Origin of the sequence: Burkholderia anthina (genome assembly GCF_902498995.1) — a bacterium.
Classification (GTDB): Bacteria; Pseudomonadota; Gammaproteobacteria; order Burkholderiales; family Burkholderiaceae; genus Burkholderia; species Burkholderia anthina.
In genome coordinates this window covers 1-182,107 of record NZ_CABVLY010000018.1, presented here as the reverse complement: position 1 = coordinate 182,107, position 182,107 = coordinate 1, and the positions used below count along the sequence as shown (strand labels likewise).

165 protein-coding genes and 2 pseudogenes are annotated in these 182,107 nt (G+C 67.4%); 95 read left to right on the top strand and 72 right to left on the bottom strand.

All coding sequences use genetic code 11. The annotated features are described in order from the left end of the window. On the top strand, positions 1 to 1,293 hold a 1,293-nt coding region (locus tag BME24068_RS22615), incomplete at its 5' end, for a cytochrome c (protein ID WP_174927428.1). 231 nt (positions 1,294 to 1,524) lie between these two features. Beyond that, positions 1,525 to 1,857, top strand: coding sequence for a hypothetical protein (locus BME24068_RS22610; protein WP_096503789.1), 333 nt, complete (start codon positions 1,525 to 1,527; stop codon positions 1,855 to 1,857). 137 nt (positions 1,858 to 1,994) lie between these two features. Here the strand turns inward: BME24068_RS22610 and mmsB are convergent, their stop codons facing one another. The 3 genes from mmsB to BME24068_RS22595 all read right to left on the bottom strand — a co-directional run bounded on the left by mmsB (position 1,995) and on the right by BME24068_RS22595 (position 5,870). After that, on the bottom strand, positions 1,995 to 2,885 hold the full coding sequence (gene mmsB, locus BME24068_RS22605; protein WP_174927427.1) for a 3-hydroxyisobutyrate dehydrogenase: 891 nt from the start codon (positions 2,883 to 2,885) through the stop codon (positions 1,995 to 1,997). A gap of 14 nt (positions 2,886 to 2,899) precedes the next feature. Further along, positions 2,900 to 4,426: a CoA-acylating methylmalonate-semialdehyde dehydrogenase gene (locus BME24068_RS22600; RefSeq protein WP_096499298.1), complete on the bottom strand. Its 1,527-nt coding sequence runs from the start codon at positions 4,424 to 4,426 to the stop codon at positions 2,900 to 2,902. 124 nt (positions 4,427 to 4,550) lie between these two features. Continuing rightward, on the bottom strand, positions 4,551 to 5,870 hold the full coding sequence (locus BME24068_RS22595) for an MFS transporter (protein WP_174927426.1): 1,320 nt from the start codon (positions 5,868 to 5,870) through the stop codon (positions 4,551 to 4,553). Between the two features lie 157 nt (positions 5,871 to 6,027). Between BME24068_RS22595 and BME24068_RS22590 the strand changes: the two genes are divergently transcribed. Beyond that, a complete protein-coding gene (locus BME24068_RS22590; protein WP_174927425.1) occupies positions 6,028 to 6,987 on the top strand; it encodes a LysR family transcriptional regulator in 960 nt (319 codons plus the stop codon). Positions 6,988 to 7,370: 383 nt separating this feature from the next. Here the strand turns inward: BME24068_RS22590 and BME24068_RS22585 are convergent, their stop codons facing one another. The 6 genes and pseudogenes from BME24068_RS22585 to BME24068_RS22560 all read right to left on the bottom strand — a co-directional run bounded on the left by BME24068_RS22585 (position 7,371) and on the right by BME24068_RS22560 (position 11,946). Further along, the gene (locus BME24068_RS22585; protein WP_174927424.1) at positions 7,371 to 7,835 is read right to left on the bottom strand and encodes a hypothetical protein; all 465 of its coding nucleotides are present in this window, start codon (positions 7,833 to 7,835) and stop codon (positions 7,371 to 7,373) included. 121 nt (positions 7,836 to 7,956) lie between these two features. Next, a complete protein-coding gene (locus tag BME24068_RS22580; protein WP_174927423.1) occupies positions 7,957 to 9,273 on the bottom strand; it encodes a hypothetical protein in 1,317 nt (438 codons plus the stop codon). A 390-nt stretch (positions 9,274 to 9,663) separates the two neighbouring features. Continuing rightward, positions 9,664 to 10,029 carry a DUF1493 family protein gene (locus tag BME24068_RS22575; protein ID WP_174927422.1) on the bottom strand — a complete coding sequence of 122 codons (366 nt, stop codon included), beginning with the start codon at positions 10,027 to 10,029 and terminating at the stop codon, positions 9,664 to 9,666. Between the two features lie 3 nt (positions 10,030 to 10,032). Then, a pseudogene (locus BME24068_RS22570) lies at positions 10,033 to 10,307 on the bottom strand (STM2901 family protein); the annotation flags it as partial. A gap of 42 nt (positions 10,308 to 10,349) precedes the next feature. After that, positions 10,350 to 11,072: a haloacid dehalogenase type II gene (locus BME24068_RS22565; RefSeq protein WP_174927420.1), complete on the bottom strand. Its 723-nt coding sequence runs from the start codon at positions 11,070 to 11,072 to the stop codon at positions 10,350 to 10,352. Between the two features lie 235 nt (positions 11,073 to 11,307). Then, positions 11,308 to 11,946 carry a hydrolase gene (locus BME24068_RS22560; protein ID WP_096499284.1) on the bottom strand — a complete coding sequence of 213 codons (639 nt, stop codon included), beginning with the start codon at positions 11,944 to 11,946 and terminating at the stop codon, positions 11,308 to 11,310. A 257-nt stretch (positions 11,947 to 12,203) separates the two neighbouring features. Between BME24068_RS22560 and BME24068_RS22555 the strand changes: the two genes are divergently transcribed. The 5 genes from BME24068_RS22555 (at position 12,204) to BME24068_RS22535 (ending at position 18,411) form a co-directional block, all read left to right on the top strand. Then, complete coding sequence (locus tag BME24068_RS22555) at positions 12,204 to 13,100, top strand: LysR substrate-binding domain-containing protein (RefSeq protein ID WP_174927419.1); 897 nt, start codon at positions 12,204 to 12,206, stop codon at positions 13,098 to 13,100. 312 nt (positions 13,101 to 13,412) lie between these two features. Continuing rightward, positions 13,413 to 13,820: a hypothetical protein gene (locus BME24068_RS22550; RefSeq protein WP_239007949.1), complete on the top strand. Its 408-nt coding sequence runs from the start codon at positions 13,413 to 13,415 to the stop codon at positions 13,818 to 13,820. Positions 13,821 to 13,866: 46 nt separating this feature from the next. Beyond that, positions 13,867 to 15,501, top strand: a complete 1,635-nt coding sequence (locus BME24068_RS22545) for an LVIVD repeat-containing protein (RefSeq protein WP_174927418.1) — start codon at positions 13,867 to 13,869, stop codon at positions 15,499 to 15,501. Then, positions 15,501 to 16,895 carry a DUF6765 family protein gene (locus BME24068_RS22540; RefSeq protein ID WP_239007948.1) on the top strand — a complete coding sequence of 465 codons (1,395 nt, stop codon included), beginning with the start codon at positions 15,501 to 15,503 and terminating at the stop codon, positions 16,893 to 16,895. The genes BME24068_RS22545 and BME24068_RS22540 overlap by 1 nt, the downstream gene beginning before the upstream one ends. Before the next feature lies 1 nt (position 16,896). Next, on the top strand, positions 16,897 to 18,411 hold the full coding sequence (locus BME24068_RS22535; protein ID WP_239007947.1) for a hypothetical protein: 1,515 nt from the start codon (positions 16,897 to 16,899) through the stop codon (positions 18,409 to 18,411). Here the strand turns inward: BME24068_RS22535 and BME24068_RS22530 are convergent. Further along, complete coding sequence (locus BME24068_RS22530; RefSeq protein ID WP_174927417.1) at positions 18,374 to 19,309, bottom strand: AraC family transcriptional regulator; 936 nt, start codon at positions 19,307 to 19,309, stop codon at positions 18,374 to 18,376. The two genes, BME24068_RS22535 and BME24068_RS22530, sit on opposite strands and share 38 nt — an antisense overlap. Positions 19,310 to 19,393: 84 nt before the next feature. On the opposite strand from BME24068_RS22530, the gene BME24068_RS35310 reads away from it, so the two are divergent. Further along, positions 19,394 to 19,528, top strand: coding sequence for a hypothetical protein (locus tag BME24068_RS35310; protein ID WP_275404996.1), 135 nt, complete (start codon positions 19,394 to 19,396; stop codon positions 19,526 to 19,528). A 246-nt stretch (positions 19,529 to 19,774) separates the two neighbouring features. Then, a complete protein-coding gene (locus tag BME24068_RS22525) occupies positions 19,775 to 22,027 on the top strand; it encodes a putative bifunctional diguanylate cyclase/phosphodiesterase (RefSeq protein ID WP_096499280.1) in 2,253 nt (750 codons plus the stop codon). Positions 22,028 to 22,061: 34 nt separating this feature from the next. Here BME24068_RS22525 and BME24068_RS22520 read toward each other — a convergent pair whose 3' ends face one another. The 3 genes from BME24068_RS22520 to BME24068_RS22510 form a co-directional block, all read right to left on the bottom strand. After that, the gene (locus BME24068_RS22520; protein ID WP_174927416.1) at positions 22,062 to 23,162 is read right to left on the bottom strand and encodes a diguanylate cyclase domain-containing protein; all 1,101 of its coding nucleotides are present in this window, start codon (positions 23,160 to 23,162) and stop codon (positions 22,062 to 22,064) included. A 54-nt stretch (positions 23,163 to 23,216) separates the two neighbouring features. After that, positions 23,217 to 24,221 carry a chemotaxis response regulator protein-glutamate methylesterase gene (cheB, locus tag BME24068_RS22515; RefSeq protein ID WP_174927415.1) on the bottom strand — a complete coding sequence of 335 codons (1,005 nt, stop codon included), beginning with the start codon at positions 24,219 to 24,221 and terminating at the stop codon, positions 23,217 to 23,219. Positions 24,222 to 24,625: 404 nt separating this feature from the next. Continuing rightward, positions 24,626 to 24,850, bottom strand: a complete 225-nt coding sequence (locus tag BME24068_RS22510; protein ID WP_011355611.1) for a hypothetical protein — start codon at positions 24,848 to 24,850, stop codon at positions 24,626 to 24,628. A gap of 315 nt (positions 24,851 to 25,165) precedes the next feature. Here BME24068_RS22510 and BME24068_RS22505 point away from each other — a divergent pair, with 315 nt between their 5' ends. From BME24068_RS22505 to BME24068_RS22485, 5 genes are all read left to right on the top strand, one after another. Continuing rightward, on the top strand, positions 25,166 to 25,855 hold the full coding sequence (locus tag BME24068_RS22505) for a DUF969 domain-containing protein (protein ID WP_174927414.1): 690 nt from the start codon (positions 25,166 to 25,168) through the stop codon (positions 25,853 to 25,855). Beyond that, a complete protein-coding gene (locus BME24068_RS22500; RefSeq protein ID WP_096499272.1) occupies positions 25,852 to 26,802 on the top strand; it encodes a DUF979 domain-containing protein in 951 nt (316 codons plus the stop codon). Before BME24068_RS22505 ends, BME24068_RS22500 begins: the two co-directional genes overlap by 4 nt. Positions 26,803 to 26,812: 10 nt before the next feature. Further along, complete coding sequence (locus tag BME24068_RS22495; protein ID WP_096499270.1) at positions 26,813 to 27,835, top strand: DUF2891 domain-containing protein; 1,023 nt, start codon at positions 26,813 to 26,815, stop codon at positions 27,833 to 27,835. A 149-nt stretch (positions 27,836 to 27,984) separates the two neighbouring features. Continuing rightward, the gene (locus tag BME24068_RS22490; protein WP_174927413.1) at positions 27,985 to 28,308 is read left to right on the top strand and encodes a hypothetical protein; all 324 of its coding nucleotides are present in this window, start codon (positions 27,985 to 27,987) and stop codon (positions 28,306 to 28,308) included. 152 nt (positions 28,309 to 28,460) lie between these two features. Further along, positions 28,461 to 29,525: an asparaginase gene (locus BME24068_RS22485; protein ID WP_174927412.1), complete on the top strand. Its 1,065-nt coding sequence runs from the start codon at positions 28,461 to 28,463 to the stop codon at positions 29,523 to 29,525. Positions 29,526 to 29,654: 129 nt separating this feature from the next. Here BME24068_RS22485 and BME24068_RS22480 read toward each other — a convergent pair whose 3' ends face one another. Further along, positions 29,655 to 30,629 carry a LysR family transcriptional regulator gene (locus BME24068_RS22480; protein WP_174927411.1) on the bottom strand — a complete coding sequence of 325 codons (975 nt, stop codon included), beginning with the start codon at positions 30,627 to 30,629 and terminating at the stop codon, positions 29,655 to 29,657. Positions 30,630 to 30,783: 154 nt separating this feature from the next. Between BME24068_RS22480 and aspA the strand changes: the two genes are divergently transcribed. Further along, positions 30,784 to 32,190: an aspartate ammonia-lyase gene (gene aspA, locus BME24068_RS22475; RefSeq protein WP_174927410.1), complete on the top strand. Its 1,407-nt coding sequence runs from the start codon at positions 30,784 to 30,786 to the stop codon at positions 32,188 to 32,190. A 103-nt stretch (positions 32,191 to 32,293) separates the two neighbouring features. Next, positions 32,294 to 33,787, top strand: a complete 1,494-nt coding sequence (locus tag BME24068_RS22470; RefSeq protein ID WP_174927409.1) for an amino acid permease — start codon at positions 32,294 to 32,296, stop codon at positions 33,785 to 33,787. A 52-nt stretch (positions 33,788 to 33,839) separates the two neighbouring features. Here BME24068_RS22470 and BME24068_RS22465 read toward each other — a convergent pair whose 3' ends face one another. Then, a complete protein-coding gene (locus BME24068_RS22465) occupies positions 33,840 to 34,529 on the bottom strand; it encodes an alpha/beta hydrolase (RefSeq protein WP_096499258.1) in 690 nt (229 codons plus the stop codon). A 265-nt stretch (positions 34,530 to 34,794) separates the two neighbouring features. On the opposite strand from BME24068_RS22465, the gene BME24068_RS22460 reads away from it, so the two are divergent. Then, positions 34,795 to 35,037 (top strand): antitoxin, encoded by a 243-nt coding sequence (locus BME24068_RS22460; protein ID WP_096499256.1) that lies wholly within the window; start codon positions 34,795 to 34,797, stop codon positions 35,035 to 35,037. Beyond that, positions 35,034 to 35,441 carry a type II toxin-antitoxin system VapC family toxin gene (locus tag BME24068_RS22455; RefSeq protein WP_174927408.1) on the top strand — a complete coding sequence of 136 codons (408 nt, stop codon included), beginning with the start codon at positions 35,034 to 35,036 and terminating at the stop codon, positions 35,439 to 35,441. The genes BME24068_RS22460 and BME24068_RS22455 overlap by 4 nt, the downstream gene beginning before the upstream one ends. A 95-nt stretch (positions 35,442 to 35,536) precedes the next feature. Here BME24068_RS22455 and BME24068_RS22450 read toward each other — a convergent pair whose 3' ends face one another. Next, positions 35,537 to 37,024 (bottom strand): aldehyde dehydrogenase, encoded by a 1,488-nt coding sequence (locus tag BME24068_RS22450; protein ID WP_174927407.1) that lies wholly within the window; start codon positions 37,022 to 37,024, stop codon positions 35,537 to 35,539. Between the two features lie 28 nt (positions 37,025 to 37,052). Next, positions 37,053 to 37,631, bottom strand: a complete 579-nt coding sequence (locus BME24068_RS22445; RefSeq protein WP_096499249.1) for a thioesterase family protein — start codon at positions 37,629 to 37,631, stop codon at positions 37,053 to 37,055. Positions 37,632 to 37,893: 262 nt separating this feature from the next. Here BME24068_RS22445 and BME24068_RS22440 point away from each other — a divergent pair, with 262 nt between their 5' ends. Together BME24068_RS22440 and BME24068_RS22435 are read left to right on the top strand one after the other, a co-directional pair. Continuing rightward, positions 37,894 to 39,024 carry a porin gene (locus BME24068_RS22440; protein WP_096499353.1) on the top strand — a complete coding sequence of 377 codons (1,131 nt, stop codon included), beginning with the start codon at positions 37,894 to 37,896 and terminating at the stop codon, positions 39,022 to 39,024. 43 nt (positions 39,025 to 39,067) lie between these two features. Next, positions 39,068 to 40,459 (top strand): FAD-binding oxidoreductase, encoded by a 1,392-nt coding sequence (locus BME24068_RS22435; RefSeq protein ID WP_174927406.1) that lies wholly within the window; start codon positions 39,068 to 39,070, stop codon positions 40,457 to 40,459. An 81-nt stretch (positions 40,460 to 40,540) separates the two neighbouring features. Here the strand turns inward: BME24068_RS22435 and BME24068_RS22430 are convergent, their stop codons facing one another. The 3 genes from BME24068_RS22430 to BME24068_RS22420 are packed head-to-tail and all read right to left on the bottom strand — an operon-like array spanning position 40,541 to position 44,670. After that, positions 40,541 to 42,670, bottom strand: coding sequence for an acetate--CoA ligase family protein (locus tag BME24068_RS22430; RefSeq protein ID WP_174927405.1), 2,130 nt, complete (start codon positions 42,668 to 42,670; stop codon positions 40,541 to 40,543). Positions 42,671 to 42,720: 50 nt separating this feature from the next. Next, positions 42,721 to 43,878: an acyl-CoA dehydrogenase family protein gene (locus tag BME24068_RS22425; RefSeq protein WP_174927404.1), complete on the bottom strand. Its 1,158-nt coding sequence runs from the start codon at positions 43,876 to 43,878 to the stop codon at positions 42,721 to 42,723. A 3-nt stretch (positions 43,879 to 43,881) separates the two neighbouring features. Continuing rightward, positions 43,882 to 44,670 (bottom strand): enoyl-CoA hydratase/isomerase family protein, encoded by a 789-nt coding sequence (locus BME24068_RS22420; RefSeq protein WP_174927403.1) that lies wholly within the window; start codon positions 44,668 to 44,670, stop codon positions 43,882 to 43,884. Between the two features lie 146 nt (positions 44,671 to 44,816). Between BME24068_RS22420 and BME24068_RS22415 the strand changes: the two genes are divergently transcribed. From BME24068_RS22415 to BME24068_RS22385, 7 genes are all read left to right on the top strand, one after another. Next, positions 44,817 to 45,983, top strand: coding sequence for an ABC transporter ATP-binding protein (locus tag BME24068_RS22415; protein ID WP_174927402.1), 1,167 nt, complete (start codon positions 44,817 to 44,819; stop codon positions 45,981 to 45,983). A 115-nt stretch (positions 45,984 to 46,098) separates the two neighbouring features. Next, entirely contained in the window at positions 46,099 to 47,208 is a 1,110-nt protein-coding gene (locus tag BME24068_RS22410; protein WP_174927401.1) for an ABC transporter substrate-binding protein, read from the top strand. Between the two features lie 25 nt (positions 47,209 to 47,233). Further along, positions 47,234 to 48,109 carry an ABC transporter permease gene (locus BME24068_RS22405; protein ID WP_096499235.1) on the top strand — a complete coding sequence of 292 codons (876 nt, stop codon included), beginning with the start codon at positions 47,234 to 47,236 and terminating at the stop codon, positions 48,107 to 48,109. A gap of 32 nt (positions 48,110 to 48,141) precedes the next feature. Then, on the top strand, positions 48,142 to 48,924 hold the full coding sequence (locus BME24068_RS22400) for an ABC transporter permease (protein ID WP_239007946.1): 783 nt from the start codon (positions 48,142 to 48,144) through the stop codon (positions 48,922 to 48,924). Positions 48,925 to 48,964: 40 nt separating this feature from the next. Next, on the top strand, positions 48,965 to 49,693 hold the full coding sequence (locus BME24068_RS22395) for an NAD(P)H-dependent oxidoreductase (protein WP_096499231.1): 729 nt from the start codon (positions 48,965 to 48,967) through the stop codon (positions 49,691 to 49,693). A 76-nt stretch (positions 49,694 to 49,769) separates the two neighbouring features. Continuing rightward, entirely contained in the window at positions 49,770 to 50,408 is a 639-nt protein-coding gene (locus tag BME24068_RS22390; protein WP_096499229.1) for a MarC family protein, read from the top strand. A 55-nt stretch (positions 50,409 to 50,463) separates the two neighbouring features. Then, positions 50,464 to 52,071, top strand: a complete 1,608-nt coding sequence (locus BME24068_RS22385; protein ID WP_174927400.1) for a 5-guanidino-2-oxopentanoate decarboxylase — start codon at positions 50,464 to 50,466, stop codon at positions 52,069 to 52,071. A gap of 72 nt (positions 52,072 to 52,143) precedes the next feature. Here the strand turns inward: BME24068_RS22385 and BME24068_RS22380 are convergent, their stop codons facing one another. Then, positions 52,144 to 52,800, bottom strand: coding sequence for a TetR family transcriptional regulator C-terminal domain-containing protein (locus tag BME24068_RS22380; RefSeq protein ID WP_243772153.1), 657 nt, complete (start codon positions 52,798 to 52,800; stop codon positions 52,144 to 52,146). Between the two features lie 227 nt (positions 52,801 to 53,027). Here BME24068_RS22380 and BME24068_RS22375 point away from each other — a divergent pair, with 227 nt between their 5' ends. From BME24068_RS22375 to BME24068_RS22325, 11 genes are all read left to right on the top strand, one after another. Continuing rightward, positions 53,028 to 53,834, top strand: coding sequence for an ABC transporter ATP-binding protein (locus BME24068_RS22375; RefSeq protein ID WP_096499225.1), 807 nt, complete (start codon positions 53,028 to 53,030; stop codon positions 53,832 to 53,834). Between the two features lie 104 nt (positions 53,835 to 53,938). Next, entirely contained in the window at positions 53,939 to 54,736 is a 798-nt protein-coding gene (locus BME24068_RS22370) for a transporter substrate-binding domain-containing protein (protein ID WP_174927399.1), read from the top strand. Between the two features lie 51 nt (positions 54,737 to 54,787). Further along, positions 54,788 to 55,504 (top strand): ABC transporter permease, encoded by a 717-nt coding sequence (locus tag BME24068_RS22365; RefSeq protein WP_124826263.1) that lies wholly within the window; start codon positions 54,788 to 54,790, stop codon positions 55,502 to 55,504. Between the two features lie 49 nt (positions 55,505 to 55,553). Further along, a complete protein-coding gene (locus BME24068_RS22360) occupies positions 55,554 to 56,249 on the top strand; it encodes an ABC transporter permease (RefSeq protein WP_174927398.1) in 696 nt (231 codons plus the stop codon). A gap of 52 nt (positions 56,250 to 56,301) precedes the next feature. Then, on the top strand, positions 56,302 to 57,483 hold the full coding sequence (locus tag BME24068_RS22355; RefSeq protein ID WP_174927397.1) for a pyridoxal phosphate-dependent aminotransferase: 1,182 nt from the start codon (positions 56,302 to 56,304) through the stop codon (positions 57,481 to 57,483). A gap of 31 nt (positions 57,484 to 57,514) precedes the next feature. Beyond that, positions 57,515 to 58,525 (top strand): M14 family metallopeptidase, encoded by a 1,011-nt coding sequence (locus BME24068_RS22350; RefSeq protein WP_096499215.1) that lies wholly within the window; start codon positions 57,515 to 57,517, stop codon positions 58,523 to 58,525. Positions 58,526 to 58,920: 395 nt separating this feature from the next. Beyond that, entirely contained in the window at positions 58,921 to 61,308 is a 2,388-nt protein-coding gene (locus BME24068_RS22345) for an MCP four helix bundle domain-containing protein (protein ID WP_174927396.1), read from the top strand. Positions 61,309 to 61,310: 2 nt separating this feature from the next. Next, the gene (locus BME24068_RS22340; RefSeq protein WP_244110708.1) at positions 61,311 to 62,051 is read left to right on the top strand and encodes a methyl-accepting chemotaxis protein; all 741 of its coding nucleotides are present in this window, start codon (positions 61,311 to 61,313) and stop codon (positions 62,049 to 62,051) included. Further along, positions 62,048 to 62,632, top strand: coding sequence for a hypothetical protein (locus BME24068_RS22335; protein WP_174927395.1), 585 nt, complete (start codon positions 62,048 to 62,050; stop codon positions 62,630 to 62,632). Before BME24068_RS22340 ends, BME24068_RS22335 begins: the two co-directional genes overlap by 4 nt. 22 nt (positions 62,633 to 62,654) lie before the next feature. Further along, positions 62,655 to 63,626, top strand: a complete 972-nt coding sequence (locus BME24068_RS22330) for a chemotaxis protein CheX (protein WP_174927394.1) — start codon at positions 62,655 to 62,657, stop codon at positions 63,624 to 63,626. Positions 63,627 to 63,662: 36 nt separating this feature from the next. After that, positions 63,663 to 64,028, top strand: a complete 366-nt coding sequence (locus tag BME24068_RS22325; RefSeq protein ID WP_060238818.1) for a response regulator — start codon at positions 63,663 to 63,665, stop codon at positions 64,026 to 64,028. Between the two features lie 246 nt (positions 64,029 to 64,274). Here the strand turns inward: BME24068_RS22325 and BME24068_RS22320 are convergent, their stop codons facing one another. Further along, the gene (locus BME24068_RS22320) at positions 64,275 to 65,156 is read right to left on the bottom strand and encodes a LysR family transcriptional regulator (RefSeq protein WP_172441854.1); all 882 of its coding nucleotides are present in this window, start codon (positions 65,154 to 65,156) and stop codon (positions 64,275 to 64,277) included. Positions 65,157 to 65,274: 118 nt separating this feature from the next. Here BME24068_RS22320 and BME24068_RS22315 point away from each other — a divergent pair, with 118 nt between their 5' ends. Further along, positions 65,275 to 66,723: an MFS transporter gene (locus BME24068_RS22315; protein ID WP_174927393.1), complete on the top strand. Its 1,449-nt coding sequence runs from the start codon at positions 65,275 to 65,277 to the stop codon at positions 66,721 to 66,723. 172 nt (positions 66,724 to 66,895) lie between these two features. Continuing rightward, a complete protein-coding gene (locus BME24068_RS22310; RefSeq protein WP_096499203.1) occupies positions 66,896 to 67,690 on the top strand; it encodes an enoyl-CoA hydratase in 795 nt (264 codons plus the stop codon). Positions 67,691 to 67,891: 201 nt separating this feature from the next. On the opposite strand, the gene alr is transcribed toward BME24068_RS22310, so the two are convergent. After that, entirely contained in the window at positions 67,892 to 69,013 is a 1,122-nt protein-coding gene (gene alr, locus BME24068_RS22305) for an alanine racemase (protein WP_174927392.1), read from the bottom strand. Positions 69,014 to 69,316: 303 nt separating this feature from the next. Here alr and BME24068_RS22300 point away from each other — a divergent pair, with 303 nt between their 5' ends. After that, positions 69,317 to 69,688 (top strand): MAPEG family protein, encoded by a 372-nt coding sequence (locus BME24068_RS22300; RefSeq protein WP_096499199.1) that lies wholly within the window; start codon positions 69,317 to 69,319, stop codon positions 69,686 to 69,688. A gap of 42 nt (positions 69,689 to 69,730) precedes the next feature. Here BME24068_RS22300 and BME24068_RS22295 read toward each other — a convergent pair whose 3' ends face one another. Further along, a complete protein-coding gene (locus BME24068_RS22295) occupies positions 69,731 to 70,684 on the bottom strand; it encodes a LysR family transcriptional regulator (RefSeq protein WP_096499197.1) in 954 nt (317 codons plus the stop codon). A gap of 119 nt (positions 70,685 to 70,803) precedes the next feature. Here BME24068_RS22295 and BME24068_RS22290 point away from each other — a divergent pair, with 119 nt between their 5' ends. From BME24068_RS22290 to BME24068_RS22250, 9 genes are all read left to right on the top strand, one after another. Beyond that, positions 70,804 to 74,346 carry an ABC transporter ATP-binding protein gene (locus BME24068_RS22290; protein WP_174927391.1) on the top strand — a complete coding sequence of 1,181 codons (3,543 nt, stop codon included), beginning with the start codon at positions 70,804 to 70,806 and terminating at the stop codon, positions 74,344 to 74,346. 332 nt (positions 74,347 to 74,678) lie between these two features. Beyond that, positions 74,679 to 75,431 (top strand): glutamine ABC transporter substrate-binding protein GlnH, encoded by a 753-nt coding sequence (glnH, locus tag BME24068_RS22285; RefSeq protein ID WP_096499193.1) that lies wholly within the window; start codon positions 74,679 to 74,681, stop codon positions 75,429 to 75,431. 15 nt (positions 75,432 to 75,446) lie between these two features. Next, positions 75,447 to 76,154 carry a glutamine ABC transporter permease GlnP gene (gene glnP / locus BME24068_RS22280; protein ID WP_172441851.1) on the top strand — a complete coding sequence of 236 codons (708 nt, stop codon included), beginning with the start codon at positions 75,447 to 75,449 and terminating at the stop codon, positions 76,152 to 76,154. Next, entirely contained in the window at positions 76,151 to 76,879 is a 729-nt protein-coding gene (glnQ, locus tag BME24068_RS22275; RefSeq protein WP_014899691.1) for a glutamine ABC transporter ATP-binding protein GlnQ, read from the top strand. The genes glnP and glnQ overlap by 4 nt, the downstream gene beginning before the upstream one ends. Before the next feature lie 20 nt (positions 76,880 to 76,899). Continuing rightward, on the top strand, positions 76,900 to 77,949 hold the full coding sequence (locus BME24068_RS22270; RefSeq protein WP_174927390.1) for a C45 family autoproteolytic acyltransferase/hydrolase: 1,050 nt from the start codon (positions 76,900 to 76,902) through the stop codon (positions 77,947 to 77,949). Positions 77,950 to 77,964: 15 nt separating this feature from the next. Then, entirely contained in the window at positions 77,965 to 79,299 is a 1,335-nt protein-coding gene (locus tag BME24068_RS22265) for an aspartate aminotransferase family protein (protein ID WP_174927389.1), read from the top strand. A 25-nt stretch (positions 79,300 to 79,324) separates the two neighbouring features. Next, positions 79,325 to 79,879: a carboxymuconolactone decarboxylase family protein gene (locus tag BME24068_RS22260; RefSeq protein ID WP_096499184.1), complete on the top strand. Its 555-nt coding sequence runs from the start codon at positions 79,325 to 79,327 to the stop codon at positions 79,877 to 79,879. Positions 79,880 to 80,088: 209 nt separating this feature from the next. Then, the gene (gene lpxO, locus BME24068_RS22255) at positions 80,089 to 80,988 is read left to right on the top strand and encodes a lipid A hydroxylase LpxO (protein ID WP_174927388.1); all 900 of its coding nucleotides are present in this window, start codon (positions 80,089 to 80,091) and stop codon (positions 80,986 to 80,988) included. A 169-nt stretch (positions 80,989 to 81,157) separates the two neighbouring features. Next, the gene (locus BME24068_RS22250; RefSeq protein WP_174927387.1) at positions 81,158 to 81,925 is read left to right on the top strand and encodes an extensin; all 768 of its coding nucleotides are present in this window, start codon (positions 81,158 to 81,160) and stop codon (positions 81,923 to 81,925) included. 135 nt (positions 81,926 to 82,060) lie between these two features. Here the strand turns inward: BME24068_RS22250 and ahpF are convergent, their stop codons facing one another. The 6 genes from ahpF to BME24068_RS22220 all read right to left on the bottom strand — a co-directional run bounded on the left by ahpF (position 82,061) and on the right by BME24068_RS22220 (position 86,647). Further along, positions 82,061 to 83,659 carry an alkyl hydroperoxide reductase subunit F gene (gene ahpF, locus BME24068_RS22245; protein WP_174927386.1) on the bottom strand — a complete coding sequence of 533 codons (1,599 nt, stop codon included), beginning with the start codon at positions 83,657 to 83,659 and terminating at the stop codon, positions 82,061 to 82,063. 123 nt (positions 83,660 to 83,782) lie between these two features. Then, positions 83,783 to 84,346, bottom strand: coding sequence for an alkyl hydroperoxide reductase subunit C (ahpC, locus tag BME24068_RS22240; protein WP_096499176.1), 564 nt, complete (start codon positions 84,344 to 84,346; stop codon positions 83,783 to 83,785). A gap of 547 nt (positions 84,347 to 84,893) precedes the next feature. Continuing rightward, entirely contained in the window at positions 84,894 to 85,259 is a 366-nt protein-coding gene (locus BME24068_RS22235; protein ID WP_096499174.1) for a type II toxin-antitoxin system VapC family toxin, read from the bottom strand. After that, entirely contained in the window at positions 85,253 to 85,429 is a 177-nt protein-coding gene (locus BME24068_RS22230) for a hypothetical protein (RefSeq protein ID WP_172441850.1), read from the bottom strand. Before BME24068_RS22230 ends, BME24068_RS22235 begins: the two co-directional genes overlap by 7 nt. Further along, the gene (locus BME24068_RS22225; protein ID WP_096499172.1) at positions 85,423 to 85,641 is read right to left on the bottom strand and encodes a ribbon-helix-helix protein, CopG family; all 219 of its coding nucleotides are present in this window, start codon (positions 85,639 to 85,641) and stop codon (positions 85,423 to 85,425) included. Before BME24068_RS22225 ends, BME24068_RS22230 begins: the two co-directional genes overlap by 7 nt. A gap of 112 nt (positions 85,642 to 85,753) precedes the next feature. Further along, positions 85,754 to 86,647 (bottom strand): LysR substrate-binding domain-containing protein, encoded by an 894-nt coding sequence (locus BME24068_RS22220; RefSeq protein WP_096499170.1) that lies wholly within the window; start codon positions 86,645 to 86,647, stop codon positions 85,754 to 85,756. Positions 86,648 to 86,824: 177 nt separating this feature from the next. Here BME24068_RS22220 and BME24068_RS22215 point away from each other — a divergent pair, with 177 nt between their 5' ends. From BME24068_RS22215 to BME24068_RS22205, 3 genes are read left to right on the top strand one after another with little or no spacing between them, the layout of a single operon-like run. Then, positions 86,825 to 87,991 (top strand): branched-chain amino acid ABC transporter substrate-binding protein, encoded by a 1,167-nt coding sequence (locus BME24068_RS22215; protein ID WP_174927385.1) that lies wholly within the window; start codon positions 86,825 to 86,827, stop codon positions 87,989 to 87,991. 16 nt (positions 87,992 to 88,007) lie between these two features. Continuing rightward, positions 88,008 to 88,550 (top strand): L-2-amino-thiazoline-4-carboxylic acid hydrolase, encoded by a 543-nt coding sequence (locus BME24068_RS22210; protein WP_174927384.1) that lies wholly within the window; start codon positions 88,008 to 88,010, stop codon positions 88,548 to 88,550. Further along, entirely contained in the window at positions 88,543 to 89,799 is a 1,257-nt protein-coding gene (locus BME24068_RS22205; RefSeq protein ID WP_174927383.1) for a Zn-dependent hydrolase, read from the top strand. The genes BME24068_RS22210 and BME24068_RS22205 overlap by 8 nt, the downstream gene beginning before the upstream one ends. 18 nt (positions 89,800 to 89,817) lie before the next feature. On the opposite strand, the gene BME24068_RS22200 is transcribed toward BME24068_RS22205, so the two are convergent. Both BME24068_RS22200 and BME24068_RS22195 read right to left on the bottom strand, forming a co-directional pair. Then, on the bottom strand, positions 89,818 to 90,654 hold the full coding sequence (locus tag BME24068_RS22200; protein WP_096499162.1) for a cytochrome c: 837 nt from the start codon (positions 90,652 to 90,654) through the stop codon (positions 89,818 to 89,820). 190 nt (positions 90,655 to 90,844) lie between these two features. After that, on the bottom strand, positions 90,845 to 91,840 hold the full coding sequence (locus tag BME24068_RS22195; RefSeq protein ID WP_174927382.1) for a LysR substrate-binding domain-containing protein: 996 nt from the start codon (positions 91,838 to 91,840) through the stop codon (positions 90,845 to 90,847). A 631-nt stretch (positions 91,841 to 92,471) separates the two neighbouring features. Between BME24068_RS22195 and BME24068_RS22190 the strand changes: the two genes are divergently transcribed. The 7 genes from BME24068_RS22190 to BME24068_RS22160 all read left to right on the top strand — a co-directional run bounded on the left by BME24068_RS22190 (position 92,472) and on the right by BME24068_RS22160 (position 103,762). Further along, on the top strand, positions 92,472 to 93,887 hold the full coding sequence (locus BME24068_RS22190) for a circularly permuted type 2 ATP-grasp protein (RefSeq protein ID WP_096499347.1): 1,416 nt from the start codon (positions 92,472 to 92,474) through the stop codon (positions 93,885 to 93,887). Between the two features lie 64 nt (positions 93,888 to 93,951). Beyond that, positions 93,952 to 94,893, top strand: coding sequence for an alpha-E domain-containing protein (locus tag BME24068_RS22185; RefSeq protein WP_096499158.1), 942 nt, complete (start codon positions 93,952 to 93,954; stop codon positions 94,891 to 94,893). Positions 94,894 to 94,901: 8 nt separating this feature from the next. Next, the gene (locus tag BME24068_RS22180) at positions 94,902 to 95,879 is read left to right on the top strand and encodes a transglutaminase family protein (RefSeq protein ID WP_096499156.1); all 978 of its coding nucleotides are present in this window, start codon (positions 94,902 to 94,904) and stop codon (positions 95,877 to 95,879) included. A gap of 93 nt (positions 95,880 to 95,972) precedes the next feature. Then, positions 95,973 to 99,392 carry a transglutaminase family protein gene (locus BME24068_RS22175; RefSeq protein ID WP_174927381.1) on the top strand — a complete coding sequence of 1,140 codons (3,420 nt, stop codon included), beginning with the start codon at positions 95,973 to 95,975 and terminating at the stop codon, positions 99,390 to 99,392. 224 nt (positions 99,393 to 99,616) lie between these two features. After that, positions 99,617 to 102,223 (top strand): circularly permuted type 2 ATP-grasp protein, encoded by a 2,607-nt coding sequence (locus BME24068_RS22170; protein ID WP_096499345.1) that lies wholly within the window; start codon positions 99,617 to 99,619, stop codon positions 102,221 to 102,223. Beyond that, positions 102,217 to 103,314, top strand: a complete 1,098-nt coding sequence (locus tag BME24068_RS22165; RefSeq protein WP_174927380.1) for a transglutaminase family protein — start codon at positions 102,217 to 102,219, stop codon at positions 103,312 to 103,314. Before BME24068_RS22170 ends, BME24068_RS22165 begins: the two co-directional genes overlap by 7 nt. Before the next feature lie 175 nt (positions 103,315 to 103,489). Further along, positions 103,490 to 103,762: a hypothetical protein gene (locus BME24068_RS22160; protein ID WP_174927379.1), complete on the top strand. Its 273-nt coding sequence runs from the start codon at positions 103,490 to 103,492 to the stop codon at positions 103,760 to 103,762. Positions 103,763 to 103,825: 63 nt separating this feature from the next. On the opposite strand, the gene pip is transcribed toward BME24068_RS22160, so the two are convergent. Beyond that, positions 103,826 to 104,758: a prolyl aminopeptidase gene (gene pip / locus BME24068_RS22155; protein WP_174927378.1), complete on the bottom strand. Its 933-nt coding sequence runs from the start codon at positions 104,756 to 104,758 to the stop codon at positions 103,826 to 103,828. A 357-nt stretch (positions 104,759 to 105,115) separates the two neighbouring features. Here pip and BME24068_RS22150 point away from each other — a divergent pair, with 357 nt between their 5' ends. Then, on the top strand, positions 105,116 to 106,267 hold the full coding sequence (locus BME24068_RS22150; protein WP_174927377.1) for an acyltransferase family protein: 1,152 nt from the start codon (positions 105,116 to 105,118) through the stop codon (positions 106,265 to 106,267). 24 nt (positions 106,268 to 106,291) lie between these two features. Here BME24068_RS22150 and BME24068_RS22145 read toward each other — a convergent pair whose 3' ends face one another. Beyond that, positions 106,292 to 107,110, bottom strand: coding sequence for a PA3715 family protein (locus BME24068_RS22145; RefSeq protein ID WP_174927376.1), 819 nt, complete (start codon positions 107,108 to 107,110; stop codon positions 106,292 to 106,294). Here BME24068_RS22145 and BME24068_RS22140 point away from each other — a divergent pair. Next, complete coding sequence (locus tag BME24068_RS22140) at positions 107,109 to 107,360, top strand: hypothetical protein (protein ID WP_174927375.1); 252 nt, start codon at positions 107,109 to 107,111, stop codon at positions 107,358 to 107,360. The genes BME24068_RS22145 and BME24068_RS22140 overlap by 2 nt on opposite strands. 144 nt (positions 107,361 to 107,504) lie before the next feature. Then, on the top strand, positions 107,505 to 108,149 hold the full coding sequence (locus BME24068_RS22135) for a flagellar biosynthesis protein (RefSeq protein WP_096499146.1): 645 nt from the start codon (positions 107,505 to 107,507) through the stop codon (positions 108,147 to 108,149). Positions 108,150 to 108,477: 328 nt separating this feature from the next. Here the strand turns inward: BME24068_RS22135 and BME24068_RS22130 are convergent, their stop codons facing one another. The 7 genes from BME24068_RS22130 to BME24068_RS22100 are packed head-to-tail and all read right to left on the bottom strand — an operon-like array spanning position 108,478 to position 115,699. After that, on the bottom strand, positions 108,478 to 109,542 hold the full coding sequence (locus BME24068_RS22130) for a 2-aminoethylphosphonate aminotransferase (protein WP_174927374.1): 1,065 nt from the start codon (positions 109,540 to 109,542) through the stop codon (positions 108,478 to 108,480). Next, positions 109,542 to 110,729 carry a phosphonopyruvate decarboxylase gene (aepY, locus tag BME24068_RS22125; RefSeq protein WP_174927373.1) on the bottom strand — a complete coding sequence of 396 codons (1,188 nt, stop codon included), beginning with the start codon at positions 110,727 to 110,729 and terminating at the stop codon, positions 109,542 to 109,544. The genes BME24068_RS22130 and aepY overlap by 1 nt, the downstream gene beginning before the upstream one ends. After that, complete coding sequence (aepX, locus tag BME24068_RS22120; protein ID WP_096499140.1) at positions 110,726 to 112,399, bottom strand: phosphoenolpyruvate mutase; 1,674 nt, start codon at positions 112,397 to 112,399, stop codon at positions 110,726 to 110,728. The genes aepY and aepX overlap by 4 nt, the downstream gene beginning before the upstream one ends. Further along, positions 112,396 to 113,163, bottom strand: a complete 768-nt coding sequence (locus BME24068_RS22115; RefSeq protein WP_096499138.1) for a phosphocholine cytidylyltransferase family protein — start codon at positions 113,161 to 113,163, stop codon at positions 112,396 to 112,398. The genes aepX and BME24068_RS22115 overlap by 4 nt, the downstream gene beginning before the upstream one ends. A gap of 36 nt (positions 113,164 to 113,199) precedes the next feature. After that, positions 113,200 to 114,201, bottom strand: a complete 1,002-nt coding sequence (locus tag BME24068_RS22110; protein ID WP_174927372.1) for an HpnL family protein — start codon at positions 114,199 to 114,201, stop codon at positions 113,200 to 113,202. Then, positions 114,198 to 115,007 carry a HalD/BesD family halogenase gene (locus BME24068_RS22105; RefSeq protein WP_096499134.1) on the bottom strand — a complete coding sequence of 270 codons (810 nt, stop codon included), beginning with the start codon at positions 115,005 to 115,007 and terminating at the stop codon, positions 114,198 to 114,200. Before BME24068_RS22105 ends, BME24068_RS22110 begins: the two co-directional genes overlap by 4 nt. Beyond that, on the bottom strand, positions 115,004 to 115,699 hold the full coding sequence (locus BME24068_RS22100; RefSeq protein WP_096499132.1) for a CDP-alcohol phosphatidyltransferase family protein: 696 nt from the start codon (positions 115,697 to 115,699) through the stop codon (positions 115,004 to 115,006). The genes BME24068_RS22105 and BME24068_RS22100 overlap by 4 nt, the downstream gene beginning before the upstream one ends. Before the next feature lie 685 nt (positions 115,700 to 116,384). Here BME24068_RS22100 and BME24068_RS22095 point away from each other — a divergent pair. Continuing rightward, on the top strand, positions 116,385 to 117,899 hold the full coding sequence (locus BME24068_RS22095) for a succinyl-CoA:acetate CoA-transferase ScpC (RefSeq protein WP_174927371.1): 1,515 nt from the start codon (positions 116,385 to 116,387) through the stop codon (positions 117,897 to 117,899). 55 nt (positions 117,900 to 117,954) lie between these two features. On the opposite strand, the gene BME24068_RS22090 is transcribed toward BME24068_RS22095, so the two are convergent. Continuing rightward, positions 117,955 to 119,436 (bottom strand): DHA2 family efflux MFS transporter permease subunit, encoded by a 1,482-nt coding sequence (locus tag BME24068_RS22090; protein ID WP_096499339.1) that lies wholly within the window; start codon positions 119,434 to 119,436, stop codon positions 117,955 to 117,957. A gap of 189 nt (positions 119,437 to 119,625) precedes the next feature. On the opposite strand from BME24068_RS22090, the gene BME24068_RS22085 reads away from it, so the two are divergent. Both BME24068_RS22085 and BME24068_RS22080 read left to right on the top strand, forming a co-directional pair. Continuing rightward, a complete protein-coding gene (locus BME24068_RS22085) occupies positions 119,626 to 120,066 on the top strand; it encodes a MarR family winged helix-turn-helix transcriptional regulator (protein ID WP_096499128.1) in 441 nt (146 codons plus the stop codon). Positions 120,067 to 120,122: 56 nt separating this feature from the next. Further along, a complete protein-coding gene (locus tag BME24068_RS22080; RefSeq protein ID WP_174927370.1) occupies positions 120,123 to 121,196 on the top strand; it encodes a tetratricopeptide repeat protein in 1,074 nt (357 codons plus the stop codon). Positions 121,197 to 121,283: 87 nt separating this feature from the next. On the opposite strand, the gene BME24068_RS22075 is transcribed toward BME24068_RS22080, so the two are convergent. Then, the gene (locus tag BME24068_RS22075; protein WP_174927369.1) at positions 121,284 to 121,781 is read right to left on the bottom strand and encodes a DUF2938 domain-containing protein; all 498 of its coding nucleotides are present in this window, start codon (positions 121,779 to 121,781) and stop codon (positions 121,284 to 121,286) included. Between the two features lie 140 nt (positions 121,782 to 121,921). Here BME24068_RS22075 and BME24068_RS22070 point away from each other — a divergent pair, with 140 nt between their 5' ends. Continuing rightward, complete coding sequence (locus BME24068_RS22070) at positions 121,922 to 122,347, top strand: helix-turn-helix domain-containing protein (protein ID WP_174927368.1); 426 nt, start codon at positions 121,922 to 121,924, stop codon at positions 122,345 to 122,347. Positions 122,348 to 122,408: 61 nt separating this feature from the next. On the opposite strand, the gene BME24068_RS22065 is transcribed toward BME24068_RS22070, so the two are convergent. Continuing rightward, complete coding sequence (locus BME24068_RS22065) at positions 122,409 to 123,287, bottom strand: helix-hairpin-helix domain-containing protein (protein WP_096499120.1); 879 nt, start codon at positions 123,285 to 123,287, stop codon at positions 122,409 to 122,411. Positions 123,288 to 123,495: 208 nt separating this feature from the next. Continuing rightward, a complete protein-coding gene (locus BME24068_RS22060; protein ID WP_174927367.1) occupies positions 123,496 to 125,067 on the bottom strand; it encodes a sigma-70 family RNA polymerase sigma factor in 1,572 nt (523 codons plus the stop codon). A gap of 305 nt (positions 125,068 to 125,372) precedes the next feature. On the opposite strand from BME24068_RS22060, the gene BME24068_RS22055 reads away from it, so the two are divergent. Together BME24068_RS22055 and BME24068_RS22050 are read left to right on the top strand one after the other, a co-directional pair. Further along, positions 125,373 to 125,810, top strand: a complete 438-nt coding sequence (locus BME24068_RS22055) for a hypothetical protein (protein ID WP_096499116.1) — start codon at positions 125,373 to 125,375, stop codon at positions 125,808 to 125,810. A gap of 33 nt (positions 125,811 to 125,843) precedes the next feature. Continuing rightward, positions 125,844 to 126,611 carry an SH3 domain-containing protein gene (locus tag BME24068_RS22050; protein ID WP_174927366.1) on the top strand — a complete coding sequence of 256 codons (768 nt, stop codon included), beginning with the start codon at positions 125,844 to 125,846 and terminating at the stop codon, positions 126,609 to 126,611. 109 nt (positions 126,612 to 126,720) lie between these two features. Here the strand turns inward: BME24068_RS22050 and ilvD are convergent, their stop codons facing one another. The 4 genes from ilvD to BME24068_RS22030 all read right to left on the bottom strand — a co-directional run bounded on the left by ilvD (position 126,721) and on the right by BME24068_RS22030 (position 133,168). Then, positions 126,721 to 128,580: a dihydroxy-acid dehydratase gene (gene ilvD / locus BME24068_RS22045; protein ID WP_096499112.1), complete on the bottom strand. Its 1,860-nt coding sequence runs from the start codon at positions 128,578 to 128,580 to the stop codon at positions 126,721 to 126,723. Between the two features lie 284 nt (positions 128,581 to 128,864). Next, the gene (locus BME24068_RS22040; RefSeq protein ID WP_174927365.1) at positions 128,865 to 129,887 is read right to left on the bottom strand and encodes an Ldh family oxidoreductase; all 1,023 of its coding nucleotides are present in this window, start codon (positions 129,885 to 129,887) and stop codon (positions 128,865 to 128,867) included. Next, on the bottom strand, positions 129,880 to 131,472 hold the full coding sequence (locus BME24068_RS22035) for an aldehyde dehydrogenase (NADP(+)) (RefSeq protein WP_174927364.1): 1,593 nt from the start codon (positions 131,470 to 131,472) through the stop codon (positions 129,880 to 129,882). The genes BME24068_RS22040 and BME24068_RS22035 overlap by 8 nt, the downstream gene beginning before the upstream one ends. A gap of 70 nt (positions 131,473 to 131,542) precedes the next feature. Further along, a complete protein-coding gene (locus BME24068_RS22030) occupies positions 131,543 to 133,168 on the bottom strand; it encodes an APC family permease (protein ID WP_096499106.1) in 1,626 nt (541 codons plus the stop codon). A 662-nt stretch (positions 133,169 to 133,830) separates the two neighbouring features. Here BME24068_RS22030 and BME24068_RS22025 point away from each other — a divergent pair. From BME24068_RS22025 to BME24068_RS22010, 4 genes are all read left to right on the top strand, one after another. Continuing rightward, entirely contained in the window at positions 133,831 to 134,763 is a 933-nt protein-coding gene (locus BME24068_RS22025) for a 4-hydroxyproline epimerase (RefSeq protein ID WP_174927433.1), read from the top strand. Next, positions 134,760 to 135,887: an NAD(P)/FAD-dependent oxidoreductase gene (locus BME24068_RS22020; protein WP_174927363.1), complete on the top strand. Its 1,128-nt coding sequence runs from the start codon at positions 134,760 to 134,762 to the stop codon at positions 135,885 to 135,887. Before BME24068_RS22025 ends, BME24068_RS22020 begins: the two co-directional genes overlap by 4 nt. A gap of 286 nt (positions 135,888 to 136,173) precedes the next feature. Next, complete coding sequence (locus tag BME24068_RS22015) at positions 136,174 to 136,407, top strand: 2Fe-2S iron-sulfur cluster-binding protein (protein ID WP_096499103.1); 234 nt, start codon at positions 136,174 to 136,176, stop codon at positions 136,405 to 136,407. Further along, the gene (locus tag BME24068_RS22010; protein WP_096499101.1) at positions 136,404 to 137,672 is read left to right on the top strand and encodes an NAD(P)/FAD-dependent oxidoreductase; all 1,269 of its coding nucleotides are present in this window, start codon (positions 136,404 to 136,406) and stop codon (positions 137,670 to 137,672) included. Before BME24068_RS22015 ends, BME24068_RS22010 begins: the two co-directional genes overlap by 4 nt. A 45-nt stretch (positions 137,673 to 137,717) precedes the next feature. Here the strand turns inward: BME24068_RS22010 and BME24068_RS22005 are convergent, their stop codons facing one another. Then, positions 137,718 to 138,662 (bottom strand): LysR family transcriptional regulator, encoded by a 945-nt coding sequence (locus BME24068_RS22005; protein WP_174927362.1) that lies wholly within the window; start codon positions 138,660 to 138,662, stop codon positions 137,718 to 137,720. Positions 138,663 to 138,826: 164 nt separating this feature from the next. On the opposite strand from BME24068_RS22005, the gene gtdA reads away from it, so the two are divergent. The 8 genes from gtdA (at position 138,827) to BME24068_RS21965 (ending at position 145,319) form a co-directional block, all read left to right on the top strand. Then, complete coding sequence (gene gtdA / locus BME24068_RS22000) at positions 138,827 to 139,873, top strand: gentisate 1,2-dioxygenase (protein WP_174927361.1); 1,047 nt, start codon at positions 138,827 to 138,829, stop codon at positions 139,871 to 139,873. 90 nt (positions 139,874 to 139,963) lie between these two features. After that, complete coding sequence (locus tag BME24068_RS21995) at positions 139,964 to 140,662, top strand: fumarylacetoacetate hydrolase family protein (RefSeq protein ID WP_096499095.1); 699 nt, start codon at positions 139,964 to 139,966, stop codon at positions 140,660 to 140,662. 34 nt (positions 140,663 to 140,696) lie between these two features. Next, a complete protein-coding gene (gene maiA / locus BME24068_RS21990) occupies positions 140,697 to 141,338 on the top strand; it encodes a maleylacetoacetate isomerase (protein WP_174927360.1) in 642 nt (213 codons plus the stop codon). Between the two features lie 21 nt (positions 141,339 to 141,359). Next, positions 141,360 to 142,568 carry a 3-hydroxybenzoate 6-monooxygenase gene (locus tag BME24068_RS21985; protein WP_096499091.1) on the top strand — a complete coding sequence of 403 codons (1,209 nt, stop codon included), beginning with the start codon at positions 141,360 to 141,362 and terminating at the stop codon, positions 142,566 to 142,568. 78 nt (positions 142,569 to 142,646) lie between these two features. After that, complete coding sequence (locus BME24068_RS21980) at positions 142,647 to 144,005, top strand: MFS transporter (RefSeq protein ID WP_174927359.1); 1,359 nt, start codon at positions 142,647 to 142,649, stop codon at positions 144,003 to 144,005. Between the two features lie 112 nt (positions 144,006 to 144,117). Then, the gene (locus BME24068_RS21975) at positions 144,118 to 144,471 is read left to right on the top strand and encodes an ArsR/SmtB family transcription factor (protein WP_096499086.1); all 354 of its coding nucleotides are present in this window, start codon (positions 144,118 to 144,120) and stop codon (positions 144,469 to 144,471) included. Further along, positions 144,461 to 144,895 carry a YeeE/YedE family protein gene (locus tag BME24068_RS21970; protein ID WP_174927358.1) on the top strand — a complete coding sequence of 145 codons (435 nt, stop codon included), beginning with the start codon at positions 144,461 to 144,463 and terminating at the stop codon, positions 144,893 to 144,895. The genes BME24068_RS21975 and BME24068_RS21970 overlap by 11 nt, the downstream gene beginning before the upstream one ends. A gap of 1 nt (position 144,896) precedes the next feature. After that, positions 144,897 to 145,319, top strand: coding sequence for a DUF6691 family protein (locus BME24068_RS21965; protein ID WP_174927357.1), 423 nt, complete (start codon positions 144,897 to 144,899; stop codon positions 145,317 to 145,319). Positions 145,320 to 145,365: 46 nt separating this feature from the next. Here the strand turns inward: BME24068_RS21965 and BME24068_RS21960 are convergent, their stop codons facing one another. After that, positions 145,366 to 145,545 (bottom strand): hypothetical protein, encoded by a 180-nt coding sequence (locus BME24068_RS21960; RefSeq protein ID WP_174927356.1) that lies wholly within the window; start codon positions 145,543 to 145,545, stop codon positions 145,366 to 145,368. Next, on the bottom strand, positions 145,526 to 145,876 hold the full coding sequence (locus tag BME24068_RS21955) for a hypothetical protein (RefSeq protein ID WP_174927355.1): 351 nt from the start codon (positions 145,874 to 145,876) through the stop codon (positions 145,526 to 145,528). The genes BME24068_RS21960 and BME24068_RS21955 overlap by 20 nt, the downstream gene beginning before the upstream one ends. 203 nt (positions 145,877 to 146,079) lie before the next feature. Here BME24068_RS21955 and BME24068_RS21950 point away from each other — a divergent pair, with 203 nt between their 5' ends. Then, entirely contained in the window at positions 146,080 to 147,573 is a 1,494-nt protein-coding gene (locus BME24068_RS21950) for an aminotransferase-like domain-containing protein (protein ID WP_174927354.1), read from the top strand. Between the two features lie 135 nt (positions 147,574 to 147,708). Here the strand turns inward: BME24068_RS21950 and BME24068_RS21945 are convergent, their stop codons facing one another. The 3 genes from BME24068_RS21945 to BME24068_RS21935 all read right to left on the bottom strand — a co-directional run bounded on the left by BME24068_RS21945 (position 147,709) and on the right by BME24068_RS21935 (position 151,032). After that, positions 147,709 to 147,984, bottom strand: a complete 276-nt coding sequence (locus BME24068_RS21945) for a CppA family protein (protein WP_096499076.1) — start codon at positions 147,982 to 147,984, stop codon at positions 147,709 to 147,711. Between the two features lie 97 nt (positions 147,985 to 148,081). Further along, positions 148,082 to 149,395 carry a cytochrome-c peroxidase gene (locus BME24068_RS21940; RefSeq protein ID WP_174927432.1) on the bottom strand — a complete coding sequence of 438 codons (1,314 nt, stop codon included), beginning with the start codon at positions 149,393 to 149,395 and terminating at the stop codon, positions 148,082 to 148,084. Positions 149,396 to 149,568: 173 nt separating this feature from the next. Continuing rightward, positions 149,569 to 151,032 (bottom strand): metallophosphoesterase family protein, encoded by a 1,464-nt coding sequence (locus BME24068_RS21935; protein WP_174927353.1) that lies wholly within the window; start codon positions 151,030 to 151,032, stop codon positions 149,569 to 149,571. Positions 151,033 to 151,192: 160 nt separating this feature from the next. Here BME24068_RS21935 and BME24068_RS21930 point away from each other — a divergent pair, with 160 nt between their 5' ends. Continuing rightward, a complete protein-coding gene (locus BME24068_RS21930; protein WP_174927352.1) occupies positions 151,193 to 152,041 on the top strand; it encodes a class I SAM-dependent methyltransferase in 849 nt (282 codons plus the stop codon). An 86-nt stretch (positions 152,042 to 152,127) separates the two neighbouring features. On the opposite strand, the gene BME24068_RS21925 is transcribed toward BME24068_RS21930, so the two are convergent. The 5 genes from BME24068_RS21925 to BME24068_RS21905 form a co-directional block, all read right to left on the bottom strand. After that, a complete protein-coding gene (locus BME24068_RS21925; protein WP_096499070.1) occupies positions 152,128 to 152,439 on the bottom strand; it encodes a hypothetical protein in 312 nt (103 codons plus the stop codon). After that, the gene (locus BME24068_RS21920; RefSeq protein WP_174927351.1) at positions 152,436 to 152,786 is read right to left on the bottom strand and encodes a hypothetical protein; all 351 of its coding nucleotides are present in this window, start codon (positions 152,784 to 152,786) and stop codon (positions 152,436 to 152,438) included. Before BME24068_RS21920 ends, BME24068_RS21925 begins: the two co-directional genes overlap by 4 nt. Before the next feature lie 238 nt (positions 152,787 to 153,024). Next, positions 153,025 to 154,212, bottom strand: coding sequence for a porin (locus tag BME24068_RS21915; protein ID WP_174927431.1), 1,188 nt, complete (start codon positions 154,210 to 154,212; stop codon positions 153,025 to 153,027). A 111-nt stretch (positions 154,213 to 154,323) separates the two neighbouring features. Beyond that, positions 154,324 to 156,744 carry a glycoside hydrolase family 31 protein gene (locus BME24068_RS21910; protein WP_174927350.1) on the bottom strand — a complete coding sequence of 807 codons (2,421 nt, stop codon included), beginning with the start codon at positions 156,742 to 156,744 and terminating at the stop codon, positions 154,324 to 154,326. Between the two features lie 27 nt (positions 156,745 to 156,771). Then, positions 156,772 to 158,043 carry an MFS transporter gene (locus BME24068_RS21905; protein ID WP_174927349.1) on the bottom strand — a complete coding sequence of 424 codons (1,272 nt, stop codon included), beginning with the start codon at positions 158,041 to 158,043 and terminating at the stop codon, positions 156,772 to 156,774. 451 nt (positions 158,044 to 158,494) lie between these two features. On the opposite strand from BME24068_RS21905, the gene BME24068_RS21900 reads away from it, so the two are divergent. The 11 genes and pseudogenes from BME24068_RS21900 to BME24068_RS21850 all read left to right on the top strand — a co-directional run bounded on the left by BME24068_RS21900 (position 158,495) and on the right by BME24068_RS21850 (position 171,589). Then, positions 158,495 to 159,439 (top strand): MurR/RpiR family transcriptional regulator, encoded by a 945-nt coding sequence (locus BME24068_RS21900; RefSeq protein WP_174927348.1) that lies wholly within the window; start codon positions 158,495 to 158,497, stop codon positions 159,437 to 159,439. Continuing rightward, on the top strand, positions 159,436 to 160,425 hold the full coding sequence (locus BME24068_RS21895) for an isoaspartyl peptidase/L-asparaginase family protein (RefSeq protein ID WP_174927347.1): 990 nt from the start codon (positions 159,436 to 159,438) through the stop codon (positions 160,423 to 160,425). The genes BME24068_RS21900 and BME24068_RS21895 overlap by 4 nt, the downstream gene beginning before the upstream one ends. Positions 160,426 to 160,452: 27 nt before the next feature. Continuing rightward, positions 160,453 to 162,351, top strand: coding sequence for a dipeptide ABC transporter ATP-binding protein (locus BME24068_RS21890; protein ID WP_174927346.1), 1,899 nt, complete (start codon positions 160,453 to 160,455; stop codon positions 162,349 to 162,351). Between the two features lie 128 nt (positions 162,352 to 162,479). Next, complete coding sequence (gene gsiB / locus BME24068_RS21885) at positions 162,480 to 164,042, top strand: glutathione ABC transporter substrate-binding protein GsiB (protein WP_174927345.1); 1,563 nt, start codon at positions 162,480 to 162,482, stop codon at positions 164,040 to 164,042. A gap of 70 nt (positions 164,043 to 164,112) precedes the next feature. Continuing rightward, the gene (gene gsiC / locus BME24068_RS21880; protein WP_174927344.1) at positions 164,113 to 165,033 is read left to right on the top strand and encodes a glutathione ABC transporter permease GsiC; all 921 of its coding nucleotides are present in this window, start codon (positions 164,113 to 164,115) and stop codon (positions 165,031 to 165,033) included. A 7-nt stretch (positions 165,034 to 165,040) separates the two neighbouring features. Next, complete coding sequence (gene gsiD / locus BME24068_RS21875) at positions 165,041 to 165,934, top strand: glutathione ABC transporter permease GsiD (protein ID WP_174927343.1); 894 nt, start codon at positions 165,041 to 165,043, stop codon at positions 165,932 to 165,934. Further along, complete coding sequence (locus tag BME24068_RS21870) at positions 165,934 to 167,016, top strand: DmpA family aminopeptidase (protein ID WP_174927342.1); 1,083 nt, start codon at positions 165,934 to 165,936, stop codon at positions 167,014 to 167,016. Before gsiD ends, BME24068_RS21870 begins: the two co-directional genes overlap by 1 nt. Then, positions 167,013 to 167,840 (top strand): M55 family metallopeptidase, encoded by an 828-nt coding sequence (locus BME24068_RS21865; protein WP_096499048.1) that lies wholly within the window; start codon positions 167,013 to 167,015, stop codon positions 167,838 to 167,840. The genes BME24068_RS21870 and BME24068_RS21865 overlap by 4 nt, the downstream gene beginning before the upstream one ends. Positions 167,841 to 168,112: 272 nt before the next feature. Next, positions 168,113 to 169,408 (top strand): IS701 family transposase, encoded by a 1,296-nt coding sequence (locus tag BME24068_RS21860; RefSeq protein ID WP_174927430.1) that lies wholly within the window; start codon positions 168,113 to 168,115, stop codon positions 169,406 to 169,408. A 393-nt stretch (positions 169,409 to 169,801) separates the two neighbouring features. After that, positions 169,802 to 170,432 (top strand): annotated as a pseudogene (locus BME24068_RS21855) (integrase core domain-containing protein); the annotation flags it as partial. Positions 170,433 to 170,695: 263 nt separating this feature from the next. Continuing rightward, the gene (locus BME24068_RS21850; protein ID WP_174927341.1) at positions 170,696 to 171,589 is read left to right on the top strand and encodes a LysR family transcriptional regulator; all 894 of its coding nucleotides are present in this window, start codon (positions 170,696 to 170,698) and stop codon (positions 171,587 to 171,589) included. Positions 171,590 to 171,652: 63 nt separating this feature from the next. Here BME24068_RS21850 and dmpG read toward each other — a convergent pair whose 3' ends face one another. The 12 genes from dmpG to BME24068_RS21790 form a co-directional block, all read right to left on the bottom strand. Next, complete coding sequence (dmpG, locus tag BME24068_RS21845) at positions 171,653 to 172,693, bottom strand: 4-hydroxy-2-oxovalerate aldolase (RefSeq protein WP_174927340.1); 1,041 nt, start codon at positions 172,691 to 172,693, stop codon at positions 171,653 to 171,655. Positions 172,694 to 172,704: 11 nt separating this feature from the next. After that, a complete protein-coding gene (locus BME24068_RS21840; RefSeq protein WP_174927339.1) occupies positions 172,705 to 173,652 on the bottom strand; it encodes an acetaldehyde dehydrogenase (acetylating) in 948 nt (315 codons plus the stop codon). 13 nt (positions 173,653 to 173,665) lie between these two features. Next, positions 173,666 to 174,460, bottom strand: a complete 795-nt coding sequence (locus tag BME24068_RS21835) for a fumarylacetoacetate hydrolase family protein (protein ID WP_174927338.1) — start codon at positions 174,458 to 174,460, stop codon at positions 173,666 to 173,668. 7 nt (positions 174,461 to 174,467) lie between these two features. Then, positions 174,468 to 174,761: a YciI family protein gene (locus BME24068_RS21830; protein WP_174927337.1), complete on the bottom strand. Its 294-nt coding sequence runs from the start codon at positions 174,759 to 174,761 to the stop codon at positions 174,468 to 174,470. Positions 174,762 to 174,768: 7 nt separating this feature from the next. Further along, positions 174,769 to 176,673: a TRAP transporter large permease gene (locus tag BME24068_RS21825; protein WP_174927336.1), complete on the bottom strand. Its 1,905-nt coding sequence runs from the start codon at positions 176,671 to 176,673 to the stop codon at positions 174,769 to 174,771. A 12-nt stretch (positions 176,674 to 176,685) separates the two neighbouring features. Further along, positions 176,686 to 177,207 carry a PPC domain-containing DNA-binding protein gene (locus BME24068_RS21820; protein ID WP_174927335.1) on the bottom strand — a complete coding sequence of 174 codons (522 nt, stop codon included), beginning with the start codon at positions 177,205 to 177,207 and terminating at the stop codon, positions 176,686 to 176,688. Between the two features lie 92 nt (positions 177,208 to 177,299). Then, positions 177,300 to 178,337, bottom strand: a complete 1,038-nt coding sequence (locus BME24068_RS21815; RefSeq protein ID WP_174927334.1) for a TRAP transporter substrate-binding protein — start codon at positions 178,335 to 178,337, stop codon at positions 177,300 to 177,302. A gap of 60 nt (positions 178,338 to 178,397) precedes the next feature. Beyond that, positions 178,398 to 178,730: a hypothetical protein gene (locus tag BME24068_RS21810; protein ID WP_174927333.1), complete on the bottom strand. Its 333-nt coding sequence runs from the start codon at positions 178,728 to 178,730 to the stop codon at positions 178,398 to 178,400. Positions 178,731 to 178,763: 33 nt separating this feature from the next. Then, entirely contained in the window at positions 178,764 to 179,081 is a 318-nt protein-coding gene (locus BME24068_RS21805; RefSeq protein ID WP_174927332.1) for a hypothetical protein, read from the bottom strand. Between the two features lie 618 nt (positions 179,082 to 179,699). Continuing rightward, positions 179,700 to 180,560 carry an SDR family oxidoreductase gene (locus tag BME24068_RS21800; protein WP_203368185.1) on the bottom strand — a complete coding sequence of 287 codons (861 nt, stop codon included), beginning with the start codon at positions 180,558 to 180,560 and terminating at the stop codon, positions 179,700 to 179,702. A gap of 140 nt (positions 180,561 to 180,700) precedes the next feature. Then, positions 180,701 to 180,844 carry a hypothetical protein gene (locus BME24068_RS21795; RefSeq protein ID WP_174927331.1) on the bottom strand — a complete coding sequence of 48 codons (144 nt, stop codon included), beginning with the start codon at positions 180,842 to 180,844 and terminating at the stop codon, positions 180,701 to 180,703. Positions 180,845 to 181,047: 203 nt separating this feature from the next. Beyond that, positions 181,048 to 182,010, bottom strand: coding sequence for a cyclase family protein (locus BME24068_RS21790; RefSeq protein ID WP_174927330.1), 963 nt, complete (start codon positions 182,008 to 182,010; stop codon positions 181,048 to 181,050). Positions 182,011 to 182,107 lie beyond the last annotated feature (97 nt).

The following is a 182,107-nucleotide window of genomic DNA, read 5'->3' as shown; positions in this document are numbered from 1 at the left end:
GGCGGCGGTGCGGGCGGCGTGGTCGGCGGGCTGATCGGGCTCGCCTGCGCGATCCTGCCGGGCCCCGCGCCGATCGCTCCGCTCGCGCCTGGCGGCGCGGACGGCGCGATGTGGAGCGCGGCGACGCTCGAGCGCGGCCGCCTGATCGCGCTCGCCGGCGATTGCGCGGTATGCCACACCGCGCCCGGCGGCGCGACCAATGCGGGCGGGCTCGCGCTCGACACGCCGTTCGGCACGATCTACACGACCAACCTCACGCCCGATCCGGAAACCGGCATCGGCGCATGGTCGTATCCGGCGTTCGCGCGCGCGATGCGCGAAGGCATCGGGCGCGACGGCACGCATCTGTACCCGGCATTCCCGTACACCGCGTTCGCGAAGATGAGCGAGCCCGACCTGCTCGCGCTCTATGCGTACCTGATGGCGCAGCCGGCGGTGAAGTACGCGCCGCCGAAGACGAAGCTGCCGTTTCCGCTCGACCAGCGGCGTCTCGTCGCCGGATGGAACTGGCTGTTTCACGACGCGCGGCCGTTCGCGCCGGATCCGGCGCGCTCCGCGATGTGGAATCGCGGCAAGTACCTGGTCGACGGGGCCGGCCATTGCGGCGCGTGCCACACGCCGCGCAACGCGCTCGGCGCGGAGAAGGGCGGGCGCGCGTATCTCGCGGGCGGCGAGGCCGAAGGCTGGATCGCGCCGCCGCTCGTCGCGTCGCCGGCCGCGCCGGTGCCGTGGACCGAAGGTGCGCTGTTCGACTATCTGCGCACGGGCTTCTCCGCCCAGCACGGCGTCGCGGCGGGGCCGATGGCGCCCGTCGTCGCGGGGCTCGCATCGTTGCCCGAATCCGACGTGCGGGCGATCTCGCACTATCTGGCGTCGCTGTCGCCGTCCGTCGATGCCGCCACGGCCGCGGATGCGGCGATCCGTCGCGCGCACGGCGCGGAAGCCGTCGCGACGCTCGGCCTCGAAAGCGGCCGCCGCGCGTTCGAGGCCGCATGCGCGGTCTGTCACGCGGAATCGGGCGGCGTCGGACATCTCGGCGTGCGTCCGTTGTTGGGGCTCAACACGAGCGTCAGCCAGGCCGCGCCCGACAATCTGCTGCGCGTGCTGCACAACGGGATCGACCAGCCGGCTACCGCCCAGCTCGGCTACATGCCGGGTTTTCGCGACGCATTCGACGATCGGCAGATGGCCGAGCTCGCCGCATACATCCGCGCGCGCTACGCGCCGGGGCAACCGGCGTGGCGCAATCTGGAGGACGCATCGGCGAGGATCCGGCGCGAGGGCGCGCACTGACGAGGGCGGGCTCGACGCTCACGCTGGCCCGGCTTCGCGCGGCAGCCGGGAAAAGCGACGCCCCGGGCCGCGCACCACACCGCGCAGGCCGTAAATCTTGCCGAAACGGGGTCATCGTTTAACCATTCGAAACAATGTGTTCACCGAAAGGGGCATGATCTCCTGCGATCGGACAGGCATACTGTCGCCTATGTTGCTCAATGCCGTCGAATCGACGTGCGCTTGCCCCCCATGTCCATCCCTGTCTCTTTTCGATCCCTGCGATGGTTGACCGTCGCGGCTGCCGTATGCTTGCTCGCCGCGTGTTCAACCGCATCCGACGTGACCGCGACGTCGAACCCGAACGTTTTCACCGTGACGACGCGCACGCTCGGCGTGTCGACGACGTGGGCCGACGCCCATGAAAAAGCCGTCAACGAAGCCACCAACTACTGTTCGCAGCGCGGGTTGCGCGCGAGCGTGAAGCAGGAGTCGGTGACCGGCGGCCGCCGTGTCGATGCGCGCTCCGAGCTTGCGTTCGAGTGCCATCCGACCTTCGAGACCGCGTCGAACCCGCGCGGGTAAGCGTCGATCGCGCGTTCGCGGCGCCCGCGCCCGCGCCCGCGCCCGCGCCCGCGTTCGCGTTCGCGTTCCTCCGGATGTGATTCGACCCGCGATGCCGTTGACGGGCATCGCGGGTCGGCGCACGTCCGTTTGCTGCGTTACGCGGGTTGTGCTTCGTACAGCTTCACGCACGCGGAGAAGTCCAGCGTGCCGAGCCCTTGCTGGCTCATCGATTGATAGAGCTGCTGCGCGAGCGCGCCCATCCACACCGGCTGCCGCGCGTTGCGTGCAGCTTCGGTGGCGAGCCCGAGATCCTTCAGCATCAGGTTCGCCGCGAAGCCGCCGGCATAGCCGCGCGCGGCGGGCGCCGCATCGTTCACGCCCGGGTACGGGTTGTACGTGTCGGAGCTCCAGCAGCGCCCGGTCGACGTGTTGATGATCCCGGCCAGCACCGAAGGCTCGATGCCGAGCGCCGCGCCGAGCGCCATCGCTTCCGACACGCCCATCATCGAGATCCCGAGCAGCAGGTTGTTGCAGATCTTCGCGATCTGCCCGGTGCCCGTGTCGCCGCAATGCACGACGTTCTTGCCCATGTCGAGCAGCACCGGGCGGATGCGCTCGAACAGCGCGTCGGGCGCGCCGACCATGAAGGTCAGCGTGCCGGCCTGCGCGCCACCGGTGCCGCCCGACACCGGCGCATCGGCGAGCGGGAAGTCGCGCTGCGCGGCCGCTTCGGCCACCGCGCGCACGGTGCCCGGATCGATCGTGCTGCAGTCGATGAGCGTCGCGCCGGCGCGTGCGCCGGCCAGCACGCCGTCGTCGCCCAGGTAGACGGCGCGCACGTGCTGCGCGGCCGGCAGCATCGTGATGACCAGCGCGCCGCGCGCGGCCGCGTCGCGCGGCGAGGCGGCCGCCGTCGCGCCCGCGCGCACCGCGGCGTCGACCGCGTTCGCGTCGAGGTCGAACACCGTCAGTGCGTGGCCGGCCTTGAGCAGGTTGGCGGCCATGGGGCCGCCCATGTTGCCGAGTCCGATGAATGCGATTTCCATGTGCGGGCCCTCGCTCAGCGCAGCGCGATCGTCGTGTTCACGCCGCCGGCCGTCGCGTCGTCGTCGAACCAGCGCGCGGTGACCGTCTTCGTCTGCGTGTAGAACTGCACGACCTGCTTGCCGTACGGGCCGAGATCGCCGAGCTTCGAGCCGCGCGAACCGGTGAAGCTGAAGTAGGGGACCGGCACCGGGATCGGAATGTTGATGCCGACCTGGCCGATGTCGATCTCGCTCTGGAACTTGCGCGCGGCCGCGCCGCTTTGCGTGAACAGCCCCACGCCGTTGCCCATCGGGTTCGCGTTGACGAGCGCGATCGCTTCGTCGAGCGTGTCCGCTTCGAGCACGACCACCACCGGCCCGAAGATTTCTTCCTGATAGATCGACATGTCGGTCGTCACGCCCGAGAAGATCGTCGGGCCGACGAAGTTGCCCTGCTCGTAGCCCGGCACCTTCACGTCGCGGCCGTCGAGCAGCAGCGTCGCGCCTTCCTTCACGCCCGCGTCGATCAGCGACAGGATGCGTGCCTTCGCGGCCTTCGACACGACCGGACCGACGTCCGTGCCGGCTTCGGCGCCGGCGTTGACCTTCAGTGCCTTCGCCTTCTCGACGAGATCGGGCAGCCAGTCGCGCGCCTGGCCGACGAGCACGACGACCGACGTCGCCATGCAGCGCTGGCCGGCCGCGCCGAAGCCGGCGCCCACCAGCGCGTTGATCGACTGCTCGCGATGCGCATCCGGCAGCACGACGGCGTGGTTCTTCGCGCCCATCATCGACTGCACGCGCTTGCCGTGCTGGCTGCCGAGGTTGTACACGTGCGTGCCGACGCGCGTCGAGCCGACGAACGAGATTGCCTTGATGTCCGGATGCGTGCAGAGACGGTCGACCACCGTCTTGCCGCCATGCACGACGTTCAGCACGCCCTGCGGCACGCCGGCCTCGATCGCGAGTTCGACGAGCTGCATCGTCGACAGCGGATCCTGCTCCGACGGCTTCAGCACGAACGTGTTGCCGCACACGATCGCCATCGGGAACATCCACAGCGGAATCATCCCGGGGAAGTTGAACGGCGTGATGCCCGCGCATACGCCGATCGGCTGGCGCAGCGTGTAGGTGTCGACGCCGCCCGCGACGTTCTCCGCGAATTCGCCTTGCTGCAGCGTGCCGATCGAGCACGCATGCTCGACCACTTCGAGGCCGCGGAAGATGTCGCCCTGCGCGTCGGGCAACGTCTTGCCTTGCTCGGCCGTCAGCGTTTTCGCGATCCGTTCGAGATTGCGGCGCACCAGATCCTGGAACTTCAGCATGATGCGCAGGCGCGCGCCGATCGGCGTCGTCTTCCAGGTCTGGAACGCACGCTGCGCGGAGGCGATCGCGGCATCGACCTCGTCGAGCGTCGCGTACGGCACGCGGCCGATCACTTCCTGCGTCGCGGGGTTCACGATGTCGCCCCATTCGGCGCTTTGCGATTCGACGAACGCGCCGTCGATCAGCAGCTTGGCGGTGGGCAGGGCGAGGGTGGTCTGGGGAACTGCGGCGTTCATGGAACTCTCCGGGAAACAGTGGTGCGAAGAAAAAGGGTGGTCTGCGTCCGTCGCGCGTGCGGCCACGGCGGACGGCAGGTCGAACTGGAATCGGGGCGATGCGGGCTGGTGCGGGGCGGGTTGCTTACGGACGCGCCGGCCGCATCAATGCGGTACACGCGAGCGCGAACACGCCGAAGCCGACGAGGTACGCGATCACGTAATGGGGCTGGCCGCCGCCGACCTTGAGCAGCGACGTCGCGATCATCGGCGCGAAACCGCCGCCGATCACGCCGGCCAGCTGCACCGACAGCGAGATGCCGCTGTAGCGGATTTCCGCCGGGAACTGCTGTGCGAACAGCAGCGACTCGGGCGCATAGAGAATCGGGAACACGACGCCGAGGCCGAGCACGATCGCCCACCACGCGTACGACGTCTGCTGCGTGCCGAGCATCATGAAGAACGGCGCGGCGAATGCGCACATCAGCACGAGGCCGATCGCGAACATCCGGCGCTGGCCGATCTTGTCGCTCAGGTGGCCGCACAGCGGCATCGTGACGAGCGACAGCACCGCGCCGGCCGTGATCGCGTGCAGCATCTCGGCCTTCGGCAGATGCAGCTGCTGCGTCGCATAGGCGAGCGCGAACGTGACGACCATGTAGAACCACGTGTTCTCGGCGGCGCGCGCGCCGACGATCGTCAGCACTTCGCGCGGATGGCGGCGCAGCGCGGCCGTCACCGGCGACTTCTCCGCCTTGCCCTGCTTGCGGACCTTCTCGAAGTCGGGCGACTCGGGCACCTTCGCGCGGATGAACCAGCCGAGGCCGACCAGCGCGATGCTCGCGAGGAACGGCACGCGCCAGCCCCACGACAGCATGTCGGCGTCGGGCAGCGCGGCGACCGCGGCCATCGCGACCGACGACAGGATCAGGCCGAGCCCGACGCCCGTCTGCGGCAGGCTGCCGAACAGCCCCTTGCGGCCCTTCGGTGCGTGCTCGACGGCCATCAGCACCGCGCCGCCCCATTCGCCGCCGACCGCCATCCCCTGCAGGAAGCGCATCGCGATCAGCAGCGCGGCGGCCCAGTAGCCGATGCTGTCGTAAGACGGAATCAGCCCGATCACCATGCTCGGCACGCCCATCAGCAGCAGCGTGATCATCAGCATCGACTTGCGGCCGATGCGGTCGCCGAAGTGGCCGAACACGATGCCGCCCATCGGCCGGCCGATGAAGCCGACCGCGAACGTGCCGAACGCGGCGAGCGTGCCGACGACCGGGTCGAGCGACGGGAAGAAGATGCGGTTGAACACGAGCGCGGCGGCGGTGCCGTAGAGGAAGAAGTCGTACCACTCGATCGTGGTGCCGGCCATGCTGGCCCAGCCGGCCAGCAGGTAGTGCTTCGCGGTGCGGGCGGGTGCCGGCGCCGCGGCGGTTGCATGCTCATCGAGGGTGGATCGGGTCTGCATGGTGTCTCCGGTTTTATTGCCCGCGGCTCATGGTCCTCAGGTCACGGTCGAGTATAGTTATGCGCGGATCCATGATGTACCGACAAGAAAACCGGTTGGATGTGCATTTATGCATATCGACGGCCGGCCCAGAGACATAGCCCTTTTTCCCTCGCCGATGCGACACGCCACCGAGCCGGTTTCCGGCAACCTGAACTGGGACGACTTGCGTTTCTTCCTCGAAGTCGCGCGCACGCAGCGTGCGAGCGGCGCGGCGAAGCGGCTCGGCGTCGACTACACGACCGTCGCGCGGCGCATTCGCGCGCTTGAAACCGCGATGGGCACGCTGCTGTTCGACAAGTCGCGCTCCGGCGGCTTCACGCTGACGGCCGAGGGCCAGCGACTCGTCGCGTATGCCGATGCGATGGAGACGACCGTGCAGTCCGCCTGCGACCAGGTCGCAAATACCGGCGAGGCGCTGTCGGGCCATGTGCGGATCGGGTCGACCGAAGGGTTCGGCTGCTTTTTCCTCGCGCCGCAGCTCGCGCGGTTTCGCGTCGCGCATCCGCATGTGACGGTCGATCTGCTGCCCGTTCCGCATTTCGTCAACCTGCCCAAGCGCGAGGCCGATCTCGCGATCACGCTCGAGCGGCCCGAGCGCGGGCCTTACGTGGTCACGAAGCTGTGCGACTACCAGCTGCGGCTTTATGCGACGCGCGACTATCTCGCGAACCATCCGCCGATCACGTGCACCGACGATCTCGCGCGGCACGCGTTCATCAGCTACGTCGACGATCTCGCGTTCAGCAGCGAGCTGCTGTATCTGGAGCGCGCGGTGCCGGGCGCGACTGCCGGGCTGCGTACGACGAGCGTGATCGCACAGGTGTTCGCGGCGCTGCAGGGCGGCGCGCTCGCGATCCTGCCGTGCTTCATGGCGGCTACGCAGCCGGCGCTGGTGCCGGTGCTGCCGGACGACGTGGTCGTCACGCGCTGCTTCTGGCTGACCTGTCGCGAGGATCTGCGCAAGCTGCGGCGCGTGACGGCGCTGTGGGATTACCTGCGCGCGGCAGCGGACGCGAATCGCGCGTTGTTGATGGGGGAGTCGGGGCGGTTGCGGTTTGTTGGGGATACTGATTAGCGCGGGCGTACGGGAGATGTGGATGACGCAGAGCGCGGCAATTGAAGCGGCGAGTGATAAGCAGGTGGGTTGAAAAGGCGGGTTCTTCGTGGATTTTCGGGGCGTCGCTTGTCGACCCGGAGCGGTCCCTCGACCTAGCGGCTCCGAGAGGCCGCTTTGGGTCCGATCGCCGTCCGATGCGGCCGATCGTAGTCGAGCAGCGGCCTGACGTTAGCCGCGTCTATACGTTCCGTGTCGGAGGACACTGGCCATTCGTGCATCAAAATTGGTGCCGAATTCTCGCGCTTCTATGAGCCAACTGACGGCTGCACGGAAAGTGTTGTTGGTTCGAGGAATATTGCGCTCGCGGCTGCGGTCAGTCACATGTCAGCGAAACCGCACATTTACGTAGCGCTTTCTTCCCACTCCCCAGTTCGATCATTTCGGATCATGTGTTGCCTGACAGGGTAGTCGCGGCCGACGGTTCTGAATGCGAGGAAAATCTGGCTGGCCGCTACGAAATACAATCTATCATTCCTTGCTTTGTCCGAAGCAACAAATACCCCTGCGAAAGCATTATTTTCGTCTGTTACCACGATGAAGATGAAGCTGTGGACAAATTGATTGCACAAGAACACGAGATCGCGTGTCTCTTCATTTCGAGTTTCTAAATCGAAATGTTCTTCGATCCGATGCCAGTTGAAATAATCGGGACTTCCAATCTTCGGCGACCAAATGAGGGAGTAAGATTTTCTGCGCGTATCAAGTGAAACTTTGAATGTATCAAACAGCTTGCGGATGGCATAGAAGCCAATGAACAGCTCTCGCTCAATGCGTGCTGAGTCGCGTTCGAAATTTTCCTCGTTCATGCGCCAACGCTCTAACCACGACGCGCTACGCAATAGCGGCTGCTTCCAGTATCGAGATTCCGAAATCATTAGGGTCCCGCGCTCCTTGCTATTTCACAACTACATACCTGAAACGCATCGGTTAGGTAAAATATCCGATTCTGATGCCGGTGAGCCGGTAGAACAGCTCTACCAAAGCAGTTAGTCGCTCACGTTCCTCTGGAGTTTCCCACGGCTCGAACAGATTGCCATGCGCCACCACGTTTCGTACCTTATCCCACGCGTCAAATTGGGACTTGGATATTTTTCCGCCCCGTTCCAAATTTTTCAGATATTGGCGTGGCGATGCGCGGTTAAGTCCGCTTAACGAGTTCAGTAATCTGTTGCGCACCGGCCCATTCTCCATGTCCCAAACAAGGTTCCGCGCTCGTAAAAATTGGTCCTCAGCCACTTCGGCCGCTGTAGACACAAAGTCTGGATCCAACTTCACGATGCCTTCAATGGCACTCGCGACGCAAAGAGCAATCACCCACGTCGAGCCGGCCATACGAGCCTGAATCACCTCATCATGAAGACGCGTAAGCTCGTTGGCTTCAAATCCTGGATCACCATTCTTGTCACGATGAAGGGCGACGTACTCAAGATAGGCACTATAAAAGGCCCAAAACTCCGACGCAGACCGATACTTCAGTTGGCTGGCACAGCCCCCCATTGAAGTTTTCCAGTTCGGCACGCGCCGCACCGATACCATCGCGCGACCGTCGTCAAAATTGCGAACTACGAGGCGTGGAAACACTAGCTGCCCATGGAGTGCTCGGAGCGGTTCAGACAACCAATTTTCTAGATAAGGATGCCTCAGGTGCTCGCTTGCTGAGGCATATATCGACAACTCTCCGGTCCATGGCTCGGTTACGACCTCGACGACGCTTCCCAGCAATTCTAGCCTTTGACGTCCACCGCTCTGCTTAGTCCCCACGCGAGAGTCACCCAAATGCGTCGTCGTTGTCATGACTTCGGAAAATGGCACATCTGGCGCGGGCGAATACGCAAGCTCGACCCCACCTTGCGGTTCTTTTTGGCGCACTTGAGTTGAAAGTCCCGCGCATTGACCGAAGAGTTGTAGGTTGTCATTCCAAATTGAGCCTGCGCGGGGCCTAATCCATCCAGCGTTCCACTCGGTACCCCGATAGTCCGTTCCGCACAGACGCAAAGCCGTTTGAGGGTCGTACGGTTCCTCTTGGCACCGTCGAAGCGCGCTCATCCACTTCGTCGTGCTGGTCCATTTCACGTCAAGTTCAAAACGGATATCATCGCCGCTGTCTTTGAGAATGAAGCGGCCTGAGCCTTCAAACAGAGGCGGCTTGCCGTCAGTCCATTCAGTTAAGGACACGTGCGGACAATGAATTGTGTGCTCGCCCTTCTTGAGCAACCATTTGAATGAGTTGAGTGTTCGCGTCATCTAATACCTTCGGGCTTTGCTACGGATCCAGATTGTACCTACGCAACGGACTGCCCCGAAGATTGAAGACCGCAGTAAGCCAGAGATAATGGGACTCCCGATACTGCGGTGGATCGTAGTCATCGTGTCGCTGAAAGGTAAGCGCCGCAAATTTCCACGCAGCGGTGAACGCAAGCCGGCACAAATTAACCCGGTCCGCCTAGGTCGTCAGATGGACGAGTCGCGCCCGATAGCGGCCGTTCGCGTGAAAATCGCGAGAGTCCGCTCATGGCCGATTGCCGACGTTCCTTCCCAGCGTTCCGCGATGAGTCAAAAATTTCGCATAACGTAATTACATTTCCGCCAATGAAAAGAGCTGGCCAACCCATCGACCGCCCCCTCCCATAACGATCACTTCCCTGCTGAACCCTCGATCGAGTCCGTGTCCCACTTCCCGCGTCGCGTTGCCTCAGCCAGCATTCCCAGCGTCAGCGGCCGCCGCTCCGGCTGGCGCAGTCGCTTCACGAACAGCCCGATGAGCGACGACAGCAGCTCCTGACCTTCGGGGCCGAAATAGCGCCGGTACGGGAACCCTTGGGCGTCGACGCCGAACGTCTCTGCCCACTTGTCGATGAATGCCACTCCGTCCAGGCCAGTGACGCCGAGGTCCTGCTCAAGCCTGGATTCCGGCTGCAGCTTTAGCTTGCCGCCGAACAGCGGCCGGCCGAGTGCCTCGCGCGCGAAGGCTTCCAGGCGTTCCCAGGTAACGTCTTTCATGGTTCAGAGCACCCGGTCTTCGGGCTTCACGATGCGGTTGTTGGTCGACATGGTGTTGCGGTGTTGCGCATGATTAGGAACGCGTCGCGTGCCAGGAACACCTCGCCCACGACGGGAATCGTCTGGCCGATCCACGCGCCGAGGCGTTGCGTGTAGGCGATCCGACTATCGGACGCCCCCACGCCCGTGATCATCGGCAGGCGAAACAGCAACGTCTGAGGGAACAGCTTGCGGGCGGCCAGGGAGGCGACGGACATACCCGCGGTAGCCCCTGCGAAGGCGGCACTTTATCGCATCGCCCGGAACAGCCCCGCCATCCTTCACCCCGCACACCCGAGCCGGTCCGCGAGTTCGTTCAGGTCCCTGACATCGAAATCCCACGCGTCGTCCGCTTTCAGGTCGGTCGTCTGGGCAGGCCCGTGTTCGGTCGGGCGCAGCACGAACGCGGTGGACAGCCCCAGTTGCCGCGCGGCGGCGAGGTCGCCGTTGTGCGCGGCGACCAGGCACAGCTCGGCCGGCGCGATGCCGAGAATCTCGACCGCGTCGGTATAGACCTTCGGCGACGGCTTGTACGCGTGCGCGACTTCGGCGCCGAGAATCGCGTCCCACGGCAGGCCCGCGTGTTTCGCGACGTCGATCATCAGCCGGATATTGCCGTTCGACAGCGGGGCGATCACATAGCGCCGTTTCAGGCGCTGCAGCGCCGCGACGGCATCCGGCCACGGATCGAGCCGGTGCCACGCGAGGGTGAGCGCATCGATCTCCGCATCGGGCACGCCGTCGACGCCGTAGCGATCGAGCGTGCGCACGAGGTTCTCGCGATGCAGCACGTCGAGCCGCACGTAGCGCCTGCGTCCGCTGCGGATTTCTTCCATCGACGGCGAATATTCTCGCCGCCACGTATCGGCGAATTCGAACGGGTCGAGCGCCGGCGCATGGCGGGCGAGGAACGCGGCGGCATCGCGCGCGACACCGTTTCTCCAGTCGACGATCGTTCCGAATACATCGAAAACGAGCGCCTTGATCTCGGCAGGATTCGTCATGTGATTCCGTGAAGGTCGAACGAGGGGAAGGCGGCACGCGGTGTTGCTGTAATGCGCGATGCCGGGTCACGACATTGAATCACGGATCGAAAAACGCGGCTGGCCGCGAGGCGCCGTGTGGTTGCCGGCGGAACTGTCACGTGGCCTGGATGTACAGGCACCCGCCCGGGCCGTGCGGCTCGGGCGGGGCGGTTCATGTCACGCGGATTGCGTACAGGCGGGATACAGGCGGGACTCAGCTCTTGTCGTACGAAAACTGGATGCCCGCGGTGCCGCCGGTCTGGATGAACAGGTCGACGAACGCGGGGACGGTTGCGCTGCGCGCCCAGTCGCGCTGCAGTTCGCAGAACAATTGCGCGACGCTGATCATCTGGCCGCCGGCCTGCTCGATGCGGCGCAGCGCAGCCTCGTGCGCGGCCACCGACGTGCCGCCGACCGCGTCGACGACCACGTAGACCTCGTAGCCGGCCTTCAGCGCGTCGAGCGCGGGGAAGGTCAGGCACGCTTCGGTCCACAGCGCGGTCATGACGAGTTTCTTGCGGCCGGTGGCTTCGACGGCCTTGCGGAACTCGACGTCCTCCCACGAGTTGATGCTGGTGCGGTCGTAGGTCGGATAGCCTTCGAGCGCGGCACGCAGTTGCGGGATCGGCGGCTTGTTCAGGCCGGTCTTCACGTTGACGGTGGAGTGGACGATCGGCAGGCCGTAAGCGACGGCGGCCTTCGATGCGCCGACGATGTTGTTGATCAGCAACTGGCGATCCATCGAGGCGATGGAGTTCACCTGGACCGGCTGGTAATCGATGACGATGAACGCCGCGTTCTGCGGGGTGAGCAGGTGGTCGTTCGCGGGATCGCGAATCGGTTCGCTTGCCATGGTTGCCTCCAGAGACAGAGCAGGAAGTGAGAAAAATCCCGAGGGTCCAGGTTGGCGCGGCCGCGATGTCGGGATCGTCGTCGCGGCGCACGAGTGCGCCAGGCCCGGTCAATCGATTCGATGCGCGATGCGCCCGTCCGGCATATTTCCGGGCCGCCGCGATCCAGTCGATCCACGTTGAATCAGGATGCTATGCGCGCAACAACCGGCTTTCCAGTCCCGTAGAATGCCGTCAGTGTTCTATGGGTGGAACAATCATGGATGACCTGAACGACCTCTACTATTTCGTGAAGGTGGTCGAGCACGGCGGGTTCACGCAGGCGGGGCGCGCGCTGGGCATCCCGAAGTCGACGCTGAGCCGGCGCATCGCCGCGCTGGAGGCGCAATACGACGTGCGGCTGCTGCAGCGGACGACGCGTCACTTCACGGTCACGGAAACGGGCCGCGAATTCTACGAGCGCTGTCTCGCGGTGCTCGTCGAAGCCGATGCGGCGCGCGAGGTGATCGAGCGTCAGCACGCGGAGCCGCGCGGCATCGTGCGCGTGAGTTGCCCGACCGCGCTGCTCGAATATCGCGTGAGCGAGCTCATCGCGCGTTTCATGGCGCTTCATCCGCGGGTGCACGTGCATCTCGAAGCGACCAACCGTCGCGTCGACCTGCTGAGCGAAGGCTTCGACCTCGCGCTGCGCGTACGCTTTCCGCCGCTGGAGGACAGCGATCTCGTGATGCGCATTCTCGGCGACAGCCCGCAGCGGCTGGTGGCCGCGCCGCAATGGCTGGCCAGGCGCGGGGCGCCGCTGACGGATCCGGCCGGGCTGGCGGGCGAACCGAGCCTCGACTGGGGGCCGGCGCGGCATCACGTGTGGCAACTGGTCGGGCCGAACGGCGAGCACGCGCAACTGCGTCACCACCCGCGCTATATCTCCGACGACATGCACGCGCTGCGCGACGCGGCGATTCACGGCGTCGGCATCGTGCAACTGCCGTGCATGGCGATCGACGACGACCTGCGCGACGGCACACTGATCGACGTGCTGCCGGGATGGGCGCCGAAGGGCGGCGTGATTCACGCGGTGTTTCCGTCGCGGCGCGGGCTGCTGCCGCGCGTGCGGTTGCTGATCGACTTCCTCGCCGAACACATCCGCAAGGATTGATGTCTGGCTGCCGCGTCGGGTGTGCCGTCTCCGGGCGCATCGACGCGGCGGGTGCCACTGCCGGTCCGCACGTTCCCGTCGCGGATCGCTCCCTCACGCCCGGATCGTCGCCGGCCAGTGCAATCCGGACGCGACGCATCCCGGATCCGGCTCGCGCTGCTCGGGTTACTCCCGACGCAATTTCCCGACAACGCGCAATAAGCAGATATCGCGGCATGACGCGGCTCACTACCATGCGTCGAACGGTTGACGACCGCGCTGTCGGTACGACGACAGCGCGCGGCCAGGCAGCCGATGAAACGGAGCGCCGCAATGGAGGAGGGGAAGCTGCGACGGCGGTGCCGGACGATCGCGTGGATCGCGACCGTGTCGGCACTCGTGCTGGCATACGGCGTTGCGCGACATCTGTCGCGAGCCTCGACAGGGCTGCCGGCCCAGCAGGTTTTTTCCGTGGAGGTCGATCGGGACCCGCTGCGCCGGGCACGACCCGTGATCGCGATTCGCGAAGGGATGCAGGCGCATATCCGCGTGCATTCGCGTGAGACGGGTGTCCTGATGGTCCATGAAATACCCGGCGCGCTCGCTGCATGCTCGTCCGGCACCGATCAGTCGATGGACATTCTCCCCGTCGGTATCACGGGGCGTTTTTCGCTTCACTTTCACAGCCGGACCGGCGAGCAGATCGAGGTGGCCGTCATCGAGATCTATCCGGATAACTAATGACATCGTCGGATCGACACGACATTCGAAACAGGAGGAGACAGACATGCAATTACCGACTCGGCTTGCGATTGCGATATCGCTCGGCACACTCGTGCTCGCCGGTTGCGGCGGAGACGACAACGACGTGACGAGTGCGACGCCCACCGTATCGGTGGCGGACTACGTCGTGCCGCGCGTACCGGGCTGCAGCGCCGGCGATACGCCCGAGACGGCGTTGCAAGGGCAGGTGCCCGCCGCGCTGCGCCAGTCCGGATTCGGCGGCTTCAACTGCAACCTGAAGCGCGTCAGCCAGGTGCAGGGCGAGGGCGCGTCCTGGTCGGCGGCGACCTACACCGACCGGCAGGGACGGACCTGCTTCTACCACGCGACGATGGGCGCCACGCCGGCATTCAACAACCCCGATGCGCCGCCGCGTGCGAACCCGGGCGTGCCGGTGATCGACATCACCGACCCGGCCAGGCCGGTACGGGTGAGTTCGCTCACGTCCACGGCGATGATCGATCCGTGGGAATCGCTGCGCGTGAACGTCGCGCGGGGGATTCTCGCCGCCGATAACGGGCTCGGCGGCGCGGGCGGCCCCGAGGTCGACCTGTACGACGTGGCCACCGATTGCACGCGCCCGCAGTTGCTCGCGAGCGTACCCATCGGCACGGGAACCGACGGCGGCATACTTCCGAGTGTCAAGCCGATGGGCCATGAAGGCGGCTTTTCGCCGGACGGTTTCACTTACTACATCGGCGGCGCGTTTTCGAAGTCCTACTACGCGGTCGACCTGACGATTCCGACGCGGCCGAAACTGATCTCGGCGATCACGATGGCCGACCTGGGCTTCGGGGCGCTCCCGCACGGGCTGTCGGTGAGCCAGGACGGAAACCGTGCGTACTTCATCGGCCTCGGCAACACGGGCACGGCGGCCGGTTCGGGCGCGCCGCCGCTGGACAACGCGAATTCGAACGGCGACAACGGGTTCTTCGTCATCGACACCAGCGAAGTGCAGAGCCGGCGCCCCAATGCGCAGATGCACCGGATCGCGACGGTGCCGGTGCGCGACGGCAGCGCGGGCCAGCATACGATTCCGTTCACGGTGGGCGGCAAGCCTTATCTGGTCGAGGTCGATGAAGGCGGTTCGGGTGGACTCCAGGATCCGGGCGCAACTGCCGTGAAGGCCGCATGCAACGCGGGGATGACGCCGTTCCCGTTGGGCCATATTTACGACATGTCGAACGAAGCCGCACCCAAGCTCGTGTCCGAGCTGCGGCTCGAAACGCATGCGGTGCAGAACTGCAGCAAGGTGATTCCCGACATTCTCGGCCTGTCGACGTTCACGTACGGGGCGCACTACTGCAGCGTCGACAACCGGGAGAACGCGACGGCGCTCGCGTGCAGCTACTTCAATTCGGGCGTGCGCGTGTTCGACATTCGCGATCCGGCCAAACCGAAGGAAATCGCGTACTACAACCCGCCCGCCGCGAAATCCCCGGGTGCCGGTTCCGCGCACCTGATGTTCGGCCAGTATCGTCCGGGCGGCCCGGACTGGTGCGCGTCGCGCCTCGATTTCGACTTCGACCGCCGTCTGCTGACCACGGCGTGCCAGGACAACGGCCTGCTCGTGCTGTCGTTCGAGAACGGTGCGTGGCCATTTCCCGAAAGTACGAAAGCAACGGAGATCGGCAATTGATGCACCGCAGACAGGTTGCGCCAGCGCCCCGCACGCCGGCCACGCGCGGCGGCGTGCGGCGCACGCCGGGCATCGCCGCGCTGGCCCTGCTGGCGGCGCTCGTCCTGCCGATGACGTGTTCGGGGTTCGAGGCGGACGTGCACTTCGGTCTCACGTTCTGGCTTGCAAGGCAGGCGGGGTTCGCGGCCGGCGAGGCCGACGCCATTGCACTCGCCGACCAGCGGATCGATGCCGGCTCGATCGAATACATGACGTCGCCGTTGCAGTTTGCGTGCCTGTCGCGCTTCGTCCCGGATGCCCTGGACGCCCAGGCGGCACACTATCCGGCCGGGACCCGCGTGCCGGCCGGTGCGCAAGCGCGGACGGTAGTACCGGACGGGGCGGCTACACGGTCTTCGGTCGACGCGGCGCTGCAGCGCGCCGAGGGGCGCAACGCGGCGTTCATGCTCGGCGAGTTCGGTCGCTCGCTGCATGCGTTGCAAGATGCGTGGGCGCACCAGGGCACGCCGTCCGTGCCGGACTGGCGCCGTGACGGCATCGCATGCGATGCCGGTCTGGCGATGGCCGCGCCGGTCGATCGCGGCGGCCCGTCCGGTCATGTCGCCGACATGACCTGGCGTTGGCCCGTCGATACGGAGGCGATGGCGAAGTCCACGTATCGACAGATGCTTCGGTATCCGAATATCGGTGGCGTGTCGAGGCACGCGTCGTCATGGGAACAGATCCGGCCGCTGCTCGCCGGGTTCATCGACGCGCGGACCAAGCACGCGAAATCCGGCTGGTTCGTCGCGAATGGCGTGAAGGACACGTCGTTCCTCGACGGCACGAGCCTGCCGGACGGGCCCGCATGGCAACCGGTCCGCTGGAGCGGGCGGCGCGACGTGCCGAAGCCCGCGTCGCCAACCGCACAGTCTGGCGTGGACAAGTCGCTCGTCGATTTCTACACGCGCTTCTTCAACGACTGGGTCACGACGTCGCCGGTGGACAAGCGCTGGCTGCCCGCGCTGGCCGCCGGCCGCACCGGCAAGCCCGACGGCCCGCTGGTCGAGCAGTTGACCGGCTGGCGCTTGCGGGATCACGGCGCCTACCTCGCCATCGGGACGCCCTCGCCGGCGACGGGCAGCACCCGTGCGTCGTTGCGCAACCGCGCATCGTTCGCGGTCTTCAAATCGTTGAACGATGCGGTGCTGCCGCTCATCGTGGAGGGCGACAAGCCGTCTCCGATCCTGCCTTTCCTGGTGTTTCCGCTGCCCGATTCGGTCGACGGCAACAAGCGTGCGGTCGCGTTGATCAAGCTGCTCGATGCGCCGTACGACACGATCGGTGTGCTGTCGGAGCAGGGAAGCGGGGCCGGCTGGAAGGTCACGGGACTGATTTCGTCATCCGATTACTGATATGCACGACGACTTCGAACGCGGTGCGCGCGGCGCGACCGACACGCTCAACCGCCGGGTACCGCGCGGCAATGCGTGGCTGGCCCCGGGGGCGGCTGCGCTCCTCGCCGGTGCGCCGACATGCGCCGATGCGCATGCGTGGAATATTCCGTACTACCTGCCGGTGCCGTTGTGGCTCTATGCGTACGCGGCCACCGGCACGCTCGTGGTGTCCTTCATGATCCTGGCGTTCGCATCGGGCGCGCGCGTTTCGGGCCCGCGAACGCCGGCGATCCGATGGCGGCGGGCGTGGCGGATCCCGGCCGCGGCGCTCACGGCGGGGCAGGCCGCCAGCATCGGTTTCGTCGTCCTGCTGATCGTCTCGGGTCTCGCCGGCGCCCAGAATCCGTTCGTCAACCTCGGCATGTCGGGATTCTGGCTGTGGTTTTATCTGGGATCGATCTATGTCGGCGCGGTGTTCGGCGACCTCTATGCGTTCACGAATCCGTTTGCGTCGATGCTGCGGATCGCGGCGCGCTGCGTCCCGGGAATCGACAGGGGCCGGTATCGGTATCCCCGGGGCCTGGCATCGTATCCCGCGCTGCTCGCGTATGTCGCCCTCATCGCGCTGGAACTGTTCGGCGCGGCAAGGCCGCGAGACGCAGGCCTGTTTCTTGCAGGCTACGCCATCTATGCGCTGGCCGGTTCGTTGTGCTTCGGCCGCGACGTGTGGCTCAGGCATTTCGACGCGTTCGGCATTCTGTGCGGATTGTGCGCACGGCTTTCGCCATTCGAATGGCGCCGCGTGTCGGCGCGCGAAATCGACATCAGGCTGAGGAATCCGGTCGCCGGCATGGCATCGGAGCCGCCGTTCGACACCAGCATCGTGATCTTCCTGTCGTTCATGCTCTCGTCGACGGCCTACGACGGCTTGCGCGATACGGCGGTCTGGAACACCTTCTTCTGGCGCGGCGTCTATCCGCTGATCGTCGCGGCGTTCCCGGCGCTGAAGAACGACTACGCGATCGCGGGAGAACTCGTGTTAGCCGGGCAGTGGGCCACCTTTGCCGCAGTCGGGCTGGCCTACCATGGCCTGTTTCGGGGCTTCTGCGCACTCGGTGCGGCGGGAGCGCGTTCGGCGCTGGATGGACAGGCGTTTGCACGGCAATTCTGCCTGCTGCTGTTGCCGATCGCGCTGTTCTACAACGTATGCCATTACTTCACGCTGTTCATCGACCAGGGGCGGCAGATCGTTTCACTGCTGTCCGATCCGCTCGGCATCGGCTGGAACCTGCTGTCGATCGGGCCCGCGCAATACTCGCCGACACCGCTCCTCGTCAACGTCGGCTACGTCTGGCATGCGCAGGTCCTGCTGATTCTCGCCGGCCATGTGCTGAGCGTGTACGTCACGCACGCGATCGCCGTCCGTCATCGCGTGCTGGCGGGGACGGTGGTACTCAACCAGTTGCCGTTGCTGGTGCTGACGATCGCGCTGACGATCAGCGGCCTGTGGATCCTGTCGCTGCCGCTCGCGTGACATTCGCGGCACGCGGCTTGAGCCCGGACGGCGAGAATCCCCACCGTTTGCGGAACGTTGCCGAGAAGTGGCTCGTGGTCGAAAAACCGCATGCGAGCGCGGCCTCGGTCACATCGCAGCGGCCGCGTTCGATCAGGTCGCGGGCTGCTTGCAGCCGGGTCTCGACGATGTACTGATGCGGCGTCAGCCCGTTGGCTTTCTTGAAGTTCCGGATGAACGAATACAGGTCGCCGGGATAGTCGACCGCGTCGGCGAGCGTCACGAGCGTCAGCGGATCGCGGAAATTGGCGCGGATGTACTCGACGGCCCGTCGCATGCCCTGCGCATGCGTGTACTCCCGGACCTTGCGCGTCGACTCCAGATATGACATGCGGCCGAGCGCGGCCGCACCCAGGGTTTCGACGTAGGTCGGCCCCGAGGGCATCCCCGCGACCGCATCTTCATGGATGCTCCTGATGATCTGCACGAGCAGGTCGTCGCTCACGTCGAAGCGGGGCACGGCCGGGACGGACGGCGTGCTGGCGAGCAGGCCGGAGCGGGACAGCCAGGACACGTCGAAGTGGACCGCGAGCCACTCGATGTCGTTCGACCACCGGCTGGAACACGCGAAGCCGGGCGGCACGTAAGTCAACGGCGTGCGCATCACGTGCGCGGCCCATCCGTTGCCGTCCATGCGCATCTCGAGCCCCGACGGCGAGCGCAAGTGCAGCGTGAAGACCGGCTCCGTCGTCTCGAGATCGATCAGCTCCGATGCGTTCGCGATGTAGTGATCGATCGCGACGACGCCGCGCGACGGCGTCGCAAGCTGCCTTTTCCAGCCCGCGGGCGGATGCCAGCTCGACTGGCGTCCGTCGGGGTGTTTCGCACATACATAGCGCAACGCTGGCCGGATCGGCATGCCTGTTCCCTTGATGTTGCCCGGACACGGGCGAAGCGAGTGCTCGCCGCGATGATCCGCTTTGGAGAATCAGAGCACTGTAGGGTGTCATGCTTACTCGATGCTTACCTGCCTGAGGCGGTCGGCGCGCTGTACGCGGCGCCGGCGAGCGCGTCGGTGGCGGCCGCGATCGACGCGCTGAAGGTGGTGACGCGTGCGCCATCCGGCGACGCCGAATGACGCAGTGCGACACAAACATCGGACGAATCGGGGTCTGGCGCGCGCGGCCGTGACCGCGCGTAAGCCCTGATGCGCGCGGATGCGCCGGTGCGCACGGATTGGTGTTAAATGTACGTTCGCGCATCAGCTGGGCGCGCGATCGGGGGTGCACCGGGACTCGGCGTAAACCCGGAGCGGCACACGGCACGAAGGATTTCTAACGAATCGGGCGCAACAGACCCGGTCGGATTGACGGCAGGATTCATCTTGAATACCGAACCGCAAAGTTCTCGCTACAGCCTGGGGCTCGCCGCGGAAGTCCTCGCGTCCGAGCAGAGCGTGCTGAGACTGATCACGCGCAATACCCCGCTGCCGGAGTTGCTCGTCGAGGTCTGCCGGCGCGCCGAGGCGTTGCTCGGCGATGGCGCGTCCTGCACGATCCTGCTGCTCGACCCGGACGGCGCGCACGTGCGGGTGGGTGCCGCGCCGTCCTTGCCTGCCCAGTACAGCACCGCGATCGACGGCGCGCCGATCGGCCCCGCCGCGGGCTCGTGCGGCACGGCGATGTACCGGCGCCGGATGGTCGCCGTCGAAGACATCGAAACCGATCCGCTGTGGGCCGACTACCGCTCGTTCGCGTTGCCGCTCGGGCTGCGCGCGTGCTGGTCGGTGCCGTTCGAGGACGAAGCCGGCAGCGTGCTCGGCGCGTTCGCCGTCTATTACCGCACGCCGCGCCGGCCCAGCGACGAGGAAACCGACCTGCTGCGCGACATCGGCAACAGCGTCGGCCTCGCCGTGCATCAGGACCGGATCGCGCGGCAGCTCGCACTGAGCGAGGAACATCACCGTCTGGTCGTCAACAGCCTGAGCGAAGGCATTCTCGTCGTGTCGCGCAACGGCATGGTGGTCGCGAGCAATCCGAGCGCGAACCGGATGATGCGCACGCAGGGCGACCTCGTCGGCCGGCGGCTGTCGACGGTGATCCTGTACAAGCTGCGCGAGGACGGCACGCCGATCCCGCCCGACGACTGGCCGAGCCGGCGCGTGTTGGCGACGGCCGCGCCGCTGCTCGACTACACGGTCGGCTTCGGTCTCGCGGACGGCGACGTCATCTGGGTGCGCGGCAACGCGGTGCCGATCGTGAAGCCGGGCGAGACGCAGCCCGAATCGGTGCTCGTGTCGTTCCACGACATCGGCCCCGTGCGCGAAGCGCAGCAGCAGTTGCGCTACATGGCGACGCGCGATGCGCTGACGGGCCTGTACAACCGGCGCTGGCTGTCCGACCGGATGCGCGAATTGTTCGGCAAGCGCGACGCCGCGGCCGGGCCCGCGCGGGTCGCGATCCTGTTCATCGATCTGGTCGGTTTCAAGAAGGTCAACGACACGGCCGGCCACGACGCGGGCGACGCGCTGCTGCGCAGCGTCGCCGCGCGGCTCGCGGCATGCGCGGGCGGCCGGTATTCGCTCACGCGCGTCGGCGGCGACGAGTTCGTGATCCTGGTCGACGACTGCGACGATCCGGACGGGCTCGCCGTGCTCGCGCGCGAGGTGATCGATACGATCGCGAAGCCGTTCGCGATCGCGAACAACGAGTACTGGCTCGGCGTGTCGATCGGGATCAGCGTCGCGCCGCGCGACGGCGACGACGCCGTCACGCTGATGCGCAACGCCGACTCGGCGATGTACGACGCGAAGCAGCGCGGCCGCAACCATTTCACGTTCTTCACCGCGCAGCTGAACCTGCGCCTGCAGCGCCGCTTCGCGATCGAGCAGTCGCTGCGGCGCGCGCTCGCGTCGGACACGCTGCGGCTCGCCTACCAGCCGGTCGTCGACGCGCGCAGCGGCCGCACGGTCGGCGCCGAAGCGCTGCTGCGCTGGACGAGCCCGGAACTCGGGCCGATGTCGCCGGCGGAGTTCATCCCGGTCGCGGAAGATACCGGGCTCATCGTCGCGATCGGCCAGTGGGTGCTCGAAACCGCGTGCCGGCAGGCCGCCGAATGGCGCCGCACGATCGCGCCGGACCTGATGCTGGCGGTCAACCTGTCGCCTCGGCAATTCCACGAAGGGCTCGTCGAGTCGGTCGACCGCTGCCTCGCGCAGACGCAGCTCGACCCGGGCGCGCTCGAACTCGAGATTACCGAAGGCGTATTGATGAACGACACGGATACCGTGCTGCCGATGCTCGAGGCGCTCACCGACATGAACGTGCGGATCTCGGTCGACGACTTCGGCACCGGCTATTCGTCGCTCGCATACCTGAAGCGCTTTCCGCTGCACAACCTGAAGGTCGACCGCTCGTTCGTGTCGGGCGTGCCCGATCATCGCGATTCCGTCGCGATCACGCAGGCGGTGGTCGCGATGGCGCACTCGCTCGGGATGAAGGTCACCGCGGAAGGCGTGGAGACCGAAGCGCAGTCGTGGTTCCTGCAGCAGATCGGCTGCGACATGCAGCAGGGCTACCTGTTCAGCCGGCCGCTCGACCCGACCGACTACGCGCGCCGGCTCGCGGCCGCCGCTTAGGTCGCCGCTTAGGTCGCGCGGGCCGCGCCGGCGTTCAGACGAAACCGCCGGTGCCCGGCGGGAAGGGCGGGAAAGGGGGCGCCGGCGTCGCATCGACCGCCACGCGGTTCTTGCCGTCGTGTTTCGCGCGATACAGCGCGCGATCGGCCGCTTCGATCAGCGACGTCGTCGGCACGTCGGGCGCCGGCACGACGGTCGCGCCGCCGATGCTGATCGTCACGTAGCGGCCCGTCGACGAATGCACGTGCTCGAGCCGCAGCGCCTGGACCGCGAGGCGGATCTTCTCGCCGAGCAGCCGCGCGGCGCCCGGCGACGTCGACGGCATCACGACCGCGAATTCCTCGCCGCCGAAGCGCGCGGCCAGATCGCCGGACTGCCCGAGACAGCGCTCGATGGTGGCCGCGACCTGCTTGAGCACGCTGTCGCCCGATACGTGTCCGTACGTGTCGTTGTACAGCTTGAAATTGTCGACGTCGATCATCAGCAGCGACAGCTCGCCGCGCTCCTGCGCGACGCGTCGCCATTCGGCGGCCAGGTATTCGTCGAGGTAGCGCCGGTTCGACAGCCCGGTCAGCCCGTCCGAATGCGTGAGCCGCCGCAGTTCGAGATTGGCTTCGAGCAGTTGCTGCTGCGATTGCCGCAGCGCGCGATAGGCCTCGTCGCGTTGCAGCAGGTTGATGTACGAGCGCGAGTGGTAGCGGATCCGCGCGACGAGCTCGATGCGGTCGGGCAGCTTCACGAGGTAGTCGTTCGCGCCGGCCGCGAACGCGGCGCTCTTGATCACCGGCTCTTCCTGCGTCGACAGCACGATGATCGGCACGTCGCGCGTCGCCGGATTCGCGCGGTACGCCCTCACGAGGCTCAACCCGTCGGTGCCCGGCATCACGAGATCCTGCAGGATCACGGTCGGCCGCGTCTCGATCGCGGTGGCCATCGCGTCGTCCGAGCGCGGGCAGTAGTGGAAGTCGATGCTGTCCTCGTCGACGAGCGCGCGCCGCACGGCTTCCGCGACGATCGTCTGGTCGTCGACGAGCAGGACCATCGCCGGGACGTCGGCGGCCGGCGCATGGCGTGCGTGCGCGGCGTCGGCTGCCGCATGCGGGTCGCCCGGCGGGCGGGTCGGGTCGCGGGTCATGACCGGGGCCGCGTTGCGCAGCGGCTGCGGTGGAGGAGGCGGGGCGTCATCGGTTCAGATCCGCGCGAGTGCAGTCAGCTCGCCCGCGATGCGTTCGAGCGGCAGGATCGCGCGCGCCGCGCCCAGTGTGGCGGCCGCCTTCGGCATGCCGTATACGGCGCTCGTCGCCTCGTCCTGCGCGATCGTGTGATAGCCCTTCATCCGCAGCGCCTTCAGGCCGATCGCGCCGTCGCGCCCCATGCCCGTCAGCAGCACGCCGATCACGCGGCCCGGCCAGTGTTCGGTCAGGCTGTTGAAGAACACGTCGACCGACGGCCGATATGGCGTGGCGGCCGGCTCGCGCGTGTATTCGAGCGTGCCGGCGCGCGTGATGCGCAGATGATCGTCGGTCGCGGCGAGCAGCGCGACGCCCGGCTGCGGGCGGTCGCCTTCGCGCGCGACGCGCACCGTCAGCTGCGTCTGGCCGTCGAGCCATTGCGCCATGCCTTCGGCGAAGGCGCGATCGACGTGCTGCACGATCACGATCGGCGCGCGGAAGTCGGCCGGCAGGCTGCCGAGGATCGAAGCGAGCGCGCCGGGCCCGCCGGCGGATGCGCCGATCGCGATCAGCGGGCCGCCGTCCGCGCGTGCGGTCGTGCCGGTTGCGCGCACGCCGCCGGGCGCATCGAGCAGGCGGCCGATCTGGTCGATCTTCGCGAGCAGCAGCCGGGTGGTGTCGCCGGCTTCGCCTTCGCCGAGGCGCGGCGTGTCGACCGCGTCGAGCGCGCCGGCGCCCATCGCTTCGAACACGCGCCACGCGTTCGCGCCGATGCAGTTCGTCACGATCAGGATCGCGCACGGGCGCCCGGAGCGCATGATCCGCCGCGTCGCCTCGATCCCGTCGCACTTCGGCATGATCAGGTCCATCAGCACGACGTCGGGCGGCTGCAGGGCACACAGTTCGACGGCCTGCGCGCCGTCGGTCGCGACCCACAGCACGCGGTGCTCGGGACGTCGCGCGATCGCGCGGCGCATCGCCTCGACGGCAAGCGGGAGGTCGTTGACGATGCCGATGTTCACAAGCGGGATACTCCGGTCGGTTCGTAGTGTTGGAGGTGGGCCGGGTTCATGGAAGGCGGTGCCGGTCCGGCACCGGTGGCAGCATCGGCGGACGGACGGCACGGAATTCTTTTCGGTTGGCGACGCCCGCATGCTGTCATGCGCCGCGAGCGGCGGCAATCGAAAAAATTGCGCATTGCGTCGATTCCGACCCTTTCCTCTATCGACGCCGCACTTCGGGTGCCGTCCACGCGGGCAGACAGCCATGTGTAAGGTCATGCGGCGGTGCGGAAGCGGGCCATCGTTGAAAGTTCCAGTGGTGATCTTCACGCTGCGGCGATGCAGGCCGCGCACGCACGCATGCGCGGGCGACCCGGCCGCACAGCCAGCGCGCCGCGAACCGCGCAATGCACACGGTCAGCCGTTCAATGGCTGCGCGCGTACCCCTGGATCAGCGCGCGCATCATCCCTTCGACGGTCGCATCGAGCAGATCGGTTTCCTGCTCGGATTCCTCGACGAGCGCGGCGTACGCGGTGGCGAGCGTCACGCGGTCGACTTCATGGCGCTGCTCCATCAGCGTGACCATGCCGTCCTTCGCCAGATGCGCGGAGAATGCGCGGCTGCCGATGGTCTGGAATACGTCAATCATGGCGGCTCTCCCGTACGTTGCCGATGCTTTCCAGTTTAGTCGGCGTACCCGCGCTTCGCCACGGGCGGCAGGGCGGGAGCAACGACGAAGCGGCGAGGAAGCGGCGTCCGTCACGCGCATCGGGATTGTTCCGACGAAACCGCTATCCGGCATGCGGCGCGTGCAATGCCGCGTCAGGTTCAACGTTTACCCGAAACATCAAATTGTCGACTTTTTATCGATAAAGTCTCGTGTTAGATTTTGCGGCCTGAATCCGGTCGAAACCGGGCAGGGGGCGCCCGTCACGGCGCCGCGCATTCGACACAAGGAGGGACAATGCTGGTGCTGATTGGGGTGCCGATCGTCGTGATCGGTTTCGCGCTGCGCTTCAACGCGCTGCTGGTGGTCACGATCGCGGGGCTCGCGACGGGGCTGGCGGGCGGGATGAATCTCGTCGACATCGTCAGCGCGTTCGGCAAGGCGTTTACCGACAACCGCTACATGGGGCTCATCTGGCTGACGCTGCCGGTGATCGCGCTGCTCGAGCGCAACGGGCTCAAGGAGCAGGCCAAGCGGATGATCTCGCGCGTGCAGGCGGCGACCACCGGCCGCGTGCTGATGCTGTATTTCGTGCTGCGTCAGCTGACCGCCGCGCTCGGCCTCACGTCGCTCGGCGGACACGCGCAGATGGTGCGTCCGCTGATCGCGCCGATGGCCGAAGCCGCCGCCGTCAGCCGGCATGGCGATCTGCCCGAGTCGGTGCGCCAGCAGATCCGCGCGCATGCGTCGGGCGTCGACAACGTCGCCGTGTTCTTCGGCGAGGACATCTTCATCGCGATCCAGTCGATCCTGCTGATCAAGGGCTTTCTCGAGCAGAACGGGATCGTCATCGAGCCGCTGCATCTGTCGGTCTGGGCGATCCCGACCGCGGTCGCCGCGCTGCTGATCCACTGTACGCGTCTCGCGCTGCTCGACCGGCGGCTCGCGCGCGGCTTCGGCATGGTCGGGCGGGAGGGCGCGCGATGATCGGCCTCGAACCGCTGTATACGCTCGCCGGGCTGATGTTCGCCGCGTTCGCGTGCTTCAACCTGATGGACCGCACGAATCCGCGCCGCGTCGTCAATTTCGCGTTCTGGGCGATCTACGCGCTCACGTTCCTGTTCGGCGCGCTGCTGCCGCACTTCGTGACGGGCTGTCTCGCGATCGCGCTCGCGGTGATCGCGGGCTCGGGCAAGCTCGGGCGCGGCAAGTCCGACGAAGCCGGCGAGGCCGCGGCCGCGCGGCGCGACGCGAAGGCGCTGCGCTTCGGCAACACGCTGTTCCTGCCCGCGCTGCTGATTCCCGTCGTCACGCTGATCGGCACGTTCGCGCTGAAGTGGGTGCCGTTCGTCGATCCGAAGAGCGTGACGCTGATCTCGCTCGTGCTCGGCACGCTCGTCGCATTCGCCGTCGCGCTCGCGATGCTGCGCGATTCGCCGGTTCATGCGCTGAAGGAGGCGCGTCACACGATGGACGCGGTCGGCTGGGCCGCGATCCTGCCGCAGATGCTCGCGGCGCTCGGCGCGCTGTTCGCGGTCGCGGGTGTCGGCGGCGTGGTGTCGGGGCTCGTGAAGGACTGGGTGCCGATCGATTCGCCGTTCGCGGTCGTCGCCGCGTACACGGTCGGCATGGCGCTGTTCACGATGATCATGGGCAACGGCTTCGCCGCGTTTCCCGTGATGACGGCCGGCATCGGCCTGCCGCTGATCGTCCACCAGTTCCACGGCAACCCGGCGATCCTCGGCGCGATCGGGATGCTGAGCGGCTTCTGCGGTACGCTGATGACGCCGATGGCCGCGAACTTCAACATCGTGCCCGCCGCGCTGCTCGAACTGAAGGACAAGAACGGCGTGATCAAGGCGCAGTGGCCGACCGCCGTGCTGCTGCTGGCCGTCAACACGCTGCTGATGTATGCCTTCGTATTCCGCTTCTGACGAGATGCCAATGACCGACCGACTCACCCCCGAACTCGCCTCGAAATTCGCGTCGCTCGCGCTCGCGCACCTGACCCGCGAATATCCGAACAAGCTCACGCATTCACTCGAAGGCCCGCACGACGTGCAGGGGCCGCGCGCGCTGCATCCGATCTTCTACGGCAGCTACGACTGGCATTCGTGCGTGCACGGCTACTGGCTCGTGCTGCGCGTGCTCGAACGCTATCCGGCGCTGCCGGAGGCCGAGCGGATCATCGCCACCGTCGACGCGCATTTCACCGACGCGAACGTCGCCGGCGAACGCGCGTATCTCGCGCTGCCGCACAACAGCGGCTTCGAGCGGCCTTACGGCTGGGCGTGGCTGCTGGCGCTGTCCGCGCAACTGGAGCGGCTCGCGCTGAAGGGCGTCGTGCCGCAGGCCGCGCGCTGGGCGAGGACGATGGCGCCGCTCACCGACCTGTTCGTGTCGCGCTTCGAGGCCTTCCTGCCGAAAGCGACGTATCCGCTGCGCGTCGGCACGCACTTCAACACCGCGTTCGCGCTGGCGCTCGCGCTCGATTTCGCGCGCGAGACGCAGCGCGACGGGCTCGCGGCGCTGATCGTCGATACCGCGAAACGCTGGCATTCGAACGACGTCGCGTGCCAGGCGTGGGAGCCGTCGGGCGACGAGTTCCTGTCGCCCGCGCTGATGGAGGCGGAACTGATGCGGCGCGTGCTGCCGGCCGGCGAATTCGACGGCTGGTTCGCGCGCTTCCTGCCGGATCTCGCACGCGGCGAGCCGGCGACGCTGTTCGTGCCGGCGACGGTCAGCGACCGCAGCGACGGCAAGATCGCGCACCTGGACGGATTGAACCTGAGCCGCGCGTGGTGCCAGCGCTCGCTCGCCGGTGCGTTGCCCGAAGGCGATGCGCGGCGCGCGAAGCTGCTCGATGCGGCCGGCCGGCATCTGGCGAGCGCGCTCGCGCACGTAGCCGGCGACTACATGGGCGAGCACTGGCTCGCGACGTTCGCGTTGCTGGCGGTGGAGGCATGACGCGCGAAACCTGAGCGCAACCCGCGCGAAGCCCGGATGAAGCCCTTGCCGGCGGCAAGGTCATCCGGGCGCGGCTATACTCGCCGCTCGGGCCGCTGCGCGCATCGTGCGTTGCGCGCAGCGGCCATCCGCCAGTTCTCCGCTTCGCCATGGACAAGTTGATTGCCTACGTCGCTGCGATCCACGGGCTTGCCGGCCCGGTGTCGATCGTGTCGCATGCCACGTCGCACGACCGCTGGACCGACGACGACGTCGAGGTCACGCGCGACGAAACCGAATACCGCTTCGACAACGGCGCGATCGTGCGCCGCGCGGTCGAGCAGGACCGCGCACCGTCCGACCTGCTGTGCGCCGAATGCTGGATCGACTACGACGTGATTCGCCATCCCGACGCGCAGCCGATCAGCCCGACGCGGCTCACGTTCGACAACGCGTGCCGCGAGACTTTCTGGCTGCGTTACCACCTCGCGTGAGCCCGGGCGTGATTGCCCGGGGCGGTGGTTTTGCATCCGGCGCAACACGGCTTTCCATCGACCGACCGGCGCGGCGCACCGGCGAGTCGATACACTGCCGTACCGGTTGCACGGGCCCCGGCGAACAGGCCCGGACGAAGGAGACAGGACAGATGGACACCCAACGCGCAGCGGTCGTGACGCACCGCGGCAATGCGATCGAAAACACTCACGTTGCCGATGTGGCGGTGGTGGATGCCAGCGGCAGGCTGCTGTTCCGGTTCGGCGATCCGTTCCGGACGACGCTCGCGCGTTCAGCGGCGAAGCCGGCGCAGGCCCTGTCGGTGATCGAGACGGGCGCGCCGGAGCAGTTCGGTTTCGACGACGCGGACATCGCGCTGATGTGCGCGTCGCACAGCAGCGAGGAGCGGCACATCGCGCGCACGCGGGCGATGCTGGCGAAGGTCGACGCGCAGGAGTCGGATTTGCGGTGCGGCGGCCATGCGCCGTTGTCCGACGCGGTGTACCGGTCGTGGATCAAGCGCGATTACATGCCGACCGGCGTGTGCAGCAACTGTTCGGGCAAGCACGTCGGGATGCTGGCCGGCGCGCGCGCGATCGGCGCGGCGATCGCCGACTACCATCTGCCGGAGCATCCGATGCAGGTGCGCGTGAAGCACGTGGTGGCCGATGCGTGCGGGCTGCGCGACGACGAAGTCGACTGGGCGATCGACGGATGCAACCTGCCGACGCCGGCTTTCTCGCTCGATCGGCTCGCGCGCCTTTACGCGTCGCTGGCCGACGGCGCGGATACGGTGGAAGCGGGCGGCGATGCGGCGACCGACCGCGTGCGCGCGCTGGCGCGCATCCATCATGCGATGACCGCGCATCCGGAGCTGGTCGCCGGAGAAGGGCGCTACTGCACGGTGCTGATGGGGGCATTCGACGGGCAGGTGGTCGGCAAGCTCGGTGCGGACGGCTGCTACGGGATCGGCGTGCGCGCGTCGGAACGCACGCGGCAGCTCGGTGCGCACGGCGCGCTCGGCATCTCGGTGAAGATCGGCGACGGCAACATCGACGTGCTGTACATGGTCGTGAGCGAGCTGCTCGAACGGCTGCAGATCGGCACGGCGGCGCAGCGCGCGCGGCTGGCCGCGTTCCATCGCCCGCGCATGCTCAATACGCAGGGCGTCGAGATCGGGCACGCAACGTTCCCGTTCGAATTGCAGGCGGCCTGAATGGCGTGAGCGTGCCGATGCACGGCCGCGGCGCGTCGCGCGCGCGGCGTGCGTCGGTGCGCGTCGGCGTGCGAGTGCCGCCTGTCCCGCCGCGCAGGCAAGCGCGGCGGCGACCGCAAGCGCGGCGCACTACGCGCGCGCGTCGCGAATCTTCATCAGCAATGCGTCCGATAGCGCACCGATGTCCGCGAGCTGTTCCGCGAGAAAGTCCTTCAGCACGCGCAGCTTCGCCGAGCTGCGCCGGTTCGCCAGATACGCGATGTAGATGTACTCGCCGGTCAGCTTGTTCTGCAGCCGATAGCGCGGCAGCACGGGTTCGAGCCGGCCGCTCGCGAGCAGGTCGCGCACCAGCCAGATCTCGAACTCGGCGATGCCGAGCCCCGCACAGGTCGCCTCGAGCAGCAGCTCCGAATGGTCGGTGACGAGGTTGCCGGCCGGCAGCACGCTGTGCCGCGCGGCGTCGCTCACCAGTTCCCAGCGCGGATCGCCTTCGGGATGCACGTAGCGCAGGCAGTTGTGATGCGTCAGGTCGTCCGGCGTCGCGGGCCGCCCGTGGCGCTCGAGATAGCCGGGCGTCGCGCACAGGATGCTGTCGTTGCGCGACAGCCGATGCACGACCAGGTTGTCCAGATAGTTCTCGCCCTCGTGGATGTCGAGATCGAACCCGCCGGCGACGAGATCGTTGTGGTTGTCGGTGAGCCGCACGTCGAGCTGGATCGTCGGGTAGCGCTCGAGAAACGGTGCGACGAGCGGCGCGAGATGACGGCGACCGAACGCGACCGGCGCGGTGAGCTTGAGCGGCCCGCTCGGGCGCGCATTGAGCTCGGCGACGACGCGCAGCGTGTCGTCGAGATCCGCGATCAGCGTGACCGCGCGTTCGAGGTAGATGTGGCCGGCCTCGGTCAGCGTCACGCTATGCGTCGAGCGATGCAGCAGCGCGACGCCCAGCGCTTCCTCGATCGCGGTGATCTTGCGTGCGACGGTGGACGTCGACACGTGCATCTCTTTCGCGACCGCGGAAAAGCTCCCCATGTCGACGACGCGCACGAAGGTGCGCATGGCGCCGAGATGATCGACGCCGGTGTCTCTCGCTGGTGTTTTCATTCGATTCTCGCTGTTGCGTCCCACGCAAAACCGCTTTCGATAATACAGAAGCGAGCTTCTTTATGCAAAGGCATAGAATGCGATCCCGTCGTATCGGGATGCGGTGAGCGCAGCGTGTTTGCCGCGTCGGCACGGGACATTTGAGGAGGGGACCATGACGGAACAAGGCTTCCGCGTCGAAGCGGATCTTTTAGGTAAGCGAAGCATTCCGGATCACGCGTACTACGGCGTCCATACGTTGCGCGCGAAAGAGAACTTCGATATTTCGGGGCGCACGATCGCGTCGCTGCCGTACCTCGTGATGGCGCTCGCCGCCGTGAAGGAAGCCGCGGCCGATGCGAACTGCGAGCTCGGGCTGCTGCCGGGCGCGTATCGCGACGCGATCGCCGCCGCGTGCGTCGAGATCCGCGAAGGCCGGCTGCACGACCAGTTCGTGGTCGACATCATCCAGGGCGGGGCCGGCACGTCGACCAACATGAACGCGAACGAGGTGATCTGCAACCGCGCGCTCGAAATCATGGGCCACGCGCGCGGGCAGTACGAATACCTGCATCCCAACGAGCACGTCAATCTCGCGCAGAGCACCAACGACGTGTATCCGACCGCGATCCGGGTCGCCACGTGCTTCGCCGTCGAGCACCTGCTCGAGGCGATGGCGCGCCTGCGCGATGCGTTCGCGGAGAAGGCCGACGCCTTTTCGGGGCTGCTGAAGCTCGGCCGCACGCAGCTGCAGGACGCGGTGCCGATGACGCTCGGCCAGGAGTTCTCGACCTACGCGGTGATGGTGACGGAAGACATCGCGCGCCTGCAGGAAGCCGGCTGGCTGATGCGCGAGATCAATCTCGGCGCGACCGCGATCGGCACCGGCATCACCGCGCACCCGCAATACGCGGAGAAGGCGCTGGCCGCGCTGCGCCGCATCACCGGCCTGGATCTCAGCACCGCGCCGAACCTGATCGAGGCGACGCAGGATTGCGGCGCGTTCGTGCAGATCTCGGGCGTGCTGAAGCGGATCGCGGTGAAGCTGTCGAAGATCTGCAACGACTTGCGGCTGCTGTCGAGCGGCCCGCGCGCGGGGTTCGGCGAGATCAACCTGCCGCCGGTGCAGGCCGGCTCATCGATCATGCCGGGCAAGGTGAACCCGGTGATTCCGGAAGTCGTGAACCAGGTCGCGTTCGAGGTGTTCGGCAACGACCTGACCGTGACCTTCGCGGCCGAAGCCGGCCAGCTTCAGCTCAACGCATTCGAGCCGGTGATCGCGAGCGCGCTGTTCCGCAGCTTCAGCCACCTGACGGCCGCCTGCACGACCCTCACGGACCGCTGCGTGAGCGGCATCACCGCGAACCCCGAGCGGCTGCGCGAAACGATGGAGCGTTCGGTCGCGCTCGCGACCGCGCTGAATCCGTACATCGGCTACAAGCGCGCGACCGCCGTGGCCGCCGAGGCGCACGAGAGCGGCAAGTCGATCCGCGAAGTCGTGCTGGCGCACCGGCTGATGACCGAGGCGCAGCTCGACGAGGCGCTGCAGCCCGAAGCGCTGATCCGCCCGCGCGCGTACTGATTCCGGCCGCGCGGCGCCGGCACGAGCCGCCGGCGCGCCGCGCGCGGCCGTTCCCGCTGCGCCCCGCCGATGGGCGCACCACATCAAGAAACGGAGACACACCATGAAGCACGCCAGCGAGCGCCCGGCCGAGACGGCCGGCGGCGCGAATCCCCGTCATGCCGACCGCGACGCGATGTTCGCGTCGCACGAAGCCGGCTATGCGAAGCAACTGAAGCCGCGGCACGTGCAGATGATCGCGATGGGCGGTGCGATCGGCACCGGCCTCTTTCTCGGCGCGGGCGGCCGCCTGCAGAGCGCGGGGCCCGCGCTGGCGGTCGTGTATCTCGTGTGCGGCGCGTTCGCATTCCTGATCATGCGCGCGCTCGGCGAGCTGGTGATGCACCGGCCGACCAGCGGCGCGTTCGTGTCGTACGCACGCGAGTTCATGGGCGAGCGCGCGTCGTTCGTCGCCGGCTGGATGTACTACCTGAACTGGGCGACCACCGGCATCGTCGACATCACCGCGGTCGCGATCTACATGAAGTACTGGACCGTGTTCACCGACGTGCCGCAATGGGTGTTCGCGCTCGGCGCGCTGGGGATCGTGTCGGTGATGAACATGATCGGCGTGAAGGTGTTCGGCGAGATGGAATTCTGGTTCTCGATCGTCAAGGTCGGCACGCTCGCGCTGTTCCTCGCGGTCGGCGCCGTGTTTCTCGCGAGCGGCCATCCGGTTGCCGGCCAGGCGCCGGGGCTGCATTTGATCGCCGGGCACGGCGGACTTTTCCCGCACGGGATCCTGCCGGCGGTGCTGATCGTGCAGGGCGTGGTGTTCGCGTATGCGAGCATCGAGCTCGTCGGCGTCGCGGCGGGCGAGACCGCCGATGCGCGCAAGGTGCTGCCGAAGGCGATCAACAGCGTGATGTGGCGTATCGCGCTGTTCTACGTGGGCTCGGTCGTGCTGCTGACGATGCTGTTGCCGTGGACCGCGTACAGCGCGCACGAAAGCCCGTTCGTCACGTTCTTCAGCAAGCTCGGCGTGCCGTACGTCGGCACGGTGATGAACATCGTGGTGCTGACCGCCGCGCTGTCGAGCCTGAACTCCGGCCTCTATTCGACCGGGCGCGTGCTGCGCTCGCTCGCGATGGGCGGCTCGGCGCCGCGCTTCGTGTCGCGGATGAATGCGCGCGGCGTGCCGTACGGCGGGATCCTCGTCACGGTCGCGATCAATGCGATCGGCGTGCCGCTGAACTACATCGTGCCGGCCCAGGCGTTCGAGATCGTGCTGAACATGGCGTCGCTCGGGATCATCTCGACCTGGGGCTTCATCGTGATGTGCCAGATCCTGTTCCGCCGCGCGGTCAATCACGGCGAGCTGAGCCCCGTATCGTTCCGGATGCCCGGCGCGCCGTTCACGTCGTGGCTCACGCTCGGCTTCCTCGCCAGCGTGCTGGTGCTGATGGCGTTCGATTATCCGGGCGGCACGTGGACCATCGCGATGATTCCCGTCGTCGTGCTCGCGCTGGTGATCGGCTGGAAGCTGGCGAAGCGCGGCGCCGCGCGCGAGGCCGCCGCTGCGGCGCCGGCCATCGGCGATCCGGTGCGCAACGTCTGACGAGTCTGACGAGTCTGACGATATGCACGGGCGGCCTGGCCGCCCGGTGCGCTCAGTTCAACCCGGCACGCGCGTCGACCCAGCGGCCGAAATCGCGCGCCATCTGCGCGGTCAGTTCATGGCCGGCGTCGTACAGCCGCGTGTCGTGCGCGACGCCGAGCGCGGTCAGCTTCGCGTCGGCGGTGTCGGCCCATGCGACAGGGAGCTTGTCGTCGAAGCGGCCGTGCATCACCAGCGCGTGGAGCGGGCTCAATGCGTCGCGCGGCGCGATCAGCGGATCGATTTCCGGCAGGATGCGGCCGCACAGCACGGCGAACGCGGCCACGTCGGCCGGTGACGTGAGTCCGACGCTCGCGCTCATGATGCCGCCCTGGCTGAAGCCGGCGATCACGGTGGGCAATGCGGGGGCGCTGGGTTCGACGTCCCGGGCGCTCAACGCGCGCAGCAGCGTAATCAGCTGCACGCGGCTCGCGTCCGCGCGGGCCGCATCGATTTCCGGGCCGTTCGGGCCGAAGCGCACCGGAAACCACGCATGCTGGTTCGGGCCGAACGTCAGCGGGCCGCGCACGAAGGCGATTTCGATGCGCGGGTCGATCGTGCCGGCCAGGTTCAGCAGGTTGGTTTCGTTGCCGCCGACGCCGTGCAGCAGCAACAGGCGGCCCGCGGGGCGGCCGGCGGCCGGGCGCAGCCGGTACTGGAGGCCGGATTCGGAGTCGGTGGTCAGCGGCTGGACGTCGGTCATTGCGTGGGTCCGGTTGGGGGATGATCCGACAGTCTAGAGCGCGCGGGCGGGGAGGTGAATCGCCGGATGGCGATTGATTGTTTCCTGGCTGGAATGAATTCGGCGCCCGGGTGCTGGATATCGGGGACAGCTATTCGTGTCGTGACGCGAGAAAATCCGCCGCGCAGTGTCTGTTTTCGTCAGTCAATATGCCAACCGGATGACTCGTCACGGCGGCCCATCGTTGATAAAGTAGATACGTTTTGTAGATATACGGAGTGTAGCGATGGAGACTGCCAAGATTTTCAGGCATGGCGGATCGCAGGCCGTCCGTTTGCCGAAGGATTTCCGCTTCGACACGACGGAGGTACGGATTCGTCGGCACGGCGCGTCTGTCATTCTCGAACCCGTGCCGCAAGACTGGGCATGGCTGACGCCGTTGATCGGCCCGGTCGACGCAGATTTCGAGGCCGCTGCGACGACCGAACCCGCCGCTCAGGAGCGTCCGGGGCTGGACGTCTTCGAATGAAGTTTCTGCTGGATACCAATGCGGTGATCGCCATTCTAAAAGGCGACCCAGCCGTGCTGGCCCGATTGCATAGGCATCAACCCGCGGATTTCGGAATGCCCGCGATCGTCGCGCATGAACTCTATTACGGTGCGTACAAAAGTCAGCGAGTGGAAGCGAATCTCGCACGCGTCGCGGGGCTCCAGTTCGAGGTCGTATCGTTTGACGCGGAAGATGCTCAACATGCCGGTGAAATTCGTGCGCAACTGACTGCGGCAGGAACACCGATCGGTCCATATGATGCGTTGATCGCGGGGCAGGCGCGAGCGCGGAGACTTGTACTCGTTACGCATAACATGCGCGAATTCGAGGGGGTCACTGCGCTGGAGGTCGAGGATTGGCTCGCAGGGCCGCGCGAAAACTGACCGTCCCGCGATCCCGTCCCGACCGGAACGCATTCCGTCCACGCTGAAGCCGGCTTGCTGCAGGCTTGCCAGGCTCGCGGATTCCGCCCCCGACCTCACCGCAACCGGATCACCGTCGACTTCAACTCCGTGTACTTCTCCAGCGCGTGCAGCGAGTTGTCGCGCCCGTTGCCCGACTCCTTGAAGCCGCCGAACGGGAAGTTCATGTCGTCGGTTTCCTCGTAGCCGTTCACCCACACCGTGCCGGCCCGCAGGCGGCGCGCGGTTTCGTGCGCGGTCGTCAAGTTTGCCGTCCACACCGACGCAGCCAGCCCGTAGCGCGTGTCGTTCGCGAGCGCGACGGCCGTATCGAGATCGTCGAACGCCGTCACCGCCAGCACCGGCCCGAAAATCTCCTCGCGCACGATCCGCGCTTCGGCGCGCGGGCAGTCGAACACGGTCGGCTCGACGTACTGGCCGCCGCTTTCCGTGCGCGCGCGCCTGCCGCCGGCGAGCAGCGTCGCTTCGTCGCGGCCCGCGTCGACGTAGCCGAGCACGCGCTCGACCTGCGCCGCATCGATCAGGCTGCCCATCCGCGTGTCGGGCGACAGCGGATCGCCGGGCGCGTACTCGGGCGCGATCGCGAGCACGCGCGCGACGAGTTCGTCGCGGATCGCGCGATGCACGAGCAACCGCGAACCTGCCGTGCACATCTGCCCGGTGTTGTAGAACACCGCATGCGCGACGGTGCGCGCCGCGCGTTCGAGGTCGGGGCAGTCGGGCAGCACGATCTGCGGCGACTTGCCGCCGAGTTCGAGCCACACGCGCTTCAGGTTCGAATCGGCCGCGCAGCGCGCGACCTTGTGGCCGACCGCGGTCGATCCCGTGAATGCGATGCAGTCGACGTCCGGATGCCGCGCGAGCGCTTCGCCCGCATCGCCGAAGCCGGGCAGCACGTTGAGCACGCCGGCCGGCAGCCCGGCTTGCGCGGCCAGCGCGGCGAGCCGCAGCGCGCTGAGCGGCGATTTCTCCGACGGCTTCAGCACGACGCTGTTGCCGGCCGCGAGCGCGGGCGCGCATTTCCACATCGCGATCATCGCGGGGAAATTCCACGGCACGACGGCCGCGACCACGCCGATCGGCTCGCGCGTGACGAGCCCGACGAGATGCGCATCGGCCGGCGCGACTTCGCCGCCCGTCTTGTCGATCGCCTCGGCGAACCACTCGGCGCAGTACGCGGTGGACGGAATGTCGATCGTGGTCGTGTCGCCGATCGGCTTGCCGGTGTCGAGCGTTTCGAGCAGCGCGAGATCGTCCGCGTGCTCGCGGATCAGCGCGACCCAGCGCAGCAGCACGCGCTTGCGTTCGCGCGGCGACGCGTCGCGCCACGCGCCGGTTTCGAATGCACGCCGCGCGGCGGCGACCGCGATATCGGCGTCGGCCTGCCGGCAATGCGCGACTTGCGCGAGCACGCGGCCGTCGATCGGGCTCGTGCACGTGAAGGTGGCGCCGTCGTGCGCGTCGCGGAATGCGCCGTCGACGAAGGCGCGGGAATCGATGTCGAGCTGGCCGGCGCGCGTGCGCCAGGCGTCGTTCGTCTGCATGGTATGGCTCCGTCCGGGTTCGGGGTGATCAGCGTGAAGCGGCGGCCGGGTGGCGGATCGCGATCGCGCGGCTTGCGTGCGGCTCGTGCGGCGCGCGCGCATGTTCGGCGTGAATCGCGTCGAGGTGCCGGCGGATCGCATCGGGGAAGGGCGCCGAGCGTTTCGCGCGCATGTCGACGTGCGTGAGCAGTTGCTCGGCGGTCGCGAGCTGCGCGCCGGTGGTCGCGTGATGCATCGAATGGAACACGTGCAGCCGCCGGTCGTCCATGTCGAGCAGCCGCAACGTGAGCCGCAGCGGCTCGCCGAGCATCGCTTCGCGCAGGTGGCGGAGATGCGTTTCCGCCGAATAGATCGAGCAGCCGGCTTCGCGATAGTCGTCGTCGATGCCGAAGTAGCGGAAGAACGCGTCGCTGCTGTCGCCGAACACGAGCAGGTAGCACGACTCGCTCATGTGGCCGTTGTAGTCGACCCACTCGGGCTGCACGGTGCAGCGATGCAGTTCGAGCGGCGTCGCGATCGGCGCGGCCGGGTCGTACGGGCGTGACTTCTGTCCTTCGTAGGCCGAGCGCAGGCGCGGCTCGGCGGCGGGGCTGAGGGTGGTCGTCATCGAGTGCACTCCGGGGTTCGGAACGGGCCCGCACGTCGTCCGCGGGGCTGCCGGTCGATGTTATGACGGGTTGAACGTTTTTTCAATAAAGAAATCGCCGATGCGTGTAAACACCGGTACTGATTCATTCATCAATCGATTGAACATTCATTCAACGAAACCTATACTCGCCAGCGCCGCGATGCCGAAGCGAAGCAGGCGGGCGGCGTTCGATCACAACGAAAAATCGATCCGCGTCGCGCGGAAACCGGAGACACCGAAAATGAAGAAGCGCTTCCTGCTGGCCGGCATGATGTCGGTGATGGTTCATGGCTACGCACACGCCCAGAGCAGCGTGTCGCTGTACGGGATCATCGACGGCGGCATCACCTACGTGAACAATGCAGGCGGCGCGCACGCGTACCTGTTCGACGACGGCATATCTTACGGTAACCGCGTCGGGCTGATGGGCACGGAGGATCTCGGCGGCGGCAACAAGGCGGTGTTCAAGCTCGAGAACGGGTTCCGGCTCGGCACCGGCAAGCTGAACCAGGGCGGCGCGATGTTCGGGCGGCAGGCGTACGTCGGGCTCGGCAACGACTGGGGCACGCTGACGTTCGGCAATCAGTACGACTTCGCATTCGACTTCACGGCCGCATACAACGTCAGCGCGTTCGGCAGCGGCTACGGCGTGCACCTCGGCGACTTCGACCGGCAGAGCGGCGACCGGCTGCAGAACGCGGTGAAGTTCGTCAGCAACAGCTTCCACGGGCTCGTGGTCGGCGGCATGTATTCGTTCAGCAACGACGCGGGCAGCTTCCACGACGGCAGCGCGTGGAGCGTCGGCGCGACCTATACGCACGGCGATTTCTCGGCGGGCGGCAACTACACGCGGCTCAATTCGCCGCGCGGGCTCGCGGCGCTCGATCCGTATGCGCAGATGGGCGTGACGACGATGCTCGGGCAGACGGTCGCGCGCATCGATCCGGCGACGGGCGCCGTGACCGACCTGCACGATTCGACGCCGTTCTCGATCGACTCGCAATCGATCTTCGGGATCGGCGCGTCGTACACGCTCGGCAAGCTGACGCTGAACGCGGACTTCAGCAACACGACGTTCAAGGGCTACGGGCAATCGTCGACGATGCGCGTGTACGAGGCGGGCGGCGTGTATCAGGCGACCGCGCCGCTGTCGCTCGTCGCGGGCTACCAGTACACGACGTTCGAAGGCCATCACTGGCACGAAGTCGCGCTCGGCACGCACTACGCGCTGTCCAAGCGCACCGACGTGTATGCGGCGGTCGACTGGATGCGGGCGTCGAACGGCGTGGACGCGGTGATCGGCTACAGCTTCACGCCGTCGACGAGCCGCACGCAGGCCGCCGCGCGCATCGGCATGCGGCATAATTTCTGATCCTTCCACGCTCCCGGGCCGGGTACGGCCGGCCCCGTCGATCATGTCCGATTCTTCCTCGAACGGCGACGTCGTCGCCGCGCTGCGCGACGCGCTCGGTGCCGATTGCGTGAGCACAGGCGACGCGATCGGCGCGCGCCATTTCACCAACTACGGCGAGGCGGCCGGCGTACGGCCGCGCGCATTGTTGCGCCCGCGCAGCGTCGACGACGTGAGCCGCGCGCTCGCGATCTGCACCGCGCACCGGCAGGCGGTCGTGCCGCAGGGCGGGATGACGGGGCTCGCGGCCGGCGCGGAGCCGGGCGCGCGCGACGTCGTGCTGTCGCTCGAACGGATGCAGGGCGTGGTCGAGATCGACGCGGACGCGGCCACCGTCACCGCGTGGGCCGGCACGCCGCTGGAGGCGCTGCAGCAGGCGGTGGACGACGCGGGGTTCGCGCTCGGCATCGATCTCGGCGCGCGCGGATCGTGCCAGATCGGCGGCAACGTCGCGACCAATGCGGGCGGCAATCGCGTGATCCGCTACGGCACGACGCGCGAGCAGGTGCTGGGCCTCGAGGTCGTGCTGGCCGACGGCACCGTGCTGAGTTCGCTGAACAAGATGCTGAAGAACAACGCGGGCTACGATCTGCGGCAGATCTTCGTCGGCAGCGAAGGCACGCTCGGCGTCGTCACGCGGGTCGTGTTGCGGCTGCATCCGCGGCTCGCCGCGCCGTCGACGGCGTTGTGCGCGGTGCGCGATACGGCCGCGGCGCTCGCGCTGCTGCGCGCCGCGCGCACCGCATGTTCCGACCTGCTCAGCTTCGAGGCGATGTGGCCGGCATTCTACGGCTACGTGTGCGAGCACACGCCCGGCATGCGCGCGCCGCTGCCGGCGGACGACGGCGTCAAGGTGCTGATCGAATGCGCGAGCGGCGATGCCGCGCAGACGGCCGGGCGATTCGAAGCCGTGCTGGCCGACTGGCTCGAACGCGGGCTGATCGACGACGCGGCGCTCGCGCAGAATGCAGCCGATGCGCAGGCGTTCTGGACGGTGCGCGAGGGGCTCGCGATCGACGATCTGCCCGGCCTCGTCAATTTCGACGTCGGCATTCCGCCGCGCGAGACGGCCGCCTTCATCGAAGCGTGCGATCGCGCGCTGAAGGCGCGCTGGCCCGGCGCCCACGTCTTCTTCTTCGGCCATCTCGGCGACAGCAATCTGCACGTGTGCGTGTCGGCGCCGTATGCGGCAGGCGAGCGCGCGCACGACGTCGACGCGGTGCTGTATCCGCTCGTGCGCGATGCGGGCGGCTCGGTATCGGCCGAGCATGGAATCGGCCGCTACAAGCGCGACTGGCTCGGCTGCTCGCGCAGCGACGCCGAGATCGCCGCGATGCGACGCCTGAAGCACGCGTTCGATCCGCTCGGGCTGCTCAACCCCGGCAAGGTGATCTGAGCGGCATCGCGTTCCGTATTGCCAATAGACAGCGGCCCGCTCGCATATCGCGCGAGCGGGCCGCCGCGTTTCAGGCCGGCGTCATGCGTCGAGCCGCACCAGCGCATCGACGGCCACCGCGCCGCGTTCCATCACCAGCAGCGGATTGACGTCGAGCTCGACGAGCGTGTCGGCGTGCGCCTGCGCGAAGCGCGCGATCGCCATCACGTTCGCGACCGCCGCATCGAGATCGGCCTTCGGCCGCCCGCGATAGCCGGTCAGCAGCGGGCCGAGCTTCAACCCGAGCAGCGCGTCGCGCACGTCGCTTTCGCGCACCGGCAGCAGCAGCGTCGCGGTGTCGCGGATCAGTTCGACCAGCACGCCGCCGGTGCCGAGCACGAGCGCGAGACCGAAATTCGGCTCGCGCTTCACGCCGACGATCAGTTCGAGCAACGGCGCGTCCGCCATCTTCTCGACGAGGATGCGCTCGACGCGCACGTCGGGCGCGTATCGCGCGACCTGTTCCGTCATCCGTTCGACGGCCGCGGCCACAGCTTCCGGCGAACCGAGCTTCAGCGCGACCGCGCCGGCCTCGGTTTTGTGCGGCAGGCGATCGCTGGCCACTTTCACGCAGACCGGAAAGCCGAGCCGCTGCGCGGCGGCCGGCGCATCGGCGGGCGCGACGCATTCGGCCGCCGGCACGTCGAGCCCGTGCGCGACGAGCATCCGCTTGCTTGCCCATTCGTCGTGCAGCGTCGCGGTGCCGTCTCCGCCGTCGCCCGCCCGCAGCACCGGCAGTGCGTTCAGCGCATCGGCGTCGAGCACGCGGCGGCGCGTGTCGCCGTAGGTCATCGCCGCGCCGATCGCGTCGATCCCGTCGGCGAGCCCCTGCAGCGGCGCGATGCCGGCCGCGGCCATGCGTGCCGCGTGATCGGGCGGCGTGAGGTCGGGGAACACCGAGATCACCGCGCCGACCACGCCGTGCTGGCGCGCGGACGCCGCGAACGCGTTCGCCGCGATGTCGCACAGCGGCCGTTCGCCGGTCGCTGCCTGCGGATAGTCGAGGATCATCGCGGCCGCGCCCGGACGATCCGCGAGCAGCGCGTCGCAGCATGCGCGCATCTTGTCGGGGGCGCCCCACGGCGTCGTCGTGAAGTCGAGCGGATTCGCGATCGTCGCGTATGCGGGCAGCACGGTGCCGAGCGCATCGCGGCCTGCGTCGCCGACCGGCGGAAACGCGATGCCGCGCGCTTCGCCGAGATCCGCGACGAGCCCCGCGTCGCCGCCGGACGTCGCCAGCGCGGCGAGCGTGCGGCGCTCGGGCACGCCGGCGATCGCGAGCAGCTTCAGCGTCTCGACGAGGCCAACCGGATCCTTCACGCGGATCACGCCGAGCCGCCGGAACAGCGCGTCGTACAGCGCGTCGGAGCCCGCGAGCGAACTCGTGTGGCTCATCGCGAGCTGCGCGCCGAGCGTCGACGTGCCGCTCTTGAGCGCGACGATCGGCACGCCGCGCGCGAGCGCGCGGGCGGCGGCCTCGCTGAACGCGCGCACGTCCTTCAGTCCTTCGAGATGCACGCCGATCGCGCGGATGCGCGGATCGTCGACGAACGCATCGACGAGGCGCGCGATGTCGACCGACGCCTGGTTGCCGACGCTCGCCAGGTACGCGAATGGCACCGAGCGCGCGCTCATCGACAGGTTGTACGCGAGGTTGCCGCTCTGCGTGATCACCGCGACGCCCGATTCGACGCGCGGCGCACCGTGTGCGACCGGCCACAGCGCGCTGCCGTTCAGCCCGTTGATCAGCCCGTAGCAGTTCGGGCCGAGCACGGCCATGTCGCCGGCCGCGTCGACGAGCGTTTGTTGCAGCGCGGCGCCGTCGGCGCCCGTTTCGGAGAAACCCGACGCGTACACGATCGCGCCGCCCGCGCCGCGTTCGGCGAGCGCGCGCACGACGTCGATCGCCTGGCGCGCCGGCACCGCGACGAACACGGCATCGGGCGCGGCGGGCAGGTCGGCGACGCTTGCATGGCAGCGCACGCCGTCGATCTCCGCGTGATTCGGATTGACGAGCCAGATGTCGCCGGCATAGCCGTAGTCGCGACAGCGCTGCACGGCGCCCGCGATGCCGCGTCCGCCGACGAACGCGATGCTGGCCGGTTCGAGCAGCCGGCGCAGATTGGCCGCGGCGGCCGCGCGGCGATCCCTGACTGCGGGAGAGGAGGTCATGAGCATTCCTTTCGGAAGTCGCGCCGGACGCGCCGGCGCGACGGTTCGCGTCAGCTGTAGCGGCGGAGGATTTCCTTGGACAGGATATGGCGCTGGATCTCGGACGTGCCTTCCCAGATGCGCTCGATGCGCGCATCGCGCCAGAAGCGCTCGATCGGCAGTTCGTCCATCAGCCCCATGCCGCCGTAGATCTGCACCGCGTGATCGGTCACGCGGCCGAGCGTCTCGGTCGCCAGCAGTTTCGCGAGTGCGGCATCGCCGTCGGTCATCGTGCCCTGGTCGAGCTTCTGCGCGGTGTAGAGCGTGACGAGTTCCGCCGCGCGAATCTCGGTCTGCATGTCCGCGAGCTTGAACGACGTGCCCTGGAAGTCGCCGATGCGCTTGCCGAACTGATGGCGCGTCGCGGCCCATTCGGCGGCCATCTCGAACGCACGCTGCGCGCGGCCGATGTTGTTCGCGGCGACCATCACGCGGCCGGCCGTGAGCCAGTCGTTCGCGAGCTCGAAGCCGCGATGCTCTTCGCCGAGGATCTGCGCGGCGCTCACGCGGCAGTCGCTCAGGAAGATCTCCGACTGGTGATAGCCGCGCAGGCTCGTGCAGTGCGGGCCGCGCCGCACGGTCATCCCCGGCGTGTCCTTGTCGATCAGGAAGCAGGTCACGCGCTTGCGCTTCTGGCCGCGCACCTCCTCCTCGCCGGTGACGGCGAACAGGATCACGAAGTCGGCCGTATCCGCGTGGCTGATGAAATGCTTGCTGCCGTTGATCACGTAATCGTCGCCGTCGCGCACCGCGCGCGTGCGGATGCCCATCGCATCCGAGCCGGCGCCCGGCTCGGTCAGCGCGAAGCAGTCGACGCGCTCGCCGCGCACGGCCGGTTTCAGGTAGCGCTCGATCTGGTCGCCCTTGCACGCCATCAGGATCTTGCTCGGCCGCGCGACGAACACGTGCAGCGCCCAGCTCGTGCGGCCGAGTTCGCGTTCGACGAGCGCCTGCGTCACGTAGTCGAGGCCCGGGCCGCCGGCGCTTTCCGGCATGTTGAACGCGTAGAAGCCGAGTTCGAGCGACTTGCGGCGGATCGAGTCGGCGAGCTCGGGCGGCACGTCGTCCGCACGATCGACCGCGAATTCATGAGGCTGCAGTTCCTTCTCGACGAACTGACGCAGCGACGTCACCAGCATGTCCTGCTCTTGGGTCAGCGAAAAATCCATCAATCATCTCCCGACAAAATGAGGTGCGCGACCTTCGACCGACGCACGAAGCGCTTCCTGACCGTCCTCGCTGTGACCGCACGCGACGCAGGCTGCCAGCTCGCCGCGCAATTGCTCGGCAAGGGTATGGGTGAGCGACTGCGCGAGCAGCGCCTTGGTATGGCCGAACGCGACGCTCGGGCCTTGCGCGAGACGCGCGGCGAATGCGGCGACGTGCGCCGCGAACGCATCGGCATCGACGACTTCGGACACGAGCCCGGCCGCGAGCGCGTCCTGTGCGTTCCAGCGTTCATTGAGAAAGATGAAGCGGCGGGCGACGTCGGGGCGCGCGATGCGCGGCAGGAACCAGCTTCCGCCCATGTCGGGGCTGTAGCCCATGCCCGTATACCCGCAGCGCAGCGACGCGGCCGTGCTCGCGATGCGGAAATCGCACGCGAAGCCGATGTCGGTGCCCGCGCCGACCGTCGAGCCGTTCAGCGCCGCGACGGTGGGGCGCGGAAACGCGGCCAGCACCTGCACGAAGCGGTGCGCGTGCTCGCTCCAGCCGTACGTGTCGAGTTCGCCGTTGCGCTCGGCCTCGGCCCATTCGTCGACGTCCGCGCCCGCGCAGAACGCGCTGCCGGTGCCGGTCAGCACGAGGCAGCGCACGGCCGGATCGTTCGCGAGCGCGTCGAGCGTCTCGCGCAGAAAGTCGAGATGCGGCCGCGCGAGCGAATTGCGTTTCGCCGGACGGTTCAGGCGAAGGGTCACGACGCCGTCGTGCCGTTCGATTCGGATGTCCTCGATGCTCATGCTGATCACTGTCTCCTGGTTGTCGTGTGTCGGGGTTGTGTCAGAGCCGGCAAGGGTCGCCGCTACTTGCGGACCGCATTTCGGCATAGTATAAGTTCTGTTAAATGAACGTTCAACCCAAATGTGAGTCGGCCAGGAGACACACGATGAGCGTGGTGATGGAGACGTCGGCAGGAGTGAAGGCGGGGCAACCCGCCGCGGAAGCGGCGCGCACGGAAGCGGCGGCGCGCAGTGCGGGCGGGGCGGGGCTGCAGATCGACCGCGTGTCGAAGCGCTACGGCAGCGTGCATGCGCTGCGCGAAACGACGATCGACATTCCGCGCGGCGAGTTCCTGACGATCCTCGGGCCGTCGGGTTCCGGCAAGACGACGCTGCTGACGATCGTCGCCGGGTTCGAGCATCCGAGCACCGGCGACCTGCGCGTCGGCGGCCGCAGCATCGTCGCGTTGCCGCCGGAGAAGCGCAACTTCGGGATGGTGTTCCAGGGCTACGCGCTGTTTCCGCACATGACGGTCGAACAGAACGTCGCGTATCCGCTGATGGTGCGCAAGCAGAAGGGGCCCGACGCGGTGAAGCGCGTGAAGGCCGCGCTCGATCTGGTGCGGCTCGGCCATCTCGCGGATCGCCTGCCGCGCCAGTTGTCGGGCGGTCAGCAGCAGCGCGTCGCGATCGCGCGCGCACTCGTGTTCGATCCCGATCTCGTGCTGCTCGACGAACCGCTCGGCGCGCTCGACCGCAAGCTGCGCGGCGAGGTGCAGGTCGAACTGAAGGCGTTGCACGAACGGCTCGGCGCGACCTTCCTGTTCGTCACGCACGACCAGGAAGAGGCGCTGTCGATGTCGGACCGGATCGCGATCATGCGCGACGGCCGGCTCGAACAGATCGGCACGCCGGACGGGCTGTACGAGCAGCCGGCCAACCGCTTCGTCGCGGACTTCCTCGGCAAGAGCAACTTCATCGAGGGCATTGCGCTCGGCGGCGATGCGACGGCGACGCATTACCGCGTCGGCGATGCGCGTTTCGTTGCGCCCGCATGCGGCGCGCGCGCCGACGACACGCTGCTGTTCGCGCTGCGCCCGGAGAAGGTCGCCGTGTCGGCGACCTCATGTGGCGGCGCGCACAACGAAGTGGCGGGGCGCATCCGTCACTGGAGTTATTTCGGTTCGTCGTACCGCTTCGAGATCGAGACGTCGGCGCTCGGCCGCATGACGGCGGACGTGCCCGCCTGGCGCGGGCTCGCGTCGCCGCGCACCGGCATGGACGTGTTCGTGCAGTGGGAGCGCGACGCGACCTGCCGGATCGCGGCCGACTGACGCGGCGAAGCTTGCATCCCGCGCGACGCGGCACCCGCCGCCGTCGGCGGCCGATTCACAGGCGCCCGGAAACGACGAGACGCGTGCGGGCGCTGTCCAGCCTGGAGGAGACACCATGACGAACCGCTATCTGCAGGACCTGCTCGACCAAGCACGCGACCTTCGACCCGCGACGTCGCAGCGCCGCCGCGATTTCCTGCGGCTGTGCGCGGCCGCCGGCGTCGCGCCGACGCTGCTGTCGCTCGGCGCGAAGGACGCGCGCGCGTCGAACCCGAAGGAAATCGTGCTCAGCGCATGGGGCGGCGAAGCGCGTTCGGCGTTCCGCTCCGCGTACATGGATCCGTTCACGAAGGCGAGCGGGATCCGGATGGGCTACGACTCGTCGCCGGAGGACGGCAAGATCAAGGCGATGGTCGAGAACAAGAACGTGATCTGGGACGTGATGGATCTCGACGGCTTCGCGGCGATCAAGCTCGGCAAGCAGGGCTTCCTGCGGCCGATCGACTATTCGGTGGTCGGCCGCAACGCGCTGCCGGGGCTTGCGTCGGATTTCGGCGCGCCGTCGTATCTGCTGAGCTACGTGCTCGCGTACGACGCGCGCAAGTTCGGCGCGAATCCGCCGAAGAACTGGGCCGATTTCTGGAACATTGGCAAGTTTCCGGGCAAGCGCGGGCTGTGGAAGTGGATGGGCGGCGCGCTCGAAGCCGCGCTGATGGCCGACGGCGTCGACAAGGACAAGGTCTATCCGATCGACGTGCCGCGCGCGCTGAAGAAGCTGAAGGATCTGCGCTCGAACGTGCTGCTGTGGGATTCGGGCGCGGACAGCCTGCAACTGCTGCGCAACGGCGAAGTCAGCATGGCGTGCATCTGGCACACGCGTGCGAACGTGCTGCAGCGCGAGAGCAACGGCCGGTTCCGCTATACGTGGGAGCAGGGGCTCGCGTCGTGCGACGTGTGGGGCGTGCCGAAGAACAATCCGTCAGGTGATGCCGTCTGGCAGTTCATCAAGTTCGTGCAGGGCATCGAGCCGCAGGTGCGCCTGCTGTCGCTGCTCGGCAACGGGCCGGTGACGCCGGCCGCGACCGCCGCGGTGCCGCAGGCGCTGCGCGCCGACAATCCCGGCACGCCGGAGAACTGGGCGAAGCAGTGCAAGGTGAATCCCGAGTGGTGGGCGCAGCACTACGAAGCGACGCTCGCGCAGTACACCGACCTGATGTCGTCCTGAGCCGCCGCCTCGTGAGCGTCATGCCATGAATACCCTGTCTACTCCCGTCGCGGGCGCCGTCCCGCTCGGCCGTGCGAAGGCCGATCGCTACTGGCTGCTCGTCGTACCGCTGCTCGCGGTGCTGATCGTGCTGTACGTGTATCCGCTCGTGCGCGTGCTGTGGCTCGGCTTCACCGTGCCGGAGCCCGGCCTGCAGAACTACGCGCGGCTGCTCGACAACCACGGCGTGCATCGCGTGCTGTGGACGACGCTGCGCGTGTGCGCGGTCACGACCGTCTGCTCGGTCGCGCTCGGCTACGCGATTGCGTATGCGATGGCGCATGTCGGCCCGCGCCAGCGGATGGCGCTGATGTTCGGGCTGCTCGTGCCGTTCTGGGCGTCGGTGCTGGTGCGCGCGTTCTCGTGGCTGTTCCTGCTCGGCGAGCAGGGGCTCGTCAACACGTTGCTGATGCGCATCGGGTTGATCGATTCGCCGCTGCCGCTGATGCGCAACGAGATCGGCGTCGTGATCGGGATGATCCACTTCATGATCCCGTATGCGGTGCTGCCGCTGTACGCGAACATGAAGGGCATCGACCCGCAGCTCGCGCGCGCGTCGCAGGGGCTCGGCGCGGGCGCGCTCGTCACGTTCCGCAAGGTGTATTTCCCGCAGACGCGGCCGGGTATCGTCGGCGCGGCGATCCTCGTGTTCATCTTCTCGCTCGGCTTCTACGTGACGCCGGTGATCCTCGGCGGCGGCCGCACGGTGATGATCGCCGAATACATCAGCACGCAGATCCTGCAACTGGTGAACTGGGGCAGCGGGGCGGCGCTCGCGTCGCTGCTGCTGGCGTCGATCCTGGCCGCGCTCGCGCTGCTCGCGCGTTTCGTCGACCTGCGCGAGCTGTTCGGCGCGCGCTGACCCGACCGGAGAACGAACCGATGAAAACCCGAATGACCGCAGGACGCGCGCTGGTGGCCGGCATTGCATGGGCCGCGATCCTGTTCCTGATGTTGCCGCTGCTCGTGTCGGTGCCGGTGTCGCTGACGCCGAACGATTACCTGTCGATGCCGGACGGCACGCTGTCGCTGCGGCACTACGGCGCGCTGCTCGACGACGACGGCTGGCTGTCGAGCTTCCTGCAGAGCGGGCTGATTGCGCTGGTGTCGTCGGCGATTTCCGTCACGCTCGGCACGCTGTGCGCGATCGGGCTGTGGAAGGTCGCGTCGCGGCGCGGCGAGTTCGTGCGCGGCGTGATCCTGTTCCCGCTGATCGTGCCGCCGATCGTGTCGGCGCTCGCGTTCTACCGGTTGTGGGGCGAGCTGGGCATGCTCGACAGTTTCCCGGCCGCGATCCTGTCGCATGTCGTGCTGTCGGTGCCGTACGTGGTGGTGGCTGTTTCCGCATCGCTCGCGACCGTCGGGCTGCGGATCGAGCAGGCGTCGCGCAGCCTCGGCGCGAACGTCGCGCAGACGCTGCGTTACGTGATCCTGCCGTCGATCAAGCCGGGCGTGCTGTCGGCCGCGGTGTTCGCGTTCATCCTGTCGTGGGACGAGCTCGTGGTCACGCTGTTCATCTCGAGCCGTCACGTGTACACGCTGCCGCGCCGCATGTGGGACGGGATGCGCGAGAACGTCGATCCGGCGATCGCGTCGGTGTCCACGCTGCTGCTCGTCGCGACCTGCGTGGCGATCGGCCTGTCGCTGCTGCGCAAGCGCGCGGCCGGGTCCGTCTGAATTCCCCCTTCAACGTTACGTTGCGGAGAAAAATCGCACCATGAAAGTCCTGATCGTTCACGCCCATCCCGAACCGCAGTCGTTCACGACGTCGATGCTGCACCGCGCGGTGAGCACGCTCGAAGCGCAGGGGCATACCGTGACGGTGTCCGACCTGTACGCGATGCAGTGGAATCCGGTCGCGAGCGCGGCCGATTTCGGCGTGCGCAAGAACCCCGACTATCTCGTCTATGCGCTGGAGCAGCGCGAGAACGTCGCCGCGCACGCGATCGCGCCCGACATCGCCGCGGAACTCGACAAGCTCGCCGCATGCGACCTGCTGATCCTGAGCTTCCCGCTGTTCTGGTGCTCGGTGCCGGCGATCATGAAAGGCTGGATCGACCGCGTGCTCGTGTCGGGCAAGGTATACGGCGGCGTGCGTTTCTACGATCGCGGCGGAATGCGCGGCAAGCGCGCGCTGCTCGCCTATACCTGCGGCGGTCGCGACTACATGTTCGGCGCGGACGGCGTGCACGGCGAGATGGACCTGATGCTGCGCCACGTGCTGCGCGGCACGCTCGGCTACGCGGGCTTCGACGTGCTGCCGTCGTTCGTCGGCTATCACGTGCCGTATATCGGCGACGCGGAACGTGCGGCCGTGCTCGACCGGTACGACGCGTACCTCGCGCAGCTCGACCGGCTCGAACCGATGGCGTTTCCGACGCTCGACGATTTCGACGGCGACATGCGGCCGCGCGAACGCGCGGCGCAGGAAGCCGCGCAGGGCTGAGCGAGAGATCTGGCCGCGAGACTGGCCGCGATGGCGCCGCGTTTTTCAACCACCCGACCGCATGCGAGTTCGAACGATGACCCTGACGTCGAGCGACGTGCTGCTGTTCCTGACCGGCCTGCTGACGCTGTTCTGTCCGCCGGTCGCGATCCCGATGTACGCGGCCGTCACCGGGCATTTTCCCGACGTGACACAGCGGCAGATCGCGCTCAGGCTGTTTGCGTGGATCGCGGTGCTGATGGTCGGCGCGGTGTGGGGCGGCCAGTTCCTGTTGCGCATGCTCGGCCTCACGCTCGGTGCGTTGACGCTGACCGGCGGCCTCGTGCTGTGCCTGTGGTCGATCCCGATGATGCGCGGCACGGCGAACGACGAACGCAGCGGCGGCGACACGCGGCTCGAATATGCGCAGTGGCGCAACTACATCGCGGTGCCGTTGATTTTCCCGCTGTCGATCGGCAGCGCGGTGATGTCGCTCGTGATCACGACGGCGACGCGCTTTCATACGCCGGGCGATCTGCTGGCGCTGAGCGCGGTGTGCGTGCTGCATGCCGGCGTGATCGGGCTCACGTATGCGTGCTCGGCGTCGTGGTGCCGCCGGCTCGGCGAGATCGGCAGGACGCTGGTCGAGCGGCTGTCGGGCATCGTGCTGACCGCGATCGCGTTCCAGATGCTCGCGCAGGGCGTGCGCGAATTGCTGCCGGGGCTCGCGCATTGACGGCTTCGCCGGCCGGCGCGTGATTCAGAAACCTGTCCTCAACGATGGAAGCGAAATGAAAACAGTAGGCATGTATCTCGTCGACCTGCTCGCCGCATACGGCGTCGACACGGTGTTCGGCATTCCCGGCGTGCATACGATCGAGCTGTACCGCGGGCTGGCCGGCAGCGCGTTGCGCCATGTGAGCGCGCGCCACGAGCAGGGCCTCGGCTTCATGGCGGACGGCTATGCGCGCGCGACCGGCAAGCCCGGCGTGTGTTTCGTGATCACCGGCCCCGGGATGACGAACATCGCGACGTCGATGGCGCAGGCCTATGCGGATTCGATTCCGATGCTGGTGATTTCCAGCGTCAACGCATCCGGCGATATCGGCTCCGGCAACGGCCATCTGCACGAATTGCCGGACCAGCACGCGTTCGCGGAGAACATCGCCGCGTTCAGTTACACGGTGCCGCGCGCCGACGCGCTGCCGCAGGCGATCGCGCGCGCGTTCGCGGTGTTCTCGGGCGGCCGGCCGCGCCCGGTGCACATCCAGATTCCGCTCGACGTGCTCGCGGCGCCGGCCGGTGCGTTACCGCCGGTGCCGGCCGCGCCGCCGCGCATCGCACCGGGCCCGGCGTCGGCCGGCGGCATCGACGCGCTGCGTGCGAAGGTGGCGGCCGCGCGCGCGCCGCTGATCCTCGCGGGCGGCGGCGCGCTCGATGCGGCCGACGACGTGCGCTGGCTCGCGGAAGCGCTCGATGCGCCGGTCGTGATGACGATCAACGGACGCGGCGTGCTGCCGCCCGCGCATCCGCTCGGCATCGCATGGTCGGCGTCGAGCAACGCGGTGCGCGCGCTGATGCGCGACAGCGACCTGATCGTCGCGCTCGGCACGGAGCTCGGACCGACCGATTACGACCTGTATGCGACGCGCAGCTTCTCGATGCCCGCGCCGCTCGTGCGGATCGACATCGACCCGCAGCAGCTGTGCCGCAATGCGGTGCCGGCGCTGCCGCTGCTCGGCGACGTCGGCGAAACCCTGCGCGCGCTGCGGCGCGTGTGGCCGGGCGACGCGCATGCCCATGCCCATGCGGACGGCGACGGCCTCGAACGCGCGGCGATGTGCCGTGCGGCGGCGCGGCAGGAGTTGAACGACGAGATGCGGCGCGATCTCGCGCTGCTCGACAGCGTGCGCGACGCGTTGCCCGATGCGGCGATCGTCGGCGACTCGACGCGCATCGTCTATGCGGGCAACGTCGGTTTCGCGGCGCCGCGCCCGCGCAGCTGGTTCAACGCGTCGGTCGGCTTCGGCTCGCTCGGCTACGGGTTGCCGGCCGCCGTTGGCGCGAGCCTCGGCGATGCGTCGCGGCCGGTCGTCTGCGTCACGGGCGACGGCGGGTTCCAGTACACGCTCGCCGAACTCGGCACCGCGGTACAGCATCGCGCGCGCGTGATCGTCGTACTGCTGAACAACGGCGGTTACGGGGAGATCAAGCAGGCCATGGTCGACGGCGGCGTCGAGCCGGTCGGCGTGGATCTGCACACGCCGGATTTCGTCGCGATCGCGCGGGCGTATGGCTGGGGTGCGCAGCGGGTCGAAGAGGGCGCGTCGCTGGCCGGGGCGCTCAGCGAAGCGGCGGCGCATGACGCGCCGTATCTGATCGAGATTCGCGCACGCTGAAAACGCGAACGGCCTCGCAATGCGAGGCCGTCGCGTGTGCCGCCGGGCTTCCGGCGGCGATGATGCGCCGCGTTACGCGCGCTTGCGGGCCGTCTTCGGCGGCGGCAGGAACGAGTCGACGACGCGCAGGCAGCTCGTCAGCGCGTCTTGCGCGGTAAACGACGTCGGGTCGCGTGCGAGTTCGAGCCAGAACCCGTCGATCACGGCCGTCAGCGTCAGCGCGGCGAGATCGCTGTCGACGGTGCCGCCGCGCACTTCGGCGATCTGGTCGAACAGTTTCTTCAACGCCTGCCGGTAGCCGGCGTACAGCTCCTTGTGCGCCTTGCGGATCACCGGATCGCTGTGCGCGACGCTCCAGAAGCCGAGCCAGACCTTCACGTTCTTCGGCGCGAACACCGGCGTGGCGAAACACACCTTGATGATCGCGTCGAGCTTGTCCTCGGGGCCCGTCGCATTCGCGGCGGCCGCGCGCGACACGTCGAGCAGGTCGGCGGCGAGCCGCTTGTAGGTCTGCGCCATCAGCTCGTCTTTCGACTGGAAGTGATGGTTGATCAGCCCGCGCGACACTTTCGCTTCCGCGCAGATGCGGTCGATCGTGGTTTCCGAATAGCTGTAGCGCGCGATGCAGCGCATCGTCGCGTCGATGATCGATTGCTGCCGCACGGCGGGCGTTTCGCGAATGCCGCGGCTGCGGGTCTGAACCGGTGCGCTGCCAGGAGTCTTTTTCACGGAGTGACCTTACGGAATCGTCATGGCACCGATTATAGGGGAGTGTCGGACGCTTGTTCAATTACCGCGACGGAACCCGCGAAAACCCTTGCTTCCGGATTATTGAAATCTGTTGAACCACTGTTCAACAGAGCCTATACTCGACTCCGCATGAGGTTGGTCGGCCATTCAACAAGACGTCGCGGTCCCGCGCGGGACGGGCGTGAGAATTCGACACAGGAGACAGCATGTTGGCGCGGGTGGAGAGCGTGAAGACAGCCATCGAGGAACGCGTGCAGGTGACGGACCTGCACAAGCGGTTCGGCGAGCTGGAGGTGTTGAAGGGTGTGTCGCTGAGCGCGCACGAGGGCGAAGTGATCTCGCTGATCGGCGCGAGCGGCTCGGGCAAGAGCACGCTGCTCCGCTGCATCAACCTGCTGGAGACGCCGACCCGCGGACGCATCGTCGTCGACGGCGAGGAAATCGGGCTGAAAGTCGACCGCAAGGGTCGCACGGTGGCGACCGATCCGCGCCAGGTCGAGCGCATCCGCACGCGCCTCGGCATGGTGTTCCAGAGCTTCAACCTGTGGGCGCACCGCACGGTGCTCGAAAACGTGATCGAGATGCCGGTGCACGTGCTGCGCGAGCCGCGCGCCGAAGCGATCGCGCGCGCCGAGCAACTGCTCGAGCGCGTCGGCCTCGCCGACAAGCGCAACGTCTATCCCGCATTCCTGTCCGGCGGCCAGCAGCAGCGTGTCGCGATCGCGCGCGCGCTGGCGATGCGGCCGAGAGTCATGCTGTTCGACGAGCCGACTTCCGCGCTCGATCCGGAGCGCGTCGGCGAAGTGCTGAAGGTGATCCGCGATCTCGCGTGCGAAGGCCGCACGATGATTCTCGTCACGCACGAGATGGCGTTCGCGCGCGACGTGTCGAACAAGGTGCTGTTCCTGCACGAAGGGCGTGTCGAGGAGAGCGGCACGCCGCGTGAAATCTTCGATACGCCGCAGAGCGAACGCTGCCGGCAGTTCGTCAACGCACACCGGCAACGCCACTGAACCGCGGGCACGGCCCGCGCGTGCCTGCGCGGGCGGCCTGGCCGATACCGGCTGCACCGGTGCCGGTCGCACCGATCCCTATCTTTCCCGCAAGGAGTCCGACCATGAAACGTGTTGCACGCAGTCTGCTGTGCCTGTTGAGTCTCGTTCTCGCGGCGCTCGCGCCGTTCGGTTCCGCGCACGCGTCGTCGGGCGTGCTGCGCTTCGGCGTCGCCGCCGAGCCGTATCCGCCGTTCCTGATGAAGAGCCCGACCGGGCAGTGGAGCGGCTTCGAGGCCGACCTGATCCGCGCGCTGTGCGAGCAGATGAAGGCGAAGTGCGAGATCAAGGAAGTCGCGTGGGACGGCATCATCCCGGCGCTGCTCAGCGACAAGATCGACGTGATCTTCAACTCGATGTCGATCACGCCGGAGCGCCAGAAGGTGATCGCGTTCTCGCGGCCGTACTACGAGACGCCGGGCACGTTCGTCGGCGCGAAGAACCAGAAGCTCACGCTGACGCCGGACGGCCTCAAGGGCAAGGTGATCGGCGTGCAGGGCTCCACCGCGAACGCCGAATTCATCAAGATGGCCTACGGCAAGAACGCGACGGTGCGCCTGTACAACACGCAGGACGACTGCAACGCGGACCTCGTCGCGGGCCGCATCGACACGATGTACCTCGACCAGCTCGGCATCCTCGATTTCCTGAAGTCGAAGGACGGTTCCGCGTTCGAGCTGAAGGGCCCCGGCAGCGTGAAGATGGACCCGGCGATTTTCGGCTACGGCGTCGGCGCGGGCATGCGCAAGGCGGATGCGCCGCTCAAGCAGCAGATGGACCAGGCGCTCGAACAGCTGCACGCATCGGGCAAGTACGCGCAGATCGCGAAGAAGTACTTCCCGATCGACCTCTGGCCGCACTGATCGCACGGATATACGCAGACGCGCGCCACGCACGGAACGGGAGGAGGCGGCATGGACGGTTGGGGATGGGTGAGCTACCTGGGCATGGACCCGGACGGCTGGGGCGTCGCGCTGCTGCAGGGCGCGGGCGTCACGCTCGAGATTTCGCTCGGCGCGTTCGTCGTCGGGATCGTGCTCGGGTTGCTGGGCGCGGCCGCGAAACTGTCCGGCGTGGGCGTGCTGCAACGGCTCGCGCAGGGTTACACGACGCTGTGCCGCGCGGTGCCCGAACTGCTGCTGATCCTGCTGCTCTATTACGCGGGCACCGACGCGATCAACCTGTTGATGACGGCGATCGGCGTCGGGCCGGTGGCGGTCAACGGCTTTGCCGCGGCGGTGATCGTGCTCGGCATCGTGCAGGGCGCATACGCGGCCGAGATCATCCGCGGCGCGATCCTCGCGATTCCCTACGGGCAGATCGAGGCCGCGCGTGCCTTCGGCGCGTCGCCCGCGCTCGTGTTCCGGCGCGTGACGCTGCCGGCGATGGCGCCGTATGCGCTGGCCGGCTTCACGAACCTGTGGCTGATCCTCGTGAAGGACAGCGCGCTGATCAGCGTGGTCGGCTACAGCGAGCTGCTCTACACCGCGAAGCAGGCGGCCGGTTCGACGCGCGAGTACATGCATTACTACCTGATGGTCGCGGCCGTGTACTTCGCGATCACGTCGCTGTCCGGCATGCTGTTCCGCGAGATCGAGCGGCGCTTCGGCCGCTGGATGCCGGCGTCGTGAACCGCGTCGCGCCTTTCCACGGATTTTTCGACCGAACCGGATCAACGTCATGGATCTGAGCGTACTGTCCTCCTACGGGTCGCTGCTGCTGCTCGGCGTGCTGACCACCGTCAAGCTGCTCGTCATCTCGGCCGTGTTCGGCTTCGCGCTCGCGATCGCCGTCGCGTTCGCGCGGCTGTCGGCCAATCCGGTCATCGCGCGCGTCAGCAAGGCGTTCACCGAGGTGATCCGCGGCACGCCGCTGCTCGTGCAGATCTACCTGATCTACTACGGCGTCGGCTCGCTGTTCGCCGGCTGGCCCGCATTGCGCGACAGCGTGCTGTGGCCGTTCCTGCGCGACGGCTTCTGGTATGTCGCGTTCGCGCTGGTGATCAGCGTCGGCGCCTATGTCGGCGAAGTGCTGCGCGCGGGCCTGCGCGGTGTGCCGAAGGGCGAGATCGAGGCCGCGCGCGCGATGGGGATGCGCCCGTCGATGATCGCGCGGCGCGTGTGGCTGCCGCGTGCGATCCAGATCCTGCTGCCGACGTTGGCCGGCGAAACGGTGATGCTGCTGAAATCGACCGCGCTCGCATCGACCGTCGCGGTGATGGACGTGCTCGGCGCCGCGAACTACATTCGCGCGCAGACGCTGCGGACCTACGAGCCGCTGCTGGCGATCGCGGTGATCTACGTCGTGCTGGCGTTCGTGATCGAACGCGCATTCGGCCGGCTCGAGCGGCGTGTGCCGGTGCGCATGCCCCGTTGAACGAACCACTGACGGCGCGGCCGCCGCCCGGGCGCCGCGCGAGGGAGAACGCATGAACTATTCGAAGCTGGTCGATCGCCTGCAGGGCAAGCGCACGACCGCATGGGACATTCATTACGCGGCGCAGCGCGCCGTCGCGGCAGGGGAGCCGGCGATCATCCTGAGCGTCGGCGATCCGGATTTCTCGACGCCCGACGTGATCGTCGAGCGCGCGGTTGCCGCGCTGCGCGGCGGCGATACGCACTACAGCGAAGTGCGCGGGCGCGCCGAGCTGCGCGCGGCGATCGCGCGCGAGCATGCGAAGGCGTCCGGGCAGCCGGTCGGCGCCGAGCACGTGATCGTGACGGCCGGCGCGCAGAACGCGCTGTTCGCGATGGCGATGTGCCTGTGCGAAGCGGGCGACGAGGTGATCGTGCCCGAGCCGATGTACCTCACGTACGAAGCGAGCGTGCGCGCATCGGGCGCGACGCTCGTGCCGGTGCCCGTCGACGCGTCGCGCGGCTTTCATCTCGACTTCGACGCGCTCGAAGCGGCCGTGACGCCGCGCACGAAGGCGATCTTCCTGGCGACGCCGTGCAACCCGACCGGCGTCGTGATGCCGCGCGCCGATCTCGAACGGATCGCACGGCTCGCCTGCGAGCGCGATCTGTGGGTCGTGTCCGACGAGGTCTATGCGGAACTGACGTTCGAGCGCGACATGGTCAGCATCGCGTCGCTGCCCGGGATGGCGGAGCGCACGGTGACGATCGGCAGCCTGTCGAAGTCGCATGCGATGCCGGGCTGGCGGGTCGGCTGGGCGATCGGCCCGACCGAGCTGATCGAGCACGCGGAGCGGCTCGCGTTGTGCATGCTGTACGGGCTGCCGGGCTTCATCCAGCAGGCGGCCGTCGCCGCGCTCGACAACAAGGCGGCGATCGTCGCCGACATGCGCGAGCTGTACCGCCGCCGCCGCGACCTGGCCTACGCGCGCCTGCGCGACGTGCCGGGGCTGCGCTGCTTGCTGCCGGAGGCGGGGATGTTCATGATGGTCGACGTGCGCGGCACGGGGCTGGATGCCCACGCGTTCACGTGGGGGCTGTTCCGCGCGAAGCAGGTCGCGTTGCTCGATGCGAGCGCATTCGGCGATACTGCAGCCGGCTTCGTGCGCTTCGGCTTCGTCGTCGACGATGCGAGGCTGGCCGACGCGTGCGAGCGCATCGCGGCATTCGTCGCGAGCCTGCGCGCGGCGTCGTGATGCCCGGCGGGCTTCGAATGGAGGACGGACGATGATCGAAACGCTGACATGGCAGGTGCCGGGCGATGGCGGGCAGCCGCTCGCGATCCGCGCGTGGCGGCTGTCGGGCGGCGACGGGCCGCGCGTGCACCTGCAGGCCGGCGTGCATGCGGACGAGATCGCCGGCATGCTCGTGCTGCACCGGTTGCTGCCGCAACTGTGCGCGGCGCATGATCGCGGCGTGCTGCGCGGTACGGTGACGATCGTGCCGCAGGCGAACCCGCTCGGGCTTGCGCAGTTTCGGCAAGGGCGGCTGCTTGGCCGCTTCCACGATGCGACGCACCGCAATTTCAACCGGCACTTCCACGAGTCGGCCGCGATGCGCCGGCCCGCGACGACGTTCGCCGCGTGGCAGCGCACGCTGTTCGACGCCGCATGCGACGCCGACATCGTGCTCGACCTGCACACCGATTCCGACGCGCTGCCATACGTGTACTTCCACCGCGATGTGTGGCCGGCGGGCCGCGATCTCGCGGCGGCGCTCGACGCCGACGTCGCGATCCTGTGGGACGAGGACGACGACGGCGCGTTCGAAGGCGCGATCGCCTCGCACTGGGCGCGCGGCGGCCGGCTGCGCGAGCGGCTCGTCGCGACCGTCGAGCTGCGCGGGCAATCCGACGTTTCCGATGCGCTCGCCGAGCGCGACGCCGACGGCTTGCTTGCATTCCTGCGCGGCCGCGGCGTGATCGCGGAACCGGCCGGCGTACGCGAATGGCGCGGCGAGGCCGTGCCGATCGCGCACATGGAGACGGTGCTGGCGCCGGTGTCGGGCGTGCTCGTGTACGAACGCGAACTCGGCGCGACGGTCGATGCCGGCGAACGCATTGCGCGGATCGTCGCGCATCCCGGCGTGCCCGGCAGCGAGCATGTGCTGGTCGCGCCGCAGGCCGGGCGCATCGTCACGCGCAATCGCGAGCGGCTGGTCGCCCAGGGCGACGTCGCGTTGAAGCTGACGGGTTCGCGACCGTCGGCCGGGTGGTCGGGCGGCGTGCTCGATCCCTGAGCGACGAATGCGCGGGTTGGCGGCCGCCCGCGCATTCGATCCATCGTCACGCATAAAGGCATTCGGAATGAATTCGGCTCGCGGTTAATGCGCAAACGTTTTACCGATATTTTCCCGGATTGAATTGGCGGATCATGAATAAAAGAATGAATATCCGCAATTCGATGCGTTCGGTCGGCCGGGAAGCCTGATGAGGGCGGCAGGCCGGAGGTTAACGGCAAATTCTCGAAAGACTTTAGCTCTTTCTCGCTGCAATTAATTATTGTGATTTTCTCAATGACCGATTGATTTTCGGTCATCGGACAGTCATACACCATCCCCGATAATTCGCCGCTCACATTCTTTCAACAGGCCAAGGGGCGATCGAAGCCGGATCGCTGCGGGGAGCTGTACTCATGACCATCCGTCATCGCATTACGTTGCTAGTCGTCCTGACGTTTTTCGCGCTGTCCGCGATCGGCGTATACGCCGTGTACCAGACGCGCAAGAGCGCGTCCGAAGTGCGTCAGGTTACCCAGGGAATCGTGCCGAGCGCGCTCGCATCGGCGGATCTCGTCGCCGACGTGAAGAACATCCAGATCGCGACGATGACGCTGATCTACGCGCCGGATGCGAACACCGCCGCGCAGGCGCGCGACGAGCTGAAGGCGAAGCAGGGCGCGCTGCGCGCAGCGCTCGATGCACAGGCGAAATCCGCCGTCGGGCAGGCGCAGGAAGGCCTCGTCACGCAGGCGAAGGACAGCGCCGCGAACTATTTCTCGGCGATCGACGATACCGTGAAGATGAAGACGGACGGCAAGCCGGAGATGGCGCAGGCTTACCTGTTCGCGAACGTCGCGCAGTATCGCGACGAACTGGAAAGCATCGTCGACACGCTGCGTGTCGAGAAGAATCGCCAGAAGGACGACGCGATCCATGCGCTGAACGGGATGCTGTCGACCACGGCGACCGCGATCGCGGGTGTCGCCGGCACCGTCGTCGTGCTGCTGACCGCGCTCGGTTTCGTGCTGTATCGCCAGATCACGCGTCCGCTGAGCGGGATGCAGACGATGATGAGCGAGATCGCGACGAGCCAGGACTTCACGCGCCGCGTGCCGGTGGGCCGGATGGACGAGATCGGCCATTCGATCGTCGCGTTCAACGGGATGATCGAGAAGATCCAGGAGAACGCCGCGCAACTGAAGCAGAAGACGGCCGACATCCAGGCGATGCTGCAGAACATGCAGCAAGGGATCCTGACCGTCGTCGAAGGCGGCGTCGTGCATGCGGAATATTCGGCTTACCTCGAAACCATCTTCGAGACGAACGACATCGCGGGCCGCGACCTGATGGCGCTCGTGTTCGACGATTCGAGCATCGGCCCGGACGCGCGTTCGCAGGTCGAGGCGGCCGTGCATGCGTGCCTCGGCGAGGACAGCATGAACTTCGCGTTCAACGCGCATCTGCTCGTCAACGAAGTCGCGAAGCGGATGCCGGACGGCCGCGAGAAGTGGCTCGACCTGAGCTGGTCGGCGATCACCGACGAGACGGATACGGTCGCGCGCCTGATGCTGTGCGTGCGCGATGTGACCGAGATCCGCGCGCTGACCGCGCAGGCCGGCGAGCAGCAGCGCCGGCTCGAAATGATCGGCGAGATCCTGTCGATCAGCCAGGACAAGTTCCACGACTTCGTGCATAGCGCGAAGGGCTTCCTCAGCGAGAACGAGCGGATGATCCGCCAGCACGAACGCGCGGATCACTCGATCGTCGCGGCGCTCTTCCGCAACATGCACACGATCAAGGGCAATGCGCGCACGTACAGCCTCCAGCACCTGACGAACATCGTCCATGAAGCGGAGCAGGCGTACGAATCGCTGCGCCACGCGGACGGCGGCCCCGAGTGGAACCGCGATGCGCTGATGGACGATCTGTCCCGCGTGCGCGAGGCCGTCGATCACTACGCGACGATCAACGCGGTCACGCTCGGCCGCAACGGCGAACCCGCGCAGCACGGCGGCGCCGACTACCTGATGGTCGAGCGCGCGCATATCAGCGAGAGCCTGCGCATGCTCGACGGCGCGGATCCGGCGAACGCGGGCGACTGGCACGCGGCGCGCGATTCGGTGCGCCGTTTGCTGAGCCAGTTCGGCACGCTGGGCATCGGAGAAACGCTGGGCGGCGTGATCGAGTCGCTGCCGTCGCTCGCGGCGGAGCTCGGCAAGCCGGCGCCCGTCGTGCATATCGACAGCCACGGCCATCGTGTACGCAGCGAGATCGCGGCGACGCTGAAGAACGTGTTCATGCACCTGCTGCGCAATTCGGTCGACCATGGTATCGAAACGTCCGACGAGCGTCGTGCGGCGGGGAAGGCCCCGGCCGGCACGATCGACATCGCGGTCGACGTCGGGAACGGCGCGCTGCGCTTCGTGCTCGGCGACGACGGTCGCGGCCTTGCGCTCGACCGGATTCGCGGCATCGCGCGCGAGCGCGGCTGGATCGACGACGACAACGAAACGGCGCTGTCCGACGAGGCCGTCGCGGCGCTGATTTTCCGGCCCGGCTTCTCGACCGCGCACGCGGTGACCGAAGTGTCGGGGCGCGGTGTCGGGATGGACGCGGTGCGCAACTTCCTGACGCGCGACGGCGGCGATATCGCGCTGCGCTTCACCGACGACTGCGTCGGCGCGCCGTATCGCGCATTCCAGACGGTCGTGTCGCTGCCCGAGCGCTTTGCGGCGAACGGCAGCGCCCACGAAGCCGCGCACGTGTCGGCCGGCGTCGCGAACGCCGACGCAGCGGAGTGACCGTGCAAGCGTGGATGATCCCGATCGGTGCCGCGCTGGCCGGCGGCCTGGTGGTCGCGGCGCTCGCCGCGATCGTGTGGCGGATGGCGCGCGCACGGCTCGTCGCGGCGATGACGCGTGAAGCAACCGTCTTGCGCGACGCACTCGGCGCGGCCGCGACGCGCGCCGATGCGGCGGCGGCAGCGCACGTCGACGCGGCCGATGCATGGGCGCAGCGGGAAGCCGCGCTCGAGGCAGCGCTTGCGCACGCGACGGCCGGCGCCGGCGAGCAGCACGATGCGCTGCAGGCGGTCGCGGCCGAGCGCGCCGCGCTGTCGCAGCATGCGACCAGGCTCGCGGAAGAAGCCGCGCGGTTGCGCGGACTGGCCGGCACGTTCGAGCGCTGGCACGAGCAGATGATCTCGCTGACCACGCAGAACCAGGACATGCGCACGAAGAACCAGGAGCTGTCGGCGATCGTCGCGCACGTGTCGATCGTGTCGCTGAACGCGTCGATCGAAGCGGCGCGCGCCGGCACGGCCGGACGCGGCTTCTCGATCGTCGCGAGCGAGGTGCGCGGGCTGGCCGCGCGCTCGCAGCAACTGTCGAACAGCTATCGCGACAGCCTGAACCGCAACGATCTCGTGACGGCCGCGACGTTCCAGGACATCCAGGCCGGCGGCAAGATGATCACGGCCGCGCTCGCGACGGTCGAGACGCTCGCGGGGCAACTGCATGCGCGTCTCGAAGGAGCGGCGGCGTGATCAGTGCGCAGGCCCGGGCCGGCTTCGAGCGGATCTTCTTCGATGCGGCGCGCACGCGGCTCGCATCGGGCGGCGCATGCGAGATCCGGCCGGCGGCCGACGACGCACACGGCGCATCGCACGATCCGTCGCGCGCGAAGCCGCGCTCGACGCCGAACGTGCCGGAGCACGTCGCCGTGCTGACGATTTCGGCGCTGCACTTCCGGCTGCTGCTCGCGCTGCGCTTTCGCGACGACGATGCGACGCGCCGTCATTTCGCCGCCGCGACGCCGGGCGCGAGCGCGCAACGGCCGCTGCCCGAAGCCTTCATGGAAATCGCGAACCTGTGCTGCGGCGCGATCAACCAGGCGCTGATCGCGCCGTTTCCCGATCTCGGGATGTCGACGCCTTACCTGCTGAGCGGCGCGAGCATCGATTACCTGCCGGCGCTGAACCCCGGTCACGTGGCGGCGTACGACGTGACGCTCGGCGGCGACGTGCGGATCGGCGCGACGTTGTGCATATGCGCGAACGCGCTGGTCGATTTCCACGTGCCGGAAGCGGCCGCGGTGGACACGGGCGGCGAGCTCGAACTGTTTTGACCGATTCCGAGGATTGAGCGAGATGACCGAAGACCAACCCGTGAGCAAGGTGCTCGTGCTCGACGAAAGCCGCGAGCATGCCGCGACGATCAAGCGTTTCTGCGACGAGCACAACCTGGTCGGCCTGACCGTGCGGCGCAACCGGCTGCTGAAGGTGCTGCGCTCGAACATCGATCTCGGCGCGATCCTGCTCGCCGAGGATTACGGCGGCTCGCCGGCCGAGAGCGCGATCATCGCGACGCAGATCGACGCGCTGCGCCCGGAGCTGCCGATCATTCTGCGCCGCACGTCGCCCGCATCGCGCGACGCGCTGCACGACGGGCTGCCCGATGCACTCGCGCGCGTCGCCTGCGCGGCCTACGCCGGCGACGACCTGACGCCGCTCAGGCACGCGATCGACGAATACCTGTTCGGCCGCGACTACCCGAATGCGCTCGTGCGCGGCATCGCGGAGATTACCGAGGCGCGGCTCGACAGCCTGTTCCCGGGCCTCGCGATCGAGCGCGACACGCCGTGCATCGTGCGCGACCAGATCATCTTCGGCGAGGTGTTCAGCCTGATCGCGCTGGAAAGCGCGTGGTGCCGCGGCTACATGCTGCTGCAGACGAGCGAGCAGCCGCTGCTCGACATGATCGGCGGCACGCGCGACGACGGCCGCGCGCCCGATTTCCGCGACGTGAACAGCGTGCTCGGCGAGCTGACCAACCTCGTGTGGGGCGCGTTCAAGAACCGCTATCTCGGCGACGCGGAGGCGCTTGCCCGCCATCCGGTGCAAGTGCCGCTCGTCGTCAATCACAAGCAGAAGTTCATTTCGTTCGGCGGCGACTGTCCGCAGCTCTGCTTCAAGTACCGGATGACCGACCCGGCATCGGGGCGCTCGGTGCAGCTCGACCAGCGCTTCGTGTTCAGCCTGAGCTGGTCGCCGGAGGATTTCCGCGAATCGGTGCAGGACGTGGGGCCGATGGTCGAATCGGGCGAACTCGAACTGTTTTGAATATCGACGTCGGCAACGACGAAAGGGGAAGAAAGCATGGCAAAGATTCTGGTGGTCGACGATTCGGGCACGGTGCGCGACGAAGTCGCGGGTTTCCTGCGCAATCACGGGCTCGACGTCGCGACGGCGGTGGACGGCAAGGACGGGCTCGCGAAGCTCAAGGCGACGCCCGGCGTGCGCCTCGTGATCAGCGACGTGAACATGCCGAACATGGACGGCCTGACGATGGTCGAGAAGATTCGCGGCGAACTGGCGAACGCGTCGGTCAACGTCGTGATGCTGACGACCGAAAGCAGCCCGGCGATGAAGGAGCGCGGCAAGGCCGCCGGCGTGAAGGGCTGGATCGTGAAGCCGTTCAAGGGCGACGCGGTGCTCGACGCGCTGAAGAAGCTCGCGGGCTGATACGCGCGACGAGCGCGGCCCGGCAACCGGTTCACGTTCCGCATTCAACGCTGCGGTTCGGGTTGTGCGGCCGCTGTGGCGGCCTGTTGCGGCTGTTGCACCGATGCGGGCGAGTTTCTGCGGATGTCGGTCGTCGTGCCGGACTGCGTCCCCGGACTGAACGCGGGCGCATGTCATCCGGAGATCGCGTTCACGACGTGCGCGGGCCTGACCGCGCGCGAAGGCGCCGCAGCTTTTGAAGAGCCTTCAGCGCGGCGCCGGCACGGCGGACGCGAATTCGTCGACGACCGCTTCGATCACGGCCTGCACGCGCGCGGTCTTGTAGAGATCGGCATGCGCGACGAGCCATACGTCGAAATGATTGCAGCGCCGTGCCATGAGCCGCACCAGTTCCGGTTCGGCGTCGGCGCGAAAACACGGCAGCTCCGCCACGCCGAGCCCGGCAATGGCGGCTTCGACCAGCATCATTGTCGACGACGTCTGGAACATCACGCGGCCGCGTGACGTCGGTTCGCCGCACAGCGCTTCCCACATCGTCGGCACCACCGGCTGCTGGTACATCACCAGGTCGTGGCCTGCGAACGCGCTGCCCGGCGCCGGTTCGCCGCGTTCGGCCAGGTAGCCGCGCGAGGCGTAGATGCCGGTTTCGAGATGTCCGAGCCGCCGGACGATCAGGTCGGGCGATTCCGGCCGCAACGTGCGAATCGCGAGATCCGCTTCGCGACGTGTGAGGTTGGCGATTTCGGCCGATGTCACGCACACGACGTCGATGCCGGCGTGCTTGCGCCGCAGGCGGGCGATGGCCGGCACCACGAAGCGCTTGCCCAGCGAGTCGGTGGTCGCGATGCGCACGGAGCCGGCCAATTGCTCGTCGAAGCCCATCACGCGCCGCTCGATGGTGAGCGACGCGCGCTCCATCGTTTCCGCCGGCTCGCGCAGCGCTTCGCCGGCGGGCGTCAGTACATAGAGGGTCGGCGTGCGCAGGAACAGGCGCGCGGACAGTTCGTCCTCGAGCGCGGCAATCCGGCGCCCGACGGTCGCCTGGTCGACGTTCAACTGCGTGGCCGCGCCGCGCAGCGTACCGGCGCGGGCCAGGGCCAAAAAGAAGCGGGCGTTGTCCCAGTTCAGGCGCATCAGCGGACTCCGTCAGGCAGGTGGATGCATTTCTGCATCACGATAATGCGAAATTACCACTTTTCTGCATGGTGTGCGGTTCCTAGACTCACGGCATCAGCCTGGAGTTCTCATGACCGATTGCACGTCCCGTTGCACTTCTGCCCGCACCCCTGTACCCGTCGCCGCGCCGACGACGGCCGGACGGCCGACCGCGCGCGAACGCCGCTTCACGCTGGCGCTCGTCGCGATCGGGATGTTCATGGCCGTACTCGATTCGACGATCGTCAACGTCGCGCTGCCGGCGATGCGCCTGAACCTCGGCGCGACGGTCGCGGGGCTTGCATGGATCGTCGATGCGTACACACTCAGCTTCGCCGCGTTGATCCTCGCGGGCGGCGTGCTGTCCGACCGGTTCGGCGCGAAGCACGCGTATCTCGCGGGCCTCGCGCTGTTCATCCTGGCATCGGCGGGATGTGGTTTCGCGCCGTCCGTGACGGTGCTCGTCGCCGCGCGCTTCGTGCAGGGCGTGGGGGCGGCGCTGTTTCTGCCCGCCTCGCTCGCGATCGTGCGCAACACGTTCGACGTGCCGGCCGAGCGGGCGCGGGCGATCGCGGTCTGGGCGAGCATCGCGTCGGTGGCGGCGTCCGTCGGGCCGGTGCTGGGCGGTGTGCTGGTGGAGGATTTCGGCTGGCGCAGCGCGTTCCTCGTCAATGTGCCGACCGGCGCGCTGGCGCTGATCGGCGCGGCGATGCTGGTGCGTGGGTCGGGCCGACGCGCCGCGCGCCGCTTCGACTGGGCCGGTCAGTTCGCCAGCGTGACGGCGCTCGGTGCGCTGTGCTTCGCCGCGATCGACATGCCGACGCACGGCCCGCGCGCGACGGACGTGCTGGTCGCGCTGCTGGTTGCGGCGCTCGCTTGCGCAGTGCTGATCGTCGTCGAGCGGCGCGCCGCCGATCCGATGGTGCCGCTCGCGTGGTTTCGCAATCGCGTGTTCGTTGCGATGAATCTGATGGGCACGCTGGTCTATGTCGGCTATTTCGCGCTGCTGTTCATCCTGAGCCTGTACCTGCACGGCGGCCTCGGGCTGAATGCGCGGCAGACCGGGCTGATGCTGTTGCCGCTCGCCTTGAGCCTGTCGCTCGGCAACGTGCTGTCGGGCAGGCTGCACGGACAGGCCGGCGCGACGCAACTGATGGCCGGCGGGCTGATGCTCGCCACGTGCGCCGTGCCGGCGCTCGCGGCCGCGCTGACGATGCGCGCGCCGTGGCCCGTTGCGTGGGCGGCGATGGCGGCGTTCGGCACCGGCACCGCGTTGTCCGTGCCGCCGATGATCGCGACCGTGCTCGAACAGGTGCCGGCGGACGCGGCCGGTGTCGCATCGGGGTTTCTCAATGCGGCGCGGCAGGCAGGGAGCTTGTTCGGCGTCGCGTTCGCGGGCGCCGCGACGATGCTGTTGCCGAATCCGGCGGCGGCGCTGCGCGCGGTCGCGGTGCTCGGTTTCACCGCGTACGCGGTCGCTGCGCTGGTCGCGCTGATGGCCGGCGCACGGATCGCGAAGCCGGCGCGCGGGCAGACGTGACGCGCGAGGCGTGCGCTTCGCCATGCGGTCGCGCACAAGCGTGCTTCGGATGGCCGCCGGTCGGCCCCGCTGGACGTCGCGCGCAATGTGGAGGACGATTCGTGATCGTGTGAGTCGCGAATCGGGCGGGCGCCGCCCGTTTGCGACGATCGAACCCTGCGAGCGGAGCATCATGGAAACCCGTCACGAGACACCCGAGCCGATCCTGCTGCGTGAAGACCGCGACGGCGTCGTTACGCTGCGACTCAATCGGCCGCAGCAGTTCAACGCGCTGTCGGAGGCGATGCTGGCGAGCCTGCAGGACGCATTCGATTCGCTGGCCGCCGATCCGCGCGTGCGCTGCGTCGTGCTGGCCGCGCAAGGCAAGGCGTTCTGCGCGGGCCACGATCTGCGGCAGATGCGCAGCAAGCCCGAGCTCGATTACTACCGCGCGCTGTTCGCGCAATGCAGCCGCGTGATGCTCGCGATGCGCGCATTGCCGGTGCCGGTGATCGCGCGCGTGCACGGCATCGCGACGGCGGCCGGCTGCCAGCTCGTCGCCGCGTGCGATCTCGCGATCGCGGCCGACACCGCGCGCTTCGCGGTATCGGGCATCAACGTCGGGCTGTTCTGTTCGACGCCTTCCGTCGCGCTGAGCCGCAACGTATCGGCGAAGCGCGCGTTCGACATGCTCGTCACCGGGCGTTTCGTCGATGCGGCGACGGCCGCCGCGTGGGGGCTCGTCAACGAAGCGGTGCCCGAGGATGCGCTCGACGCGGCCGTCGCGCGCAAGGTCGCGGAAATCGTCGCGAAGAGCCCGGCGGCGGTGCGTTACGGCAAGCAGATGTTCTACCGGCAGCGCGAGTTGCCGCTCGACGACGCGTACGCGTTCGCGGGCGACGTGATGGCGCGCAACATGATGGAAGAGGATGCCGGCGAGGGGATCGACGCGTTCCTGGAGAAGCGCCAGCCGACGTGGCGTTCGTAGCGCGTCGCGCAGCGGCAGGGCGGATGCGCATTCTCGTCGGAGGGGCTTGCGTCCCGCACGCTTCGTCGCATCGAGAGTCGTGAAGACAAACGGGCCGCTCGTGAACGGCGGCCCGCACATGTGCCCGGAAGACACGGATGCGCGACGACGCGCGAGCGTGCCGCCGCATCCGCGACCTGCGTGCTTGCGTGCCTGCGTACGCTAGCGCCCGTAGCTGCCCGTGCGCAGCGCCGGCTCGGCCGTCGACGCGCCCGGCGGCACGATCACGACCGGCACGCGGCGCGCGAGCGCGCACATCAGCTCGTAGCCGATCGTGCCGCTGGCTTCCGCGACGTCGTCGACCTTCACCCGATCGCCCCACAGCTCGACGCTCGACCCGATGCCTGCCTGCGGGCACGGCGTCAGGTCGACGGTCAGCATGTCCATCGACACGCGGCCGACGACGCGTGTCATCACGCCGTCCACCGCGATCGGCGTGCCGGTCGGCGCATGGCGCGGATAGCCGTCCGCGTAGCCGCACGCGACGACGCCGATCCGCATCGGCTGGTCCGCCGTGAAGCGGCGGCCGTAGCCGACGGTTTCTTCCGGCGCGAGCGTCTGCACGCCGATGATCTTGCTGGTGAGCGTCATCGCGGCCATCAGCGGCGTGTCGGCGATGTGCCGCGCCGCACCGGTCGGTGATGCGCCGTACAGGATCGTACCGGGCCGCACCCAGTCGCGATGCGCGCGCGGATGCCACAGCACGGCCGCCGAATTCGATGCCGAGCGCTCGCCCGGAATTCCGGCGGTGGCCGCATCGAACTGCTCGAGCTGCCAGTCGACTTCGCCTTCGTCGGCATTCGCGAAATGCATCATCAGCGTGATCTTGCCGATCGACGGCACGCTCGCCGCGCGTTCCCATACGGCGCGGAATGCGTGCGGCCGGTAGCCGAGCCGGTTCATCCCGGAGTTCATCTTGAGCTGGATGTCGATCGGCTGCTGCGGCTTCGCGGCGATCAGCAGATCGAGCTGCTGGTCGCAGTGCACGGCCACCGTCAGCCGGTGGCGATCGGCGAGTTCGACGTCGGCCGGCTCGAAGATTCCTTCGAGCAGCAGCACCGGCTTGTCCCAGCCGAGCTCGCGCACGCGCACGGCTTCGTCGAGATCGAGCAGCGCGATGCCGTCGGCGGCCGCGAGGCCCGGATAGATGCGCTCGATTCCGTGACCGTATGCGTTGGCCTTGACCACGGCCCACACGCGCGACTGCGCGGCGGTGCGGCGGATGAAGTCGAGGTTGTGGCGGACGGCGTCAGGACGGATATGGGCGACGATGGGACGGGGCATGGGCGGGCTCGGGTCGAAAGTCGTTCGGTGCGCGCGGCGGCGCGATTCGGGGCGGCAGGCTCGCGCGGCAACGCGCCGAGCCAGTGTTGAGCGCTATCTTATTGGTGTTCGACCAGTTTTAATTAACGTATTTGTCGACGATTTGGTGGAATGTTGGGCGCCGGCCCCTTGCCATCGCGGCTTCCGCCGGCCGCCGGTGCCGAGTCTCCCGTCTAGAAAACCGGTGCGCGATCGGCGCGGCGCAATGCTAAGCTTCCAGCGATCATGTCATTGAACAATGTAATCATAAAGGAGGAGACTTTGATGACGACGTCCCAGCTGTGCTTGTTCATCGTGGCGCTGTTGCCGTTCCCGATGACGTTCCTGGCCAAGGCCCGCAAGGGTTACGACAACCATGCGCCGCGCGAGTACCTGGCGAAGCTCGCCGGCTGGCGTGCGCGGGCCCAGGCCGCGCATCAGAATGCGTGGGAAGCGCTGGCGCTGTTCACCGCTGCATTGGTCGTGGCATGGCACAACGGCGCGAACGCGCACCACGTCGACCAGCTCGCGATGGCGTTCGTCGCGACCCGCATCGTCTATGCGTTGATGTATCTGCTGAACTGGGCGTCGCTGCGCTCGCTCGTGTGGTTCGCCGGCATGGCCTGCGTCGTCGCGCTGTTCTTCGCTACGCCGTGACGCGATGACGGGCGGCCGGCAGCGGCTTCGCGTGCCGGCGCGTCATGCGCCGCCCGCGCCGCGCGCATGGTTGTCGTTGGATGCGGGCGCAACGATCTTCGCGATATTGAACGGCGGTGCATCCGCTTCGCGATGCAGGAACGCGATCAACGGATCGAGCAGCCGGTGCCGCGTCGACGGATTGCGGCGCAGCACGAAGCGCCATGACGCATCGCGCGCGAGGCCCGGCACCAGCGGCACGAGGCGGCCGCTGCGCAGTTCGGGCTCGATCAGCGGCACGCGGCCGAGCGCGATGCCCGCGCCGCCGACCGCCGCGCCGATCACCTGGCTGAAGCTGCTGTAGCGGACGATCTTCGTTTCGAAATCGCCCGGCAATCCGAACGCCGACGCCCAGTTGCGCCAGTCGATCTCGGGGCTGTCCTCGTGCATCTCCTGCAACAGCCGCGAGCGGCACACGTACCCCGATGCGTACGGGAACAGCTCGGGGCTGCAGACGGGGAACACGGTTTCCCGTATCAGGATGTCGTCGTCGGCGCGCAGCCGATGCGCGGGCACGTGCACGATCGCAAGATCGACACCGCTGCGCGCGAAGTCCGGTTCGTCGTCGACCACGACGGCGTGCAGCGGCGTTTCAGGGTGGAGCGACGAGAATTCGGCGAGACGGCGCGCGAGCCACATCGACGAAAACGGCGCGTTGGCGGACACCGTGAGCCGTTGCGTGGCGGTGCCGCGAATCTCGGCGCACGCGTCGGTCAGCTTCGACAGCGCATCGCTGACGGCCGGCAGCAGGCGCGCGCCCGCCGGGGTGAGGCCGATGCCGCCGAGCCCCGTGCTGCGTTCGAGCAGCCGAGCCCCCAGCGATTCCTCGAGCGCGCGGATCTGGTGACTGATCGCGCTGGTCGACACGTTCAGCTCGGCCGCCGCGCGCGCGAACCCGCCGAGGCGGACGGCCGCCTCGAAAGCACGCAACGCGCTGAGGGGAGGAAGGTGCGACATGCGGGGTATTGTAGTTGACTCAACACCCGTTGAAAAATCATCTTTTGCCGCGCGTCGGGCGCGCGGGTAGCCTTGGTCCGGTCACTAAAACCGCAACGAAAAACCGACCGGAGGGCTTCATGTATTTCGACCGACGACTATGGGCAATGATGGCGGGATTGCGCGGGCGGGTCGCCGCCGCGGTCGCGCTCGGGCTGCTCGCGATGGGCGTCGGCATCCTGCGTTTCGTGTTTCTCGGCCGCGTGCTGGCGCTCGTGTTTTCCGGCGCACCGGCGCGCGATATCGCCGAAACCGTCGCCGCGACGGCGGCCTGCGTGCTGCTGCGCGCATGGCTCGACCATCGCCGCACGCTGCTCGCGCAGCATACGGCCGGGCGCGTGCAGTCCGCGCTGCGCGCGCGGCTGTTCGACCGGATCGCCGCGCTCGGCCCCGCGTGGTTCAGCGGCGAGCGCACGGGCGGCGTGATGCTCGCCGTCGTCGACGGCGTCGAGCAACTGCAGACCTTCTTCGGCGTCTACCTGCCGCAGTTCGTGATCGCCGCGTGCGCGCCGGTGATGATCTTCGCGGTGCTCGCATGGTGGGACGTGCCGACGGCCGCGGTCCTGCTGGTCGCGGCGCTCGTCACGCTCGCGCTGCCGCAGCTCGTGCATCGCGCGGATCGTCGCGCGGCGCTCGCGCGTTCGTCGGCGTTCAAGGCGTTCGGCGAGGAGTTTCTCGATGCGGTGCAGGGCCTGCCGACGCTGAAGGCGTTCGGCCAGAGCCGCGCGTTCGGCGCGAAGCTGGCGGAGAAGGCGCGCGCGCTGTCCGACAGCACGTTCTGGGTGCTCGCGCTCGGGCTGCTGACGCGGCTCTTCACCGATCTCGGCACCGGGCTCGGCGCGGCGGCGGCCATTGCGGTCGGCGCATGGCGCGTGCGCCACGGCGACATGAGTCTCGAAGCGCTGCTGATCGTGCTGATGGCCGGCAGCGAGATCTTCCGGCCGCTGCGCGACCTGCGCGCGGTGCTGCATCAGGGGATGATCGGCCAGTCGGCGGCGAACGCGATTCACGCGCTGCTCGATGCCCGCAGCGAGATGCCGGCCGCCGCGGCGGCGCGCGTGCCGCAGGTGCGGCCGGAGATCGCGTTCGACGGCGTCAGCTTCGCGTATCCGGGACGGCGCGCGGATGCGCATGCGGCGCTGAGCTTCACGGTCCGCGAAGGCGAGACGGTCGCGATCGTCGGCCCGAGCGGCGCGGGCAAGTCGACCATCGTGCGTCTGCTGCTGCGCCAGCACGATGCGCAGGGCGGCGCGATCCGCATCGGCGGCCACGACGTGCGCGCGCTCGACGCCGACCAGGTTCGCGAAATGATTGCCGTGGTCGCGCAGGACGCGACGCTGTTCGACGGCAGTGTCGCCGACAACCTGCGGCTCGGCCGTCCCGACGCGAGCGACGCCGACATGATCGCCGCCGCGCGTGCGGCCAACGCGCACGACTTCATCTCGGCGCTGCCCGCAGGCTACGCGACGCGCATCGGCGAGCGCGGGCTCATGCTGTCGGGCGGCCAGCGCCAGCGGATCGCCATTGCGCGGGCGCTGTTGCGCGACGCGCCGATCCTGCTGCTCGACGAGGCGCTGTCGTCGGTCGATGCGGAGAACGAGGCGCTGATCCAGCAGGCGCTCGACCGGCTCACGCGCGGCCGCACGACGCTGGTGCTCGCGCACCGGCTGTCCAGCGTGATCGGCGCGGACCGCATCCTGGTGCTCGACCAGGGGCGTGTCGTCGACGAAGGCGCGCATGCCGAACTGATCGCGCGCGACGGCCCGTATCGCCGGCTGATGGGGCCGCAGCTCGAAGCGGCGACCGAAGCCGTCGGCACGGCCGCGGCCGGCGGCGGCACGGGTGCACGTGCCGCATCGGGCCCGCAGGTCCGGCCGCTGAACGACGACGCGGCGACGATCGGCTGGCCGGACACCCTGCGCACGCTGCTACGGTTCGTGCGACCGTGGACGGGCAAGGTCGTGCTGACCGTGCTGTTCGGGATCGGCCGCGTGCTCGCATTCATCGGCGTCGGCGTGATCGGCGCGCTGGTGGTCGGCGGCGTGTCGACCGGGCATGCGAACGGCGCGCTCGTCACGGCGCTGCTCGTCGTCGCGCCGGTCGCGGCCGTGCTGCACTGGCTCGAATCGTGGCTCGCGCACGACATGGCGTACCGGATGCTCGCGGAAATGCGTATCGCGCTGTTCGCGACGCTCGAACGGCTCGCGCCGGCCGGGTTGCTGCGCCGTCGTTCCGGCGACCTGGTTGCGCTCGCGACGCAGGATGTCGAGACCGTCGAATACTTCTATGCGCATACGCTCGCACCCGCGTTCGTCGCGGTGCTGGTGCCGGCCGGCGTGCTGGTGCTGCTCGCGTCGATCGCATGGCCGCTCGCGCTGGTGCTGCTGCCGTTCCTGCTGTGGGCCGGGCTGGCCCCGGTGCTGGCGCGGCGCGATGTCGACCGGCTCGGCACCGGTGCGCGCGAAGCGCTCGGCCAGCTCGGCGCGCACCTGACCGAAACGATCCAGGGCCTCGCGGAGCTCACCGCGTTCCAGGCGATCGAGCGGCGTCGCGCCGCGTTCGTCGCGCAAGCCGATGCGTACCGGCGGCAGCGCGCGAAGCTGCTCGACGATCTGTCGTCGCAAAGCGCCGCGCTCGAAGTCGCGAGCGGGCTCGGCGGGCTGGCCGTCGCGGCGCTGGGCGCGCTGCTCTGCGCGCGCGGCTGGTTCGCGCACGAGTCGCTGCCGCTGCTGGTGCTCGTCGCGGTGGCCGCGTTCATGCCGGTTGCGGAGATCGGTCAGGTCGCGCGGCAACTGGCCGACACGATCGCGTCGACGCGCCGCTTGCGTGCGCTCGAGAAGGAGCCGGTGACGGTCGTCGACGGCACGCATGCGCTGTCCGGCAATGCGACCGTGCGGTTCGAGGAAACGGGTTTCACGTACCCGGGCCGCAGCGTGCCGGCGATCGATCGCGTGAGTTTCGAGGTGCCGCCCGGCAGCACGGTCGCGCTGGTGGGCGCATCGGGCGCGGGCAAGTCGACCGTCGCGAGCCTGCTGCTGCGCTTCTGGGATCCGCAGCACGGGCGCGTGACGCTCGGCGGCGTCGATCTGCGCGACCTGCGGCTCGACGATCTGCGCCGGCACATCGCACTCGTTGCGCAGGATACCTACCTGTTCAACGACACGCTCGAAGCGAACATCCGGCTCGCGGCAAACGATGCGTCGGCCGCCGACGTGCAGCGCGCGATCGACCAGGCGGCGCTCGGCGACTTCGTCGCGCGGCTGCCCGACGGACTCGCGACGCGCGTTGGCGAGCGCGGTGTGCAACTGTCGGGCGGGCAGCGCCAGCGGGTCGCGATCGCGCGCGCGTTCCTGAAGGATGCGCCGGTGCTGATCCTCGATGAAGCCACGTCCCATCTCGACACGATCAGCGAACAGCAGATTCGCGCGGCGCTGGAGGACCTGATGGCACAGCGCACGTCGGTCATCATCGCGCACCGGCTGTCGACCGTTCGCAATGCCGACGCGATCCTCGTGATCGAGCACGGCCGGATCATCGAGGCGGGAACGCATGCGCAACTGATCGCGCGGCAGGGCGCGTATGCGCGGCTGGTCTCGCATCAGGCGAGCGGGGTGGCGGCGTGAGCGACGCCGCTTCGAAGCCGCGTTGGCCGGTATTTCCGCTCGACGCGGCGCCGGCTCGTTAAGTGGTGCCGGCAGCGGCAACCGAACGACCGCATGCGTCGTCGCCTCGCATCCGTTCGCGTCTTCCTTTCTTCCGACTTATCCCTCCAGCCCGGCTCGGGTTTGTCTCGATGCAATTAGCCGTTGCGGATATTTTTGTTGTCGTAGTATCGCCATTGACAACACTTGTTGCACTAAGGTCTAATTCAACATCGCATGTTGCGGTGCGGCCAGATGTCGTCGTTCCCCGGCCAGCCGGCCGGTTACATCGCTCAATCATGCGGAGAAATGCCATGAGTCGTCGTTCCTTCCTGAAAGCTGTCGCGGTGGTCGCCGCGCTCGGCGCCAGCATCGCGCACGCGGATACCAAAACGCTCGTCGTCGGGACCGATACGTCGTTCATGCCGTTCGAGTTCAAGCAAGGCGACAAGTACGTCGGCTTCGATCTCGATCTGTGGGCGGAGATCGCGAAGGACCAGGGCTGGAAGTACACGATCCAGCCGATGGATTTCGCGGGTCTGATTCCGGCACTGCAGACGCAGAACATCGACGTCGCGCTGTCCGGGATGACCATCAAGGAAGAACGGAAGAAGGCGATCGACTTCTCCGCGCCGTATTACGACAGCGGGCTCGCGGCGATGGTGCAGGTCGGCAACACGTCGATCAAGTCGATCGACGACCTGAACGGCAAGGTGATCGCCGCGAAAACGGGCACTGCGACGATCGACTGGATCAAGGCGCACCTGAAGCCGAAGGAGATCCGCCAGTTCCCGAACATCGACCAGGCGTATCTCGCGCTCGAGGCCGGCCGCGTCGACGCGGCAATGCATGACACGCCGAACGTGCTGTTCTTCGTGAACAACGAAGGCAAGGGCAAGGTGAGGGTCGCGGGCCAACCGGTCAGCGGCGACAAGTACGGGATCGGCTTCCCGAAGGGCAGCCCGCTCGTGCCGAAGGTCAACGCGTCGCTCGTGAAGATCAAGGCCGACGGCCGCTATGCGCAGATCTACAAGAAATGGTTCGGCGCCGAGCCGCCGAAGATGTGAGCGTGACGGCACAACATGGCGCGGCCGGGTGGCCGCGCCGGTCTTGAATCGAACGGGGAGCGACACGTGAATTTCGATTGGTCGGCGATCTGGGCGGCGTTGCCGGACCTGATGGACGGGGTTCGGTTGACGGTGTTCATCGCATTTTTCGGGCTGGTGGGCGGGTTCGTCGTCGGGATGATCGCGGGCATGTTCCGCGCATACGGACCGAAGGCGATGAACGTGCTCGCGCAGGTTTATATTGAGTTGATCCGCGGCACACCGATCGTCGTGCAGGTGATGTTCCTGTACTTCGCGCTGCCGCTGCTCGCGCATATCCGGATCGACGGCCTGACGGCCGCGATCATCGCGATCACGGTGAATTCGGGCGCGTATCTCGCGGAAGTGGTGCGCGGCGCGCTGCTGTCGATTCCGAAGGGGCTGACGGAAGCGGGGCTCGCGATGGGTCTGTCGATGCCGCGCGTGCTGCTGAAGGTGGTCGGGCCGCTCGCGTTCCGGCGGCTGATTCCACCGCTCGGCAACCAGTGCATCGTGAGCCTGAAGGATACGTCGCTGTTCATCGTGATCGGCGTCGGCGAACTGACGCGCAAGGGGCAGGAAATCATCGCGGGCAATTTCCAGGCGGTCGAGATCTGGACTGCGGTGGCCGTTCTTTACCTGCTGCTGACCGGCGCGATGACGCTGACGCTTCGGCTCGTCGAAAAGAGGATGAGGATCCTATGAGCATGATCGAATTCCAGAACGTGTCGAAGAGCTTTGGTCATGTGCCGGTGCTCAAGCATATCGACCTGAAGATCGACGCGGGCGAGGTGGTCGTCGTGATCGGCCCGTCGGGCTCGGGCAAGTCGACGATGTTGCGCTGTATCAACGCGCTCGAAAAAATCACCGGCGGCGAACTGCTGGTCGACGGCCAGAGCGTGCGCGGCAACGCATCGACGATCCGCAACATCCGCCTCGAGGCGGGCATGGTGTTCCAGCAGTTCAACCTGTTTCCGCAAATGACCGCGCTCGAGAACGTGATGTTCGGGCCGATCCAGGTGCGCGGTGCGTCGCGCGCGGATGCGCGCGACCAGGCGATGGCGCTGCTCGACAAGGTCGGTCTCGAATCGCGCGCAAATCATTATCCGTCGGAGCTGTCGGGCGGCCAGCAGCAGCGCGTCGCGATCGCGCGCGCACTGGCGATCCGGCCGCGGCTGATGCTGTTCGACGAGCCGACGTCGGCGCTCGATCCGGAATTGCGCCACGAAGTGCTGAAAGTGATGCAGGATCTCGCGACCGAAGGGATGACGATGATCGTCGTTACGCACGAGATCGGTTTCGCGAAGCGGGTCGGCACGCGGCTGCTGTTCATGGATCAGGGCGGCATCGCCGAGGACGGCCATCCAGTCGACCTGATCGACCGGCCGCCGACACCGCGGCTGAAGGAATTCCTGAAACACGTGTCCTGAACCAAACCGACTCATCCGACATGCCGCTTTCCCTTTCTCCCGTCATCGCCGGCACGCCGTTCGACATCGGCGTGCGCCTCGGCGAACTCGCGCGCCCCGTGTTCGATACGTACATGCAGCAGAGCAGCGCATGGCAGGCCGTGCGCCGCTGGCGCGGCCATCCGTTCGTCGACGCGTTGCGACAGGCTGCGCTGGCCGCCTATCCCGATCTCGTCGCGGAGCTGGACGGGATCGCGGCGGGCGTCGGCTGGCCGGCCGAGGATATCTTCCTGTGGAACTGCCGCGGCGAACTGATCCACAACGCGCCGGACGGCTGCACGACGCTCGCCGGGCGCGACGCGCACGGCACGCGCTGGATCGCGCACAACGAGGACGGCGATCCGTACCTGCGCGAGCGCTGCCTGCTCGTCGACGTGCAGCCGCACGGCAAGCCGGGCTTCATCAGTTTCTATTACCCGGGCTCGCTGCCCGGCCATACGTTCGCCGCGAACCGTGCCGGCATCGCGCAGGCGATCAACAACCTGCGCATCCGCACGCCCGCGGCCGGCGTGCCGCGGATGATCCTCGCGCGCGCGGTGCTCGATGCGCCGTCGCTCGACGCGGCCACCGACGTGCTGCGCACGCATGCGCGCGCCAGCGGTTTCCATCACACGCTCGGCGCGACCGGCGACATGCGGGTGCTCAGCATCGAGGCGAGCGTCGCGCGTTGCTCGATCGTCGATGTCGCACGTGTCACCGGCCACGCGAACCATCTCGTGCATCCGGGTTGCGACGCGGAAGCGCAGATCGTCACGCAGTCGTCCGGCGATCGCCAGCGGCGGGTCGATGCGTTGACGCCGGACATCGACGCGATCGACGCAGCCGCGTTGCTGCGCGTGCTGGGCGATCGCGCGCCGGAAGGGTTGCCGATCTATCGCGACGACCCGGCCGATCCCGACGACGAAAACACGCTGGCGACCGCGATGTTCGCGATTCGCGACGCGGCGATCGACTTCACCATTCATCAACACGGCACGCAGCGTTTCGCGACGCGCATCGTGCCGGTCGCGCACGCGCCGAGCGCGTCCTGAACCATGAGGCAACGCATGACGACAGTTTTTCATCGCGCTCCGCGCGCCACCTTGCCCGTTGCCGTTGCAGGCGACGGCATCGAGATCGTCGACTCGACCGGCAAACGCTATATCGACGCGTGCGGCGGTGCGGCGGTGTCGTGTCTCGGGCACAGCAACCAGCGCGTGATCGATGCGATCAAGCGGCAGGCGCAGCAACTGCCGTACGCGCATACGTCGTTTTTCACGACCGAGGTGGCCGAGGAACTGGCCGACCGGCTCGTCGATGCGGCGCCGGCCGGCCTCGAGCACGTGTATTTCGTGTCGGGCGGGTCCGAGGCGATCGAGGCCGCATTGAAGCTCGCGCGCCAGTATTTCGTCGAGAAGGGCGAATCGTCGCGCCGCCATTTCATCGCGCGGCGCCAGAGCTATCACGGCAATACGCTGGGCGCGCTCGCGATCGGCGGCAACGCATGGCGGCGCGAGCCGTTCCTGCCGCTGTTGATCGAAGCACATCACGTGAGCCCGTGCTATGCGTACCGCGATCAGCTGACCGGCGAAACCGACGAAGCGTATGCGCAGCGTCTGGCCGACGAGCTCGAGCAGAAGATCGTCGCGCTCGGCGCGGAAAACGTCGCGGCGTTCGTCGCGGAAACGGTGGTTGGTGCCACGGCCGGCGCGGTGCCGCCGGTGCGCACCTACCTGAAGAAGATCCGTGCGGTGTGCGACAAGTACGGCGTGCTGCTGATTCTCGATGAAATCATGTCGGGGATGGGGCGGACGGGTTATCTGTTCGCATGCGACGAAGACGGCGTCGCGCCCGACCTGCTGACGATCGCGAAAGGGCTCGGCGCAGGCTACCAGCCGATCGGCGCGACGCTCGTCAGCGACCGCATCTACCGGACCATCGTCGACGGCTCGGGTTTCTTCCAGCACGGCCATACGTACCTCGGCCACGCGACGGCATGCGCGGCCGCGCTCGAAGTGCAGCGCGTGATCGCCGAAGAGAAACTGCTCGACAACGTGAAGGCGCGCGGCGAGCAACTGCGTGCGTCGTTGCGCGCGCATTACGGCGCGCATCCGCATGTCGGCGACGTGCGCGGCCGCGGGCTGTTTGTCGGCGTCGAACTCGTGCATGATCGCGATACCAAGGCGACGTTCGATCCCGCGTTGAAGCTGCATGCGGCAGTCAAGCGCGAGGCGATGCAGCGCGGCCTGATGGTATATCCGATGGGCGGCACGATCGACGGCGTGCATGGCGATCACATCCTGATCGCGCCGCCGTTCATCTGCACCGCGCAGCAGATCGACACGATCGTCGAGCGGCTGTCCGGCGCGATCGATGCGGCGCTCGCATCGGCCGGCGCGTAAACGACGACCTCACGGAATCCTCACCATGACGGACAGACTGCCTCCCTTCGATCCCGCATCGGCCACCGACGAGCAGAAGGCCGTGCTCGCCGAGATCCTCAGCGGCCCGCGCGGCAACCTGAACGGGCCGTTCCTCGGCTGGATCGCGAGCCCCGAGCTCGCGCAGCACGCGCAACGCCTCGGCGCGTTCTGCCGCTATCGCACGGGCTTGTCGCTGCGCCTGTCGGAGCTCGCGATTCTCGTGACCGCCGCGCGCTGGCGTTCGCAGGCCGAGTGGCACATCCACCATCCGATCGCGCTCGATGCCGGCGTGCCGGCCGCGACGGCCGACGCGATCCGGCGTGGCGTCGAGCCGGCGTTCGAATCGGACGACGATGCGCTGATCCATGCGTTCGCAACCGAGCTGTACGACACGAAGCGCGTGAGCGATGCCACCTTCGCGCGTGCGCAGGCGCGTTTCGGTCACGAGACCGTCGTGAACCTCGTCGCGCTGCTCGGCTATTACGCGCTCGTCGCGATGACGCTCAACACGTTCGGTATGCGCGCGGACGGGCAAACTGTTTTACCGTTTCCGGAATAATCGCCGCGCACACGCGCATCGGCACAGGCCGCGCGTACGTTCGGATTGCGTCGAAAAGCCCGTCTGCACGGGCTTTTCCGCATTTTTGCCCCGGCTCGATCGACAGGCTCGCCGCGTCTTGCCGACGCACATCGCGCCGTCTGCACTTTCAGCGCAGGAAATTTTCCCCGCCCCTAGAATTTCGGCAAACAGCTTACGGGGGAATAACGATGCGCTGGGTCCTGTTGATCGTGTTCATTGCGTGTGTGGTGTACACGCATCGGCGCGGCAAGGTTCGGCACAGGTTGTTCAGGCAACTATCCGATCACTCGACCTTCACTGCACCGCTGAACTGCTTTTCCTACGCGTTCTCGTCGGTGCCGACCACGCCGTTTCTCGACACGCAGCACTTTCCGGAGCTCGCGGCGCTGCAGCGCGAATGGCAGACTTTGCGCGGCGAAGCGCTCGCATTGCGCGACGCAAGCCGGATCAAGGCGTCGGGCGAGTACAACGACATCGGCTTCAATTCATTCTTTCGCAACGGCTGGAAGCGCTTCTATCTGAAGTGGTACGACGCGCCGCATCCGTCCGCGCGGGCGTTGTGTCCGCGAACGGTCGAGATCCTGTCGCGGATTCCGTCGATCAAGGCCGCGATGTTCGCGCAACTGCCGCCGGGCGGCAAGCTCGGGCTGCATCGCGATCCGTATGCGGGCTCGCTGCGCTATCACCTCGGGCTCGACACGCCGAACGACGCCGCGTGCCGGATCGTCGTCGACGGCGAGTCGTATGCATGGCGCGACGGCGAGGCCGTGATGTTCGACGAAACCTATCTGCATTGGGCCGAGAATCGCACCGGGCACGATCGCGTGATCCTGTTCTGCGATATCGACCGGCCGATGAAATATCGCTGGGCACAGCGCATCAACGATACGTTCGGACAACTGCTGATGCGCGCGGCCGCGTCGCCGAACGAGACGGGCGACCGTACGGGCGCGCTCAATCGTGCCTTCAAGTACCTGTATGCGATTCGTCGTGCCGGCAAGCGGCTGAAAGCGTGGAATCGAACCATGTACTACATCGTCAAGTGGGTTCTGTTCGGCGGGATCGCGGTTGCGATCTTCTGCATCTGAAGGGTGCAAGGCACGCGCAGTCGAACCATCTGACGATAGGGCGGCGGGCTGTTGCGCGGCCCCGGCGACGTGGGGTCGATATCAATGCAACCAAATGTATTCGTGCGGGATCAAGCGCGAACGCACGCGTATGATGGCTCGTTCACGTCGATAAGATCAGTGAGCAAGCATGACGAGTACCCGAAAAACCTTGATGATCGCCGGCGGATTGCTGGTTGCCGCGGCAGGCACCGGCTACGTGATGCTCCTGCGTGCGGACCACCGTGCGATCGCGGAAGCCGGCATCGGCGATTCCGCCGCGCCGGCCGCCGCCGTGGCGAGCGCGAACGACGGTCACACCGCGGAAGGCGCGATTGCACCGCCTGCGGCGGTCGCCATCCCGTCCGCGCACGTGGACGACGTCGTGCCGCAACAAACGCCTGCCGCGCGCACGAGTGCGGCGCCGGCATCCGCTGCCGTCGTGCCGGTGATCGCCGCGCATGCACCACCGGCGAAGCCGAGTGCGCCGCCACCGGCCGTCCCTGTCGTGACGGCGGAGCCGGAGGGCGCGACCCCGCCGAAGGCCAAACCCGCGCAACCGGTGCAATCCGCGCCGCCGGTCCAGGCGGCACAGGCGAGCCAGCCGAGCCGGCAGGCGTATCAGCCGCCGCAACACGCGGTGCGCAAGCGCGATGGACTCGAGCGCCACGCAGCGACAACCACGACCACGGCCAGAAATGCCGAAACGCCGGAAACGGCCGAGCTCGTGCGCGAATCCGCGAAGCTCGATCCGTCGCTGCCGCCGCCGCAATATGTGCCGCCGTCGAACTCCGGCCAGCAGCGCGCGTCGGCGGGCTCGAACGCGGTGGCTGCCGCGATGACGGATCAACTGGTTCGCCAGTCGAGCAGTTTCAAGGCACCGACTCCGGCGAACGCGGGCCCCGCCGTGGCTCGGTAAGCGTGGCTCGGCAAGACCAGCGCGGCCGGCCAGTGCACTCGCACATCGCAAACCGACGCCGGATGAAAAAGGACCCCGCACGCCGACCAGGGCATGCAGGGCCAAGAGAGACGATTCGGTGTGGTGCGTCGCGCGTTACGCGGCGATCGCTTCTTCGGCCTGCGGCGCGGCGGCCGCAGCCGGCGTCGCGTCTTGCCGGATCAGATAGTCGAACGCGCCGAGCGATGCCTTCGCGCCTTCACCGACCGCGATCACGATCTGCTTGAACGGCACCGTCGTCACGTCGCCGGCCGCGAACACGCCCGGCACCGACGTAGCGCCGCGTGCATCGACGACGATCTCGCCGTGCTTCGACAGGTCGATCGTGCCTTTCAGCCATTCGGTGTTCGGCACGAGGCCGATCTGCACGAACACGCCTTCGAGATCGATGCGCTTCGTGTCGCCCGAACGCAGATCCTTGTAGACGAGCCCGTTCAGCTTGCTGCCGTCGCCGGTCAGCTCGGTCGTCTGCGCCTGCGTGACGATCGTCACGTTCGGCAGGCTGCGCAGCTTGCGCTGCAGCACTTCGTCCGCGCGCAGTTGCGTGCCGAATTCGATCAGCGTGACTGCCTTCACGATGCCGGCCAGGTCGATCGCGGCTTCGACACCCGAGTTGCCGCCGCCCACCACCGCGACGCGCTTGCCCTTGAACAGCGGGCCGTCGCAGTGCGGGCAGTACGCGACACCGCGGTTGCGGTATTCGCGCTCGCCCGGCACGTTGATTTCGCGCCAGCGCGCGCCGGTCGCGAGAACGATCGTCTTCGCCTTCAGCACCGCGCCGTTCGCGAGGCGGATCTGGTGCACGTCGCCCGGAATCAACGCATCGGCGCGCTGCACGTCCATGATGTCGACGTCGTACTGCTTCACGTGCTGCTCGAGCGCGGTCGCGAACTTCGGCCCTTCGGTTTCCTGCACCGACACGAAATTCTCGATCGCCATCGTGTCGAGCACCTGGCCGCCGAAACGCTCGGCCACGACGCCCGTTGCGATGCCCTTGCGTGCCGAGTAGATCGCGGCCGCCGCACCGGCGGGGCCGCCGCCGACGATCAGCGTGTCGAACACTTGTTTGTTCTCGAGCGACTTCGCGGCACGGGCGCTGGCGCCCGTATCGAGCTTCGCGAGGATTTCCTTTACGCTGCTGCGGCCCTGGCCGAACGATTCGCCGTTCAGGAACATCGTCGGCACGGCCATGATCTGGCGGGCTTCGACTTCGTTCTGGAACAGCGCGCCGTCGATCGCGACGTGGCGGATGCGCGGGTTGACCAGCGACATCACATTCAGCGCCTGCACGACTTCCGGGCAGTTCTGGCACGACAGCGAGAAATACGTTTCGAACGCGTAGTCGCCGTCGAGCGCACGGATCTGTTCGATCACATCGTCGTCGAGCTTGATCGGATGGCCGCCCGTCTGCAGCAGCGCGAGCACGAGCGACGTGAATTCATGGCCCATCGGGATGCCGGCGAAGCGGATGCCGGCCGGCTTGCCGGGCTCGCCGATCGAGAACGACGGCTTGCGCTCGGCGTCGTCGCGGCGTTCGGCCACGGTCACGCTCGACGTCAGCGACGCAATCTCGTTCAGCAGCGCAAGCAGTTCCTGCGACTTCGCGCTGTCGTCGAGCGACGCGACGAGTTCGATCGGGCGCGTGATCTTTTCGAGGTACGCTTTCAGTTGGTTCTTGAGATTGGCGTCGAGCATGGCGTTTCGGATTCCGTATTGATGATTCTGGTCGGGCACGTCGTGCCGGAGGAGGGCGCGGGCCGCGCGAGGCGGCCCGTGGTGATGCCTGTCGCGCGCCCCGTGCGAGGCGCGCGGCGACCCTTAGATCTTGCCGATCAGGTCGAGCGACGGGGTCAGCGTTTCCGCACCCGGCGTCCACTTGGCCGGGCACACTTCACCCGGGTGCGCCGCGATGTATTGCGCGGCCTGCACCTTGCGCAGCAGTTCGCCTGCGTCGCGGCCGATGCCGTTGTCGTGGATTTCGCACAGCTTGATCTCGCCTTCCGGGTTGATCACGAACGTGCCGCGCAGCGCCATCCCTTCTTCCTCGATCAGCACGTCGAAGTTGCGCGACAGCGTGAGCGTCGGGTCGCCGATCATCGGATACTTGATCTTGCCGATCGTGTCCGACGTGTCGTGCCATGCCTTGTGCGTGAAGTGCGTGTCGGTCGACACGCCGTAGATTTCGACACCCAGCTTCTGGAATTCCGCGTAGCGGTCGGCGAGGTCGCCCAGCTCGGTCGGGCAGACGAACGTGAAGTCGGCCGGGTAGAACACGACGACGGACCACTTGCCCTTGAGGTTTTCTTCGGTCACGGGCACGAAATCGCCGTTGTGGTATGCGGTTGCCTTGAACGGTTTGATTTGGGTGTTGATGATCGGCATCTTGCGAGTTCCTTTTGCTTGGGTGTTGAAGAAGTGTTCCCAGTATCCGGGTTCACCCCAGGTTTGTGAAATTGCTTGTTTCAATCCGCGGCATCGGGAATTTCTATCTGCTTCCGGCCCCTGTTCGTGGCGGTCGATCCGTTCGGCGAGATCGTGCGCGCGCTGTTGCCGGTGATCGGCAGCCCGGCTGTCGTGTCGGCGCTCTGCGCGTTGCCGTCGTGCGGGTGAAGAGCAACGGCGAACAGCGTGGCGCTCGTCGGCGTATCAGGCGTATTGGGTGGGATGGATGAGGCCGCTGGCCACGGGCGACTTCATGCGCCGCGTGATTCAATTGACTTGACGCACGCACGCACGCACGCACGCACGCACGCACGCACGCACGCGACGCTCACGCACCGGGTCGTCGGTATCGCGGTGATGGGCTGCACGGAAATGCCGATCGCCGCATGCGCGCTGCGTCGTTCGCGTATGCGATCGCGCCCGGCTAAGGGGCGCAGCGTGATGCGGCTGGGCATGTGTCCGTCGCGCCCGACGGACACCGCTCATGCTAGATCTGATAAGGCGCGCGGACGCCGGGCTCGGTGACGGGGAAGTCCTTCGTGTTGCGCGACACGAACAGCAGGCCGTTCACTTGCGCGGACGCCCAGATGATCGCGTCGGGCAGGCGCATGCGATGTTCCTTGCGAATCGTTACAGCGCGATTCGCGACCGTGCCATCGAGCGGGATGATGGCGAACGACGAAAGCCACGCGCGGATCGCCGCGTCGTCGCCGGCCGTCGCGCCGACCAGCACTTCCATCCAGGTAATCATGCTGATCGCCCGGTAGTCGTAGCGGGCGAGTTCCGTTCGTGCGGCCTCCACGCCACCCAGGTAGTCGATCAGGATGTTGGTGTCGAAGAGGGCCTTTACCATTCCGCGCGCAGTGCTTGCTGATAGGCGAGCCCGTCGAGCGCGCGGTTTCTCCAGAGGCCGAACACGGTGTCGGCAGATTGCCGCCGGTGCTGCGCGAGGCAGGCGTCGGCCGGATTCGGGCGGCCGGAATGCCGGGCCGCGCCATGGGTGTAGATGAGTGCTTTTACCATTCTGAGCGCAGTGCCTCCTGATAGGTGAGCCCGTCGACCGCACGATCTTTCCAGAGACCGAACACGTTGTCGGCATGCGAACGCTTGTGCTGCGCGATATACGCGTCGATCGCATCGCGAATGATCGCAGCGCGAGGGCGTTGCTCAGTCTCGACGATGGCGGCCAGCTCGTCGAGCTGGCCATTCGACAGATCAATCAGGATACGGCTCATCGCAACCTCCGATATACGATATGCATATCATATATATGCCTGCCGGCACCCGCAAGGCGCCGGCGGGGCAGCGAGGCCCGACAGGGGCGCAGGCAGCCGTCCGTCCGCGCGTTTACGCCGCCATCTTCCTCAGCCATTCGGCCAGCCGTCGTGCGCCGTCCGGCATATCCGCATCCTCGCGCGTGCACAGGTAGTAGTCGCGTCCATCGTCGAGCGCGTGATCGAACAGCTTCACGAGCGCGCCGCTGGCCAGTTCGCGCTCGACCAGCGGCGCGCGCAGCAGCGCGGCGCCGAGATCCGCGCGCGCCGCGCTCAGCGTGAGCTGCCCGTCCTCGAACATCGGCCCGACCGCGTGCGACACATGGCGCACGCCGGCGCCCTGCAGCCAGTTGACCCACGTGCTGCGATCCTCGTCGTGCACGAGCGGGGCGCGGGCGAGGTCGGCCGGCGTGCGGAACGGCCCGTGGCGCTTCAGGAACGACGGGCTGCACATCGGCACCATCGCGCCCGGCAGCAGCCGCTCGCAGCGGTAGCCGGGCCAGTCGCCGGTGCCGAAGCGGATCGACAGGTCCGACGCGTCGCTTCGGTAGTTGCGGTGGTGCGCATACAGCACGGTCACGTCCACGTCGGTGTTGTCGGCGAGGAACGCATGCAGCCGCGGAATGAACCAGCCGATGCCGAGCAGCGGGATCAGGCTGATCGTGATTTGCCGCAGCGACGAGCGATCGCGCACGAAGCGCGTCGCGCTGCGCAGTACCGAGAACGCGGCGCTGATCGAGCGGTAATAGTCGCGCCCTTCGTCGGTGAGCGCGAGCAGCCGGCCTTCGCGCACGGTCAACGGCGTCTGGATGAATGCCTCGAGCAGTTGCAGCTGGTGACTGACCGCGGACGGCGTGATGTCGAGTTCGTGCGCGGCCGCAGTGACCGAGCCGAGACGTGCGAACGCCTCGAACGCGCGGACGGCGCGCAGTGGCGGATCGTGCGGCAATTGTTCTATATTTTTCATGTATCGAATTTTATAGAAAAGTCGGGGTAAGCGATAGTATAAAAATATCCTGTATTTACAGGTAATTACGATATCGTGTCGGGAATCGTATAAGCATCCAACAATTGAATATTTGGGGTGTGGGTGCTGAGTATTTAATATTTTTCATGTTTTGATCCGAACCGCTGATCCCCGCACATGAAAATCGCTTTCCTTCCCGCCAGCCTCGCATTCTCCGCGGCCACGCTGATCGCGTCCGTTCCCGCCTTCGCGCAATCCGCGCCGCAAACGATCCTGATCGGCCTCGCCGCGCCGCTCACCGGCCCGTCCGCACGGATCGGCAAGGATCTGCAGAACGGCGCGCAGCTCGCGATCGACGACGCCAACGCGAAGCATCCGAGCATCGGCGGCAAGCCGGTCGTCTACAAGCTCGTCGCGGCCGACGATCAGTCCGACCCGCGCACGGCCGTCGCGGTCGCGCAGCAACTCGTCGACCAGCACGTGATCGGTGTCGTCGGCCACTGGAACACGGGCTGCAGCGTGCCGGCGTCGCGTGTCTATCGCGATGCGGGCATTCCGCAGATCGCGCCGGCGTCCACCGGCCACCAGTACACGCAGCAGGGCTACGCGACGGCGTTCCGGATCATGGGTCACGACGATGCGGGCGGCAACTTCACCGGCACCTATGCGGTGAAGACGCTGAAGGCGAAGCGCATCGCCGTGATCGACGATCGCACGTCGTTCGGCGCGGGGCTGGCCGACCAGTTCATCAAGGGCGTGCAGGCGAACGGCGGCACGATCGTCGATCGCCAGTACGTGAACGACAAGACCACCGACTTCAGCGGCGTGCTGACCGCGATCAAGGGCAAGCGCGCGGATCTCGTGTTCTTCGGCGGGCTCGATGCGCAAGCGGCACCGATCGCGCGCCGGATGCGCCAGCTCGGCGTGAACGCGACGCTGCTGGGCGCGGGCGGTTTCGTGAGCCAGACCTTCCTGTCGCTTGCCGGCAAGGACGGCGACGGCGTGACGGCGCTCGAACCGGGCCTGCCGCTCGACAGGATGCCGGGCGGCAAGGCGTTCGACGCGCAATACCGCGCACGCTTTCACGCGCCGATCGAGCTGCACGCGCCGTTCGCGTACGACGCGGCCGCCACGCTGATCGCCGCCGCGCAAAAGGCCGGCACGACGCAGTCGGCGAAGCTCGTCGCGGCCGTGCGTGCGATCGACCGTGCCGGCGTGACCGGCCGGATCGCGTTCGACAACGAAGGCAATCTGAAGGATCCGGCATTCACGATCTATCAAGTGCGCGGCGGCAAGTGGACCGTCGTCGACGTGCTCGGCGGCGCGCGCACCGCAGCGAAATAACGACGGAGACGACCCCATGACCGATACCACCCAGGCATCCGCCGCCGCAGCGCCCGAGGACGCGCGCCTCGGCATCCTCGCGCGGCGCCGCATCGAAGCGGAAATCATCAAGCCGATCTACGAGATCATGAAGCGCGAATTCGGCACCGAACGCGCGCAGGCCGTGATCGCGGAAGCGGTACGCGGCGCGGCCGTCGACGCGGGCCGCGCGTTCGCCGCGCAGGAACCCGACGGCACGAGCGTGCAGTCGTTCATCGCGCTGCAGGTGCTGTGGGAGAAGGACGATGCGCTCGACGTCGAAGTGCGCCGCGCGGACGACGCGCACTACGACTACGACGTGCATCGTTGCAGCTACGCGGAGATGTACCACGCGATGGGGCTCGGCGAGATCGGCCACCTGCTGAGCTGCGCACGCGACAGTTACTTCATCGACGGCTACGACCCGCGCATCGCGCTGACGCGCACGAGCACGATCATGCAGGGCGGCAAGCGCTGCGATTTCCGCTATGTGCTGCAGACCGCGCCGCGCGACAACGCACCGGAGAGCGGCAATGCGTGACGACCTCGCGCTTGCGCCGCGCGTCGACGGCGAGCGCCTGTGGGCGTCGCTCGAACGGATGGCGCAGATCGGCGCGACGCCGAAGGGCGGCGTCTGCCGTCTCGCGCTGACCGATCTCGATCGCGAGTCGCGCGACCTGTTCGCGCAGTGGGCGCGCGACGCCGGCTGCACGGTGCGCGTGGACCGGATGGGCAACGTGTTCGCGCGCCGCGCGGGCCGCAATCCCGATGCCGCGCCGGTGCTGACCGGTTCGCACGCGGATTCGCAGCCGACGGGCGGCCGCTACGACGGCATCTACGGCGTGCTCGGCGGCCTCGAAGTCGTGCGCGCGCTCAACGATGCGGGCATCGAGACCGAGCGCCCGATCGACGTCGTGATCTGGACCAACGAGGAAGGCTCGCGCTTCGCGCCGGCGATGATTTCGGCCGGCGTGTTCTCCGGCGTCTATACGCTCGAATACGGGCTGTCGCGCACCGACGGCGCGGGCAAGACGATCGGCGAGGAGCTCGAGCGGATCGGCTATGCGGGCACGGAGCCGGTCGGCGGGTATCCGCTGCATGCCGCGTACGAACTGCATATCGAGCAAGGTGCGATTCTGGAGCGCGCCGGCAAGACGATCGGCGTCGTGACGGCCGGGCAGGGGCAGCGCTGGTACGAGGTGACGCTCACGGGCGTCGATGCGCACGCGGGCACGACGCCGATGGAATTCCGCCGCGACACGCTCGTGGGTGCCGCGCGGATGATCGAATTCGTCGATGCGCTCGGCCGGCGCCATGCGCCGCACGCACGTGCGACGGTCGGGATGATCGAAGCGCGGCCGAATTCGCGCAACACGGTGCCGGGCGGCTGCTTCTTCACGGTGGAATTTCGTCATCCTGACGATGCGGTGCTCGACGCACTCGATGCCGCGGTGCGTGCGGAGCTGGCGCGCGTGGCCGATGCCGCCGGGCTCGGCGCGCAGATCGAGCAGATCTTCAAGTATCCGCCGGTGCCGTTCGCACCGGCCTGCATCGGTGCGGTGCGCGATGCGGCGCAGGCGCTCGGGCTGTCGCACATGGACATCGTGTCCGGCGCGGGCCACGACGCGTGCTATGTCGCGCGCGTCGCGCCGACCGGCATGATCTTCGTGCCGTGCGTCGACGGCTTGAGCCACAACGAGGCCGAGGCGATCACGCCGGAATGGGCGGCGGCCGGCGCCGACGTGCTGCTGCGCGCGGTGTTGCGGAGCGCGCAGGAGCCGGGCGTCTGAGCGGCGCGCCGGCGCGGCTTACTTGCCGGCTTTGCGCCGTGCCATGTAGGTGAGGTAAGCGACGATCTGGTCGAGTTCCCGGTCGCTCAACTGATCGGGCGGGAAGGCCGGCATCACGCGGCCCGGCCAGTCGCGCACCGACGCCGGATTGCGGATGTAGCGGCGCAGCGCGGCGGGCTGGAAGTAGTCGACCGGGTTCATCGGCGTGTTCAGGTCCGGGCCGGCATGGCTGCTGCCCGCGCCGTCGAGCCGGTGGCACGCGAGACATTGCGTGACGAACAGTCGCTGGCCCGCGCGGGCCGGATCGTTCGCCGGCAGCGCCGGATCCACGGCGAGCGACGGCCAGCGCGCGAGCGGCGACGATTCGATCGTGATCCGCACGATCTGATAAGGCCACTGCTCGCCGCGCACCGACGACGCGTCCGGCCCCAGCCACACGAGGTAGAACGGCCCGGCGCTGACCGGCTTGCCCGGCAGCTTCGGCCACGGACGAGCGGGGTCCTCGATCGCGAGCCACGCAACGGCGCCGGCCGGCGCGCCGCGGCGCACGAGATCCAGCGGCAGTTGCGCGGCGAAGCCGTCGGCCGCACGCGTTTCGAGCACGCCGGCCGCCGGCAGCGGCATGTCGCCGAGCAGCGCGGCAAACGGCACCGCGCGGAACGTCATCGGCCGGCCGTACGCGATGTCGCGCGGCACATGAATGTCGGTTGCGTCGGGGCGGGCAAGCAGCGCCTGCCGCGTCAGGACGCGCGGCGTGCCGTCGGTATCGAGTTCGAGCGAGGACTGCGCGGATGCGCGCGCGGCGATCAGGCACATCGTCAGCAGCAACAGCGAAAACCACTGGCGCTTCGGCATTCGTTCTCCGTGGAAGGGCGTTCCGGCGGCGACGGGAAGGCGGGCGCCGCGGCCGATGGATGGAATCGGGCGACAGTCTATCCGGTACGGGCGGCGCTGGCGACTTCGGCGCGGGAGCGGCGTAGCGCCAGGGATCGGGCCGAACAGTAACGACGGATGCCGCGCTGCGGCGAAGCGTGCGCGCGCTGTGTTACCGGCTGCCGCCTGCGCTGCGACGCGCGATGCGAACGGTCGGCGCGGGCGCGCGTTCGGCGGCGATCGTGTCGGCGGCCGCGGTGCGCGGCCGGTTCATGATGTAGGTCCACAGCTGTTCGGCGGCGAGCCCGCGCTTGCGCGCCGACCGGTACAGGCGGATCTCGAGCTCGGTGATCCAGTGTTCCGAGCCTGCGCGCACGAGCGAACCTTCCGCGAGTTCCTTCGCGACGCAACTCTCCGGCAGCCAGCCGATGCCGTGCCCGGCCACGACCATGCCCTTCAGCGCTTCGGACATGTGCGTCTCGAAGCACCGATGCAGCGCATACGACTCGGACGCGTTCAGCAGCAGCATCTCCACGACGTTGCCGAGGAACGCGCCCGACGAATACGCGAGCAGCGGCAGCGGCGCGTCCGGCGTGCCCGGCAGTTCGAAGACCGGCTTGCCGCGCGCGTCGGGCGTCGACACCGGCAGGATCCGTTCGACGCCGAGCGTGACGAACGGGAAGTGGTTCGGATCGAGCACGATCGGCAGTTGCGGATGGTGATAGCCGAGCAGCAGGTCGCATTCACCTTCGACCAGCTGCTGCACGCCCTCGGGCACGTTCACCGCATTGACGCGCGCGGTCACGTGGCCGACTTCGCCGTTCAGTTGCTTGAGCCATTCGGGAAACAGCGTGAACACGAGCGTATGCGCGACCGCAAAACGCACGACCTGGTCGCTCGCCGCGAACTGGTCGTAGCCGTTCACGAGATTGCGTGCCGCATACATGCTGCGCAGGATGTCGGCGGCCAGCCCGCGGAACATCTGGCCGGCCGGCGTCAGCGCGACCGGATTGATGCTGCGGTCGACGAGCTTCGCATCCATCCACGTTTCGAGTGCGGCTATTCGTCTGCTGAATGCCGACTGCGTGAGATGCCGATGACGCGCGGCCCGGGAAAAGCTCTTGGTATCCGCGAGGCTCAGGAAATCTTCCAGCCACTTTGCTTCCATTTCGATCTTCGCTTTTTATAGTCGGGCGCCCACGGGGCGGCGGCGCCGTTTCGCTGCACGAACCTTCTAGCCTACCGTGCCTCGCGCATGCCCGGCCGATGTTTTTTTTCGATGGGTGTCAGTCGAAATATGCATGAGCGTTGTCGGCGGCATTACGGCTGCATACGTTTGAGGCGCCGGACCCGGCTAACCGGTTGGTTCATCGCGTCGAACGACGGTGCAGCCGCAGACGGTACTTCCCCAGGGCCGGCCGCGCCGGGTGCGTGGCTGGCCCGCCCTTCGCGAAACCCGTCGCGACGGGCGGGGCACGCGGGCAGGACGATGGCCGGCACGGGCCGCCGCATCGCGCAAGGGCCGCGCGACGCGCGCATTGGTGCAGTGCAGATTGCACACGCGTGACATGCGGGGAAACTATGTTCGACAGGCGCGGCGCCGGCCGCGCGATCGCGGCGCGCCGATGCGCCGGTTCGAGCCACCGTGCACCGTCGTGGTGCGGCGTGGCGCGCAGGCGTGCGCCGATGACGCGAAAAGGGGGAATCGACGGGGGGCAGGCAAGGCACGTTCCTTGCAAAGCAGTGATTACGCCGGTCCGGCATGCGCAATGCCGGGGAGAACGATGGAGAACAATTCGATGAAACCGTTCGATGAAATGTTGCAATCCGGCGAAATGGTCAGGGCGCCTTATGCGCGCCTGAAGCAGTGGCTCGACACGCAGAACCCCGCGAGCCTCGCCCAGAAAGCCCACGACGCGGAAGGCGTGTTCCGCAGGACGGGCATCACGTTCGCCGTGTACGGCGACGCCCAGGCCGCCGAGCGGCTGATTCCGTTCGATATCGTTCCGCGCATCATTTCGGGTGCCGAATGGAGCCGGCTGTCGCTCGGCATCGAGCAGCGCGTGATGGCGCTCAACGCGTTCCTCGACGACATCTACCACCGCCAGGAAATCGTGCGCGCGGGCATCGTGCCGAAGCACCTGATCGCGCACAACGAAGCATTCATCCCGGAAATGATCGATTTCCGGCCGCCTGGCAACGTTTACACGCACATCATCGGCGTCGACATCGTGCGCACCGGCGAGAACGCGTTCTACGTGCTCGAGGACAACGCGCGCACGCCGTCGGGCGTGTCGTACATGCTGGAAAACCGCGAGACGATGATGCAGCTCTTCCCGGAGCTGTTCCAGCAGGTCAAGGTGCGCCCGGTCGAGACCTATCCGCAGATGCTGCGCCAGTCGCTCGCGGCCGTATGCCCGCCGGGCGGCAACGCCGACAATCCGACCATCGCCGTGCTCACGCCCGGCATCCACAATTCCGCGTACTACGAACATTCGTTCCTCGCCGACCAGATGGGCGTGCACCTCGTCGAGGGCAGCGACCTGCAGGTGATCGACGGCCGCGTCGCGATGCGCACCACGGAAGGCTTCCGGCCGATCGACGTGCTGTATCGCCGCGTCGACGACGCATTCCTCGATCCGCTCACGTTCCGCCCCGATTCGGTGCTCGGCGTGGCCGGGATCATGGACGTCTATCGCGCCGGCAACATCACGATCGCGAACGCGCCCGGCACCGGCATCGCCGACGACAAGGCGATCTATTCGTACATGCCGGAGATCGTCGAGTTCTACACGGGCCGCAAGGCGCTGCTGGAGAACGTGCCGACCTGGCGCTGTGGCGAGGCCGACAGCCTCAAGTACGTGCTCGACCATCTCGACGAACTGGTCGTGAAGGAGGTGCACGGCTCGGGCGGCTACGGGATGCTGGTCGGCCCGTGCGCGTCGAAGGCCGAACTCGAAGCATTCGCGGCGAAGCTGCGCGCGCGGCCCGCGAACTACATCGCGCAACCCACGCTGGCGTTGTCCACGACGCCGATCCTGACCGAAGCGGGCCTTGCGCCGCGCCACGTCGACCTGCGGCCGTTCGTGCTGGTGTCGGACCGGATCCGCATCACGCCGGGCGGGCTCACGCGCGTCGCGCTGAAGGAAGGATCGCTCGTCGTCAACTCGAGCCAGGGCGGCGGCACCAAGGACACCTGGGTGCTGGCCGACTGAGCCGGGCACGACCGCGCGTGCCGCAGCCGGCACGCGAACCGAACGAAGACGGAGTGGACACGAGATGCTTCTGGGACGAACTGCGAGCGGTCTCTACTGGATGTACCGCTATATCGAGCGCGCGGAAAACATCGCGCGCATCGTCGATGCCGGGCTGCGAATGGCGCTCACGCGCACGTCCGACGCGCCGGCCGAATGGTCGTCGGTGCTGGTCAGCTCGGGCGCGGACGACGGCTATCGTCAGAAGTACGACGCCTATGCCGCCGATACCGTGACCGACTACCTGCTGCGCGACCGCGACAACCCGTCGAGCGTGCTGTCGTGCATCGAGGCCGCGCGCTCGAACGCACGGATGGTACGCACGGCGCTCACGCGCGAAGCGTGGGAGAGCGTGAACGGTGCATGGCTCGCGCTGTGCGGCGCGCTTGCGCAGCCGGTGCCGGAGAGCGCGCTGCCGGCCGTGCTCGACGAGGTGAAGCGCGAAACCGCGCTGATACTCGGCAGTTTCTACAGCACGATGCTGCGCAACGAGATCTTCGACTTCGCGCAGATCGGCGCATTCGTCGAGCGCGCGGACAACACCGCGCGCATCCTCGACGTGAAATACCACCTGCTGCTGCCGTCGGTGTCGCACGTCGGCACGATTCTCGACAACTACCAGTGGGAGACGATCCTGCGCTGCGTGGCCGCGCACCGGTCGTATCGCTGGGTGTACGACGTGCAGTACAAGCCGATGAACATCGCCGACTACCTGATCCTGAACGGCCGCATGCCGCGTTCGCTGCGCTATTGCTACGGGCGCGTCGTGTCGAGCCTGAACCTGCTCGCGAAGGATTACGGCGTGACACACCCGTGTCACGACACGGCCACGAAGATTCTGCAGATGCTGTCCGATACCACGGTCGAGCGAATCTTCAAGAGCGGCCTGCACGAGTTCCTGACCGATTTCATCGGCCGCAACAACAGCCTCGGGGCCGACATCGCCCAGGCCTACAACTTCGACTGAGACTTGCCATGCGACTCGCCATTCGACACATTTCGCGTTATCAGTTCGACGATCAAGCCACCCATGCGCTGCAACGGCTGCGGCTGCGCCCGCAATCGGGGCCCGGGCAGACGGTGCGCGCGTGGCAGGTCACGATCGACGGCGTCGAGCCGACGCTGTCGTATGCGGACGGGCTCGGCAACCAGATCGATCTCGTGCGTCACGAACGCGGCGCGAAGCACGAGATCGTCGTGGTCGCCGCCGGCGTCGTCGAAACACAGGATCGCGCGGGCATCGTCGGCAATCCGGAGGGTTATGCGCCGCCCTGGATCTTCGAGCGCGAAACCGCGCTCACGAAAGCGGGCGAACTCGTGCGCGAGCTCACGCAGGCGCTGCCGATCGAGCCGCGCAGCCTCGATGCGCTGCACTGGCTGATGACGGAAGTGCACGGCCGCATCGCATATGCGCCGAACCTGGCGGCGGATGCGCCCGTCGATGCCGAAACCGCGTTGCAAAACGGCGAGGGGACGAGCCGCGACCATGCGCATGCGTTCATCGCGGCCGCGCGTGCGCTGAAGGTGCCCGCGCGCTATATCTCCGGCTACGTGCTCGCCGACAGCGCGATGCAGCGGATCGCCGACGCGAAGCAGAGCGCCGGCGGCGAAGACGCGGAGGAAGCGCTCGCGCTGCAGAGCGGCGACGGCATGCAGCAGGTGCTCGGCGCGTCGCATGCCGCGCAGTCGCAGGGTGCGCCGCACGCGGCGCTCGCCGCGCAGCCGCAGGGCGTTGCGCTGATGCAGCAGCCCGCCGGCCATGCATGGGCCGAGGCCTATGTCGAAGGGCTCGGCTGGGTCGGCTTCGATCCGTTCATGAACCGCTGCCCGGACGAGCGTTACGTGCGCATCGCCGTCGGTCTCGACTCTCGCGATGCGCAGCCGGTGACGGGGCTCGGCGCGCGCGCCACCGGCGTCGAGATCAGCGTCGTGCAGTCGCCGGAACTGGTCTGACACGCACCTTCGCCGAACCCGTCGTGCCGTGCCGCCGCAGCAGCGGCGACGCGGCGCGCGCGGGCGGCCCAACCCGAACCGAGCGGCTTCCCCATGCCTATCCACGTCGCGCTGCATCACACCACCCGCTACCGCTACGACCGGCCCGTGAACCTCGGTCCGCAGGTCGTGCGGCTGCGGCCCGCGCCGCACTGCCGGACGCCGATCGTCGCATATTCGATGACGGTCGACCCGGCGCAGCACTTCATCAACTGGCAGCAGGATCCGTTCTCGAACTATCTCGCGCGGCTCGTGTTTCCGGAGCGCACCGAGCACTTCGAGATCACGATCGATCTGGTCGCCGAGATGTCGGTGTACAACCCGTTCGACTTCTTTCTCGAAGCGAGCGCGGAGCAATACCCGTTCAGCTATGACGACGCGCTGAAGACCGAACTCGCGCCGTATCTCGCATGCGATCCGCAAACGAGTGCGGCACCGCTGTTCCGTGCATACGTCGACGGCGTCGACCGCACGCCGGCCGGCACCGTGAACTTCCTCGTCGCGCTGAACCAGCAGCTGCAGCGCGACATCGGTTATCTCGTGCGGATGGAACCGGGCGTGCAGACGCCCGAAGAAACGCTCGAACTCGCGTCCGGATCGTGCCGCGACAGCGCATGGCTCCTCGTGCAGCTGTGCCGGCATCTCGGCATCGCCGCACGCTTCGTGTCCGGCTACCTGATCCAGCTCACGCCCGACGTGAAGGCGCTCGATGGCCCGAGCGGCACGTCGGTCGACTTCACCGACCTGCACGCGTGGTGCGAGGTCTACCTGCCGGGCGCGGGCTGGATCGGCTTCGACCCGACGTCGGGCCTGCTCGCCGGGGAAGGCCATATCCCGCTCGCGTGCACGCCGCAGCCGACCAGCGCGGCGCCGGTCGAAGGGCTGATCGACGAATGCGAAGTGTCGTTCGAGCACGCGATGACGGTGACGCGCGTGTACGAATCGCCGCGCGTGACGAAGCCGTATACGGAGCAGCAATGGGACGCGGTCCGCACGCTCGGCGCGCAGGTCGACGGCGCGCTGACGGCCGGCGACGTGCGGCTGACGCAAGGCGGCGAGCCGACCTTCGTGTCGATCGAGGATCGCGACGGCGCCGAATGGAACACCGATGCGCTCGGCCCGACCAAGCGCGGTTATGCGACCGAACTCGTGCAGCGGCTGCGCGCCGAGTACGGCGCAGGCGGCTTCCTGCATTTCGGGCAGGGCAAGTGGTATCCGGGCGAGCAGCTGCCGCGCTGGGCGCTGTCGATCTTCTGGCGCGCCGACGGGCAGCCCGTGTGGCACGATCCGTCGTTGTTCGCCGACGAGCGCGAGCCGTCCGCCTGCACGACCGGCGACGCGAAGCGTTTCATCGACGCGCTGGCCGCGCGGCTCGGGCTGACCGACGAATTCGTGCGGCCCGGTTACGAGGACGTGTGGTACTACCTGTGGCGCGAACGCCGGTTGCCGGTCAACGTCGACCCGTTCGATTCGCGTCTGGACGACGAGCTCGAACGCGCGCGGCTGCGCAAGGTGTTCGAGCAGCAGCTCGACAGCGTGGTCGGCTACGTGCTGCCGATCAAGCGCACGGAGGAGGCGAGCCTCGACGGTCCGCGCTGGCAGACGGGGCCGTGGTTCTTCCGCGACGAGCGCATGTATCTCGTGCCCGGCGATTCGCCGATGGGCTATCGGTTGCCGCTCGATTCGCTGCCGTGGGTCGGCAGCGCCGACTATCCGTACCTGGTCGAACGCGATCCGTTCGCGCCGCGCGATGCGCTGCCGGACGCGGCGGCATTGCGTGCGCGACACGCGGGCGCCGCCGATGCGCCGCGCTATCTGGCCGGCGTGCATCGTGAAGCAGCCGCGCAGACCGTCATGCAGTGGCGCAACGACGGCACGGGTACGAGCGCTGGGGCCGCGGCGCGCGATGCGCAGGACGCACATCGTCGCCCCGAGCGCTTCGAATCGGCCGCATGGATCACGCGCACCGCGCTGTGCGCCGAAGTGCGCAACGGCATCCTGTATCTCTTCATGCCGCCGCTGGCCGCGCTCGAGGATTATCTCGACCTGCTCGCGGCGATCGAGCTGACCGCGCACGCGCTCGACGTGAAGCTCGTGCTCGAAGGCTATCCGCCGCCGCGCGATGCGCGGCTCAAGCTGCTGCAGGTCACGCCCGACCCCGGCGTGATCGAGGTGAACATTCATCCGGCCAGAAGCTTCGGCGAACTCGTCGATCAGACCGAATTCCTCTACGACGCCGCGTGGCAGTCGCGACTGTCGAGCGAGAAGTTCATGGTCGACGGCCGGCACGTCGGCACCGGCGGCGGCAACCACTTCGTGCTCGGCGGCGCGACGCCGGCCGACAGTCCGTTCCTGCGCCGTCCGGACCTGCTCGCGAGCCTGATCGCGTACTGGCACAACCATCCGTCGCTGTCGTACCTGTTCTCCGGGCTCTTCATCGGCCCGACGAGCCAGGCGCCGCGCGTCGACGAGGCGCGCAACGACCAGCTCTACGAACTCGACATCGCGTTCGCCGAGATCCAGCGCAACAAGCTGCTGTACGGGCAGGACATGCCGCCGTGGCTCGTCGACCGCGTGCTGCGCAACCTGCTGATCGACGTGACCGGCAACACGCACCGCAGCGAATTCTGCATCGACAAGCTGTATTCGCCCGATTCGCCGACCGGGCGGCTCGGCCTGCTCGAACTGCGCGCGTTCGAGATGCCGCCGCATGCGCGAATGAGCATCGTGCAGCAACTGCTGCTGCGTGCGCTGGTCGCGCGCTTCTGGGCCGCGCCGTACACGACGCCGCTCACGCGCTGGGGCACCGCGCTGCACGACCGCTTCATGCTGCCGGCGTTCCTCAAGATGGATTTCGACGACGTGCTCGCGGAGCTGTGCGACGCCGGTTTCGCGTTCGATTCCGCGTGGTTCGCGCCGCACTTCGAATTCCGCTTCCCGCTGTTCGGCCAGATCGCGGTGAACGGGATGCAACTGTCGCTGCGCGGCGCGCTGGAGCCATGGCACGTGATGGGCGAGGAGGGGGCGCCCGGCGGCACCGTGCGCTACGTCGATTCGTCGGTCGAGCGGCTCGAGGTGCGCGTGACGGGGCTGAACGACAACCGGCACGTCGTGACCGTCAACGGCCGCGCGCTGCCGCTGCAGCCGACCGGCACCGTCGGCGAGTATGTCGCGGGCGTGCGTTACAAGGCGTGGGCGCCGCCGTCGGCGCTGCATCCGACCATCGGCGTGCATGCGCCGCTCACGTTCGACATCGTCGATACGTGGCTGCAGCGCTCGCTCGGCGGCTGCCGGTATCACGTCGCGCATCCGGGCGGGCGCAACTACGCGACGTTTCCCGTCAATGCCTACGAGGCCGAAAGCCGCCGGCTCGCGCGCTTCGTCGCGATGGGACACACGCCGGGGCGGATGACGGTCGAGGCCGCCGCGCCGAGCCGCGAATTCCCGTTCACGCTCGATCTGCGACGGCCCTGATCTCCGGATGAAAGGACGGATGCCGATGCGCGATTCGCGCCTTCCCGGCCCGCCGGCCGATGGCGGCCCCGACGGAGTGCTAGGATGCGGGCAGATTGCACCCGCTCGCCGCGCCTGCCGCGCTCGATTGCCGATGCGGCGGCGCGCGGGCGCCGCCGCATCCTGACGACGGAACGACACCCGTGCCGCCCATTCACCCCGACGATCTCGCCGCCGCCGACGCGATGCCCACGCTCTTCGATACCGGCGCGCAGCCGGACGCCGCGGAACTGGCCGCCGCGCTCGCGGCGCCTGCCGCCGCAGGCCGCTACGACGAACTGCGCGGCAGTGCCGCCGGCCTCAACGCGCCGCCGCTCGCACCGGCGTGGCGCAGCTTTTTCACGTCGATCGGCAGCGACGGCGTGGCCGACCTCGATCGCCGCGCCGAAGCGTTGCAGCGGCGCATGCGCGAGAACGGCCTGTTCTATCAACTGCACGAACAACGCGCGGGCGACGGCGCGGCCGGGCCGTGGTCGCTCGACCTGCTGCCGCTGATCGTCACGCCCGAGGACTGGGTTGCGATCGAGCGTGGCGTGCTGCAGCGCGTGCGGCTGCTGAACGCGACGATGGCCGACCTGTACGGGCCGCAGACGATCCTGCAGCGCGGGCTGCTGCCGCCCGCGCTCGTGACCGGGCATCCCGGCTACCTGCGCGCGATGCGCGGCGCACGCGTGCCGGGCGATACGTGGCTGCACGTCGTCGCGTTCGATCTCGCGCGCGGGCCCGACGGACAATGGCGGATCGTCGCGCAGCACACGCAGGGGCCAGCCGGCCTCGGCTATCTGCTCGAAAACCGGCTGATCGTGTCGCGGCTCTTTCCGCGCGGATTCCGCGGGCTGCGCGTGCAGCGGCTCGCGTCCGCGTACCGTTCGCTGCTGCAGAGCATGCAGGCGCTGAGTCCGGCCGCCCGGAAATCGCGGATCGTGCTGCTGACGCCGGGGCCGCACAGCGCGACCTATTTCGAGCATGCGTATCTCGCGCGCTACCTTGGCCTCACGCTGGTCGAGGGTGGCGACCTGACCGCGCGCGACAACCGCGTCTTCCTGAAGACATTGCGCGGGCTCGAACCCGTGCACGGGATCCTGCGCCGCGTCGACGATGCATGGCTCGATCCGCTCGAGCTGCGGCCCGATTCGCTGCTCGGCGTGCCGGGGCTGCTGCAGGCCGTGCGCGCCGGCAACGTGCTGCTCGCGAACGCGCCGGGCTCGGGCTTTCTCGAATCGCCGGGCGTGCTCGGTTTCATGCCGCGCCTGGCGGAAGGGCTGCTCGGCGAAACGCTGACGCTGCCTGCCGTGCATTCGTGGTGGTGCGGCGAGGCAGCCGCGTGCGAAGACGCACTGCCGCAACTCGCGCGCGGCATCGTGAAGCCGTCGTATCCGCCCGATGCGCAGGCGGGTGGCGCGTTCGATCCAGTGATCGGCGCGCGGCTCACGCAGGCGCAACTGGCCGAGTGGCGCGCGCGGATTCTGGCGCGGCCCGAGCATTACACGGTGCAGGCCGATCTGCCGCTGTCGCAGGCGCCCACCTGGCCGGGGCACGACGCGCACGACGGCAATGGCGGCGCGCGCATCGTGCCGAAGCCGCTGCTGCTGCGCGTGTTCGCGCTCGCCGACGGCGCGCAGCGCTGGCGTCTCCTGCCGGGCGGACTGTCGCGGGTCGGCACGCGCGACACGCTGTTCAATGCGCCGATGCCGCGCGGCGGCAGCACGGTCGATACGTGGGTGATGACCGAAGGCATCGTCGATTCGACGACGCTGCTGCAGACGCATCTCGGCCCCGACGATCTCGTCGGGCGTCCGCGCGCGATCGCGAGCCGCGCGGCCGAGAACCTGTTCTGGCTCGGCCGCTACACCGAGCGCGCGACCAACCTGATGCGTCTCGCACGTGCCGCGCTCGAACGGCTGCGCGGCGAGGACGACGTCGACAGCCCCGCCCATCTGGAGCTGATCGACACGCTGTGCCGCGACACCGGCCTGATCGCTTCCGACGCGCCGAACGCCGTCGATGCGCCGCGCGCGTTCCAGCACGCGCTGGCGACGTCGCTGACACGCGGCGCGGATCGCACGTCCGGCATCGCATCCTGCCTGTTCGGGATGCGCGGCGCGGCCGCCGCGATTCGCGAGCGGCTGTCGAGCGATCAGTGGCGGCTGATCGACGACGCGACGCAACTCTTTGCCGACAGCGCCGATCACCCGGAAGCCGAGGAGCAGATCGGCAACGAGGCGCTGCAACTGCTGGAACGCCTCGGGCTGCTGCTCGGCGCGATTACCGGCGCGCAGACCGACAACATGACGCGCGACGACGGCTGGCGGCTGCTGTCGATCGGCCGGCAGATCGACCGGCTGGACTTCCTGTGCAGCGTGCTGAAGTTCGCGTTCGAAGAGGGCGCCGTGCACCGGCAGGACGGCTTCGAGCTCGTGCTGGAGCTGTTCGACAGCACGATCACGTTCCGCTCGCGTTTCCAGCGCGGCTTCGACGTCGCGCCGCTGTTGTCGCTCGCGGTGCTCGACACCGACAACCCGCGCTCGCTCGGCTGGGTCGTGCAGGCGCTGCGCGGCCGGCTGACGAAGGTCGAGCACAGCGAAGGCTATGCGCTGTCCGAGCTGGCCGAGACGATTCCCGACGTGCCCGCGTGGTCGCTGCACGAACTGTGCGAAACCGGCGACGACGGCCGGCACGACAAGCTGCTCGAAGCGCTCGATACGACGGTGAAGGCCGTGTGGGATCTGTCGAACCGGATCGGCGAACGTTATTTCAGTCACGTACGCGAGGCGGGCAGGACGCTATGGTGACGCCGAAACACACGGCGAAGATGCCGCCCGCATCCGGTTCCGGCAACGCCACGGCTGCGACGCCGGCGACACGCACCGTGCCGAAAACACCGGCGGCGCCTACCATGCCGGCCACGCCGGCTGCCGTCGCACCCGGCCGCTTGCTGCGCGTGACGCACGACACCGAATACCGTTACGCCGCGCGCGTCGAGTCCGCGCAGCATCAGGCGCGGCTGCAGCCGCTCGCGACGCTGCGCCAGCAGGTGCTGTCGTTCGCGCTGGAGATCGAACCGGTGCCCGAAGCGGTCGGCACCGAGATCGATGCATTCGGCAACGCACGCGCGTCGTTCGCGCTGAACCAGCCGCACGACACGCTGTTCGTACGCAGCCGCAGTATCGTACGCGTGACGCCCCCCGTATGGTCGCAAGGCGCGCGCGGTGCGCCGCCGCCCGCGATCGCGAACCCCGATGCCGAGTGTGCGACGGCCTGGGAAGCCGTGCGCGAGCGCCTGCGGTTTCGTGCGGGGCAACCGTACGATGCCGCGAGCGAATTCGTGTTCGCGTCGCCGCATGTGGCGTGCGATCCCGAGCTGGCCGCATATGCGGCCGAGAGCTTCACGCCGCAGCGGCCGCTCGTGCAGGCGGCATGGGATCTGATGCGGCGGATTCACGCCGATTTCGCATACACGCCGAACAGCACCGACATCACGACGACCGCGCTCGATGCGCTCCGCTTGCGCAAGGGCGTGTGCCAGGATTTCGCGCACGTGATGATCGGCGCGCTGCGCTCGCTCGGGCTTGCCGCGCGTTATGTGAGCGGCTATCTGCTGACGCAGCCGCCGCCCGGGCAGCCGCGATTGATCGGCGCGGATGCGTCGCACGCGTGGGTCGACGTGTACGACCCTGCGTGGCCGGAGGATGGCGGCTGGCTGCAGCTCGATCCGACCAACGACCGTGCACCGGGCGACGACTACGTGATGCTGTCGATCGGCCGCGACTATGCGGACGTGACGCCGCTGCGCGGCGTAATTCGCGGCGGCGGCGCGGACCAGGAGCTGAAGGTCGGCGTGACGGTCGAGCCGCTCGACGAGGAAGCGCCTAATACGGCGTGATCGGCCGGCAGCGGTGCTGTTTCGGCGTTTAAGTCTTCGTTAATACTGCACGCCTAGCATGGTCATGCCGGCGAACGGATCGGACCCCGATCCGGCGCCGGCGGCACGCGCGGGTGCGTCGACGTCACGGCGCCGCGCCGTCGCGCGTCGCCATATCCTTGCAACGGCGGCGGACATGATCAAGCACTTCGATTACACGCTCGGCAACGAGACGATTGAGCTTTGCGCGAGCTTCGGCGCGGGCCCGGCGTTCCGCCGCGTGCTCGTGAGCCGCGCGGATTCGATGGAGACGCTGGTGGTGCTCGACGCGCGTGGCTTGTCGGGCCTGCTGAAGGTGGCGACCGAAGAGCCGGAAGGATTGCTCGACGATGCGATCCGCAAGGTCGGGGACGAACAACTCGTCGAGCGCGCGATCAACGGCATGACGATCGTCGAAGCCGCGCTCTGACCGGGCGGCGCGTGCAGGCCGGCAGGGCCGGCCGCGGCGCGCCGCGTGGTGTCGTGTTGCGGCTTATGCGGCGAACCGGTCCGTCGCAGCGAGCAGCGCTTTCAGGATGCCTGGTTCGTTGTACGCGTGCCCGGCATCCGCGACGATTTCGAACGTCGCGTCGGGCCACGCCTTGGCGAGATCCCACGCGGTGCGCGCGGGCGTTGCGACGTCGTAGCGGCCCTGTACGATCACGCCCGGAATGCCGGAGAGGCGATGCGCGTCGCGCAGCAACTGGCCTTCGTCGACGAACCCGCGATTCACGAAGTAGTGGTTTTCGATCCGCGCGAACGCGAGCGCGTAGTGGCCGTCCGCGAAGTGCGCGGCCAGCGCCGGATCGGGCAGCAGCGTGATCGTGCGGCCTTCCCAGATGCTCCATGCGCGCGCGGCTTCGAGCTTCGCGGCTTCGTCGTCGCCCGTCAGCCGGCGGTGATAGGCGGCCATCAGGTCGCCGCGCTCGGCTTCCGGAATCGGCGCGAGGAAGGCTTCCCACAGGTCGGGGAACAGCCACGACGCGCCTTCCTGGTAGTACCACAGCAATTCCGCGCGACGCATCGTGAAGATGCCGCGCACGATGAGCGCGCTCACGCGTTGCGGATGCGTTTCCGCGTAGGCGAGGGCGAGCGCGCTGCCCCACGAGCCGCCGAACACGAGCCACTGCTCCGTGCCGATCATCTCGCGCAGGCGTTCGATGTCGGCCACCAGGTCCCAGGTCGTGTTGTTGTCCAGACTCGCATGCGGCGTCGAGCGTCCGCAGCCGCGCTGATCGAACAGCAGGATGTCGTAGCGCTCGGGATCGAACAGGCGGCGATGGTCGGGGCTGCAGCCCGCGCCCGGGCCGCCATGCAGGAACACCGCGGGCTTGCCGGCCGGGTTGCCGCAGCGCTCCCAGTAGATGCGATGGCCGTCGCCGGTGTCGAGGTGGCCGTGGGCGTAGGGTTCGATCGGTGGGTACACAGGCAGGCTCCGGTTCAGGGTCGACACGAGGGCGGATGCAGGGCCGGTGTGCGGGCGCGATACGCGCCATTCGCGCCATACGGAAAGCGCATGATGCGGCACCGCAAAATTCGTTGTGCGGGCATCGGACCGGCCGCCGCCGGACAAGGCTTGTCATTATGCCCATTCATTCCGGCCGCTGCGCGCCGATCGGCACCCGTTTTGCTGGCCGGTATTCCGCGCCGCCGTCGCTCCGGCATTTTTTCGGCAATTTCATTTCGATATTTTTCAGACAGAATCCCGGCGGCGTATCGGCGCCGCCCGTCGCGGGCGCCGGCCTTCACATCGTCCCTCCACCGTGCCAACGGAAGCCCGCCGATGAACCATCGCGTCACGCAGTTGACCGGATTGCGCGCCGTCGCGGTGACGATGGTCGTCGTCGGCCATGCCGAGCACGTGCTGCCGGGCGGCTATACCGGCTGGTATGCGCCGCTGCGGCTGGTCGCCGACGGCCGGCTCGGCGTGCTGATCTTCTTCGTGCTCAGCGGCTTCCTGATCACCAGCGTGCTGCGCGCGGAGTTCGCGCGCACCGGCGGGATCGCGTTGACGCCGTTCTACGTGCGTCGCGCGCTGCGCATCTGGCCGGCCTGCTACGTGTATCTCGCGACCGTCGGTGTCCTCGCGATCGTCGGCTGGCTCGACGTCGACCGCCGTCAGTGGCTGTATGCGGCGCTGCATCTGTGGAATTACTCGGCGTGGTTCGGGCTGACCGGCGACAACGCGCTGCATCCGGACGGCGCGTGGTATCTCGGTCATTTCTGGTCGCTCGCGCTCGAGGAGCAGTTTTACTGGTTCTGGCCGCTGCTGTTCCTGTACGGCGCGCGTCGCCGCGGCACGCGCTGGCTGGCCGCGCTGATCCTGATCGTGCCGCTGGTGCGTGCGCTCACGTATTTCGTCGCGCCGGCGCTGCGCGGGCAGCTCGGGATGATGCTGCACACCGGCGTCGATCCGATCCTGATCGGCTGCTACGCGGCGCTCAATCGCGAACGGCTCGAAGCGTGGATCCGTTCATGGCGAGGCGAGACGTACATCGTGACGGCGCTCGTCGCCATCGTGCTGTTCGGGATGCCGCTTGCCGAGCATCGGCTCGGCGGTTTCTGGAATGCGACCTACGGCGTGACGCTCGAAGCCGCGCTGATCGCGGTCGTGATCGTCGTGCTGAATTTCCGCGGCGAGTTCTGGTGCGCGCGGTGGTTGCGGGCCGCACCGGTCGTGTTCGTCGGCACGATCTCGTTCAGCCTCTATCTGTGGCAGCAGCCGTTCGCGAATCCGGATCTGCCGGTCGCGCATGCCTTTCCGCTCGGGATCGTGTGGGCGTTGCTGGCCGCGAGCGCCAGTTACTTCGTCGTCGAGAAGCCGTTCCTGCGGCTGAAGGATCGCTTTGCCGCGCGCGAGGCGCGACGCGTGAACGACGACGCACGGCGGATGCCGGCGTCGGGCGACGCGATCGGGCCGAAGGCGGTGGAGTAGGCGGGCAGGGGGCCCGCCGCAGTTTTACTTGAAGCGCTTCATCGCGACAGGCGAATACCAGAAGTTTCGGAACATGTCGATTCCGTACGTCTTGCCGTCGTAATGGACGATCGTTCGCGCGGTGCGCTTGCCCGTATCGGCGTAATCGCCGTCCTTGCGTTGCGTCTTCGTGATGTGGGCGGTGATCGACAGGTCCGCGAAGCCGTGGCTCGAAGTCTTCTCGACGGCAATCGTCATGCGTGCCTCTTCGCTGCTCGCGTCGCCGACACCCGGGCCGCAGGCTTCACCTTCGACGGCGACCCATCCATAGCGGTTGGTGCCGAACACCGGACGGATGCGGTTGCCTTCGCGCACCCACAGCGTCAGCTCCTCGCTGGCATCGGCATCGGGGCAGCTCGGCCCGCGGGCGCTGCTCGTGAACACGACGCCGAACGCACGCACGTCGGGCGACAGCCGGTAGGGTGCCGTATCGATCTGATAGCTGTGCTCGCCGATCTCCGTCGCGGCATCTTCCTCGACCACCGACCGTTCGGCCGCCACGACCTTGCCACCCTCGACGAGCGCGACGACCTGCAGCTTGTTGCTGTCGTCCGGGTTCTTGCTCTTCGGAAGCGAGTCGAATGCGGCGGCCACGATCGTTGTTTCCGGCGCGTTCGGCATGGCCTTGCACGCCGACGCGACGACGAGCCGGTCCGTGTCGCGCGCGGCGAGGCGTGCGTTCGTGATGCCGGCCCAGCGGGCGACGGCGACGAGGGTGGCGTCGTCGCAGGGCTGGTTGTCGGCGGCGTGAACGGCCGGGGCGGCGGCGAGCGCCAGTAGCGGGGCGAAACGCAGGATTCTCATGGTCACGTTGGAAGAGGGTTTCACTGAGTTTTGCGGGTGTCGGTTACCGGTCCGAAGTGGACTGTCGAATTACCGGAAAGCGGTCATTCCAAACCTCGACTTTCGGCGCGCAGGTTTCCGGAATTTTTCCGGTGAAGCATTCGAACGCCGCCAGACAGATACTGCTTCACTTCTTGAGCTTTATCTGCTCACGGCATTTCGTCAAGAAAACACCCCAGAAGCTGGATTGGCGGCTAGCAAAAATCCATAACACGCTCTGTGCATTGGATTGGTGAACGAGAAATACGGTATTCTCCGAATCGCGCAAAACCAGCTCGAGCGCATGCACTTTGTTGTGGGCATCGTCAAGCGTTCAGCTTGGCGACTCGAATAATCCGCTAGGGGTAAAACAATTATGCTGTTGAGTCGAATCGCCATCTATGGCCTCGCCGCGTCCATTCTTGCTGGATGCGCGGTAGGCCGCACAACTGTCGACGTCTCCGCGCCTCAAGGCACAAACCCTGCGACGGGGAAGTACGTGCGCATTGACTCTGTCCAGGACAAACGCACTTTTACCGTCAAGCCTCCCAGCGCCGACATGGCGTCACTGGATTCTGATGAAGATTCTAGCGATGCATCGAAAGCTCGCGCGATCGGTCGGAAGAGAAACAGTTATGGCAAGGCACTCGGCGATGTGGTGCTTCCTGAAGGCAAGACGGTTTCCGGCCTCGTTGAAAGCGCATTGACTACGGGCTTTCAGGAGGCAGGTTACATTGTCGTAAAGCAAGGAGACCCCAACTTTGCCGCCGCCGCTCCGGTAACTGCGCAAGTAATCGAATTCTGGGCATGGTTCCAGCCCGGCTTCTGGTCCGTCACAACCAATCAGAAATCAGAATTGCAATTGTCAGGCGACGTCGGCGCACTTCATGGTGCTCAGGCCGTGAAGACTCACGTTAGCGATTCGAAGCAGGTCGTAGTTTCCAGCGACTGGCAAGAGATCGTGGAAAAAGGCTTGTCGGCGATTACCCAGCGGACAAAGGACCTGGTAAGCGGGAAGTAGCTCCCTCCAAGAGCGAACCATGTCGCTCGTCGTGAAGATGACTGAAGCGTCTGGCTCGCCGGTCCAGAACCGCAATCGGTATTTCGATATCAGATCGACGACGTCGAGCGGGATCCGACGTCGCTCGCAAAAACGTGAAGACGATAATGCTCCCAGCCAAACAACGAGACGCACAGCCACGAAAGCTCTTTTCGCATAATGATCTACGGCGCCACGGCGAATGCCCCAAAGTGGCCGAACCCGGACAAATGTGCCAGTTTCCCGAAAACGAGAGTTGAACAAAAAAGGCCCGTGAGGGCCTTTTTTGTTCAACGGTGCAGGCAAGAACCTACCGCGTCAACGCCGCAAACCCGTCCAGCAACCGCTCGACATCGGCCGCCGCAATCGCACCCATCGTCGAGATCCGGAACAGTTCCTTCGACAGCCCGCCTTGCCCCGCATAGATCACGAAGCCGCGCGCCTTCAGCCCGTCGTGCAGCGTTTCGTACGTAACGCCTTGCGGCAACCGATACGCGCGCAGCACGACCGACGAAGCCCCTTCCGGCAACACGAGCGGCATCCCGCGCGCGGCAAGTCCGGCCTGCGCCTGATCGGCCAGCGCCTTGTAGTGCGCATGCCGCGCCCGCCAGCCACCGGCTTCATCAAACTCGCGCAGCGCCTCGACGAGCGCGTAATACGCATGCACGGACGGCGTAAACGGCGTATTCCGCTGATCCTGCAGCTTCGCGAGACGACCAAGGTCAAGATAGTAAGTACGGCTCGCGGCCTTCGCGAGCGCGCTACGGCGCACGATCACGAACGCCGCGCCCGGCACGCCGTGCAGGCACTTGTTCGCGGTCGCGGCAACCGCGTCGATCACGCCGCCGGCGAAGTCGATTGCTTCGGCGCCAAAGCTGCTGACGCCATCGACGAGCATCTTCACGCCACGCGTACGGCACACCTCGGCAATCGCACCGAGATCGTTCAACCGTCCCGTCGTCGTTTCGTGATGAATCACCGCGACGTGCGAATAGCCGCCCGCGTCGAGCCGCGCGGCGATCTGCGCGAGATCGGGTGCCTGCATCCATTCGTGCTTCAGCACGTCGTGCGCGATGCCGTATTGCGTCGCGATCTGCGTGATGCGCTCGCCGTACACGCCGTTCTCGATCACGAGCAGCTTGCCGTCCTGCGGCACGAGCGCCGCGACCATGCTTTCGACGGCGGCGGTGCCCGAGCCCGTCATCAGCACGGCGGCCCATTCGGCCGGATCGAGTTCGTAAGCGGCGACGAGGCGCGCACGCGCTTCATCCTGCAGATCGAAGAATTCGCTTTCGCGATGACACAGGTCGGGTTGCAGCAGGCTGCGGCGCACGCGTTCGGTCAGCGTTACCGGGCCGGGGTTCAGCAGCAGCATCAATGCGCTCCTTCGGCGTGGGCTTGCGCCTGTGCGGCGCCGATATGCCGCATCAGGCGGGTCTTCACTTCGACCGGCGTCACGGTCGGGCGGGGCAGGCCGTCGGGCACGCCGGTGCGAATCGCGAGTCGCACGAAGCGCGTGCCGTCGTTCGGGTTCGATGCGTCGAGCGCGGCATCGAGCACGTCGAGCGTGTCGCCTTCGACGGCCGACGCATAGCCGCATGCGGCCGCGACGCCCGCGAACGACACATGCCGCGACACCGTCGCCTGGCCGCCCGTCGATTCGTGCGCGCCGTTGTCGAGCAGCACGTGCGTGAGGTTGGACGGCCCGTAGGTGCCGAGGGTCGCGAACACGCCCATGCGCATCAGCGCGGCGCCGTCGCCGTCGACGGCCACCACGCGCAGGTCGGGGCGCGCGAGCGCGAGACCGAGCGCGAGCGGCGTCACGCAGCCCATCGAGCCGACCATGTACAACTGGTTCGGGCGATCGTCGATCGCATAGAGTTCGCGGCCGCAGAAACCGGTTGACGCGAGCACGACGGTCGAATCGACCGGCGTGTGCGCGATCACGCGTTGCAGTGCGTCCTGGCGGGTCGGCCAGACGGCAGGCGATTCCGCGCGGGCCGCCGACTGCGCGGCGACATGCGCACGCGGCGCGGCTGCCGGGTTTGCCTTCAGCTCATACGGCGCGACACTGCCTTTCTGCATCACGAGCGCGTACGGGCGGCCCGTTTCGTCCATGTGCGCGATCGCGCGGTCGAGCGCCGGGCCGACCTGTTCGGGGTCGGTCGGGAACGTCTCCCACGGGATCTCCATCGTGTCGAGCATCGCCGGCGTGATCGGGCCCATCAGCGCGTGCTGCGGCTCGTCGGACACACCGGGCTGGCCGCGCCACGTGACGATCAGCAACTGCGGCAGCCGGAACGTCCACGTCAGCGACGTGAGCGGGCTCACCGCGTTGCCGAGGCCGGAGTTCTGCATCATCGCGATCCCGCGCTTGCCGCCGAGCGTGGCGCCCGCGATCAGCGCGACCGCGTCGCCTTCGTTCGCGGCCGACAGATAGTGCAGCGTCGGGTCTTGCAGCACGTAATTGATGAACGGCGTCAGGTACGAGCAGGGCACGCCCGCGTACCAGTCGAAACCGCGCTCGCGCGCGGCCTCGACGAACTGGGCCGCTTCGATCATTGCGCGCTCCCGTTGCCGAGCGGCGTCTGGCCGTGCGCGAAGTCGCCCGCGCGGCGGAAGTCTTCCAGATCGTTGACGCCGCGCCAGTGGCCGTGCACGTACTGCACCTCGATCTTCTCGCCGGCGGCGATCAGTTCGTTGAGGAGCGTGGGGATGTCGAGCGTGTCGAAATCGGGGCGCGCCTGCAGCGTCGCGAGCATCGCCTTCAGGCGCTCGACGCCGGCGCCGCGCACGTTCAGCAGGCCGATCCAGCGGCCGTGCGGCGTGCCCGCGGCGACGTCGCTCGACACGCGTTGCAGGTAGGTTTTCTGGCCGAACAGGCCGCGGTCGTCCGCCGCCGAGCAGAGCGCGAAGTCGCGCACGCTCTGGTTGGTCGGCTCGGTGAGCGACGAATCGACGACGACGCTGAACTCGGCCTCGCTCTCCGCGAGGTCGCGCACGATGTAGCTGCGGAACAGCAGGTCGCCGTACGAGATCACGGTGTCGCCGGTCAGGCGTTCGGCCGCGCACGCGAGCGACGCGAGTTCGCCCGTCTGCGCGTGGCGCTCGTTGACGACGAGCTTGATACCCGACGTGTCGATCGCGTCGGCACGATAGCCGCCGACCACGGTGATGTCGTTCACGCCGTGCGTCTTGAAGCCGTCGACGAGCCAGCGCAGCAGCGGCTTGCCGGCGACCGGCAGCATGACCTTGGGTTTATCTTCGGTCACGGCTTCGAGGCCCTTGCCGCGGCTCGCGGCGAGCACGATCGCCGCGTTCGACGCGCGCGACGACGACGACAGGTAGATGCGCTCGGCCGCCGAGTATTCGTCGGCGTCCTGCAGGCGGAAGATCTCGTTGACCGATGCGACGCGGTCTTCGACGTTGATCAGCGTCTGGTTCTCATGGATCTCGCGTGCGACGGACTGCATCGCCGATGCCGACGCGCGGATCAGGTGGTTCGCCCAGATCACGGTGCTGATGCCGGCCTGGCGGAACACGTCGGTCGGCGTGCTGTAGTACTTGGTCGGCACGATCACGAGCGGCGCCTTGCCGCTCCATTCGCGCGCGAACTGCAGGATCTCGTCCGGGCGCGACAGCTTGCTGTGGATCAGGATCGCGTCGGCGCCGGCTTCCGCGTACGCATTCGCGCGGCGCAGCGCCTCGTCCATCCCCCAGCCCGCGATCAGTGCCTCGACACGCGCGACGATCGAGAAGTCGGGATCGCTCTGCGAGTCCTTGCCGGCCTTGATCTTGCCGCAGAATTCGTCGATTTCCGCGAGCGGCTGGCGCTCGCCGCCGATGAAGCTGTTCGTTTTCGGGAACTGCTTGTCCTCGATGCACACGCCGGCGATGCCGCGCTGCTCGAGCTTCTTCACGAGGCGGCGCACGTTGTTGAAGTTGCCGTAGCCGGTGTCGCCGTCGAGCAGGATCGGCAGGTCGCTCGCGTCGGCCATGAATTCGAGCACGTCGACGACCTGGGTCCAGCTCGCTTCGTTGTTGTCGCGCACGCCGAACTGCGCGGAGATCGCGAGGCCCGACGCCCAGATCCCCTTGAAGCCGGCCTCGCGGACGATCCGCGCGGACAGGCCGTTGTGCGCTTCCATCAGGAATTCGAGTTCGTTGCTGACGAGCATGCGGCGCAGGCGCGCGCTGCGCGATTCGGAGAAGTTGGGTTCGCGTGCATTCATCGTGCGGCTCCTGCGGTCGTGCGTTGAATCAGGGGGAGGATTTCTTGCGTCGCGCGCGCGACGTCGTTCGGGAAGTCGATTTCGATCCACGGCGAACCGGTGACGTCGGCGACGTCGAACGAATGGCCGCCTTCGAGCAGCAGGTCGCGCACGGCTTCCTCGTGCGGCATGTTCGCGCGGCCGCTGTCGACGTAGCCCGCGACGATTTTCGCGAGGCGGCGCGCGGTGCCTTCGGTGAAGCGGAAGAAGCCGACCGACTCGCCGATCGTGTCGTAGTCGAGGTCGACCGCGAGCTGCTTGCGCAGCTCGACCGGCACGCCGTTCTTCAGGCACAGCTTCACGGGTTCGTCGCCGGCCTCGAAGTCGCGGTCGATCAGCAGGCGGTCGACCGCCTTGTCCTGATCGGCCACCAGCGCGTGCAGGATGTTCTCGTCGTACAGCACGTCGGCGTCCATCAGCAGCACGTCGCCGCCGCGCGTCATCGCATCGGCGACGGTGTGCACGGTCAGCACGCTGCCGAGGTCGTAGCGCTCGTTCAGCACGATCTCGGCGGTGCGGCCGAGGCGCTTCAGCTCCTGCTCGACCTTCTCGGACTGGAAGCCGAGCCCGAGCACGATTTCGTCGACGCCCGCGGCATCGAGCACGCGCAGATGGCGCTCGAGCAGCGATACGTCGTCGAAGCGCAGCAGGCACTTCGGGAACTGCGCTTCGGGCGGTTGTTGCAGGCGCAAGCCGAGGCCTGCCGCAAGAATGATGGCTCGCATGGGTTCTCCAACCAAAAAGCCGGCGGATCTGAACGATCAGTCGGCGAGCGGCTGCGGCGCACGGCGCCGCTGCCAGTTTCTTTCACTGAAATGCAGATAGAGCAGGCCGGGCAGGCCGAGCGCGAGCTCGCGCGCGCGCTTCGCGAGCGACAGCGCGAGCGCCGCGTCGGGCGGCAGGCCGACCAGCGGGGCGAGCAGCAGGTAACCGCCTTCCTGTGCGCCGAGCGAGCCGGGAATCGCGAACGCCGCACCGCGAATCGCCTGGCCGACGCTCTCGAGCAGCAGCGCGTCGAGCCAGCTGACCGGGTGCCCGAGGAAGTGCAGCGCGAGCCACACTTCGGCGGTGCCGACGATCCAGCCGACGAGGCTCAATGCGAAGGTCTTCGCGACCTTCGCGCGATCGCGGTACAGCGCACCGACCGCGTCGTCGATCGCGTCCGCGCGGGTCGCCAGCGACGACCAGTCGCGCGGGCCGAGCAGCTTCGACGCGATGCGCAGCCCGCGGCCGAACAGCCCGCGCCGCTGCGCCGCGTAGAACGCGATGGCGAGCGCGCCGAGCACGCCGGTGGCGATCAGCGCGGGCGTGCGCAGATGCGCGACCGAATCGTGCGTCGCATAGAGACTGAACGCTGCGATGCCGATCAGCGCGAACGCCATCTGCGCGAGCGCCTGCATCGTCGTGCCGACGGTGACGACGGCGGCCGCATCGGCCATGCGCGTGCCGCGCTGCGCGAGATGGCGCACCATCAGCACCGGGCCGCCGATCTGTCCGGCGGGCAGCAGGCTGTTCACCGATTCGCCGACCCAGCGCGCGCGCAGCGCGTTGCCGAGCTCGGCGCCCGGCTGGCCGTGGCGGAACATCACGGAAATCGCCATCGCGTCGATCACGAGCGGCACGACGTGGAATAGCGCGACGAGCGCGAGCCCCCAGCCTGCCGCGAGGAACGTCGACGCGACCGCGCCGACGCCCTGCCACGCGAGCAGGGCGACGAACAGTGCCGTTCCGAGCGACAGCAGGATCAGGCCGGCGCGTGTCATGACCCGCTCGTCCGTCGCGACGCCAGTTGCTTGAACACCTGGCGGAAACCGAAATACGCGATCGCGTCCTTCATGTTCGAGATGAAGCGCTTCCACGGCCGCATGCCGGGGTTCGTCACGTATTCGAACGTGAGCGACACGCGCATCTCGTTCTGGCCGAGCGGCGTGATGCGATGGCGCAGCTTGTCGCCGTCGAACAGCACGATGCCGCCGTCGGCGATCTGCACGGAGCCCGGTTCGTCGGGCACGTCCGGGTTGCGCGTGTGCAGCTCGTAGTCGAGCCGGCACGACGATTCGTCGATCACGCCGATCAGCAGCGTGTAGCGGCGGCCGTCGTAATACGACGTGTCGTAGTGCCAGCCGATGTGGTCGCCCGGCTTCGTGTAGTAGTACAGCGCGTAAGCGTGCGGATCGTTGTCCGGCGACAGCATCAGCTTGTCGCCGGTGACCTTCTCCAGGAAGCCGAGCAGCGCCTTCGAGCGGTACAGTTCCGCGATGTACGGCGCCTGCTCGTCGATCGTATGACGGCTCACGCTGCCGCCCTGCTTGTGGCCGGGCAGGTAATTGCGGTTCAGGCCGGGCTGCATCGCGCGCGCGGCATCCGCGAGTTTTGCGTAGGCGTCGGGCGGCAGGAACGCGTCCAGATACAGGAACGACCCCTGGCGCGTGTAGTCGCCGCGCAGATGGTCGAGGTCGAGGCGGCCGACACAGTCGGCCACGGTGCGATCGGGATCGGCCGCAACCGCGCGCGCAGGCGCGGGGCGTGCCGGGCTCAGCACGGAGTCGTCGCGCGTGCTAGGAGTCATTTGGAAGCCTGGATTTCGGTTGGATTCTGCGCGGCCGGGTTCTGCGGGCGGTTGTCGCGCCGCACGACGCGCCACCAGTCGATCACGACCCAGGCAGCGAACAGCGGGGCGCCGATCGACGCCGCGAGCAGAAACGGCTGGACGCCGTTGGTGAGGGTCACGAGCGGCAGCAGATAGAGCACGTCTTCCGTCTCGAAGCCGCCGGCGAATGCCTGCTTGGTGCCGGCCTTGCCCGCGATCGATTCGATCCGCATGCGCAGGAAGAAGATCAGCGCGACGGCCGCGCCGGCCGCCGCGCCGAGCAGCACCGGCGACGCGACCATCCGGCCGCCCTGGGCGACGACGCCGACGCCCATGCTGACGAACAGCGCGACCGTCACGAGCGCATCGGCCGCGAGGTCGTAAAAGTGACCGATCTTGCTGGTTTTGCCGCTGATGCGCGCGAGTTCGCCGTCGGTGTGGTCGACGAAGTTCGACAGCACGATCAGGAACGCGCCTGCGTTGCTCCAGCCGAAGCCGCCGTGCGCAAGGCACCAGGCGCCGGCGAGGCCGATCAGCAGACGGACGGTGGTGAGGTGATTCGGGGTGACGGGTGTGTCGACGAGCGGTCGGACGAGCGAGCGCGCCAGCCGCGCATCCCAGGTGCGTGGCAGGGGGGGCTCGGAGCGTGTTGCGGTTTTTCTTTGGTCCATCGGCGAAATATATACGGAATTGTAATTTGTTGCTTTTTATTCGATCAATGTCCTGACATGCGGGAGTGTTACCGCGTATTCCAGACACCGGCCGGTTGCGAACCGGAGGCGCGAAACGGTGTTCGGGCAGGCGGGCCATACCTGATCCGGTGTGGTTCGCGTGGCGCGACCGTCAAGGGCGCTCAGGCGTGCCGCACGGGTTCGACGGCGCTTCCATGCGTGTGCGGAGGGGGGCGTTGCGCGCGAGCACGGTTTGATATTGGTCAGGCCGGAAAAAACGGTGGCAGGCGACAATTGGCCGCGGCGATCGCGCGTCGATTCTTGCAGGTTCATTACGGTCGTTCGCGCGGACAATGCGCGCGGGTTTCGGGGGATTGACGGTCAGCCGTTCGCAATAAGTGTTCGACCGATTCGCCGTTCGCTTTCGTGCACCTTTCGAGTGCATTCGCTGCGTGCGCAGCGCAGCGCGTCGAGGGTTCGCGCCTGTCACAGAACGGCCGTTCGATACCCGATACATTCGGCAAGTATCTTTTGCATTCGGCGGACATTTCGCGGCGATGCCCTCTGCGATACTCCGACCGTGCCTGTGGTGCCGGCCGCTCCATGCGGCCCCAAGGGCTTCGCGTCGCTCCGGAGACACCCCCCGCGACGTCAACGACAGACCAAAAGCGTCAGATAACCAGCCATGTCTTCTTCACGCATCCTCGCTCCCGCCCTGCGTTCGCTCGTCCGCACCGCCGACGAAGCCGCCGCGCTGATCCGCCCCGGCATGACCGTCGCCATGAGCGGCTTCACCGGCTCGGGCTATCCGAAGGCCGTGCCGGCCGCGCTCGCCGCGCATATCGACGCGGCGCACGCGCGCGGCGAGGACTTCCGGATCAACGTCCTGACGGGCGCCTCGACCGCGCCGGAACTCGACGGCGCGCTCGCCCGCACCAACGGCATCTCGATGCGCCTGCCGTACCAGTCCGACCCGACGCTGCGCGACAAGATCAACAGCGGCGAAGTCGACTACCAGGACGTCCACCTGAGCCACGTCGCGCAATACGCATGGTTCGGGCTGTACGGCGAGCTCGACGTCGCGATCGTCGAAGTCGCGGGCATCCGCGAGGACGGGCTGCTGATTCCGTCCGCGTCGATCGGCAACAACAAGACGTGGCTCGAGCAGGCGAAGCACGTGATCCTCGAGGTCAACGCGCGCCAGCCGCTCGGCCTCGACGGGATGCACGACGTCTACTACGGCACCGCGCTGCCGCCGCACCGCAAGCCGATTCCGCTGACGAAAAGCGACGACCGCATCGGCGAGCCGTACCTGCGCTGCCCGGCCGACAAGATCGTCGCGATCGTCGAGACCGATGCGCCGGACCGCAGCAACGCATTCTCCGCGCCGGACGCCACGTCGAAGCAGATCGCGCATCAGCTGATCGACTTCCTGCGCCACGAAGTGAAGCGCGGCCGCCTGCCGGAAAACCTGCTGCCGCTGCAGTCGGGCGTCGGCAACATCACGAACGCGGTGCTCGCGGAACTGAGCTCGGCCGGCTTCTCGAACCTGACCGCTTACACCGAGGTGATCCAGGACGGCATGCTCGACCTGCTCGACGACGGCACGCTGAGCTTCGCGTCGGCCACGGCGCTGTCGCTGAGCCCGGCCGCCGTGCAGCGCTTCGCCGACGAGATCGCGACGTTCCGCGAAAAGATCCTGCTGCGCCCGCAGGAGATCAGCAACCATCCGGAACTCGTGCGCCGCCTCGGCTGCATCGCGATGAACGGGATGATCGAAGCCGACATCTACGGCAACGTGAATTCGACGCACGTGATGGGCACGAAGATCCAGAACGGCATCGGCGGCTCGGGCGACTTCGCGCGCAACGGCTACCTGTCGTGCTTCATGTCGGCCAGTACCGCGAAGGGCGGCGCGATCTCGCGGATCGTGCCGATGGCGAGCCACGTCGACCATACCGAGCACGATGTCGCGGTGGTGGTCACCGAGCAGGGGCTCGCCGATCTGCGCGGCCTGTCGCCGAAGCAGCGCGCGCGCAAGGTCATCGCGACCTGCGCGCATCCGGACTACCGGCCGATGCTCGAGGACTACTTCGAGCGCGCGTCGCGCGAGAGCTTCGGCAAGCACACGCCGCATCTGCTCGCCGAAGCGCTGTCGTGGCACGAACGCTACGTGCGCACCGGCACGATGAAGGCCTGACGGGAGGTTTGACACGATGCACCGGGGGCGCGCGATGCGTGCGCCCGGCGTGCCGTCAATCCATCGCCGCGTGCGAGACGTCGACGCTCGCCGTTTTCTGCGGCGGGCGGATCAGCAGCAACAGCGGGATCATCAGCAGCGTCGCGACGAACATCAGCTTGAAGTCGTTCAGGTACGCGATCATCGCGGCCTGCTGGTTGATCGTGCGGTCGAGCAGCGCGATGTCCAGATGGCTGCCGGCCATCGCCTGCACGGCCGGGTTGAACGGCGTGATGTGGGTCGCGAGGTCGGCGTGCGCGACCTGTGTGTTGCGCGTCATCAGCGTCTGCACGATCGAGATGCCGATACTGCTGCCGATGTTGCGCATCAGGCTGTAGGTTGCGGTGCCGTCCGCACGCAGCTCGGGCGTCAGCGTCGAGAACGACAGCGCGCTCAGCGGCACGAACACCAGCCCCAGCCCGAAGCCCTGGACCACGCCGGGCCACACGATGTCCGCCTCGGACAGCACGATCGTGTACTGCATCATCTGCCATAGCGCGAGCGCGGAAATCGCCAGCCCGGCGAGCAGCAACGCGCGCGCGTCCACGTATTTCAATAATCGCCCGACGAACAGCATCGCGATCATCGTGCCTGCGCCGCTCGGCGCGGTGACGAGGCCCGTCGTCGCGACCGGATAGCCCATCAGGTTCTGCAGCATCGGCGGCAACAGCGCACGCGTCGCATACAGCACCGCGCCGACGACGAAGATGAACAGCGTGCCGGTCGCGAAGTTCGGGTCGCGCAGCAATTCCGACTTGAAGAACGACGCCTTGCCGACGGTCGCCGTATGCACGAGGAAGAACGCGAAGCTGAGCGCCGCGACGAGCGCTTCGATGCGGATCTCGTACGAGCCGAACCAGTCGAGCTGTTCGCCGCGGTCGAGCATCGCCTGGAACGCACCGATCGCGAGCGCGAGCGTCGCGAAGCCGAACGCGTCGAATTTCACGTGCGGGCGCGGCGCGCGCGCGGGCAGGAAAGTCAGCACGCCGGCCAGCGCGAACGCGCCGATCGGCACGTTGATGAAGAACACCCAGCGCCAGTTGTAGCTGTCGGTGAGCCAGCCGCCGAGCGTCGGGCCGAGGATCGGGCCGACCATCACGCCCATCCCCCAGATCGCCATCGCCTGACCCTGCTTCTCGCGCGGGTTGATGTCGAGCAGGATCGATTGCGACAGCGGCACCAGCGCGGCGCCGAACACACCCTGCAGCAACCGCGCGCCGACGATCTGCACGAGCGATTCGGACAGCCCGCACAGCGCGGACGCGATCGTGAAGCCGGCGATCGAGATCGTCAGCAGCCGCTTCATGCTGAGCCGGTCGGACAGCCAGCCGGTCAGCGGCGTCGCGATCGCCGCGGCCACGATGTACGAGGTCAGTACCCAGGTGATTTCGTCCTGCGACGCGGACATCGTGCCCTGCATGTGCGGCAGCGCGACGTTCGCGATCGTGCTGTCGAGCGTCTGGATCAGCGTCGCGAGCATGATCGACAGGGTCAGCATCGGCCGATTGAGGGCGGGCGGCGAGGCGGCAGCGTCGGCGGCGGGGGGATTCAAGCGGTGTCTCCGTGGAGCGGTCGCCGTGGGCGGCGATCCGGTATGACCAGAATTATAAGCACGCTTATTATATTCGTGCTCATCGCCGTGCCCGTGTCGCGCGGGCCATGAACGGCTTGACCCTATAATCGCCCGATGGACAAGACCTACGAGAACCGGATCGGCTACCTGATTTCCGACGTGGCCCGTTTGCAAGGACGCCTGTTCGACCGGCGCGCGAAGCGCCTCGGGCTCACGCGCGCGCAAAGCCGCGTGCTCGCGTATCTCACGTGGAAAGGCGAGATGAATCAGGCGCGGCTTGCGGAATGGCTCGAGATCACGCCGATCTCGCTGACGCGGCTGCTCGACCGGATGGAAAGCTACGGCTGGATCGAGCGGATCGCGAACGACGACGATCGCCGCGCGTTCGTGATCCGGCTGACCGACAAGTCGCGCGCGATCTTTCCGCAGATGCTGGAAGTGGGCGATACCGTGTCCGACGACGGGCTGCGCGGGTTCACCCCCGACGAGCGCGACACGCTGGTGCGCCTGCTCGGGCGCGTGCGCCACAACCTGATCGACAGCGGCGGCGAATGATGCGGGCGTCCGTCTGGACGCACCGTTTGCAACGACAATAAAGAGAACACTGAGAGATGACACAGGCACGACGAATCGGCCGCAAGACCCGTATTGCCCTTTTCACCGCGCTCGCGCTGATCCTGATCCTCGGGATCGGCATCGTCTGGCTCGCGCGGGACGACGATGCGCCCGTGACGTTCGACGAGGCGATGGCGAAGGCGAAGCTCGGCGACCCGGTCGGCGAATACAACGTGGGCGTGATGTACGAGACCGGCAACGGCGTCGAGCGCAATGTCGACGAAGCCGCGAAGTGGTACAGGCGTGCGGCCGATCACGGCGATTCGTCCGCGCAGAACAATCTCGGCACGCTTTACGAAGACGGCACCGGCGTCCCGCAAAGCGCGTCGGAGGCCGTGGGCTGGTATCGGCGCTCGGCCGCGCAGGACAACGCGAGCGCGTGGGGCAATCTTGGCCGCGCGTACGAGGATGGGCGAGGCGTGCCGCAGGATCTGGCGGAGGCGGTGCGGTTCTACCGGCTTGCGGCCGAACATGGCTCGGCCAAAGGGCAATTGTTCCTCGGGATGATGTACGACGACGGCAAGGGCGTGCCGCAGGATTACGCGGAAGCCGCGAAATGGTATCGACGGGCGGCCGAGCAGGACAACCCGAAGGCGCAGAACAGCCTCGGCTATCTGTACGACGTCGGGCACGGGGTGCCTCAGAGCGATACCGACGCATTCGACTGGTATCGGCGTGCCGCGGAACAGGGCAATGCGAACGCGCAGAACAATCTCGGCCTGATGTATGAAAACGGGCAGGGCGTGCGCAAGGACGACACCGAAGCCGTGAGCTGGTACCGGCTGGCTGCCGAGCAGGGCATCGCATCGTCGCTGTTTCGCCTTGGCCTGAGGTACTACTCGGGTGGTGGCGTCGACCACGATCCGATTGCCGCGAATGCGCTGTTCGGTCTGGCCGCCGCGGCGGGCGATACGCGTGCGCAGGCGTATCTCGATCAGGGCGCGAAACTCACGGCGCCGGCCGATATCGAGAAAGCCGCAAAGCTGAAGGCGGCAATGAGCCGGCCGGGCAAGCTGCTCGACGCGCTCGACCATTACGAGGAAACGGCGCAACGCAGCGATGGCGGGTGACATCTCGACGGCCGCTCCGCTTCGATGGACGTGGAGCGCGCTTTCTCCGCCGGGCGGCGGTCGCGCGACCGTTTTCGGTCTGGTCCGTCAGTACCCCGGCGCGGGCAGCGCGACCGCAGCCAGATAAAGCCCCGCGCCGAACACCAGATGCGTGACGATGCTGCGCCGGCGCGCGATGCCCGGCTGCGGCGTGCGCGATGCGGCGACGCCAAAGCCGAATGCCGGCTGCATCACGAAGAACGGCGCGGCGACGCTGGCCAGGCCCGTGACGAGTGCGGGCATGGGCGTCGGCGTGCCGACCCATTCCGTGCCGGCGATCGCGACGGGCAGCATCGCGAACGCGGCACCGATCGCGTAATGCGCGACCCAGCCGAACGCCCGTTCGCCCGGCACGGGCGGCGCGGCGGCGATCGACGCGTGCCGGAACCGGCCGCGCATCATGTGGCCGAGCCAGCGGCCGACCAGCGCGTAATCGAGCGACGGAATCCCGAACATCCTGCGCCGGAACAGCGCCCACAAATCCATCAGGAGCGTCGCGCCTGCGCCGATCAGCAGGATGCGCAGCAGGAGGTCGGGTGACGTCATCGCGCGCCTTTGCAGGGAAGGGCGGCGGCTGCGTGGGGCAACGGGCGGCGGGGCGGTTTCGGCGGTGTCATGGCGGTCCGGGCTTGTGTCGAAGGATGCGAGCGACTATCTTGCAACTTCAAGTTCACTTGAGGTCAAGCATGAGTCGTCTGGACATCGCCGATGTCGCGCGCCGCTCGGGATTGCCCGCGTCGACGCTGCGTTACTACGAGGAAAAGGGCTTGATCGTGCCGATGGGTCGTCACGGGCTGCGACGCCAATACGACGAGTCGGTGCTGGAGCGCCTCGCGCTGATCGCGCTCGGCCGCGAGGCCGGTTTTTCGCTGGACGACATTCTCGCGATGTTCGGCGCGGACGGCCGGCCCGCGATCGATCGCGCGAAGCTCGACGACAAGGCCGACGAGCTCGATCGCACGATCCGCCGTCTCGGTGCGGTGCGCGACGCGTTGCGGCATGCGGCCGTCTGCCCGGCGCCGAGCCATCTCGAGTGCCCGTCGTTTCGCAAGCTGCTGCGTATCGCCGCGCATCGTCATCCGGCGCGCCGTGCAAAGGCGGAGGGGGCGTAGGCGGCCTGGCCGGGCAGCATTGCGCAACGGCCCGCCGCACCCGGCGAGTGCGCCGCGCGCGTCATCCCGCGTAATACATGCGGCATTCCATCTCGCGTCCGCGCACGATGCGCTTGCCGACGAGCGTACCGAGCGTTTCGGTGACGATCGTCCGCTGATGCTCGCATTGCAACGCATCGTAGAAGTAGAGCGCGACCCAGTCCGCCGTGCGAACGGCGTCCTGCGGGCGCGCGGGATACGGGCACAGCGCGGTGAAATGCCAGCCGCCTTTCGTCAGGTGCATCACCGGCGGCGACACGCTGACGTCCGCGTTCACGCGCCGGGGCACGAGCGTCGGCAGGATGCCGGCGGCGGCCTTGTTGCGATACAGGCGATCGATGTAAAGCAGCAGTTCGACGGGCGGTTCGGTGCCGGGGTCGGCGTTGCGCGCGTGGCCTTGCCAGCGGCGGCGCCGGGTCAGTACGTCGTCGAGCGCGGCGCGGATGCCGGCCGCGCGGCGCGGGCCGACGCCCGCGATCGCCTCGAGCTGGCCGCTGCGGGCCGCACGTTCGAGATCCTCGAGCGTATCGATGTGCAACTGGTCGTGTATTCGCAGCGCGAGCGCGTGGCCGATGCCGGGCACGGCTTCGAAGGCGGATGCGCGTTCCGCTGCGCCGCGCAGCCGGTCGAGCAGGCGCCAGCGCCCGGTCACCAATAGCTCGGCGATCGCTTGCGCGACGCCCGTGCCGGTCTCCGGCAGCGCACCGAGCGCATCGACGCCGCCCGCTTCGAAGCGGGTGCGCAGGCCGTCGTCGAGCGACTCGATCGTGTCGGCCGACGCGCGGTATGCGGCAACCCGATAGGGATTGGCGCCCTGGTCGGCAAGCAACTGCGCGGCTTCGCGCAGGCATGCCGCGATCTGCCGGTTTTCCTCGTTCGTCTCGCTGACGCTCGTCTGCATGGAGAGGGGCCCCGGAAAGCGCAAACGGAATGGACGCGGCGCGTCATGCGACGGTCTGTCTTGCATTTCAGCACATTGTCGCGGCAAGCGACGAACAAAACTTGATGCACATCAATGGCAAACGTTGTGCGGGCGGAACCGGATCGTGCGCGGCACTGTCGCGTTCGCGCCGGGTGGGCACCAACGCGCGGCCGCGCGCCGCAACCGGTTACGCGTCGAGGAACGCGTGCGCGCCTTCGGCCTCGGCGGCCGTGCGCAGCGTCGCGAGCGCGCGCTTCTCGATCTGCCGCACGCGTTCGCGCGACATCCCCGCGTCCTGCGCGATCGCGTCGTAGGTGTCGGGCTCGGCGCCGCCGAGACCGAACCGCCGGCGCAGCACGTCGGCCTCGGCCGGCGTGACGGAGCGCAGCAGCGACGTCACGCATTCGTGCATGCGCGTGTTCGCCAGCCGCTCGAACGGACTCGCCGAAGCCTGGTCCTCGATCAGGTCGACGAGGCCGGTGTCCGTGTCGGGCATCGGCGTGTCGAGCGACAGCGGCTCCGCCGGCAGCGCGAGCACGGCGCGCAGCTTGTCCTCGGCCATTCCGGTTTCGGCGGCGAGCTCGGCCGGCGTCGCGCGACGGCCCGTGCGCTGGCGGAAACGCAATGCATGCCGCTGCACGCGCTGGTACTGGTCGCCGACGTGCACGGGCACGCGGATCGTGCGCGAGCGGTCGGCGACCGCGCGCGCGACCGCCTGCCGGATCCACCAGGTCGCGTAGGTCGAAAACTTGAAGCCGCGCCGGTATTCGAACTTCTCGATCGCACGCATCAACCCGAGGCAGCCGTCCTGCACGAGGTCCGGCAGTTCGATGCCGCGGTTCATGTACTTGCGCGCGATCGACAGCACGAGCCGCAGGTTCGCTTCCAGCATCGCGCGGGTGCCGTCGCGCACTTTCTGCTGACCGTCGCTCAGCGCGGCGCCGAGTGCCCGCCGCGCGACCGAGTCGAAGCAGGCGGTGTCGCTGCCGGCGGGCGTGTCCGGCGCATCGGCCGGCGTGGACGCGAGCGTACGCACGACGCGGCTCGCGTCGTCGACGGCCGGTGCAACCCATGCCAGCGTATCGAGCAACGCGGCGAGCCGGTTGCGCGCGTCGCGGTATTCGGTCGAGCGGCAGCCTTGCGCATGCAATGCGCCGCGCACGGCCGCGACCGCGTCGAGCAGCGTGTCGTTGCGCGCGGGGGCGGGCGTGTCAGCGTCCTTGGCGTCCTTGACGTCATCGCCTTCGTCGCCGGCCGCGCCGGTTGCGCCCGTTGCGCCCGTTGCGCCGTGGCGCGCGAGCAGCACGTCGACCGCCGCCGGACAACCGGCGAGCGCATGCAGGATCTGATGGCGGCCTGTTTCGATTTCGCGCGCGAGCACGATTTCGTCTTCGCGCTTGAGCAGCGGCACCGCATGGATGCGCCGCATGTAGAGCGCGAGCGGATCGGTCGACGCGCTCGTGCCGCGGGCGAGCTCGCCGAGCAGCGCGCGGCCCTCGTCGAGCGCGTCGCGATCGACGTCGACCGGCGCCGCGCCCGCGAACGGCACCGGCGCGGCCGGCTCGTCGAGCACGGCAATGCCGATGTCCGCCAGCGCGGCGCGCACGACGTCCAGCGCGTCGGGGCTGTCGCTTTCGGGCGGCAGCGCGTCGACGAGATCGGCGTGCGTCAGATAACCCTGCTCGCCGGCAAGGGCCAGCAACTGGATGATCGGATCGAGGGGCGTGTCCGCCCGGAGTGTGGGGCGTGGCGTAGTCATGTCGATGGCGGCGCGAGCCGCGTTCCTGTCTGGGCGGGCCGAAGTCCGCGGGTTTCAGGCTGCCGGTGCTCGCGAACGCCCGTCCGCGCCGGAAGTCTGACTAGGTTCAAGTTGAGGGCATTCGCGCGAACTTCAACGTCGGCGCGGCAGACGCGCGAGCACGCGGCGTGCCCGCAGCGACCGGAACCGTCGTTCGGTGCGGGAAACAAAAAGTAACCGATCATACCCGCGGAAATATGCAGGGGACGTAAGCTAGAGGCAGGCGCGCGCCAGGCGGCGGCGCAAGGATTCCTGCGGAGCAATACATGAACGCTATCACTGCCGCGAGGCCGATCGCCATGGCACTGGCCATGCTGACGCTGAGCGGCTGCTATTACACGGGGCCGTATGGTTATGGGCCGTATTACGCACCCGTGCCTGCCACGGTGACGCAGCGGGCGTTGCCGGTTGCGCCGGCGAGCCCGGCGCCGTCCGTCTCGTCGGCGCCTGCTGCGCCAACAGTGCCGGCCGCTCCGCCGCCGGCGGATGACTATGCGCAGGCCCCGGCCTATGCCGCGCCGGCCTACGTGCCGTACCCGGCCTACTATCCCGCGTATTACCCGGGCTGGTACGGCCCGCCCGTCACGATCGGCCTCGGCTTCTGGGGGCACTGGGGCGGCGGATACCGGGGCGGATACTGGCGCCGCCCGTGGGGCGGCGGCCACTGGGGGGGCGGACATTGGGGCGGTGGCCATCGACACTGACCGGCGCGCGGCGGCACCGCGCGGGAGAGCATCATGAGCAATACCATCATTCGAAGTCTGTGCGCCGTTCTCTTCGGCATCGCGGCCATACCGGGCATCGCCGACGCACAGAGCAGCGCCTACACGAACTCGGCGGCCGAACTGTATGCCGGGCCCGCGCCCGATTACCCGGTCGTCGCACAGATCCCGCCCGGCACCGCGCTGGACGTGTTCGGCTGCCTGAACGACTACTCGTGGTGCGATGTCGCGCTGCCGGGCGTGCGCGGCTGGATCGACGCGGAGCAGCTCGACTACCCGTACCAGGGCAACTACGTGCCGTTGCTTCAGTACGGCGCGATCATCGGCGTGCCGATTACCGGGTTCGCGATCGGCGCGTACTGGGATCGCTACTACCGGAACCGGCCGTGGTTCCACGACCGCGATCGCTGGGAGCATCGCCCCGAGCCGCGGGTCGGCCCGGGTGGGAGGCCGCCGGCACAGGGGCACCCGCAGCCGGGCGGCCCGATCCTGCACGCGCCGGGCGGTGCGCAGCATGATGCACGGCCGTCGGCCACGCGCGGCGGCTGGAACGGCCCGAACCGCGCGCCGGCGCCGATGCCGGGCGCCCCCGGCAATGCGCATGCGCCGAGCCCGCCGCCGGCTGCGCCGAGTGGCGGGCCGCGGATGATGGTGCCGCAGGGGCATCAGGGCGGCGGCGGTTATGCACGCCCGCAAGGCGGCGGAAACGGCGGCGGAAACCACGGTGGCGGTGGAGGAGGCGGTGGCGGTGGTGGCGGTGGCCACGATGAATTCCGCCATTGACTGACGCCGCCGGTGCCGCGGCCCCGCCGGCGCCGGACGAAAAAAAGCCGCTCCGGGGAGCGGCGTCCTGATCAGGCGGGCGGGCCGTTCGCATGCCCGCCGTCTTGCATCAGTCGTCGAGCAGCGACAAGTCGCGCACGGCGCCCTTGTCGGCCGACATCACGAGCTTCGCATAGGCCTTCAGCGCCGCGGACACCTTGCGCGGGCGCGGTTGCGCCGGCTTCCAGCCCTTCGCGTTCTGCTCTTCGCGGCGGCGCGCGAGTTCCTCGTCCGACACCAGCACGTCGATCGTGCGATTCGGGATGTCGATGCGGATCTTGTCGCCGTCGCGCACGAGGCCGATCGCGCCGCCCGCTGCCGCTTCCGGCGAGCAGTGGCCGATCGACAGGCCCGACGTACCGCCTGAGAAGCGGCCGTCCGTCAGCAGCGCGCACGCCTTGCCGAGACCCTTCGACTTGATGTAGCTCGTCGGGTACAGCATTTCCTGCATGCCCGGGCCGCCCTTGGGGCCTTCGTAGCGCACGATCACGATGTCGCCGGCCTTGACCTTGTCGTTCAGGATGTTCTCGACGGCTTCGTCCTGCGACTCGGTCACGTGGGCCGAGCCCTCGAACACGTGGATGCTCTCGTCGACGCCGGCCGTCTTCACCACGCAGCCGTCGAGCGCGATGTTGCCGGTCAGCACGGCGAGGCCGCCTTCCTTCGAGAACGCATGCTCGTACGAGCGGATGCAGCCTTCGGCGCGATCGACGTCGAGGCTCGGCCAGCGCGTGTTCTGGCTGAACGCGACCTGCGTCGGAATCCCGGCCGGGCCGGCGAGGTAGAACGTGCGGACCGCTTCGTCCTGCGTGCGGACGATGTCCCACTGGTCGAGCGCATCCTTCAGCGTCGGCGCGTGCACGGTCGGCACGTCGGTGTGCAGCTTGCCGGCGCGCTCGAGCTCGCCGAGGATCGCCATGATGCCGCCGGCGCGGTGCACGTCTTCGATGTGGTACTTGTTCGTGTTCGGCGCGACCTTGCACAGCTGCGGCACGGTGCGCGACAGGCGATCGATGTCCTTCATCGTGAAGTCGATGCCGGCTTCCTGCGCGATTGCCAGCAGGTGCAGGATGGTGTTGGTCGAACCGCCCATCGCGATGTCGAGCGTCATCGCGTTTTCGAACGCCTTGAAGCCGACCGAGCGCGGCAGCGCGCGCATGTCGTCCTGCTCGTAGTGCTGGCGCGTGAGTTCGACGATGCGGCGGCCGGCGCGCTTGAACAGCTGCTCGCGATCGGCATGCGTCGCGACGACCGTGCCGTTGCCGGGCAGCGACAGGCCGAGCGCTTCGGTCAGGCAGTTCATCGAGTTCGCGGTGAACATGCCCGAGCACGAACCGCAGGTCGGGCAGGCCGAGCGTTCGACTTCGGCGACGTCCGCATCCGAATACGACTGGTCGGCGGCGATCACCATCGCGTCGACGAGGTCGAGCTTCTTCAGTTCGACGGTCTTGGTCACCGGGTTCGCGAGGCGCGTCTTGCCGGCTTCCATCGGGCCGCCCGACACGAAGATCACCGGGATGTTCAGGCGCATCGCGGCCATCAGCATCCCCGGGGTGATCTTGTCGCAGTTCGAGATGCAGACCATCGCGTCCGCGCAGTGCGCGTTCACCATGTATTCGACCGAGTCGGCGATGATGTCGCGGCTCGGCAGCGAATAGAGCATGCCGTCATGGCCCATCGCGATGCCGTCGTCGACGGCGATCGTGTTGAATTCCTTCGCGACGCCGCCCGCGGCTTCGATTTCGCGCGCGACGAGCTGGCCGAGATCCTTCAGGTGCACGTGCCCCGGCACGAACTGTGTGAACGAGTTGACGACCGCGATGATCGGCTTCGAGAAATCGTCGTCTTTCATGCCGGTGGCGCGCCACAGCGAGCGCGCACCTGCCATGTTGCGGCCGGCGGTGGAGGTTTTGGAGCGGTATGTGGGCATGGTGATGGCTGAAGAAATATCGCGGAAAAGGGTGGAGGCTCGGGAATAAAGGCCTCTCTCGCGCCCGTGCGAACAACCTCTTGAGCTGCGCCCAGGGCAAACTCGGCGATTATCCCACAGCCGATGGGGCAGTGGCGCTCACGGGGCGGGCCATGCGCCGGGTAGGCGGCGCGCAGGCGGGACGTGAGCGGGGCATGGGCGGGGTGCAGGCATCGCCGCACGGAACGGCGGGCGGCGGCCGCACCGCCGTTCCGCCGGCAATGGCGGCCGCCGCCGCTCGCGCGTCAGTCGAGCAGCGTCAGGATTTCGTCGTACAGCGCCTGCGGAATCCGCACGCCGTTCGCGACGCTGCGCGCGCGGGCGTCGAAGCGCCGTTGCGACGGCAGCCGCGCGCCTTGCCCGATGATCGCGCCGAACATCCGCTCGCCGCGCGCGAGGCCCGCGTCGAGATCGTCGCCGAGGAACACCTTCGGGTCGAACGCGATCACGAGTTCGCCGTGGCACGGCGTCGCGCCGACGCCTTCGTCGAAGTCCATCGACTCCTGGCTCGTCATGTCGCCGATCAGCGCGCCGCCGAGCAGCTCGACCATCGCCGCGAGCGCCGAACCCTTGTGACCGCCGAACGTGCGCATCGCGCCCTGCAGCGCGGCCTTCGGATCGGTGGTCGGCTGGCCGTCGGCGCCGATCGCCCAGTGCGGCGGGATCGCCTTGCCTTGCTTCGCGTGCAGCTCGATGTCGCCGCGAGCGATCGCGCTCGTCGCGAAGTCGAACACGAACGGCACGCCGTCCGGGCGCGGCCATGCGAACGCGATCGGGTTGGTGCCGAACACCGGCTCGTGGCCGCCTTCCGGCGCGACCCAGCTATGGCTCGGGTTCATCGTGATGCCGACCAGCCCTTCGGCGGCGATCGCTTCGACCTCGGGCCACAGCGCCGAGAAGTGGTAGCAGTGGTTGATCGCCATCGCGGCGATCCCGTGCTGCTTCGCCATCTCGACGAGCACCGGCAGGCCGGTTTCGAAGCTCAGCAGCGAGAAGCCGCGATGCGCGTCGACCGCGACGATCGACGACGACAGCCGGCGCAGCGTCGGCACCGCCTGCGGATCGACCTTGCCTTTCTTCAGCGAGCGCACGCACACGAGCAGCCGGTACACGCCGTGCGAGTGGCACTCGTCGCGCTGGCCCTGCGTGATCACGTTGGCGATCGCCTGCGCATGCGCATCGGACATCCCGTTGTGCGTCAGCACCCGCAGCGCGAGTGCATGCACCTCATCGAGCGACAGGACGACTTCGGCGAGCGGCTCAGACATCGCGCGCTTCCCGCGGCGCGGGCACGCCGTCGATGCGTTGCGGCACGTTCAGCGGATTGCCGTTGCGGATCGCGTCGGGCAGCAGGGCGTCCGGCACGTCCTGGTATGACACCGGCCGCAGGAAACGCTCGATCGCGCGTGCGCCGACCGACGTCGTGCGCGTGTCGGACGTGGCCGGGAACGGGCCGCCGTGCACCATCGCGTGACCGACCTCGACACCCGTGCCGAAGCCGTTGACGAGAATGCGGCCGGCCTTGCGCTCCAGCGTCGGGCGCAGCGCGGCGAACAGCGCGGCATCGCCGTCGGCGAGATGGGCGGCGATCGTCAACTGGCCTTCGAGCGATTTCAGCACGCGATGCAGCGTGTCGGCATCCGGGCAGCGGACGATCAGCGAGGCGGGGCCGAATACTTCGTCACGCAGTTCGGGGTGGGCGATGAACGCGTCCGCGGAGGTGGCGAACAGTGCCGCACGCGCCTGGTAGCGGCTGCCTTCCACGCCTTCCGCGAGCAGCTCGACCTTGTCGTGCGCGCGCAGCGAGGCAACGCCTTGTGCGTAGCTCGCGTGAATGTGCGGCGTCAGCATCGTCTGCGCGGCAGTGGCCTGCGCGGCGGTGGCCGCCGCGGCTTCGAAGGCGCGCAGCGCGGGGCCGTCGATCGCGAGCACGAGGCCCGGGTTCGTGCAGAACTGGCCGGCGCCGAGTGCGAGCGACGCGACGAACTGCGGCGCGATCGCGCCGTGGCGCGCGTCGAGCGCGGCCGGGAACAGCAGCACCGGGTTGATCGAGCTCATCTCCGCATAGACCGGAATCGGCTCGTGGCGCGCGGCCGCGATGTTCATCAGCGCGACGCCGCCACGGCGCGAGCCGGTGAAGCCGACGGCCTTGATGCGCGGATCGGCGACGAGCGCCTGGCCGATTTCGCGCGACGCGTCGAACAGCAGCGAGAACACGCCCGCCGGCAGACCGCATTCGCGCACGGCTTGCTGGATCGCGCGGCCGACGAGTTCGGACGTGCCCGGATGCGCGGAGTGCGCCTTGACGATCACCGGGCAGCCGGCGGCGAGTGCCGATGCGGTATCGCCGCCGGCGACCGAGAACGCGAGCGGGAAGTTCGATGCGCCGAACACGGCGACCGGCCCGATCGCGACGTTGCGCAGGCGCAGGTCGACGCGCGGCAGCGGCTTGCGGTCCGGGCGGGCCGGGTCGATGCGCGCATCGACGTAACTGCCGTCGCGCACGAGCGATGCGAACAGCGCGAGCTGGCCGACCGTGCGGCCGCGTTCGCCTTCGACGCGTGCGCGCGGCAGGCCCGTTTCGGTGACGCAGCGCTCGATCAGGTCGTCGCCGAGCGCCATGATGTTGCGGCCGATCGCGTCGAGAAACGCCGCGCGTTGCTCGGGGCGCGTTTCGCGGTACGTGTCGAATGCGTCGTCGGCGAGCGCGCAGGCCGTCTCCAGGTCTTGCAGGCTCGCGCCGCCGAACGCGGGTTCGAGCGTGTCGCCGGTGGCGGCGGCGATCGCGTGGAGGGTGCCGTTCTGTCCGGCGACGGCCGACTGGCCGATCAGGAGCTGACCTGTGAGTTGCATGGTTTTCCTCGGAAAATGCGGGGCCGGGCGTGATGGGCCCGGCCGGAGTGAAAAGGGGGACGCGGGGGCGTCAGCCTTCGTCGTCTTCGAGCTGGAGCTTGTCGGAACGGATGCCGGTGTTGGCGCCCCAGTAGTAGATGACGAGCGCGACGGCCGCGACGACGACCGTGTCGTACGGATGCGCGAGCTGGCCGGTGCCGCCGAAGCCGCCGAAGTACGACAGCACGATCATTGCGGCGTAGAACGCGATCAGCCATGCCGACGAGCGCACCTGCTCGGCGAGGCTCAGGTGCGCGGTCGGCACCCAGCGGCGGCACGCGAGATAGATCACGAACATCACGATCTGCAGGCCGAGCAGCCAGGACACCGTGCTCCAGCCCGACCAGTAGACGATCAGCGCGGCGATCGCGAACGATGCGGGGCCGGTGATGCCGAACGCGACCGCGCGGAACGGCCGCGGCAGGTCGGGGGCGGTGCGGCGCAGCGCGGCGACCGACACGGGCGCGACCGCGTAGCTCAGCACGAGCGCGGCCGACACGATGTTGATCAGCGCTTCCCACGACGGGAACGGCATCGTCCAGAAGATCGCGAGACCGAACGTGAGCCAGAGGCCCGCGCGCGGGATGCCCGACGCTTCGTCGACGCGCGTGAACATCTTGAAGAACGTGCCCGTCTTCGCCCAGCCGTAGACGACGCGCGGCGTCGCGTTCATGTAGATGTTGCCGCAGCCGCTCGGCGAGATCATCGCGTCGGCGACGACCATCACCGCGAGCCAGCCCACGCCGAGCGCGAGCGCGATGTCGCGGTACGGCAGCGAGAATGCCTTGCTCACGTCGTGCCAGCCGGCGGCGAGCATGTCGGTGGGAATGCTGCCGATGAACGCGAGCTGCAGCAGCACGTAGATCAGCGTCGACAGCAGGATCGACAGGATCAGCGCGATCGGGATCGTGCGCTGCGGATTGCGCACTTCGCTCGCGACCGACACGATCGGCGTGAGGCCGAGGTACGCGAAGATGATGCCGCCGGCCGACACGGCCATCTCGATGCCCGGCATGCCGAACGGCGCGAAGCCGTGCACGGTCAGGTTGGCGGGCTTGAAGAACGTGAACAGTACCGCGATCACCGACAGCGGCACGATGAACTTGAAGACGCTGATGATGTTGTTCGCCTTCGCGAACGTCTTCACGCTCGAATAGTTCAGGTAAAAGAAGAAGCAGAGCAGCCCGGCCTGCAGGAGCCAGCCGAGCGTGGTCGGATCGCTCGAGCCCGCCTGGGTCAGGCTCGGAAACCATGCGGCCGCGTACTGGCGCGCGGCGACCACTTCGATCGCGATCAGGCTCGAGAACGCGATCAGCGTGATGAAACCCATCAGGTAGCCGAGCAGCGGGCCGTGCGAGAACACCGGGTAGCGAACCACGCCGCCCGCGCGCGGCAGCGCGGCGCCGAGTTCGCAGTAGACGATGCCGAGCAGCAGCACCGAGAAGCCGCCGAGCAGCCACGAGAAGATGCCGGCCGGGCCGGCGATCGTCGACACGTGACTCGCGGCGAACAGCCAGCCCGAACCGAAAATCGCGCCGAGGCCGATGAACGTCAGGTCGGTCAGCGACAACTGCTTCTTGAACTTGCCGTGACCCGCGTCGGCGGACGCTGGACCGGAAATCGGAACGGACGAGGATGTGTTGCCTTGGCCTGGCATGGGTTTGTCTCCTGGGTAATGTCGGGGCAGGTGCGTCGGGGCAGGTGCGTCGGGGCAGGTGCGTCGGGGCAGGTGCGTCGGGGCAGGTGCGGTTGCGCCGCGCTCTCACGGAGCAGCGGCGCACACCTGCCGGCCGGCGTGCGACCGGTGCGGGCCGCGGGGCCGTTCATGCGCCGCCGGAGGCGGTGACGCAGCGAGCGGGCCCGTACGGGCCATGCCGGACCGGAAGTGACGGCGCGACGGGGGAAGCCGCTGCGCCGCCGGAAGAATCGACCCGCGCGATCGGCGCGGTCAGCGGTTCGCCCGGTTCTTTTCGGCGCGGTGCGTGGTGTCGCAAGCGATGGAAGAGCCCGGTGCAGCCCCGTTGCTGATGACGGGGAAAACTCCGGTCCGCTGGATGGCGTTTCGACTCACTGCAATCTCCTGCTTCGTATCGATCGACGACAGGCGCGTCGATGTGCAACCAGTATCGCCGTGCAAACACCCATCACGCTTGAGCCGTATCGCGGAGCAAAATGACGAAATCGGCATAGTGCGCGGAAGGGCCGCGAAAGGTGCTCCGCACTATGCCGATTTCGTCGCCGTCCTCATCGAAAAGCCACAAGCGGACGGACGCGCGACGGAGGAAGCTATGCTCCTTTCCCCACTTCGGACGGCTCATGATGAAGCGCATCCAGATCATCGATTCGCACACGGGCGGCGAACCCACGCGGCTCGTCGTGTCCGGTTTCCCGTCGCTCGGCAACGGCACGATGGCCGAGCGCCGCGACGTGCTCGCCCGCGAACACGATCGCTATCGCACCGCGTGCATTCTCGAGCCGCGCGGCAGCGACGTGCTGGTCGGCGCGCTGCTGTGCGAACCGGTGTCGCCGGAAGCGGCGGCCGGCGTGATCTTCTTCAACAACAGCGGTTATCTCGGGATGTGCGGGCACGGCACGATCGGCGTCGTGCGCACGCTGCATCACATGGGCCGCATCGAGCCGGGCGTCCACCGGATCGAAACGCCGGTCGGCACCGTCGAGGCGACGCTGCACGACGACCTGTCGGTCAGCGTGCGCAACGTGCTCGCGTATCGCCATGCGAAGGGCGTCGCCGTCGACGTGCCGGGTTACGGCCCGGTGAAGGGCGACATCGCGTGGGGCGGCAACTGGTTCTTCCTGATCAGCGGTCACGGCCAGCGCGTGGCGGGCGACAACGTCGCCGCGCTGACCGCCTATTCGTCGGCGGTGCGTGCCGGGCTCGAACAGGGCGGCATTACGGGCGCGAACGGCGGCGAGATCGACCATATCGAACTGTTCGCCGACGATCCCGAACACGACAGCCGCAGCTTCGTGCTGTGCCCGGGCCATGCATACGACCGTTCGCCGTGCGGCACCGGTACGAGCGCGAAGCTCGCGTGCCTCGCCGCCGACGGCAAGCTCGAACCGGGCGTCGTGTGGCGGCAGGCGAGCGTGATCGGCAGCGTGTTCCAGGCGAGCTATACGCAGGCCGACGGCGGCATCGTGCCGACGATCCGCGGCAGCGCGCACCTGAGCGCGGAAGCCACGCTGCTGATCGAGGAAGACGATCCGTTCGGCTGGGGCATCGTGTCGTGAGCGAGACCAGGACCGACGTCGTCGTGATCGGCGCCGGCATCGTCGGCGCGGCATGCGCGCATGAACTCGCGCAGCGCGGGCTGCGCGTGCTCGTCGTCGACGACGCGAGCGGCGGCGCCACCGGCGCCGGCATGGGTCACCTCGTCGCGATGGACGACAACGCGGCCGAGCTCGCGCTGAGTCATTACTCGATCGCGCTGTGGCGCGCGCTCGCCGGCGAGATGCCGGACGGCTGCGCGTACCGCAACTGCGGCACGCTGTGGCTCGCGGCCGATTCTCACGAGATGGACCTCGCGCGCGCGAAGCAGGCGACGCTCGCCGCGCACGGCGTGGCGGGTGACCTGATCGACGCGGCGACGCTCGCGCGGCTGGAGCCGATGCTGCGTCCCGGTCTCGGCGGTGCGCTGAAGATTCCCGGCGACGCGATTCTGTACGCACCGGTTGCCGCGAGCTGGCTGCTGCAGCGCGCACCGAACATCACGTTGCGGCGCGATCGCGCGGTGGCGGTCGACGGCCCGGGCGTGACGCTCGCGAGCGGCGACACGCTGCGTGCGGAACGCGTCATCGTCGCGAACGGCGTCGCGGCGCGCACGCTGTTGCCCGAACTGCCGCTGCGCCCGAAGAAGGGCCATTTACTGATTACCGACCGTTATCCGGGCCAGGTGTCGCACCAGCTCGTCGAGCTCGGCTATGCGGCGAGCGCGCATGCGAGCGACGGCACGTCGGTCGCGTTCAACGTGCAGCCGCGGCCGACCGGCCAGTTGCTGATCGGTTCGTCGCGCCAGTTCGACACCGAGGACGCGCGCATCGAGCCGCCCGTGCTCGCGCGCATGCTGCGCCGCGCGGTCGGCTACCTGCCGGATCTGGCTGACCTGAACGGCATTCGCTCGTGGACGGGTTTCCGCTCCGCGAGCCCCGACGGCCTGCCGTTGCTCGGCGAGCATCCGGCGCGCCCGGGCGTGTGGCTCGCGGTCGGGCACGAAGGGCTTGGCGTCACGACCGCGCCGGGCAGCGCGCGGCTCGTCGCCGCGTTGATGGCCGGCGAGCGTCCGCCCATCGACATCGAACCGTATTTGCCGGGACGTTTCCTGACGACGTCCCCCGTAGCCGGAGCGCTGACATGAAACGACCCCCACGCTCACTTCGTTCGCTTGGGGGGACGCAGTCCCCCATCCCTCGACGGCCGATTCCCGTACGTGCGGGGCGGCCCGGCGGAGGCTGATATGAAACGACCCCCACGCTCACTTCGTTCGCTTGGGGGGACGCAGTCCCCCCATCCCTCGATGGCCGATTCCCGTACGTGCCGGACGGCCCGGCGGAGGCTGACATGAAACGACCCCCACGCTCACTTCGTTCGCTGCCCCCCGCGGGGGCTGTCAGCCCCCTTGGGGCGGCCCGGCGGAGGCTGACATGATCATTCATCTGGACGGCCGCGCGCTGACGGTGGCCGATGGCGCGACCGTCGCGGCTGCCATCGCGGCGAGCGGCGACGACACGACGCGCGTGTCGTGCACGGGTGCGGCGCGCGCGCCGTTTTGCGGTATGGGCATCTGCCAGGAGTGCAGGATGACGATCGACGGCCGCCGCCGTCTGGCTTGCCAGACGCTGTGCCGCGACGGGATGCGGGTGGAGCGCACGCGATGAAACAGGAACGACTGAGCGTCGACGTCGCGATCGTCGGCGCGGGCCCGGCCGGGCTGTCGGCCGCACGGGCCGCCGCGCGCAGCGGCACCACGATCGCGATCATCGACGACAACCCGCGCGCGGGCGGGCAGATCTGGCGCCAGGCGGCCGCCGCCACGCCAGTGCGGGCCGCCGCCGAACGCCTTGCCGTGCTGCGGCAGCCGAACGTGACCCATCTGGCGGCCACGCGCATCGTCGCCGAAACGCAGCCGGGCACGCTGCTGCTGGAGGACGACGAGCGCGGGCTCCTGCTCGAATTCCGCACGCTGATTCTTTGCTGCGGCGCGCGCGAGCTGCTGCTGCCGTTCCCGGGGTGGACGCTGCCGGGCGTCACCGGCGCGGGCGGTCTGCAGGCGCTGATCAAGTACGGCCTCGACGTGCGCGGGCAGCGCACGGTGATCGCCGGCAGCGGTCCGCTGCTGCTCGCGAGCGCGGCGACGGCCCGTCAGGCCGGCGCGCAGGTGTCTCACGTGCTCGAACAGGCGGCGTGGGGCGACGTGGCCGGTTTCGGCGCGGGGCTGTGGCGCTGGCCGTCGAAGGTCGCGCAAGCCGCGAAGCTCGTCACGGCGGCCTACCGGCCCAATGCGCACGTCGTCGAGGCGTTCGGCGACAAGCGGCTCGAACGCGTACGGATCCGGCAGGGCGAGCGCGAATTCGAGATCGACTGCGACCGGCTCGCGTGCGGCTTCGGTCTCGTGCCGAACACCGTGCTGCCGAGCCATCTCGGTTGCCGGATCGACAGCGGCGCGGTGGCGGTCGATGTGCATCAGCGCACGAGCCGCGACGGGTATTTCGCGGCAGGCGAGTGCACGGGCGTCGGCGGCAGCGAACTGGCGATGGTCGAAGGCGAAATCGCCGGCTTTGCGGCCACCGGGCAGACGGCGCCGCTGGCCGCGCTGGTCGCGCAGCGCGCGCACTGGCAGGCGTTCGCCGACGCGGTGCGCGAGCGCTTCGCGATCCGCGAGCCGATCCGCCGGCTCGCGCGGCCCGATACGCTGCTGTGCCGTTGCGAGGACGTGCGTTTCGACGCGGTTGCGCCGGCGCCCGGCTGGACGGCCGCGAAGCTGCAGACGCGCTGCGGGATGGGCGCATGCCAGGGCCGCGTATGCGGCGCGGCCGCGCAGGCGCTGTTCGGCTGGACGCCGCCGGTGCCGCGCACGCCGCTCGTGCCCGCGCGGGTCGGCACGCTGATGCTGGACGACACGGCATCCTGCGACGGCGCGTGATGCGCTACGGCGAGGCGGCCCCGTTCAGGCGGGCCGCTTCGCCGCTTACTCCTCCTTCACTTTCTCCCATCCGCCCACCTGCGGCGCCGCACAGGCGCGCAGGCATTCGATCGCGGCCGCGACGGCCGCGCGGTTCGCACTGTCCGGATGCCAGTACATCGACACCGCGCCCTGGCCTTCGAGCTGCATCGGCAGGATGCGGATCGCGTTCAATTGTTCGAAGCGGCGTGCGGCACGATGCGACGCGACGCCCAGCAGGTCGGTGTTGTTCAGCAGCGTGAGGTTCAGGATCGACGAATTCGACTCGACGCAGTGCGGCGGCTGCACGCGGCCGGCGGCCGTCAGCGCGACCTGCAGCGCGTTGTGCACCGGCGTGCCGGGCGGCCAGACGATCCACGAGTAGGCGAGCACCGCATCCCAGCCGATGGACGCCGTGCCGACGAGCGGGTGATCGGGCCGCGCGACGAACACCACCGGATCGACATACAGCGCCTCGGCGTGCAGGTGCGGATCGACGGACGCGGACCCCGAGCGGCCCAGGACGATGTCCAGTTCGCCGCGCGCGAGCTGCGGCATCAGCTGGTTCATGGTGCTCTCGGCGAGTCGCACCTGCGCGCGCGGCATCCGCTTCAGCAACTGCGACACCGCGAGCGGCACCGTATCGGCGGCCGCGACGCCCGACGTGCCGATCATCACGAGGCCGCTGCCGCCTTCACGCAGCGCGGCCATGTCGTCACGCGCGACGTCGAGCTGCGCCTCCACGCGGCGCGCGTGCTCGATCAGCGCATCGCCGTACGGCGTCGGCCGCAAGCCGCGCGCGTGCCGCTCGAACAGCGGCAGCCCGACATCCTCTTCCAGCTCCTTCAGCCATTTCGACAGCGCGGGCTGCGTGGTCGCGAGCGCCGCCGCCGACTGGCTCAGGTTGCCCGTGCTGGCGAGGCTCAGCAGCACCTGCAGGTGGCGCAATCGCAGCCGGTAGGTCCAGTCCATCGCATGCTCCGTATCGGAAAGTATATCAAAAATAATATGGATTAGATGATTTAACCATTTTACCGGGTATGTCTGCGTCGAATATAAATTCGTCAACGGGCCGCCGCACGCGGTCCTCGACCGGATACCGCGCCGACAGCGATCGGCCGCCTCAAGGAGACATCATGACCCGCCGACACCCCGATACCACGCGCGCCGAGTACTACGCACGGATCGCCGAGCAGCGCCTCGCGCCGCTGTGGGAGTCGCTGCACAACCTGGTGCCGAAGACGCCGCAGCCGGCCGCGCAGGCCGCGATCTGGAAGTACGCGCAGGTGCGCGACCTGGTGATGCAGGCCGGCAACGTGATCAGCGCGGAAGAAGCCGTGCGCCGCGTGCTGGTGCTGGAAAATCCCGGACTGCCCGGCAAGTCGAGCATGACGCCGAGCCTGTATGCGGGCCTGCAGCTGATCCTGCCGGGCGAGATCGCGCCGAGCCACCGGCATACGCAGTCGGCGTTGCGCTTCATCGTCGAAGGCAAGGGCGCGTGGACCGCGGTGAACGGCGAGCGCACGACGATGCATCCGGGCGACTTCATCATCACGCCGTCGTGGGCCTGGCACGACCACGGCAATCCGTCCGTGGAAGACGGCGGCGAGCCGGTCGTCTGGCTCGACGGTCTCGACATCCCGCTGGTCGGCAGCCTCGACGCGGGTTTCGCGGAGAACTATCCGCAAGCCGAACAGCCCGTCAGTCGCGCGGAAGGCGACAGCTTCGCGCGCTTCGGTCACAACATGGTGCCGGTGCGGCATCGCGCGAGCGATCCGACGTCGCCGATATTCAGCTATCCGTATGCGCGCACCCGCGAGGCGCTCGACGCGCTGTACCGCAACGGCGAACTCGACGCGTGGGACGGCGTGAAGCTGCGCTACGTGAACCCCGCGACGGGCGGCTGGCCGATGCCGACGATCGCCACCTTCATGCAGTTCCTGCCGGCCGGCTTCGACGGCCGCACGTATCGCAGCACCGACGCGACGATCTACTGCGTCGTCGAAGGCAGCGGCACCGCGCACATCGGCGACGACGCGTTCGCGTTCGAGCCGCACGACATCTTCGTCGCGCCGTCGTGGGCGCCGGTGCGGCTGTCGGCGTCGTCCGACAGCGTGCTGTTCAGCTATTCCGACCGGCCCGTGCTGTCCGCGCTGAACCTGCTGCGCGAGGCGCGCGACTGACGCCGCGGCTTTCCCCGCTTTTCCCGATTCGTCAGGTGCGCCGCCCGGGCGGCGCCCATTCCTTCATTCATGCCTACGCTGGAGCCGTTCATGACTTATGTTTTCCCGCCCGAAGCGCCGGTGGCGCTTCCCGTCGCCGGTAGCGACGCCCGTTTCGCCGTCCGCCGCGTGTACTGCGTCGGCCGCAACTATGCCGCCCATGCACGTGAAATGGGCTTCGATCCCGATCGCGAACCGCCGTTCTTCTTCTGCAAGCCGGCCGATTCGATCGTGCCGGTCGCGTACGGCGAAACGCTCGAGCTCGCGTATCCGTCGCAGACGCAGAACTATCACTACGAAGCTGAGCTCGTCGCGGTGATCGGCAAGGGCGGTTCGGACATTCCGCTCGAACAGGCACTCGAGCACGTGTGGGGCTACGCGGTCGGTCTCGACATGACGCGCCGCGACCTGCAGATGAAGATGCGCGAGATGGGCCGGCCGTGGGAAATCGGCAAGGCGTTCGACCGCTCCGCGCCGATCGGGCCCGTGCATCCGGCGAGCGAAGCCGGCCATTTCGAGCAGGCCGGCCTGTGGCTGACCGTCAACGGCACGACGAAGCAGAAGAGCGACGTGTCGCACCTGATCTGGTCGGTCGCGGAAACGGTCGCGGACTTGTCGAAATTCTTCCGCCTCGAACCGGGCGACGTGATCTTCACCGGCACGCCCGAAGGCGTCGGCGCGGTGGTCAAGGGCGACGAGATGAAGGTCGGCGTCGAGCGTCTCGGCGAGCTGACCGTGCGTGTGGTCTGACGCGCGTTCGTCGATTTCCTCGAAAGGTCCCATCGTGCAACTGCATAGTTTTTTCAACAGTTCGACGTCCTATCGGGTGCGTATCGCGCTCGCGCTGAAGGGGCTGTCGTACGACACGCTGCCCGTGAACATTCGCACGGGCGAGCATCGAGATGCCGGCTACGTCGCGCGGGTGAACCCGTCGGCGTCGGTGCCCGCTTTGGTCGACGGCGATTTCCGTCTCGGCCAGTCGCTCGCGATCATCGATTACCTCGACCAGCTTCATCCGGCGCCGCGGCTCATCCCGCTCGAGCCGCAGCACCGCGCGCGCGTGCTGGAACTCGCGACGCTGATCGCGTGCGACATCCATCCGGTCAACAACCTGCGCGTGCTGCGCTACCTCGATACCGAGTTGAAGGTCACGCCGCAGCAGAAGAGTGCGTGGTATCGGCACTGGGTCGCGGAAGGGATGGCCGGCGTCGAGCGGTTGCTCGCGCGCGCGGACACCGGCCCGTGGTGTTTCGGCGCCGCGCCGACGCTCGCCGACGTGTGCCTCGTGCCGCAGGTGGCGAACGCGCTGCGAATGGACTGCGACCTGAGCGCGTACCCGCGCAGCCTCGCGATATATGAGCACGCGCGGCACGAGCTGGCGTTCGACGCGGCGCAGCCGCAGCGGCAGCCGGACTACGTCGCGTAACACACGAAGAAGGAGACAGACATGGACGAGAACAACAACCCGGGCCGACGCGTGCTCGTGATCGGCGGCGGCATCGGCGGGCTCGCGACGGCGCTGGCGCTCGCGCGCCAGGGCATTCGCGTGAAGCTGCTCGAGCAGGCCGAGCAAATCGGCGAGATCGGCGCGGGCATCCAGCTCGCCGCGAATGCGTTCAACGCGCTGGACGCGCTGGGCGTGGGCGAGGCCGCGCGCGGCCGGGCGGTGTTTACCGACTGGCTGCAACTGATGGATGCCGTCGATGCGCGGGAAGTCGCGCGCATCGACACGGGCGCCGCGTATCGCGAACGCTTCGGCAACCCGTATGCGGTGATCCATCGCGCGGACATACACCTGTCGATCTACGAAGCGGTCAAGGATCATCCGCTGATCGCGTTCCGGACCGGCACGCAGGTGTGCGCGTTCGAGCAGGATGCCAATGGCGTGACCGTGACCGATCAGCGCGGCGAGCGTTATCGCGCCGATGCGGTGATCGGCTGCGACGGCGTGAAGTCCGCGATTCGTCATGCGCTGATCGGCGATGCGCATCGCGTGACGGGACACGTCGTGTACCGCGCGGTCGTCGACGTCGAGAACATGCCGAAGGATCTGCAGATCAACGCGCCGGTCGTGTGGGCCGGCCCGCATTGCCATCTCGTCCACTATCCGCTGCGCGGCGGGCGGCAATACAACCTCGTCGTCACGTTCCACAGCCGCGAGCAGGAAACCTGGGGCGTGCGCGAGGGCAGCAAGGAAGAAGTGCTGTCGTACTTCGACGGCATTCATCCGCTGCCCAAGCAGATGCTCGACCGGCCGACGTCGTGGAAGCGCTGGGCGACCGCCGACCGCGATCCGGTCGAACGCTGGAGTGCTGGGCGTGCGACGGTGCTCGGCGATGCCGCGCATCCGATGACGCAATACATCGCGCAGGGCGCGTGCCAGGCGCTCGAGGATGCGGTGACGCTCGGCGCGGCCGTCGCGCAGACCGACGGCGATTTCGAAGCCGCGTTCGCGCTGTACGAGCGTGCACGGATTCCGCGCACCGCGCGCGTGCTGTATTCGGCGCGCGAGATGGGGCGGATCTATCACGCGAAGGGCGTCGAGCGGCAGGTGCGTAACGCGCTGTGGGTCGGACGCACGCAGGCGCAGTTCTACGACTCGCTCGACTGGCTGCACGGCTGGCGTGCGGAGGATTGCCTGAAGTCCGTCGCCTGACGCGCACTTCAGCCCGAATCCGGCGGCACGCATTCCAACGACATCGCGCGCGACCGCCTTCATGGAGGAGACACCATCATGGCCGATACGCTGTCCATCGACGTCAGCGAGTGGATCGACCGGCATCGCGTTGCGCCGTTTCAGGCCGCGATCGTCGCGCTGTGCTTCCTGATCGTCGCGATCGACGGTTTCGACACGGCATCGATCGGATTCATCGCCCCCGTCATTCGAGCGGAATGGGGGCTGTCGCCCGCGCAGCTCGCGCCGGTATTCGGCGCGGGCCTCGCCGGGCTGATGGCCGGTGCGCTCGCGTTCGGGCCGTTCGGCGACCGGTTCGGCCGCAAGCGCCTGCTGCTCGCCTGCGTTGCGTGCTTCGGCGTCGCGAGCGCCGCGTCGGCAAGCGCGGGTGGTTTGACCGAACTGATCGCCTGGCGCTTCGTGACGGGCCTCGGGCTCGGCGGCGCGATGCCGAACGCGATCACGCTGACATCCGAATACTGTCCCGCGCGGCGGCGCTCGCTGCTCGTGACGACGATGTTCTGCGGCTTCACGATCGGCTCCGCGCTCGGCGGGCTGGTGGCTGCGTCGCTGATCGAGCGCGACGGCTGGCGCGCGGTGCTCGTCGTCGGCGGTGCCGCGCCGCTGCTGCTTCTGCCGGTGCTTGCATGGCGGCTGCCGGAATCGGTGCGTTACCTCGTCAACACCGGCGCGGCGCGCGAGCGGATCGCGGCGATGCTCGCCCGCATCGCGCCGGACCCGCATCTCGCGCACGCGTCGTTCAGCGCGCCGAGCGGCAAGCCGGCCGGCTCGCCGCTCGGCCGCCTGTTCGCTGCCGATCTTCTGCGCGGCACGCTGCTGTTGTGGCTCACGTTCTTCATGAGCCTGCTCGTCATCTACCTGCTGTCGAGCTGGCTGCCGACGCTGTTGCGCACGACCGGCGCGACGCTGCAGATGGCCGCCCGCGTGACCGCGATGTTCCAGGTCGGCGGCACGCTCGGCGCGATCGTGCTCGGCTGGCTGATGGACCGCTTCGATCCGCACCGCGTGCTGGCATGCAGCTATGCGGGCGCCGGGGTGTTCGTCGCGGCGATCGGCGTGCTGGCCGCGTCGCCGGCGGGGGCCGCGCTGGCCGTGTTCGCGGCCGGCTTCTGCGTGTCGGGCTCGCAGGTCGGCGCGAACGCGCTGTCGGCCGCGTTCTATCCGACCGAATGCCGTACCACGGGCGTGAGCTGGGCAAACGGGATCGGCCGCAGCGGCTCCGTCGTCGGCTCGATGGCGGGCGGCGCGATGCTCGCGATGGGGCTGCCGTTGCCGACCGCGTTCGCCTGTGTCGCCGTGCCTTGCGTGATCGCCGGGGGCGCGGTGTTCGTGCTCGGCGTGCAGAGGGCCGGGGCCGGGCGGACGGCGGCCGATGCGATTGCCGGCGAGCAGGCGTAGCGACAGGCGGGGTGGCGCTGCGGGTGCGTTCGGACGGCGCCGGCGGCAGCGCGGAGCAACGATATATAAATTGATATAATATTGATTCATTAATCGTTGACCTTCGTCCTCCATGAACATCGATCCGTCGGCCGGGCTGCCGCCCGCGCCCGAACAGATGCGCGCGGCAGCAGAATCGGCATGCGCGCTGCTCAAGGTGCTGTCGAATCCCGACCGGCTGCTGCTGCTCTGCGAACTGTCGCAGGGCGAGCGCTGCGTGAGCGATCTCGAGACGCGGCTGGATATCCGTCAGCCGACGCTGTCGCAGCAACTCGGCGTGTTGCGGGACAACGCGCTGGTTCGCACGCGCCGCGACGGCAAGAACATCCACTATTCGCTCGACAGCGCGGCCGCGATCGCGGTGATGGGCGTGCTGTACGAGCAGTTCTGCGGCCCGGCCGCGCAGGGGACGCGCGATGCAGCTTGATGCGCTTCATTTCACGCCGTGGCTGTCGCTTGCCGGCGGCGTGCTGATCGGGCTCGCGGCGGCGTGGTTCGTCGCGTTCAACGGGCGCATCGCCGGGATCAGCGGCATCGTCGGCGGGCTGTTCACGGCCCGTGGCGAAGAGCGCGACTGGCGTGCCGCGTTCGTCGCCGGCTTGATTGCCGCGCCGCTGGCGATGCGCATCGCCGGGGCGGGCGTGACGCTGCGGATCGATGCGGGTTGGGGCGAACTGATGGCGGCCGGCCTGCTGGTGGGAATCGGCACGCGGTATGCGGGCGGATGCACGAGCGGCCACGGCGTCTGCGGGCTGTCGCGCGGCGCGTCCCGGTCGATCGTCGCGACGGCGGTTTTCATGGTCGCGGGCTTCGCGACCGTATTCGTGCGGCGGCACGTGCTCGGAGGCTGACATGCAGGCAGGATTCGCGTTTCTGGCGGGGCTGCTGTTCGGCGCCGGGCTCATCGTGTCCGGGATGGCCAATCCGCAGAAGGTGCTCGGTTTTCTCGACCTGGCCGGCCGCTGGGATCCGTCGCTCGCGTTCGTGATGGTCGGTGCGATCGGCGTCGCCGTGTTCGCGTTCGCATGGGCGAAACGCCGGACGCGCTCGTGGCTGGGCCTGCCGATGCAGTTGCCGGCCGCGCGGGCGATTACCGTGCGGCTCGTTGCCGGCAGCGCCGTGTTCGGCATTGGCTGGGGGCTTGCGGGGTTCTGCCCGGGGCCCGCGATCGTGTCGATCGGGCTCGGGTCGGTGAAGGGCATCGCGTTCGTTGCCGCGATGCTGGTGGGGATGGCGCTGTTCGAATGGATCGAGCGTCGGCGGAAGGCGGGTTGAGCGGGTGGTGGGTAGCGCGTCGCGGGCTGCAATGGGCGGTGGTGGTCTAGTCGGTCGAACGCGCGCAGGCGTTGGGCCGCATCGCGGTCGTCGTCAGGCGAGGGCGATGCGATCGTTGCCTGGCGACATCGGCGACATCGGCGACATCGGCGACATCGGCGACATCGGCGATCTCCGCGATCCTGGCTCCGGCGCGCGTCGCCGCGTCAGGACGGCTCGCGCGCATGCCGCTCGCCCGATACCAGCCCGATCAACCGGCGTAAAACCACGCGCCACCCGGCGAACATGCCGCGCCCGCCCGCAGGTTCCACGACGGTCGCGCTGGCCGGCCCGGCGCCGCTGGACGTCAATGCCACGTGAGCGCCCGTCTCGATCGTCAGGCATTCGCCTTCTTCGAGCACGCGGCGAACGTATTGCGGCGCATCGGGCAGCCAGTCGAGCCCGCCGTGGCGCAACGTGACCGCGAGTGCGCCGTCCAGCACGATGACCTGGCTACCTTTGTCGAACCACGCAAAGTGGCTTTGTCCGGCGTCGAGCCGGATGTCCTGTGTCCGCATGGCGAGTCCTTTTCCCGGTTGCGCAGCCTCGCGACGGCGAGGCGACAGCGTGTCATCAGGTTAGGGAAACGCGCGGAAGCAGGACAGATTCAGGGGACGGGAATCTGTTGCGGTGCAGCCGGCGATTTTGCATCGCTGTATCGGTGGGTTTGCCCCGAATCTGTATCTGGCGAGCATCCGCGTGCGCGGGCACGATGGCCCGCATGACGCCCATCACCGATCTGTCACGCACGCCTTTGCCGCTGTCCGGCGAGCCGCTTTACGAACGGCTCGCCGAGCATTACCGCCGCATCATCGCGGCCGGCACGCTGTCGCCCGGCGACCGGATGCCGTCGGTGCGCGCGTTCATGGCGCAACACGGCGTGAGTTTGTCGACCGCGATCCAGGCGTTCCGGCGGCTCGAGGATGCGGGCTGGTGCGAAGCCAGGCCGCGCTCGGGCTATTTCGTGCGGCGGCGCGCGGCGGCCGTGCTCGACACGCTGCCGGAAAGCGACGGGCCGCCGCTGAGCGTCGAGCCGCCGTTCGCGGGCCTGCACGAACGCGTGTCGCGCGTGATCGATCGCGCGAACGCGGCGCCCGATGCGCTGAACCTCGGCGGCGCATCCGCGCAGGCGACGCTGTATCCGGCCGAACGCCTGCAGACGCTCGCGATCCGGCTGCTGCGGCGCAAGCCGACGTTGCTGACCGACGCGGGGCCCGTCGGCGGTTCGCCCGAATTCCGGCAGACGATGGCAAAACGCGCGGTGTCGTACGGCGTGACGGTATCGCCGGACGACGTGATGTCGACGAGCGGCGGGGTCGATGCCGTGAATCTCGCGCTGCGCGCGGTGGCGCGCCCCGGCGACACGATCGCGATCGAATCGCCGGCCTTTTTCGGCCTGATCCAGTTGCTCGAGAGCCTCGGCCTGCGCGCGCTCGAGATTCCGGCCAGCCCGACCACAGGGTTGTCGATCGAGGCGCTCGACGTGGCGCTGGCCGCGTATCCGGACATCCGGGCCGTGGTCGTCGTGCCGAACCTGCAAAACCCGCTCGGCAGCGTGATGCCGGACGACCGCAAGGCCGCGCTGGTCGCACTGTGCGCGCGCCGCGGCGTGGCCGCGATCGAGGACGAGCCGTATCGCGAGCTCGTCGAAGCGCCGCATGCGGTGAAGCCCGTGAAGGCATGGGACCGCGACGGCACTGTGATCTACTGCCCGTCGTTCAACAAGGTGCTGGCGCCCGGGATGCGGCTCGGCTGGATGAGCGCGGGGCGCTGGCACGCACGCGTGAAGATGCTCAAGTTCGCGCACAGCCGGCACAACGCCGCGCTGCTGCAGGCTGTCGCTGCCGAGTTCGTCGGCTCGGGCGCGTTCGATCGTCACCTGCACCGGTTTCGCGAGCAGCTTCGCGTGCAGCGCGACGTGACGATCGACGCGATCGCACGCCATTTTCCGGCTGGTACGCGGATGAACCGGCCGCCGGGCGGCATGCTGCTGTGGATCGCGCTGCCGGAAGGCGTACGTTCCGAAGCGCTGTTCGACGCTGCGCTGGCGCGTGGAGTAAGAATTGCGCCGGGCTCGATCTTTTCGAATTCCGATCGCTTTGACGCGTATATCCGGCTTGCCTGCACGCGCGTGTTCGACACCGCGCATGAAGCGGCAATCGAAACGCTCGGCCGGTTGATACGCGATGCAGCAGCGGCCGCGCAACCGGGCTGACCGGCAGGCGGACTGGCGACGGTGCGCCCGAGCGCTGCCGACGCAGCGGATGCGCGAGCCGGCCGATCCGGCACGCCGTCTCCACGTCGGTTTCTCGCCGTGCGACGCCGCACCGGCGATACGATTTCGGCGATTTCATCGCCCGACCGTGTGCGTGGCGAGGTGCTGGCGGATCAACGACAGGTAACGATCGCCGACCGAGAAGTCGCGGGCGGCGCGCGGCCGCTCCGCCTGACGCAGCGTGGCCGGCGCGCTCATGCCCAGATACCGGCACACCGCGGACGGAAACGGCTTGCGCGTATGCCCGAGCTGGCGCGCCGCGCGTTCGACGCGGGCGTCGCCGACCTGCGCACGCAGCCAGGCCAGCACTTGGCGATCGGTGTCGTTGACGATACGGACCAGATGTTCCATCGCGCACCTCACTGTTCATAAATACAGTACTGTAAATATAACCAGTATATGAGGCGACCGCAAGCGGGTGTGCTTGCGCCTGGCCGTTCGGCCAGGGTCAGCGCGCCGGCGCGGCGGTTTGGGCTGCGGGCACGGCGGAGGCAGCAGGTACTGCAAGCCTGGCGTAGCGCGCGTCGGTAAGCGTGCCGAGGAACGCGACGATGTCGTCGATTTCCGCGTCGGTCAGTGCGGGCGGCGTGCCGGGCCGGCGGTTCATCGGCGTCGAATTGACGTTGATGTTGCCGCGATAGGCGGCCGGCACGTCGTCGAAGGTTTTTGCGCCGTGATACCAGTAGCCCGGGTCGGTCGAGCGCGTGTTGTAGAACGCGACCGCGTCGCGCAGCGTCGTGAACACGCCGTTGTGCATGAACGTCTGCTTGACTGCGACGTTGCGCAGCCCCGGCGTGCGCAGGTAGCCGCACCATTGCGTCGGTTCCGGCCAGCGCAGCCGCGTGGCGGTATCGCACAGTCCGTTGTCGAAGTGGCGCGGATCGCGGTTCGCTGGCAGCGCGCGGTTGCGCGGCACCGCGATCGCGTCGTAGCCGAAATCGGTGAACAGCGAGCGCTCCGGCCGGCTCGACGTCTCCGACAGCGTATGGCAGGTCATGCAATTGCCCTTGTCCGGATTCCGGAACAGCGCCAGGCCGCGCATCTCGGCCGGCGCGAGCGGCGTGCGCGTGCGCAGGAAGGCGTCGAAGCGCGACGTGAACGGCGCCATCTCGTCGCTCCGCAGATAGGCTTCGACGGCCGAGCCCAATGCGCGCACCAGTTGCTCGGGATCGCGCCGCACCGACGCGCCGAAGCGCGCGGCGAGATCGGGCGCGAGTTCGGTGGCGTCGACCTTGCGCAGCAGCGCGGCCGGCGACCGGTTGTTCATCTCGTTCGGATCGAACAGCGGCCCGCGGATCTGCTCGGCGAGCGTGTCCGCGCGGCCGTCGCCGAACAGTCCGCCGAACGGCGATGGCGCCGGTGCGTCGTCGTCCTGGTAGAAGTGGCGGCGCGGCACGTAGCGCACGTAGAGCAGCGACGGCGCGTTGCGCTGGCTGAAGCGGCCGTGACGGCTGCCTTCCGGCACACCGGGCCCCGCCAGCGATGCCGCCGATAGCGTCGGCGCGAACGCACGGCCCGGATCGTGGCAGCCCGCGCACGACATGCCGCGCGGCTCGGACAGCCGCGGATCGAAGAAGATCCGGCGGCCAAGCGCGACGAGCGTCGGATCGGGCGCGAAGTGCGCGGTCGCCGCGTCGATCTTGCCCGTCACCTGCGGCGTGCCGTTGCCGATCGTGGCGACGATGCGCGACGGCGGCGCGCCGGGCAGCAGCGTCGTTTCGGAAGGGGCGGCGTGAGCCGCGAGCGCGACACCGGCGAGCACGGTCGCGGCGAGTACGCGTGCCGTCCGGCGGGCACGGACTGGAACGGGAGTCGAATGCGACACCGGAAGCGCCGCAAAAGCCGCCACCGACACACGCTGCCTCCTCGATCCGGCCATTCTCCGCCGACGCCTGCCCGAACCCGCCACACCGCGATTCACTCGAACTTCGTCACTCACGGCGCGATGAACCCCGTCTTGTCACAGGCGAGCGTCGTGCCCGACTGGTCGCACGATGCGAGCAGCTTGCCGGCCGCCGAATACGCATGGAACACCCAGCCCGTCGCCGGTGCCGCGCGCCGTTCCATGATCAGGAAACCGAAGCTGTTGTTGTGCGACAGCCGTTCGATCACGGCGCCCGGCGCGGGCGTCAGGTCGGCCGGGAACGGGTCGGGCAGCGCGACGTCGAGGTTGTCGCCGCCGTTGCCGGACACGATCGTCGCCGGATGCCCGGACGCGAAATTGATCGCCTGGAAGTCGTGTACGTGCCCGTGCAGCGCGACGTGGATGCCGGGCGGGTAGTACGCCTGCGCGTTCAGGCTCGACATCACCGACTGCAGCGCGAGATTGCCCGGCGCGGGCGTGCTGCCGGCGATCGGCGCGAACGCGAGGATCGGGTGATGGTTCGTGAAGATCGTCGTCGTCATGCCGGCCTTCGACGCGAGCGACGCCACCGTCTGGAACTGCTTCTGGTAAATGCGGAATTGCGCGTCGGTCGTCTTCAGCGGATTGCGGCCGACCTTCGCGGTATCGAACACGATCACCTGTGTGCCGCCGCCGAGCGACACCGTATACGGTTCCGAATAGTTCGCGTCGTCGTCACGGGCCGGATCGTCGCACGAACGGGCCGCCGAATACGGGCGCGGATCGAGGAAGCGATACCAGCCCTGGCCCGCCCGCGCACATTCCTCGTGATTGCCGCGCACGACCACCCACGGCGCCTTCGCGAACAGCGGCGCGGCCGGGCGGAACAGGTCGGCCTGCCACGTATCCCAGCCGTAGCCCCACGGGCTGTCCTTGCAGCCCGCGATGTCGGGCGGGCACGCGTTCTCGCGGTAGTGATAGTCGCCGACGTGCAGCACCAGATCCGGCGACAGCTTCGCGACGCTCGCCGCGATCGTGTCGAACGGCCAGACCGTCGCGTCGTTGCACGCCTGCCATGCGTTGTCGGCCTTCTTCATCCGGCAGCCGGTGTCGGCGATGATCGCGATGCGCTGCGGCTGGGCCTTCGGCAGCGGCAGCGCGCGGCCGGCGACGCTCGCCGTCTGCGCGTCGGCCGGCAACGTCGCTTCGCAGACCGATACCGGGAAACTCGACGGTTTGGAGTCGGCCGGGTCGCTCGCGGTCGGTCGCTGCGCGACGGTCGCGGTGCCGGCGCGCAGCGTCATGCGCGACAGCTTGCCGTCGACGGACAGTTGCGGACACAGCGGATCGCTCGCGGAAGCCGGACTGTAGTTCGTGATCGCGCGCGCGATCGCCTGGTTCGCATCGCCGATCTCGACCCACGCGGCCTGGACGTTGATCGCGGCACTGGCCGGATCGGCGGGCGTATCGATGTGATTCGAACACGCGGACAGCGCGGCAAGGGCGGCAAGCGGAGCGCAGCGCACGAACAGCGTGCGAGAGAGGAGTCGTCGCATGGGTGGCACCGTGGGAAAGCCGTCAACGGTACGCAACATGAATGTAAGAAATATGAAAGTGGGGCGCGGCGGGCGTGTCGTGGCAGCGCTTGACCTCAAGCCGGCTTGAAGCCGCATAGTCAGGCTCGCGATCAACGATGCACACGAAGGGGAATCGACGATGGAATCGCACCAGCCCAACGAAGCGCAGTCCGCGCTATGGAACGGCCCGTCGGGGCTTGCATGGGTCGACGCACGGACGTCGCTCGACCGGATGTTCGAGCCGTTCGAGACGCTGCTCGCGGATGCCGCGGCGGCATCGTCCTCGCGCAGCGTGCTCGACGTCGGCTGCGGCACGGGGGCGGTGACGCGCGCGATCGCCCGGAGGCTCGGTGCGCACGCGCACTGTACGGGCATCGACATCTCGGCGCGGATGATCGCCGTTGCGCGGGATCGCGCGGAACGCGAGGGCATCCGCGCAGGCTTCATGTGTGCCGATGCGCAGACGTATGCGTTTGCACGCGATCGTTTCGACCTGGTCGTGTCGCGTTTCGGCGTGATGTTCTTCGACGATCCGGTGCGCGCATTCGCGAACCTGCGCCGTGCGACGCGCGCGAACGCGCAACTGCGATTCGTCGCATGGCGCAGCGCGGCGGACAATCCGTTCATGACGACGGCCGAGCGCGTCGCGGCGCCCTTGCTGCCGAACTTGCCGGCGCGGCAGCCGGGTGCGCCGGGACAATTCGCATTCGGCGACCGGCAGCGGATCGCGTCAGTGTTGTCGGACAGCGGCTGGACCGACGTCGAGATCGAACCGCTCGATATCGCGTGCGCGTTGCCCGAGCCCGCGCTGCACGACTACATCGCGCGACTGGGGCCGGTCGGACTCGCACTGCAACAGGTGGATGACGCGACACGACGGCGCGTGGTCGATACGGTGCGCGCCGCGTTCGAGCGCTACGTGCACGGCGCGGACGTGCGTTTCGATGCGGCGTGCTGGCTCGTCACGGCGCGCGCGCCGTCTGCGTGACGCAGGGGAAGCGGGCCGGCGATCCGGCGTTCGCCGTGCGCGTTGCGGCTGGCCGGCGATGAAGCGGCACGCGTAAAGGCGTGCCGTCAGCCGCGCCTTGCACGCACCATCAGCCACGCGCAGCCCGCCGCAACGAGCACAAGCCCGAGCAGCACCGCCTCGACGCCGAGCGCGAAGCCCGACGACATTTCGCCGCTGTTCGGCACCGGCGACAGGTTGACGGTCATCGCGATCGCACCGCCGGCCAAGAGCGCGATGCAGGCGATCCAGTAGAGCTTGCCGCGCGACGCGGCAGCGCGAATTCGCCAGAGCGCGAGGCCGGCGCCGCCGAGGTAAAGCACGGCGAGCGTGACGAGCGCGACGAGGTCGCCGGCGCGATTGTGGAGGAACCCGCTCATTGCGCGGCTCCGTCGATCGTCGCGTATCGGGGCGACGGAGTGGGGGCGATGCGGTTGTTCATTCGGTCCTTGTCTCGTGCGCCGGTACGCGGCGCGCCCGCTCGGCGGTTGCCGAAGCCGTTCGCCGCAACCGGCACCCGAAATACGGCGAAGATGGCGACGACGAGCGCGCCGGGCAGGCCGAAGCGGGCGACGTCCGATTGCGGGCCGATGAAGAACCATGCGCCGATGACGGCGAGCACCGGCAGGACGGCCGGCGGTTCGAATGCGGTTCGGAACAGGAGGCGGGATTCCGGCATGACGGGCATCCAGGTGTGGGGCAACGCGGTGCGACGCCGTCCGGCCACGCGTGTCGCAGGCCGGACCCTGATACGGCGTGCGTCGAACGTACCGCGATGTCAGGATTGCACGAAGGATCGTGCAGGGATCAACCTGACGGATTGTAAGTGATCGGGAGCAAGTGCGCGTACCGCGCGGTGCGCGCACGGCGTTGCAACGGAAGCGGGGAAAGACGGCGCACCCGGGCGATGTACGGAGATGCACATCGTCCGGGGCGAATGGCGGGCAGCACGTTGCCGCCCGCGTTCAGAACGTCACGGCGATCCCGGCCATGCCGACGAACTGGCCGTGCGTGGTCGACGGCGTGAGCTGCTGCGAATCGCCGACGATCGGCGCCGCATCGACGATCTGGCCGGCACCTTGCGCACCGAGCGTCTGCCCGCTCGAATGCGTATACGCCTGCAGCGCGTAGAGCGTCGTGCGTTTCGACAGGCTGTACGACTCCTTCAGCGAATACTGCTGGTAGCGTGCCGCATCCGACACGCCGTTCGCCTTCGACGCGAGCGTGTACGAGAACGCGCCGGCCACCGAGAACGCCGGCGTGAAGCGATACGCGGCAAGCGCGCCGTAGGTGTTGAACACGGCCGTGTCGGTGAACGCGGAGCCGTTGCCGGGCAGATACTTCACGTTCGAGTAGTTCAGGCCCATCGTCAGGTTGCCGAGCGTGTAGTTGCCGGCGGCCGCGACCTGTTCGACGGCCTTGGCGGTCAGGTAGCCCTGGTTCAGCACCGACACCGCGAAGCTGCCCGACGCGGCGGTCGCCGGGTTCAGGAAGCCCGCCGACGAGCCCGAGCTGTTGATGCGCAGGTAGCCGGCCGCGATCCCGACCGGCCCGTTCGCGTAGCGCAGCGCGGCGCTGAACGTGTTGCCCTTGCCGGTCGCGCCGGCGATGCCGCCGAACGCGTACATCGCGCTCGCGGTCAGCCCGGAGAAGGTCGGCGACGTATAGGTGACGGCGTTGTTCACGCGGATCGTCGTGTCGAGGCCGTCGATGTCGCCCGGGTGCGCGCCCGTCGCGCCGGTCAGCCAGCTGCTCGACGCGTACGGGCCGACCAGCAGGAAGTACGGCGTGTACTGGCGGCCGGCCGTCACCGTGCCGTAATGGTCGTTGCGCAGCCCGACGAACGCCTCGCGGTTGAAGATCGTGCCGGCCGCCGACTGTGCGCCCGTGTTCAGGTTGAAACCCGACTGCAGATCGAAGATCGCGTGCGTGCCGCCGCCGAGATCCTCGTCGCCGCGCAGCCCGAACTTCGACGCATACAGGTTGCCGTCGCGCATGTATATGTTCGAATGGCCTTGCTGGTTGTTCACGTAGGCAAGCGAATCGTCGACCACGCCGTACAGCGTCACGCTGCTTTGCGCATGGGCGGCGGACGCGCCGAGCGACGCGGCCGAGAAAATCAGGATTGCATAGCGATTACGCGGGGCTTTCACTTTCATTGTCGATCTCCGAGTCTCTTCAACGGGGCGGGAGGTTGCGAAGCCTCCTCTGTGGTGAGTGGCGGGCCGCGCGAACGGCCCGCCGGAACAGAATGCGAGGCGCGGTCAGTCGGCGAGCGCGACGACGATGCGGCGCCATGCGCCGTCGGGTGCATCGTGCTCGACGCGTGCGCCGCGCACGGCGAGCGGGCCTTGCAGCGACGCCGGCAGCAGGATCTCGACGCGCTCGGCGGGGCGGCGCATGCGGCCGTCCCAGCGCACCGACACGCCGAGTACGCCCGACGCCTCGCGTCCGGTCTCGATGCGCCACAGTCCGTATTCGCCGTCGCGCCAGCGTTCCGTTTCGCCGTCGTCCTCGACGCATTCGCCGTGGGCGACGCCATCCTCGATGCGCGGTGCGACGATGAAGCCGCGCGTGTCGGCGCGTGCGCCGAACCGTTGTTCGGCGACGTTCAGCGGCAGCACGCGGCCTTCGCGCAACAGCATCACCGGCGTGTCGAGCGGCGCCGGCAGCGTCACGCTCGCGCCGCCGTCGAACGACTGCGCGCTCGCGCAGCACAGCCAGCGCGCGCCGGACGGCAGGTAGACCGTGCGCTCCGTGTGGCCGGGGTCGACCACCGGGGCGACCAGCAGCGCGTCGCCGAGCATCATGTCGTCGCATTCGTCGTAGCAGCGCGCGTCGCCGGGGAAGTCGCCGAGGGTCGGCCGCAGCACGGGTTCGTAGCGCGTGGTCGACAGCCACAGCAGGTGATAGAGATACGGCAGCAGCCGGTAGCGCTGCTTGATCAGCGACGCGATCTGCGCGGTGATCTCCGGATACATCCACGGCTCATTGACGGTGCCGTCGTCGTTCCACGAATGGATGCTGAAGCGCGGCATGAAGATGCCGAACTGCACCCAGCGCAACAGCAGCTCGGGCGACGGCGCGGGGCCGGAGAAACCGCCGATGTCGTGACCGATGTTCGACACGCCCGACAGCGCGAGCCCGAGGCCCATCTTCAGGTTGTAGCGCAGCGTTTCCCACGACGTGTAGTTGTCGCCGGACCAGGTCTGTACATAGCGCTGCATGCCGGCGCCGCCGGAGCGCGACACGAGGAACGGCCGCAGCGCCGGCGCATGCGCGCGCTGCGCTTCGCGCGACGCGCGCATCATCAGCATCGTCTGCAGCACCTTCGCTTCGCGCGCGGGGAACGGCTGGCCGAAGCCGTGCGCGATCGCGTCGGGCGACCAGATCTCGTATTCGTTGTTGTCGTTCCACGTCGACTCGATCCCGTAGTCGAGCAGCGCCGACGTGACCTGCTCGCGCCACCAGCGATAGGCGTCCGGCTGCGTGAAGTCGATATACGCGCCGACTTCGTCCCAGAACTGCACCCACGCCGGCTCGCCGGACGCCGAGCGGATCAGCAGCCCGCGTTTCGCCGCGTCGTCGAATGCAGGGTGGTCGCGCAGCAGGCACGGCTTGATGTTCGCGCACAGCCGGATGCCGTGATCGCGGTAGTGCTTCACGAAACCCTTCGCGTCGGGAAACTTCTCGCGATTCCAGTTGAACACGTAGCGCTTCGCGCCGATCGACGTATAGCCCGACGACAGGTGGAACGAGTCGCACAGGATGTCGTGCGCGTCGCATTGCTCGACGAACTGGTTCATCTGCTGCTGCGCGTCCGGCGCATCGGTGTAGCGCATCGTCGAGCCCGAATAGCCGAGGCCCCATTTCGGCGTGCGCGCCGGCCGCCCGGTGAGCCACGTGAAGCGCCGCGCGGCCGCGAGCGGCGTGTCGGGCGATGCGATGAAGTAGTAGTCGAGATCGCCGTGCTCGGCGACGAAATAGCGGTACAGGCCGTGGTAGTTGTCGAGCTCGCGGCCCATGTCGAACGAGCAGTCCGACAGCGTGTCGTAGAACAGCCCGAAGCCCTGGCAGGCGTCGGGCGACCACGTGACGTAGAACGGGATGTGCTTGTAGAGCGGGTCCGTGTGCTTCGCGCTGTAGCCCATCGCGTCGATGTTGCGCATCTCGAAGCGTGCGCCGGTGCGGTCGAGCCCGCCCGCGCGCTCGCCGAGGCCGAACACCTTGTCGCCGCGCTCGCGTGCGACGTAGTGATACGCGCGCTCGTCCCACCAGCCGAAGTTGTACGCCTGCGTCGCGCGGTCGGCGAGCACCACGCGCCACGCGCCGTCGGCGCCGCGCATCGACCACGTGCAGTGGCCGCCTTGCCGCTTCACGCTGACGCGGATCTGCGCGGTTTCGATGCGCAGGGTGTCGTCGTCTTCGACGAGGTCGTAGGCCGGCAGCGTGAAGCCGCTCAGGTCGAGGCGATCGCGACCGTCGAGCGGCACGTCGTCGAGGCCCGGCGCGATCGTCCACGTGCGCGGGTTGCGCGGCATCGCGTCGGGCAGCACGCGCACGCGCACGATGTCGTCCTCGAGCACGAAGATCTCGAGCGTCGCGCCCGCATCGGACGCGAGCTGCACGCGGTTCGCATGACGGGCGGCGATGCGGAACACGGGCGGATGAAGAAGCGAAGTCATGAAGGCGATTCCTGGTAAGGGCGAATGTCAGGCGTGCTGGGCGAGCAGGCGTTCCTGCTTCGACTGTCCGCGGATCAGCACCGCGAGCAGCGTGACGCCGATGATGTCGAACAGGCCGAGGCAGGCGAACAGCGGCGCGTAGCCGATCTTGTCGGCGAGGGCGCCGACCAGCAGCGAGAAACCGAGGCCGCCGATCCACGCGGCCATCCCGGCGAAGCCGCTCGCGGTGCCGACTTCCTCGGGATCGAACACGTCGGCCGACAGCGTGTTGACGAGCGCGGAGATCATCTGGTGCGCGAAGCCGCCGACGCAGAACAGCGCGATGGCCGTGTACGGCGACGACACGATCCCGATCGCCGCCGGCCCGATCATCAGCAGCGCGCCGAGCGCGACGCCGGCGACGCGCGACCACACGAGCGGCAGCTTGAACCGTCTTGCGAGGTAAGGCGACAGGTAGCCGCCGGCGATGCCGCCGAGGTCGGCCGCGAGAAACGGCATCCACGCGAAGATCGCGATCTGCGTGAGCGCCATGTGGCGCTCGGTCGCGAGGTACAGCGGGATCCAGAAGCTGAAGGTTTGCCACGCGGGTTCCGCGAAGAAGCGGGGCAGCGCGATCGCCCAGAAACGGCGCGCGGTGATCACGTCGCGAATGCGGCGCTTCGATACGGCCGGCATCGTGGCCTGGCCTTCGCGGATCAGCGTGCGTTCCTGCGGCGTGATGCGCGGATGGTCGGCCGGCGACCGGTATTGCGTGTACCACAGCGCGGCCCACACGAAGCCGAGCGCGCCGGTTGCCATGAACGCGGACTGCCAGCCGAAGCGCATCGACAGGAAGACGACGAGCGGCGGCGCGATCGCGGCGCCGAGCGACGTGCCGGCGTTGAAATAGCCGACCGCGACGGATTTCTCGCGATCGGGAAACCATTCGGCGACGGCCTTCATCCCGGCCGGAATCGCGGCGGCCTCGAACAGCCCGAGCAAGCCGCGCAGGACGCCGAGCGACAGCCAGCCGGACGCAAAGCCGTGCGCGACGCCCACCACCGACCACAGCATCGCGAACAGCGCGAAGCCGAGCCGCAGCCCGATCAGGTCGACGACGAACCCGCACACCGGCTGCATGATCGTGTAGCCGATCTGGAACGCGCCGACGATGTACGAGTACTGCTGCGTCGAGATCGCGAACACATGCTTGAGCTCCGGTGCGAGCACCGACAGGGAATTTCGTGCGAGGTAGTTGAGGATCGTGCCGAGACATACCAGCACGATGATCCACCAGCGCAACGCCTTGATTGTTTTCACTGCTGTCTCCTGATCCGGGCAAGCCGGCCGTCGGCGGCGGCTTGCTGCGTCTTGTTTGTACGATGTCCGATCTTGTTGGGCGTCAGCTTGTCAGCTTTTTGCCGGAATACCCGCGTTCACTCGAACATTCCGATGCGATTGAAAGCCAATGTTATCTGACGACTGATCATTTTCGAACATCCTATGTTCGAATTCGAATCTGGTCAACGTGAATCTGTATTCGAACGAACTTGCCTGGGGTTTTCCCGACAGGCACGTGAAAACCGGGTGCGAAGCGATGGTCGCGGAGCGCGTGCGGCATGCCCGTGCGGCGGGCGCGGGCGGGGTTTGCTCAATCGATCGACGGGAAGCGGGCGCTTCAGGGGGCGTGACAACCCTGATGAAAATTTATTTTTTTCCTGACGGTAGATTGTGTAAATTTATTTTCATCTACCTTGCAACGACCCTTCGCATGACGCCTCTCGTTCCGCACGACGCCAGTCAGGATGAACCCGCGATCGCCGAGCGCATCGCGTCGGCGATGCCGTTGATGACGCCGATCCACCGTCGCATGGGCGAGTTCGTGCTCGCGAACCCGTTTCGCGCGGCGACGATGCGCATCGACGAGCTCGCGCAAGCCGTGAATGCGTCGATCGCGACCGCGAACCGCTTCGCGAAAGCGCTCGGCTTCGACGGCTATCCGGCGATGCGCGCGGCGCTCGTGCGCGGCTTCGAGGCGACGCTCGGCCCGGTCGAGCGGCTGCGTTCCGCGCAGGAGCAGGAGTCGGGCGTGCGTGGCGCCGCGTGGATCGACGCGGTGTTCGACCAGGCTGTCGCGAACATCGAGAACACGCGCGCGCAGTTGGATGCGAGCGACGTCGAAGCGGTCGTCGAGGCGATCGTCGGCGCGCGGCGCGTGCTGATTCTCGGCGCCGGTTCGAGTGCGTTTCTCACCGGGCTGATGGAACACGGGCTGTCGGTGTGCCACGACAACGTGCAGTCGCTCGCGCTGCTGGGCGGCCCGTCGCACGCGGCGCGGCGCCTGTATACGGCCGACTCGCGCGATCTCGTGATCGCGCTCGCGTTTCCGCGCTACGTGACGGACACGATCGAGCTCGCGCGCCGGGCGGCCGCGCGCGGCGCGCGCGTGCTCGGCATCACCGACGGGCCCGATTCGCCGCTTGCGCCGATCGCGTCGCTGAAGCTGTACGTGAAGGCCGAGCGGCGTTTTGCGGCGACCTCGGAAGCGGCCGTGCTGACGATGATCGAGGCGCTGATCGACGCCGTCGCGCTGCGCACGCACCGTTCCGCGAAGTCGGCCGCCGAAATGACCGAATTCCTGTTGCCCTGGCTGATTCAGCCTCAAGCGGCGCAGCCGGCCGCCAACCCTTCTTCCTCCGGTCCGAAAAAATCATGACTTCACCCGCGATCGTCGCGATTCACGGCGGCGCAGGCACGATCCTGCGCGATGCAATGGATACCGACACCGAACGCCAGTACCGCGCCGAGCTGACCGCGATCCTGCAGGCCGCGCAGCAGGTGCTCGCCGACGGCGGCAGCGCGCTCGACGCCGTCACCGTCGCGGTGCGGATGCTCGAGGACTGTCCGCTGTTCAACGCCGGGCGCGGCGCCGTCTATACGGCCGAAGGCAAACACGAACTCGACGCGGCCGTGATGGACGGCGCGACGCTCGCGGCGGGCGCGATCTGCTGCGCGACGCGCGTGCGCAATCCGGTGCTCGCCGCGCGGCGCGTGATGGAAGCGAGCGAACACGTGCTGTTCGCCGGCGCGGGCGCCGACGCGTTCGCGGCCGCGCAGGGGCTCGAGCTTGCCGAAGCCGGCTACTTCGACACCGACGCGCGGCACGCGCAGTGGGTGAAGGCACGCGCGGCGGCCGGCACGATGCTCGACCACGACGCCGCGAGCTTCACGTTCGGCGGGGCCGCGCAACCCGCCGAGCCGCTCGACCCGGACCGCAAGCACGGCACGGTCGGCGCGGTCGCGTGCGACGTGCACGGCCATATCGCGGCGGCGACGTCGACGGGCGGCATCACGAACAAGCAGCCGGGGCGCGTCGGCGATTCGCCGATCATCGGCGCGGGCTGCTACGCGGACGACGCGACGTGCGCGGTATCCGCGACGGGCACCGGCGAGATGTTCATCCGGCTCGCGACCGCGCATGACGTGGCCGCGCAGATCGCGTATCGCGGCGCGTCGCTCGCCGACGCCGCGCGCGACGTCGTGATGAACAAGCTGCCGCGCCTGGCCGGCCGCGGCGGGATCATCGCGGTCGATGCGCACGGCAACGTCGCGCTGCCGTTCAACACGGAAGGGATGTATCGCGGCTACGCGCGCGTCGGCGAGACGCCCGTGGTCGGCATCTACCGCGACGATGCGGCCTGATTGCGGATCGCACGAGGAGACCTTCGCATGACTTCGAGCCGAAACCCGTCCGAACTGGCGCTGCCCGAGCAGCGCGTCGTCGCCGTCGACGACCTGTCGGTGATGTTCCGCCGCGAAGGCGCGACGTTCGATGCGGTGCGCAACGTGTCGTTTCACGTCGATCGCGGCGAGACGCTCGCGATCGTTGGCGAATCGGGCTCCGGCAAGTCGGTCACGTCGCTCGCGCTGATGCGGCTCGTCGAGCACGGCGGCGGCGAGATCACGAGCGGGCGGATCGCGTTGCGCCGCCGCGGCGGCGCGCTCGTCGATCTCGCGCAGGCGAGCGCGGCGGCGATGCGCGGCATTCGCGGCGCGGACGTCGCGATGATCTTCCAGGAGCCGATGACGTCGCTGAACCCGGTGTTTACGGTCGGCGACCAGATCAGCGAGGCGATCGCGCTGCACCAGTCGAAGGGCGCGACCGAAGCGCGTGCCGAAGCATTGCGGCTGCTCGACCTCGTGCGTATTCCGGAGGCGCGCCGCGTGTTCGCGCGCTATCCGCACCAGTTGTCCGGCGGGATGCGCCAGCGCGTGATGATCGCGATGGCGCTGTCGTGCCGGCCCGCGCTGCTGATCGCCGACGAACCGACGACCGCGCTCGACGTGACGATCCAGGCGCAGATCCTGCAACTGATTCGCGGGCTGCAGGACGAAATGAACATGGGCGTGATCTTCATCACGCACGACATGGGTGTGGTCGCCGAAGTGGCCGACCGCGTGCTCGTGATGTATCGCGGCGAGAAGGTCGAGGAGGGCGAGTCCGGCCGGATCTTCGCGGCGCCCGCCCATCGCTACACGCAAGCACTGCTCGCGGCCGTGCCGCGGCTCGGTTCGATGCAGGGCACCGATGCGCCGGAGAAATTCCCGCTGCTGAAGGTGGACGGCACGAACGCGGTCGCACTTGCACCGGCTGCGAACGACGCCGCCGCGCAGCCGCACGTCGATCCGGCCGCGCCGCCGATCCTGCGCGTGCGCGATCTCGTCACGCGGTTTCCGGTGAAGAGCGGCGTGTTCGGCCGCGTGTCGCAGTACGTGCATGCGGTCGAGCGCGTGAGCTTCGAGTTGCGCGCGGGCGAGACGCTCGCGCTCGTCGGCGAATCGGGCTGCGGCAAGTCGACGACCGGCCGCTCGCTGCTGCGCCTCGTCGAATCGCAGCGCGGTTCGATCGAGTTCGACGGCCGCGACATCAGCGCGCTGAAGGGCGCCGATCTGCAGGCGCTGCGGCGGAACATCCAGTTCATCTTCCAGGATCCGTTCGCGTCGCTGAACCCGCGCCTGACCGTCGGCTTCTCGATCATGGAGCCGCTGCTGGTGCACGGCGTCGCGAGCGGCCGCGACGCGCAGGCGCGCGTCGACTGGCTGCTGGAGAAGGTCGGCCTGCCGCCGGAGGCCACGCGCCGCTATCCGCACGAATTCTCGGGCGGCCAGCGCCAGCGGATCGCCATCGCCCGCGCGCTCGCGCTGAATCCGAAGGTCGTGATTGCCGACGAATCGGTGTCCGCGCTCGACGTGTCGGTGCAGGCGCAGATCGTCAACCTGATGCTCGACCTGCAGCGCGAGCTCGGCGTCGCGTATCTGTTCATCTCGCACGACATGGCCGTGGTCGAGCGCATCAGCCATCGCGTCGCGGTGATGTATCTCGGCCAGATCGTCGAGATCGGCCCGCGCCGCGCGGTGTTCGAAGCGCCGCAGCATCCGTACACGAAGAAGCTGATGAGCGCGGTGCCGGTGGCCGACCCTGCTCGCCGGCACGCGCCGCGGCAGCTCGCGGCGGACGAGATTCCGAGCCCGATCCGCGCGGTGGGCGACGAGCCGTCCGTCGCGCCGCTCGTCGCGGTCGGCCCCGATCACTACGTCGCGACGCATCGCGTCGGCGGTGCGTATTGAGTGCGGCCGGACCCGTCGTTTCGCGCGACGCTTCCGCAAGGAGCGCGCGCCATGCAGTACGCAGTCGAAACCGAAACCGAAACCGAAACGCCCGCGAGGCGTCACCGATCCAACAGGAGCCCAGCAAAATGAACAAGCAGCATCCGTTCCCGATGTTTCGTCCGCGCGCAGGCTTCGCCGCGCTCGCCGGCGCGATCGCGCTGACGGTCGCACTGCCGGCGTTCGCGCAGCAGACCGCGGTGATGGCAGTGGATTCGACGTTCACGACGATGGATCCGTACGACGCGAACGACACGGTGTCGCAGGCCGTCGTCAAGTCGTTCTACCAGGGGCTGTTCGGCTTCGACAAGGACATGAAGCTCGTCAACGTGCTGGCGACGAGCTACGAAGCGAGCGCCGATGCGAAGACCTATACGATCAAGCTGCGCCAGGGCGTGAAATTCCACGACGGCACCGACTTCAACGCGGCGGCCGTGAAGGCCAACTTCGACCGCGTGACCGATCCGGCGAACCACCTGAAGCGCTACAACATGTTCCGCGTGATCGAGAAGACCGAAGTGGTCGATCCGTACACGGTGAAGATCACGCTGCGCGAGCCGTTCTCGGCGCTCATCAACACGCTCGCGCACCCGTCGGCCGTGATGATCTCGCCGGCCGCGCTGAAGAAGTGGGGGCGCGACATCGCGCTGCATCCGGTCGGCACCGGGCCGTTCGAGTTCGTCGAATGGAAGCAGACCGACGACCTGAAGGTGAAGAAGTTCGCCGGTTACTGGAAGAAGGGCTATCCGAAGATCGACGCGATCGACTGGAAGCCGGTGGTCGACAACAACACGCGCGCGGCGCTGATGAAGACGGGCGAAGCCGATTTCGCGTTCCGCATCCCGTTTGAGCAGGCCGCCGACCTGAAGGGCAATTCGAAGGTCGACGTCATTGAGCGGCCGTCGATCGTGCAGCGCTACGTGTCGCTGAACACGCTGCAAAAGCCGTTCGACAACCCGAAGGTGCGCCAGGCGCTGAACTATGCGGTGAACAAGGACGCGCTCGCGAAGGTGGCGTTCTCCGGTTTCGCGACGCCGGCCACCGGCGTGGTGCCGCAGGGCGTCGACTATGCGACGAAGCTTGGCCCTTGGCCGTACGACCCGGCGAAGGCGCGCGCGCTGCTGAAGGAGGCCGGCTATCCGAACGGCTTCGAGACGACGCTGTGGTCCGCGTATAACAACTCGACGTCGCAGAAGACGATCCAGTTCGTGCAGCAGCAGCTCGCGCAGGTCGGCGTGAAGGTGCAGGTGCAGGCGCTGGAGGCCGGCGAGCGCGTCGCGAAGGTCGAGAGCGCGCCGGATCCGGCGAAGGCGCCGGTGCGGATGTACTACATCGGCTGGTCGTCGTCGACGGGCGAAGCGAACTGGGCGATCACGCCGCTGCTCGCGAGCGCATCGGCGCCGCCGAAGCTCGTCAACACCGCGTACTACAAGAACGACGCGGTGGACGGCGATCTCGCGAAGGCGCTCGAGACGGTCGACCGCGCGAAGAAGACCGAGCTCTACGCGGACGCGCAGAAGCAGATCTGGACCGACGCACCGTGGATCTTCCTCGTGCAGGAGAAGATCGTCTATGCGCGCAGCAAGCGCTTGCAGGGCGCGTACGTGATGCCGGACGGCTCGTTCAACTTCGACGAAATCTCGCTGAAATGACGGCGACTCGCCCGCCACGCGGTGCCGGCGGCGTACGCTGCCGGCGCGCTGATTCGACCGGTGCTGCCCCATGCTGAATTTTCTCGTCAAACGCCTGTTCGGCCTGCTGCCCACGCTCGCGATCGTCGCGGTGCTGGTGTTCCTGTTCGTGCATCTGCTGCCGGGTGACCCGGCGCGGCTCGCGGCCGGCCCCGAAGCCGACGATGCGACGGTCGCGCTCGTGCGCGCCGACCTCGGGCTCGACCGGCCGCTGCCCGCGCAGTTCGCGAACTTCTTCGTGAAGATCGCGCACGGCGATTTCGGCACGTCGACACGCAGCAAGCGGCCGGTGTCGACCGAGATCGGCGAGCGCTTCATGCCGACGCTGCTGCTCACGCTCGTCAGCATGGTGTGGGCGACGGCGTTTGGCATGGCGATCGGGATCGCGTCGGCGGTGTGGCGCAACCGCTGGCCCGACCGCCTGGGGATGACGATCGCGGTGTCGGGCATCTCGTTTCCCGCGTTCGCGCTCGGCATGCTGCTGATGGAAATCTTCTCGGTGAAGCTCGGCTGGTTGCCGGTCGTGCCGGACGGCACGTGGAAGAGCTACGTGCTGCCGTCGCTGACGCTCGGCGCGGCGGTCGCGGCCGTGATGGCGCGCTTCACGCGCGCGTCGTTCGTCGAGGTGCTCAACGAGGACTTCGTGCGCACCGCGCGCGCGAAGGGCGTGCACGAGCCGATGGTCGTGCTCAAGCACTGCCTGCGCAACGCGATGATCCCGGTCGTCACGATGATGGGGCTGCAGTTCGGCTTCCTGCTCGGCGGCTCGATCGTCGTCGAGGTCGTGTTCAACTGGCCGGGGCTCGGGCGCCTGCTGGTCGACTCGGTGACGATGCGCGACTACCCGGTGATCCAGGCGATCGTGCTGTTGTTCTCGCTCGAGTTCATCCTGATCAACCTGACCGTCGACGTGCTGTACGCGGTCATCAACCCGACCATCCGGTTCAAGTGAGGCCCGCATGAACGCGACTGTCCAGCCCGCGGCGCCGGCCGCACCCGCCGCGATCCGCACGCCGTGGCGCGAATTCTGGCGCAAGTTCCGCAAGCAGACCGTCGCGCTGGTCGCGGCCGGCTTCGTGCTCGCGCTCGTCGTCCTGGCGTTCGTCGGCCCGCACATCGTGCCGTTCGATCCGGAAAACTACTTCGACTACGACGCGCTGAACGCGGGGCCGTCGGCCGTGCACTGGTTCGGCGTCGATTCGCTCGGCCGCGACATCTTCAGCCGGATCGTCGCCGGCACGCGCATCTCGCTCGTGGCCGGTTTCTTCTCGGTCGCGCTCGGCGCGATCATCGGCACGTTCTTCGGGTTGCTCGCCGGCTACTACGAAGGCTGGTGGGACCGCATCACGATGCGCGTGGCCGACGTGCTGTTCGCATTCCCGGGGATCCTGCTCGCGATCGGCGTGGTCGCGATCCTCGGCAACGGGATGGTCAACGTGATCTGTGCGGTCGCGATCTTCAGCATCCCGGCGTTCGCGCGGCTCGTGCGCGGCAACACGCTGATGCTCAAGCACATGACCTATGTGGAGGCCGCGCGCAGCATCGGCGCGTCCGACTGGACGATCATCATGCGGCACATCCTGCCGGGCACGGTGTCGTCGGTGGTCGTCTACTTCACGATGCGGATCGGCACGTCGATCATCACGGCCGCGAGCCTGTCGTTCCTCGGGCTCGGCGCGCAGCCGCCGATGCCGGAGTGGGGCGCGATGCTCAACGAGGCGCGCGCGGACATGGTGACCGCGCCGCACATCGCGATCTTCCCGAGCCTCGCGATCTTCCTGACCGTGCTCGCATTCAACCTGCTCGGCGACGGGCTGCGCGACGCGCTCGATCCGAAGCTGGAGCGTCGCTGATGGGCGCGGTTTCGATGTGGACACGGACGTTGCCGGCCGGGCCGCGCGGCACGATCGCCGACGTGCCGGGCGTGACCGTCGGCCATGCCACGCTCGACGCGGGCGGCGTGCAGACGGGCGTCACCGTCGTGAAGCCGCATCCGGGCGACCTGTACCGCAGCAAGGTGCCGGCCGGCGCGGCCGTGATCAACGGCTTCGGCAAGAGCGTCGGGCTCGTGCAGGTCGATGAGCTCGGCACGCTCGACACGCCGATCGCGCTGACCAATACATTCGGTGTCGGCACCGTTGCGCAAGCACAGATCCGCGCGGCCATCGCCGCGAATCCGGAGATCGGCCGCGACTGGTCGACGGTCAATCCGCTCGTGTTCGAATGCAACGACGGGTATCTGAACGACATCCAGGCATTCGCGGTGACGGCCGCGCATTACGACCACGCATGCCGCACGGCCGCGCGCGACTTCGCACGCGGCGCGGTGGGCGCCGGGCGCGGCATGTCGTGTTTCGACCTGAAGGGCGGGATCGGTTCGGCCTCGCGCGTGGCCGTCGCGGCGGGCCGGCCGTATACGGTCGGCGCGCTCGTGCTCGCGAATTTCGGCCGGCTGCCGATGCTCACGCTCGGCGGCGTGCCGGTCGGGCGCATCGTCGCGCAACGACGGGCGGAGGCGGCCGCGCATGCGGCGCCGCCCGAGCAAGGCTCGATCATCCTGTTGCTCGCGACCGATGCGCCGCTCGATGCGCGACAGTTGTCGCGGCTCGCACGCCGCGCCGGTGCGGGGCTGGCCCGTACCGGTTCGGTCTACGGGCACGGCAGCGGCGACATCGCGCTCGCATTCTCGACCGCGTACACCGTCGCGCACGATGCATCGACCGTCGCGCTGCCGGCCCTCGTGGCCGATGCGGCGCTCGATCCGCTGTTCATGGCCGCGGCCGAAAGCGTCGAGCATGCGATCGCCGACGCGCTGCTGCAGGCCGTGACCGTTGCCGGGCGCGATGCTCACGTGCGGCAATCGCTGCGCGACGCGGTGCCCGATCTCGATCGCCTGTTCAACGAAAGCAACGAAGGACGCTCGACCCAGTCATGAAGATCCTGATCTCGACCGACATCGAGGGCGTCGCCGGCGTGTTCGCCGCCGAGCAGACGCGTGCCGGCAATCCGGAATACGAACGCGCACGCCGCTGGATGACCGCCGAGGCGAACGCGGCGATCGAAGGCGCGTTCGCGGGCGGCGCGCAGGCCGTGTGGGTCAACGACTCGCACGGCGGCTTCCGCAACCTGCTGCCCGACGGGCTCGATGCGCGTGCGCGCGTCGTGCTCGGCAAGCCGCGCGCGCTCGGGATGATGGCCGGCCTCGAACAGCAGCCGGACCTCGTATTCATGATCGGCTTTCACGCGAAATCGCAGACGCGCGGCGTGCTCGCGCATACGATCAACAGCTTTGCATTTACGCAGGTGTGGCTGAACGGTGTCGAGCTCGGCGAAGCCGGGCTGTACGGCGCGCTGGCCCGCGAATACGGCGCGCACGTCGCGCTGGCGTCGGGCGACGACGTGTTCGCCGAGGAAACGCAGCCGCTGTTTCCGGACGCGCGTTTCGAGACGATCAAGACGGCCGGCGGCGCGTCGAGCGGCGACACGCTCACGCCGGCCGCGTCCTGCGCGCGCATCGCGACCGCCGCGCGCGAAACGGTCGTGCACGCGCTGTCGGCCGGCTGGCGCGCCGGCGCGCATCGGCCCGCGCCGGCCGCATGCACGCTGCGCGTGCAGACGGCCGCGCTCGCCGATCTGTTCTGCGTGCTGCCGTCGATCGAACGGACCGATGCGGTCACGTTGCGTTTCGACGGGCCTTCGGTCGAACATGTCGTGCGCACGCTGAACAGCCTGTCGGCGATGTCGTTCATGCTGCGCTGATGCGTGCCGACCTTTGAGTGACAATTGTTGTGGCAATTTTGGGTCGTCGACAAACCAGCCAGGCAATGGGCGTGTTACAAGTGCCAAAGAATTTGCGTTGAGGATATTTGCGACAATAGCGCCGAAATTAAGGGCTTGATTTCTCGCCGTGATCGCGGCTTGGAATCGAACAGAGTCGAGTGCGCTGATATGGAGTGGCTTTGTCTCTAGTCTTACTGTGTCAATAAATTCATGCCATTATAGGAACTTCTTCATCCATGACGTGAGGAATGATGGACTGGGAGACGTCATTCGAGGCGTATCTGGAACATTTGTGTGAAGCGCTTGGGCATAGCGACCGCGAGTCAGGATTGAGAGGCTATTGCCAAGGACTGATGCTGCCAATTCGGCGCAAGAGCGTCGAGCCGCTGGCGGCACATCTGGAACCGGAGCATGTGAGCGCGCGGCACCAGTCACTGCATCATTTCGTGGCGAAGTCGGAATGGTCCGATACGGCGCTGCTCGAGCAGGTGCGGCGCTGGGTGCTGCCGCACATGGACCCGGCTGGCGGGTTGTACTGGATCATTGACGACACGGGATTTCCCAAGAAGGGTAAGCATTCGGTCGGCGTGGCACGGCAATACTGCGGTCAACTGGGCAAGCAGGACAACTGCCAGGTTGCGGTGAGCCTGTCGGTGGCGACGGAAGACGCGAGCCTACCGGTGTCGTATCGACTGTATCTGCCGCGTGAATGGAGCGACGATCCCGTGCGACGACAGAAAGCCGGCGTGCCCGAGGAAATCGAGTTTGCAACCAAACCAGAGATTGCGACCGGGCAGTTGCGCGAAGCACGGCAAAGCGGCGCGCCCGACGGTGTCGTGTTGGCCGATGCGGGCTATGGAGACGACACCTCGTTTCGGGAGGCTGTCAGCGAGCTCGGGCTGCAGTATGCGGTGGGCATTCGCTCGAACACACGCGTATGGGCGCCGGGCACGGCGCCTCTATCGCCCGAGCCCGCCGCGGGGAAATCGGGCCGGCCACGCAGCTTGTTACGGCGCGCACCGGGACATGAGCCGATCGGAATCAAGGATCTGGCCTCGAAGCTTGACGTCTCGCACTATCGCAACGTGATATGGCGCGAAGGTACGTGCGCCGCGCTCACTTCGCGCTTTGCTGCCGTGCGCGTGCGTGCTTCACACCGCGATTACTGGCGCTCAACACTGCGAGATAAGGAATGGCTGCTGATCGAATGGCCCGAAGGTGACGCAGAGCCGCTCAAATACTGGCTTTCGACTTTGCCCCCAGACACGACGCTCGAACGACTGGTTCATGTCGCCAAGATGCGCTGGCGTATCGAGCGGGACTATCAGGATCTCAAGCAGGAGTTCGGCCTGGGACACTTCGAAGGACGTGGTTGGCGTGGATTCCATCACCATGCATCGTTGTGTATTGCTGCCCATGGGTTTCTTGTTGCTCACCGCCTCATTCAAGGCGACAGTAAAAAAAGCTCCACGATCCGCGACCCATTTGCCTTACCCTCGGATTACGTGCCACGCGGATCCCCAGCGCGCGCAGCGCCACGTGGCTGATTCCATCACCACGCTGCGCTGGCGTATCGCTGCATACATCGCGCGCCGGCTCCAGCGATGTCCGTTTTGTTCAGCGTCCAATGCTAATTTATTGACACAGTAAGACTAGGGGCAATTGTGCATCTCAGGGGTGCAGTCACTTCGGGAAAATCGATTTTGATAAAAATGACTTATCACTGTCTCTTGCTGTTTTAGAAAGAAATTTCACGGGCAAATTCGGTTGCGATGCGAGTCGTTTTGCGATTGTGATCGAGAGAGATATAGTTCGCGCGTATTGCTTTTTTACGCATGCACAAGCCCCGAGCCAACTCGCATCGGCGCGAGTTAGACAAATCCAGTTCCAAGGACCTCCCTATGGGACACCACGATGGCTCGTTACGGTCAGAATGGGCGCGCGCGAAAGCAGTCCTTCGCACATCCGGGCAAAAATTCTCATTTCATTTTGAATGTAGCCGAGTGAGTGCGCCTCGCCCTCAACGTCGGTACGATGGCAAGGTGGCTGTCGCGCGAAGCAATCTGCGATAGTGCCCGGACTGCTTCGAGTTCCGCTGCGACAACGGCGAACCGCTGTGCGTGACGTTAGCGCTGGACTGCCGCGACCGCGAAGCGATGAGCAGGGCAGCCACGACGGCAGGCCACAGCGGCGACATCGTGCGCGACGTGATGCTGGCCGCGGTGGAAAATCGGTTTGGCAAGGCGCTGCATACGCCGTCCGAAATTGAGTGGCTGAGCGCAACGGTTTGGGCTACACAGTCGACGGCACGCGTCGGTTCGCGGTAGCCACCGACCTGACGCCATCGACCACGCCGGTGTGCAGCCCGCAAAGCAACGGCTGGCTGAGCGCTTCGTGAAAACGATAAAGAGCGACTGCGTCGCCTTGATGCCAAAGCCGGACACCGCGACTCCTGCACGAAACCTGGCCATCGCGTTCGAGCATTACAACGAAAAGTATCCCCATAGCGCGCTGAAATACCGCTCGCCCCGCGAGTTTCAGCGCTTGCTGGTCTCAGCAACCTTAGTGTGAGGCTGTGTCCGGGATTACAGGGTCAACTCCAGGCAACTCCACTGGTATTCAACGATTAATGCATACGGCGGCGTGTTGGTCTGTATGGAGGTGACACTGAGTTTGGGCTGTTCTGAAACAGTGAGCTTCGGCAGGACGTGTTCATCGTGGTGAGCCGTCTGGCGAAGGGTAGGTTGACTACGCATTGCCGGTAGGGTTCCCGTGATGGAAGATGCGCATGGCCTCCTCACTAGAGTCGGCCATCTTCTGGCTATGGACTCGGGATGGACATCAAGCACCTACAATTGTTTTTCGACATTGTCGAGGCGGGTAGTCTCAGCAAGGTTTGTGCATCGCGGGGGATCGCCCAGTCTGCACTCAGCAAGCACATTGCCGCCTTGGAAAACGAGATTGGGGCGAAGCTGTTCTATCGCACCGGTCGAGGCGTCGTTTTGACCGAGTTAGGGCAGTCCATGATGCCGCGTGTGAGATCGCTGCTAAGTGAGTTCGAACTGCTGGCAAGCGAGGTGAGGGACCAATCGAACGTGCCGAGCGGTCCGGTGCGGCTCGCGCTGCAGTCATCCATCACCCAGCACATCGTTGGCCCGCTATTTCAACACGTGCGCGCTGACTTTCCGAAGATCGACCTGCGTTTGATGGAAGGGTTCGCAGGCAACATTGAAGAGGCGCTGGCCAACGGGCGTGCGGACGTCGGTGTCTTTTCTCGCTACGGCGATCGCATCCATAAGACCGATGAAGCGCTCGTAACGGATGAACTCTATTTGATTGCCCGCACCGGAGATCCCGTTGTGGGTAATCCCAGCTGCAGGTTCGCGGACGTGGCTGGTTTGCCGCTAGTGCTGCCAGGCGCGCCGGACGGATTTCACATGATGCTGCTGGACGAGGCGAAGAAATCCGGCGTGCATCTGAATACCCAGATAGAAGTCGATTCGCTCACGGCCATGCGCGAGATCGTGGCGAACGGTGCCGCCTACACGATCCTCACTCGTCAGGCAGTGAGCGTCGATATGCAGTTGGGGAGGATTCAAGTCAGCCGTATCACCGACCCGGTTTTATCGCGTACGCTGGTGCTTGCGGTCAGCACGCAGCGCCCGCTGACGCATGCCAGCCGAACCGTCATAGGCCTTATCCGGAAGCTGACGCAACGCGAGACCTGAGCCGTGCCAACGAGCGTGATGGCGGCCGGCCCTTCGAGCGTGGCCGCCGTCGTAACGTGTGAGTCAGGGGACAGAGATCGATGGTTCGCCGGTCTTTCGCTTATGCAACAGATCGAGCGCCACGTCGACGATCATGTCTTCCTGGCCGCCCACCATGCGTCGCTTGCCGAGTTCGACCAAGATGTCGACTGTCCTGATGCCGTACTTGGCGGCCGCTGCTTCGGAGTGCAGAAGAAAGCTGGAGTAAACACCGGCGTAGCCTAACGCGAGCGTTTCGCGATCCACGCGCACGGGCCTATCCTGCAGCGGTCGCACCAGATCTTCCGCCGCGTCCATCAGACGGAAAAGGTCGCAGCCATGGTTCCAGCCGAGCCGGTCGGCGGCGGCGATGAACACTTCGAGCGGCGCGTTGCCCGCACCGGCACCCATGCCGGCCAAGCTGGCGTCGACACGGTCGCAACCTTCTTCTACGGCCACGATAGAGTTCGCCACGCCCAGCGACAGATTGTGGTGCGCATGGATGCCCACCTGTGTTTCAGTGTTGAGTGTCTCCTTGAACGCGCGTATGCGATGTCGGACATCTTCCATGCCGAGCGCGCCACCGGAATCGACCACGTAGCAGCAGGTCGCGCCGTAGCTCTCCATGAGCTTGGCCTGGGCGGCCAGCTTGGCCGGGGTGGTCATATGGCTCATCATCAGGAAACCGATCGTTTCCATACCCAGCGCGCGCGCCGTCTCGATGTGCTGCTTGGCGACATCGGCCTCGGTGCAGTGTGTAGCGATCCGCACGATTCTGGCACCTGCGTCATATGCGGCTTTGAGATCATGCACGGTGCCGATGCCCGGCAGCAGCAGGGTCGTGATCTTGGCTTGCCGGACGACATCGGCCACGGCCTCGATCCATTCCAGATCGGTGTGCGCACCGAAACCGTAGTTGAAGCTCGACCCCTGCAACCCGTCACCATGGGCGACCTCGATCGAATCGACGCCGGCCGCATCGAGTGCCTTGGCAATCGCCTTGACCTGCTCGATACTATATTGGTGACGAATCGCATGGCTGCCGTCGCGCAATGTAACGTCGGAAACGTAGATTTTCTTGCTCACGTTCAGCTCCTTCAAATAGCGGTGATGTCGCTGTCGACCATGCGCTGGGCAATGCGTTCGGCGGTCGACAGAGCGGCGCTAGTCATGATGTCCAGATTGCCGGCGTAGGCCGGCAGATAGTGGGCGGCGCCTTCGACTTCCAGCAGCACGGTGGTCTTCAAGCCGCTAATGCGCCTCAGGCCGGGGACATTCAGATCGTGCACGTGGTCGAACTGCACCTCCTGCTTGAGCCGATACCCAGGGACGTAGCGTTGAACAGCGGCCACCATGTCTTGCACGGACTGGGCAACGCGAGCCTCGTCGACCCGCTCGCTCAGGGTGTAGACGGTATCGCGCATCATGAGCGGCGGTTCGGCGGGGTTGAGCACGATGATGGCTTTGCCGCGCTCGGCGCCGCCCACGGTCTGGATGGCTCTGGTGGTGGTCTCGGTAAATTCGTCAATGTTGGCGCGGGTGCCGGGGCCGGCAGATCGACTGGCGATACTCGCCACGATTTCCGCATAGCGCACCTTGGCCGCGCGCGACACGGCCGCGACAATGGGAATGGTTGCCTGACCACCGCACGTGACCATATTGACGTTGGGCGCATCCAGACAGTACTCGCCGTTGACTACCGGCACGCAATAGGGGCCGATGGCCGCCGGGGTCAGGTCCACCATGCGTATGGCCGGCTTTCGCTCGCGCAGGAAGCGATCATTGACGATGTGGGCAGCGGCGCTGGTGGCATCGAACACGAGCTCGACAGCGTCGAAGGCAGGCAGGCGTGTCAGTCCTTCAATGCCCTCATGCGTGATCGCTACGCCGAGGCGTGCGGCACGCGCCAATCCTTCCGAGCGCGGGTCGATGCCAACCATGGCGGCGAGTTCGATGTTTTTCCCATGCCGCATGATCTTGATCATGAGGTCGGTGCCGATATTGCCGCTGCCAATGATGGCGGCCTTGATCTTGTTGCTTGACATGACGTGCTCCCGTTCAAGTCGCCGCAAACGCCGTTGTGACGACGCCCAGACCGGCGATGGTGGTTTCGATGATGTCGCCCGGCGAGATAGTGACCATGGGCCCTAGTGCGCCGGTCATGATGACGTCGCCGGCGACGAGAGGACGCTCCACGTCGATCATCTTGCGAGCGAGCCACAGCGCGGCATTCAATGGATGTCCGAGGCATGCCGCGCCCACACCGAGGGATACGACCTGCCCCTTGCGCTCCATGAGCATGCCGCACGTGCGCAGGTCGACTTCCGACAGCTTCCTGGGCCGCGTTCCCAGCGCGTACAGGCCGGAAGATGCGTTGTCCGCAACGGTGTCCAGGAGCTTGATGTCCCAGTGCTTGATGCGGCTGCCGACAATTTCTACCGCTGGGACGACGTACGCAATGGCGGACATCAACTCGGACAGCGTCACATGCTCCTGGCAAAGATCTCGCTCGAGTACCACGGCCACCTCCGCCTCCACCTTCGGCTGGAGCACGCGCCCCAAAGAGACCACCTCGTCCGGCGCGAGCTCCATGTCGGCGAACAGCATGCCGAAATCTGGCGAATCCACACCCAACTGTTGCTGAACGGATTGCGACGTGAGGCCGATCTTGCGGCCCGTCAGACGCCGCCCGATTTCGAGGCTGTGGCGTGTATTGATTTCCTGTACCGCATAGGCGCCGGCTACGCCGAACGCGGCCAATTCGTTTCGCACAGGAGGAATGGGAAGGCCCTCCCGGGCCGCTGTGCGAAGGGACGTGGCCAGCCTTTCGAGTACTACGGTGTCCATGTTCATAGGTGCCTTAGAGTGAGCGATTCAGGTTGTCAGGGCACGAAAAGACGAGTTTCCAAGGCTTCATGACGACGCTCTTGAACAGCGACGCTTTGGCAAACGGATCGTTGGCAGCGAGTTCCGAGGCCTCGTGCTCATTTGGAACTTCATAGACGAACAGGGCACCGCTGCCGTCTGCAAAGGGGCCGGCGACCACCAGACGCCCCTGTTGCAACAGGTCCTGCAGATAGGTGCGATGGGCAGGCCGAAGCTGTGCAATACGTTCGGGCTCGTTGACGTACTCGACGATGGCTGCGAATTTCATGATGGGATCAATGGTTGAGAAAGCCGATGGAGATCCAGGGCACGGCAGCCACGAGGGCAGTGCCGATGAAGAGCGAGATCATGTAGCGCCAGATGTGGCGTACACCCTCGCTCGGTTGGGTGCAACTGATCGCACAGGCCGCGTAGTAGCCGACACCGAACGGAGGTGCGAAGAGGCCGATGCCCATGGCCAGCACGACCACCATCGAATAGTGCACGTCGTGAATGCCGAGCTGGCGGGCGATCGGAAACAGCAGGGGGCCGAACAGCACGATGGCGGGAATCCCTTCCAGCACGCTGCCGAGCAGCATGAAGGCGATGATGGAGACCGCGAGGAACGCGGCAGCGCCGCCCGGCAGCCTGGCCATGGCATCCGCCAGGTCGCCGGAGAATCCGGATTGCGTGAGCGACCATGCCATGCCGGTGGCGGTGCCGATGATGAGCAGGATCGCGCCGGATAGCGCGGCCGTGTCCACGAGCGCAGGCCACAGTTTCCGGACGTCGAGCTTGCGGTACACCAGAAGCCCTACCACGATCGCGTAGACGATGCCGATGGTGGACACCTCGGTGGCGGTGGCGACGCCTTCGACGACAGCGGCACGGATGACGAACGGCAGCGCGAGCGCGGGGAGAGCGACGACGAAGCTTTTGCCTACTGCGGACCAACTTGCCTTGGCAGTGGTCGGGCAATCCGATTTGCGCGAGCGCCACCACACCGCTGCGCCGAGCATCGCGGCCAGCACGATGCCGGGCAACAGGCCCCCCGTGAAGAGATCGGAGATCGAGATGCCGGTGACGGATCCGATGGTGATGAGCACCAGGCTGGGCGGAACCGTTTCGGTCTGCGCGCCGGTGGCGGCGAGTAGTGCGACCATGTTGCCGTCCTCGGCGCCACGTTTCTTCATTTCCGGGAACAGGGCCGGTGCTATGGCTGCCATATCCGCCGCCTTCGAGCCCGAGATGCCCGACACCAGATACATCGAGCCGATGAGCACGTATGACAGGCCGCCGCGCACGTGACCGAGCAGATTGGCCAGGAACTGCACCATCGCCTTGGCCATCGACGTCATCTCGATCAGCACCCCCAGAAAGACGAACAGTGGCACCGCCAGCAGGATCAGGTGCGACATTCCTTCGTCCATCCGCCCGATGACCACCGTAGTGGGTGTCGAGGTGGTGAGAGACAGATAGCCGAATGTCGCTAGTCCGAACGCGAAGGCAATCGGCACGCCAGAGAAGACCAGCAGCCCGACGATGGCGACAAAGAACACCAGCAGGTTGGCGTTGCCGAGCGCTTGCAGCAGCGGTTGCAGTGCAACTAGCGCTCCCGCGACGCAAACGCACGCAACGACCGCTACCAGTGCCGTGCGCAGACTCGACGTCATCAGGACGCGCACCACGCTCATCAGCAGGATGATCCCGATGCCGACGGGTAGCGCGGCTGCGCGCCAGGCGTTGGAGATATCCAGCGCGGGCAAGGTGACCAGCGCCTCTTCGCTGGCGAATTCGTATGCCGGGTGGGCGACCAACGCTAACCACGTCAAGGCGGCCACCGTGGCGACCAGTTCGAACACGCCGCGCCAGTGGGGCGCGGCGCGATCGACCAGTGCCGTCATGCGCATGTGGCCGCCGCGCCGGAAGGCGACTGCGGAGCCCAGCATGATGAGCCAGATGAAAAGCAGTGAGGCCAGCTCGTCCACCCAGATCAACGGAGTGTGCATGGCATAGCGGCTCAAGACTCCGCTGAACAGCACGCCGATTTCCGCCACCACCAGCAGCGCAGCCGGAATCTCGGTTGCCGCGCCCAATACCTTGTCTGTCAGATACAGCACGCGAGCGAGCGTTCCCGGTTCAGGGGTGCGAGCGGGGCGATCTATGGCCTGCGAGTCGACTTCGACCGTATGGATGGACATGACTTGCCTCCATTACCGTTGCGGCAACCCGAGCACGTTGGCCTGGATTTCCGGATCGACGAAGCGTTCCAGGCGCTCGGGATGGACGATGATCGTGATCTCGCACGAACCCGTGCCAACCGTCAGGCCCAGAAGATGGCCGCCGACACCGTTAAACGTGCCATCCATGGCCGTGCCATGCGCGTGGATGGATGGCTTGCCCTCCTTCCATGCAATCGATCCTGTCATGTTGGCCATCTCGACATTGCGAAACGTCTTGGGGTCGAACTGCTTGCGGTCGAAGTCATAGAAGCCGAACGTGGCTTCGGACATAAACCCGATGCCGGTGAAACTGGCGCTCGGAATCTTCTCCGCTTGGGCGAGTTGGGCTAGACTTTCCAGCACGTTGTCCCCATGGCGAAGCACCATCAGATAGCCGGTGGGGGTCTTCATGTACTTGCCTTTGAGGTCTGCTGCGGCTGCGCTGTGCATCATCGGGGCGGAGAGCGTGATGCCGAGTACGAACAGCGAGGCCAGGCGCTTGATATAGTTCATGACGTTTCCTGTATTTGCGGGCGAGCGCCGCCCTGGTGGTGGCGCGATGCCACCGGCCATGGTGTTTCTGTTGTAGAGAGAACGTGACTTGGCTAAGCGAGCTGGCCCGAGTACTTCTCGAGCAGCGTCCACGTGTCGGCCGGAAACTTCTTCTTCCAGTCCTTGTAGAAGCCCGCCTTGCTCAGGTAGTCGCGGAAGGCCTTCACGTCCGGCTGGTTGAAGATCATGCCGCGGTCCTTGAGTTGTTCGCGCAGGCGTGCGTTCAAGGCATCGACAGCCTGGCGCTGTTTGACGGCATAGGCGTCGAACGTCGTGGACGCAATCTGCCGCAAGTCTTCGGGCAGGGCGTTCCATGTGCGCATGTTACCGACCAGCCAGAAACCGTCCCACACGTGCGAGGTGAGCGAGCAGTACTTTTGGACTTCGTACAGCTTCTGCGTCTCCAGGATGGTCAGCGGGTTTTCCTGTCCGTCCACGATTTTGGTCTGCAGCGCGGTATAGGTCTCCGCCATATTGATGCCGGCGGGGGCGGCACCAAACGCCTTGAACAGCGAGGTGAGAGCGGGGCTCAGCGGTACGCGGATCTTGAATCCATTGAAGTCCTGCGGCATGGCAATCTGCCGGGTACTGCTGGTGACCTGGCGAAACCCGTGGTCCCAGATTCGAGCTTGGGGTACCAGGTTGATCTTGGCGAATGCCGCGCGGATATGCGCCCCTAGCTCGCCATCCATGGCTCGCCACACGTGGTCGTAGCTGGGAAATGCAAAGCCGATTCCGCTGATGGATGCCGTCGGTACCAGCGTGCCCCAGATGAGTCCCGCGGTGCTGACGAAATCAATGGCCCCGGAGCGCACTTGTGAAATCATGTCGGTGTCGCTGCCGAGCTGACTGTTGGGAAATACCTGGATGTTCAGCCGACCATTCGAGACACGGGCAATCTCGGCTGCCGCCGCGGTCAGGTTGGCTGTGGTAGGGTGGCCGGGTGCCAGTGCGATGCCGAGCTTATAGTGGTAGATTTGCCCGGCCGCACGTGCCCGCGGGCTGAACATCACGCCCGAGGCGGCCGAAGCCGCTGCGATGGCCAACCCCTGTTTGAGCGCCAAGCGACGCCCGCTATTGATGCTGCTCATGACTTGTCTCCTGTGGGTTCCCGCTTTTTTATTGTGTTCAGCGGGATGACGCGGGCGCTATCAGGTCGTCAGTGGCTGTCGATTGCTCAGGTACGTAGCGAAGTTCCGGGCGCCATCCCAATCCTGGATCAGCGTCAGCCGGCGCTTGAGGAACAGCCCGTCGGCCACACGTTCTGCAAATGCCTCGAACGTTTCGGTCGGGTCGTTGATCTCGAATACGAAGTAGACCTTTGCTTCTTCGTTGGACAACCACGGGCCGGCCAGCAGCTTGAGGTCCGCGGGAAGGTTGTGCGGTCGGACACCTTCGCGCAGCTTCCCCAGGAAATCCACCACGCCCTGCATCGTCTTGGGCGACATGTCGCGCAGCCAAACTTCATTGAAAAACTTGGGCATCTTCTTTTCTCCTTCGGCGTTTACGTGCACTGATCAGGCGTTCGCCACGCGATCCGTATGGGCTTTCAACTGGTCCCAACCGGATAGCAGAGTCAGCTTGCGGTGAGCAAACAGGCCACTCATGACGCGCTCGGCATAGGCATCGAACATGGTCGACGGGTCGTCGATCTCGAAAACGAACATCACCTTCGCCTCCTCGGCCGAGAGCCAGGGACCCGCGACCATGCGCAGATCGGGCGGAAGGTTGCCGGGTTTGGTACCCACGCTCAGGTTGCCGAAAAAGGTTACGGCCTCTTCCATGACTTGTGGCTTGATGTCGCCAAGCCATACTTCGTTCAGAAACAAAGGCATTGATGTCTCCTGGTCAATGTTCTGTCGCAGGTGTTGCGACTCGACGCCTGAAGCGTACGAAATTGCGCTACATCGTCATATGCACAAATCGAGATATCAGATTTTCTCGGGTGGCGTGCGCGAGCGACACGTGAGCGCAAGCTGCCGTCGCGATCCATGTTATTCGTTAGAGGAATGCACGCTTGACGAGCGCGGATGGCGACGAATACGTGGCACGAATGGGCCATCGAGGAAGTGTGCTGTCTCGTTCTCTGCGAGACTATGTGGACCGTTTGGATTGCTCGGGTAGTGCCGAGCGGCATGCCCTAGGACGATCTCTACCGTTCAAATGCCAAAGGAGATGCCTATTCTGGGAGGCTTCCGGAGCGCGTCGAGGGCCTGATTGCAGCGCGGCCTCAGACATTGGCCGACGCGTGATACATAACACGTAATCGATATAACACCAGATGGATGCGGTGCGTTATCTAGTTGAACCACGTTGAACGGTGAAGGAGATGATCGAATGCTTTCATTTGAATAGGTACAGAAACTTTGTGCGTACATGTGCGCTTCCATCGCGAGCCCGTTTTGTGCTCGCGACGGGATTGCCATACTCGCTATTGGCGGACACAGTATCGGTTAAAGGCGATATCCACCACTCGCATCGATTACCTGACCGGTCGTCCATTGCGACGCCGGGCTCACGAGAAAGCCGATCACGCCGGCGATGTCGTCCGGTGTACCGACGCGGCCGAGGGGGCTGGCTGATGTCATCGTTACCCTACCGCTATCGGTCCGCAGCCAGCTCGCGTTCATGTCGGTATCGACCGGGCCGGGCGCGACGGCGTTGACGACGATGCCGCGCGGGCCAAGTTCAACGGCCCAGTGGCGAGTCAGCGTGTCGACGGCTGCCTTTGATGCGGCATATGCGGAAATCGCACTGAAGTCGCCGCCGGCTTCGAACACGCGGCTCGAGAGTACGCTCGACAAGTTGACGATCCGGCCGCCGCGCGGCATGCGCTTCACGGCCCGCTGCGTCGTGAAAAACACCGCTTTCACGTTCAGCGTGAATTGGCGGTCGAACAGCTCGATCGACGTGTCGTCCAGCGTGCCGCCGTCGGCAACGCCAGCATTGTTGACGAGGACGTCAAGCGTCGCTGGCAGGTTCTGTTCCGCGACGGCGCGGTCGAGCGCGTCGAACAGCGCGGTAACGCCGTCCGGATAGTTGAGATCGGCTTGAATCGCCAGACCGCGGCCGCCGAGTTCGCGGATGCCGGCGAGCGTCTGTTCAGCCGCCGCGCGGTCGGCGCGATAGTGAACCGCGACGATGTAGCCCTGTCGCGCCAGTTCGTATGACGTTGCACGGCCAATGCCGCGCGAGCCGCCCGTGACGAGGGCGAGTTTCGATGCTTGCGTGCTGCTCATGTTCATTTCCTTGAAAAAAGCGGTGCCACCGACGAGGTTGGCGGCATCGAAAAGGGAGCCTGTTGCTTCGGCCATTTGCCGTGCGACGAAGGATGCGGATGCGATGGCGTGTCGTTCCCGATCGGCATTGGCTGCGCGTCGCCGACCGGACCTCCGTGCCGGCTACCGCGCGATGCGTGCCGCCGGCTCGGGCATCGTGCGGTTTCGATTCATGCTCAAACCGGGCCGGTCGGCGCCAGCGCGTGTTCCTCGATCAGGCGTACGGCCTTCAGCGCGTCCCACTGGTCGACCGGAATCGGCGTCGATGCGGGCCGCAGGTTCTCGTCGACGCGATCGGGCCGGCTCGCGCCAGGGATCATCGCCGCGACGGCAGTGTGCGCGCGCTTCTCCGAGACGCGGAGCTGCGTCGAAGTAGCGGGTCCAGATTTCGCTGGCCTGTGCGTCTTCGTGCGGGACGTCCCGATACATGTCACCCGGCGGCGCAATGCCAATACCCTGGCGGGAAGGGAGCGTGATTCTCATGCGAGCTCTCCGGCAACCTGTTGGCACGTGGCTCGCGGGATCAGCGGATCGCGACCGGGTTGATGTTGACCTGTGTCGAGCCGACGTACAGCGGCTGGCCGAGCACGAACAGGAATTCCCACGCCTTGTCACGCACCAGCGCGCGGCTGTCGATCAGTTCCAGGTTGTAGATGCCGCGCTTCGCGAGCATGTACTGGTTGATCGGGAATTCGTCCTGCGTGTGCGGATTCGGATAGACCTCCGACGCCCACGTGTCGCCGCCGAACGCGACGATCCCCTGGTCGGCCAGCCACTTCGCGGCTTCCATGCCGATGCCGGGCTCGACGTCGAGGAACTGCCTGTTGTCCTTGCCGATCAGTTCCAGCCAGCCGGTGTTGAACAGCACGACGTCGCCTTTGCGCAGCGTCAGTCCCTGCTTCTTCAGCACGGCCTGGATGTCGGCGACTGTGAATTCGGTGCCGCCAGGCACGATCGGCTTACCGTAGTAAGCGGTCATGTCGAGCACGATGCCGCGCGTGACGATCGGCGGCACCTTCTCGACGCCGAGCTTCTTCACACCGTCGACGGTGACGAAATCGGCCGCCTTGTTGCCGTTGTAATACACGTTGTCGATACCGATGTGGCCGATGCCGTTCAACTGTGTGCCGACGCCGGTCCATGCGTTCACGAGTTCATCGTTGAACGTGAACTTGTTCGGGCCGAGGCTCTTGCCGGCCTGCTGGCCGACCTGCACGTTGTACAGCCGGAAGCTGCGGTGGCGGAACGCTGGTAGGTCTTTGTCCACCGGCACGGCCAGCGGGTAGGTCTTGCCGACCTTGACGAGGCCGACGGCCTGCTTGACGACGTCGGGCGTCAGCAGGTTGGCGGCGCCGATTTCGTCGTTCGCGCCATAGACGGATGGATACCAGTCGGCCGCCGGTGCGGACGGTGCAGCGTGGGACGCTTGCGTGGCTGCGAACGGCAGGACCGCGGTGAGCGCGAGTCGGGCGAGGGTTGCTTTCATATTGGACTCCAAAGAATCGTTCACGCCGCGGCTTGCGCGAGCGTCGGATAGTCGGTCAGGCCCGGTGCGCCGCCGCCGAACAGCGTGTTGCGGTCGT

What these genes read in the sequence shown, in the direction of transcription:
- BME24068_RS22610 (WP_096503789.1), top strand. Translation starts at nt 1,525, where the DNA reads ATGTCCATCCCTGTCTCTTTTCGATCCCTGCGATGGTTGACCGTCGCG.
- mmsB (WP_174927427.1), bottom strand. Translation starts at nt 2,885, where the DNA reads ATGGAAATCGCATTCATCGGACTCGGCAACATGGGCGGCCCCATGGCC.
- BME24068_RS22600 (WP_096499298.1), bottom strand. Translation starts at nt 4,426, where the DNA reads ATGAACGCCGCAGTTCCCCAGACCACCCTCGCCCTGCCCACCGCCAAG.
- BME24068_RS22595 (WP_174927426.1), bottom strand. Translation starts at nt 5,870, where the DNA reads ATGCAGACCCGATCCACCCTCGATGAGCATGCAACCGCCGCGGCGCCG.
- BME24068_RS22590 (WP_174927425.1), top strand. Translation starts at nt 6,028, where the DNA reads ATGCGACACGCCACCGAGCCGGTTTCCGGCAACCTGAACTGGGACGAC.
- BME24068_RS22585 (WP_174927424.1), bottom strand. Translation starts at nt 7,835, where the DNA reads ATGAACGAGGAAAATTTCGAACGCGACTCAGCACGCATTGAGCGAGAG.
- BME24068_RS22580 (WP_174927423.1), bottom strand. Translation starts at nt 9,273, where the DNA reads ATGACGCGAACACTCAACTCATTCAAATGGTTGCTCAAGAAGGGCGAG.
- BME24068_RS22575 (WP_174927422.1), bottom strand. Translation starts at nt 10,029, where the DNA reads ATGAAAGACGTTACCTGGGAACGCCTGGAAGCCTTCGCGCGCGAGGCA.
- BME24068_RS22565 (WP_174927420.1), bottom strand. Translation starts at nt 11,072, where the DNA reads ATGACGAATCCTGCCGAGATCAAGGCGCTCGTTTTCGATGTATTCGGA.
- BME24068_RS22560 (WP_096499284.1), bottom strand. Translation starts at nt 11,946, where the DNA reads ATGGCAAGCGAACCGATTCGCGATCCCGCGAACGACCACCTGCTCACC.
- BME24068_RS22555 (WP_174927419.1), top strand. Translation starts at nt 12,204, where the DNA reads ATGGATGACCTGAACGACCTCTACTATTTCGTGAAGGTGGTCGAGCAC.
- BME24068_RS22550 (WP_239007949.1), top strand. Translation starts at nt 13,413, where the DNA reads ATGGAGGAGGGGAAGCTGCGACGGCGGTGCCGGACGATCGCGTGGATC.
- BME24068_RS22545 (WP_174927418.1), top strand. Translation starts at nt 13,867, where the DNA reads ATGCAATTACCGACTCGGCTTGCGATTGCGATATCGCTCGGCACACTC.
- BME24068_RS22540 (WP_239007948.1), top strand. Translation starts at nt 15,501, where the DNA reads ATGCACCGCAGACAGGTTGCGCCAGCGCCCCGCACGCCGGCCACGCGC.
- BME24068_RS22535 (WP_239007947.1), top strand. Translation starts at nt 16,897, where the DNA reads ATGCACGACGACTTCGAACGCGGTGCGCGCGGCGCGACCGACACGCTC.
- BME24068_RS22530 (WP_174927417.1), bottom strand. Translation starts at nt 19,309, where the DNA reads ATGCCGATCCGGCCAGCGTTGCGCTATGTATGTGCGAAACACCCCGAC.
- BME24068_RS22520 (WP_174927416.1), bottom strand. Translation starts at nt 23,162, where the DNA reads ATGACCCGCGACCCGACCCGCCCGCCGGGCGACCCGCATGCGGCAGCC.
- BME24068_RS22510 (WP_011355611.1), bottom strand. Translation starts at nt 24,850, where the DNA reads ATGATTGACGTATTCCAGACCATCGGCAGCCGCGCATTCTCCGCGCAT.
- BME24068_RS22505 (WP_174927414.1), top strand. Translation starts at nt 25,166, where the DNA reads ATGCTGGTGCTGATTGGGGTGCCGATCGTCGTGATCGGTTTCGCGCTG.
- BME24068_RS22500 (WP_096499272.1), top strand. Translation starts at nt 25,852, where the DNA reads ATGATCGGCCTCGAACCGCTGTATACGCTCGCCGGGCTGATGTTCGCC.
- BME24068_RS22495 (WP_096499270.1), top strand. Translation starts at nt 26,813, where the DNA reads ATGACCGACCGACTCACCCCCGAACTCGCCTCGAAATTCGCGTCGCTC.
- BME24068_RS22490 (WP_174927413.1), top strand. Translation starts at nt 27,985, where the DNA reads ATGGACAAGTTGATTGCCTACGTCGCTGCGATCCACGGGCTTGCCGGC.
- BME24068_RS22485 (WP_174927412.1), top strand. Translation starts at nt 28,461, where the DNA reads ATGGACACCCAACGCGCAGCGGTCGTGACGCACCGCGGCAATGCGATC.
- BME24068_RS22480 (WP_174927411.1), bottom strand. Translation starts at nt 30,629, where the DNA reads ATGAAAACACCAGCGAGAGACACCGGCGTCGATCATCTCGGCGCCATG.
- aspA (WP_174927410.1), top strand. Translation starts at nt 30,784, where the DNA reads ATGACGGAACAAGGCTTCCGCGTCGAAGCGGATCTTTTAGGTAAGCGA.
- BME24068_RS22470 (WP_174927409.1), top strand. Translation starts at nt 32,294, where the DNA reads ATGAAGCACGCCAGCGAGCGCCCGGCCGAGACGGCCGGCGGCGCGAAT.
- BME24068_RS22465 (WP_096499258.1), bottom strand. Translation starts at nt 34,529, where the DNA reads ATGACCGACGTCCAGCCGCTGACCACCGACTCCGAATCCGGCCTCCAG.
- BME24068_RS22460 (WP_096499256.1), top strand. Translation starts at nt 34,795, where the DNA reads ATGGAGACTGCCAAGATTTTCAGGCATGGCGGATCGCAGGCCGTCCGT.
- BME24068_RS22455 (WP_174927408.1), top strand. Translation starts at nt 35,034, where the DNA reads ATGAAGTTTCTGCTGGATACCAATGCGGTGATCGCCATTCTAAAAGGC.
- BME24068_RS22450 (WP_174927407.1), bottom strand. Translation starts at nt 37,024, where the DNA reads ATGCAGACGAACGACGCCTGGCGCACGCGCGCCGGCCAGCTCGACATC.
- BME24068_RS22445 (WP_096499249.1), bottom strand. Translation starts at nt 37,631, where the DNA reads ATGACGACCACCCTCAGCCCCGCCGCCGAGCCGCGCCTGCGCTCGGCC.
- BME24068_RS22440 (WP_096499353.1), top strand. Translation starts at nt 37,894, where the DNA reads ATGAAGAAGCGCTTCCTGCTGGCCGGCATGATGTCGGTGATGGTTCAT.
- BME24068_RS22435 (WP_174927406.1), top strand. Translation starts at nt 39,068, where the DNA reads ATGTCCGATTCTTCCTCGAACGGCGACGTCGTCGCCGCGCTGCGCGAC.
- BME24068_RS22430 (WP_174927405.1), bottom strand. Translation starts at nt 42,670, where the DNA reads ATGACCTCCTCTCCCGCAGTCAGGGATCGCCGCGCGGCCGCCGCGGCC.
- BME24068_RS22425 (WP_174927404.1), bottom strand. Translation starts at nt 43,878, where the DNA reads ATGGATTTTTCGCTGACCCAAGAGCAGGACATGCTGGTGACGTCGCTG.
- BME24068_RS22420 (WP_174927403.1), bottom strand. Translation starts at nt 44,670, where the DNA reads ATGAGCATCGAGGACATCCGAATCGAACGGCACGACGGCGTCGTGACC.
- BME24068_RS22415 (WP_174927402.1), top strand. Translation starts at nt 44,817, where the DNA reads ATGAGCGTGGTGATGGAGACGTCGGCAGGAGTGAAGGCGGGGCAACCC.
- BME24068_RS22410 (WP_174927401.1), top strand. Translation starts at nt 46,099, where the DNA reads ATGACGAACCGCTATCTGCAGGACCTGCTCGACCAAGCACGCGACCTT.
- BME24068_RS22405 (WP_096499235.1), top strand. Translation starts at nt 47,234, where the DNA reads ATGAATACCCTGTCTACTCCCGTCGCGGGCGCCGTCCCGCTCGGCCGT.
- BME24068_RS22400 (WP_239007946.1), top strand. Translation starts at nt 48,142, where the DNA reads ATGACCGCAGGACGCGCGCTGGTGGCCGGCATTGCATGGGCCGCGATC.
- BME24068_RS22395 (WP_096499231.1), top strand. Translation starts at nt 48,965, where the DNA reads ATGAAAGTCCTGATCGTTCACGCCCATCCCGAACCGCAGTCGTTCACG.
- BME24068_RS22390 (WP_096499229.1), top strand. Translation starts at nt 49,770, where the DNA reads ATGACCCTGACGTCGAGCGACGTGCTGCTGTTCCTGACCGGCCTGCTG.
- BME24068_RS22385 (WP_174927400.1), top strand. Translation starts at nt 50,464, where the DNA reads ATGAAAACAGTAGGCATGTATCTCGTCGACCTGCTCGCCGCATACGGC.
- BME24068_RS22375 (WP_096499225.1), top strand. Translation starts at nt 53,028, where the DNA reads ATGTTGGCGCGGGTGGAGAGCGTGAAGACAGCCATCGAGGAACGCGTG.
- BME24068_RS22370 (WP_174927399.1), top strand. Translation starts at nt 53,939, where the DNA reads ATGAAACGTGTTGCACGCAGTCTGCTGTGCCTGTTGAGTCTCGTTCTC.
- BME24068_RS22365 (WP_124826263.1), top strand. Translation starts at nt 54,788, where the DNA reads ATGGACGGTTGGGGATGGGTGAGCTACCTGGGCATGGACCCGGACGGC.
- BME24068_RS22360 (WP_174927398.1), top strand. Translation starts at nt 55,554, where the DNA reads ATGGATCTGAGCGTACTGTCCTCCTACGGGTCGCTGCTGCTGCTCGGC.
- BME24068_RS22355 (WP_174927397.1), top strand. Translation starts at nt 56,302, where the DNA reads ATGAACTATTCGAAGCTGGTCGATCGCCTGCAGGGCAAGCGCACGACC.
- BME24068_RS22350 (WP_096499215.1), top strand. Translation starts at nt 57,515, where the DNA reads ATGATCGAAACGCTGACATGGCAGGTGCCGGGCGATGGCGGGCAGCCG.
- BME24068_RS22345 (WP_174927396.1), top strand. Translation starts at nt 58,921, where the DNA reads ATGACCATCCGTCATCGCATTACGTTGCTAGTCGTCCTGACGTTTTTC.
- BME24068_RS22330 (WP_174927394.1), top strand. Translation starts at nt 62,655, where the DNA reads ATGACCGAAGACCAACCCGTGAGCAAGGTGCTCGTGCTCGACGAAAGC.
- BME24068_RS22325 (WP_060238818.1), top strand. Translation starts at nt 63,663, where the DNA reads ATGGCAAAGATTCTGGTGGTCGACGATTCGGGCACGGTGCGCGACGAA.
- BME24068_RS22315 (WP_174927393.1), top strand. Translation starts at nt 65,275, where the DNA reads ATGACCGATTGCACGTCCCGTTGCACTTCTGCCCGCACCCCTGTACCC.
- BME24068_RS22310 (WP_096499203.1), top strand. Translation starts at nt 66,896, where the DNA reads ATGGAAACCCGTCACGAGACACCCGAGCCGATCCTGCTGCGTGAAGAC.
- alr (WP_174927392.1), bottom strand. Translation starts at nt 69,013, where the DNA reads ATGCCCCGTCCCATCGTCGCCCATATCCGTCCTGACGCCGTCCGCCAC.
- BME24068_RS22300 (WP_096499199.1), top strand. Translation starts at nt 69,317, where the DNA reads ATGACGACGTCCCAGCTGTGCTTGTTCATCGTGGCGCTGTTGCCGTTC.
- BME24068_RS22295 (WP_096499197.1), bottom strand. Translation starts at nt 70,684, where the DNA reads ATGTCGCACCTTCCTCCCCTCAGCGCGTTGCGTGCTTTCGAGGCGGCC.
- BME24068_RS22290 (WP_174927391.1), top strand. Translation starts at nt 70,804, where the DNA reads ATGTATTTCGACCGACGACTATGGGCAATGATGGCGGGATTGCGCGGG.
- glnH (WP_096499193.1), top strand. Translation starts at nt 74,679, where the DNA reads ATGAGTCGTCGTTCCTTCCTGAAAGCTGTCGCGGTGGTCGCCGCGCTC.
- glnP (WP_172441851.1), top strand. Translation starts at nt 75,447, where the DNA reads ATGGCGCGGCCGGGTGGCCGCGCCGGTCTTGAATCGAACGGGGAGCGA.
- glnQ (WP_014899691.1), top strand. Translation starts at nt 76,151, where the DNA reads ATGAGCATGATCGAATTCCAGAACGTGTCGAAGAGCTTTGGTCATGTG.
- BME24068_RS22270 (WP_174927390.1), top strand. Translation starts at nt 76,900, where the DNA reads ATGCCGCTTTCCCTTTCTCCCGTCATCGCCGGCACGCCGTTCGACATC.
- BME24068_RS22265 (WP_174927389.1), top strand. Translation starts at nt 77,965, where the DNA reads ATGACGACAGTTTTTCATCGCGCTCCGCGCGCCACCTTGCCCGTTGCC.
- BME24068_RS22260 (WP_096499184.1), top strand. Translation starts at nt 79,325, where the DNA reads ATGACGGACAGACTGCCTCCCTTCGATCCCGCATCGGCCACCGACGAG.
- lpxO (WP_174927388.1), top strand. Translation starts at nt 80,089, where the DNA reads ATGCGCTGGGTCCTGTTGATCGTGTTCATTGCGTGTGTGGTGTACACG.
- BME24068_RS22250 (WP_174927387.1), top strand. Translation starts at nt 81,158, where the DNA reads ATGACGAGTACCCGAAAAACCTTGATGATCGCCGGCGGATTGCTGGTT.
- ahpF (WP_174927386.1), bottom strand. Translation starts at nt 83,659, where the DNA reads ATGCTCGACGCCAATCTCAAGAACCAACTGAAAGCGTACCTCGAAAAG.
- ahpC (WP_096499176.1), bottom strand. Translation starts at nt 84,346, where the DNA reads ATGCCGATCATCAACACCCAAATCAAACCGTTCAAGGCAACCGCATAC.
- BME24068_RS22235 (WP_096499174.1), bottom strand. Translation starts at nt 85,259, where the DNA reads ATGGTAAAGGCCCTCTTCGACACCAACATCCTGATCGACTACCTGGGT.
- BME24068_RS22230 (WP_172441850.1), bottom strand. Translation starts at nt 85,429, where the DNA reads ATGGTAAAAGCACTCATCTACACCCATGGCGCGGCCCGGCATTCCGGC.
- BME24068_RS22225 (WP_096499172.1), bottom strand. Translation starts at nt 85,641, where the DNA reads ATGAGCCGTATCCTGATTGATCTGTCGAATGGCCAGCTCGACGAGCTG.
- BME24068_RS22220 (WP_096499170.1), bottom strand. Translation starts at nt 86,647, where the DNA reads ATGAAAAATATAGAACAATTGCCGCACGATCCGCCACTGCGCGCCGTC.
- BME24068_RS22215 (WP_174927385.1), top strand. Translation starts at nt 86,825, where the DNA reads ATGAAAATCGCTTTCCTTCCCGCCAGCCTCGCATTCTCCGCGGCCACG.
- BME24068_RS22210 (WP_174927384.1), top strand. Translation starts at nt 88,008, where the DNA reads ATGACCGATACCACCCAGGCATCCGCCGCCGCAGCGCCCGAGGACGCG.
- BME24068_RS22205 (WP_174927383.1), top strand. Translation starts at nt 88,543, where the DNA reads ATGCGTGACGACCTCGCGCTTGCGCCGCGCGTCGACGGCGAGCGCCTG.
- BME24068_RS22200 (WP_096499162.1), bottom strand. Translation starts at nt 90,654, where the DNA reads ATGCCGAAGCGCCAGTGGTTTTCGCTGTTGCTGCTGACGATGTGCCTG.
- BME24068_RS22195 (WP_174927382.1), bottom strand. Translation starts at nt 91,840, where the DNA reads ATGGAAGCAAAGTGGCTGGAAGATTTCCTGAGCCTCGCGGATACCAAG.
- BME24068_RS22190 (WP_096499347.1), top strand. Translation starts at nt 92,472, where the DNA reads ATGAAACCGTTCGATGAAATGTTGCAATCCGGCGAAATGGTCAGGGCG.
- BME24068_RS22185 (WP_096499158.1), top strand. Translation starts at nt 93,952, where the DNA reads ATGCTTCTGGGACGAACTGCGAGCGGTCTCTACTGGATGTACCGCTAT.
- BME24068_RS22180 (WP_096499156.1), top strand. Translation starts at nt 94,902, where the DNA reads ATGCGACTCGCCATTCGACACATTTCGCGTTATCAGTTCGACGATCAA.
- BME24068_RS22175 (WP_174927381.1), top strand. Translation starts at nt 95,973, where the DNA reads ATGCCTATCCACGTCGCGCTGCATCACACCACCCGCTACCGCTACGAC.
- BME24068_RS22170 (WP_096499345.1), top strand. Translation starts at nt 99,617, where the DNA reads ATGCCCACGCTCTTCGATACCGGCGCGCAGCCGGACGCCGCGGAACTG.
- BME24068_RS22165 (WP_174927380.1), top strand. Translation starts at nt 102,217, where the DNA reads ATGGTGACGCCGAAACACACGGCGAAGATGCCGCCCGCATCCGGTTCC.
- BME24068_RS22160 (WP_174927379.1), top strand. Translation starts at nt 103,490, where the DNA reads ATGATCAAGCACTTCGATTACACGCTCGGCAACGAGACGATTGAGCTT.
- BME24068_RS22150 (WP_174927377.1), top strand. Translation starts at nt 105,116, where the DNA reads ATGAACCATCGCGTCACGCAGTTGACCGGATTGCGCGCCGTCGCGGTG.
- BME24068_RS22140 (WP_174927375.1), top strand. Translation starts at nt 107,109, where the DNA reads ATGGTCACGTTGGAAGAGGGTTTCACTGAGTTTTGCGGGTGTCGGTTA.
- BME24068_RS22145 (WP_174927376.1), bottom strand. Translation starts at nt 107,110, where the DNA reads ATGAGAATCCTGCGTTTCGCCCCGCTACTGGCGCTCGCCGCCGCCCCG.
- BME24068_RS22135 (WP_096499146.1), top strand. Translation starts at nt 107,505, where the DNA reads ATGCTGTTGAGTCGAATCGCCATCTATGGCCTCGCCGCGTCCATTCTT.
- BME24068_RS22130 (WP_174927374.1), bottom strand. Translation starts at nt 109,542, where the DNA reads ATGCTGCTGCTGAACCCCGGCCCGGTAACGCTGACCGAACGCGTGCGC.
- aepY (WP_174927373.1), bottom strand. Translation starts at nt 110,729, where the DNA reads ATGATCGAAGCGGCCCAGTTCGTCGAGGCCGCGCGCGAGCGCGGTTTC.
- aepX (WP_096499140.1), bottom strand. Translation starts at nt 112,399, where the DNA reads ATGAATGCACGCGAACCCAACTTCTCCGAATCGCGCAGCGCGCGCCTG.
- BME24068_RS22115 (WP_096499138.1), bottom strand. Translation starts at nt 113,163, where the DNA reads ATGCGAGCCATCATTCTTGCGGCAGGCCTCGGCTTGCGCCTGCAACAA.
- BME24068_RS22110 (WP_174927372.1), bottom strand. Translation starts at nt 114,201, where the DNA reads ATGACACGCGCCGGCCTGATCCTGCTGTCGCTCGGAACGGCACTGTTC.
- BME24068_RS22105 (WP_096499134.1), bottom strand. Translation starts at nt 115,007, where the DNA reads ATGACTCCTAGCACGCGCGACGACTCCGTGCTGAGCCCGGCACGCCCC.
- BME24068_RS22100 (WP_096499132.1), bottom strand. Translation starts at nt 115,699, where the DNA reads ATGGACCAAAGAAAAACCGCAACACGCTCCGAGCCCCCCCTGCCACGC.
- BME24068_RS22095 (WP_174927371.1), top strand. Translation starts at nt 116,385, where the DNA reads ATGTCTTCTTCACGCATCCTCGCTCCCGCCCTGCGTTCGCTCGTCCGC.
- BME24068_RS22090 (WP_096499339.1), bottom strand. Translation starts at nt 119,436, where the DNA reads ATGCTGACCCTGTCGATCATGCTCGCGACGCTGATCCAGACGCTCGAC.
- BME24068_RS22085 (WP_096499128.1), top strand. Translation starts at nt 119,626, where the DNA reads ATGGACAAGACCTACGAGAACCGGATCGGCTACCTGATTTCCGACGTG.
- BME24068_RS22080 (WP_174927370.1), top strand. Translation starts at nt 120,123, where the DNA reads ATGACACAGGCACGACGAATCGGCCGCAAGACCCGTATTGCCCTTTTC.
- BME24068_RS22075 (WP_174927369.1), bottom strand. Translation starts at nt 121,781, where the DNA reads ATGACGTCACCCGACCTCCTGCTGCGCATCCTGCTGATCGGCGCAGGC.
- BME24068_RS22070 (WP_174927368.1), top strand. Translation starts at nt 121,922, where the DNA reads ATGAGTCGTCTGGACATCGCCGATGTCGCGCGCCGCTCGGGATTGCCC.
- BME24068_RS22065 (WP_096499120.1), bottom strand. Translation starts at nt 123,287, where the DNA reads ATGCAGACGAGCGTCAGCGAGACGAACGAGGAAAACCGGCAGATCGCG.
- BME24068_RS22060 (WP_174927367.1), bottom strand. Translation starts at nt 125,067, where the DNA reads ATGACTACGCCACGCCCCACACTCCGGGCGGACACGCCCCTCGATCCG.
- BME24068_RS22055 (WP_096499116.1), top strand. Translation starts at nt 125,373, where the DNA reads ATGAACGCTATCACTGCCGCGAGGCCGATCGCCATGGCACTGGCCATG.
- BME24068_RS22050 (WP_174927366.1), top strand. Translation starts at nt 125,844, where the DNA reads ATGAGCAATACCATCATTCGAAGTCTGTGCGCCGTTCTCTTCGGCATC.
- ilvD (WP_096499112.1), bottom strand. Translation starts at nt 128,580, where the DNA reads ATGCCCACATACCGCTCCAAAACCTCCACCGCCGGCCGCAACATGGCA.
- BME24068_RS22040 (WP_174927365.1), bottom strand. Translation starts at nt 129,887, where the DNA reads ATGTCTGAGCCGCTCGCCGAAGTCGTCCTGTCGCTCGATGAGGTGCAT.
- BME24068_RS22035 (WP_174927364.1), bottom strand. Translation starts at nt 131,472, where the DNA reads ATGCAACTCACAGGTCAGCTCCTGATCGGCCAGTCGGCCGTCGCCGGA.
- BME24068_RS22030 (WP_096499106.1), bottom strand. Translation starts at nt 133,168, where the DNA reads ATGCCAGGCCAAGGCAACACATCCTCGTCCGTTCCGATTTCCGGTCCA.
- BME24068_RS22025 (WP_174927433.1), top strand. Translation starts at nt 133,831, where the DNA reads ATGAAGCGCATCCAGATCATCGATTCGCACACGGGCGGCGAACCCACG.
- BME24068_RS22015 (WP_096499103.1), top strand. Translation starts at nt 136,174, where the DNA reads ATGATCATTCATCTGGACGGCCGCGCGCTGACGGTGGCCGATGGCGCG.
- BME24068_RS22010 (WP_096499101.1), top strand. Translation starts at nt 136,404, where the DNA reads ATGAAACAGGAACGACTGAGCGTCGACGTCGCGATCGTCGGCGCGGGC.
- BME24068_RS22005 (WP_174927362.1), bottom strand. Translation starts at nt 138,662, where the DNA reads ATGGACTGGACCTACCGGCTGCGATTGCGCCACCTGCAGGTGCTGCTG.
- gtdA (WP_174927361.1), top strand. Translation starts at nt 138,827, where the DNA reads ATGACCCGCCGACACCCCGATACCACGCGCGCCGAGTACTACGCACGG.
- BME24068_RS21995 (WP_096499095.1), top strand. Translation starts at nt 139,964, where the DNA reads ATGACTTATGTTTTCCCGCCCGAAGCGCCGGTGGCGCTTCCCGTCGCC.
- BME24068_RS21985 (WP_096499091.1), top strand. Translation starts at nt 141,360, where the DNA reads ATGGACGAGAACAACAACCCGGGCCGACGCGTGCTCGTGATCGGCGGC.
- BME24068_RS21980 (WP_174927359.1), top strand. Translation starts at nt 142,647, where the DNA reads ATGGCCGATACGCTGTCCATCGACGTCAGCGAGTGGATCGACCGGCAT.
- BME24068_RS21975 (WP_096499086.1), top strand. Translation starts at nt 144,118, where the DNA reads ATGAACATCGATCCGTCGGCCGGGCTGCCGCCCGCGCCCGAACAGATG.
- BME24068_RS21970 (WP_174927358.1), top strand. Translation starts at nt 144,461, where the DNA reads ATGCAGCTTGATGCGCTTCATTTCACGCCGTGGCTGTCGCTTGCCGGC.
- BME24068_RS21965 (WP_174927357.1), top strand. Translation starts at nt 144,897, where the DNA reads ATGCAGGCAGGATTCGCGTTTCTGGCGGGGCTGCTGTTCGGCGCCGGG.
- BME24068_RS21960 (WP_174927356.1), bottom strand. Translation starts at nt 145,545, where the DNA reads ATGCGCGCGAGCCGTCCTGACGCGGCGACGCGCGCCGGAGCCAGGATC.
- BME24068_RS21955 (WP_174927355.1), bottom strand. Translation starts at nt 145,876, where the DNA reads ATGCGGACACAGGACATCCGGCTCGACGCCGGACAAAGCCACTTTGCG.
- BME24068_RS21950 (WP_174927354.1), top strand. Translation starts at nt 146,080, where the DNA reads ATGACGCCCATCACCGATCTGTCACGCACGCCTTTGCCGCTGTCCGGC.
- BME24068_RS21945 (WP_096499076.1), bottom strand. Translation starts at nt 147,984, where the DNA reads ATGGAACATCTGGTCCGTATCGTCAACGACACCGATCGCCAAGTGCTG.
- BME24068_RS21935 (WP_174927353.1), bottom strand. Translation starts at nt 151,032, where the DNA reads ATGCGACGACTCCTCTCTCGCACGCTGTTCGTGCGCTGCGCTCCGCTT.
- BME24068_RS21930 (WP_174927352.1), top strand. Translation starts at nt 151,193, where the DNA reads ATGGAATCGCACCAGCCCAACGAAGCGCAGTCCGCGCTATGGAACGGC.
- BME24068_RS21925 (WP_096499070.1), bottom strand. Translation starts at nt 152,439, where the DNA reads ATGAGCGGGTTCCTCCACAATCGCGCCGGCGACCTCGTCGCGCTCGTC.
- BME24068_RS21910 (WP_174927350.1), bottom strand. Translation starts at nt 156,744, where the DNA reads ATGACTTCGCTTCTTCATCCGCCCGTGTTCCGCATCGCCGCCCGTCAT.
- BME24068_RS21900 (WP_174927348.1), top strand. Translation starts at nt 158,495, where the DNA reads ATGACGCCTCTCGTTCCGCACGACGCCAGTCAGGATGAACCCGCGATC.
- BME24068_RS21895 (WP_174927347.1), top strand. Translation starts at nt 159,436, where the DNA reads ATGACTTCACCCGCGATCGTCGCGATTCACGGCGGCGCAGGCACGATC.
- BME24068_RS21890 (WP_174927346.1), top strand. Translation starts at nt 160,453, where the DNA reads ATGACTTCGAGCCGAAACCCGTCCGAACTGGCGCTGCCCGAGCAGCGC.
- gsiB (WP_174927345.1), top strand. Translation starts at nt 162,480, where the DNA reads ATGAACAAGCAGCATCCGTTCCCGATGTTTCGTCCGCGCGCAGGCTTC.
- gsiC (WP_174927344.1), top strand. Translation starts at nt 164,113, where the DNA reads ATGCTGAATTTTCTCGTCAAACGCCTGTTCGGCCTGCTGCCCACGCTC.
- gsiD (WP_174927343.1), top strand. Translation starts at nt 165,041, where the DNA reads ATGAACGCGACTGTCCAGCCCGCGGCGCCGGCCGCACCCGCCGCGATC.
- BME24068_RS21870 (WP_174927342.1), top strand. Translation starts at nt 165,934, where the DNA reads ATGGGCGCGGTTTCGATGTGGACACGGACGTTGCCGGCCGGGCCGCGC.
- BME24068_RS21865 (WP_096499048.1), top strand. Translation starts at nt 167,013, where the DNA reads ATGAAGATCCTGATCTCGACCGACATCGAGGGCGTCGCCGGCGTGTTC.
- BME24068_RS21860 (WP_174927430.1), top strand. Translation starts at nt 168,113, where the DNA reads ATGGACTGGGAGACGTCATTCGAGGCGTATCTGGAACATTTGTGTGAA.
- BME24068_RS21850 (WP_174927341.1), top strand. Translation starts at nt 170,696, where the DNA reads ATGGACATCAAGCACCTACAATTGTTTTTCGACATTGTCGAGGCGGGT.
- BME24068_RS21840 (WP_174927339.1), bottom strand. Translation starts at nt 173,652, where the DNA reads ATGTCAAGCAACAAGATCAAGGCCGCCATCATTGGCAGCGGCAATATC.
- BME24068_RS21835 (WP_174927338.1), bottom strand. Translation starts at nt 174,460, where the DNA reads ATGAACATGGACACCGTAGTACTCGAAAGGCTGGCCACGTCCCTTCGC.
- BME24068_RS21830 (WP_174927337.1), bottom strand. Translation starts at nt 174,761, where the DNA reads ATGAAATTCGCAGCCATCGTCGAGTACGTCAACGAGCCCGAACGTATT.
- BME24068_RS21825 (WP_174927336.1), bottom strand. Translation starts at nt 176,673, where the DNA reads ATGTCCATCCATACGGTCGAAGTCGACTCGCAGGCCATAGATCGCCCC.
- BME24068_RS21820 (WP_174927335.1), bottom strand. Translation starts at nt 177,207, where the DNA reads ATGAACTATATCAAGCGCCTGGCCTCGCTGTTCGTACTCGGCATCACG.
- BME24068_RS21815 (WP_174927334.1), bottom strand. Translation starts at nt 178,337, where the DNA reads ATGAGCAGCATCAATAGCGGGCGTCGCTTGGCGCTCAAACAGGGGTTG.
- BME24068_RS21810 (WP_174927333.1), bottom strand. Translation starts at nt 178,730, where the DNA reads ATGCCCAAGTTTTTCAATGAAGTTTGGCTGCGCGACATGTCGCCCAAG.
- BME24068_RS21805 (WP_174927332.1), bottom strand. Translation starts at nt 179,081, where the DNA reads ATGCCTTTGTTTCTGAACGAAGTATGGCTTGGCGACATCAAGCCACAA.
- BME24068_RS21800 (WP_203368185.1), bottom strand. Translation starts at nt 180,560, where the DNA reads ATGGCCGAAGCAACAGGCTCCCTTTTCGATGCCGCCAACCTCGTCGGT.
- BME24068_RS21795 (WP_174927331.1), bottom strand. Translation starts at nt 180,844, where the DNA reads ATGATCCCTGGCGCGAGCCGGCCCGATCGCGTCGACGAGAACCTGCGG.
- BME24068_RS21790 (WP_174927330.1), bottom strand. Translation starts at nt 182,010, where the DNA reads ATGAAAGCAACCCTCGCCCGACTCGCGCTCACCGCGGTCCTGCCGTTC.